General features: G+C 72.3%; 197 protein-coding genes, 1 pseudogene and 1 riboswitch (1 of these 199 running past the window's edge). Of the genes and pseudogenes, 78 read left to right on the top strand and 120 right to left on the bottom strand.

Features of this window, described 5'->3' with window-relative positions; translation table 11 throughout:
* From serA to CP982_RS29355, 6 genes are all read right to left on the bottom strand, one after another.
* On the bottom strand, positions 1-116 hold the start of the coding sequence (gene serA / locus CP982_RS29385) for a phosphoglycerate dehydrogenase (RefSeq protein ID WP_150513230.1). The gene continues 1489 nt to the left of window position 1, outside the view; 116 of the gene's 1605 nt are visible here — the first part of the coding sequence; its start codon is at positions 114-116; its stop codon lies beyond the left edge, outside the window.
* Between the two features lie 326 nt (positions 117-442).
* Complete coding sequence (gene ilvC / locus CP982_RS29380; protein ID WP_144321100.1) at positions 443-1441, bottom strand: ketol-acid reductoisomerase; 999 nt, start codon at positions 1439-1441, stop codon at positions 443-445.
* An 86-nt stretch (positions 1442-1527) separates the two neighbouring features.
* Entirely contained in the window at positions 1528-2052 is a 525-nt protein-coding gene (gene ilvN, locus CP982_RS29375) for an acetolactate synthase small subunit (protein WP_144323779.1), read from the bottom strand.
* A gap of 35 nt (positions 2053-2087) precedes the next feature.
* On the bottom strand, positions 2088-3950 hold the full coding sequence (locus CP982_RS29370) for an acetolactate synthase large subunit (RefSeq protein ID WP_150513229.1): 1863 nt from the start codon (positions 3948-3950) through the stop codon (positions 2088-2090).
* Positions 3951-4214: 264 nt separating this feature from the next.
* On the bottom strand, positions 4215-7322 hold the full coding sequence (locus CP982_RS29360; protein WP_150513227.1) for a putative bifunctional diguanylate cyclase/phosphodiesterase: 3108 nt from the start codon (positions 7320-7322) through the stop codon (positions 4215-4217).
* Positions 7323-8081: 759 nt separating this feature from the next.
* Positions 8082-9032, bottom strand: coding sequence for a 2-hydroxyacid dehydrogenase (locus tag CP982_RS29355; protein ID WP_150513226.1), 951 nt, complete (start codon positions 9030-9032; stop codon positions 8082-8084).
* Between the two features lie 126 nt (positions 9033-9158).
* On the opposite strand from CP982_RS29355, the gene CP982_RS29350 reads away from it, so the two are divergent.
* Both CP982_RS29350 and CP982_RS29345 read left to right on the top strand, forming a co-directional pair.
* The gene (locus CP982_RS29350) at positions 9159-10151 is read left to right on the top strand and encodes an aldo/keto reductase (protein WP_150513225.1); all 993 of its coding nucleotides are present in this window, start codon (positions 9159-9161) and stop codon (positions 10149-10151) included.
* 306 nt (positions 10152-10457) lie between these two features.
* Positions 10458-11612: a PQQ-dependent sugar dehydrogenase gene (locus CP982_RS29345; protein ID WP_150513224.1), complete on the top strand. Its 1155-nt coding sequence runs from the start codon at positions 10458-10460 to the stop codon at positions 11610-11612.
* Between the two features lie 29 nt (positions 11613-11641).
* Here CP982_RS29345 and CP982_RS29340 read toward each other — a convergent pair whose 3' ends face one another.
* The 11 genes from CP982_RS29340 to gatC form a co-directional block, all read right to left on the bottom strand.
* On the bottom strand, positions 11642-11929 hold the full coding sequence (locus CP982_RS29340; protein WP_150513223.1) for a DUF6191 domain-containing protein: 288 nt from the start codon (positions 11927-11929) through the stop codon (positions 11642-11644).
* Positions 11930-12013: 84 nt separating this feature from the next.
* Positions 12014-15121, bottom strand: coding sequence for a helix-turn-helix transcriptional regulator (locus CP982_RS29335; protein ID WP_372503432.1), 3108 nt, complete (start codon positions 15119-15121; stop codon positions 12014-12016).
* 20 nt (positions 15122-15141) lie between these two features.
* Positions 15142-15339 carry a hypothetical protein gene (locus CP982_RS29330; protein WP_150513221.1) on the bottom strand — a complete coding sequence of 66 codons (198 nt, stop codon included), beginning with the start codon at positions 15337-15339 and terminating at the stop codon, positions 15142-15144.
* Between the two features lie 156 nt (positions 15340-15495).
* Positions 15496-16074 (bottom strand): hypothetical protein, encoded by a 579-nt coding sequence (locus tag CP982_RS29325; protein ID WP_150513220.1) that lies wholly within the window; start codon positions 16072-16074, stop codon positions 15496-15498.
* 35 nt (positions 16075-16109) lie between these two features.
* Positions 16110-16667 (bottom strand): GNAT family N-acetyltransferase, encoded by a 558-nt coding sequence (locus CP982_RS29320; RefSeq protein WP_150513219.1) that lies wholly within the window; start codon positions 16665-16667, stop codon positions 16110-16112.
* A 26-nt stretch (positions 16668-16693) separates the two neighbouring features.
* Positions 16694-18913, bottom strand: a complete 2220-nt coding sequence (locus tag CP982_RS29315; protein ID WP_150513218.1) for an MMPL family transporter — start codon at positions 18911-18913, stop codon at positions 16694-16696.
* 325 nt (positions 18914-19238) lie between these two features.
* Positions 19239-21335, bottom strand: coding sequence for a phosphocholine-specific phospholipase C (locus CP982_RS29310; protein ID WP_150513217.1), 2097 nt, complete (start codon positions 21333-21335; stop codon positions 19239-19241).
* 213 nt (positions 21336-21548) lie between these two features.
* Entirely contained in the window at positions 21549-23066 is a 1518-nt protein-coding gene (gene gatB / locus CP982_RS29305) for an Asp-tRNA(Asn)/Glu-tRNA(Gln) amidotransferase subunit GatB (RefSeq protein WP_150513216.1), read from the bottom strand.
* An 18-nt stretch (positions 23067-23084) separates the two neighbouring features.
* A complete protein-coding gene (locus tag CP982_RS29300) occupies positions 23085-23330 on the bottom strand; it encodes a membrane protein (protein WP_030676354.1) in 246 nt (81 codons plus the stop codon).
* Positions 23327-24820, bottom strand: a complete 1494-nt coding sequence (gene gatA / locus CP982_RS29295; RefSeq protein ID WP_150513215.1) for an Asp-tRNA(Asn)/Glu-tRNA(Gln) amidotransferase subunit GatA — start codon at positions 24818-24820, stop codon at positions 23327-23329. The genes CP982_RS29300 and gatA overlap by 4 nt, the downstream gene beginning before the upstream one ends.
* Before the next feature lie 6 nt (positions 24821-24826).
* On the bottom strand, positions 24827-25123 hold the full coding sequence (gene gatC, locus CP982_RS29290) for an Asp-tRNA(Asn)/Glu-tRNA(Gln) amidotransferase subunit GatC (protein ID WP_016642027.1): 297 nt from the start codon (positions 25121-25123) through the stop codon (positions 24827-24829).
* Between the two features lie 377 nt (positions 25124-25500).
* On the opposite strand from gatC, the gene CP982_RS29285 reads away from it, so the two are divergent.
* Positions 25501-26820 carry a glycosyltransferase 87 family protein gene (locus tag CP982_RS29285; RefSeq protein ID WP_170316506.1) on the top strand — a complete coding sequence of 440 codons (1320 nt, stop codon included), beginning with the start codon at positions 25501-25503 and terminating at the stop codon, positions 26818-26820.
* Between the two features lie 49 nt (positions 26821-26869).
* On the opposite strand, the gene CP982_RS29280 is transcribed toward CP982_RS29285, so the two are convergent.
* Positions 26870-28951, bottom strand: coding sequence for a putative bifunctional diguanylate cyclase/phosphodiesterase (locus CP982_RS29280; RefSeq protein ID WP_150515765.1), 2082 nt, complete (start codon positions 28949-28951; stop codon positions 26870-26872).
* Positions 28952-29422: 471 nt separating this feature from the next.
* Between CP982_RS29280 and CP982_RS41875 the strand changes: the two genes are divergently transcribed.
* Positions 29423-29578, top strand: coding sequence for a hypothetical protein (locus CP982_RS41875; RefSeq protein ID WP_170316505.1), 156 nt, complete (start codon positions 29423-29425; stop codon positions 29576-29578).
* A gap of 283 nt (positions 29579-29861) precedes the next feature.
* On the opposite strand, the gene ligA is transcribed toward CP982_RS41875, so the two are convergent.
* From ligA to CP982_RS29260, 4 genes are all read right to left on the bottom strand, one after another.
* Positions 29862-32045, bottom strand: a complete 2184-nt coding sequence (gene ligA, locus CP982_RS29275; RefSeq protein WP_150513213.1) for an NAD-dependent DNA ligase LigA — start codon at positions 32043-32045, stop codon at positions 29862-29864.
* A gap of 31 nt (positions 32046-32076) precedes the next feature.
* The gene (locus CP982_RS29270; RefSeq protein ID WP_268255435.1) at positions 32077-33093 is read right to left on the bottom strand and encodes a methionine synthase; all 1017 of its coding nucleotides are present in this window, start codon (positions 33091-33093) and stop codon (positions 32077-32079) included.
* A gap of 8 nt (positions 33094-33101) precedes the next feature.
* On the bottom strand, positions 33102-33791 hold the full coding sequence (locus CP982_RS29265) for an SDR family oxidoreductase (RefSeq protein WP_150513211.1): 690 nt from the start codon (positions 33789-33791) through the stop codon (positions 33102-33104).
* Positions 33792-33959: 168 nt separating this feature from the next.
* Complete coding sequence (locus tag CP982_RS29260) at positions 33960-34499, bottom strand: LOG family protein (protein WP_150513210.1); 540 nt, start codon at positions 34497-34499, stop codon at positions 33960-33962.
* A 109-nt stretch (positions 34500-34608) separates the two neighbouring features.
* Here CP982_RS29260 and CP982_RS29255 point away from each other — a divergent pair, with 109 nt between their 5' ends.
* Positions 34609-34950 (top strand): DUF427 domain-containing protein, encoded by a 342-nt coding sequence (locus tag CP982_RS29255; RefSeq protein WP_030676324.1) that lies wholly within the window; start codon positions 34609-34611, stop codon positions 34948-34950.
* Here the strand turns inward: CP982_RS29255 and CP982_RS29250 are convergent.
* Complete coding sequence (locus CP982_RS29250; protein ID WP_150513209.1) at positions 34917-35936, bottom strand: GlxA family transcriptional regulator; 1020 nt, start codon at positions 35934-35936, stop codon at positions 34917-34919. The genes CP982_RS29255 and CP982_RS29250 overlap by 34 nt on opposite strands.
* 116 nt (positions 35937-36052) lie before the next feature.
* On the opposite strand from CP982_RS29250, the gene CP982_RS29245 reads away from it, so the two are divergent.
* Positions 36053-37024 carry an NADP-dependent oxidoreductase gene (locus tag CP982_RS29245; protein WP_229878461.1) on the top strand — a complete coding sequence of 324 codons (972 nt, stop codon included), beginning with the start codon at positions 36053-36055 and terminating at the stop codon, positions 37022-37024.
* A gap of 77 nt (positions 37025-37101) precedes the next feature.
* On the opposite strand, the gene CP982_RS29240 is transcribed toward CP982_RS29245, so the two are convergent.
* From CP982_RS29240 to mnmA, 3 genes are all read right to left on the bottom strand, one after another.
* Complete coding sequence (locus CP982_RS29240; RefSeq protein ID WP_150513208.1) at positions 37102-37806, bottom strand: hypothetical protein; 705 nt, start codon at positions 37804-37806, stop codon at positions 37102-37104.
* 17 nt (positions 37807-37823) lie between these two features.
* Positions 37824-38558, bottom strand: a complete 735-nt coding sequence (locus tag CP982_RS29235; RefSeq protein ID WP_150513207.1) for a hypothetical protein — start codon at positions 38556-38558, stop codon at positions 37824-37826.
* Between the two features lie 94 nt (positions 38559-38652).
* Positions 38653-39789, bottom strand: coding sequence for a tRNA 2-thiouridine(34) synthase MnmA (gene mnmA / locus CP982_RS29230; protein WP_150513206.1), 1137 nt, complete (start codon positions 39787-39789; stop codon positions 38653-38655).
* 61 nt (positions 39790-39850) lie between these two features.
* Between mnmA and CP982_RS29225 the strand changes: the two genes are divergently transcribed.
* Complete coding sequence (locus tag CP982_RS29225) at positions 39851-40576, top strand: N-acetylmuramoyl-L-alanine amidase (protein ID WP_150513205.1); 726 nt, start codon at positions 39851-39853, stop codon at positions 40574-40576.
* Positions 40577-40586: 10 nt separating this feature from the next.
* Here CP982_RS29225 and CP982_RS29220 read toward each other — a convergent pair whose 3' ends face one another.
* From CP982_RS29220 to CP982_RS41870, 3 genes are all read right to left on the bottom strand, one after another.
* On the bottom strand, positions 40587-41756 hold the full coding sequence (locus CP982_RS29220) for a cysteine desulfurase family protein (RefSeq protein WP_150513204.1): 1170 nt from the start codon (positions 41754-41756) through the stop codon (positions 40587-40589).
* Between the two features lie 86 nt (positions 41757-41842).
* Positions 41843-42184, bottom strand: a complete 342-nt coding sequence (locus tag CP982_RS42675) for a DUF4190 domain-containing protein (protein ID WP_229878463.1) — start codon at positions 42182-42184, stop codon at positions 41843-41845.
* A 66-nt stretch (positions 42185-42250) separates the two neighbouring features.
* Positions 42251-42403: a hypothetical protein gene (locus tag CP982_RS41870; protein WP_170316504.1), complete on the bottom strand. Its 153-nt coding sequence runs from the start codon at positions 42401-42403 to the stop codon at positions 42251-42253.
* Positions 42404-42512: 109 nt separating this feature from the next.
* On the opposite strand from CP982_RS41870, the gene CP982_RS29210 reads away from it, so the two are divergent.
* Together CP982_RS29210 and CP982_RS29205 are read left to right on the top strand one after the other, a co-directional pair.
* Positions 42513-43157 (top strand): TetR family transcriptional regulator, encoded by a 645-nt coding sequence (locus tag CP982_RS29210; protein ID WP_150513203.1) that lies wholly within the window; start codon positions 42513-42515, stop codon positions 43155-43157.
* Positions 43158-43168: 11 nt separating this feature from the next.
* A complete protein-coding gene (locus CP982_RS29205) occupies positions 43169-44035 on the top strand; it encodes an alpha/beta fold hydrolase (protein ID WP_150513202.1) in 867 nt (288 codons plus the stop codon).
* On the opposite strand, the gene CP982_RS29200 is transcribed toward CP982_RS29205, so the two are convergent.
* A complete protein-coding gene (locus CP982_RS29200) occupies positions 44029-44997 on the bottom strand; it encodes a helix-turn-helix transcriptional regulator (RefSeq protein ID WP_150513201.1) in 969 nt (322 codons plus the stop codon). The two genes, CP982_RS29205 and CP982_RS29200, sit on opposite strands and share 7 nt — an antisense overlap.
* A 212-nt stretch (positions 44998-45209) precedes the next feature.
* On the opposite strand from CP982_RS29200, the gene CP982_RS29195 reads away from it, so the two are divergent.
* The 3 genes from CP982_RS29195 to CP982_RS29185 all read left to right on the top strand — a co-directional run bounded on the left by CP982_RS29195 (position 45210) and on the right by CP982_RS29185 (position 47865).
* On the top strand, positions 45210-46115 hold the full coding sequence (locus CP982_RS29195; RefSeq protein WP_150513200.1) for a LysR family transcriptional regulator: 906 nt from the start codon (positions 45210-45212) through the stop codon (positions 46113-46115).
* A gap of 119 nt (positions 46116-46234) precedes the next feature.
* The gene (locus tag CP982_RS29190; protein WP_144321068.1) at positions 46235-46810 is read left to right on the top strand and encodes a cysteine dioxygenase family protein; all 576 of its coding nucleotides are present in this window, start codon (positions 46235-46237) and stop codon (positions 46808-46810) included.
* Positions 46810-47865: a YeiH family protein gene (locus tag CP982_RS29185; RefSeq protein ID WP_150513199.1), complete on the top strand. Its 1056-nt coding sequence runs from the start codon at positions 46810-46812 to the stop codon at positions 47863-47865. The genes CP982_RS29190 and CP982_RS29185 overlap by 1 nt, the downstream gene beginning before the upstream one ends.
* Before the next feature lie 267 nt (positions 47866-48132).
* On the opposite strand, the gene CP982_RS29180 is transcribed toward CP982_RS29185, so the two are convergent.
* From CP982_RS29180 to CP982_RS29135, 10 genes are all read right to left on the bottom strand, one after another.
* Entirely contained in the window at positions 48133-48993 is an 861-nt protein-coding gene (locus CP982_RS29180) for a thioesterase family protein (protein ID WP_170316503.1), read from the bottom strand.
* A 68-nt stretch (positions 48994-49061) separates the two neighbouring features.
* Positions 49062-49724: a trimeric intracellular cation channel family protein gene (locus tag CP982_RS29175; RefSeq protein WP_030676279.1), complete on the bottom strand. Its 663-nt coding sequence runs from the start codon at positions 49722-49724 to the stop codon at positions 49062-49064.
* 162 nt (positions 49725-49886) lie between these two features.
* Entirely contained in the window at positions 49887-51131 is a 1245-nt protein-coding gene (locus CP982_RS29170; RefSeq protein ID WP_150515762.1) for an ABC transporter ATP-binding protein, read from the bottom strand.
* A 56-nt stretch (positions 51132-51187) separates the two neighbouring features.
* Positions 51188-52285: an ABC transporter ATP-binding protein gene (locus tag CP982_RS29165; RefSeq protein WP_150513197.1), complete on the bottom strand. Its 1098-nt coding sequence runs from the start codon at positions 52283-52285 to the stop codon at positions 51188-51190.
* On the bottom strand, positions 52282-53283 hold the full coding sequence (locus tag CP982_RS29160; protein WP_150513196.1) for an ABC transporter permease: 1002 nt from the start codon (positions 53281-53283) through the stop codon (positions 52282-52284). The genes CP982_RS29165 and CP982_RS29160 overlap by 4 nt, the downstream gene beginning before the upstream one ends.
* 162 nt (positions 53284-53445) lie before the next feature.
* Positions 53446-55218, bottom strand: coding sequence for an ABC transporter substrate-binding protein (locus CP982_RS29155; protein ID WP_150513195.1), 1773 nt, complete (start codon positions 55216-55218; stop codon positions 53446-53448).
* 102 nt (positions 55219-55320) lie between these two features.
* Positions 55321-56325, bottom strand: a complete 1005-nt coding sequence (locus CP982_RS29150) for an ABC transporter permease (RefSeq protein ID WP_150513194.1) — start codon at positions 56323-56325, stop codon at positions 55321-55323.
* A 391-nt stretch (positions 56326-56716) separates the two neighbouring features.
* A complete protein-coding gene (locus CP982_RS29145) occupies positions 56717-57493 on the bottom strand; it encodes an enhanced serine sensitivity protein SseB C-terminal domain-containing protein (protein WP_150513193.1) in 777 nt (258 codons plus the stop codon).
* Positions 57494-57674: 181 nt separating this feature from the next.
* A complete protein-coding gene (locus tag CP982_RS29140) occupies positions 57675-58460 on the bottom strand; it encodes an enhanced serine sensitivity protein SseB (RefSeq protein ID WP_150513192.1) in 786 nt (261 codons plus the stop codon).
* A gap of 71 nt (positions 58461-58531) precedes the next feature.
* Complete coding sequence (locus tag CP982_RS29135) at positions 58532-59296, bottom strand: AAA family ATPase (RefSeq protein ID WP_229878465.1); 765 nt, start codon at positions 59294-59296, stop codon at positions 58532-58534.
* 134 nt (positions 59297-59430) lie between these two features.
* A riboswitch (glycine riboswitch) is annotated at positions 59431-59533 on the top strand.
* Between the two features lie 175 nt (positions 59534-59708).
* Between CP982_RS29135 and gcvT the strand changes: the two genes are divergently transcribed.
* From gcvT to CP982_RS29115, 4 genes are all read left to right on the top strand, one after another.
* Positions 59709-60842: a glycine cleavage system aminomethyltransferase GcvT gene (gene gcvT / locus CP982_RS29130; protein WP_150513191.1), complete on the top strand. Its 1134-nt coding sequence runs from the start codon at positions 59709-59711 to the stop codon at positions 60840-60842.
* Positions 60843-60997: 155 nt separating this feature from the next.
* Positions 60998-61375, top strand: a complete 378-nt coding sequence (gene gcvH / locus CP982_RS29125; RefSeq protein WP_150513190.1) for a glycine cleavage system protein GcvH — start codon at positions 60998-61000, stop codon at positions 61373-61375.
* 25 nt (positions 61376-61400) lie between these two features.
* Positions 61401-62663: a serine hydroxymethyltransferase gene (gene glyA, locus CP982_RS29120; protein WP_150513189.1), complete on the top strand. Its 1263-nt coding sequence runs from the start codon at positions 61401-61403 to the stop codon at positions 62661-62663.
* A 193-nt stretch (positions 62664-62856) separates the two neighbouring features.
* On the top strand, positions 62857-64227 hold the full coding sequence (locus CP982_RS29115; protein WP_150513188.1) for an L-serine ammonia-lyase: 1371 nt from the start codon (positions 62857-62859) through the stop codon (positions 64225-64227).
* Here CP982_RS29115 and CP982_RS29110 read toward each other — a convergent pair.
* Complete coding sequence (locus CP982_RS29110) at positions 64214-65104, bottom strand: phosphatidylinositol-specific phospholipase C (RefSeq protein WP_150513187.1); 891 nt, start codon at positions 65102-65104, stop codon at positions 64214-64216. The genes CP982_RS29115 and CP982_RS29110 overlap by 14 nt on opposite strands.
* A gap of 185 nt (positions 65105-65289) precedes the next feature.
* On the opposite strand from CP982_RS29110, the gene CP982_RS29105 reads away from it, so the two are divergent.
* On the top strand, positions 65290-65841 hold the full coding sequence (locus CP982_RS29105) for a glycoside hydrolase family 25 protein (RefSeq protein ID WP_150513186.1): 552 nt from the start codon (positions 65290-65292) through the stop codon (positions 65839-65841).
* Positions 65842-65872: 31 nt separating this feature from the next.
* Here the strand turns inward: CP982_RS29105 and CP982_RS29100 are convergent, their stop codons facing one another.
* Positions 65873-66874, bottom strand: a complete 1002-nt coding sequence (locus CP982_RS29100) for a zinc-dependent alcohol dehydrogenase family protein (protein ID WP_150513185.1) — start codon at positions 66872-66874, stop codon at positions 65873-65875.
* Positions 66875-66976: 102 nt separating this feature from the next.
* On the opposite strand from CP982_RS29100, the gene CP982_RS29095 reads away from it, so the two are divergent.
* The gene (locus CP982_RS29095; RefSeq protein WP_150513184.1) at positions 66977-67918 is read left to right on the top strand and encodes an AraC family transcriptional regulator; all 942 of its coding nucleotides are present in this window, start codon (positions 66977-66979) and stop codon (positions 67916-67918) included.
* 6 nt (positions 67919-67924) lie between these two features.
* On the opposite strand, the gene CP982_RS29090 is transcribed toward CP982_RS29095, so the two are convergent.
* Positions 67925-68584, bottom strand: a complete 660-nt coding sequence (locus CP982_RS29090; protein ID WP_150513183.1) for a GNAT family N-acetyltransferase — start codon at positions 68582-68584, stop codon at positions 67925-67927.
* 81 nt (positions 68585-68665) lie between these two features.
* Between CP982_RS29090 and CP982_RS29085 the strand changes: the two genes are divergently transcribed.
* The gene (locus tag CP982_RS29085; protein ID WP_150513182.1) at positions 68666-68881 is read left to right on the top strand and encodes an EF-hand domain-containing protein; all 216 of its coding nucleotides are present in this window, start codon (positions 68666-68668) and stop codon (positions 68879-68881) included.
* A gap of 62 nt (positions 68882-68943) precedes the next feature.
* Here CP982_RS29085 and CP982_RS29080 read toward each other — a convergent pair whose 3' ends face one another.
* Both CP982_RS29080 and leuA read right to left on the bottom strand, forming a co-directional pair.
* Positions 68944-69798 carry an ABC transporter ATP-binding protein gene (locus CP982_RS29080; protein ID WP_150513181.1) on the bottom strand — a complete coding sequence of 285 codons (855 nt, stop codon included), beginning with the start codon at positions 69796-69798 and terminating at the stop codon, positions 68944-68946.
* A complete protein-coding gene (gene leuA / locus CP982_RS29075; RefSeq protein ID WP_184925243.1) occupies positions 69795-71540 on the bottom strand; it encodes a 2-isopropylmalate synthase in 1746 nt (581 codons plus the stop codon). The genes CP982_RS29080 and leuA overlap by 4 nt, the downstream gene beginning before the upstream one ends.
* Positions 71541-71644: 104 nt before the next feature.
* On the opposite strand from leuA, the gene CP982_RS29070 reads away from it, so the two are divergent.
* Positions 71645-72361, top strand: coding sequence for a FadR/GntR family transcriptional regulator (locus tag CP982_RS29070; protein ID WP_150513179.1), 717 nt, complete (start codon positions 71645-71647; stop codon positions 72359-72361).
* A gap of 228 nt (positions 72362-72589) precedes the next feature.
* Positions 72590-72823 (top strand): hypothetical protein, encoded by a 234-nt coding sequence (locus CP982_RS43250; RefSeq protein ID WP_184925196.1) that lies wholly within the window; start codon positions 72590-72592, stop codon positions 72821-72823.
* Here the strand turns inward: CP982_RS43250 and CP982_RS29060 are convergent.
* The 6 genes from CP982_RS29060 to CP982_RS29035 all read right to left on the bottom strand — a co-directional run bounded on the left by CP982_RS29060 (position 72802) and on the right by CP982_RS29035 (position 79396).
* Positions 72802-73989: a YncE family protein gene (locus tag CP982_RS29060; protein WP_150513178.1), complete on the bottom strand. Its 1188-nt coding sequence runs from the start codon at positions 73987-73989 to the stop codon at positions 72802-72804. The genes CP982_RS43250 and CP982_RS29060 overlap by 22 nt on opposite strands.
* Entirely contained in the window at positions 73989-74753 is a 765-nt protein-coding gene (locus tag CP982_RS29055) for a polysaccharide deacetylase family protein (RefSeq protein WP_150513177.1), read from the bottom strand. The genes CP982_RS29060 and CP982_RS29055 overlap by 1 nt, the downstream gene beginning before the upstream one ends.
* Positions 74754-75126: 373 nt before the next feature.
* A complete protein-coding gene (locus CP982_RS29050; RefSeq protein WP_144321045.1) occupies positions 75127-75630 on the bottom strand; it encodes an ATP-binding protein in 504 nt (167 codons plus the stop codon).
* 264 nt (positions 75631-75894) lie between these two features.
* Complete coding sequence (locus CP982_RS29045) at positions 75895-76665, bottom strand: enoyl-CoA hydratase/isomerase family protein (RefSeq protein WP_150513176.1); 771 nt, start codon at positions 76663-76665, stop codon at positions 75895-75897.
* A gap of 91 nt (positions 76666-76756) precedes the next feature.
* A complete protein-coding gene (locus tag CP982_RS29040; protein WP_150513175.1) occupies positions 76757-77998 on the bottom strand; it encodes a L,D-transpeptidase in 1242 nt (413 codons plus the stop codon).
* Between the two features lie 177 nt (positions 77999-78175).
* Complete coding sequence (locus tag CP982_RS29035; RefSeq protein WP_229878467.1) at positions 78176-79396, bottom strand: L,D-transpeptidase; 1221 nt, start codon at positions 79394-79396, stop codon at positions 78176-78178.
* 208 nt (positions 79397-79604) lie between these two features.
* On the opposite strand from CP982_RS29035, the gene glgX reads away from it, so the two are divergent.
* The 3 genes from glgX to CP982_RS29020 all read left to right on the top strand — a co-directional run bounded on the left by glgX (position 79605) and on the right by CP982_RS29020 (position 84464).
* Positions 79605-81908, top strand: a complete 2304-nt coding sequence (glgX, locus tag CP982_RS29030) for a glycogen debranching protein GlgX (protein WP_150513173.1) — start codon at positions 79605-79607, stop codon at positions 81906-81908.
* A 54-nt stretch (positions 81909-81962) separates the two neighbouring features.
* Positions 81963-82958: a LysR family transcriptional regulator gene (locus CP982_RS29025; protein ID WP_150513172.1), complete on the top strand. Its 996-nt coding sequence runs from the start codon at positions 81963-81965 to the stop codon at positions 82956-82958.
* A gap of 120 nt (positions 82959-83078) precedes the next feature.
* Entirely contained in the window at positions 83079-84464 is a 1386-nt protein-coding gene (locus CP982_RS29020; RefSeq protein ID WP_150513171.1) for a carbohydrate-binding protein, read from the top strand.
* An 89-nt stretch (positions 84465-84553) separates the two neighbouring features.
* Here CP982_RS29020 and CP982_RS29015 read toward each other — a convergent pair whose 3' ends face one another.
* The 4 genes from CP982_RS29015 to CP982_RS29000 all read right to left on the bottom strand — a co-directional run bounded on the left by CP982_RS29015 (position 84554) and on the right by CP982_RS29000 (position 88298).
* On the bottom strand, positions 84554-85207 hold the full coding sequence (locus tag CP982_RS29015; RefSeq protein WP_150513170.1) for a response regulator: 654 nt from the start codon (positions 85205-85207) through the stop codon (positions 84554-84556).
* Positions 85197-86540 carry a sensor histidine kinase gene (locus CP982_RS29010; RefSeq protein WP_150513169.1) on the bottom strand — a complete coding sequence of 448 codons (1344 nt, stop codon included), beginning with the start codon at positions 86538-86540 and terminating at the stop codon, positions 85197-85199. Before CP982_RS29010 ends, CP982_RS29015 begins: the two co-directional genes overlap by 11 nt.
* A gap of 82 nt (positions 86541-86622) precedes the next feature.
* Positions 86623-87384 (bottom strand): ABC transporter permease, encoded by a 762-nt coding sequence (locus tag CP982_RS29005; protein ID WP_150513168.1) that lies wholly within the window; start codon positions 87382-87384, stop codon positions 86623-86625.
* On the bottom strand, positions 87381-88298 hold the full coding sequence (locus tag CP982_RS29000) for an ABC transporter ATP-binding protein (RefSeq protein ID WP_150513167.1): 918 nt from the start codon (positions 88296-88298) through the stop codon (positions 87381-87383). The genes CP982_RS29005 and CP982_RS29000 overlap by 4 nt, the downstream gene beginning before the upstream one ends.
* A gap of 216 nt (positions 88299-88514) precedes the next feature.
* On the opposite strand from CP982_RS29000, the gene CP982_RS28995 reads away from it, so the two are divergent.
* From CP982_RS28995 to CP982_RS28980, 4 genes are all read left to right on the top strand, one after another.
* Positions 88515-90284 carry an ABC transporter ATP-binding protein gene (locus CP982_RS28995; RefSeq protein WP_150513166.1) on the top strand — a complete coding sequence of 590 codons (1770 nt, stop codon included), beginning with the start codon at positions 88515-88517 and terminating at the stop codon, positions 90282-90284.
* Positions 90281-92095, top strand: coding sequence for an ABC transporter ATP-binding protein (locus tag CP982_RS28990; protein ID WP_372503430.1), 1815 nt, complete (start codon positions 90281-90283; stop codon positions 92093-92095). The genes CP982_RS28995 and CP982_RS28990 overlap by 4 nt, the downstream gene beginning before the upstream one ends.
* Positions 92096-92389: 294 nt before the next feature.
* Entirely contained in the window at positions 92390-94069 is a 1680-nt protein-coding gene (locus CP982_RS28985) for a M4 family metallopeptidase (protein ID WP_150513164.1), read from the top strand.
* A gap of 286 nt (positions 94070-94355) precedes the next feature.
* A complete protein-coding gene (locus tag CP982_RS28980) occupies positions 94356-95996 on the top strand; it encodes a M4 family metallopeptidase (RefSeq protein WP_150513163.1) in 1641 nt (546 codons plus the stop codon).
* 123 nt (positions 95997-96119) lie between these two features.
* Here the strand turns inward: CP982_RS28980 and glgP are convergent, their stop codons facing one another.
* The 5 genes from glgP to CP982_RS28955 form a co-directional block, all read right to left on the bottom strand.
* The gene (glgP, locus tag CP982_RS28975) at positions 96120-98774 is read right to left on the bottom strand and encodes an alpha-glucan family phosphorylase (RefSeq protein ID WP_150513162.1); all 2655 of its coding nucleotides are present in this window, start codon (positions 98772-98774) and stop codon (positions 96120-96122) included.
* Between the two features lie 124 nt (positions 98775-98898).
* Positions 98899-101250 carry a protein kinase domain-containing protein gene (locus CP982_RS28970; RefSeq protein WP_150513161.1) on the bottom strand — a complete coding sequence of 784 codons (2352 nt, stop codon included), beginning with the start codon at positions 101248-101250 and terminating at the stop codon, positions 98899-98901.
* Positions 101251-101297: 47 nt separating this feature from the next.
* Complete coding sequence (locus tag CP982_RS28965) at positions 101298-103907, bottom strand: protein kinase domain-containing protein (protein WP_229878469.1); 2610 nt, start codon at positions 103905-103907, stop codon at positions 101298-101300.
* 89 nt (positions 103908-103996) lie between these two features.
* Positions 103997-104506 carry a hemerythrin domain-containing protein gene (locus tag CP982_RS28960; protein ID WP_150513159.1) on the bottom strand — a complete coding sequence of 170 codons (510 nt, stop codon included), beginning with the start codon at positions 104504-104506 and terminating at the stop codon, positions 103997-103999.
* A 308-nt stretch (positions 104507-104814) separates the two neighbouring features.
* Positions 104815-105270, bottom strand: coding sequence for a nuclear transport factor 2 family protein (locus tag CP982_RS28955; protein WP_150513158.1), 456 nt, complete (start codon positions 105268-105270; stop codon positions 104815-104817).
* A 390-nt stretch (positions 105271-105660) separates the two neighbouring features.
* Here CP982_RS28955 and CP982_RS28950 point away from each other — a divergent pair, with 390 nt between their 5' ends.
* The 6 genes and pseudogenes from CP982_RS28950 (at position 105661) to glgB (ending at position 116446) form a co-directional block, all read left to right on the top strand.
* Complete coding sequence (locus CP982_RS28950) at positions 105661-106857, top strand: S8 family peptidase (protein ID WP_150513157.1); 1197 nt, start codon at positions 105661-105663, stop codon at positions 106855-106857.
* A gap of 310 nt (positions 106858-107167) precedes the next feature.
* Complete coding sequence (locus CP982_RS28945; RefSeq protein ID WP_150513156.1) at positions 107168-108337, top strand: S8 family peptidase; 1170 nt, start codon at positions 107168-107170, stop codon at positions 108335-108337.
* Positions 108338-108643: 306 nt separating this feature from the next.
* A pseudogene (locus tag CP982_RS28940) lies at positions 108644-110682 on the top strand (alpha-1,4-glucan--maltose-1-phosphate maltosyltransferase); the annotation flags it as partial.
* Position 110683: 1 nt separating this feature from the next.
* Positions 110684-112411, top strand: coding sequence for a maltose alpha-D-glucosyltransferase (treS, locus tag CP982_RS28935; RefSeq protein ID WP_150513154.1), 1728 nt, complete (start codon positions 110684-110686; stop codon positions 112409-112411).
* A gap of 146 nt (positions 112412-112557) precedes the next feature.
* The gene (locus CP982_RS28930; protein ID WP_150513153.1) at positions 112558-114009 is read left to right on the top strand and encodes a maltokinase N-terminal cap-like domain-containing protein; all 1452 of its coding nucleotides are present in this window, start codon (positions 112558-112560) and stop codon (positions 114007-114009) included.
* Positions 114010-114046: 37 nt separating this feature from the next.
* On the top strand, positions 114047-116446 hold the full coding sequence (gene glgB / locus CP982_RS28925) for a 1,4-alpha-glucan branching enzyme (protein WP_150513152.1): 2400 nt from the start codon (positions 114047-114049) through the stop codon (positions 116444-116446).
* Positions 116447-116453: 7 nt separating this feature from the next.
* On the opposite strand, the gene CP982_RS28920 is transcribed toward glgB, so the two are convergent.
* On the bottom strand, positions 116454-116924 hold the full coding sequence (locus CP982_RS28920; RefSeq protein WP_150513151.1) for an NUDIX hydrolase: 471 nt from the start codon (positions 116922-116924) through the stop codon (positions 116454-116456).
* Positions 116925-117029: 105 nt separating this feature from the next.
* Here CP982_RS28920 and CP982_RS28915 point away from each other — a divergent pair, with 105 nt between their 5' ends.
* The 3 genes from CP982_RS28915 to CP982_RS28905 all read left to right on the top strand — a co-directional run bounded on the left by CP982_RS28915 (position 117030) and on the right by CP982_RS28905 (position 119037).
* Positions 117030-118280 (top strand): helix-turn-helix domain-containing protein, encoded by a 1251-nt coding sequence (locus tag CP982_RS28915; protein WP_150513150.1) that lies wholly within the window; start codon positions 117030-117032, stop codon positions 118278-118280.
* Between the two features lie 86 nt (positions 118281-118366).
* Positions 118367-118831: a hypothetical protein gene (locus tag CP982_RS28910; RefSeq protein ID WP_150513149.1), complete on the top strand. Its 465-nt coding sequence runs from the start codon at positions 118367-118369 to the stop codon at positions 118829-118831.
* A complete protein-coding gene (locus tag CP982_RS28905) occupies positions 118828-119037 on the top strand; it encodes a hypothetical protein (RefSeq protein WP_150513148.1) in 210 nt (69 codons plus the stop codon). The genes CP982_RS28910 and CP982_RS28905 overlap by 4 nt, the downstream gene beginning before the upstream one ends.
* 379 nt (positions 119038-119416) lie before the next feature.
* On the opposite strand, the gene CP982_RS28900 is transcribed toward CP982_RS28905, so the two are convergent.
* The 7 genes from CP982_RS28900 to CP982_RS28870 all read right to left on the bottom strand — a co-directional run bounded on the left by CP982_RS28900 (position 119417) and on the right by CP982_RS28870 (position 129678).
* Complete coding sequence (locus tag CP982_RS28900; RefSeq protein WP_150513147.1) at positions 119417-121669, bottom strand: HelD family protein; 2253 nt, start codon at positions 121667-121669, stop codon at positions 119417-119419.
* Between the two features lie 239 nt (positions 121670-121908).
* Entirely contained in the window at positions 121909-122253 is a 345-nt protein-coding gene (gene trxA, locus CP982_RS28895; protein ID WP_150513146.1) for a thioredoxin, read from the bottom strand.
* Positions 122254-122274: 21 nt separating this feature from the next.
* Positions 122275-122715, bottom strand: a complete 441-nt coding sequence (locus tag CP982_RS28890; protein ID WP_150513145.1) for a MerR family transcriptional regulator — start codon at positions 122713-122715, stop codon at positions 122275-122277.
* A gap of 58 nt (positions 122716-122773) precedes the next feature.
* Entirely contained in the window at positions 122774-123658 is an 885-nt protein-coding gene (locus CP982_RS28885; RefSeq protein ID WP_150513144.1) for an NAD(P)-dependent oxidoreductase, read from the bottom strand.
* 110 nt (positions 123659-123768) lie between these two features.
* On the bottom strand, positions 123769-125409 hold the full coding sequence (locus CP982_RS28880) for an AAA family ATPase (protein ID WP_150513143.1): 1641 nt from the start codon (positions 125407-125409) through the stop codon (positions 123769-123771).
* A 91-nt stretch (positions 125410-125500) separates the two neighbouring features.
* Positions 125501-127918 (bottom strand): NACHT domain-containing protein, encoded by a 2418-nt coding sequence (locus CP982_RS28875; RefSeq protein ID WP_150513142.1) that lies wholly within the window; start codon positions 127916-127918, stop codon positions 125501-125503.
* A 68-nt stretch (positions 127919-127986) separates the two neighbouring features.
* A complete protein-coding gene (locus CP982_RS28870) occupies positions 127987-129678 on the bottom strand; it encodes an MFS transporter (RefSeq protein WP_150513141.1) in 1692 nt (563 codons plus the stop codon).
* 139 nt (positions 129679-129817) lie between these two features.
* On the opposite strand from CP982_RS28870, the gene CP982_RS28865 reads away from it, so the two are divergent.
* Complete coding sequence (locus CP982_RS28865) at positions 129818-130468, top strand: TetR/AcrR family transcriptional regulator (protein WP_150513140.1); 651 nt, start codon at positions 129818-129820, stop codon at positions 130466-130468.
* Between the two features lie 33 nt (positions 130469-130501).
* Here CP982_RS28865 and CP982_RS28860 read toward each other — a convergent pair whose 3' ends face one another.
* Genes CP982_RS28860 through CP982_RS28850 form a run of 3 tightly spaced genes read right to left on the bottom strand, consistent with a single transcriptional unit; the run spans position 130502 to position 134106 of the window.
* Positions 130502-131821 (bottom strand): UDP-glucose dehydrogenase family protein, encoded by a 1320-nt coding sequence (locus CP982_RS28860; RefSeq protein ID WP_150513139.1) that lies wholly within the window; start codon positions 131819-131821, stop codon positions 130502-130504.
* 52 nt (positions 131822-131873) lie between these two features.
* Positions 131874-132311 (bottom strand): NUDIX domain-containing protein, encoded by a 438-nt coding sequence (locus CP982_RS28855; protein WP_150513138.1) that lies wholly within the window; start codon positions 132309-132311, stop codon positions 131874-131876.
* Positions 132312-132339: 28 nt separating this feature from the next.
* Positions 132340-134106, bottom strand: coding sequence for an asparagine synthetase B family protein (locus CP982_RS28850; RefSeq protein WP_170316502.1), 1767 nt, complete (start codon positions 134104-134106; stop codon positions 132340-132342).
* A 264-nt stretch (positions 134107-134370) separates the two neighbouring features.
* On the opposite strand from CP982_RS28850, the gene CP982_RS28845 reads away from it, so the two are divergent.
* Positions 134371-135762 (top strand): NsdA family TPR-like regulatory protein, encoded by a 1392-nt coding sequence (locus tag CP982_RS28845; RefSeq protein WP_150513136.1) that lies wholly within the window; start codon positions 134371-134373, stop codon positions 135760-135762.
* A 7-nt stretch (positions 135763-135769) separates the two neighbouring features.
* Here the strand turns inward: CP982_RS28845 and CP982_RS28840 are convergent, their stop codons facing one another.
* On the bottom strand, positions 135770-136204 hold the full coding sequence (locus CP982_RS28840; protein WP_229878473.1) for an ATP-binding protein: 435 nt from the start codon (positions 136202-136204) through the stop codon (positions 135770-135772).
* Positions 136205-136381: 177 nt separating this feature from the next.
* Here CP982_RS28840 and CP982_RS28835 point away from each other — a divergent pair, with 177 nt between their 5' ends.
* Positions 136382-137263 carry a helix-turn-helix domain-containing protein gene (locus CP982_RS28835; protein WP_150513135.1) on the top strand — a complete coding sequence of 294 codons (882 nt, stop codon included), beginning with the start codon at positions 136382-136384 and terminating at the stop codon, positions 137261-137263.
* Between the two features lie 4 nt (positions 137264-137267).
* The gene (locus CP982_RS28830; RefSeq protein WP_150513134.1) at positions 137268-137489 is read left to right on the top strand and encodes a DUF397 domain-containing protein; all 222 of its coding nucleotides are present in this window, start codon (positions 137268-137270) and stop codon (positions 137487-137489) included.
* On the opposite strand, the gene CP982_RS28825 is transcribed toward CP982_RS28830, so the two are convergent.
* Both CP982_RS28825 and CP982_RS28820 read right to left on the bottom strand, forming a co-directional pair.
* Positions 137465-138154, bottom strand: coding sequence for a response regulator (locus tag CP982_RS28825; RefSeq protein ID WP_150513133.1), 690 nt, complete (start codon positions 138152-138154; stop codon positions 137465-137467). The genes CP982_RS28830 and CP982_RS28825 overlap by 25 nt on opposite strands.
* A complete protein-coding gene (locus CP982_RS28820; protein WP_150513132.1) occupies positions 138151-139821 on the bottom strand; it encodes a sensor histidine kinase in 1671 nt (556 codons plus the stop codon). Before CP982_RS28820 ends, CP982_RS28825 begins: the two co-directional genes overlap by 4 nt.
* A gap of 322 nt (positions 139822-140143) precedes the next feature.
* Here CP982_RS28820 and CP982_RS28815 point away from each other — a divergent pair, with 322 nt between their 5' ends.
* The 6 genes from CP982_RS28815 (at position 140144) to CP982_RS28790 (ending at position 145868) form a co-directional block, all read left to right on the top strand.
* The gene (locus CP982_RS28815; protein ID WP_150515759.1) at positions 140144-141466 is read left to right on the top strand and encodes a cation:dicarboxylate symporter family transporter; all 1323 of its coding nucleotides are present in this window, start codon (positions 140144-140146) and stop codon (positions 141464-141466) included.
* A 97-nt stretch (positions 141467-141563) separates the two neighbouring features.
* Positions 141564-141755: a hypothetical protein gene (locus CP982_RS28810; protein WP_150513131.1), complete on the top strand. Its 192-nt coding sequence runs from the start codon at positions 141564-141566 to the stop codon at positions 141753-141755.
* 122 nt (positions 141756-141877) lie between these two features.
* On the top strand, positions 141878-143242 hold the full coding sequence (locus CP982_RS28805; protein ID WP_150513130.1) for an extracellular solute-binding protein: 1365 nt from the start codon (positions 141878-141880) through the stop codon (positions 143240-143242).
* A 95-nt stretch (positions 143243-143337) separates the two neighbouring features.
* Positions 143338-144144, top strand: a complete 807-nt coding sequence (locus CP982_RS28800; protein ID WP_184925252.1) for a carbohydrate ABC transporter permease — start codon at positions 143338-143340, stop codon at positions 144142-144144.
* Complete coding sequence (locus tag CP982_RS28795; RefSeq protein ID WP_150513128.1) at positions 144144-144974, top strand: carbohydrate ABC transporter permease; 831 nt, start codon at positions 144144-144146, stop codon at positions 144972-144974. Before CP982_RS28800 ends, CP982_RS28795 begins: the two co-directional genes overlap by 1 nt.
* A gap of 267 nt (positions 144975-145241) precedes the next feature.
* The gene (locus tag CP982_RS28790; protein WP_260422927.1) at positions 145242-145868 is read left to right on the top strand and encodes an XRE family transcriptional regulator; all 627 of its coding nucleotides are present in this window, start codon (positions 145242-145244) and stop codon (positions 145866-145868) included.
* A gap of 56 nt (positions 145869-145924) precedes the next feature.
* Here CP982_RS28790 and CP982_RS28785 read toward each other — a convergent pair whose 3' ends face one another.
* Complete coding sequence (locus CP982_RS28785) at positions 145925-146950, bottom strand: ATP-dependent 6-phosphofructokinase (RefSeq protein WP_030685037.1); 1026 nt, start codon at positions 146948-146950, stop codon at positions 145925-145927.
* Between the two features lie 199 nt (positions 146951-147149).
* Between CP982_RS28785 and pta the strand changes: the two genes are divergently transcribed.
* From pta to pyk, 3 genes are all read left to right on the top strand, one after another.
* On the top strand, positions 147150-149249 hold the full coding sequence (gene pta / locus CP982_RS28780) for a phosphate acetyltransferase (protein ID WP_150513126.1): 2100 nt from the start codon (positions 147150-147152) through the stop codon (positions 149247-149249).
* Complete coding sequence (locus CP982_RS28775; protein WP_150513125.1) at positions 149246-150457, top strand: acetate kinase; 1212 nt, start codon at positions 149246-149248, stop codon at positions 150455-150457. The genes pta and CP982_RS28775 overlap by 4 nt, the downstream gene beginning before the upstream one ends.
* A gap of 74 nt (positions 150458-150531) precedes the next feature.
* Positions 150532-151962, top strand: a complete 1431-nt coding sequence (pyk, locus tag CP982_RS28770; RefSeq protein WP_150513124.1) for a pyruvate kinase — start codon at positions 150532-150534, stop codon at positions 151960-151962.
* A 69-nt stretch (positions 151963-152031) separates the two neighbouring features.
* Here the strand turns inward: pyk and CP982_RS28765 are convergent, their stop codons facing one another.
* The 4 genes from CP982_RS28765 to CP982_RS28745 form a co-directional block, all read right to left on the bottom strand.
* Complete coding sequence (locus CP982_RS28765) at positions 152032-153237, bottom strand: prolipoprotein diacylglyceryl transferase (protein WP_229878477.1); 1206 nt, start codon at positions 153235-153237, stop codon at positions 152032-152034.
* 79 nt (positions 153238-153316) lie between these two features.
* The gene (locus tag CP982_RS28760; protein WP_150513122.1) at positions 153317-153844 is read right to left on the bottom strand and encodes a DUF6114 domain-containing protein; all 528 of its coding nucleotides are present in this window, start codon (positions 153842-153844) and stop codon (positions 153317-153319) included.
* Between the two features lie 208 nt (positions 153845-154052).
* Positions 154053-154679 (bottom strand): DUF6230 family protein, encoded by a 627-nt coding sequence (locus tag CP982_RS28755; RefSeq protein WP_150513121.1) that lies wholly within the window; start codon positions 154677-154679, stop codon positions 154053-154055.
* 700 nt (positions 154680-155379) lie between these two features.
* Entirely contained in the window at positions 155380-156348 is a 969-nt protein-coding gene (locus CP982_RS28745) for a tetratricopeptide repeat protein (RefSeq protein ID WP_150513120.1), read from the bottom strand.
* Between the two features lie 345 nt (positions 156349-156693).
* On the opposite strand from CP982_RS28745, the gene CP982_RS28740 reads away from it, so the two are divergent.
* Positions 156694-157338 carry a TetR/AcrR family transcriptional regulator gene (locus tag CP982_RS28740; protein WP_150513119.1) on the top strand — a complete coding sequence of 215 codons (645 nt, stop codon included), beginning with the start codon at positions 156694-156696 and terminating at the stop codon, positions 157336-157338.
* 469 nt (positions 157339-157807) lie between these two features.
* Here CP982_RS28740 and CP982_RS28735 read toward each other — a convergent pair whose 3' ends face one another.
* Positions 157808-158815, bottom strand: coding sequence for a GDP-mannose 4,6-dehydratase (locus CP982_RS28735; RefSeq protein WP_372503428.1), 1008 nt, complete (start codon positions 158813-158815; stop codon positions 157808-157810).
* Complete coding sequence (locus CP982_RS28730; RefSeq protein WP_150513118.1) at positions 158812-160017, bottom strand: UDP-N-acetylglucosamine--N-acetylmuramyl-(pentapeptide) pyrophosphoryl-undecaprenol N-acetylglucosamine transferase; 1206 nt, start codon at positions 160015-160017, stop codon at positions 158812-158814. Before CP982_RS28730 ends, CP982_RS28735 begins: the two co-directional genes overlap by 4 nt.
* A 64-nt stretch (positions 160018-160081) precedes the next feature.
* Between CP982_RS28730 and CP982_RS28725 the strand changes: the two genes are divergently transcribed.
* Entirely contained in the window at positions 160082-160834 is a 753-nt protein-coding gene (locus CP982_RS28725) for a response regulator transcription factor (protein ID WP_150513117.1), read from the top strand.
* Positions 160831-162231, top strand: coding sequence for a sensor histidine kinase (locus CP982_RS28720; RefSeq protein WP_150513116.1), 1401 nt, complete (start codon positions 160831-160833; stop codon positions 162229-162231). The genes CP982_RS28725 and CP982_RS28720 overlap by 4 nt, the downstream gene beginning before the upstream one ends.
* A gap of 200 nt (positions 162232-162431) precedes the next feature.
* Here the strand turns inward: CP982_RS28720 and icmA are convergent, their stop codons facing one another.
* The 4 genes from icmA to CP982_RS28700 all read right to left on the bottom strand — a co-directional run bounded on the left by icmA (position 162432) and on the right by CP982_RS28700 (position 166444).
* Entirely contained in the window at positions 162432-164132 is a 1701-nt protein-coding gene (icmA, locus tag CP982_RS28715; protein WP_150513115.1) for a coenzyme B12-dependent isobutyryl-CoA mutase large subunit, read from the bottom strand.
* Positions 164133-164204: 72 nt separating this feature from the next.
* Positions 164205-164537, bottom strand: coding sequence for a DUF3817 domain-containing protein (locus CP982_RS28710; protein ID WP_184925199.1), 333 nt, complete (start codon positions 164535-164537; stop codon positions 164205-164207).
* 66 nt (positions 164538-164603) lie between these two features.
* Complete coding sequence (locus CP982_RS28705) at positions 164604-165113, bottom strand: MarR family winged helix-turn-helix transcriptional regulator (RefSeq protein WP_144320989.1); 510 nt, start codon at positions 165111-165113, stop codon at positions 164604-164606.
* Positions 165114-165157: 44 nt separating this feature from the next.
* Positions 165158-166444 (bottom strand): MFS transporter, encoded by a 1287-nt coding sequence (locus tag CP982_RS28700; RefSeq protein ID WP_184925202.1) that lies wholly within the window; start codon positions 166442-166444, stop codon positions 165158-165160.
* Between the two features lie 79 nt (positions 166445-166523).
* On the opposite strand from CP982_RS28700, the gene CP982_RS28695 reads away from it, so the two are divergent.
* The 3 genes from CP982_RS28695 to CP982_RS28685 all read left to right on the top strand — a co-directional run bounded on the left by CP982_RS28695 (position 166524) and on the right by CP982_RS28685 (position 169447).
* Positions 166524-167504, top strand: a complete 981-nt coding sequence (locus CP982_RS28695) for an ArsR/SmtB family transcription factor (RefSeq protein WP_150513113.1) — start codon at positions 166524-166526, stop codon at positions 167502-167504.
* Positions 167505-167609: 105 nt separating this feature from the next.
* Complete coding sequence (locus CP982_RS28690) at positions 167610-168641, top strand: glycoside hydrolase family 6 protein (RefSeq protein WP_150513112.1); 1032 nt, start codon at positions 167610-167612, stop codon at positions 168639-168641.
* Between the two features lie 53 nt (positions 168642-168694).
* Positions 168695-169447, top strand: a complete 753-nt coding sequence (locus CP982_RS28685; protein ID WP_150513111.1) for a 2-phosphosulfolactate phosphatase — start codon at positions 168695-168697, stop codon at positions 169445-169447.
* A gap of 65 nt (positions 169448-169512) precedes the next feature.
* On the opposite strand, the gene glxA is transcribed toward CP982_RS28685, so the two are convergent.
* From glxA to CP982_RS28650, 7 genes are all read right to left on the bottom strand, one after another.
* Complete coding sequence (gene glxA, locus CP982_RS28680) at positions 169513-171492, bottom strand: radical copper oxidase GlxA (protein ID WP_150513110.1); 1980 nt, start codon at positions 171490-171492, stop codon at positions 169513-169515.
* A 4-nt stretch (positions 171493-171496) separates the two neighbouring features.
* On the bottom strand, positions 171497-173272 hold the full coding sequence (locus tag CP982_RS28675; RefSeq protein WP_150513109.1) for a glycosyltransferase family 2 protein: 1776 nt from the start codon (positions 173270-173272) through the stop codon (positions 171497-171499).
* A 194-nt stretch (positions 173273-173466) separates the two neighbouring features.
* Positions 173467-174096 (bottom strand): TetR/AcrR family transcriptional regulator, encoded by a 630-nt coding sequence (locus tag CP982_RS28670; RefSeq protein ID WP_150513108.1) that lies wholly within the window; start codon positions 174094-174096, stop codon positions 173467-173469.
* Positions 174093-174773 (bottom strand): DUF4166 domain-containing protein, encoded by a 681-nt coding sequence (locus tag CP982_RS28665; RefSeq protein ID WP_150513107.1) that lies wholly within the window; start codon positions 174771-174773, stop codon positions 174093-174095. The genes CP982_RS28670 and CP982_RS28665 overlap by 4 nt, the downstream gene beginning before the upstream one ends.
* Positions 174770-175492, bottom strand: coding sequence for a hypothetical protein (locus CP982_RS28660; protein WP_150513106.1), 723 nt, complete (start codon positions 175490-175492; stop codon positions 174770-174772). The genes CP982_RS28665 and CP982_RS28660 overlap by 4 nt, the downstream gene beginning before the upstream one ends.
* 216 nt (positions 175493-175708) lie before the next feature.
* Positions 175709-176005: an MTH1187 family thiamine-binding protein gene (locus CP982_RS28655; RefSeq protein WP_144320977.1), complete on the bottom strand. Its 297-nt coding sequence runs from the start codon at positions 176003-176005 to the stop codon at positions 175709-175711.
* Entirely contained in the window at positions 176002-176346 is a 345-nt protein-coding gene (locus CP982_RS28650) for a DUF3817 domain-containing protein (RefSeq protein ID WP_150513105.1), read from the bottom strand. The genes CP982_RS28655 and CP982_RS28650 overlap by 4 nt, the downstream gene beginning before the upstream one ends.
* Positions 176347-176492: 146 nt before the next feature.
* Here CP982_RS28650 and CP982_RS28645 point away from each other — a divergent pair, with 146 nt between their 5' ends.
* The 4 genes from CP982_RS28645 (at position 176493) to CP982_RS28630 (ending at position 179202) form a co-directional block, all read left to right on the top strand.
* Entirely contained in the window at positions 176493-177131 is a 639-nt protein-coding gene (locus CP982_RS28645; protein WP_150513104.1) for an AIM24 family protein, read from the top strand.
* A 1-nt stretch (position 177132) separates the two neighbouring features.
* On the top strand, positions 177133-177783 hold the full coding sequence (locus CP982_RS28640; RefSeq protein ID WP_150513103.1) for an AIM24 family protein: 651 nt from the start codon (positions 177133-177135) through the stop codon (positions 177781-177783).
* Positions 177780-178607, top strand: a complete 828-nt coding sequence (locus CP982_RS28635) for an AIM24 family protein (protein WP_150513102.1) — start codon at positions 177780-177782, stop codon at positions 178605-178607. The genes CP982_RS28640 and CP982_RS28635 overlap by 4 nt, the downstream gene beginning before the upstream one ends.
* Before the next feature lie 118 nt (positions 178608-178725).
* Positions 178726-179202, top strand: coding sequence for a MarR family winged helix-turn-helix transcriptional regulator (locus CP982_RS28630; protein WP_150513101.1), 477 nt, complete (start codon positions 178726-178728; stop codon positions 179200-179202).
* 56 nt (positions 179203-179258) lie between these two features.
* Here CP982_RS28630 and CP982_RS28625 read toward each other — a convergent pair whose 3' ends face one another.
* On the bottom strand, positions 179259-180866 hold the full coding sequence (locus tag CP982_RS28625) for a sensor histidine kinase (protein WP_150513100.1): 1608 nt from the start codon (positions 180864-180866) through the stop codon (positions 179259-179261).
* The gene (locus CP982_RS28620; RefSeq protein ID WP_150513099.1) at positions 180863-181555 is read right to left on the bottom strand and encodes a response regulator transcription factor; all 693 of its coding nucleotides are present in this window, start codon (positions 181553-181555) and stop codon (positions 180863-180865) included. Before CP982_RS28620 ends, CP982_RS28625 begins: the two co-directional genes overlap by 4 nt.
* Before the next feature lie 140 nt (positions 181556-181695).
* Between CP982_RS28620 and CP982_RS28615 the strand changes: the two genes are divergently transcribed.
* Entirely contained in the window at positions 181696-182418 is a 723-nt protein-coding gene (locus CP982_RS28615) for a PepSY domain-containing protein (protein WP_150513098.1), read from the top strand.
* 192 nt (positions 182419-182610) lie between these two features.
* On the opposite strand, the gene meaB is transcribed toward CP982_RS28615, so the two are convergent.
* Positions 182611-183567 (bottom strand): methylmalonyl Co-A mutase-associated GTPase MeaB, encoded by a 957-nt coding sequence (meaB, locus tag CP982_RS28610; protein WP_150513097.1) that lies wholly within the window; start codon positions 183565-183567, stop codon positions 182611-182613.
* 108 nt (positions 183568-183675) lie between these two features.
* The gene (locus CP982_RS28605; RefSeq protein WP_150513096.1) at positions 183676-184878 is read right to left on the bottom strand and encodes an acetyl-CoA C-acetyltransferase; all 1203 of its coding nucleotides are present in this window, start codon (positions 184876-184878) and stop codon (positions 183676-183678) included.
* 148 nt (positions 184879-185026) lie between these two features.
* Here CP982_RS28605 and mce point away from each other — a divergent pair, with 148 nt between their 5' ends.
* From mce to CP982_RS28570, 7 genes are all read left to right on the top strand, one after another.
* Positions 185027-185467, top strand: a complete 441-nt coding sequence (gene mce / locus CP982_RS28600) for a methylmalonyl-CoA epimerase (protein WP_138961855.1) — start codon at positions 185027-185029, stop codon at positions 185465-185467.
* 209 nt (positions 185468-185676) lie between these two features.
* Positions 185677-189726: a polarized growth protein Scy gene (scy, locus tag CP982_RS28595; RefSeq protein WP_150513095.1), complete on the top strand. Its 4050-nt coding sequence runs from the start codon at positions 185677-185679 to the stop codon at positions 189724-189726.
* A 183-nt stretch (positions 189727-189909) separates the two neighbouring features.
* The gene (locus CP982_RS28590; RefSeq protein ID WP_144320964.1) at positions 189910-190845 is read left to right on the top strand and encodes a coiled-coil domain-containing protein; all 936 of its coding nucleotides are present in this window, start codon (positions 189910-189912) and stop codon (positions 190843-190845) included.
* 139 nt (positions 190846-190984) lie between these two features.
* Complete coding sequence (locus CP982_RS28585; protein ID WP_150513094.1) at positions 190985-191983, top strand: ABC transporter ATP-binding protein; 999 nt, start codon at positions 190985-190987, stop codon at positions 191981-191983.
* 6 nt (positions 191984-191989) lie between these two features.
* Entirely contained in the window at positions 191990-192760 is a 771-nt protein-coding gene (locus tag CP982_RS28580; protein ID WP_150513093.1) for an ABC transporter permease, read from the top strand.
* Between the two features lie 589 nt (positions 192761-193349).
* On the top strand, positions 193350-194522 hold the full coding sequence (locus tag CP982_RS28575; RefSeq protein WP_150513092.1) for an ABC transporter ATP-binding protein: 1173 nt from the start codon (positions 193350-193352) through the stop codon (positions 194520-194522).
* Between the two features lie 191 nt (positions 194523-194713).
* Complete coding sequence (locus tag CP982_RS28570; protein WP_372503526.1) at positions 194714-195556, top strand: ABC-2 transporter permease; 843 nt, start codon at positions 194714-194716, stop codon at positions 195554-195556.
* Positions 195557-195635: 79 nt separating this feature from the next.
* On the opposite strand, the gene CP982_RS28565 is transcribed toward CP982_RS28570, so the two are convergent.
* Positions 195636-195968 carry an ATP/GTP-binding protein gene (locus CP982_RS28565; RefSeq protein WP_150513091.1) on the bottom strand — a complete coding sequence of 111 codons (333 nt, stop codon included), beginning with the start codon at positions 195966-195968 and terminating at the stop codon, positions 195636-195638.
* Positions 195969-196181: 213 nt separating this feature from the next.
* Between CP982_RS28565 and CP982_RS28560 the strand changes: the two genes are divergently transcribed.
* Positions 196182-197219: an LLM class flavin-dependent oxidoreductase gene (locus CP982_RS28560; RefSeq protein ID WP_150513090.1), complete on the top strand. Its 1038-nt coding sequence runs from the start codon at positions 196182-196184 to the stop codon at positions 197217-197219.
* A 174-nt stretch (positions 197220-197393) separates the two neighbouring features.
* Here the strand turns inward: CP982_RS28560 and CP982_RS28555 are convergent, their stop codons facing one another.
* A complete protein-coding gene (locus CP982_RS28555) occupies positions 197394-197786 on the bottom strand; it encodes an SCO5389 family protein (RefSeq protein ID WP_030685118.1) in 393 nt (130 codons plus the stop codon).
* Between the two features lie 256 nt (positions 197787-198042).
* Here CP982_RS28555 and nucS point away from each other — a divergent pair, with 256 nt between their 5' ends.
* On the top strand, positions 198043-198714 hold the full coding sequence (gene nucS, locus CP982_RS28550) for an endonuclease NucS (protein WP_030685122.1): 672 nt from the start codon (positions 198043-198045) through the stop codon (positions 198712-198714).
* A 61-nt stretch (positions 198715-198775) separates the two neighbouring features.
* Here nucS and CP982_RS28545 read toward each other — a convergent pair whose 3' ends face one another.
* The 4 genes from CP982_RS28545 to CP982_RS28530 all read right to left on the bottom strand — a co-directional run bounded on the left by CP982_RS28545 (position 198776) and on the right by CP982_RS28530 (position 203814).
* Positions 198776-201403 (bottom strand): ATP-binding protein, encoded by a 2628-nt coding sequence (locus CP982_RS28545; RefSeq protein ID WP_229878479.1) that lies wholly within the window; start codon positions 201401-201403, stop codon positions 198776-198778.
* 256 nt (positions 201404-201659) lie between these two features.
* Entirely contained in the window at positions 201660-201983 is a 324-nt protein-coding gene (locus CP982_RS28540) for an STAS domain-containing protein (protein WP_016643271.1), read from the bottom strand.
* Positions 201984-202155: 172 nt separating this feature from the next.
* The gene (locus CP982_RS28535; protein WP_150513089.1) at positions 202156-203004 is read right to left on the bottom strand and encodes a 3-hydroxyacyl-CoA dehydrogenase family protein; all 849 of its coding nucleotides are present in this window, start codon (positions 203002-203004) and stop codon (positions 202156-202158) included.
* Positions 203005-203175: 171 nt separating this feature from the next.
* Complete coding sequence (locus CP982_RS28530; protein ID WP_150513088.1) at positions 203176-203814, bottom strand: TetR/AcrR family transcriptional regulator; 639 nt, start codon at positions 203812-203814, stop codon at positions 203176-203178.
* A gap of 83 nt (positions 203815-203897) precedes the next feature.
* On the opposite strand from CP982_RS28530, the gene CP982_RS28525 reads away from it, so the two are divergent.
* The 3 genes from CP982_RS28525 to CP982_RS28515 are packed head-to-tail and all read left to right on the top strand — an operon-like array spanning position 203898 to position 206100.
* Positions 203898-204680, top strand: coding sequence for an ABC transporter ATP-binding protein (locus CP982_RS28525; RefSeq protein ID WP_150513087.1), 783 nt, complete (start codon positions 203898-203900; stop codon positions 204678-204680).
* Positions 204681-204736: 56 nt separating this feature from the next.
* A complete protein-coding gene (locus CP982_RS28520; RefSeq protein WP_150513086.1) occupies positions 204737-205486 on the top strand; it encodes an ABC transporter permease in 750 nt (249 codons plus the stop codon).
* A 41-nt stretch (positions 205487-205527) separates the two neighbouring features.
* A complete protein-coding gene (locus CP982_RS28515) occupies positions 205528-206100 on the top strand; it encodes a cob(I)yrinic acid a,c-diamide adenosyltransferase (RefSeq protein ID WP_150513085.1) in 573 nt (190 codons plus the stop codon).
* Positions 206101-206130: 30 nt separating this feature from the next.
* Here CP982_RS28515 and CP982_RS28510 read toward each other — a convergent pair whose 3' ends face one another.
* Positions 206131-206712: a hypothetical protein gene (locus CP982_RS28510; RefSeq protein ID WP_150513084.1), complete on the bottom strand. Its 582-nt coding sequence runs from the start codon at positions 206710-206712 to the stop codon at positions 206131-206133.
* 170 nt (positions 206713-206882) lie between these two features.
* On the opposite strand from CP982_RS28510, the gene CP982_RS28505 reads away from it, so the two are divergent.
* The 3 genes from CP982_RS28505 (at position 206883) to CP982_RS28495 (ending at position 210858) form a co-directional block, all read left to right on the top strand.
* Complete coding sequence (locus CP982_RS28505) at positions 206883-208082, top strand: sensor histidine kinase (protein WP_150513083.1); 1200 nt, start codon at positions 206883-206885, stop codon at positions 208080-208082.
* Positions 208079-208726: a response regulator gene (locus tag CP982_RS28500; RefSeq protein ID WP_150513082.1), complete on the top strand. Its 648-nt coding sequence runs from the start codon at positions 208079-208081 to the stop codon at positions 208724-208726. Before CP982_RS28505 ends, CP982_RS28500 begins: the two co-directional genes overlap by 4 nt.
* Before the next feature lie 179 nt (positions 208727-208905).
* Complete coding sequence (locus CP982_RS28495) at positions 208906-210858, top strand: glycoside hydrolase family 18 chitinase (RefSeq protein ID WP_150513081.1); 1953 nt, start codon at positions 208906-208908, stop codon at positions 210856-210858.
* A 134-nt stretch (positions 210859-210992) separates the two neighbouring features.
* Here CP982_RS28495 and CP982_RS28490 read toward each other — a convergent pair whose 3' ends face one another.
* Positions 210993-213272 (bottom strand): MMPL family transporter, encoded by a 2280-nt coding sequence (locus CP982_RS28490; RefSeq protein ID WP_150513080.1) that lies wholly within the window; start codon positions 213270-213272, stop codon positions 210993-210995.
* 241 nt (positions 213273-213513) lie between these two features.
* On the opposite strand from CP982_RS28490, the gene CP982_RS28485 reads away from it, so the two are divergent.
* Entirely contained in the window at positions 213514-214695 is a 1182-nt protein-coding gene (locus CP982_RS28485) for a sensor histidine kinase (protein ID WP_229878482.1), read from the top strand.
* Entirely contained in the window at positions 214692-215369 is a 678-nt protein-coding gene (locus CP982_RS28480) for a response regulator (protein WP_150513078.1), read from the top strand. The genes CP982_RS28485 and CP982_RS28480 overlap by 4 nt, the downstream gene beginning before the upstream one ends.
* 80 nt (positions 215370-215449) lie before the next feature.
* Here the strand turns inward: CP982_RS28480 and CP982_RS28475 are convergent, their stop codons facing one another.
* The 16 genes from CP982_RS28475 to prfA form a co-directional block, all read right to left on the bottom strand.
* On the bottom strand, positions 215450-215908 hold the full coding sequence (locus CP982_RS28475; protein ID WP_150513077.1) for a DUF2550 domain-containing protein: 459 nt from the start codon (positions 215906-215908) through the stop codon (positions 215450-215452).
* A 159-nt stretch (positions 215909-216067) separates the two neighbouring features.
* On the bottom strand, positions 216068-216442 hold the full coding sequence (locus CP982_RS28470) for a F0F1 ATP synthase subunit epsilon (RefSeq protein ID WP_016643256.1): 375 nt from the start codon (positions 216440-216442) through the stop codon (positions 216068-216070).
* 132 nt (positions 216443-216574) lie between these two features.
* The gene (atpD, locus tag CP982_RS28465) at positions 216575-218011 is read right to left on the bottom strand and encodes a F0F1 ATP synthase subunit beta (RefSeq protein WP_150513076.1); all 1437 of its coding nucleotides are present in this window, start codon (positions 218009-218011) and stop codon (positions 216575-216577) included.
* Positions 218011-218928, bottom strand: a complete 918-nt coding sequence (locus CP982_RS28460) for a F0F1 ATP synthase subunit gamma (protein WP_150513075.1) — start codon at positions 218926-218928, stop codon at positions 218011-218013. Before CP982_RS28460 ends, atpD begins: the two co-directional genes overlap by 1 nt.
* A 20-nt stretch (positions 218929-218948) precedes the next feature.
* The gene (atpA, locus tag CP982_RS28455) at positions 218949-220541 is read right to left on the bottom strand and encodes a F0F1 ATP synthase subunit alpha (protein WP_150513074.1); all 1593 of its coding nucleotides are present in this window, start codon (positions 220539-220541) and stop codon (positions 218949-218951) included.
* A 124-nt stretch (positions 220542-220665) separates the two neighbouring features.
* The gene (locus CP982_RS28450; RefSeq protein ID WP_150513073.1) at positions 220666-221487 is read right to left on the bottom strand and encodes a F0F1 ATP synthase subunit delta; all 822 of its coding nucleotides are present in this window, start codon (positions 221485-221487) and stop codon (positions 220666-220668) included.
* Positions 221484-222041: a F0F1 ATP synthase subunit B gene (locus CP982_RS28445; protein ID WP_030685168.1), complete on the bottom strand. Its 558-nt coding sequence runs from the start codon at positions 222039-222041 to the stop codon at positions 221484-221486. The genes CP982_RS28450 and CP982_RS28445 overlap by 4 nt, the downstream gene beginning before the upstream one ends.
* Positions 222042-222080: 39 nt before the next feature.
* Complete coding sequence (atpE, locus tag CP982_RS28440) at positions 222081-222317, bottom strand: ATP synthase F0 subunit C (protein WP_030685170.1); 237 nt, start codon at positions 222315-222317, stop codon at positions 222081-222083.
* Between the two features lie 77 nt (positions 222318-222394).
* Positions 222395-223213, bottom strand: a complete 819-nt coding sequence (gene atpB / locus CP982_RS28435; RefSeq protein ID WP_483409929.1) for a F0F1 ATP synthase subunit A — start codon at positions 223211-223213, stop codon at positions 222395-222397.
* Positions 223214-223441: 228 nt separating this feature from the next.
* The gene (locus CP982_RS28430) at positions 223442-223903 is read right to left on the bottom strand and encodes a Cg1360 family ATP-synthase-associated protein (protein WP_150513072.1); all 462 of its coding nucleotides are present in this window, start codon (positions 223901-223903) and stop codon (positions 223442-223444) included.
* Positions 223904-224163: 260 nt separating this feature from the next.
* Entirely contained in the window at positions 224164-225534 is a 1371-nt protein-coding gene (locus tag CP982_RS28425) for an MraY family glycosyltransferase (protein ID WP_184925205.1), read from the bottom strand.
* Positions 225535-225636: 102 nt separating this feature from the next.
* On the bottom strand, positions 225637-226911 hold the full coding sequence (locus CP982_RS28420) for a serine hydroxymethyltransferase (RefSeq protein WP_150513070.1): 1275 nt from the start codon (positions 226909-226911) through the stop codon (positions 225637-225639).
* Between the two features lie 219 nt (positions 226912-227130).
* Positions 227131-227796 (bottom strand): arsenate reductase/protein-tyrosine-phosphatase family protein, encoded by a 666-nt coding sequence (locus tag CP982_RS28415; RefSeq protein WP_372503525.1) that lies wholly within the window; start codon positions 227794-227796, stop codon positions 227131-227133.
* 62 nt (positions 227797-227858) lie between these two features.
* Positions 227859-228506 (bottom strand): L-threonylcarbamoyladenylate synthase, encoded by a 648-nt coding sequence (locus CP982_RS28410; RefSeq protein ID WP_030685182.1) that lies wholly within the window; start codon positions 228504-228506, stop codon positions 227859-227861.
* Between the two features lie 71 nt (positions 228507-228577).
* Positions 228578-229417, bottom strand: coding sequence for a peptide chain release factor N(5)-glutamine methyltransferase (gene prmC / locus CP982_RS28405; protein WP_150513069.1), 840 nt, complete (start codon positions 229415-229417; stop codon positions 228578-228580).
* 82 nt (positions 229418-229499) lie between these two features.
* Positions 229500-230576, bottom strand: coding sequence for a peptide chain release factor 1 (gene prfA, locus CP982_RS28400; RefSeq protein WP_144320934.1), 1077 nt, complete (start codon positions 230574-230576; stop codon positions 229500-229502).
* Positions 230577-230686: the final 110 nt, after the last annotated feature.

Raw genomic sequence — 230686 nt, 5'->3', positions numbered from 1 at the left:
CGGTCCGCGCCGTTGCAGCGCCGGATCTCGAAGTCGGGGCCCAGGGCTTCGACGGTCGCGGGCGACAGCTCTTCAGCGATGAGTACGACCGGTTTGCCGTTGGCAGCAGTGCTCACGTGAGTCCTCACAAGTCCAATGCGGACGGCCGTCCCGACGGCCGCAGGCGGTGGAGGTGGCTAGCCGCGTGGAAGACGCACGACGCTGTGGGCCTGACGCGAATGTGGTTTGCAGTGTAGTGGCGTCTGCGGGGGCCTTATGCGCCTGACTGGAAGGATCACCCGGACGAGGATGGCCGCCACGGACAACTAGGAGCTCGGCCTGGAATCAGCCCCTCCGGCGTTTGAGGAGCGGGGTCCGGGGCGGAGCCCCGTGCCCTCACGGAGAGTCCTCACGGAGAGCGGCGGGGCCGGGGCGGTGCGCCCCGGCCCCGCCGACGTGAGCCCTACTCGTTGTCGTTGACCCAGGACATGAGCTTGCGCAGCTCCTTGCCCGTGGTCTCGAGCAGGTGGTCCTCGTCCTGCTTCTTGTACTCGTTGTACTTCTTCAGACCGCCGTGGTATTCGTCCATCCACTGCTGGGCGAACGTGCCGTCCTGGATCTCGGCCAGGACCTTCTTCATCTCGGCCTTGGTGGCGTCCGTGATGATGCGCGGGCCCGTGACGTAGTCGCCCCACTCGGCGGTCTCGGAGACCGACCAGCGCATCTTCTCCAGGCCGCCCTCGTACATGAGGTCGACGATCAGCTTCAGCTCGTGGAGGCACTCGAAGTAGGCGATCTCCGGCTGGTAGCCCGCCTCGACGAGGGTCTCGAAGCCCGCCTTGACCAGGGCGGCGGTGCCGCCGCAGAGCACGGCCTGCTCACCGAACAGGTCGGTCTCGGTCTCCTCGGTGAAGGTCGTCTTGATGACGCCCGCACGGGTGCCGCCGATGCCCTTGGCGTACGACAGGGCCAGCTCGAAGCCCTTGCCGGTGGCGTCCTGCTCGACCGCCGCGATGCACGGGACGCCGCGGCCCTCCTCGTACTGACGGCGCACCAGGTGGCCCGGGCCCTTGGGGGCGACCATGCAGACGTCGACGCCCTCGGGGGCCTTGATGAAGCCGAAGCGGATGTTCAGGCCGTGGCCGAAGAACAGCGCGTCGCCGTCCTTCAGGTTGTCCTTGATGGACTCCTCGTAGACCTGGGCCTGGATGGGGTCCGGGACCAGGACCATGATGACGTCGGCCTCGGCGGCGGCCTCGGCGGGCGTGACCACGCGCAGGCCCTGCTCCTCGGCCTTGGCCTTCGACTTGGAGCCCTCGTGCAGACCGACCCGGACGTCCACACCGGAGTCGCGCAGCGAGAGGGCGTGGGCGTGACCCTGGCTGCCGTAACCGATGACCGCGACCTTGCGGCCCTGGATGATGGACAGGTCGGCGTCGGCGTCGTAGAACAGCTCGGCCACTGGATATCTCCTATGTGTGCTGATGTTGCGTCCCACCGTACGGCGGGCTCGGACAGGAAGGTCGGGGGGTTCCGGAATGCGGAACGTCAGGCGGTGCGGTCGAGCGCCCGCAGGCTGCGGTCGGTGATCGAGCGCGAGCCGCGGCCGATCGCGATCGTGCCGGACTGCACCAGCTCCTTGATGCCGAAGGGTTCGAGCATCTTGAGCATGGCCTCCAGCTTGTCGCTCGACCCGGTGGCCTCGATGGTCACGGCCTCGGGCGAGACGTCCACGGTCTTGGCGCGGAACAGCTGGACGATCTCGACGATCTGGGAGCGGGTCTCGTTGTCGGCGCGCACCTTCACGAGGACGAGTTCACGCTGAACGGCCGCGCCCGGCTCCAGTTCGACGATCTTCAGGACGTTCACCAGCTTGTTGAGCTGCTTCGTGACCTGTTCGAGCGGCAGTTCCTCGACATTCACGACAATGGTGATGCGCGAGATGTCGGGGTGCTCGGTGACGCCGACGGCGAGGGAGTCGATGTTGAAGCCGCGGCGGGAGAAGAGGGCGGCGATCCTGGCCAGGATACCGGGGGTGTTCTCGACGAGGACCGAGAGCGTGTGCTTGGACATGGGAGTCATGGGGTCTGTCCTTCTTCCTGGTGCTCTCAGTCGTCTTCGCCGTCGCCGAAGTCGGGGCGCACGCCCCGGGCGGCCATGACCTCGTCGTTCGAGGTGCCCGCCGCGACCATCGGCCAGACCTGGGCGTCCTCGTGGACGATGAAGTCGATCACGACGGGGCGGTCGTTGATGGCGTTGGCCTCCTCGATGACCTTGTCGAGGTCGGCCGGGTCCTCACAGCGGATCGCGTAACAGCCCATCGCCTCGGACAGCTTGACGAAGTCCGGGACGCGGGTGCCCGCGCTCGGCTGCTTGCCGTCGGCGCCGGGGCCGGAGTGCAGGACCGTGTTGGAGTAGCGCTGGTTGTAGAACAGCGTCTGCCACTGGCGGACCATCCCCAGGGCGCCGTTGTTGATGATGGCGACCTTGATCGGGATGTTGTTCAGGGCGCAGGTGGTCAGCTCCTGATTGGTCATCTGGAAGCAGCCGTCGCCGTCGATGGCCCAGACGGTCTTGTCGGGCTCACCGGCCTTGGCGCCCATCGCGGCCGGGACGGCGTAGCCCATCGTTCCCGCGCCGCCGGAGTTGAGCCAGGTCGCGGGCCGCTCGTACTGGATGAAGTGCGCGGCCCACATCTGGTGCTGGCCGACACCCGCGGCGAAGACCGTGCCCTCGGGCGCCAGTTGGCCGATGCGCTCGATGACCTGCTGCGGCGCGAGCTGGCCGTTGTCGGGGTGGTCGTAGCCGAGCGGGTACGTGTCGCGCCAGCGGTTCAGGTCGGCCCACCAGGCGGTGTAGTCGCCGGTGTGGCCCGCGGTGTGCTCGGCCTGGATGGCCTGGACGAGGTCGGCGATGACCTCGCGGGCGTCGCCGACGATCGGCACGTCGGCGGCGCGGTTCTTGCCGATCTCGGCCGGGTCGATGTCGGCGTGCACGATCTTCGCGAACGGGGCGAAGCTGTCCAGCTTGCCGGTGACGCGGTCGTCGAAGCGGGCGCCGAGGGCGACGATCAGGTCGGCCTTCTGCAGCGCGGTGACGGCGGTGACCGCACCGTGCATGCCCGGCATGCCCACGTGCAGCGGGTGGCTGTCGGGGAACGCGCCGAGCGCCATCAGGGTGGTGGTGACGGGCGCGCCGGTGAGCTCGGCGAGGACCTTCAGCTCGGCGGTGGCGCCGGCCTTGATGACGCCGCCGCCGACGTACAGGACGGGGCGCTTCGCGGCGGTGATGAGCTTCGCCGCCTCGCGGATCTGCTTGGCGTGCGGCTTGGTCACCGGGCGGTAGCCGGGCAGCTCCTGCTGCGGCGGCCAGGAGAACGTGGTCCGCGCCTGCAGCGCGTCCTTGGCGATGTCGACGAGGACGGGGCCCGGGCGGCCCGTGGAGGCGATGTGGAAGGCCTCCGCGATGGTGCGCGGGATGTCCTCGGCCTTGGTGACCAGGAAGTTGTGCTTGGTGATCGGCATGGTGATGCCGACGATGTCCGCCTCCTGGAAGGCGTCCGTGCCGATGGCCTTGGAGGAGACCTGGCCGGTGATGGCGACGAGCGGCACCGAGTCCATGTGGGCGTCCGCGATGGGCGTGACCAGGTTGGTGGCACCGGGGCCCGAGGTGGCCATGCAGACGCCGACCCTGCCGGTGGCCTGGGCGTAACCGGTGGCCGCGTGGCCCGCGCCCTGCTCGTGGCGGACCAGGATGTGACGGACGCGCGTGGAGTCCATCATCGGGTCGTACGCCGGGAGGATCGCGCCTCCGGGAATGCCGAATACGGTGTCGGCCCCGACTTCCTCGAGCGAACGGATCAGGGACTGCGCACCCGTGACGTGCTCGACGGGCGCGGACTGCTGCTGTCCAGAGGATCGGGGCCGCGGCTGCGGATGGCTGGCCCCGGTGGCCTGCTCGGTCATCGGCATTCTCTTCTCGAAGCTGAGGGATTTCGCTGAGGTCCCGCTTGAAACGTTCGGCGGGGATTTAGCGGGGTTTTTGCCTGGGTTTGGCAGTGCTGATGCAACAAAAAACCCCTCGTGCCGTGGGGCAAGCGAGGGGAGCGCGCCGGGTGCGGTCGCTGGGTTCCTCCGGTATCGGGACCGGGCTCACCAGCTTCAGCCGACGCGCTTTCCAAGTACGAGAATTCGGGTGCGCATGGCACTGACCCTCCCCCCGGCGCGCCACCACTGTCAAGTAGGTGGGACGGGCGTCTCAGCATGTGAGCGGCCGAACGGGGTGGCCCCGGCCACCGTCCCGGACACATAGGCCGCGCTCGCGCCGCCGAAGGCGTCCGGGGGCGCCACGGCGGGACCGCCCACGCACACCGGCTCCACCGGGCCGCGCGGCACCGGGTACTCCCCCATCGCGAGCGCCCGGCGCAGCCGGTACTCGTCGAGCGGGCCGGAGAACGCCATGCCCTGCCCGTGCGTGCAGCCCATCGCGCGCAGCGCCACGACCTGCTCGGGGTGGTCCACGCCGTCGGCGACCGAGTCGAGGCCGAGGTCGGTGGCGATGCGCAGGAGACCGGCCGTGATCTTGTGCAGGCGCGCGGACTCCACGACGCCCTCGACGAGCCCGCGGTCCAGCTTCAGGACGTCGACGGGGAGCCGCCGCAGCGCCGTGATCGCCGCGCAGCCGCTGCCGAAGCCGTCGAGCGCGACCCGGACGCCGAGCCGCCGCAGGGAGGTGAGGCGGCGCTCGAGCTCGTCGAGGGAGACCCGCGGGTCGCTGTCCGCGAGCTCGATGACGAGCGCGCCGGACGGCAGCCCGTGCCGGGTGAGCAGGGCTTCGAGGGAGCCCAGCGGCAGGGAGCGGTCGACCAGGCGGCGCGCGCCGATCCGTACGGAGACGGGCATCGCGTGCCCGGCGAGAGCGCGGTCCGCGGCCTGCTCGACGGCCTCCTGGAGCAGCCAGCGGCCCAGCTCGGCGGTGCGGTCGCCGTCCTCGGCGGTGCGCAGGAACTCGGCGGGCGTGAACATGATGCCCTGGGCCGAGCGCCACCGCGCCTGGGCGGCGACCGAGGTGATCCGGCCACTGTCGAGGGCCACGACGGGCTGGTGCAGGAGCGTGAACTCGCCCTCGTGCAGGGCGCTGCGCAGCCGGGTGGCGAGCTCGGCCTTGCGGGCGACGTCGGCCTGCATCTGGGGCGCGTACAGCTCCACGCGGCCCTTGCCCGCCGCCTTCGCGCGGTACATCGCGAGGTCGGCGTTGCGCAGCAGCTCGCCCGCGCCGACGCCCGGCTCGGCGAAGGCGACGCCGATGGACGCGGCCACCCGGACATCGTTGCCGTCGATGTCGTACGGCTGGGAGAGTCTGAGCCGCAGCCGGTCGGCCAGCTCCATGATGTGCTTCTCGCGCGCGGCCTGGTCGCGGGTGCCGTCGCCGACGATGAGGGCGGCGAACTCGTCGCCGCCGAGGCGCGAGGCGGTGTCCGACGAGCGGACGGCCTCCTGGAGGCGCTGGGCGGCCATCACGAGGAGTTCGTCGCCCGCCTGGTGGCCGATGGTGTCGTTGACGGCCTTGAAGCCGTCGAGGTCGATGAAGAGGACGGCCGTGCCCCGGTCGGTGACTCTGCGACCGCCGAGCGCTTGCGCGACTCGGCGGGTGAAGAGTGCCCGGTTGGGCAGGTCGGTGAGCGGATCGTGCTCGGCGTTGTGCTGCAACTGCGCCTGGAGGCGCACCCGTTCGGTCACGTCCCGGCTGTTGAAGATGAGACCGCCGTGGTGGCGGTTGACGGTGGACTCCACATTGAGCCATTCACCGCTGCCGGACTTGAAGCGGCACTCGATCCGCGTCGTGGGCTCCTCCACGGGGTTGGCGGCGAGGAAGCGGCGCACCTCGTGGACCACGCGGCCGAGGTCCTCCGGGTGCATGAGCGTGGCCAGCTCGGAGCCGACGAGGTCGTCCGCCTCGCGGCCGTAGACCCCGGCGGCGGCAGGGCTGACGTACCGCAGGATGCCGCTCGGGGCGGCGATCATGATGACGTCGCTGGAACCCTGCACCAGGGAGCGGAAGTGGTTCTCCTTCTGGGCCAGTTCCTGGGTGAGCGTGATGTTGTCGAGCAGCATGATGCCCTGCCGCACGACGAGCGCGAGGACGACGGTGCCCGCGGTGAAGAGCACGACCTCGTCGACGCTGCGGCCGTTCAGGACGTTGTAGAGGATCCCGAGCGTGCAGACGGCGGCGGCCAGGTACGGCGTGAGGGCGGCGAGCGAGCCGGCGATGGGCCGGGTCGTCGCGTACCGCACGGCGTCGCCCCGCTCGTGGTCGCGCGGATCACGCCCGTCCCGCACGTCCCGTACGTCACGCGGATCCCGCGCGGTGTGCACGTCCCGCACGTCCCGTACGTCGTGGGGGTCACGGGCGCCTCGTACGTCGCGCACGCTCGCGGCGCGCGGCCTGTCGTACGGGCGGTGCCCCAGGCGCGTGGGGTCCGTGTCGGCGCGTCCCTGCCGGGGCGTCGCCCACGGGGCGTAGGCGAGGAGCAGGGAACCGGCGAACCAGCCCGCGTCGAGCAGCTGGCCGGAGCGGTAGCTGGCGTGCAGCAGCGGCGAGGTGAACAGGGCGTCGCACATCACGGTGAGCGCGAGGGCCCCGATCGCGGTGTTCACGGCGGTGCGGTTCGCCGATGAGCGCCTGAAGTGCAGCGCCAGGACCATGCTGACGAGGGCGATGTCCAGGAGCGGGTACGCGAGCGACAGCGCGGCGTGCGCGACGCCCGGGCCTTCGAACTGCGCGGTGTGCGCGAGGGCGAGGCTCCAGGAGAGCGTGAGCAGCGAGCCGCCGATGAGCCAGGCGTCGAGCCCGAGGCACACCCAGCCGGCCTTGGTGACCGGGCGCTTGGCGAGCACGAGCAGGCCGATGATCGCGGGCGGCGCGAAGCACAGGAAGAACAGGTCCGCGAAGCCGCGCTCGGGCACACGCTGCCCCAGGACGACCTCGTGCCATCCCCACACCGCGTTTCCGCAGGCCGCCATCGCGGAGGAGAGCGCGAACAGCAGCCACGCGGGTCGAAAGCGGCTGCGCCGGGTGCGGGAGTAGAAGAAGCAGGAGACCGCGGCGGCCGCGGCGGCGGCGCTGAGGCCGAAGTCGCCCATGATGAGCGCGAGCCGGGTGGAGCCCCAGCCGAGGGCGGACCCGGTGGCATAGCCGCCGCAGATCAGCAGCAGGAAGACCTGCGAGAGCAGGCCCGTGCCGCCGCTCGGTGCCGGGCGCCGCGCCATGGGCGCTCCCGGCGAGGGCAAGGGGGCGCCGAGCCCGCCGTCGAGGACGGACGCGGAGGCCGTCTGCCCGCTCATCGGGCCGCCCCGCTCCGTGCGCCGGTGCCACGGCCACGGGCGGCGCGCCCACGCACCGCGCGGTCCGTCGCGCCCGGGGGCGGGAAGTCTTCCGGCGCGACCGGGTGCGGGGGGCGCTTCGTCGCACCACGGGCCCCACCCGTCACGGGGCCATAGCATCCCGGTCCCGTCGACGGGACAGTGGGGGGACACTTGCCCCGGGGCCGTCCCCCAGGGGGCGCGGGGTCCCTGCGACGGCGGTCGCTCGTCCGCCCTGACGGCTGCCATGCGCCGACCTCCGACCGCTGCGGACGGCCCCGTGCGGCGCGGTGCGGATGCCGGTGCCGCCGGGCGCAGTGCCGACGCCCGCGGGCCGGTGTGCGCGAGATTCGCGGGCGGTGGTCCCGCCGCTTCGGATCGTTCGCCCATAGGCCGTGCATCGCCCGTCGCCCCCCTCGCAGTCTCGGTACTCGATCCCCGGCGCCGAACGGTGCACGGCGCAGCCCCTGTCGGGACGATACACCAGCCTCGTCACTCAGGGACAGGTCTGCTCTACGCTGCGTGACTACGCCCGTCAATATGGACACGCGGCGCACACGAGTGAGTGCGGAGCGTGCAGAGAAGGCGCAACGCCGGTTCCAGCCGGTCACGGTGCGCCGGATATCGACCGTTCCTGACCGACTTGTGAAGCCGCCGCAGGCCGGAGGGCCGGGCTCCGAAGCCCTGAATATTGGGATTGCGACGGGTTACGACACCCTTGGGCTCACGAGGTCATCGGGGTCACGGCGTCGTCAGAACGACGTTGGACAGCGGCTCCCCGGTGACGTACCGCCGCAGCTGGGCGGTCAACAGGCGCCGGGCGCGCGGCAGGAACGCGGACGACGAGCCCCCCACGTGCGGGCTGATAAGGACACCGGGACTCCCCCACAACGGGTGACCCGCGGGCAGCGGCTCCGGGTCCGTGACGTCCAGGGCCGCGGTGAGACGGCCGCTCTCCAGCTCGGGGACCAGCGCCTTGGTGTCGACCACCGGGCCGCGGGCCACGTTCACGAGCAGCGCGCCGTCCTTCATGCGCGCCAGGAAATCGGCGTCCACCAGACCGCGGGTGGTCTCCGTGAGGGGCGTGGACAGCACCACCACGTCCGCTTCGGGAAGCAGTCGGGGCAGTTGGCCGAGCGAGTGCACCACACCGCGCGCCGTGGTGCGCTCGGTGCGCGCGACGCGCGCCACCCGCGCGCACTCAAAGGGCGCGAGCCGGTCCTCGATCGCGGCGCCGATCGATCCGTACCCCACGATGAGAACGGACTTGTCGGCGAGCGCCGGATAGAACCCCGAGCGCCACTCCTGCACCCGCTGTCCCTCCACGAACCGCGGAACGCCCCGCAAGGAGGCGAGGATCAGCGTCAGCGCCAACTCGGCGGTGCTGGCCTCGTGCACACCGCGCGCGTTGCACAGCTGGACACCGGGCGGGAGGAACTTCAGGCCCGGCTCCAGGGCGTCGATGCCCGCCGTCAGCGTCTGCACGACCCGCAGGGACGTCATGGCGGCCATCGGGGGCACCACCACGTCGGTGCTCTTCATGTACGGCACCACGTAGAACGCGCAGTGGGCCGGATCGGCGGGGTAGTCCGGGCCGCCGTCCCAGTAGCGGTAGGCCAGACCGGCGTCGGACGCGGCGGGCAGACCCTCGACGTCGGTCTCTTCGAACGGCAGCCATACGTCAGTTGTCATGGTCAGGAGGCTAATGCGAACAGGGCGCACGCCGTGTGCCGGGAGGCAGAGGTTACGTTTGGTGCCGCCCGGACGAAAGATCACGGACGGTCGGGGGATCGCGGGACGGCGGGAGGGTTCGACCAGGTGGAGCGCAGGACGATCGGCGCGGGGGCGCTCGGGGTGGGCGCCGTCGGACTCGGCTGCATGCCGATGAGCTGGGCGTACTCCGGTTCGCGTCAGCGCGGTGACGCCTCGATGCGGACCGTGCACGCGGCGCTCGACCAGGGCACGACGCTCCTCGACACGGCGGACATGTACGGCCCGTTCACCAACGAACTGCTCGTCGGCCGGGTGCTCAGGGAACGGCGCGCCGAGGCCTTCGTGTCGACCAAGTGCGGGCTCCTCGTGGGCGACCAGCACGTCGTCGCCAACGGCCGCCCCGGCTATGTGAAGCGCGCCTGCGACGCGTCGCTGCGGCGGCTCCAGACCGACACCATCGACCTCTACCAGCTGCACCGCGCCGACCCGGAGGTACCGATCGAGGAGACCTGGGGCGCGATGGCCGACCTGGTCACCGCCGGGAAGGTGCGGGCGCTCGGCCTGTGCGCGGTCGGAGCGCGGGCGCGGCGGCGGTCCGGCGGCGGGATGCACGACCTCACGATCCGCCAGCTCGAACGGGTCCAGCAGGTCTTCCCCGTGACGGCGGTGGAGGCCGAGCTCTCGGTGTGGTCGCCCGAGGCCCTCGACGCGCTGCTCCCCTGGTGCGCGGCGCGGGGCGTCGGCTTCCTGGCCGCGATGCCGCTGGGCAACGGCTTCCTCACAGGCACGCTGACGCCGGGGCAGGGCTTCGAGCCGGACGACCTGCGCGCCCGGCATCCGCGCTTCACCGCCGAGATGATGGCCGCCAACCAGCCGCTGGTGGTGGGCCTGCGCCGGGTCGCGGCGCGCCACGGCGCGACGCCCGCGCAGGTGGCCCTGGCGTGGGTGCTCGCGCAGGGCGCCCAGGTGGTCCCGATCCCCGGCGCGAAGCGGGACCGCTGGGCCCGCGAGAACGCGGGGGCGGCGCGGCTCCGGCTCTCGCCGAAGGACTTGGCCACCCTCGCGGCCCTGCCCGCCGCACAGGGGTCGTGGGACTGAGGCTGGTTCCCGGTTGATCGGCCTTCGGCCTCGTCCTCAATCGCCGGACAGGCTGAATGGTGCCGCTGCGGTCCGCGGACGAGATCCGGCGCGCACCGGAGACATCCAGCCCGTCCGGCGTTTGAGGACGAGGCGCGGAGCGCCGACAAACGGGGGTCCAAGGGGGCGGAGCCCCCTTGATCGGGAAGGGGCGGGCCTGGGGCGCACCGCGAGGGCTCGGGAACCTGTGGGGGTCGGGCGGTGTATGAACAGGAGAAGCGCCGTACCGAAGGGATCCCCGCCGTGCTGAGTCCTCAACGTTTCGCCGTGACAGCCACCTTGGCCACCACCCTCCTCCTGGCCACCGGATGCTCGTCGGACGACGCCGACCCCGCGGACGGCGGCAAACGCACCGGGTCCGGCACCTCGGGCCCCACCGGCTCCGCGCCGGACGACGGCGCCACGCCACCCCCGGAGAAGGGCTCGGCCAAGGTCACCAAGACCCTGGCCACGGGCCTGAAGTCACCGTGGGGGCTCGCCGCGCTCCCGGGCGGCGACCTGCTCGTCTCGTCCCGGGACGAGGGCACGATCACCCACGTCGACGGCGCCACCGGCAAGAAGACCGAGGTCGGCACGGTGCCCGGGGTGGCCCCCGGCGGCGAGGGCGGCCTGATGGGCCTCGCCCTCTCCCCGACCTACGCCACGGACCACTTCGTGTACGCGTACTTCACGACGGCTTCCGACAACCGCGTGGCCCGCATGCTCTACGACGAGGCGAAGCCCGCGGACCAGCGCCTCGGCGCTCCCGACACGATCTTCAAGGGCATCCCCAAGGGCTCGATCCACAACGGCGGCCGGATCGCCTTCGGCCCGGACAAGCTGCTGTACGTGGGCACGGGAGAGACCGGCGACACCGGCCTCGCCCAGGACAAGAAGTCCCTCGGCGGCAAGATCCTCCGGCTGACCCCGGACGGCGAGCCGGCCCCGGGCAACCCCTTCGAGAACTCCCCGGTGTATTCGTACGGCCACCGGAACGTCCAGGGTCTCGCCTGGGACGAGCAGAAGCGCCTGTGGGCCTCGGAGTTCGGCCAGGACACCTGGGACGAGCTGAACGAGATCAAGGCGGGAGACAACTACGGCTGGCCCGAGGTTGAGGGCAAGGACGAAGCGGACGCCAAGGAGGAGGGCTTCCACGACCCGGTGGCCCAGTGGAAGACGTCCGAGGCCTCACCGAGCGGTGTCGCCTATGCGGAGGGCTCGGTCTGGATGGCGGGCCTGCGCGGCCAGCGGCTGTGGCGGGTCCCGGTGCGCGGGGCGGGCGGGGAGCCGGGGACGGAGGCGTTCCTCACCGAGGAGCACGGCAGACTGCGCACGGTCCTCGCGGCGGGCGGCGACAAGCTGTGGCTGGTGACAAGCGAGACGGATTCGCGCGGCACCCCGGAGAAGGGGGACGACAAGATCCTGGAGGTGGAGGTGAAGTAGCGCACGCTCGGGCGGAGCCGGAGCCGGGCTCAACCGGCAGGCGGCGCCTCCTCCGAGCGGGGCCCGGATCCGGAGGCAGAAGCGGAAGCGGACCCGGGGGCGGGCGCAGGTTCGGCGGAGGCCGGGCCCGGTGTGGGGTGGGTGTCTTCCGCTCCCTGTGTCGGGAGCCGGACGACCACCTTGCCGGAGGACAGGTCTATGGGCCCCTTGCCGGGGTCCCCGTCGTCCACGTCGACGCGCGTCAGCTCAAGGCGCTTCTTCTCGTCGTCGGTGTGCTTGCGCCCGGGCGCGAAGAGCTGCTCGAACACGTTGAACACAGTGCCTCCCGAAGGCTGACGACGGTCCTGTTCCCCAGGGTAAGCGAGTGCCCGGGAAGCGGGCCGGGGCCTGGCGGGCCCCGGTCACCCGGCGACCAGGGACTCCTCGTCCGCGGTGAAGAGGCCGAGCCGGTGCGCGAGGGCCGCCGCCTCGCCGCGGCCCGCGACGCCCAGCTTGGCGAGGATGTTGGAGACGTGGACGCTCGCCGTCTTCGGGGAGATGAACAGCTCCTCGGCGATCTGGCGGTTGCTGCGGCCCGCGGCGACCAGGCGGAGCACGGCGCGTTCGCGGGTGGTCAGGCCGAGCTCCTCGGCGGGGTCGGCCGGGGCGGAGGACATCGATCCGGTCAGCGGGAGGCGGGCCCGCTGGGCGAGCTGGGTGACGGCCTCGACGAGGGGGCGGGCGCTCAGGTGCTCGCCCACCGCGGCCGCCTGCCGCAGCAGCTCGGCGGCCCGGTCCCGGTCGGTGCCGCCCGGGGCCCCGGGCGAGAGCAGCGCCTCCGCGAGGCGGTGCCGGACGCGCGCGAGGTCGTAGGGCCGCTCCAGGGGGGAGATGGCGGTGAGGACCTCAAGCCAGTCGTCGGAGGTCGCGTGGCCCTCGGCGCGCAGGAGTTCGGCGCGGACCCAGCGTTCGTACGCCTGCCAGACGGGCACGCGGGTGGCCAGGGACTTCGCGGTGGTGCGGATCAGGTGCAGGGATTCGTCGCGGCCCGGTGCGGCGATCGCGAGGCCGCGGGCCTCGGCCTCGGCGGTGGCGGCGGCGAGGACCAGCGGCCAGCCGTACCGCTGGGTGCCGGGCGGGAGCCCGTCGCCGACGGTCCGGCGGAATTCGGCGCGGGCGTCGAGGATGCGGCCCTCGCCCGCGGCGATCCCGAGGGCGATGCGGGCCAGCGGAAGGGTGTTCTGGGGTATGGAGTCGTGTGTGCCGAAGTGCCGCCAGGCCTCGGCGTGGTGGCGGGCGGCCTCGGCCATGTCGCCGCGGGCGAGCGCGAAGTAGGCGAGGCGCACCCCGGCGCCGCCGCGCGGCTTGGCGCTCAGGACGGCGCGGCTCGCGGAGTCGACGGCGTCGTCCCAGCGGCCGAGGGAGTACAGGGACTCGGAGCGGTTGGCCCACATCCAGGCCTCGGACTCGCGCAGGCCGTACCGCTGGGCGAGCTTGATGCCCTCGTCGAGGAGGTCGAGGGACTCGCGGTGGCGGCCGATGCCTTCGAGCACGGAGGGCAGGTTGATGTAGCAGCGGCAGAGCACGGTGACGACCTCGTCGGCGGTGACCCGGTCCCGGACCGCGTACATCTCGGCGAGCCCGGCGTCGATGTCGCCGGTGTCGACGACCAGGCCGCCCAGGGTGAGCCGGGCGTTCAGCTCGATCTCGGAGGCGCCGACCATGCGGGCGTACTCGACGGCCTGCTCGGCGGCGACGAGGCTCTCCGGGCCCGGCTGGTGCAGCATCTGCCAGCCCGCGACCATGGTGAAAACCTCGGCGTGCACCTCCGACGGAGCGTGGCCGCGCACCAGGTCCTGCGCGGTGGCCAGCTCCTTCCAGCCGTCGCCGCGGGCGAGGCTCTGCACAAGGCGGGAGCGCTGCACCCAGAACCAGGCGGAGCGCAGCGCGTCCTGCTCGTCCTCCAGGTGGCGCAGGGCACGCTTGGTGATCTTCAGGGCGCGTTCGCGCTCGCCGCACAGCCGGCCCGCGACGGCCGCCTCGGCCATCAGGTCCAGATAGCGCAGCGGGGTGCTGGCGGGGTCGCAGCCGCAGGGCGGGTAGACCTCGGTGTAGTCGACGGGGCGCAGCAGGGCGCGCACGTCATCGGGGGCCGCGTCCCACAGCTCCATCGCGCGCTCCAGGAGCCGCAGTTGCTCGGCGTAGGCGTGCCGGCTGCGGGCCACGACGGACGCGTTGAGGACGGCGGGCAGCGCCTTCGCGGCGTCGTGGGCGTGGTACCAGTAGCTGGCGAGGCGGGCGGCGCGCTGGTCGGCGGGGACCAGGGCGGGGTCGGCCTCCAGGACGGTGGCGAAGCGGCGGTTGATGCGGGAGCGCTCGCCGGGCAGCAGGTCGTCGCCGACGGCTTCGCGCACCAGGGAGTGCCGGAAGCGGTAGCCGTCGCCGCCGGGCGAGGCGAGGAGGATGTTGGCGCCGACGGCGGCCCGCAGCGCGTCGATCAGGTCGTCCTCACTGAGGTCGGCGACCGCGGCGAGCAGGTCGTACTCGACGGTCGAGCCGCCCTCGGCGACGATCCGCGCCACCTTCTGGGCGTCGTCGGGCAGGTCCTCGACGCGGACGAGGAGCAGGTCGCGCAGCGAGTCGGTGAGGGCGGCGCAGTTGCCGCCGTGCGAGGCGACGGCGAGTTCCTCGACGAAGAAGGCGTTGCCGTCGGAGCGCTCGAAGACGTCGTCGACCAGCTTCGGGGCGGGCTCGGCGGCGAGGATGCCGGCCATCTGGTGGGCCACTTCGTCCCGGCTGAAGCGGGCGAGTTCGACGCGGCGGACCGTGCGCAGGCGGTCCAGCTCGGCGAGCAGGGGGCGCAGCGGGTGGCGGCGGTGGATGTCGTCGGCGCGGTAGCTGGCGAGGACGACGAGACGGCCGCTGCGCAGCGTGCGGAAGAGGTACGAGAGCAGGTGGCGGGTGGAGGCGTCCGCCCAGTGCAGGTCCTCCAGGACCATGACGACGGTGCGGTCGGCGGCCATGCGCTCCAGGAGGCGGGCGGTGAGCTCGAAGAGCCGGCCCATGGCCTCCTCGCCGGCCCTGCCGCCGGTGGACTGCGGGCGCCGGGCTCCCTCGCACAACTCCGGGAGCAGTCGCGCCAGTTCCTCCTCCTGACCGGCCGCGGCCGCCGCGAACTCGGCAGGCAGCTGCTCGCGCAGGGCGCGCAGGGCGGCGGAGAAGGGGGCGAAGGGCAGACCGTCGGCGCCGATCTCCACACAGCCGCCGACCACCACGAGGGCGCCCGCGGCGAGCGCCGCGGCCTCGAACTCCTCGATGAGGCGCGTCTTGCCGACACCGGCCTCGCCGCCGAGCAGCAAGGCCTGCGGTTCACCCGCGGCGGGCTCGACGGCGCGGGCGAGCGCGTCGTTCAGTACGCGCAGTTCGTCGGCTCGGCCGACGAAGACGGGGCTGACGGACCTGGTCTCCACAGCGGTGAGCATCGCACAGAGCTGCGGTTTTGTGGGAGTGGGTTTCGCTGTGCGCGACATGGGAGGGGCCGGGGCCGCGGTCAGGCGGCGCGGCTGTAGCGGTCGGCGCGGTGGGTGGTGGGCCGGGTGCGCTCGGCGGTCAGGCGGGCCTCGGCCGCTTCCCGGCCGAGTGCCCTGCGCGTCTTCGCGGCCTTGAGCGCCTCCCGTACGAGGCCGTGGTGGGCGGCCTGGGCGGCGAGCTCGGCGGTGCGGAACTGGTGGAGTTCGTAGTCGAACATTTTCGTGTCCCCCTGGGTGGTGGTGTCTCGCTCTCTGCGATGACTCCACTTTCGTTTCCCAGGGGGGTCCGGCACATCGGGAAGGTTCCGCATCTTCCAGCGGGCTGGGGGCCTTAGGTGTGAGGGGGGTGCCTTATCCCCGATCCCGGCCGGGGCCTAACTCGTCGAAGGCAAGCCCAGCAGCAGGTCCGTGTACTTGGCCACGGCCAAGGCCAGGCCGATGGCTCCCAGGGCCACGCCCGCCCAGGCCACCGACTTGATCCAGGGGGCCTGGACGCGGTCGGGGGCGCCGAAGGCGGGGCGCAGCAGGACGACCACGCCGACGACCAGGGCCGCGAGGGCGAACGCGCCCGCCACCAGGGCCGTCGTCTTCCAGGAGTCTCCGTAGACCGCCTGGACCTGGCGGCCCACGCTCGCGCCCTGCGAGGTGTTGAGCTGGCCGATCAGGGACTCGCGGGCCGAGGCGACGGTGCCGAGCCAGCCTCCGGAGAGGCCGATCAGGCCGAGCGCGGCGGCGACGACGGCGGCCGCGCCCTGAGCGACGCCCTGCGGCTCGGCGGCGGGGACGGCGTCCTCGGCGAGTTCGTCCGGATCGGAGAGGTCCTCGGGCTCCTCCGTCACCGCCTCGGCAGGGGCCTTGGACAGCTCCGGCGTCTGAGGTACCTCCTTAGGCGCCTCGGCCGTCTCGGCCGTCTCGGCCGTCTCGGCCGTCTCGTCGATGCTCTTCGTTCCCATGCTCCGCACCGTACGGACGGAGTCTGAGAGGCCCCTTAACGCGCGGCGCGGGCCGCCCGCCACTCGGGCGCGAGCACCGACCAGACCTCCATGTCGTGGCGGATGCCCTGCCAGGGGAAGCTCTCCCGCAGCACCCCGTCGCGGACCAGGCCGAGCCGCTTGGCCACGGCCTTGCTGGGATCGTTGAGGGAGGAGACGAGCCACTCCACGCGGTGCATGCCGCGCTGGTCGACGGCCCAGTCGATGAGGACGCGGGCGGCGGCGGTGACGAGGCCGCGGCCGGTGGCGGAGGGCTGGAGCCAGACGCCGACCTCGCAGGAGTCGGTCTCGATGTCGAAGACCCGGAAGAACACGCCGCCGACGAGGGTGCCGTCCAGCCAGACGCCGTAGAGGCGGCCGGTGTCCGCGGCCTGCTTGTCGGCGTACCGCTGGAGGACCTGACGGGCGGAGTCCAGATCCGTGACCTTGACGGTCATCGGCACCCAGGGGCCGGCGAACTCCCGGGCGCGGTCGATGTGTTCCAGGAACTCCTCGGCGTTCCAAGGCTCCAGGGGCCGCAGTTCGGCCCCCTCCCCCACGGGTATCGCGAACATCCGGCTCTCCCTCGGCGACTGCGCGGCTAGCGCTTCTCCAACTGTGCGTACGCGACCTCGTCGCGCTCGCGGTGTCCGGGGATCTTCGCATGTGCCCGGCGCTCGGGCACCTCGATACTGATCCGCGGCAGCCAGCGGTCCAGGCTGCGCGGCAGCCACCAGTTGGCGCCGCCGAGCATGTGCATGAGGGCGGGCACGAGCAGGGTGCGCAGGACGAACGCGTCGAGGGCGACGGCCGCCGCGAGGGCGATGCCGAACATCGCGATCACCCGGTCCCCGCTGAGCACGAAGGCGAGGAACACCGAGATCATGATGACGGCCGCGGAGTTGATGACACGGCTGGTCTCGGCGAGGCCGACGCGGACGGCCACGCGGTTGTCGCCGGTCTCCAGCCACTCCTCGTACATCCTGCTGACCAGGAAGACCTGGTAGTCCATGGAGAGGCCGAAGAGGACCGAGACCATGATGACGGGCAGGAAGGGCTCGATGGGGCCCGCGCGTCCCAGGCCCATCAGCTCGCTGCCCCAGCCCCACTGGAAGACCGCGACCACGACGCCGAAGGCGGCCGCGACCGCCGCGACGTTCATGACGGCGGCCTTCAGCGGTATGCCGACCGAGCGGAAGGCGAGGAGCAGCAGCACACAGCCGAGGCCGATGACGACGCCCACGAAGAGCGGCAGCTTGCCGACGATGATCTCCGCGAAGTCGTCGTAGCCCGCCGTGACCCCGCCGACGTGGAGGTCGAGCGAGGTGCCGCTCTCGGCGCGCGGCAGGACGTCGCCGCGGAGCCGGTCGACGAGGTCGCTGGTGGCCTTCGACTGGGGCGCGGAGTCCGGTACGACGGTGAGGAAGGCCGCGTCGCTGCCGTCGGAGTAGGTCACGGGGCTCACGGAGGCGACGCCCGGGGTGGACTCGAGGGTCGCGCCGAGGTTGTCGAGGGCGAGCCGGTCGGGGGCGCCGCGGACGTCCGTGACGAGGGTGAGCGGGCCGTTCACGCCGGGCCCGAAGCCGTCCGCGAGCAGGTCGTAGGCCTGGCGCGTGGTGGCCGTGGCGGGGTTGTTGCCCTGGTCGGAGGTGCCGAGGCGGAGCGAGAGCGTCGGCACGGCGAGTACCGCTATCACCACCACCGCGAGGGCGCCGAGCAGCTTCGGGTGCCGCTCCACGAAGGCGGACCAGCGGGCGGCGAGCCCGGTGGGGACCTCCGGCTCGGGCCCACGCTCGGCGAGCCGGCGCCGCTCACGGCGGCTGAGCGCGCGTGGCCCCAGGAACGACAGGAGGGCGGGCAGCAGCGTCACGGACGCGGCGACGGTGAGGACGACGGTCAGGGAGGCGGCGATGGCGACGCCGTTGAGGAAGCTCAGGCGCAGGATCAGCATGCCGAGCAGCGCGATGCAGACGGTGGCGCCCGCGAAGACGACGGCCCGGCCGGTGGTGGCGACGGCCCGCTCGGCGGCCTCGGCGACCGGCAGGCCGCGTTTGAGGCCCTTGCGGTGGCGCGTGACGATGAACAGCGCGTAGTCGATGCCGACGCCGAGCCCGATCAGGGTGCCGAGCATCGGCGCGAAGTCGGCGACCGTCATGACGTGGCCGAGCAGCACTATGCCCGCGTACGCCGTGCCGACGGAGACGACGGCCGTGGCGATGGGCAGGAGCGAGGCGGCCAGCGAGCCGAAGGCCAGGAACAGCACGACGGCGGCGACGGCCACGCCGACGATCTCGGCGGTCTTGGCGCTCTTGGTCTCCGTGAGGCCGACGGCGCCGCCGCCGAGGGCCACGTCCAGGCCCTTGGTCTCGGCGGCCTCGGCCGTCTGCACGACGGCGCGCGCCTCGCCGGGGGCGATGGAGTCCAGCTGGTCACGGAAGGTGACCGTGGCGTACGCGGTGCGGCCGTTCTCGCTGATCTGGGCGGCGCCGCGCTCGGTGTACGGGCTGGTGACGGAGGCCACGCCGGGAAGCTCGGCGATCTCGTCGAGCGTCTCGGTCATCGTCTGCTCGACCGCGGCGGAGCGCACGGACTGGTCCCCGCCGGTGTGCCAGACGACGGTGTTGCCGTCGCCGCCGAGGGTCGGGAAGGCGTCCTTGAGGAGTCGGCTCGCGCGGTCGGACTCGGTGCCGGGGACCTCGTAGTTGTTCGAGTACGCCGATCCGACGGCGGCGGCAGCGGCCGCGGTGGAGCCGAGTGCGAGGAGCCAGAGCAGTACGGCGACGAGGCGGTGCTTGACGCACCACCGGGCGAGTGCTGCCACGAACTGGCTCCCTGAGTGACTCGTGAATCCTCGTCGGGGCAGCCGGGAAGCATCGCAATTGACCCGAAAAGAACACGCCTACTGCTTGATGTACTACTTGATCGGCATGGACAGGTAAAGATCATGTGGCCGCTTGTGCGACGAGATGACCGAGATGGGCCATGCGGAGCCACTCTGACAGCCGCCGGAGATCCTTAGTCCGTTTCGTGTCCAGCCTCACAACAGCTCGGGCAGCTCCATCCGGGCACACGGAGCCACCGATGCCACGCGGGGGCACACGGGCCACGCCCGTATGCCCCCGCACCCCGCGTACCGGTCGGGCGGGTCAGCCCGACACGCCCGCGCGGCCGTTCTCGATGTGGCCCATCAGACGCCGCCGGAAGGCCCCGTCGCCCGCGGCCGTCACCTCGATGTCGTACCAGCCGCGCTCGTCCGACGTCCGCCAGGCGAGGGTGCGGCTGCTGCCCGGCCGCACGCGCACGGTCCGGGTGCGCCGCCGGACGTCGTCGGCGTCCACGTACCCGAGCGGCTTGACGGTGAAGACCAGCGGCTTCCTGCCCCGGTTGGCCAGGGTCAGATGCAGCTCGCGCCGGGTGATCGCCGAGGAGAGGGCGGCGGCGCCGTCCTTGCCGCCCGCGAACTCGCGGCGGAACCCGTTCGGCCCGGTGACCGTGAAGCGGTAGGCGTCGCCCCGCAGCGGCACGGACCAGCGGCCCTCGTGCCGGACGTCCTGGTGCTGCGGTGCCGGGAACTCCGCCGCGTAGGGGTAGAGCGCGAAGTGCGCGCTGCGCCGGCCGCCGTTGCGCAGGCGCACCGTGAGTGTGCCGTCCTTGGCGGGCCGGGCGTCGGCGTCCGGCTGGTAGGGCAGCGGGCGCGCCCGGCGCACGCCCGGCTCCTGGCGCGGCATCGACTGCTGGACGGGCGGCTGCGGCTGCCAGCGGCCGCTGAACGGCGGGATCGCGCCGGGCTGCTCCACCTCCGGCTGCCGGTGGCCCCGGTCGAAGTCGAAGGCGCCGGTCAGATCGCCGGTGACCCGGCGGCGCCAGGCGCCGATGTTGGGCTCGCGCACCCCGGTCCAGCGCTCCAGGAAGCGCACCACGGAGGTGTGGTCGAAGACCTCGGAGGACACATAGCCGCCGACGCTCCACGGCGACACCACGAGCATCGGCACGCGGACGCCGAGCCCGGTCGGCAGGCCCTGCCAGCGCTCCTCGGCGCCGTCGGGGTCGTCGGCGCCCGGCACGGGCGGCGGCACGTGGTCGAAGAAGCCGTCGTTCTCGTCGTAATTGATGAACACGGCGGTGCGCCGCCAGACCTCGGGGTGCGAGGCGAGCGCGTCCAGGACCTTGTAGACGATGGTGGCGCTGTGGATCGGCGAGGAGACGGAGGGGTGCTCGGAGTCGAGGGCGGACGGCACCAGATAGCTGACCTTCGCCAGCTTGCCGCGCGCGACGTCCCGCGCGAACGTCTCGGCAAGGGTGCCGGTCGGCACCCGCCGCAGGCCCCGCTCGAAGAGCGAACGCTCGCGCCTGGTCAGCGTCTTGACACCGGCGTCGAGCGCGGCGAGCAGCTTGGCCCGCTCCGGCTCGTCCTTGGCGTCGCGGACCTTGGCGTAGAAGGCCTCCATGAACGTGAACTGCGTCTGGGCGAGCGCCTTGCGGGCGATGGCCTTGAAGGTGGTGAAGAACTCGATCTGGTTGTCGGTGAAGTTCTCCCACTCGGTGTACGTCTGCCAGCTCACGCCCGCCCTCTCCAGGCGCTCGGCGTACGTCCCCCAGTCGTAGCCGGGGTGCTTGCCCTCGTCGTACGCGTCGTTGTCGACGGCCCGCTCGCCGGTCGCCTCGAACCCGGTCTTGCCGCTCCACAGGTGGTTGCGGTTGGGGCTGGTGGAGGTGTGGATCGACGAGTGGTAGGCGTCGCAGATCGTGAAGGTGTCGGCCAGCTCGTAGTGCAGCGGGATGTCCTGGCGCGTGTAGTACGCCATCGTGGCGGCGGTCTTGGCCGTCACCCAGCCGTCCATCCAGCCGTCGTGCCAGGCCTTGGCGCCGCCGGTCCAGGAGTGGTCGAGGGCACCGATGTACTGCAGGTCCTTCTTCTGCGTGGCGGCGGCCTCGCGCACCGGGAACGGCAGCACGGACCTGCCCGCGCCGGGCTGCTCGAACACGCTCTTGCCGCTGGGCAGTTGGACGGCGTTGCGGTCGCCGAAGCCCCGGACGCCGCGCAGGGTGCCGAAGTAGTGGTCGAAGGACCGGTTCTCCTGCATCAGGATCACGACGTGCTCGATGGCGTCGAGACCGCCCTTCGGCGGCTCCTTCGCGAGCGCCTCCTGAAGGGACGGCGGCAGGAAGGAACCGACCGTGGCGGCGCCGAGCGCGCCGCCGCCCACTGCCATCAACCGTCTGCGCGAAATCTCCGCTGCCACGCCCAACCTCCAGTCGACACCCAATGGTTGTCCGGTGATCCATTGGTCTGCTGAGCTGGGACGGTAGTGACTCCTGGTTGCAGAGGGAAGGCCGAGGACCGAAGTCGCGGTGAACGTCCCGGCTTTGCCGCCGCCCCCGCGCTTCCGCGCACGCGAAGGGGCGCCGCATCCGGATCGGATGCGGCGCCCCTGTCGTGCGCGGAAGCGCGGGTGTCAGCCCTCGACGCCCAGCTGCTCCAGGATGAGCTCCTTGACGCGGGCCGCGTCGGCCTGGCCACGGGTGGCCTTCATGACCGCGCCGACCAGCGCGCCGGCCGCGGCCACCTTGCCGCCGCGGATCTTGTCCGCGATGGCCGGGTTGCCCGCGATGGCCTCCTCGACGGCCGCCGTCAGGGCGCCGTCGTCCGAGACGACCTTCAGACCGCGCTTCTCGACGACCTGGTCGGGGTCGCCCTCGCCCTTGAGCACGCCGTCGATGACCTGACGGGCCAGCTTGTCGTTCAGGTCACCGGAGGCGACAAGCGCGCTGACGCGGGCGACCTGCTCCGGCGTGATGGGCAGTGCGCCGAGGTCGACGCCCTGCTCGTTCGCGTTGCGCGCCAGCTCGCCCATCCACCACTTGCGGGCGGACACGGCGTCCGCGCCCGCGTTGATGGTGGCGACGATCGGGCCGATCGCACCGGCGTTGAGGATCGCCTGCATGTCGTGGGCGGAGACGCCCCACTCCTCGCGCAGCCGGTTGCGCTGCGCGAGCGGCAGCTCCGGCAGCTCGGCACGCAGGGCCTCGACCCACTCGCGGGACGGGGCCACCGGCACCAGGTCGGGCTCCGGGAAGTAGCGGTAGTCCTCCGCCTCCTCCTTCACCCGGCCCGACGTGGTGGAGCCGTCGTCCTCGTGGAAGTGCCGGGTCTCCTGGACGATCGTGCCGCCGGAGGAGAGCACGGCCGCGTGCCGCTGGATCTCGTAGCGCGCGGCGCGCTCCACGGATCGCAGCGAGTTCACGTTCTTCGTCTCGGAGCGGGTGCCGAACTTCTCCCGGCCGCGGGGCCGCAGCGAGAGGTTCACGTCGCAGCGCATCTGGCCCTGCTCCATGCGGGCCTCGGAGACGCCGAGCGCCTTGATGAGCTCGCGCAGCTCGGCGACGTACGCCTTGGCGACCTCGGGGGCCCGCTCCCCGGCACCGACGATCGGCTTGGTGACGATCTCGATGAGCGGGATGCCCGCGCGGTTGTAGTCGAGCAGCGAGTGCGAGGCGCCGTGGATGCGGCCGGTGGCACCGCCGACGTGCGTCGACTTGCCGGTGTCCTCCTCCATGTGGGCGCGCTCGATCTCCACGCGGAAGACCTCGCCGTCCTCCAGCTGGACGTCCAGATAGCCGTTGAAGGCGATCGGCTCGTCGTACTGGGAGGTCTGGAAGTTCTTCGGCATGTCCGGATAGAAGTAGTTCTTCCGGGCGAAGCGGCACCACTCGGCGATCTCGCAGTGCAGCGCGAGGCCGATCTTGATCGCGGACTCGACGCCGACGGCGTTGACCACGGGCAGCGCGCCCGGCAGGCCGAGGCAGGTCGGGCAGGTCTGCGAGTTGGCGTCCTGCTTGAGCTCGGTGGAGCAGCCGCAGAACATCTTCGTCTTCGTGCCGAGCTCGACGTGGACCTCGAGGCCCATGACGGGGTCGTACGACGCCAGCGCGTCCTCGTACGACGCCAGGTCGGGGGTGGTCGTGACAGTCACGGTGTTGGAACTTCCCTCTCAGCCGAGCAGAACGTCGTCGTCACCGATGCGCTTGAGCTCGCGCACCAGGATGGCGATGCCGGTGACGATGGCGGCCGCGGAGACGACGGCGTCGACGAGCTGCAGCGCGTCGTGCTCGGCGCGGGCCTTCTTGACCTGCTTGAGCGTGCTGAGCGCGCCGAAAGCGGTGGTGCCGATGGACAGATACGTGCCGGTCCTGGACTTCTTGAAGCCCTTGGCCTTGGCCAGCGTCTTGTTGCTCACAGCGACGGTGCCTCCTCGAGCAGCGGGTGGCCCCACTTTTCCACGAAGGCGGCCTCGACGGCGGCGCCCACCTTGTACAGGCGGTCGTCCTTCATGGCGGGGGCGATGATCTGCAGACCGACCGGGAGCCCGTCCTCCGGCGCGAGGCCGCAGGGCAGCGACATGGCGGCGTTGCCCGCCAGGTTGGTCGGGATGGTGCACAGGTCGGCCAGGTACATCGCCATCGGGTCGTCGGCGCGCTCGCCGATCGGGAAGGCGGTGGTGGGCGTGGTCGGCGACACGATGACGTCGACCTGCTCGAAGGCCTTCTCGAAGTCCCGCGTGATCAGCGTGCGGACCTTCTGCGCGGAGCCGTAGTACGCGTCGTAGTAGCCGGAGCTGAGCGCGTACGTGCCGAGCATGACGCGGCGCTTGACCTCGTCGCCGAAGCCGGCCTCGCGGGTCAGCGCGGTGACCTCCTCGGCGGACTTCGTGCCGTCGTCGCCGACGCGCAGGCCGTAGCGCATGGCGTCGAAGCGGGCCAGGTTCGAGGAGCACTCGGACGGCGCGATCAGGTAGTACGCCGAAAGGCCCAGGTCGAAGGAGGGGCAGTCCAGCTCGACGACGGTCGCGCCGAGGGACTTGAGCAGCTCCACCGACTCGTCGAAGCGCTGCACGACACCGGCCTGGTAGCCCTCGCCGCGGAACTGCTTGACGACGCCGACGCGCATGCCCTGCACCGAGCCGTTGCGCGCGGCCTCGACGACCTGCGGGACCGGGGCGTCGATGGAGGTGGAGTCGAGCGGGTCGTGCCCGGCGATGGCCTCGTGCAGGAGCGCGGCGTCGAGGACGGTGCGGGCGCAGGGGCCGCCCTGGTCCAGGGAGCTGGAGAAGGCCACCATGCCGTAGCGCGAGACGCCGCCGTACGTCGGCTTGACGCCGACCGTGCCGGTGACGGCCGCGGGCTGGCGGATGGAGCCGCCGGTGTCGGTGCCGATGGCGAGCGGGGCCTCGTACGCGGCGAGGGCCGCGCTGGAGCCGCCGCCGGAGCCACCGGGGATGCGGGTCAGGTCCCACGGGTTGCCCGTCGGGCCGTACGCGCTGTTCTCGGTGGAGGACCCCATGGCGAACTCGTCCATGTTGGTCTTGCCGAGGATGACGACGCCGGCTTCCTTGAGCCGCTTCGTCACCGTGGCGTCGTACGGCGGGATCCACCCTTCGAGGATCTTCGAACCGACGGTCGTCGGTACGCCCTCGGTGGTGAAGATGTCCTTGAGCGCGAGCGGCACGCCGGCCAGCGGGCCGAGCTTCTCGCCCCTGGCGCGCTTCTCGTCCACGGCGCGGGCCTGCGCGAGCGCGCCCTCGCGGTCGACGTGCAGGAAGGCGTGCACCTTCTCGTCGACGGCCTCGATGCGGGCCAGGTGGGCCTCGGTGACCTCGACCGCGGTGAGCTCGCCGGAGGCGATCCTCGCCGCGATCTCGGCGGCGGTGAGCTTGATGATGTCCGTCATGTTCGGTTAGTCCTCCCCCAGGATCTGCGGCACCTTGAAACGCTGCTGCTCCTGGGCCGGGGCGCCCGAGAGCGCCTGCTCGGGGGTGAGCGACGGACGGACCTCGTCCGCGCGCATGACGTTCGTCAGCGGCAGCGGGTGGGAGGTCGGCGGTACGTCTTGGTCGGCGACCTCCGAGACGCGGGCGACCGCGCCGATGATGTCGTCGAGCTGTCCGGCGAAGTGGTCGAGCTCTTCGTCCTTCAACTCCAGACGTGCAAGGCGGGCGAGGTGTGCGACCTCCTCGCGCGTGATGCCAGGCATGCAGCGATCCTCTGGGGTGAGCGTGATGGATGTGGACCCAATCCTATGGGGCGCGCACGGCTGACCGCGAAACGCTTTCCTCTCGCGGGGGCGCGCTCGACGGTCCACCGGCCCGGGCTCCTCCCGCCCGCCCACCCCTTTTCTCGCGCTGCGCGCTCGTCCTCAAACGCCGGACGGGCTGGATCCTGCCGCTGCGGGCCGCACTTCTTCTGCGGCCCGCACCGGAGACATTCAGCCCGTCCGGCGTTTGAGGACGAGGCGCGGAGCGCGCTGATGGGCACAGTGGGGCGCCCCGCGAGGGACGTCGCGGTACGACAATTGCCCGGTCCCGGTGTGCTGCCCCAGCCCCGGCCCTGGGGAGGCGCAGCATGCCCGGCATGCGCATGCAACTCCCCGGGGCGAAAGGCCCCTGGCCAGGACCCGCGGTGCTCGGAGCCGGAGCCCTCGCCCTGGCCCTGTCGCTCACCGCGTGGTGGAGCCTGATCAACGACCCGACGTACACGGCGCACCGCACCCCCGCGGACCTGAGCGTCTACCTGGACGCGGCGACCGCGCCGGAGCACGAGCTGTACGGCGGGAGGTTCGGCGTGCACGCGCTGCCGTACCTCTATCCGCCCGTCGCCCTGCTCCCCTTCCGCGCCCTGAGCGACATGGACCTGACCGCCGCCGCCCGGCTGATGGCGGTGGTCTCGTTGGTGGCGATGGCGCTCTCCGCCTGGGCGGCGGCCCGCACGGCGGGGCGCCGCCCAGGCCCGGCCACCGCCGGGTGCGCCCTCGCGGTGTGCGGCCTCGCGCTGTGGACCGAGCCGGTGCTGCAGAACCTGGACTTCGGGCAGGTCAATCTGGTCCTGCTCGCGCTCGTCCTGACCGATCTGGCCACGCCCGACCGCCGCCTCTGGAAGGGCGTGGGCATCGGCCTGGCGGCGGGTCTGAAGCTCACCCCCGGCCTGTTCGTCGTGTATCTGCTGCTCACCCGGCGGTACCGGGCGGCGGCCGTGGCCACGGCCGTCTTCGCGGCGACGGTGGCGGCGGGCTGGTGGGCGCTGCCGCAGGCGTCGGCGGACTTCTGGGGCGGCGCGTTCGCGGGCAGCGCGGGCGGCCGCGAGTACCTGGCGAACCAGTCCCTGAACGGGTTCTTCGTCCGCTTCGGCCTCGGCGGCGACGGCGTCGGCGGGCCCGTGTGGGGAGCGGTGTGCGGAGTGCTCGCCGTGGCCGGGTTCGGCGCGGCGGCGCGGGCCTCGCGGCGGGGCCGGGAGCTGGTCGCGGTGTGCGTGGTGGGCGCCCTGATGCTGGTCTGCTCGCCGCTGTCGTGGACCCACCACTGGGTGTGGATCGTGCCCGGGCTCGTCCTGGCGGCGGACGCGGCGCTCCGGCGGCGCACGGCGTCCGCGTGGCTGTGGACGGCTGGCCTGTTCGCGCTGTTCGCGGCGTGGCCGATCCGTATCGATGGCTTCGGCACCTGGGATCCGTCCCGCCCGCTCCTGCCGTACGGCCTGCTCTGGTACGTGCCGCACTGGCAGCGCGAACTCCAGTGGGACCCGTTCCACGTGGTCGTGGGCAACGCGTACGTGTGGCTGGGCGTCGGCTACGCGGTGTGGGCGGCGGTCGCCCACCGGGCGCGACCCTCGCGTCCGCCGAGCCTCGCGCGCCCCCGGCGCGAGGGCGAGGAACGGGAGAAGAGCCCGGCCGGCGTCTGAGGACGGGCGCGCGGCGCGATGAACGCCGCCCGCCCCTCCCCTCGCGGGGTCACTGCACCGCGCGGCTCGGCGACGGCGGTGTCGGATCCGGGGCGGCGGGCCCCGGCGCCGGGTCGACGGGCCGGTGCGTGGCGCCCTCGCCCCGGGCCCGCAGCCACGCCGTGGTCTCGCTCGGCGGCATCGCCGCGGCGACGAGCCACCCCTGCACCGCGTCGCAGCCGAGGTCCCGAAGGCGCTCCCAGGTCTCGTCGTCCTCGACGCCCTCGGCGACGACGAGGAGGCCGAGGGAGTGGGCGAGGTCGACGGTGCAGCGCACGATCTCGGCGTCCTCGGTGTCGACGGCGAGCCGGGCCACGAAGGAGCGGTCGATCTTCAGCTCGCTCACCGGCAGACGGCGCAGGTGCACCAGGGACGAGTACCCGGTGCCGAAGTCGTCGAGGGACATCTTCACGCCGTGCCCGGTGAGCCCGGCGAGGGTGTCGGCGGCGCGCTGCGGGTCCTCCAGGAGCACGTGTTCCGTTATCTCCAGCTGGAGCGCGCCCGCGGGCACTCCGTGGCGGGCGAGCCGCGCGGCGACGGCGCCCGCGAAGCCGGGGGTGTGCACGTCGCGCGGCGACACGTTCACCGCGACGGGCACGTTCAGGCCCTGGGAGCGCCATCTGGCGACCTGGGCGAGGGCCGACTCCAGGACGTACTCGGTGAGGTGCGGCATGAGGCCCGACGACTCGGCGATGGCGATGAACTCGTCCGGCGGCACCTTGCCGCGCTCGGGGTGCACCCAGCGCACCAGCGCCTCCAGGCCCGCCACCTCGCCGTCGAAGCGGACCTTCGGCTGGTAGTGCAGCTCCACGTCGCCCGCGTCGAGGGCGCGGCGCAGATCGCCCAACAGGCCCAGGCGGTCGGGGGTGTTGGAGTCGCGCTTGGACTCGTACACCTCCACGCCCGTACGGTCCCGCTTGGCCTGGTACATCGCGACGTCCGCGCGGCGCAGCAGACCCTCGGCGTCGGGCGCGTGGTCGGGGAAGACGGCGAGTCCGGCGCTGGCCTCCAGGACCAGGGTGAGGCCGTCGAGGTCCAGCGGGGAGCCGAGCGCGCCGACGAGCTGGCGGGCGACGCGCTGCGCGGACGTGGTGGAGTCGGCGACGGGCAGCAGCACCGCGAACTCGTCGCCGCCGAGCCGGGCCGCCTCCGCGCCGCGCGGCAGCGCGAGCCGGAGGCGGTCGGCGATCTGGAGCAGCAGCCGGTCGCCCGCGAGGTGCCCGAGGGTGTCGTTGACCGAGCGGAAGCGGTCCATGTCGATCAGCATCAGGGCGGAGCGGGCGCCGATGCGCTCCGCGTCGTCCAGGGCCGTCCAGGTCCGCTCCATGAGCCACTGCCGGTTGGGAAGCCCGGTGAGCGGGTCGCGCAGCTGCTCCTCCGCTCTGGCGCGGGCGATCCACAGCGTGGAGTCGAGCGCGACGAGCGGGATCGTGAACAGCGGCAGGAGCAGCGGAAGGGACATCGCGACGACGCAGATCAGCGGGGCGATGCCGAGCAGGGCCACGCCGAGCAGGCCCTGGCGGACCAGCGCGGTGCGGGTGACGGTGGGCAGCGCCCCGGTGCGCGGCGCGTGCACGTACCAGAGCAGGACGCGCGTGACGGCCAGGTACGCGACGGCGACGAGGCCCACCTCGGGGGCCGTGTACAGGTCCCAACTCTCGGGATTCCAGGGCGCGTCGGCGGCCGGGGCGGTGCCGAACGCGGCGAGCGTGAGCGCGCCCGCGCCGATGCCCAGGATGTCGACGGCGCCGTGCAGCACGCCCTGGCGCCAGCGGTGGCGGCGGGCGACCCCGACGAGGACGACGACGGTGAGGCTGACCATGCCCGCGGGCATCCAGCCGTACAGCAGGAGGACCGCGACGGTGAGCGCGCCGCCGGAGCCCGTGCCGCCCCACCAGCGGTCGCGGCCGAGCGCGACGAGGTGGCCGACGATCAGGCCGGTCAGGACGGCGAGCGACCAGCCGACCGTGCCGGAGGGGAACAGCGGGTGGCCGCCGGTGAAGGCGTGGAAGAAGCCGGTGCCGAGCACGATCGCGGCGGCCGCGACGACGGCCATGGGCAGCAGCTGCCAGCCGCGGCCGTCCTGCTCCATGCCGTCCAGGCCGTCAAGGGCGTCCGTCTGGTCCACGGCGCGCTCGTGCGCCGCGTGTCCGCCGCGCCACCGCCCGCGCCGCCCGGCGACGGGTCCGCCCGCGGCCGCGCTCACCGCGCCCCGCACACCGGAAGGCCCGCCCGCACCGCCCGCACCGCCCCGTGCTCCCGGGGCTCCTCCGCCTGTCGTACTCCGCACGGTCGAAGGGGTCGCGGCACCACTGGCCGCACTCCGCCGCGCGTCTTCGGCACTCGCCGTCACACCAGCCTCCGCCGGGCCTGACGTTCCTCGACCTGAGCCGCCCCGCCCGGGCGTGTCCCGCCCGCCCGCTTCCGGTCCCTCACCAACAGCAGTACCCCGTATGCCCGTTACTCCCCCCTGGGTGCCACCACCTGGGCCGGAAAAGCCCGTTCCGCAGCCGGGAGACGACCCCCAGGCCGTCGGGGCGGTGTCGTCGGCGAGGGTGCCGCCGTGCGTCCACGCCCGCTCGCGGGGGCGGAACTCGGGTGTCTGGGCGGGCCGTTCGGACCGCTCGTCACCGTCGGCGAGGGCGCCCGCGGCCGACCGGGCGGCGCGGCGGCACCGCAGCGCACCGAGCCCGCGCCGCAGGCGCGACCGCAGCCATGAGTCCGGGGCGACGCTCTCGGTCGGTTCCATTCCCGTCCCTCTCACAGCCGGCGGTGCCCACGCCACGCGGACTCACGTCCTGACAGCCGCGTCTGAAAACCCATCCCCCGGCTCTCCACGACACGAGCAGGGAAAACCCCGTCCGCATGCGGGGCACGGCAGGCGCACACCTCAACAGTAGGCCGCAGAAGGCTTCCACGGGCAGCGGTCGTCTACGGTTGCCCGAATGCGACCCGGCCACCCGTATGCATCTGGTATGCGCTGAACGGGTGGCCTTCAACCGCTATTCTTCGGTCGGAAGCGCGGCTTCCCGGGCGGCGTCCGCCCCTTGTTCCAGCAGAACGGCGAAGCCGTCCTCGTCGAGTACGGGAACCTTCACTTGCATGGCCTTGTCGTACTTCGAGCCGGGGTTGTCCCCCACCACGACGAATCCCGTCTTCTTTGAAACGGAACCGGTGACTTTGGCTCCGCGGCTCTGGAGCGCCTCTTTCGCGCCATCCCGCGTGTATTTCTGGAGCGTTCCGGTGACGACGACGGTGAGGCCTTCGAGCGGGCGCGGCCCCTCGTCCTCGTCACCGCCCTCTTCCTCCATCCGGACGCCCGCGGCCCGCCACTTGCGGATGATCTCCTGGTGCCAGTCCTCGGCGAACCACTCCTTGACGGACTTCGCGACGATCTCGCCGACGCCGTCGGTGGCCTCCAGCTCCTCCTCCGTGGCTTGCTCGATGCGGTCGATGGAGCGGAACTCGCGGGCGAGCGCCTCGGCGGCCACCGGGCCCACGTGGCGGATGGACAGGCCGGTGAGGATCCGGGCCAGCGGACGCTCCTTGGCGGCCTGGATGTTCTCCAGCATGGCGAGGGTGTTCTTCTTCGGCTCGCCCTTGAGGTTGGCGAAGAAGGTCACGACCTTCTCCTCGCCGGTCTTCGGGTCCCGCTTGGGCAGGCCCGAGTCCTGGTCGAGGACGTACGACTTGATGGGCAGCAGCTCCTCGACCTTCAGGTCGAAGATGTCGCCCTCGTCGAGGATCGGGGGCGTGGCGGGCTCCAGGGGGCGGGTGAGCGCGGCCGCGGCCACATAGCCGAAGTTCTCGATGTCCAGGCACTTGCGGCCCGCCAGATAGAACAGGCGCTCGCGCAGCTGGGCGGGGCAGGTCTGGCCGTTCGGGCAGCGGAGGTCGATGTCGCCCTCCTTCATGGCCCGCAGGGCCGTGCCGCACTCGGGGCACTCGGTGGGCATCACGAACTCGCGCTCGCTGCCGTCCCGCAGGTCGACGACGGGGCCGAGGATCTCCGGGATGACGTCGCCCGCCTTGCGGATCACGACCGTGTCGCCGATGAAGACGCCCTTGGCCTTGACCACGTCCTGGTTGTGCAGCGTGGCGAACTCGACCTCGGAGCCCGCGACGGTGACGGGCTCGACCTGGGCGTACGGCGTGACGCGGCCCGTGCGGCCGACACCGACTCTGATGTCGATCAGCTTGGTGTTGACCTCCTCCGGCGCGTACTTCCACGCGATGGCCCAGCGCGGGGCGCGCGAGGTGGAGCCGAGGCGGCCCTGGAGCGGGATCTCGTCGAGCTTGACGACGACGCCGTCGATCTCGTGCTCCACGGAGTGGCGGTTCTCTCCGTAGTACGTGATGAACTCGCGGACGCCGTCGAGGCCTTGGACGACCTTGCTGTGCGTGGTCGTGGGCAGGCCCCAGTCGCGCAGCAGGTCGTACGCCTGGGAGAGGCGGTCGATGTCGAAGCCCTCGCGGGCGCCGATGCCGTGCACCACCATGTGCAGCGGTCGGGTGGCGGTGACGCGGGGGTCCTTCTGGCGCAGCGAACCCGCCGCCGCGTTGCGCGGGTTGGCGAAGGGCTTGTCGCCCGCCTCGACCAGGCGGGCGTTCAGCTCCTGGAACTTCTCCATGGGGAAGAAGACCTCGCCGCGGATCTCCACGAACGCCGGGACGCGGTCGCCCTGGAGGCGGTCGGGGATGTCGGCGATGGTGCGCACGTTCGGCGTGATGTCCTCGCCGGTGCGGCCGTCGCCGCGGGTGGCGGCGCGGGTGAGCCTGCCCTGCTCGTACGTCAGATTGACCGCGAGGCCGTCGATCTTGAGCTCGCACAGGAAGTGGTGCGCGCTCGCGCCGACCTCCTTGGTGACGCGCTCGGCCCAGGCGGCCAGCTCCTCGTCGTCGAAGGCGTTGTCGAGGGAGAGCATGCGCTCGCGGTGCTCGACCGAGGCGAAGTCCGTCTCGTACGCACTGGCGACCTTCTGGGTCGGCGAGTCCGGCGTGCGCAGCTCCGGGTGGCGCTCCTCCAGGGCCTCCAGCGAGCGCAGGAGCTTGTCGAACTCGGCGTCGCTGATGACCGGCTGGTCCTTCACGTAGTACCGGAAGCGGTGCTCCTCGATCCGCTCGGCCAGCTGGGCATGCTGCTCGCGCGCCTCGGCCGGCACCGCGCCTTCCTGTTCGACAGCCACCGTCTCGTCCTCCCGTTACCTTCAGGCCCAGTTACTCAGGGTTGTCCGCGAGTGATCTCGCCGCCCGGACGCAGTGCGCGAGCGCCGCCCGGGCATATGCGGGCGAAGCGCCCGCGAGACCGCACGACGGCGTGATCGTGACCGCTTCCGCGAGCGACCCCGGATTCAGCCCCAGCCTGCGCCAGAGCGTCCTGACACCCATGACGCTACCGGCAGGGTCTGACAATGGGCCGTCCGTGCCCGGCACGACACCGGCGAACAGCTTCGTCCCGGCCTCGACGGCCTCCCCGAGCACCTCGTCGTCACGCTCGGTGAGAAGCGAGAAGTCGAACGACAGGCCGTGCGCGCCCGCCCTGCGCAGCAGCGCGAACGGTACGTCGGGCGCGCAGGAGTGCACGACGACCGGTCCGTCGTGCACGGCCATGACGTCGCGCAGGGCGCTCTCGACGACCTGGCGGTCCACGGCGCGGTGGGTGCGGTACTCGCTCGCCGTCTTGATGCGGCCGCGCAGCACGGCCGTCAGGGAGGGCTCGTCGAGCTGGAGCACGAGCCGTGCGCCCGGCACCCGCTTGCGCACCTGCGCGAGGTGGGCCCTGAGGCCCTCGGCGAGGGACCCGGTCAGGTCCCGGCAGGCGCCGGGGTCGGAGACCATCGCCTCGCCGTTCCTCAGCTCCAGGGCGGCGGCGAGCGTCCAGGGGCCGACGGCCTGGACCTTCAGGGGCCCCTCGTAGCCCTGCGTGAACTCCTCCAGGGCGTCGAGGTCCTCGCCGAGCCAGGACACCGCGCGCCGCGTGTCCCGTCCCGGCCGGTCGCCGACCCGCCAGCCGCTGGGCTCCACGCGCGCGTACAGCTCGACGAGCAGTCCCGCGGTGCGGCCGATCATGTCGGCGCCGGGGCCGCGCGCGGGCAGCTCCGCCAGGTACGGGGTGCCCTGCTCGGGGGTCTCGAAGGTGCCGGTGACGGTCTTCGCGCTCTCGCGGGCGTCGCCCCCGGGCATCGAGCCGACGCCGGTGGCCGGGCCCAGGGTCCAGGTGTCCTCGGTGCTCACCGCCGTGCTCACCGTCCGGGCCGCACCGTCAGGTCGTTGACCTCGGCGTCGCGCGGCAGGTCGAGGGCCATCAGGATCGTCGTCGCCACGGACTCGGGGTCGATCCACTTCTCGGCGTCGTACTCCTTGCCCTCCTGCTGGTGCACCTTGACCTGCATCGGGCTGGCGGTGCGGCCGGGGTACACGGAGGTGACGCGGACGCCGCGGCCGTGCTCCTCCTGGCGCAGGGAGTCGGCGAGGGCCTTCAGGCCGTGTTTGGAGGCGGCGTACGCGGACCAGTCGGCGCCCGCGTGCAGGCCGGCGCCGGAGTTCACAAAGAGCACGTGCCCCTGGGTGACGCGGAGTTGGGGCAGGAAGTGCCGGGTCAGCTCGGCGGGCGCGATCAGGTTCACGTTCAGCTGGTGGCGCCAGGCCTTGGGGGTGAGCTCGCCGACCGGGCCGAGGTCGACGACGCCCGCGATGTGGAGCAGGGAGTCCACGCGGTCCGGGAGCGCCTGGTGCGAGAAGGCCCAGGAGAGCCTGTCCGGGTCGTTCAGGTCGCCGACGAGGGTGCTCGCGCCCGGGAACTCGGCGGCGAGCTCCTTGGCGCGGCCCGCGTCGCGCGCGTGCAGCACGAGGGCGTCCCCGCGCGCGTGGAGACGGCGGGCGACTGCGGCCCCGATGCCGGAGCCCGCCCCGGTGATCACATGAGTTGCCATGCGCTTATGGTCGCATTCCGGCCGCGTGCTCCCGGATGCGAGCCGGGGCGGGGCGGCCGGAGGCGGCGTGGGGCGGGCGGCCGGGAACGAGCCGGTGGCAGCCGGCCGCTCCCGCGGGGCCCGCGTGCCCGTGCGCGCCTCCCGCGCCGTCCCGGGGCGCCCGGCGCCTCAGCGCACCCCCAGCGACTCCTCCAGATACGCCAGGGCGCCCACCGGCTCCTCCGCGAAGAAGACCAGGTCGGCCAGCGGCACCGGCAGGAAGCCCTCGTCCTCCATGCGGCGGAACTGCTCCCGCAACCCGTCGTAGAACCCCGCCGTGTTGAGCAGCACGACCGGCTTGGTGGTGTGGCCGTGCTTCTTCAGCTCCAGGATCTCCGTGGCCTCGTCGAGGGTGCCGGTGCCGCCGACCAGGATGACGACCGCGTCGGCCTTCTCCAGGAGCAGCGCCTTCCGCTCGGCGAGGTCCTTGGCTATCACCATGTCGTCGACACCGGGCCGGGCCTTGGCGGCGAGGAAGCCCACGGACACGCCCGTGAGCCGCCCGCCCGCCTCCTGCACGCCGTCCGCCACGACCTTCATCAGGCCCACGTCGGAGCCTCCCCACACCAGGGTGTGGCCGCCCTTGCCGAGCAGCTCGGCGAACTCACGGGCGGGGCGCGTATAGGTCTCGGGCAGGTCGGCGGCGGAGAGGAAGACGCAGATGTTCATGCGCCCCACCGTACGTTCCGCCACCGACACCCGGGCGGGCGGCGGACCCTGGAAGAAGTGCGCCGCCGCGAGCGCTGTACGGGACGACCTCGCGACCTCAGCGAAAGGGATGACCGTGACCGCAGGACACCGCATCACCATCGAGCAGGGCACGCAGCACGTGCGCGTGGAGCACGACGGGCAGGTCGTGGCGGAGAGCAAGCGTCCGCTGGTGCTGCGCGAGACGGGCTGTCCGGTGCGCTACTACCTGCCGCCCGAGGACGTGCGCACCGACCTGCTCACGCCGTCCGGCACGCACACGTACTGCCCGTTCAAGGGCACGGCCTCCTACTGGTCGCTGCCGGGCGGCGAGGACCAGGTGTGGGCCTATCCGGAGCCCAAGGCCGAGGTGGCCGAGATCAAGGACCACCTGTGCTTCTACGAGACCGAGGAGGTGGCGAAGGCCTCCTGAGGGACGGCCGTGAACGTCCTGCGGTACGCCGCGGGCGACACCCCGAGCACGGACCGCATGTGCTGCCGCAGGGAGTTGGCGGTGCCGAAGCCCGCGCGGTGGGCCACCAGGTCGATGGGCAGGTCGCTGCTCTCCAGGAGGTGACGGGCCACCTCGATGCGCTGGGCCGTGAGCCAGCGGCCCGGCGTGGTGCCCACCTCGTCGCGGAACCGGCGCGTGAACGTGCGCAGGCTCATCCGCGCGTGGTCCGCCATCTCGCCGAGCGTCAGCGGCTCCTGGAGGCGTTCGAGCGCCCACGCGCGCGTGGGGGCCGTGGTGGCGACGGTCGGCTCCGGGACGGGCCGTTCGATGTACTGCGCCTGTCCGCCGTCGCGCCACGGCGGGACGACGCAGCGGCGGGCGACGTGGTTGGCGACGGCGCTGCCGTGGTCGCGGCGCACCAGGTGCAGACAGAGGTCGACCCCGGCGGCGACGCCCGCGGAGGTGAGGATGTCGCCGTCGTCCACGAAGAGCACGTCCTCGTCGAGCCGCACGCGCGGGAACGCCCGCCGGAACTCCTCGGCGACCTGCCAGTGCGTGGTCGCGGGCCGCCCGTCCAGGAGCCCGGCCGCCGCGAGGACGAACGAGGCGCTGCAGAACGACACCAGACGCGTGCCCGGGCGCACCCTCGCGAGCGCCGCGGCCAGCGGCGCGGAGAGGCCGTCGGCCGCCGACGCCCCGTCGCGAGGGGGCATGGGCGGGATCACCACGGTGTCGGCGTCGTCGAGCGCCTCGGGGCCGTGCTCGACGGCCACGGAGAAGCCCGCGTCGGTCCGCACCGGGCGCCCGTCCACCGTGCACACCACGGTCTCGTACAGCGGCCGCCCCGCCGCGTCCTCCGCGTTGCCGAAGACGCGGGGGGCGATGCCCAGCTCGAAGGAGTAGACGCCCTCCAGGGCGAGGACGGCGACGCGGTGGGGGCGGCCGGGTGCGGTGAACGAGCTCATGGCCAGATCCTGTCACATGATGGCCAAACTGCCAGCACCGCGACGGGCCGCCGGGCCGCACGCTGGTGAGCGTTCGCCGGAGATCCGGGGACCGCTCACCGCAAAGGACAAGATCAATGAGCTCGACCAGCGACCACCCGACCCGCCCGACCATGCGTGCCGTCAGCCCGCGCGCGTGGGGCACCCCCGACGTCCTGGTCCCCGTGGAGGTGGACCGCCCGGAGCCCGGTCTCACCGAGATCCTGGTCAAGGTGCACGCGGCGGGCGTGAACCCCGTCGACTGGAAGACCCGCGCCGCGGGCGCGTTCGGCACCTGGGGCGACACGCCGATCCTCGGGTACGACGTCTCGGGGACCGTCGAGGCCGTGGGCCCCGGGGTGACCCTCTTCGCACCGGGCGACGAGGTGTTCGGCATGCCGCGCTTCCCGGAGCAGGCGGGCGGCTACGCCGAGTACGTGACCGCGCCCGCGCGCCGCTTCGCCCCGAAGCCCGCCGCCGTCGACCACGTGCAGGCGGCCGCCCTGCCGCTGGCCGCGCTTACCGCCTGGCAGGGCCTGATCGAGACGGCGGGCCTGCGCGCCGGACAGCGGGTCCTGATCCACGCGGCCGCGGGCGGTGTGGGCCACCTGGCCGTGCAGATCGCGAAGGCACACGGGGCGTACGTCATCGGCACGGCACGCGCCGACAAGCACGACTTCCTGCGGAAGCTCGGCGCCGACGAGCTGATCGACTACACGACGACGGACTTCGCGGAGGCCGTGCGGGACGTGGACGTCGTCCTGGACGGCGTCGGCGGCGAGTACGGTCCCCGGTCGCTGCCGGTGCTGCGCCGGGGCGGCCACCTGGTGACCCTCCCCGACCCGGGCGGGCTCCCCGACGCCGCGCGGGCCGAGGCCCTCGGTGTGCACACCGGCTGGACGGTCGTCGAGCCCGACCGCCATGGAATGCTGGAGATCGCCCGCCTGGTGGAGGAGGGCAAGCTGCGCGCGGCGATCGACAAGGTGCTGCCCCTGGAGAGCGCGGCCGAGGCACACGCCTACGGAGAGCGCGGCCGCACCCAGGGCAAGATCGTGCTCCAGGTGGTCTGAGGCCCACGGCCGGCGGAAGGGGGGCGTGGCCACCGCCGACGGGCGGCGGCCACGCCCCCCTTCAGGCGTCCAGCGGCTCAGCAGGGCCGCGACGACGGGCCGTCGTACCGCGCCCAGAGCGCCCGCCAGTCACGGTCGTACAGGACCAGGTTGGCGTCCGCCTGGAGCCGCAGCCACGCGCCCCGGCTGCCGCACCCGCTCGTCCCCAGGGACCACAGGGGCCTGCCCTGCCCGTCGTAGGCGACGACGTTGCCGTCCCGCTGCATCCACAGCGACACGTTCCAGCCGCGGGTGCCGGTGTCCCAGAGCGGCTCGTAGAACGCGAAGACGTGGTTGTAGAGGACGATGTTGCCGTCGTCCTGGACCCACAGCTCGTACCACCGCGACGCCTCGACGTAGACGGCGATGTACTTGTCCCGGGTCAGGCACTCACCGGGCTTGAGGTAGTCGTGGTAGCCCGAGCCCTGAGGGGGCGTGGAGCAGCCGGAGTCGGGGAAGGCCCGCGTCTTCACTCCGCCCTGGGACTTCACCGGCCCCGAGATGAGGCCCTTCTTCTTGGCCTCCTGGAGCGTGGGCAGGCCCTTGAGGGGTGCCGACGGCAGCGTGGGGACCTTGTCACCCTTCTTCGGCCGGGCGGACTTGGGCGGGCCCGGGTGGGGCGCCGTGGGCGCGCTCGCCCGCACGGCGTCGGGGCGCGGCTGGGCCACGGCGGCGGGAGCCAGGGAGCCCAGGGCGAGGACGGCGGCGAGGGCCGTGGTGATGAGGGTCGTTCCGCGGTTCATGGGGACGTCGGCTTTCGTCAGCACGGGCGGGTGGAGGGGCCGTTGAAGCGCGCCCAGAGCGGGCCCCAGTCGCGGTCGTACAGGACCAGGTTGGAGTCGGCCTGCACCCGCAGCCACGCCCCCCAGGCACCGCACCCGCTCGTCCCCAGGTGCCACAGCGGGTTGCCGTGCGCGTCGTAGACGACGACGTTGCCGTCGCGCTGCATCCACAGCGACACGTTCCAGCCACGGGTGTTGGTCTGCCAGACGGGCTTGTACCACGTGTCGTTCTTGTAGAGGACGACGTTGCCGTCGTCCTGGACCCACAGCTCGTACCACATCAGCGTGTGGATGTACGCGGCGATGTACTTGCCCGGGGTGAGGCACTCACCGGGCTTGAGGTAGTCGTGGTAACCCGAGCCCTGCGGCGGTTCGGAGCAGTTCGCTTCGGGGAAGGACCGCAGCTTCACCCCGCCCCGGGGCTTGACCGGCCCCGAGATGAGGCCCTTCTTCTTGGCCTCCTGGAGCGTGGGCAGGCCCTTGAGGGGCGCCGACGGCAGCGTGGGGACCTTGTCGCTGCCCTTCTTGGGCTGGACGGACTTCGGGGGCCCCGGGTGGGACGCCATGGACGGGGTCGCCCGCGGGGCGTCCGGGCGCGGCTGGGCCGCGGCTCCGGTCGCCGACGTGCCGAGGGCGACGGTGACGGCGAGCGCCGCGGTGAAGAGGGACGCTCCGCGTCCGGCGGCGCGCGCCGGGGTTCTGCTGGGGATCATGCGGCCATGTCACCGCACGGCGATCCACAGCCGGTCAATGCGCGCTAAACGGGAAGCCGGGGTCCGCCGGGAGCGCGTCGCGGGCCCCTCGGTGTCAGACGGCCGCCGCGGCCCGGTGGGTCGTGGCGATGGTCGCCGAGCCGACCACGCGCGTGCCGTCGTACAGGACGATCGCCTGGCCGGGGGCCACGCCGCGGACCGGCTCCGCGAAGGAGACCCGCAGCTCGCCGTCCGGCGTCAGCTCCGCCGTGACCGGCGTCTCGTCGCCGTGGGCGCGGAGCTGGGCGGTGTACGTGCCCGCTCCGGAGGGGGCGGCGCCGCACCAGCGGGGCTTGACGGCCGTGAGGGCGGTCACGTCGAGGGCGGCGGCGGGGCCGACCGTCACCGTGTTGTTCACCGGCGAGATGTCGAGGACGTAGCGCGGCTTGCCGTCGGGGGCGGGCGTGCCGATCCTGAGGCCCTTGCGCTGGCCGATGGTGAAGCCGAAGGCGCCCTCGTGGGTGCCGAGGACGGCGCCGGACTCGTCGACGATGTCGCCCTCCGCCTTGCCGAGGCGGGAGGCGAGGAAGCCCTGGGTGTCGCCGTCGGCGATGAAGCAGATGTCGTGGGAGTCCGGCTTCTTGGCGACGGCGAGGCCGCGGCGCTCGGCCTCGGCGCGGATCTCGTCCTTCGTCGTCACCGTGTCGCCGAGCGGGAACAGCGCGTGGGCGAGCTGGCGGTCGTCCAGGACGCCGAGGACGTACGACTGGTCCTTGGCCATGTCGGAGGCGCGGTGCAGCTCGCGCGAGCCGTCCTCGCGCACGATCACCTGCGCGTAGTGGCCGGTGCAGACCGCGTCGAAGCCGAGGGCGAGTGCCTTGTCCAGGAGCGCGGCGAACTTGATCTTCTCGTTGCAGCGCAGGCACGGGTTGGGCGTGCGCCCCGCCTCGTACTCGGCGATGAAGTCCTCGACCACGTCCTCGCGGAACCGCTCGGCGAGGTCCCACACGTAGAACGGGATGCCGATGACGTCCGCGGCGCGGCGCGCGTCGCGGGAGTCCTCGATGGTGCAGCACCCGCGCGCGCCGGTCCGGAACGACTGCGGGTTCGCCGAGAGCGCCAGGTGCACTCCGGTCACGTCGTGCCCGGCTTCGGCGGCGCGGGCGGCGGCGACGGCGGAGTCCACACCGCCGGACATGGCGGCGAGGACACGGAGCGGGCGGCTTGTGCGCGGCGGGGTCTGCGAAGTCATAGCTCTAACAGGGTACGGGCCCGCGGGAACCTCCCGCCCGTGCGTATCCGTTCACGATCACATGGGGGACGTGAGCGAGAAGAAGGACGAGAGCGCCGAGGGCGCGGGGCCGCCGCCCGAGCCCCGGCGCGGGTCGACCCGGCGCGCGCTGCTCATCGGCGGCGCCGCGGCGGGCCTCGGCGCCGCCGTGCTGGCCCGCGACCAGCTGGGCCGCCTGTGGTGGCGCCTGCCCGGAGTGGTGAAGAAGCGCGAGGAGGGCGCGGTGGACGCCCCCGGCGCCCAGTGGACGGCGGCCTCCGGCGCGAACTGGCGGCGCGCCGACCGCCCCTCCGACTACGCCATCGACCGCGTGGTGATCCACGTGGTCCAGGGCGGGTACGCGACGGCCCTGAAGGTCTTCAAGGACCCCGGCCACGGCGCCGCCACCCACTACGTGATCCGCAAGGACGGCCACGTGGCCCAGATGATCCGCGAGCTCGACGTGGCCTACCACGCGGGCGACCGGGAGATGAACGAGCGCAGCGTGGGCATCGAGCACGAGGGCTTCGTCGACAAGAAGGCCTCGTTCACCGACGCCATGTACGCATCATCGGCGCGGCTCACCGCCGGGATCTGCGAGCGGTACGACATACCGGTGGACCGCGAGCACATCATCGGGCACGTGGAGGTCGACGGCACCGACCACACCGACCCGGGGCCGCACTGGGACTGGGACCGGTATCTGCGCCTGGTGCGGCGGGCCCGGGACCGGCCCGCCCGCTCCGGGGCCAGCGCGACGCCCAGCTGAGCCGCGACGCCTAGCTGAGCCCCGCCGTGCGGGCCCGCTCCACCGCCGGGCCGATCGCCGCCGCCACCGCGTCCACGTCCGCCTTCGTCGACGTGTGGCCGAGCGAGAAGCGCAGCGTCCCGCGCGCGAGGTCGGGGTCGGTGCCGGTGGCGAGCAGCACGTGGCTGGGCTGGGCGACGCCCGCGGTGCAGGCCGAGCCGGTCGAGCACTCGATGCCCTGCGCGTCCAGGAGCAGCAGGAGCGAGTCGCCCTCGCAGCCGGGGAAGGTGAAGTGGGCGTTGGCGGGCAGCCGGCCCGCCGGGTCCGGGTCGCCGCCGAGGATCGCGTCGGGGACGGCGGCGCGAACGGCGTCGACGAGGTGGTCGCGGAGCGCCCCGACCTCGCGGGCGAACCACTCGCGGCGCTCGGCGGCGAGCCGCCCGGCCACGGCGAAGGCGGCGACGGCGGGCACGTCGAGCGTGCCGGAGCGCACGTGCCGCTCCTGGCCGCCGCCGTGCAGCACGGGCACGGGGCTGTAGGCGCGCCCGAGCAGCAGCGCGCCGATGCCGTAGGGGCCGCCGACCTTGTGGCCCGAGACGGTCATCGCGGCCAGCCCGGAGGCGCCGAAGTCGACGGGCACCTGGCCGAAGGCCTGCACGGCGTCGGCGTGCAGCGGCACGTCGAACTCGGCGCAGACGTCGGCCAGTTCCCGCACCGGCTGGAGGGTGCCGATCTCGTTGTTGGCCCACATGACGGTGGCGAGGGCGACGCTGCCGGGGTCGCGGGCGACGGCCTCGCGGAGCGCCTCGGGGTGCACGCGCCCGTGCGCGTCGACGGGGAGGTACTCGACGGTGGCGCCCTCGTGCTCGCCGAGCCAGTCGACGGCGTCCAGGACGGCGTGGTGCTCGACGGGGCTGGCGAGGACGCGGGTGCGGGCCGGATCGGCGTCGCGACGGGCCCAGTACAGGCCCTTCACGGCGAGGTTGTCGGCCTCCGTGCCGCCGGAGGTGAACACCACCTCACTGGGGCGGGCGCCGAGCGCGTCGGCGAGCGTCTCGCGGGACTCCTCGACGGTGCGCCGCGCCCGGCGGCCGGCCGCGTGCAGCGAGGAGGCGTTACCGGTGACGGCGAGCTGCGCGGTCATCGCCGCGATCGCCTCGGGAAGCATGGGCGTGGTCGCGGCGTGGTCGAGGTAGGCCATGGTGGGCACGATTCTACGAGCCGCGTACCGGCGCCCGGACCCCGGTGGGCCCTGCCCGGCCGTGATGCGCCGCGCTCGCGCCGGGGTCAGCCCGCCAGGCTCCAGGAGACGGTGCCGTCCGCGGAGACGAGGGCGGCGAGGAGCACGAGGTCGGCGACGCCGAGCCCGAGTCCGAGCAGCGCGCGGCCGCGCCGCGCGGTGCCCCGCCACAGCGCGACGCAGGCAAGCGCGATGGCGATGGGGCCGAGCACGACGTTCAGGACGAGCAGGCCGAGCAGCCCGAGGACGAAGGCGGCGACGGCCATCCCGTCGGTGTCCCGGCGGCCGACGGGCCGCTCACCGGGCCGCTCACCGGACGGCTCTTCGGTCGGCTCGGTGGACGGCTTCGTGGACGGCTTCGTGGACGGCTTCAGCGCGGTGAGTTCCATGGTGCGACTCCTCAAGGCGATGCGGAAAGGCGATGCGGATGTCGTACGGGACGTGGACGGGGCGCGTCAGCGGTGGCGCGCGCGGCGCTCGCGTACCGCGAAGACGAGGAGCCACAGCCCGATGGCCGCGGCCATGACGAACGTGACGGACGGCGGAGCGTGCGCCACGGTGCCCATGGCGACGCCGAGCAGCAGGAGTGCGGCGACGAGGAACAGCATGAGTACGCCTCTCTTCGGTGAACGCTTGTGGTTACAACTGTTCACTGACTTATGAGTCTACTCGCCGCCCGGCTTCCGAAACTCGGAGAACAGTTGTTAACTGCATGGCATGAGTCACACCCTCGGCGACCGGCCCGTCGGCACCCGGCAGGCCCAGAAGCAGAAGACCCGGCAGGCCCTCCTGGACGCCGCCCTGCGCCTGCTGGAGGAGCAGAGCCTGTCCAGCCTGGGCCTGCGCGAGGTCACCCGCGCCGCGGGGGTGGCGCCCACCGCCTTCTACCGACACTTCCGCGACACCGCCGACCTGGGAGTGGCGCTCGTCGAGGAGGCCCTCGGCAGCCTGCACACGACGCTCGCGGCGATGCTCACGGCCACCGGGGACGGCGAGGAACGCATCGCGGGCGCCGTCGAGTTGATCGCGTCGTACGTGCGCGCGCACCCGGCGCACGTACGTTTCATCGCCCGGGAGCGGCACGGCGGCGTGAAGGCCGTACGGGAGGCCATCGGCGACCAGCTCGCGCTGTTCGCGCGGGAGGTGGCGGCGCAGTTCGCCACGGAGCCGGAGGCCGCGGGCTGGAGCGGGGACGACCTCCTGATGCTCGCGCGGACGTACGTGGACCACATGGTGATGACGGCCTCCGCGCTCCTGGAGACCGAGGACGAGGCCGAGGTGACCGGCACGGCCCGCAGCCAGCTGCGCCTGGTGGGACTCGGCCGCAGCCACTGGCTCGACACGCCGGTAAGGGGCAACTAGCCTCAGCACCTATGACGCACACACACGTCGACTGGCCCCTCGACCAGACCTTCGCCTCCTCCTCCGGGGCCGTCCGCTGGGCGGCCCTCGGGCCCGAGGACGCCGACCCCGTCGTCCTCGTCCACGGCACGCCCTTCTCGTCGTACGTGTGGCGGGGCGTCGCCCGGGCGCTCGCGCGGGACCACCGCGTGCACGTGTGGGACCTGCCCGGGTACGGCGCGTCGGAGATGCGCGCGGGGCAGGACGTGTCGCTCGCCGCGCAGGGCCGCGTGCTCACCGAACTGCTCGCCCACTGGGGCCTGGACGGCGAGCGGCGCCCGGCCGTCGTCGCCCACGACTTCGGCGGCTGCGTCGCGCTGCGCGCCCACCTCCTGCACGGCGCCCGCTACGCCCGGCTCGCCCTCGTCGACCCGGTGGCGCTCGCGCCCTGGGGCTCGCCCGCGTACCGGCTGCTCGGCGCGCACGCCGAGGTGTTCGCACAGCTGCCGCCCGCGCTGCACGAGGCGCTGGTACGGGAGTACGTCGGCTCCGCGAGCCACCGCGGGCTGCACCCGGCCGTCCTGGACCGCCTGGTCGCGCCCTGGTGCACCGAGGCGGGCAGGCCCGCGTTCTACCGGCAGATCGAACAGAACGACCAGCGGTTCACCGACGAGATCCAGGGCCGGTACGGCGAGGTGGAGCCGCCCGTGCTCGTCTGCTGGGGCACCGAGGACACCTGGATCCCGGTGGCGCGCGGACACGAGTTGGCGGCGCTCCTGCCCCGCGCCGAGCTGCGCCTCATCGAGGGCGCCGGACATCTCGTACAGGAGGACGCTCCGGCGGAACTCACCGGCGAGGTCGGTCGTTTCCTGAGTGCGGGCCTCTCCGGAGCTCACTGACGATAGAGGTCAGTGACGGCCGCGGCGGCCCGCGCCAAGTCCTCGCGCACCTCCGGGGGTGACACGACCTCCACGGAGGCGGCGAAGGGCAGCAGCATGCGCGCCGCGCCCACCGCCTCCAAGGCGAGCAGGACGGTGACCCACTCCCCCGCGCCGTCGTCCTCGGCCACGCGCGTGAGCGAGCCGACGTGCAGCCGCAGGAACTGCTCGTAGCGCTCGCGGCGCACCCGCACGGTGACCTCGACGCCGCCCGCGCGCCGCTCCACCCGCCGCTTCAGCTCCTCCCAGACCTGCGCGAGCTCCACGCCCGCCCGGCGCCTGACCGGCTCGTCGGTGAGCTCCGCCGCGCACACCCGGTCGGCGCGGAAGAGGCGCGGCTCGCCGCCGCTGTCGGCCACCAGGTACCAGACGCCCGCCTTGGACACGAGGCCGTACGGATCGAGGGTGTAGGCGCGCGGCTCGCTCGCGCCGCTGTGCCGGTAGCGCACGCGCAGCCGCCGGTCCGCGAAGACGGCGTCCTGGAGCACGCCGAGGTGGTCCACGGGCAGGCCCGCGCCCGGACCGCGCGTCCAGCGCTCGGCGTCCACCAGGACGCGACGGCTCGTCAGCTCGGCGGCGGGCCGGTGCGGTGCGGGCAGCGCCGCCATCACCTTGCGCAGGGCCGAGCCGAGCGCGGCGTCCAGGCCGAGCGCCGCGTGCGCGCCCCGCGCGGCGAGCAGGAACAGCGCCCGGGACTCGTCGGCGGTCAGGCCCGTGACGTCCGTGCGGTAGCCGGGCAGCAGGGCGATGCCGCCGTGCCGCCCGCGCTCGGCGTACACCGGGACGCCGGACGCGGACAGCGCCTCGACGTCGCGGTAGATGGTGCGCACGGACACCTCCAGACGCTCGGCGAGCTCGTGCGCGGGCACCTGCCCGCGGGTCTGGAGCAGCAGCAGGATCGACAGCAACCGGTCGGACTTCACGGGCACAAGGATCGCGCAGCCCCTGCCGGGGCCTCAGGCGCGGCCCGCGCCCACGGCGCCCCGGGCGCCCCCCGGCGCACATCCCAGCCGTCCCCGGCCGCGCGCGCCGCGCCTCGCGCCCCATCCGCGTACCGCGCGCCGGATCCCCGGCGGATCCAAAAGCGACGGGAAACACTCCTCAGCTCTTCCCAAATCCTGCTTATGATTCGGAGGTGTTCGACTCCCGGCACATCAGGTCCTTCCACGAAGTGGTCCGCACCGGCTCGTACTCGGCGGCGGCCCGCTCGCTGGGCTATACGCAGCCCGCGATCACCCAGCAGATGAAGGCGCTCGAACGGTCCGTGGGCACGGTCCTGTTCACGCGCGTCGGCCGCCGCATGCGTCTGACCGAGGCGGGCGAGGCCCTGTCCCGGCACGCGGGAGTCATCCTCGGCAACATCGACGCCGCCCAGCAGCAGATGAACGCGATCACGCGCCTGCGCACCGGCCGCGTCCGTCTCTGCGCGTTCCCCAGCGCCACCGCCACGCTGATACCCGAAGCCCTCGCCCGGCTCGCCCGGAGCCACCGCGGCATCCGCGTCGAGCTCCAGGAGTACGAGCCGCCGGAGTCGCTCCAGCGCCTCGTGCACGGCGACGCCGACATCACGCTGGCCTTCACCTACCCCGGCCTGCGCGAGGACGTGCCGGAAGCGGTCGTCGAAGTGCCGCTGATGGAGGACCAGTTGACGGTCCTGCTGCCGACCGGGCACCCGCTCGCCAGACGCCGCTCGGTGCGCCTGGCCGATCTGTCGAACGAGCGCTGGATCGCCGGCTGTCTGCGCTGCCGGGCCAACTTCCTGCACGAGTGCGCCGAGCAGGGCTTCGCCCCCGACATCGCCTTCACCACCGACGACAACCTGGTCATCCAGAGCCTCGTCTCCGAAGGGCTCGGCATCGCGATGATGCCGGGCCTGGTCCTCAACTTTCTGTGCCACCGCTCCGTCACGGGCCGCCCCCTGGACCCGGCGTCGCGGCGACAGGTGTCCGCGTACGTCCTGCGCGAACACCTGAGGATCCCCGCGACGGCCCTCGTCCTGGACGAGCTGAAGGCGGTGGCGGCGAACCGGATGGGCTGCTGACCCGAGCGACCGGCACCGACCCGCCACTCCATCAAACCCTCAACCCATAAGCAGCATTTAACCCAACGCGAAGAAACTGTCGTTGGACGTGATGGATGGTGCGGGCCGACTCTGCTGGTATGACCACCCCCACCGCGCACCACGCCCCCGCGGCCCGCACCACCGAGCGGACCGACGCGCTCGTCGCCGACATCCGTGAGGCCGTCGGCCGCGGCCTGCCGCCGGACCTGACCGCCTACCTCGTCGGCGAGCGGCTCGCGCCGCACCTCGGCGCGGCCGACCTGCTCACCCCCGAGCAGTGCGAGGGCGATCCCGACCGCTACCGCCAGCACCTCCTGCACGCGGAGGCCGACGGCAGCTTCTCCGTCGTCGCGCTCGTCTGGCTGCCCGGCCAGCGCACGTCCGTGCACGACCACGTCTCGTGGTGCGTGACCGGTGTGCACGAGGGCGAGGAGCACGAGCGCCGCTACCGGCTCGTGCCCGCGGCCGGGCCCGGCACGTCCGCGCGGCTCATCGCCACCGAGGACGTCGTCAACCCCACCGGCGCCGTCTGCGGCTTCGCGCCCCCCGGTGACATCCACCGGGTGTGGAACGCGGGCGCGGGGCGCGCGATATCCCTGCACGTCTACGGCGCGGACATCTCCCGCCTCGGCACCAGCGTGCGGCGGGTGTACGACCTGCCGGCCGACCGCTGATGGCGCTGCTGGGCCAGCGCCCGGCGAAGACCGGGCCCACCACCGGGCCCGCCACCGGGCCCACGGCCGGGCCCGGCCCCTGGCCGGGGCTCGCCCTCGCCGCGGGCGCGGTGGCGCTCGCCTGGCTGACGCACCGGCTGCTGCCCGGTCTGCCGATGCTGACCGTGGCCATCCTGCTCGGCCTGATCGCCGCGCACGTGCCCGGTACGCGCGCGTGGGTGCGGGGTCCCGCCAAGGCCGGGCTCACCTTCGCGGCGAAGCGCCTGATGCGGGTCGGCATCGTGCTCCTCGGCCTGAAGCTCAGCCTCGACGACGTGCTCGGCGTCGGCTGGCAGACCGTCGCGATGGTGCTCGTCACGGTGGCCGCGACCTTCTTCGGCACGTGGTGGCTGGGCCGCAGGCTCGGGCTTCCCGGGGACCAGCCCCTGCTGATCGCCACCGGCTACTCGATCTGCGGCGCGTCCGCGATCGGCGCGGTCGGTGACGTGTCCAAGAGCGAGGAGCGGGACACGGCCGTGTCCGTGGCCGTCGTCACGCTCTGCGGCACGCTGGCGATCGCCGTGCTTCCGCTGCTCCAGGGGCCGTTGGGGCTCAGCGACGCGGAGTTCGGGCGGTGGGTCGGGGCCAGCGTGCACGACGTGGGGCAGGTGGTGGCGACCGCGCAGACCGCCGGGGGTGCCGCCCTCGGGGAGGGCGTGCTCGTCAAGCTGATGCGGGTGGCCATGCTCGCGCCGCTCGTCGCCGCGGTCGCCGTCTCCGTACGGGCCCGGGGCGCGGCCGCGCCGGGCGAGCGGCGGCCCGCCGTGGTGCCGCTCTTCGTCGCGGGGTTCCTGGTGATGGTGGCCGTCCGGAGCACGGGGCTGCTGCCCGGAGCCGCCCTCGACGGCGCGGGCCACGCCCAGGAGCTGCTCCTCGGTGCGGCGCTCTTCGGGCTCGGCAGCGCGGTGGACCTGCGGTCGCTGGCCCGTACGGGGGGCCGGGTGGCCCTGGTGGGGCTGTGTGCGTGGGTGGTGGTGGCCGGGGTCTCCTACGCGGGCGTCTGCGCGACGGCGTGACCCGCGACCGAAGGCTCGCCCCCCCCCGGCGGGCTGGGGCGGGTGCCTGGCGGCACGGCTGAGCGGCACCTCGGCGCTGTGCCCACCCGTCCCGCCCTGCGGGACGATTGCCCACAGCGAGGTTCGGCTGCGGGTGTCCCGGGGCCGGCCCCGCCCCCAGCCCCAGCGCTCAGCCCGCGCTCCGCGCGGCAGGGAGATTCGGGTGGGCGGGTGGGAGAGGACCCGCCGCGGTAGCGGCGGGCAGGGTGGGCGGGTGGGAGAGGGGGGTCAGAGGCGGGCTCGGGCCAGTTGGCGGGACTGGGCTACCAGGCGGTCGGCCGTGTCCCAGACCTCGGCGTCCTCTTCGAGGAAGCCCCCGGCCAGGTTCCGCGTGGTGATGGAGACGCGCAGCGGCCCGGGCGCGGGCCTGGCCCGGATGTGGGCGGTCAGCTCGACGGTCGGCACCCAGCCGGAGAGCCCCATCTCGAACGCCGTCGGCGGCAGCGCGTCCACCGCGAGGAGCAGCGACAGCGGATCCGGGTCCCGCCCGTCCGCGAGACCGAACCAGCCGCGCATCTCGCCCTTCCCGGACGGCGCGCCGAGCGCCCACCCGAGCGTCGCCGGGTCGAGTTTCAGCCAGAGCCGGTCCGCGATCGCGGAGCTGCCCGGCACCGCCCCGCGGTCCGGCGCGTCGTCGGGCCCGAAGCACTGCTCGACGGGCGGCAGGGCGGGCGGCAGCGCCGTCGTGCGCACGTCGTCGGGCAGCGCGTCGAGGTCGCCGTACGAGGCGACGACGCGCAGCCGCTCGACCTCGCGCCCGCCCTCCTCCTGGTACAGGGAGGCCTGCCCGGTCGACAGGCCGCGCCCGGCGCGCACGATCTGCGTACGGACGACCGCGGGCCCCGGCTCGGACGCGGTCAGATAGTGCGCGGAGACCGTAAACGGGTCGGAGTGCGGCAGCGCGTGCGCGAGGGCGCGGCCGACGAGGGCCAGGAGGTAGCCGCCGTTGACGGCGCTGATGATGGTCCAGCCCGCCGAGAGCTCGGTGTCGTAGACGCCGGGTGCGCGCGCGAAGACCTCGGTGTCGCGGTCGAACTCGCTGTTGCCGATCGTCGCGCGCGGCGCGGGCGCCGCAGCAGTTTCCGCCATGCCGACAACGTACAACATGTAACTACTAAGCGGTAGCTTTTCTCTGTCAGGCGGCCGCCGGACGCCCCTCAGGCACCGTCCTCCGCGGCCGACGACCGGCGGTTCCACGCCCGCGGCGCCCGCCAGTGGTAGCGCATCGCGAGCAGCCGCAGCACGAAGGCCGTGACGATCGCGAGCCCGGTGGTGAACCCGTTCAGGGCGTCGTAGCGCAGGCACAGGGCGACGATCGCCGCGCCCACGATCGCGGGCACCGCGTACAGGTCGCGGTCCCAGCGGACCAGGGACGGCACCTCGTTGGCGACGATGTCGCGCAGCACACCGCCGCCGACGGCGGTGGCGAGGCCGAGCGTGGCGGACGCGGTGAGGCCGAGCCCGTAGTCGTACGCCTTCGTTGTCCCGGTGACGCAGAACAGACCGAGGCCCGCCGCGTCGAAGATGTTCACGGCGAGCTGGGTGCGCTCGACCACCGGGTGCAGGAAGAACACGAGGAGCGCGGCGAGCAGCGGGGTGAGGAAGTAACCGAGGTCCGTGAACGCGGCGGGCGGCACCGCGCCGATCACCAGGTCACGGAAGAGCCCGCCGCCCAGCGCGGTGACCTCGGCGAGGACGGCGATGCCGAAGACGTCGAAGTTCTTGCGGACGGCGAGCAGGGCGCCGGAGATCGCGAAGACGAAGATTCCGGCGATGTCCAGAGCATGCTGGACGGAGGGGCTGAACAAATCCTGAAGCACGCGTCATTCTCACCCGCCGGGTGAGCTCCCCCTGCCGTTCGCCGCGCGCCCCTCTTTCGCACCACGCGCCCCCTCTCGCGCTGCGCGCTCGTCCTCACACGCCGGACGGGCTCACCACACCCGGCGCCTGCCCGCCCCGAGCGGGGGCGGGCAAGCGGCGGCTCACTCCGGGTCGGCGGCCTTCTTCACGGCGGGAGCCGGGTCCGGGGCCGGGTCCGAGGCGGGGGCCGGGGCCTCGTCGGTGTCAGCCGCGGGCGCAGCCTCGGCCTCAGGAGCAGCCTCGGCCTCGGCCTCGGCCTCGTCGGCCGCCGTCGTGACCGTCACCACGTCGATCGCCTCCCGCGCCACCGAGAGCAGCTTCGTGTCCTCGGGAGCCTGGTCGGGCGCGTTCTCCGGGTGGTGGCAGGCCACCTGGTGGCTGGGCTCCAGGGTGAGGAACGACGGCTCCTTGACCGCGCAGATCTCCGTCGCCTTCCAGCAGCGCGTGTGGAAGCGGCAGCCGGTGGGCGGGTCGATCGGCGAGGGCACGTCGCCGCGCAGCAGGATGCGGTCGCTCTTGGTGCCGCGCCGCTTGGGGTCCGGCACCGGCACCGCGGAGAGCAGCGCCTTGGTGTACGGGTGCATCGGCTTGGTGTAGAGGTCCTTGCGGTCCGCGAGCTCGACCATCTTGCCGAGGTACATCACCGCGATCCGGTCGGACACGTGCCGGATGACCGACAGGTCGTGCGCGATGATCACATAGGTGAGACCCAGCTCGTCCTGGAGGTCGTCGAGGAGGTTGACGACCTGCGCCTGGATGGACACGTCGAGCGCGGAGACCGGCTCGTCGGCCACGACCAGCTTCGGCTTGAGCGCGAGCGCCCGCGCGATGCCGATGCGCTGGCGCTGACCGCCGGAGAACTCGTGCGGGTAGCGGTTGTAGTGCTCCGGGTTCAGGCCGACGCGCTCCAGCATCTCCTGGACGGTCTTCTTCAGGCCGCCCTCGGGCTTGACGCCCTGGAGCTTGAACGGCGCGCCCACGATCGTGCCGATGGTGTGGCGCGGGTTCAGCGAGGAGTACGGGTCCTGGAAGATCATCTGGACGTCGCGGCGCAGCGGACGCATCCGCGCGGTGCCCAGGTGGGTGATGTCCACGCCCTCGAACTCGACGCGCCCGCTGGTCGGTTCGAGCAGCCGGGTGATGAGCCGGCCCATGGTCGACTTGCCGCAGCCGGACTCGCCGACGACGCCGAGCGTTTCGCCGGACCGCACGTCGAAGGTGAGGCCGTCGACGGCCTGCACGGCCGCGACCTGGCGCTGGAGCAGCCCCTTCTTGATGGGGAAGTGCTTGACCAGGCCCTCGACCTTGAGCAGCGTCTCCCCGGCCTTCGCCTCCGACGGCTTCTTCGACTGCTCCGGGATCGTCATCTGTTCGGCTTTCTCGGGCACCGCGGCCGCGTCCGGCGCCGCGTCACGTTTCTCGGTCACAGCTTCGGCGCAATCTCTTCGGTCCAGATCCGGGTGCGCTCCTCGCGCGACATGTGGCAGGCCGAGAAGTGGCCGGTGCCGACCTCGGTCAGCTCGGGGCGCTCGGTCCGCGTCACGTTGTCCTTGGGCACGTCGGCGTAGGGGCACCGCGGGTTGAAGGCGCAGCCGCTCGGCAGGTTGATGAGGCTGGGCGGGGAGCCCTTGACCGGGACGAGGCGCTCGGTCTCCTCGCGGTCGATGCGCGGCATCGAGCCGAGCAGGCCCCAGGTGTAGGGGTGCTGTGGCTCGTAGAAGACCTCCTGGGCCGAGCCGCGCTCGACGCAGCGCCCGCCGTACATCACGAGGAGTTCGTCAGCCATCTCCGCCACCACGCCCAGGTCGTGGGTGATCATGATGACCGCGGAGCCGAACTCCTTCTGCAGGTCCCTGATCAGGTCCAGGATCTGCGCCTGGACCGTCACGTCGAGCGCCGTCGTGGGCTCGTCGGCGATCAGCAGCTCCGGGTTGTTGACCAGGGCCATCGCGATCATCGCGCGCTGGCGCATGCCGCCGGAGAACTCGTGCGGGTAGGAGTCGACCCGCTTGTCCGGCTGGGGGATGCCCACCCGGTCGAGCATCTCGATGGCGCGCTTGCGGGCGACCTTCTTGTCCACGTCGTGGTGGACCCGGTACGCCTCGGTGATCTGCTTGCCGATGGAGTAGTACGGGTGCAGCGCGGACAGCGGGTCCTGGAAGATCATCGCCATCTCGCGGCCGCGCAGCTTGCGCACCTCGTCCGGCGGCGCGCTGAGCAGCTCGGTGCCGTTCAGCCAGATCTCGCCGGACAGCTGCGGCTTGCGGCGGCCGTACTGACCGGCCGTGTGCAGGCCGAGGATGCCGAGCGAGGTCACGGACTTGCCGGATCCGGACTCGCCGACGATGCCGAGGGTGCGGCCCTTCTCCAGGGTGAAGCTCAGGCCGTCGACGGACTTCACCAGGCCGTCGTCGGTCGGGAAGTGCACCTTGAGGTCGCGGACCTCGAGGAAGGCGGTGGGTGCCGCGGAACCGGTGGTGGGCTCGCCCACCGCGGCTCCGCTCTTGCTCAGTTCGGTCATCCCAGCCTCACTCGCGGGTCAATGACGGCGTACAGAAGGTCCACGACGAGGTTGGCGACGGCGATGGCGAGTGCCGCGCACAGGGTGACGCCGAGGATCACGGGCAGGTCCTTGCTGCTGATGGCCCTGACCGCTTCGAGGCCGAGGCCCGGAAGGTTGAAGGTGGACTCGGTGAGCACGGCACCGCCCATGAGGACGCCGAGGTCGAGTCCGAAGACGGTGAGGATCGGCGTCATCGCGGAGCGCAGGGCGTGTCTGCGGATGACGACGGCCTCGCCGAGGCCCTTGGCGCGCGCGGTGCGGATGTAGTCCTCGCCGAGGACTTCCATCATGGTGGCGCGGGTGAGGCGCGCGTACATCGCGGCGTTGAGGAAGGCGAGCACGATCCACGGCAGGATCAGCGTCTGGACCCAGACGTCGATGCTGTCGTCCGTGGACAAGCTGTCGGCGATCTTCACCCAGCCCAGGTTGTGGACGAAGATGCCCATGGCGACCATGCCGGTGAAGAAGACGGGCAGCGAGACGCCGCCGAGGGCGGTGGTCATCGCGGCGCGGTCCCAGATCGTGCCCCGCTTGAGCGCGGAGACCACACCGGTGGCGACACCGGCGGCGAGCCACAGCACACAGGCGCCGGCGGCGAGCGCGCCGGTCACGGGCAGGGCGTCCTTCAGAGTCTCCCAGACGGGCGCCTCGGTGCGGAAGGAATAGCCGAAGCAGGGCGCCGGGCAGTGCGTGACGTCACTGCCGTTGGCGTAGTCCCGGCCCATCGGGATGCCCTTGATGAAGTCCCAGAACTGGACGATCAGCGGGTCGTCCAGGCCGAGCTTGGTCCGGATGCCGTCGAGCTGCTCGGCTCCGGCCTGCTTGCCGGCGAAGAGGACGGCGATGTCCTGTCCAGCCCACTTGGGCAGCATGAAGAAGACGGTGAAGGTCGCGAGCAGTACGACCAGCACCATGATGATGACGGCGATCAGGCGCCGGATGAGGTAAGCAAGCACTGTGCGCGGCCCGGCGGTGGCCCCGCGGCCCCCTCGTGAGGGGTGCGGGGCCACCGCCCGGGGCCATCACCTGCCCTTCGGACTGGCGGATATCGGCGGCGGTATGACGGTCAATCGACTACGGGTGCCACGGCGGGTGAGGCCCGCCGTGGCGGTCCGGCGTTACTTGCTGCTGACGCCGAGCGAGACGTAGTCGTACCGGCCGTTGTAGGCGTCGGACATGTAGGCGTTGGTCAGCCGCGGTCCGCGCCAGGTGATGTTCTTCTCGTACAGGAACGGCATCCAGTCGGCGTCGTCGAGGATGCGCTTGTCGAGCTGCTTGTAGATCTCACCGGCCTTGACCGGGTCGGTCTCGGCGATCGCCTTGTCGAAGAGCCCGTCGATCTTCTTGTCCTTGATCTGGGACTCGTTGTAGTTGCCGTTCTCGACCAGGAAGCGGGAGTCGAACAGCGGCTGCGCGTAGCCCTGGCCGGACGGGAAGTCGGGGCCCCAGCCGGACATCTGCATGCTGTAGCCGCGCTTCTTCACCACGGAGGGCGAACCGGTGATGCTGGCGGAGTCGGCGCCGTCGAGGGACTCGACCTCGATGTTGATGTTCGCCTTCTTCAGCTGGGCCTGCAGCGCCTCGGCGGTGTCGACCTCACCCGGGTTGTTGTTGCGGGCGGTGAGCTTGGCGCTGAAGCCGTTCGGCTTGTCGCACTGCTTCAGCTCGTCCTTGGCCTTGGCCAGGTCCGGCTTGCCCTTGCGCGCCAGGACGCCGTAGGGGTCGTAGTCGCTGTAGCCCGGGATCGCCTTGGGGAAGGTGCTGTTGGCGATGTCACCGGCGGCGAGCTTGCCGCCGCGGGTCTGCTGGAGGCTCGCGAAGTCCGTGGCGTAGAAGACGGCCTTGCGGCAGTGGACGTTGTCGAACGGCTTCGCCGTGTGGATCAGGGCGACGTAGCGCACGAAGGACGTGTGCATGTTGTCGACGCTGTCGCGGTGCTTCTGGACGGCGGTGACGCGGCCGGACTGGGTCATGCCGGTGCCGTTGAGGTCGACGTCGTAGTCGCCGGCCATCAGGCGCTTGTCGTTCTCCTCCAGGTTGGCGGAGATGGTGACGTCGATCTTGTCCGGGAGCGCCGGGCGGATCGGGTCCGAGGACTTCTTCCACTTGTCGTTGCGCACGAGCACGATCTTCTTGCCGGGCTTGTACGTGTCGAACTTGTACGGGCCCGAGGAGAACGGCCGCGAGGTGTACTTCGCCTTGGTGTCCTTCGCCGCCTTCACCGGGGAGCCGGAGGGCATCGCGAGGAACTGCTCGAAGTCACCGTTGCGCTTGGGCAGCTTGAAGATGATGGTCTTGTCGTCCGGCGTCTCGATCGCCTTCAGACCGAGCTTGTCCTTCGACTTGTCCTTGTACGGACCGGGGTACTCGCCCTTGGGGTCGAGGGCCTGGCGCAGATAGCCGGGGCCGCCGGTGATGGTGTCCTTGGCCCAGATGCGCTCGATCCCGTACTTGATGTCCTTGGAGGTCAGCGGCGAGCCGTCCTCCCAGGTGAGGCCGTCACGCAGCTCGTACGTGTACGTCTTGCCGTCGGCCGAGATCTTCGCGGTGGCCTTGGCGAGGTCCGGCACCAGCTTCGTGCCCGCCTTGCCCGGCTTGGTGTCGTACGACACCAGCTGGCGGGTGTAGAAGCGCATGAAGTCCCAGGACATGCCGTAGTACGCACGCTGCGGGTCGGCCGAGTCGAGGTCCTGCTTGCCGACCATGCGCAGGGTGCCGCCGGTCTTCTTGGAGGCCTTGGCGACCTTGTTCAGGGCGGCGTTGTAGCCGGCGCCCTTCCCGTCGCCGTCGCCGTCACCGTCGCCACCGCCGCAGGCCGTGGTGGTCACCAGGGCCGCGACGACGAGGGCCGCGCCCGCGGCGAGCCGCCTTTTCGGGGGAAGTGTGGGCATTTTCTCGCAACCTTCCAGATTCGCGGTTCCCTGGCTTATCGCTGCCGAAGAACCATGGAAAGAGCCACCTGACCAGCGGCAGGGGCAAGTCGATCGGGACTGCTAACGGGTTCCCTTGGGGTCGAGCGCGTCGCGCAGACCGTCCCCGAAGAGGTTGAAGGCGAGCACCGTGATGAAGATCGTCACACCCGGGAAGACCATGAACATCGGGTCGTGCTCGTACGTTTCGAGGGCGTCCCGCAGCATGCCGCCCCAGGAGGCGGTCGGCGGCTTGACACCCGCGCCCAGGAAGCTGAGGGCGGCCTCCGTGAGGATGTTCGTGGGGATCATCAGCGTCGCGTAGACGGTGATGGGCGCCACGAGGTTCGGCAGGAGTTCGCGGAACAGGATGTGGCGCCGCCCGCCGCCGAGGCTCTTGGCGGCCTCCACGTACTCGCGCTCCCTGAGCGAGAGCGTCTGACCGCGCACGATGCGCCCGATGTACGGCCAGCCGAAGAAGCCGATGACCAGGACGAGGATCGCGACGCGCACGCTCGTCCCTTCGAGCCCCAGGAAGTCGTCGGGAAGGACCGAGACCAGGGAGATGATGAAGAGCAGCTGCGGGAAGGAGAGCAGCACGTCCATCACGCGGCTGATCAGGGCGTCGACCCAGCCGCCGAAGTAGCCGGCGATGATCCCGAAGAGGGTGCCGAGCACGACGGCGACGATGGCCGCGAGGAAGGCCACGAGCAGCGAGATGCGTGCTCCGTAGACGATCCGGCTGAACACGTCGCGGCCCTTGTTGGGCTCGACTCCGAAGAGGTAGTCGCTGCTCACGCCGCCGAACGAGCCCGTGGGCAGGTTGGTCAGCGGGTCCAGCTTCTCCTGGTGGAAGTCGTTCGGCGGGTGTCCGAGCACGCTGACGATCAGGGGTGCGAACACCGCGATGAGGACCAGGAGGACCACCGTGATGCCGCCCGCGAGGGCGACCTTGTCGCGCTTCAGGCGGTTCCAGGCGATCTGCGTGAGGGAGCGCCCCTCGACCTTCTTCCCCCCTGCACCAGCTGCGGGGGCGACTTCCTCCGTGGGTTTCGCGTCCGCAGGTGTGTCATGCAATGGCGCCGTCATCGTGGCAGGGACCCCTCTCAACCGGCGGTGACCGGCCCGCACTTGCCGCTGTAGCGACGTGATCAGTCCGTCGTACACAGGGGCGAAGGCCCCTTGGAGCGGGAGTCTTCAACGGGGTCGTGATCTGTTACCAGACTTGTCGGGGAATGGATGCGCAACCGTGATGCTGATCGAGGTGTTCCGTTATCCGGACGTCACTGAACGACGGTCGAACACGGGGCAGTTGGGGGCACAGCCACCACTCGCGTCCATACGCCCACTCCTGCCCCAGAAGGGGACATCGCGCATGTCGACGCTGATCAGGCCATCGCCTCGAAGCGGAATCCAGCCACCGCCTCGATCATGACGAGAGGCACGCGGTGGGATTGCCACCGCTTTCGTCAGAGATGTCTCAGTATTGGGCGGGATAGCCGTATCCGCCCGCGGCGGGGGCCGGGGACGCCTGCGCGTCGCGGTCGTAGAACGGCCGGGCGTTGGCACGCAGCCACAGCGCGACCGGGTCGTGCGGATCGGCCATCGCGACGGTCGACACGGGCAGCCCCTCGGGGACGGCGCCGATGGACTGCCGCATCATCGCGCGCACCGCGTCGACGGACCCGGGCGAGGTGTCGTACACATCCAGACCGATGGCCAGATAGGGGGCGCCGAGCACCGGCTGGACCCAGGCGCGGCGCAGCGCGCGGACGGCCGCGGTGCGGTGTGCGTTCTGGGTCAACAGCGCATAGAACTGCGGGAGTTCGATGGTCGGATCGGTCATCCGCAGCGGGCCCGCCGGCTGTGCGGAGAGGCCGTCGGCGATGCGCCGCAGATCGAGCCAGGGGACGCCGACGCCGCCGCCCGGGGCGTGCGGGTTGAGCCACAGTCCGTAGTGGTCCGGGTACAGCGAGCGGGCCACGTCGAGGCCGCCCACCACCTCGTAGCCGCGGTTCCAGCCGCTCACGGAGAGCTCCTGGGCGGAGGTCACGCACGGTGCGTAGCCGTACCCCTCCACCTCCATGTTCCCGTACTGGGCGTCGGGGGATCCGGCCTGGCCGTGCCAGAGCAGCATCCACACCTTGCCGTCGGCGAGGGCGTGCAGGAGCGCCTCGTACGCGTCATAGCGCCCCGGCGCCACCTGGCGCAGCATGTGCTCGACCTGTCCGGCCGCAGCGGTGCCCGACGCGCTCACCCGTAACCGCCCCTTCGCGACGTGCCCTGCGCGGTCGTTGCGCCGACCGCGTCACCGGGAACAGCTTAAGCGGGACGTAGCGACTTAGCGCTTGAACAGGTCTGCCGTGCTGTGCCGTCCTGCGTCCGCGGCCTCGTCGTGGCTGGGCGCGCAGTTCCCCGCGCCCCTTCGGGGCGCTCCCCTAGACCGCGGTGAAGAAGGGGCGGAGCCTTGCTCGCATCCAGTCGGCCACCGGGTCCTGGGTCGCGTCCAGGAGGACCAGGTTGACCGGCCAGGGGGCCGGGGTCCGGCCGAGGGCGCGGCCCAGGGCCTGTAGGGGCAGTTCCCTGGCGTCCCCCTCCCAGGAGGACAGCTCGACGCCGATGAAGAGGGTGGGTGCCTCGTCCTCGACGGTGGCGAGACAGCGCCGCGCGCTGAGCACCGCGCCGGTCGCCTCGAACTCCCGGGCCGCGGCGGACAGGAAGTCCACCGGGTCGTCCTGCCAGTCCGGCTCGAAGAGCCGCACCCGGCCGCCGCTCGTGGGCCCGTCCAGCTCCGTCCGCCCCACCTGGCACAGCGCGGCCACCGCGGCGGGCGGCAGCGGCACCGCCACCGTGCCCTCCGGGTTGAGCGCGATGCCGAGCTCGGGCGCCAGGCCGCGCGCGAACTCCACCGCGGGCGCCACCGCGCAGCTCATCCGCCCCTCGGTGGCCTGCCGGAACTCCTGCTCGGAGGTGAAGACGGGCACGTACGCCTGTCCGTCCAGCTCCAGCGTCGGCAGGTCGAGCGTGCCGCTCTCGGGGCCGCCCCCGTTCGGCAGCGGGATCCACAGCGCGCTGCGGCCGAGCACCTCGACCATGCGGGCGCCCGTCGCCTCGGACGGCGGGGCGCCGAGCGAGGCGGCGAGCACCTGCTCCAGTTCGTTCGCGGGCCAGCCGCCGTGCGGATGGGCGTGCGCCTGTGCCGGTACGTCCCCCGGAAATGCCATCTGTCTCGACCCCTGCTCTCCGTGCTGTTCTGCGGCCCGACCCTAACGCCGTCCGCCGCGCGGGCCGCGGCCTACCCGCCTTCGCCCTCGAAGCCGAGGTCGCGCAGCTCCCCCGCCGCCCGGCGGTCGAGCAGCACCGCCGAGCCGCAGCCGCGCGGCAGCTCTCCGCTCTCGGCGGCCCGGACCAGGCGGCCGACCGTCCTGCGGTGCCGGGCGAAGGCGTACCGCGAGACGCCGCGACCCCGGGCGCGCTGGCCGTCGAGGGCGACCGGCGCGGGCACGTCGAGGAGGAGCAGGTGCAGCGTGGCGCCGCGCCGGGCGGCCGCGCGGGCGAGCCAGCGGCGCACCCAGGGCTGCGTACCGCAGTCGTGGACGACGACGCCGGTGCCGGCGCGCAGCGTCCGGAGCAGGTGCGCGTAGTGCGCGACGCGGACCAGGGGGCGGTAGAGCGCGTACGGGATCCGGCGCGGCACGCGGGCCGCCCAGCGGTCGCGGGTGTCCTGGGAGTCCACCCGCGGGCCCGCCACGGCGCGCCGCATGAGCGTGGACTTGCCGCTGCCGGGGAGCCCGGAGACCACGACGACGTCACCGGCGGAGAACACCAGACGGCGCGGGCCGCGCCCGGCGCGGCCCCTGAGGTCGCGCACCACGGCCCGCGGGGAACCGGTGGCGGCCTCGCGCGCCGGGCCCGCGGGGGCGCCCGGCTGCGGGGGCAGCGCGACGCCCGCACCGGGCAGCACGGCTCCCGCCTTGGGCAGCGAGACACCCGTGGTCGTCGCGTAAGCACTGCTCCTGCGCACCGTGATCGGCCTCCCCATGCTCGTCACGTCACTCATCCCCAGTACTTCTCCGTCGAGTGTAAAGAGACGGTAATGCCCTACGAAGACGACACCGGGGGACTCCCTGGTTGCGGCTGTTGTGAAGCGGGGGCGCGTGCAATGATGTGCGCGCCAACTCCATACCGGCCGCTTGAATCCGCGCGGGAGAGTCCCCGGTGACGCGTGAGCGTCGCGGGGCGCCGAAGGAGCAAGTTCCTCCCTTGAATCTCTCAGGCCCCGTACCGCGCGGGCGAGGCACATCTGAAAAGCGAGCCACTCCCCCGACGAGCGCGACCAGGTCGGCCGGCGGGACGGCTCCACCCAAGGTGCAAGTCATGCTCCGTTATACGCGCGGGGCATGGTGAACCTCTCAGGTTTATGACAGATGGGGAGGACCGACCTCGCCCGTCATGCCCTGGAGCCAGTACTGATGAGTCAGACCGCACGCGCCCCACGTCAGACCGCCCTCGACGCCCTGCACCGGTCGCTGGGCGCCACCATGACCGACTTCGCGGGCTGGGACATGCCGCTGCGGTACGGCAGCGAGCGCGACGAGCACAACGCCGTGCGCACCAAGGCCGGCCTCTTCGACCTCTCCCACATGGGCGAGATCACCGTGCGCGGCACCCAGGCCGTGGACCTGCTGAACTTCGCGCTCGTGGGCAACATCGGCTCCGTCTCCGTGGGCCGCGCCCGCTACACCATGATCTGTCAGCAGGACGGCGGCATCCTGGACGACCTGATCGTCTATCGCCTGGCCGAGACCGAGTACATGGTCGTGGCCAACGCCTCCAACGCCCAGACCGTCCTGGACGCCCTCACCGAGCGCGCCCCGGGCTTCGACGCCGAGGTCCGCGACGACCGCGACGCCTACGCCCTGATCGCCGTGCAGGGCCCGGAGTCCCCCGGCATCCTGAAGTCCCTCACGGACGCCGACCTGGACGGCCTGAAGTACTACGCGGGCCTGCCGGGCACCGTGGCGGGCGTGCCCGCCCTGATCGCCCGCACGGGCTACACCGGCGAGGACGGCTTCGAGCTGTTCGTGCGCCCCGAGTACGCCGAGAAGCTGTGGCAGGCGCTCACGGACGCGGGTACCCCCGTCGGGCTCACGCCATGCGGCCTGTCCTGCCGCGACACGCTCCGCCTGGAGGCGGGCATGCCGCTGTACGGCAACGAGCTGACGACGTCCCTCACCCCCTTCGACGCGGGCCTCGGCCGGGTCGTGAAGTTCGACAAGACGACGCACGCCGACGACTTCGTGGGCCACGACGCCCTCAAGGCCGCCGCCGAGCGCGCCGCGACCGCGCCGCCGCGCAAGCTCGTCGGTCTGATCGCCGAGGGCCGCCGGGTCCCGCGCGCGGGCATGGACGTCGTGGCGGACGGCCAGGTCATCGGCCAGGTCACCTCCGGCGCCCCGTCGCCGACGCTCGGCAAGCCGATCGCGATGGCGTACGTCGACCCGGGCCACGCCGAGCCCGGCACGGCAGGGGTGGGCGTGGACATCCGCGGCACCCACGAGCCCTACGAGGTCGTGGCGCTGCCGTTCTACAAGCGGCAGAAGTGACGCGCGCCCCGCGCCGGAACTGATCACAGGGACCGATCGCACGGACGCGCCGGGTCCGGTCCGTCCCCCGGCGTCCCGCCCGTCCCGTCTCACTCCGTAAGACTGCACATCCCCGCGTTCATCAGCACACGCCCGCGTACAGGAGAATTCACGCCATGAGCAACCCCCAGCAGCTGCGTTACAGCAAGGAGCACGAGTGGCTGTCGGCCACCGAGGACGGTGTGGCGACGGTCGGCATCACCGAGTTCGCGGCCAACGCGCTCGGCGACGTCGTCTTCGCCCAGCTCCCGGCGGTCGGCGACACCGTCGCCGCGGGTGAGACCTGCGGCGAGCTGGAGTCGACGAAGTCGGTCAGCGACCTGTACTCGCCGGTTTCGGGCGAGGTCGTCGAGGCCAACCAGGACGTTGTGGACGACCCGTCCCTGGTGAACTCGGCCCCCTTCGAGGGCGGCTGGCTGTTCAAGGTGCGCGTCGCCGAGGAGCCGGGCGACCTGCTCTCCGCCGACGAGTACACCGCGTTCGCAGGCAGCTGACCACGGCGTAAGGACTGATCTTCCGATGTCGCTTCTGAACACCCCTCTCCACGAGCTCGACCCGGACGTCGCCGCGGCCGTCGACGCCGAGCTGAACCGCCAGCAGTCCACCCTGGAAATGATCGCCTCGGAGAACTTCGCTCCGGTCGCCGTCATGGAGGCCCAGGGCACGGTCCTCACCAACAAGTACGCCGAGGGCTACCCGGGCCGCCGCTACTACGGCGGCTGCGAGCACGTCGACGTCACCGAGCAGATCGCGATCGACCGGGTCAAGGACCTGTTCGGCGCCGAGTACGCGAACGTCCAGCCGCACTCCGGCGCCTCCGCCAACCAGGCCGCCCTCTTCGCGATCGCCAAGCCCGGCGACACGATCCTCGGCCTGGACCTGGCGCACGGCGGCCACCTCACCCACGGCATGCGCCTGAACTTCTCCGGCAAGCAGTTCAACGTGGTCGCGTACCACGTCGACGAGGCCGGTCTGGTCGACATGGCCGAGGTCGAGCGCCTGGCCAAGGAGAACAACCCGAAGGTGATCATCGCGGGCTGGTCCGCCTACCCGCGCCGGCTCGACTTCGCCGAGTTCCGCCGGATCGCCGACGAGGTCGGCGCGTACCTGTGGGTCGACATGGCGCACTTCGCCGGTCTCGTCGCCGCGGGCCTGCACCCGAACCCGGTGCCGTTCGCGGACGTGGTGACCTCCACCACGCACAAGACGCTCGGCGGCCCGCGCGGCGGCATCATCCTGGCCCGCTCCAAGGAATTCGCGAAGAAGCTGAACTCCGCGGTCTTCCCGGGCTTCCAGGGCGGCCCCCTGGAGCACGTGATCGCGGCCAAGGCCGTCTCCTTCAAGGTCGCGGCCTCGGACGAGTTCAAGGAGCGTCAGCAGCGCACTCTGGACGGCGCCCGCATCCTGGCCGAGCGCCTGGTCCAGGCGGACGTGACCGAGCACGGCGTCTCGGTCCTCTCCGGCGGCACGGACGTGCACCTGGTCCTGGTCGACCTGCGGAACTCCGAGCTCGACGGCCAGCAGGCCGAGGACCGCCTGCACGAGGTCGGCATCACGGTCAACCGCAACGCGGTCCCGAACGACCCGCGCCCGCCGATGGTCACCTCCGGCCTGCGCATCGGCACGCCCGCCCTGGCCACCCGCGGTTTCGGGGCCGAGGACTTCCGCGAGGTCGCGGACGTGATCGCCGAGACCCTCAAGCCGGACTTCGACGCCGCGGCCCTCGCGGCCCGGGTGTCCGCTCTGGCCGCGAAGCACCCGCTGTACCCCGGCCTGAAGTAGTTTCGTACGCTTTTATTGGTACGGACTTCCGGGGCACCGCGCACACTGGACATGAGGACGGTGTACACGGTGCCCCGCACCACGTGCCCCACCAGCAGTCCCGCACCGCCCGCGTAGCACCGCCGAGCCCGTAGCACCGCCCTCGCACGACCGGCAGACAACGGCGTCTACCACCCACCATTGGAGTTCTCTCGTGGCCATCTCGGTCTTCGACCTGTTCTCGATCGGCATCGGCCCGTCCAGCTCCCACACGGTCGGCCCGATGCGCGCGGCGCGCATGTTCGCCCGCCGCCTCAAGAACGAGGGCCTGCTGGCCCACACCACGGCCGTACGCGCCGAGCTGTACGGCTCCCTCGGCGCCACTGGCCACGGCCACGGCACGCCCAAGGCGGTCCTGCTCGGTCTGGAGGGCGAGTCCCCGCGCACGGTGAACGTGGAGTCGGCCGACGACCGCGTCGAGGAGATCAAGACCTCCCGCCGCCTCAACGTCCTGGGCATGCACGAGATCGACTTCGACTTCGACGAGGACCTGGTCCTGCACCGCCGCAAGGCGCTGCCGTACCACGCCAACGGCATGACGGTCTTCGCGTACGACACGGACGGCGCCCTGGTCCTGGAGAAGACCTACTACTCGGTGGGCGGCGGCTTCGTCGTCGACGAGGACGCGGTGGACGGCCAGAGCCCGATCGTCCCCGACGACACGGTCCTGAAGTACCCCTTCCGCACCGGTGACGAGCTGCTGCGCCTCTCCGCCGAGACCGGCCTCTCCATCTCCGCGATGATGCTGGAGAACGAGAAGGCCTGGCGCACCGAGGACGAGATCCGCGAGGGCCTCCTCGACATCTGGCGCGTGATGCAGGCCTGCGTCTCCCGCGGCATGTCCCGCGAGGGCATCCTGCCCGGCGGTCTGAAGGTCCGCCGCCGCGCCGCGCACTCCGCGCGCCAGCTGCGCGCCGAGGGCGACCCGCAGGCCCGCGCGATGGAGTGGATCACGCTCTACGCGATGGCGGTGAACGAGGAGAACGCCGCGGGCGGCCGCGTCGTGACCGCCCCGACGAACGGCGCCGCGGGCATCATCCCGGCCGTCCTGCACTACTACATGAACTTCGTGCCCGGCGCCGACGAGGAGGGCGTCGTCCGCTTCCTCCTCGCCGCCGGTGCCATCGGCATGCTCTTCAAGGAGAACGCCTCCATCTCCGGCGCCGAGGTCGGCTGCCAGGGCGAGGTCGGCTCCGCCTGCTCGATGGCGGCGGGCGCCCTCGCCGAGGTCCTCGGCGGCTCCCCCGAGCAGGTCGAGAACGCCGCCGAGATCGGCATGGAGCACAACCTGGGCCTGACCTGCGACCCGGTCGGCGGCCTGGTCCAGATCCCGTGCATCGAGCGCAACGGCATGGCCGCGGTGAAGGCCGTCACCGCCGCCCGCATGGCCATGCGCGGCGACGGCTCCCACAAGGTGTCCCTCGACAAGGTCATCAAGACCATGAAGGAGACCGGCGCGGACATGTCCGTGAAGTACAAGGAGACGGCGCGCGGCGGCCTCGCGGTGAACATCATCGAGTGCTGAGCGCGTTGTGTGCCACGAGTGACTCCACCAGGCCGGCGCGGGTGTTCGGGTAGTCCATCGGCACGATCCCGAGCCCGCGCCAGGCCCGCCCCTCGGCGCTGTCGATGAGGGCGTGCACCCGCGGGTTCAGGTTGTCGGAGTTCCAGCGCGGCGGCAGCCCGGCCGCCGTGCTCACGAAGTTGACGTACTGCTTTCCCGGCTGGCTCGCGGCCTTCCGGAAGTGCGTCTCGATCTTCGGGTACTTCGCCGCCGGGGCGGCGTTCCAGTCGTCCTGGAGGTCGAAGAGGCCGCCGTCGCCCCAGCGGATGCCGCCGGGAAGCCCGCCGTTGTCGGCGATGAGCACGACCCGGCCGCGGGCGTCCCCGAGGCGTGGCCAGGCCTGCCCGATGTGGAACAGGGACCGCCACCCCCGCCGGTCCAGATAGTCCTCGAAGATCGCCCGGAACGTGCTGTCGCTCTCCTGCGAGTACTCCTGCTTGACCCGCATGAGGACGGTCTCCCCCGGCTGGGCGGCGAGGAAGTCGCGGCAGGCACCGAGCACGTCGTCGAAGTTCAGGTTCTGGTAGAACGCCGCGTGGTGGATGGTGAAGGACCCCTCGAAGGCCCGGCACCGGATGTCCAGGAACCGTATGCCGGAGGCCAGTTGCTGCCCCAGGGTGGTGTTCTGGCACTCCACCCACCAGCCGCCGAACCGGGCGCCGGAGTCGTGCGTGCCCGGAATCGTGAGGCGCTGCAAGGGAGTTGAGCCGTCGATCCCGGCCAGCCAGCCGCGGCCGTCCAGGGGGCGGGCGACGGCCCGCGCGGCGGACGTACCGACGAGGGCCGCGGACGCGGTGGCACCGGCGGCGGCGAGGAAGGTGCGACGGCTGAGGGCCATGTGGGTTCCCGTGGGGGTGGGGGGCGTGGGAAGGGCCCTCAGTATGGGTGGGAACGCCTGTACAGGGGAACGGTCAATCCACAGTCAACCGTTCACGTTTCACCGACCGCCGGCGCGAACCCCCCACATCCCACGCTGCCCGGCCGTGATCCGCTCCCTCCCCCCCCCACCTCCGGAGGTCACCCATGCTGCGCGGCATCGACGTCAGCTCCCACCAGTCGTCCTTCTCGACCGAAGGCGTCTCCTTCGTCATCGTCAAGGCCACCGAGGGCCGCACCTACATCAACCCACGTCTGTCGGCCCAGACGAAACGGGCCCGCGAGGCCGGGTGCGTCATGGGCTTCTACCACTTCCTGTGGCCCGGCAACATCACGGCCCAGGCGGAGTACTTCGTCGCCAAGGCCCCCGAGAAGGCGGGTGACTTCCTGGCCGTGGACTGGGAGTGGACGGGCGACCACACGGCGGCGACGAACGCGGAGAAGGACCGCTTCATCAAGGAGGTCAAGCGCCTGCGCCCGAACCTGCGGACCGTTCTGTACACGAACCGCGACTTCTGGCTGAACCGGGACACGACGTCGTACGCGGGCGACGGCCTCTGGATCGCCGACTACGTGACGGCGGGCAAGCCCCGCATCCGTGCCGACTGGCGCATCCACCAGTACACGTCCACGCCCCTGGACAAGAACGTGGCGGACTTCGCCAGCAAGGACGCGATGCGGGACTGGGCCACGCCCTAGCCCGGCCGCGGGCCCGTCAGCCGCCCCGACGCTACGGCCGCACCACGATCTTGCCGGTGTGGGTGTTCGACTCCATCAGACGGTGGGCCTCCGGCATGCGGTCCAGGCCGTCGAAGACCTCGGCGATCTCGGGCCGGAGCGAGCCGTCCGCGAGGCCGGAGAAGAGGTAGCCCGCGGCGCGACGACGGTCTTCCGGTGTGGGGAAGGCCGCCAGGTTGGCGTAGCCGTGCACGGTGAGGGGCCAGTTCATGGGGAGGACCGTGGGGCGCAGGTCGAGCCAGCCGTAGCTGACCAGGGTGCCGCCCGGTGCGACGGCACCGCCGAGCTCCTGGAAGCCGGGGCCGCCGATCGCGTCCAGGACGATCTCGACGCCGCGTCCCGAGGTCAGGCGCCTGCTCTCCTTCGCCACGTCCTTCTCGCCGTCCGTCACGACGACATGGGCGGCGCCGAGGTCGAGGAGCCGCTGCCGCTTGACCTCGGTGCGGGTGGTGGCGATCGGGACGGCGCCCGCGCGGCGCACCACCTGGATCGCGGCAGTGCCCACGCCGCTGGACGCGCCGGTGATCAGGACGTGGTCGCCGGGCCGCATCCCCGCGACCACCTGGAGGGCGCCGTACGCGGTGGAGTACGTGAGCCACGCGGCGGCCGCCGTGACCGGGTGCACCGCCGCGGGGCGGCGCACGACCACGGTCTCGGGCAGCACGACGCGGTCCGCGTACACGCCGTGGGTGCTCAGATGGAAGTCGGCGGCCACCAGGACGGGGTCGCCGGGCGCGAGGTCCGTGACGCCGCCACCGACGGCCTCCACGACGCCCGCGGCCTCGTATCCGTTGCGTGAGCCGGGCAGGGTCGGCGGGTAGTAGTACGCGCCGGAGCGCAGCAGGGCCTCGGCCCTGTTGAGGCCGAGCGCCTCGACCTTCAGCTGGACCTCGCCCGGCCCCGGAGCGGGCAGCCTCAGATCGTGTACGCGCAGGACCTCGGGGCCGCCGGTCTCGTCGAAGAGCACGGTGCGGGCGGTAGTCGATGTCGTCATGCCCGAAACGCTATGCGGGGCAGGCCGATACGAGCTATGCCCGCAGATCTCTGCTTTATGTCCGCGCGTCTCAACCACCGAGCCGTGCGCTACCTTTCCGGCATGGACGTACTCAGTGACGCGGTGGCCGCCATGCGGCTCGGGCGGCCGCACTCGGCGATCCGGGACAAGTACGGGACGTGGGGCGTCCACTTCGGGACGCACGGCGGGGCCGGGTTCCACGTACTCCTGCGGGGTTCGGCCTGGCTCCTTCCCGGCGGGGACGCGGAACCGGTCGCGCTCGCGCCCGGCGACATCGTCTTCCTCGCGCACGGCTGCGGCCACGCGCTCGCCAGCGAGCCCGGCGCGCCCCTGGAGCGGTTCGAGCTGAACCCGGACGGGAGCTGGCCCGCGCCGCCGCCGCAGGTGCCGCGCGCGGAGTCGGGGGCCGCGCCATCCGCGGTGATCCTGTGCGGGGCCTACCAGTTGGACCGGGCCCGGGCGCATCCGCTGCTCTCCGAGCTGCCCGCCGTCGTGCACCTGCCCGCGCGCGTGGGCACCCACCACTCCCTGCGCACCACCGTGGAACTGCTCGGTGCCGAACTGGAGGACCCGCAGCCCGGCTCGGACACCATCGTCCCGGCGCTCCTGGACACGATGCTCCTGTATCTGCTGCGCGCGTGGTGGCTGGGCGAGCGGTACGGCACGGGGCATCCGACCGGGTGGGCCGCGGCGCTCGCCGACACCGGGGTCGCGACGGCGCTCCGCGCGATGCACGCGGAGCCGACGCGGGCCTGGACGGTCGAGGAGCTCGGGGCGCTCGCGGGGCTCTCCCGTGCGGCGTTCGCGCGGCGGTTCGCGGGTTCGGTGGGGGTGCCGCCGCTGGCCTATCTGACGTGGTGGCGGATGACGGTCGCGGGGCGGGCCCTCCGCACGGGCGACGCCCCCCTGCGCGTGGTCTCCCAACAGGCGGGCTACACCTCGGAGTTCGCCTTCGCCAAGGCCTTCAAACGGGAATTCGGCGTGGCCCCGGGCCGCTACCGGAGACTGGGCGGGACCGGGTAGCGCCGCCTACCGAGCGAAGAACAAGGCCTCCGCGCCCACCGGGCGGAACCCCGCCGCCTGGAAGGCGCGTACGCTGCGGGCGTTGCCCGGGGCCTGCTGGGCCCACACCACCCCGCCCCCGGGCACGAGGCACCGCGCCGCCGAGGCGAGCGCCCGCCCGAGGCCCCGGTGCCGGGCCGACTCGTCGACCTCGACGGACACCTCCCAGCGCCCCGCGACCCCGCGCCCGATGGTGACGACGCCGCCCGCCTCCGACGCCCACACCCGCACGTCGTCGCGGCGCTTGAGGGCCCGTGCCACGCGGGGGTGGTCGGGGTCGTCAAGGGCGCGCAGGCCGAGGGCGGGGTCCGGCGGCCCGTCCACGGCGGACGCCGCGGTGACGAGGTCGATGGTGTCGACGGCCCGCCCCGTCCGGTCCGCGAAGGCGGTGAGGAAGCGCGGGTTCATCGTCGCGGCGAGCGGGTCGCAGCCCGCCCCCGCCACGGCGGCCCGTACCCAGTCCGGGTCCTCGTCGGTGAAGACGACGGTGTGCGCCGTGAACGACATCACCCCGGCATCGCGCGGCGACGGCTGCGGCACGACGGTGGTGGTGCCGTCGGCAGCGGGGAACTCACCGCGGGCGGCGGCGGTGAGGATGGCGTCGAGCGACGCCGATGCGCTGGCCATGGCCGTACTCCCTGCAATTGGCACCCGGAACGGCCGTTACCCTAACCCCCGTCAGTACGACACGAAGAAGGGGCGGACCCGGTGGCGGACATCGAGGAAGCACGCAAGCAGTTCGACCGGTTCGACGCGGACGGCGACGGCTACATCACGGCGGCGGAGTACAAGACCGCCATGGCACAAATGGGGGACTTCAACGTCACCGAGTCGGTGGCCGAGGCCATCATCAAGTCCAAGGACCAGAACGGCGACAAGCTGCTCTCCTTCGACGAGTTCTGGGCCACGCTGAACAAGGCCTGAGCAAGGCCTGAGCGGACCCCGAACCACCGGACGGGCCAGGGCCTCCTGGCCCGTCCGACGTTTCACGCCCCGGCGCCCCGAAGGCCCCGCACGCTCCAGCGGCCCTCGCGCCGCTCCACCCGCACCGGGTGGTCGAAGCACGCGCTGATCAGCTCCGTCGTCACCACGTCCCGCACGGCCCCCGAGGCGAGCACCCGGCCCTCCCGCAGCAGCACCGCGTGGGTGGTGCCGACGGGCAGTTCCTCCAGGTGGTGGGTGACGAGGACCGTGGCCAGGCGGGGGTGGGCGGTCCGCAGCGCCTCGAGGCTGTCGAGGAGCCGCTCGCGGCCCGGCAGATCGAGCCCGGTGGCGGGCTCGTCGAGGAGCAGGAGCCGGGGGCCGGGCATGAGGGCGCGGGCGATCAGCGCCCGGCCGCGCTCGCCCTGCGACAGCGTGGGCCAGCGCGCGTCGGCGCGGGCGGCCAGGCCCATGGCCCCGATCAGCGCCTCGGCCCGCGCGCGCTGGGCCGGCGACGGATGCCGGTGCGGCATGCGGGCCACGCTGTTGGTGAGCCCTGTGAGCACGACCTCGCGCACGGGCAGCGGCGAGCGCAGCGGGTGCCGGGGGTCGACGTGCCCGAGGTGGGCGCGCAGTTCGCGCAGGTCGACGGTGCCGAGGCGGCTGCCGAGCACGTCCACCGTGCCGTGCGTGGGGTGCGTCAGGGCGCCGAGCAGACCCAGGAGCGTGGACTTGCCCGCGCCGTTGGCGCCGAGCAGGGCCCAGTGCTCCCCGGCCCCGACCGTGAGCGAGACGCCGTCGAGGATGCGGCGCCCTTCGCGGACCACGGCGACGGAGTCGGCGCGCAGGACGGGAGCGCCCCCGGCCGCCGTCGGGGAAGCGCCCGGGGCGGTGAGCGTGGCGGGCCCGGCCGCCGTCATGCCGTCGTCACCGCGGCGTCCCGCGACGTCCGCTGTGCGAGGCCGCGGTTCACCGCCGACACCACCGCCTGCACGGACGCGGTGAGGAGCGAGGTGTCCACGCCCGCGCCCCAGACGTCACCGCCCCCGCCGACGCGGCAGCGCGCGTAGGCCGCCGCCTCGCTGGTGCCGCCGGAGGCCAGGGCGTGCTCGCTGTAGTCGAGGACGTCGACGGCGATGCCCGCGGCGCCGAGCGCGGCCACGAAGGCGGACAGCGGGCCGTTGCCGACGCCCTCGAAGTCACCGGGGCGGCCGTTCACGTCGAGGGTGCAGACGCAGCGGTGCAGGCCGTCGGGGGTGGTGTCCGCGCCCCAGGCCAGGACCGACACCGCCCCGCCGGAACCCGGCCTGCCCGGCGTCAGGTACGTGGTCCGGAACAGCTCGTACAGCTCCTCGGGGCGGGCCTCGCGGCCGCTGCCGTCGGTCGTCTCCTGCACCACGCGGGCCACGTCGGGGCGCATCGCCGCGGGCAGGTCGAGCCCGTGGCGGGTCCGCAGCAGATACGCGGTACCGCCCTTGCCCGACTGGGAGTTGACCCGGATCACCGCCTCGTACGAGCGTCCGACGTCGGCCGGGTCGATCGGCAGGTACGGCACGCTCCACGGCGCGAGGCCGGGCTCCACGCCCAGGTCCGCCGCCCGCTTGGCGTGGTGGGCCAGGCCCTTGGCGATGGCGTCCTGGTGGGTGCCGGAGAACGCGGTGTGCACGAGGTCGCCCGCGTACGGGTGGCGCGGGTGCACGGGAAGGCGGTTGCAGTGCTCGACGACCTCGCGGACCGCGTCGATGTCGGACAGGTCGACCATGGGGTCGACGCCCTGCGCGTACAGGTTGAGCGCGAGCGTCACCAGGTCGACGTTCCCGGTGCGCTCGCCGTTGCCGAACAGACAGCCCTCGACGCGCTGGGCCCCGGCGAGCAGCGCGAGTTCGGCGCAGGCGACGCCGGTGCCGCGGTCGTTGTGCGGGTGCACGGACAGGATGACGGAGTCGCGCCGGGCCAGGTGCCGGTGCATGTACTCGATCTGGTCGGCGTACACGTTCGGCGTGGCTATCTCGACGGTCGCCGGGAGGTTGTGCGTGACGGGCCGGTCCGGGCTCGCGTCCCACAGCTCGGTGAGGGAGTCACACAGCTCCAGGACGTAGTCGGGCTCGGTGAGGTTGAAGGTCTCCGGCGCGAACTGGAAGCGGATGTCGGCGTCCGGACGGGCGTCCGCGAGGCGGGCCAGGTGCGCCGCGGCCGCGCGCGCGACGGCGGCCACCGCCGGACGGTCCTTGCCGAGCACGACCTCGCGCCACACCGGCGAGGTGGCGATGTACAGGTGGACCACGGCGCGCGGCAGCCCGTCGACGGCCTCGAAGGTGCGGTCGATGAGGTCGGGCCGGGCCGGGGTGAAGACGACGGGCGTGACGTCGTCCGGTACGGCTCCGGAGCGCACCAGGTCCACCAGGTGCCGGACGAAGTCGAAGTCCGCCCGGCTCGCCGACGGATAGCCGACCTCGATCTCCTTGAACCCCATGGACACGAGCAGGTCGAAGAGACGGCGCTTGCGCGCGGTGTCCATCGGCTCGGCCAGGGCCTGGTTGCCGTCGCGCAGGTCGACGGGGACCCAGAGCGGGGCGGCGGTGAGCCGGGCCGAGGGCCAGCTCCTGGCCCGGAGCGGGACGTCCACCCGCTCGCCGTACGGAACGTAGCGGTGCGTGGGCATGGGGCTGGGGCGCTGGGGATTCCAGGGATACGAGAGCACGCGCCTCAGCCTAGGCAGACCTCAGGTCCTCAGACAAGTACTCCTCAGACAAGTACACTCCTCGGGTGACCCCAGCCAAGCCCTCCGCGCCGCAGCTCGGCGCCCTGCGCCCCAGCCCCCTCGTCGAACAGGCCACGGAGCGGCTGCGCGACCAGATCACCGGGGGCGGGTGGCCGGTCGGCGCGAAGCTTCCCGGCGAGACGACCCTCGCCAAGGAGCTGGGCGTCGGCCGCTCCACGGTCCGCGAGGCGCTGCGCGCGCTCGCCGGGGCCGGGCTCGTGCAGGCGCGGCAGGGCGCCGGGGTGTTCGTCACCGCCACCGAGCCCGTCGAGGACTGGCCGGCGCGGCTGCGGGCCGCCGCGATCGGTGACGTGTACGAAGTACGGGCGCTCGTCGAGGTGCAGGCGGCGCGGCTCGCGGCCGTCCGCCGCACCCCCGAGGACATCGCGGCGATGCGCGGCGCGCTCGCGGCGCGGCGGCGCGCGGCGGGCGGCGGCGACGCCGCGTTCGTCGACGCGGACATCGCGCTGCACGCGACCGTGGTGGCGGCCGCGCACAACCCCGTCCTCACGGACCTGTTCGCCCAGTTCGTCCCCGCCCTGCGGCAGGGGCTCATCGACCTCCTCGACCTCATCGACGTCCGCCGCGAGGAGTCCGACCACGGGGACGAGGCACATGAGGCCCTGGTACGGGCCGTCGAGTCCGGGGACGGCGACGCGGCGGAGCGGGTGGCACGGGCGGAGCTCGAAGTGACCCTGGGACGGCTGGTCGACCGGGGCTGACCCCTCCGGGACGCCCCCGTCTGTCGGCGCTCCGCGCCTCGTCCTCAAACGCCGGACGGGCTGAAAGTCTCCGGTGCGGGCCGGAGGCCCCCTGCGGGCCGCAGACGGGATGCGCGATCCGGTCCGCACCGGCAACCATCCAGCCCGTCCGGCGTTTGAGGACGAGGCCGAAGGCCGATTCACCCTGTTCCAGGCGCAGAGCCTCCGTCCAGTTCCGCCCACACCGTCTTGCGCGGCCTCGGGCCGAGCGTCACTCCCCACCGCACCGCGAGCGCCTCCACCAGGAGCAGGCCCCGCCCCGACTCCGCCTCCGGCGACACCGGCCGGGCCGACGGCATCCGCTCCCCGCACGTGTCCGTCACCTCGATCCGCAGCGGCCCGCGAATCACCCTCTCCCCCACGGCGTGGACGGCGTTCACCGCGTACGCGGCGTCCGCGGCTCAGCGGAAGATGCCGGTGTGACCCAGTGAGTAGCGGCCTGGCTGCGGGTACACGGCCAGGCCGTGCGGGCCGCCGCCCACGGGGATGCGGGCCACCTGGACACCGGTCCGGGTGTCGATCGCGTAGACCTCCGAGTCGTACCGGCCGGAGAGCCACAGCGTGTTGCCGTCGGCCGAGACCCCGCCCATGTCAGGGCTCCCGCCATCCGGCAGGCGCCACTTCTTGGTGAGCTTGTCCTGGCGGAAGTCGAAGACGGAGACCGTGCCCTCGCCCCGGTTGGACACGTACATCTCGCGGGAGTCGCGGCTGACGTACAGGCCGTGGCAGCCCTTGCCGGTGGGCAGGAGCTTCGGCTTGCCGAAGGTGTCGCCGTCGAGGACCCACATGCCGTCGGCCATCATGTCGGCGACGTAGAACTTCTTGCCGTCGGGGGACATCTTCACGTCCTGCGGCATGGCGCCGTCGAAGGGCAGCTTCTGCTGGCCCACCACCTTCATCTTCTCGGTGTCGACCTTCAGCAGTTCGCCGCTGAACTCGCAGGAGACGATGAAGTAGCGCCCGTCGAGGGAGAAGTCGGCGTGGTTGACGCCGTAGCAGCTGACCGGCTCGGTCTTGACGCGCTTCATGGTGTGCGGGTCGCGGAAGACCAGCTCGCGGTCCAGTGAGGCCATGACGACGGCGTACTTGCCGTTGGGCGTGAAGTAGAGGTTGTACGGATCGTGGACCTCGACCGGCTTGCCCGCCTTGCCGTTGCGCGGGTTGATGGGCGTGAGGGTGTGGCCGCGGTTGTTGTTGACCCAGAGGGTCTTCAAGTCCCAGGAGGGGACCACGTGCTGGGGCTGGACACCGACGGGGATGGTGTCGATGACCTTGTACGTCGCCGGGTCGATGACCGAGACGGTGTTGGAGTTGGTGTTGGGGACGTAGACCCGGGAGGGGAAGTCCTTGACCACCGGGGAGAGCTTGTTCGGGCGGTCGGCGGCGTAGACGTCCTTGGGGTCGAGGACGGGCGGCATCCCGGGCAGGCCGTAGATCTTCTTCGGCTCGGCGGGCTTGACGGGGGCCTTGGTCGCGAGGGCCTTGTTCTCGCGGCCCCCGCGCTCGGTGCCGCAGCCCGCGAGGGCGGTGAGGACGGCCGCGCCCGCGAGCAGGGCGGCGGCGCGCGTGGCCAGGGTCAGGTTTCGCATCAGGTGAGCAGCTCCGTGGTCGTGACGGCGCGCAGGCCGCGGCGGTCGAGTTCGTCCAGGACGGCGGGGAGCGCGGCGACCGTGTCCGCGTATCCGAAGTGCAGGCTCACCACGGAGCCCGGACGGACCTCGGCGGCGATCTTGCGGGTGACGGCCGGGGCGCCGGGCGAGGTGAAGTCGAGGGAGTCGACGTCGTAGGAGAGGACGTGCGGATAGCCCGCGCGCCGGGCCAGGCGGGCGACGAGCGGGGTGGCGCGCTCGGCCCGCGAGGGGCGGAACCAGCTGCCGATGCCGCCGGTGAGGCGGCGCAGGCGGTCCGCGCAGCCGGTGATCTCGGCATAGGCCTCGGCTTCGGGGAGGCTGTTGATGCTGCGGTGGCGCAGGGTGTGGTTGCCCAGGTCGTGGCCGCCGTCGAGGACGCGCCGGGCCAGGGCGGGGTGCTCGTCGAGCCAGGTGCCGACGGCGAGGACGGTGACGCGGGCGCCGGCCCGCTCGGCCTCGCCGAGCAGTGCGCGGGCGGTGGCCGGGTCGCCCTGGCCGTGGAAGGTGAGCGCGACCTCGTGCCGCCCGCGCGGGCTGTGCGCGATCTGCGCGGGCAGGCCGGGGAAGGCCCGGGGCCCCGGCGCGGGCGCCCGGCGCGGCTGTCTCGCGGGGCGCGGCTCACGGCCGCTTCCCGCCGTGGCGCAGCCCGCGAGGGGGGTGAGGGCGAGCCCGGTGCCGATGCGCAGCGCGCCGCGCCGGTCGGTCGAAGTCACGCGACCCATTTATAGGGCGGCGGCGTCCGAAAGCCGCTGATTGACATGAGGCGCGGTCCAGACCAAGAGGTTCCGCTTAGGCTCGCGATAGCCCCTCACAGGCGCTGTTTAGCCATCGTTTACAAGGTGCGTGCTCTATCTCACCAAGGATTCACCTTTAAACTGTCACGATATGACCGCGAATGTCCGGATGGGGACTTTTGGATCGGAGGCCCCCGTCTGCCATAGTCGACGACAGCGACACTCATTGACCCGAGCACGTCGTTCTTCGCGGTCGCGGACCACACCCACACCGGTGCGCGCCGTCGCTCGAAGGCCCCCGACAGCGCCGCCACCCACGGCCCCGGGGGCTTTCGCGTGTCCGCGCCCCCCTCGATGAGCGCTAGCGGTCGGTGACCCGCATCTCGAACCACGTCGTCTTGCCGCGCGGCAGCAGGTCCACGCCCCAGCGGTCGGCGAGCTTGTCGACGAGGAACAGGCCCCGGCCGCTGATGTCGAGCTCGTGGACCGGCATCAGACAGGGCAGGCCGCGCGAGGGGTCGCGGACCTCGACCCGGATCCAGCCGCGCCGCCGGTGCGTGCGCAGGCCGAAGACGCGGGCGCCGGTGTGCCGCACGGCGTTGCCGACCAGCTCCGAGACGAGGAGCACGACGTCCTCGGTGAGCTTGGGCGACAGGCCCCAGTGGCGCAGGACGACGACCTGGGCGAGGCGGCGGGCGATGGCGGCGGACTCGGGGCGGGACGGCAGCTGGACCTCGGCATCGGTGGGGTTGCCGAACAACTCCAGGGCCTTCAGGGCGTGTTCGTCCTCCACCGCCGGCGACCAGCGCGCGGCGGTGGCGCCCGCGCGCCGCCGCGACTGTTCAAAGCCCTCCTGCCCCGCCATGTCCCCCATCATGGCCGCCCCCGGACCCCATTGGGGCCGTTCCGGCGGAATGAGCCCCCCGGAAGCTTCCGTTCCAGGGGGCAGGCACGTCATATGCCATCGGCAGTTAGAGGCCCGGCACGACCAGGCTGACCTGCGGTGACCTCTCGCTCATGGGTGATCACGGAGCGCCTCGACCGCGGCGGACTTAAGGCTCTCTTAAGCCTGTGATAATCCGCCCCTTCGGGGGAAACTTTGGCTGACGGAACCTCAACTGGCCAGATATCAGAGGAACTTAGCCTTACCTGGCCCCTCCTCCACGAAGCTGCGCATGCCGCGCTCGCGGTCCTCGGTCGCGAACAGACCCGCGAACCAGGTGCGCTCCACGGCGAGCCCGGTGTCGATGTCCGCCTCCAGACCCTGGTCGACCGCCTCCTTCGCGGCGCGCAGGGCGAGGGCGGGGCCGCGCGCGAGCCGCGCCGCCCACGCGTGGGCCTCCGTGTACACCTCGGCGGCGGGCACCACCCGGTCCACCAGACCGATGGCGAGGGCCTCGTCGGCCTTGACCTGGCGGCCGGTGAAGATGAGGTCCTTCGCCTTGGCGGGGCCGACCAGGCGCGGCAGGCGCTGGGTGCCGCCCGCGCCCGGGATCAGGCCGAGCAGGATCTCCGGCTGGCCGAGCTTGGCGTTGTCCCCCGCGATGCGGAAGTCCGCGCAGAGCGCGAGCTCGCAGCCGCCGCCGAGGGCGTAGCCGGTGACGGCGGCGACGACGGGCTTGGGGATCCGGGCGATCGCGGTGAAGGCGTCCTGAAGGGCCCGCGAGCGCAGGACCATGGCCCGGTGGTCCATGTCCTGCATCTCCTTGATGTCCGCGCCCGCCGCGAACACCTTCTCGCCGCCGTAGAGGACGACGGCGCGGACGTCGTCGCGGTCGGTCACCTCCGCCGCGAGCTCCTTCAGGCGGTCCTGGAGCTCGATGTCCAGGGCGTTCAGCGGGGGCCGGTCGAGGCGGATCGTACCGACGCCCTCGGCGACTTCGAGATGCACAGATGTCATGACGGGCACGTTAGCGCTCGTTCATGCGGAAGGGCCCGGTGCACTTGGTCACACCAGTGCGCCGGGCCCTTCCGGGGAGTGCGGGCGGGGCTCAGGCCTTCCACTTCTCCCAGGACATGTTCCAGCCGTTGTAGCCGTTGTCCGGGGCGATGATCTTGTCGTTGGAGTTCTTGACGACCACCACGTCGCCGATCATCGAGCGGTCGAAGAACCAGGCCGCGGAGACGTTCTTGTCGTAGCCGCCGCGGACGTCGCGCAGGCCGATGCAGCCGTGCGAGGCGTTGTAGTTGCCGAAGGCGCCGCCGCCCCAGTAGTTGCCGTGGATGAAGGTGCCGGAGGTGGACAGGCGCTGGGCGTGCGGCACGTCCTTGATGTCGTACTCGCCGCCGTAGCCGACGGTCTCGCCGTTCATGCGGGTGACCTTGAGGCGCTCGCTGATGACCATCTGGCCGTTCCACGTCTCGTAGCCGGGCTTGCCGGTGGTGACGGGGATCTTCTTGATGACCTTGCCGTCGCGCTTGACGGTCATCTGCTTGGTCTTGACGTCGACGACGGAGACCTGGCTGCGGCCGATCTCGAAGCGCAGGGTCTTGGCCTGCTTGCCGTAGACGCCCGGACGGCCCTCGACCCCGTCGAGGTTCATCGTGACGGTGACCTTGGTGCCCGGCTTCCAGTACTTCTCCGGGCGGAAGTCCAGGCGGTCGTTGCCGAACCAGTGGCCCTCGACCGGCACCGACGGCTCGGTCTTGATGTCGATGGCCTTCTCGACGGCGTCCGGCGCGGTGATGCCGCGCGTGAAGCGCACCGAGAACGGCATGCCGACGCCGACCTTCGTACCGTCCTCCGGCGTGAACTGGCCGACGAAGGTGTTCTTCGGCACGAGCGTCGTGAACGACGTGTCCTTGGCGGCGACGCGGCCGTCGGAGTCCTTGGCGATCGCGTGGACCTTGTACTTGGTGCCGGAGGCGAGGTGCCGCTCGGGGGACCATTTCGCGCCATCTGCGACGATCTTCCCGGGCACCGTCCTGCCCTTGGGGTCCTTGACCGTGACCTCGGTCAGCTTGCCCTTGGCGGCCGATATCCGCAGCGCCCCGTCGGTCGCCACGGCGTCCGCGCCGTCCTTGGGGGCGATGGTCACGACGGCCTGGGAGGGCTTGCCCGCGTCCGCCCCGTCCTTGCCGCCGCCCCCGTCCCCGGAGTCGGAGCCGCCTCCGCACGCGGCCACGAGCAGCAGTGTCGCCCCCGACACCACCGCGGTCAGTCCCTTGGCGCCCCGCCGCCCCGCGCGCTTTCGCGCATGGGCCGACGCCCCCGATATCGGTCGCCCGTTCACGATGTGTCTCCCCTCGCACGGCCCCGACAGGCCCGCACTCCAATGCCCCTGCGCGACCGGGAATGACCGTCCGGCCCGCGCACTGCGCTAGATAACCACACGGCCCGCACCGATGACTCCCCGCCAAATGTCACCGTTCAGTTCCAACTACGACCTTCGTGCGGGCCGGTGGTGGCATCAGCGGCTTGAACGCGCCTTCTTGTCCCCGTTGGTGGACTTTTGCGCCTGCCCTGACTTCTTCCCGGACTTCCACTCCTCCCAACCCATGTTCCAGCCTCCGAGGCCGTTGTCGGGAGCGACTTCCTTGTCGTGGCTGTTGACGACCTCGACGACGTCACCGATGAGGCTGCGGTCGAAGAACCAGCCCGCCGGGGTCTTCGAGCTGCCGCCCTTCACGTCGCGCAGGCCCACGCAGCCGTGGCTGACGTTGGTGTTGCCGGGCGCGTTCGGCGCCCAGTAGTTGCCGTGCAGGAAGGTCCCCGAGGTGGTCAGGCGCATGGCGTGCGGCACGTCCGGGATGTCGTACTCCCCGCCGAAGCCGACCGTGCGGCTGTTCATGCGGGTCACTTCCAGCATCTCGGTGACCACCATCTTGCCGTTGTACGTCGTGGTCTTCGGGGCGCCCGCGGTGATCGGGACGGTGGAGATCAGCTCGCCGTCGCGGCGCACCTGCATGGTGTGCGCGGCGGCGTCGACGAGGCTCACCTGGCTGCGGCCGACGGTGAAGGAGAAGGACTTCTCCTGGAGGCCGTAGACGCCGGGCGCGGCCTCCACGTCGCGCAGCTTCAGGGCGACGGTGACCTTGGTGCCGGGCTTCCAGTAGCGCTCCGGGCGGAAGTCGACGCGGGTGGTGCCGAACCAGTGCGGGCGGATCTCCACGGCGGGCTCGGCCGTGACGCGGATGGCGCGCTGCACGGCCGCGCGGTCGGCGATCTCGCGGTTGAACTCAAGGGAGACGATCATGCCGGTGCCGACCGTGGCGCGGTGCTCCGGCGTGACGTACCCGATGAAGCGCTCCTCGGGGACGTACGTGGTGAACGTGGTGTGACGCGCGGAGCGGCGGCCGTGGCCGTCGAGCGCGACGGCGTCCACCGTGTACTTGGCGGCGAGCCCCAGCTTGCCGTCCCCGCCCTTCAGGGGGCGCCAGCTCATGCCGTCGGCCGACATGCGGCCCTTCACCTCGGTCTCCTGGGCGTCCTGGGACCTGACCACGCGCACCGACTCCAGGCGCCCGTCCGGCACCTCGACCTTCAGGCGCTCCTCGGGCCGCACGCCCTTCTTCCCGTCGCCGGGTGTGACCCGGATCGCGTCGGCGGGCGAACGGGAGCGGCCGAGCGCCCCGTCGAGCGCCGTGCCGGAGCAGCCCGTGGCCGCAAGTACCAGTCCAGTCGATGCCACCGCGAGCCTCAGCGCGGTCCGTGCGCGCCGAGCGCGCCTCGTTCCCTGTCTCACGTCGGGCCCAACGAGGCTGCCCCGCACCGGGAAACGTGAGTGCGACGCGCCCGCTGGGCAGAACAGGGGGAAGGACGTCGGCCGGGGAGCCGCGGCCGGGACGCCGCATGCCCCGACCGCACGCCGACGGGGCCGAGCCGCGGGAGGCTGACAGGTGTCGAGTGCACCCGAGCAGGGGGCGGTCAAAGGGGCGCGTGCCGTGGACCGGGTCAGGCCCGGCGGCGCGGCGGCCGAGCGCAACGGCGGGCGCGGCGGCAAGGTCCGCCCCGCCCCCACGCGCCCGGTGTGGCCGGGGGCGCCGACGCCGCTCGGCGCCCGCTTCCGGGTGGGCCCGGACGGGGTCGCGGGCACGAACTTCGCGCTGTGGGCGGGCGGCGCCGAGGCCGTGGACCTGTGCCTGTTCGACGCGGACGGCACGGAGACGCGCTGTCCGCTCACCGAGCTGACGCACGAGATCTGGCACGGCTTCGTGCCCGGGGTGCGCCCCGGACAGCGGTACGGCTACCGGGTGCACGGCCGCTGGGACCCGTGGACCGGCGCCCGCTTCAACCCGGCGAAGCTGCTCCTCGACCCGTACGCGCGCGCGGTCGACGCGGGCCCCGGCCAGGACTACGGATCGCTGCCGCCCGAGGTGTACGGCCACGTACGGGACTGGCCGCAGCAGCACGTGGCGGACACCGTGCGCGACGACCGGGACTCGGCGCCGTTCGTGCCCAAGGGCGTCGTCGTGCACGACGACGCGCCGGACGACGAGTGGGCCGACGACCGCCGCCCCAAGACCCCGTGGGCGGACTCCGTCCTCTACGAGCTGCACGTGCGCGGCTTCACCATGCGCCACCCGGACGTGCCGGAGCCGCTGCGCGGGACGTACGCGGGGCTCGCCCACCCGGCGGCCATAGACCATCTCGTACGCCTGGGGGTGACGGCGGTCGAGCTGCTCCCGGTGCACCAGTTCGCGCACGAGGACCATCTGCTGCGCCGTGGCCTGCGCAACTACTGGGGGTACAACTCGATCGGCTACTTCGCCCCGCACGCGGCGTACGCGGCGTCCGGCACCACCGGGCAGCAGGTCGGCGAGTTCCGGCGGATGGTGCGGGCGCTGCACGAGGCCGGGATCGAGGTGATCCTGGACGTCGTCTACAACCACACCGCCGAGGCCGGGGAGATGGGCCCGACGCTCTCCCTGAAGGGCGTCGACAACCACGCGTACTACCACCTCCAGGAGGACGCCCGGCGGTACGCCGACTACACGGGCTGCGGCAACACCCTGCACGTGGTGCGGCCGCAGGTCCTGCGGCTCATCACGGACTCGCTGCGCTACTGGGTGAGCGAGATGGGCGTGGACGGCTTCCGCTTCGACCTCGCGGCGGCGCTCGCGCGCTCCTTCCACGACGTCGACATGCTCTCGCCGTTCCTCGCGGTGATCGCGCAGGACCCGGTCCTGCGGCGGGTGAAGCTGATCGCCGAGCCGTGGGACGTGGGCTCGGGCGGCTATCAGGTGGGGGCGTTCCCGCCGCTGTGGACGGAGTGGAACGACCGCTACCGCGACGCGGTGCGGGACTTCTGGCGGGGCGCCCTGCCGGACGTGCGGGACCTCGGCTACCGCCTGTCCGGGTCCAGCGACCTGTACGCGTGGGGCGGGCGGCGGCCGTACGCCTCGGTGAACTTCGTGACCGCCCACGACGGCTTCACGCTCCGGGACCTGGTGAGCTACGAGCAGAAGCACAACGAGGCCAACGGCGAGGGCAACCGGGACGGAGCGGACGACAACCGCGCGTGGAACTGCGGCGCCGAGGGCGAGACCGACGACGCCGGGGTCCTCGCCCTGCGCAGGCGCCAGCTGCGCAACCTGCTGACCACGCTGCTCCTGTCCACCGGCGTGCCGATGCTGGTCGCGGGCGACGAGATGGGCCGCACCCAGGGCGGCAACAACAACGCGTACTGCCAGGACAACGGGGTCAGCTGGGTGGACTGGGGGCTGCGCGACGACCCCGCCTGGAGCGGCCTGCTCGCGCTCGCGCGCCGGCTGATCGCGCTGCGCCACCGGCATCCGGTCCTCAGGCGCCGCGCCTTCTTCTCCGGGCGCGCCCACTCGGCGGACGGGCTGCGGGACCTGGCGTGGTTCACGGCGCGCGGCACGGAGATGACGGAGGCCGACTGGTACGCGCCCGCCGCGACGCTCGGCATGTATCTGTCGGGGCGCGACATACCGGGCCGGGACGCGCGCGGGGCGCAGGTCACGGACGACAGCTTCCTCGCCGTGCTGCACGGCGCCGAGCGGGCGGCGGCCTTCACGCTGCCGGGGCCGCCGTGGGCCGACGCGTACGAGGTGGTGGTGGACACCGCGCGCGAGGAGCAGGGGGACGCGCCGGGGACGCTGCTCGCCGCGGGGACGTCAGTGACGGTCGAGGCCCGCTCTGCGCTGCTGCTCAGGGCGGTGCCCGCGCCCGCCGCCTGATTCAGGTCCGTACCAAGTATTGCCCCAGGCCCGGAGGCCGACGAAGCTCACGGCATGGACCTGGAGTTGCGGCACCTGAAGACGATCCGGGCGATCGCCGACGCGGGCAGCCTGACCAAGGCCGCCACCGCGCTCGGCCTCGCGCAGCCCGCGCTCAGCGCGCAGCTGAAGCGGATCGAACGGGCCCTGGGGGGCGAGCTGTTCGAGCGCGGCAGGTTCGGGGTGCGGCCCACTCCCCTCGGCGAGTTCGTGCTCGCCCGCGCCCGGATCGTGCTGCCCGCCGTCAGCGAACTCCAGGAGGAGGCCGAGCGGTTCACCCGCGGCTGGCAGGACCGGCGCGGGTTCCGGCTCGGCGGGACGCACGGACCGCTGCTCGGCGGCCTGGTGGACCGGCTCGCCGCCGCGCATCCCGAGCAGTCCGTGTCCACGTACACCTCCTGGTCGGAGCGGGAGATCGCCGCCCAGGTCGCCGACGGGCGGCTCGACTTCGCGCTCGTCGGCACGTGCGGCGCCGCCGCGCCGCCGGAGCGGGAGCGCCTGGTGTGGCGCGAGGTCGCGCGCGACCCGGTGTTCGTCATGCTCGCCACCGGGCACCGGCTCGCCGGGGAGCCGGAGATCGACCTCGCGGACCTCGCGGACGAGGCGTGGACGGACGTGCCGGGCGACGGCTGCTTCGGGGACTGCTTCACCGCGGCGTGCGCGCGGGCGGGGTTCACGCCGTCGTCCGTGTACGAGACCGACACCGCGTCGTGCGTGCATCTGGTGCAGGTGGGGCGGGCGGTGGGGCTGTGCCGCGCCACGTTTCCGCCGACGGGCGGGATCGTGACCCGGCCCCTCGCCGGGACGCCGCTGTACTGGCGGCATCTGCTGGGGTGGCACCCCGAGACGTACGCGCACGACACCGCGGCCGGGGTGTTCGCGCACGCCCGGACCGCGCACGCGGAGGCCGCCGCCCGAAGCGAGAGCTACTCGGCGTGGCTGGCCTCGCCGGGGGCGGACGTGGACGACCGGTCCGGTGGCGGGGGCCATAACGCGGGGACAGGGGGGTAACTGGCATCTACTGAGCGGCTGTTGAGGCTTCTACGGTGTTCGCGACCGGAGAGAGGGCGGATCCCGCTTCCCCGCTCCACGGATCCCCCCGCTCCCCGATGACACACCGAGGAGACCCCCATGCAGTCCAGAGATGCCTCCCCGTTCCTCAGGAAATGTAGCGAGCGCCGCGGTCTGGCCGCGGCTGGCGCCGCGTTCGTGGCCGCCGGCGCCCTCGTCTTCGCTTCGATCCCCGGCTCCGCCCACGCCGACTCCCCGTCCCCCGCCGACACCGCCGCCGTGGCCGAGACCTCCCCCGCGGTGCTCAAGGCCATGCAGCGCGACCTCGGCCTCACCCCCGCCCAGGCCGAGTCGCGCCTCGCCAACGAGGCGGAGGCCGGCGCCGTCGCAGGATCGCTGCGGAACGCTCTCGGCCGTGACTTCGCGGGCGCCTGGGTACAAGGCGCCACCTCGGGCACGCTCACGGTCGCGACGACCGACGCGAAGGACGTCCCGGCCATCACGGCCAAGGGCGCGAAGGCCCGGGTCGTCGACCACACCGTCGACCGGCTCGACGCGGCCAAGGCGGCCCTGGACCGGGCCGCGAAGAAGACGACGACGCGGGACGCCCCGGTCTGGTACGTCGACGTCAGGACCAACGCGGTCGTGGTGAACGCCGTGCGGGCCTCCGCCGCCCACCGGCTCGTGGCCGCCGCGGGCGTGGACCGCGACCTCGTGCGCGTGGCGAAGACCAAGGACCGGCCCAAGCCGCTGTACGACCTCGTCGGCGGCGACGCGTACTACATGGGCGGCCGCTGCTCGGTCGGGTTCTCGATCACCCAGGGCGCGACCCAGGGCTTCGCCACGGCGGGCCACTGCGGCCGCGTGGGCACGGCCACGCAGGGCTACAACCGGGTCGCGCAGGGCACCTTCCGCGGCTCGATCTTCCCGGGCCGCGACATGGCGTGGGTGGCCGCGAACTCGCAGTGGACGTCGACCCCGTACGTCAAGGGCCAGGGCGGCACGCGCGTGGGCGTCGCGGGCTCGACGCAGTCGCCGGTGGGCGCCTCCATCTGCCGCTCCGGGTCGACCACCGGATGGCACTGCGGCACGATCTCGCAGCACAACACCAGCGTCACCTACCCCGAGGGCACCATCAGCGGCGTGACCCGTACGACGGTGTGCGCCGAGCCCGGCGACTCCGGCGGCTCGTACATCTCCGGCAGCCAGGCGCAGGGCGTCACCTCGGGCGGCTCGGGCAACTGCCGCTCCGGCGGCACGACGTTCCACCAGCCGATCAATCCGCTCCTTCAGCAGTTCCAGCTGACGCTGAAGACCACGGGCGGCGAGGACCCGGGGCCAGGTCCGGGCCCCGGCGACCCGAGCGGCAGCTGGGCCGCGGGCTCCGTCTACGCGGCCGGTGACACGGTCACGTACGGCGGCGAGACCTTCCGCTGCCTCCAGCCGCACCAGGCACAGGAGGGCTGGGAGCCCCCGAACACCCCCGCGTTGTGGGAGCGCGGGTAAGGACCCAGGGCTGAGCGGGCCGCGCCCCGGGGGGTGCGCGTCCCGCGAGGACCGGATTCCGGTCTCGGCTGGACCCGCGCTACGGGGGGTCAGCCGAGGATGCCGCGGCGGTACGCCTCCGATACGGCCGCGGCCCGGTCCTTGACGCCCAACTTGCCGTACACATGGGTGAGATGGGTCTTGACCGTGGCTTCGCTGATGAACAGCTCCTTGGCGATGTCACGGTTGGACGTGCCCCTGGCGACGAGTGCGAGGACTTCCCGTTCGCGGGAGCTCAGCGGCTCGTTGCCGGGGGCACGTACGCGTGCGACGAGCCGGGAGGCCACGGCCGGGGAGAGCACGGTGCGGCCCTCGGCGGCGGCGCGCACGGCCGTGAACAGCTCGTCGCGCGGGGCGTCCTTGAGGAGGTAGCCGGTCGCGCCCGCCTCGATCGCCGGGAGCGTGTCGGAGTCCGTGTCGTAGGTGGTGAGCACCAGGACGCGGGCGCGGGCGCCGCGCCGGGCCAGCTCGGCGATGGCGTCGACCCCGCCGCCGCCCGGCATGCGCAGGTCCATCAGGACCACGTCCGGGTCGAGGCGGGCCACGAGGTCCACGGCCTCGACGCCGTTCGCGGCCTCGCCGAGCACCTCGAAGCCGGACGCCGACGTGAACATGCCGCGCAGACCGTCGCGGACGACGGGGTGGTCGTCCACGACGAGGAGGGTGATCGGCACGGCGGCGGTCCCAGCGGTTTCAGCGGTCATCGTGTGCCAACGGTACGCGGGCCGGGACCGCGCCCACCCAGGGGACGCGGGCCGAGACGGCGGTGCCGCCGCCCGGCTCCGACTCGACGGTGAGGGCGCCCGCGATGCGCTCGGCGCGGGCCCGCATCCCGTCGAGCCCGAAGCCGCCGGCGCGGCCGCGCGCGGGCAGCGCGCGGGGGTCGAAGCCGCGGCCGTCGTCGCGGACGTCGAGCGTGATCTCGCCCGCCATGTAGGACAGGGTGACGCCGACGCGGGTCGCGGCGGCGTGCCGGGCCGCGTTGGCGAGCGCCTCCTCGGCGATCCGCAGGAGCGTGGCCTCGACCTCGTCGTGCAGCGGCTCGGCGGTGCCGGTCCGGGTGAAGTCGGCGCGCACGCCGGTGCGCTCGGCCCAGCCGCGGACCGTCTTGTCGAGGGCCTCGGGCAGCGCGTCGTGCTCCAGGGCGGCCGGGGCGAGGTTGTGCACGGAGCGGCGGGCCTCGCCGAGGCTGTGCCGGGCGAGGTCGGCGGCGCGGTCCAGGTGGGTGCGGGCCGCCCGCGGGTCGGGGGTGTTCGTGACGACCTGGAGCTGGGCGATGATGCCGGTCAGGCCCTGGGCGATGGTGTCGTGGATCTCGGCGGCCAGCCTGCGCCGCTCGTCGGCGACGCCCGCCTCGCGGGCCTGGAGCAGCAACTGGGCGTGAAGGGCGGCGTTCTCGTCGAGGGCCTGCTGGAGCGCGGCGTTGGTGCGCTCCAGCTCGTCGATGGTGACGGCCTGCACCCGGGAGCGCTCCTCCTCCTTGGCGGCGAGGTGGCCGAAGAAGGCGAGCAGACCGACGTTCACGGCGATCAGCGCGCCGAACACCACCCAGGCGACGCGCCCGTGCGGCGGGAACCCGCCCGCCTGGGCGCCCGCCATCGTCACGGCGGTCACCAGGAGGCCGGTGGGCACGAAGCGGCGCAGCACGAGCCGCTCCGAGCCGAAGTAGCCGGTGACGGCGTAGAACACGAAGAACGGGTTCAGCCAGGCGAGCGTGAACGCGAGGGCCCAGCGCAGGAAGTAGTACGCGGTGCCCGCGGCCGAGGGCCCGGGGCGGGAGCGGGCCGCGGCGATCCACCAGGCCTGGAGGGCGACGGCGGCCGCGAGCAGGCCCACGGCCAGGCTCCAGGTGCCGTGCCCCATGCCGACGAGGCCGGTGGTGGGCACGGCGAGGAGGGTGCCGAAGGCGAGCAGGGCCAGCGGCCCCCACCGGTGGAACAGCTCCCACCGCTCGTCCACGAGGGCGGGGCGCGCGGCCTCGGCGCGGGCGGCCCTCCCGGGGGTGTCGTGCGCCGGGTCGCGCGTGGTCGTCGCCATCCGTCCAGTGTCGGCCACGGGCGGGGCGGTCACGTCCGTCACTCCGGTCCCCTCAGTCACCTCAACCACCCCGGGCACCCGGTCACTCCCAGCGGAACCAGCGAGTGGCGGCCAGGGTCAGGGCCGCCGTCCACAGGGCGAGGACGCCCAGGTGGGCGAGGCCGGGCCAGGAGCCGTCCGCCGCCTGGTTGAGCGCCTCGGCGGCGGCGCCGAACGGCAGGGCCTCGACGACGTGCGCGAGGGCGTCCGGCATCGCCCGTACCGGAAGCCACACGCCCGCGCTGAACAGCATCGGGAAGAACACGGCCGAGCCGATCGCGCTCGCGGCCTTCGAGGTGCGCGCGAGCGCCGAGACCAGGGCGCCGAGGGCGAGCGCGGCCGCGACGGCGAGGAGCAGGGCGAGCGCGTACCCGAGCCCCTGGCGCGGCAGCGGCACGTCGAACACGGCCCGGCCCACGGCCAGCGAGAGCAGCGCGGAGCCGAGCGCGGCCGCCCCGTGCAGCCCCATCTGCGCACCGAGCACGGCGGAGGGCCGCACCGGGGTCGCGGACATGCGGCGCAGGACGCCGCGCTCGCGGTAGCCCGTGACGACCGGCGGCATGGCCTGGAGCCCCGCCATGATCATGGAGAGGAGCACGGTCACGGGCACGTAGGCGTCGATGACGCGGAGGCCGCCGAGGTCGTCCTGCGCCTCCCGGAAGGACGGGATCGACCCCAGGACGGCGAGCAGCGCGGTCGGGAAGCCGAGGACCCAGAACAGCGAGACGGGTTCGCGCCGGAAGAGCCGCCACTCGGCCTTCAGGACGGCGCGGCCCGCGGCGCCGGGAGAGGTGGCGGTGGTCATGGGCGGGCTCCCGTCGTGAGGTCCAGATAGGCGTCGTCGAGCGTCGCGTCGGTGACGCGGAGCTGGTGGGCCCGCACCCCGCGGCGGGCGAGGAGGGTGAGAAGGGCGTCCACGGAGGCGTCCGTTCCGCTCAGTGTGACGCGGCCGTCCCGCTCGGCCGCGGCCGTGACGCCCGGCAGCGCGGCCAGCTCCCCCGGTGCCAGCGGGGCCGACGGCGCGAAGGAGATCACGGTGGCGCCCGCGGTGCCGCTGATCAGGCCCGCCGGGCTGTCCAGCGCGACGACGCGGCCGCGGTCGATCACCGCGACGCGGTCGCACAGGCGCTGGGCCTCCTCCATGAAGTGGGTGACGAGCAGGACGGTGACACCGCTGTCGCGCACGTCCTCGATCAGCTTCCAGGTGTCGCGGCGCGCGTGCGGGTCGAGCCCGGTGGTCAGCTCGTCGAGGACGACGACGCGAGGGTTGCCGATGAGGGCGAGCGCGATGAACAGGCGCTGCTTCTGGCCGCCGGACAGCTGGGCGAAGCGGGTGCCGAGCCGGTCGGTCAGGCCGAGGCGCGCGGCGAGCGGGCGCCAGTCGGCGGGGTCGGGGTAGAAGGCGGCGTACAGTTCGAGCGCCTCGCGCACCGTGAGCTTGCCCTGGAGCTCGCTCTCCTGGAGCTGCGCGCCCAGGACGCGGGTCACGCGCGCGTGGTCGGCGACGGGGTCGCGCCCCGCCACGCGGACGGTGCCCGCGTCGGGCACGCGCAGGCCGCTGACGCACTCGACGGTGGTGGTCTTGCCCGCGCCGTTGGGCCCGAGGATCCCGAAGATCTCGAACTCGTCGACGGCGAACGAGACGCCGTCCACGGCGGTCCGGCCGCCGTAGGACTTGCGCAGACCCGTGACTTCGATGACGGGTGTCGTATGAGGCATGCGACGAGCCTCGCGTCCGTGGTCCGGGCGCGGCATCGCCCGTCGCGCTCGACCCGGCATCGACCGATCGGTTGACCGCGCCCTACGACTCGGCGGAGCACCGCGCGTTCCCGCAGCTCGTAGGCGTGCGGGCGGAGGACCTAGGACCAGCGGAGGACGGCGTACGGGACGAAACTCAGTGGGCGCTGTCAGTGGTGAAACGTAGGCTCGCCCCTGATGTCCACCACACTCGAATCCGCCGGGGGCGGCCGGTCGGCCGTCCGGACGCTCACGCGCCTGTGGCCGTACGTCCGCCCTGTCCGAAAGCGCCTGTTCTGGGCCGCACTTGTCGCGATCGTGGCGTCCTGTACGAGCCTGGTCTTCCCGCTCATCCTGAAGTGGATGGTGGACGGGCCCGTGGCCGACGGGGACACGGCCGGGGTCTGGCTGGGGGCGCTGCTCCTGCTCGGCCTCGGCGTCGCGGAGGCGCTGCTCTTCGGCTTCCGGCGGTGGCTGGTGGCGCGGCCGCTCGCGGGCGTCGAGGCGGCGATGCGGGCGGACCTGTTCCGGCACCTCCAGCGGCTGCCGGTGGCGTTCCACGACCGCTGGGCCTCGGGCCAGTTGCTCTCGCGCGGCACGACGGACCTGATGCTGATCCGCCTGTTCCTCGCCTTCCCGCTGACCTTCATGGTGGTGAACGGCGCGACGATCCTGGTGGGCGTGGCCCTGCTCCTCGCCCAGGACTGGACGCTCGGCCTGGTGCTGCTCGCGCCGGTGGTGCCCCTCGTGGTCGTCGTGTCGTACTTCGAGGCGCGGTTCGCCGACGTGGCGCGGCGCGCGCAGGACCAGGTCGGCGATCTGACGACGGTCGTCGAGGAGAGCGTGCTCGGCATCCGCATCATCAAGGGCTTCGGCCGGCACCGCAGCCAGGCGCGGGCGTTCCGCGAGCTCTCGCGGACCCTGCGCGGCACGGAGCTGGCCAAGGCCCGGCTGCTCGCCGCGATCTGGGGCGTCATCACGACGCTGCCGGAGCTGGCCATCGGGGCGGCGCTCGTGCTCGGCTCCGTGCGGGTCGCCGACGGCGACCTGTCGGCGGGCACCCTTGTGGCGTTCCTGTCCACGGCGCTCGCGCTGCGCTGGCCGGTGGAGTCGATGGGCTTCCTGCTCGCCATGAGCCAGGAGGCGGCGACGGCCACGGAGCGGTACTTCGAAGTGCTCGACGCGGAGCAGGAGTCCGACCCGGACACCGTGGCCGGGGACGGCCCCGCCGCCGACGGGATGCGCTTCGAAGGAGTGTCCTTCCACTATCCCGACGCGGACGACGACACGCCGCCGGTCCTGTCCCGCATCGATCTGCACGTCCGTACGGGCGAGACGATGGCCCTGGTGGGCGCCACCGGCAGCGGCAAGACCACGCTCACCGCCCTGGTGCCCCGGCTGCACGACGTCAGCGGCGGCCGCATCACCCTCGACGGCCAGGACATCGCGCACCTGCCCCGGCAGCGGGTGCGGGAGCTGGTGTCGGTGGCCTTCGAGGAGCCCACCCTGTTCTCCGCGTCCGTCGGCGAGAACGTCCTCATGGGCGCCGCGGCGGACGCCGGGGAGCGGGATCTGGACCACGCCCTGTCGGTCGCGCAGGCCGACTTCGTGCACGACCTTCCGCAGGGCGCGGACACCCAGGTCGGCGAGCAGGGCCTGAGCCTGTCCGGCGGCCAGCGGCAGCGGCTCGCCCTGGCCCGCGCGGTCGTGGGGCGGCCGCGGTTCCTGGTGCTCGACGACCCGCTGTCGGCGCTCGACGTCCACACGGAGGCGCTGGTCGAGGCCGCGCTGCGGCGGGTCCTGAAGGACACCACGGCCCTGGTGGTGGCGCACCGCCCGTCGACGGTGCTGCTCGCGGACCGCGTCGCCCTGCTCTCCGGCGGCCGCATAGCCGCCGTGGGCACACACCAGGAACTGCTGCGGGACAACGCCGAGTACGCGTGGCTGATGTCAGGGGGAGCGAAGTGAGCAAGCAGGGCCTCGACGACTTCGACCAGGACACGCTGCCCGCGCCGCCCGGCGCGACCGGGCGCCTTCTGCGGTCGCTGCTCGCGCCGCGCCGCGGCCGGGTCACGCTGGCCGCCGTGCTGCTGCTCCTCCAGCAGGCCGCCGTCCAGACGGGCCCGCTCCTGGTGGCGTACGCCATCGACTCGGCCGTGCCCGCCGTGCGCAAGGACGACTACGGCCCGCTGATCGCCGTCGGCGTCGCCTACGGACTGTCCGCGGCCCTGTCCGGCGTGCTCCAGTACGCCTTCATCCTGGCCTCGGCGCGGGTCAACCAGGACGTGCTGCTCGATCTGCGCGGGCGGATCTTCCGGCACGCGCAGGCGCTCAGCGTGGACTTCCACGAGCGGTACACCTCCGGGCGGCTGATCTCCCGGTCCACGACGGACGTCGAGTCGCTGCGCGAGCTGCTCAGCGAGGGCCTCCAGGAGCTGCTCACGGTCATCCTGTCGTTCGTCTACATCGCGGCGCTGCTGCTCTGGCTCGACCTGGGCCTCGGCGCGGTGGCGGTGGCGTCGTTCGTACCGCTGTACCTGCTGATCCGGCTCTTCCAGCACCGGGCGGCCAAGGTGTACCGGGTCCGCTCCACGGCCATCGCCGCCGTGATCGTGAAGTTCACCGAGACGATGAACGGCATCCGGCCGGTGCGCGCGTTCCGCCGCGAGCGGGCCAACGACGAGCGGTTCGCCGCCCTGAACCGCGCGCACGAGCGCGTGAACGGCGACGCGATCCTGGAGATGGCCCGGTACGTGGTGGGCTCGCGGCTCGTCGCGAACACCTCGGTGGCCGGGATCGTCCTGTGGGGCGGGTACCGCGTCGCGGAGGGCACCCTCGCCCTCGGCGTCCTCGCGGCGGCCGTGCTGTATCTGCGGCGCCTGTACGACCCGATCGACCGGCTCGGGATGTTCCTCAACTCCTACCAGTCGGCGGCGGCGTCCCTGGAGAAGATCGCGGGACTGCTCGCGCAGACGCCGTCCGTGCCGGAGCCGGAGCAGTCCGTCGCGCGCCCGCTGCCCGGGCTCGCGTCCGAACACCCGGGCCGGACCGTCCGGTTCGACGGCGTGCGGTTCGCGTACCGGACGGGCGGCGAGATCCTGCCGCGCTTCGACCTCACGCTGCCCGCCGGGCAGACCGTCGCCGTCGTCGGCTCCACGGGCGCGGGCAAGTCCACGCTCGCGAAGCTGCTCGCCCGGTTCTACGACCCCACGGAAGGACGGGTCCTGCTCGACGGCGTCGACCTGCGCGAACTGGCGACGGCCGAGCTCAGGCGCGGCGTCGTGATGGTCACCCAGGAGGCGTTCCTGTTCTCCGGCACGGTCGCGGAGAACATCGCGATCGGCCGCCCGGAGGCCACCCGCGAGGAGATCGAGCGCGCCGCGAAGGCGATCGGCGCCCACGACTTCATCGCGGCCCTGCCCGACGGCTACGACACGGACGTGCGCAAGCGCGGCGGCCGCATCTCGGCCGGGCAGCGCCAGCTGGTGGCGTTCGCCCGCGCGCTGCTCGCCGACCCCGCGGTGCTGATCCTGGACGAGGCCACCAGCTCCCTGGACATCCCCGGGGAGCGGGCCGTGCAGCGCGCGATGGACACGGTCCTGCGGGGGCGCACGGCGGTCGTGATCGCCCACCGCCTGTCCACGGTGGAGATCGCCGACCGCGTCCTGGTCATGGAGCACGGCCGAGTCGTCGAGGACGGCACCCCCGCCGAACTGACCGCCGCCACAGGCCCCTTCGCCCAACTGCACCGGGCGTGGCGAGAGAGCGTAGTGGGCTGACCACCCCGGGGGGCAATCCCCCGATGCGCCGCATAACGGACGCCCGAACCCTACAGGCGGACGTATTCCAGCCAAAGTACGCCAACTGAATGACATGTACCTGTCTCGAATGGCACTCTTCCCCTCACCAGTCGCACGGGCGCTCCACCCCGACGACTCCCGCGCGCGGCGCGCCCGCCCCGGCGGCACGACGCGCGCCAGGCACCACGTACTGCCCTGCTCTGCCCGGCCGGTCACCCGCCGCCGGGTCGCCACAGGCCGCGCACCCCCGCGGCCGCGCAGAAGGAGTCCGTGTTGAGCACATCCCCCACACCCCGTAGAACCCCCGCCCGTCGGCGTGCCACCGCCATCGGCGCCTTCGTCGCCGCCGCCGCGCTGCTCGGCGTGACCGTCCAGGCCACCACCGCGTCGGCCGACCAGGCGTCGTCCGGGACCAAGGCCGACGCCGGCGCCCTGCCGCAGCAGCTCTCCCCGTCCCAGCGGGCCGAGCTGATCCGCGCGGCGGACGCCACCACCGCCGCGACCGCCGAGCGCATCGGCCTCGGCGCGAAGGAGAAGCTGGTCGTCCGCGATGTCATCAAGGACCGCGACGGCACCACCCACACGCGCTACGAGCGCACCTACGCCGGGCTCCCCGTCCTCGGCGGCGACCTCGTCGTCGCCACCGACAAGTCGGGCACGGTCAAGGACGTCAACCGCGCCTCCAAGGCCCGCCTCGCGGGCACCGGCACGAGCGCCGACGTCAAGGCGGCGAGCGCCGAGAAGCAGGCGCTCGGCGCCTCGAAGGCGGACGGCTCCACGAAGCTCAAGACGTCCCAGGAGCCCCGCAAGGTCGTCTGGCTCGCCGACGCCAAGGGCGGCGCCCCGAAGCTCGCGTACGAGACCGTGGTCGGCGGCCTCCAGGAGGACGGCACGCCCAACGAGCTGCACGTGGTGACCGACGCCAGGACCGGCAAGAAGCTCGGCGAGTGGCAGGGCGTCCACCAGGGCACCGGCAACACGCAGTACAGCGGCCAGGTCCCGCTCACCACGCAGCAGTCGGGCTCGCAGTACACGCTCACCGACACGGCGCGCGGCAACCACCAGACGCGCAACCTCAACCGCGGCACGTCCGGCTCGGGCACCCTCTTCAGCGGCCCGGACGACGTCTGGGGCAACGGCCAGGCCTCCAACGCCGAGACCGCGGGCGCGGACGCCCACTACGGCGCGGCCCTGACCTGGGACTACTACAAGAACGTGCACGGCCGCAACGGCATCAGGAACGACGGCCGCGGCGCCTCCTCACGCGTGCACTACGGCAACAACTACGTCAACGCGTTCTGGCAGGACTCCTGCTTCTGCATGACGTACGGCGACGGCTCGGGCAACGCCAAGCCGCTGACGTCGATCGACGTGGCCGCGCACGAGATGACCCACGGCGTCACCGCCGCGACCGGCAACATGCAGTACAGCCGCGAGCCCGGCGGCCTGAACGAGGCGACCAGCGATATCTTCGCCGCCGCCGTCGAGTTCAACGCCAAGAACGCGAGCGACGTCGGCGACTACCTCGTCGGCGAGAAGATCGACATCCGGGGCAACGGCACTCCGCTGCGCTACATGGACAAGCCCTCCAAGGACGGCCGTTCGCTGGACAACTGGAGCAGCAGCGCGGGCAACGTGGACGTGCACTACTCCTCGGGCATCGCCAACCACTTCTTCTACCTGCTGAGCGAGGGCAGCGGCGCGAAGGTCATCAACGGCGTCTCGTACAACTCGCCGACGTATGACAACAAGCCTGTGACCGGAATAGGCATCGACAAGGCCGCCAAGATCTGGTTCAGGGCCCTCACCACGAAGTTCACCACGACCACCAACTACGCGGCGGCGCGCACCGGCACGCTGGCCGCGACCGGCGAGCTGTACGGCACGTCGAGCCCCGAGTACACCGCGGTCGCCAACGCCTGGGCGGCCGTCAACGTCGGCGCACGCCCCTAGCCGACCCGAGCCGGCGCCGTTCCGGGAGCCCGGAACCGCCAACCCCCGGGGCGGCGCCGCCCCTCACCGCGTGGACGCATCCGGCGGTCCGTTCACCCGGTGTTCGCATGGCGGACCTTGACCATCGGCCAACGGACGCAATCTGGCCAACATTCAATCAAGGTCCTGACATGTACCTGGCTCAAATGGCACGCTGCTCACGCACGGCACACACGTTCATCCGCACAGCACCAGTTCGGCCCGGGTGGTCCCCCATGCCATCCGGGCCTTCACACAAGGAGCATGCGTGACCCCCCACATATCGAAGCGTTCCACCCTGGCCATCGCCACCGCCGTCGCCGCCGGAGCGCTGCTCACCGCCGGAATGACCACCGGCGCTTCCGCACAGCCCGACACCGCCAGAGCCGCCGCCCCGGCCCCCGCCGCGGCCACCGCCCCGCTCTCCGCCTCCGCCCGCGCCGACCTGCTCCAGGGCGCCGAGGACAAGGCCGCGGCCACCGCGGACCGCATCGGCCTCGGCGCGAAGGAGAAGCTGGTCGTCCGCGACGTCGTCAAGGACCGCGACGGCACCACCCACACGCGCTACGAGCGCACCTACGCCGGACTTCCCGTCCTCGGCGGCGACCTCGTCGTCCACACCGCGAAGGACGGCTCGGTCAAGGGCGTCAGCAAGGCGACCAAGGCCGCCATCAAGGTCGCGTCCACCGACGCGAAGCTGGCCCCGAAGTCCGTGGCCGCCGCCGCCAAGTCGACGGCCGCGAAGACCGGCGACACCGCCAAGGCCGACCCGCGCGCACCGCGCAAGGTCGTCTGGGCCGCCGACGGCAAGCCCACGCTCGCCTACGAGACGGTCGTCACCGGCGTGCAGAAGGACGGCACGCCGAGCGAGCTGCACGTCATCACCGACGCGGCCACCGGCAAGAAGCTGTACCAGCACCAGGCCATCGAGACCGGCACCGGCAACAGCCAGTACAGCGGCAAGGTCACGGTCGGCTCCGTCAAGAGCGGCAGCACCTTCCAGCTCACCGACTCCGGGCGCGGCAACCACAAGACCCTGGACCTGAACCACGGCTCCAGCGGCGGCAAGCTCTACACCGACGCCGACGACGTCTGGGGCACCGGCAAGCCCTCCAACACCCAGACCGCCGCCGTCGACGCCGCCTACGGCGCGGGCCTCACCTGGGACTACTACAAGAACGTGCACGGCCGCAGCGGCATCAAGGGCGACGGCAAGGGCGCCACGTCCCGCGTGCACTACGGCAACGCCTACGTCAACGCGTTCTGGCAGGACTCCTGCTTCTGCATGACGTACGGCGACGGCGAGGGCAACGCCAAGCCCCTGACCTCCATCGACGTGGCCGCCCACGAGATGACCCACGGCGTCACCTCGGCCACCGGCAACATGGAGTACAGCGGTGAGTCCGGCGGCCTGAACGAGGCCACCAGCGATATCTTCGCCGCCGCCGTCGAGTTCAAGGCGAACAACGCCCTGGACAAGGGCGACTACCTCGTCGGCGAGAAGATCGACATCAACGGCGACGGCACCCCGCTGCGCTACATGGACAAGCCCTCCAAGGACGGCTCGTCCCTCGACTACTGGAGCAGCAACGCCGGCAACGTCGACGTCCACTACTCCTCCGGCATCGCCAACCACTTCTTCTACCTGCTGAGCGAGGGCAGCGGGAAGAAGACGATCAACGGTGTGGCGTACGACAGCCCGACCAAGGACGGCTCCAAGGTCACCGGCATCGGGCGCGACAAGGCCGAGAAGATCTGGTTCAAGGCCCTGACGTCGTACTTCACCTCGACCACGAACTACGCGCAGGCGCGCAAGGACACCGTGAAGGCCGCGAGCGACCTGTACGGCGCGAACTCCGCCGAGGCGAAGGCGGTTGCCGCCGCCTGGACCGGAGTGAACGTCAAGTAACCCTCTGAACCGGGCGGCATCCGGGGAGACCCCCTGGATGCCGCCCGCACCATTTTCGTATGTGTCTGCGGGTCCGTCGTGGCTGGTCGCGCAGTTCCCCGCGCCCCTTCGGGGCGCTGCCGTTCAGCGCATCAAGACGCCCGCCGCCTCGCCCGTCGCCTCTGACGGGACCGCCACCAGGCCCAGTTCCGCGTTGCTGGCCAGGAGGCGGTGGGACGGGAGGATGCGGACCGTGTAGCCGAAGGGGCCGGTGCGGTCCAGGGCCAGGGGGCCCTCGTACAGCAGGCGGCCCTCGCCGTCGGGGGCGCCGGTGGGCTTCAGCGGCACCGGGGTGGCGTCCGCGATGTGGTCCTCGGGGTCGACGCGGCCCGCGAGGGCCTGCACCTCGACGTCGTCGGGCGCCAGCTCGCCGAGGCGCACGCGCACCCGCAGGGCGAGGGTCGCGCCCAGCTCCGCGGTGGTGCCCACGGCCGTGGCCTCGACGTGGTCGACGGCGACGCCGGGCCAGGCCGCGCGGACGCGGTTCTTCCAGGCGGCGAACCCCGAGGCGGCGTCCGCTTCGAGCACGCGGTGGGCGCGCGCGGCGGGCACGTACAGGCGCTCCACGTACTCGCGCACCATGCGTCCGGCGAGGACCTTCGGGCCGAGCCGGGTCAGGGTGCGCCGCACCATCTCGATCCACCGGTCGGGAAGGCCTTCGGGCCCGTTCTCGTAGAAGCGGGGAGTGATCCGCCGCTCCAGGAGGTCGTACAGGGCGGCCGCCTCCAGGTCGTCGCGGCGGTGGTCGTCGGTGGCCGAGCCGTCGGCCGTGGGGATCGCCCAGCCGAAGTCGGGCTCGAACCATTCGTCCCACCAGCCGTCCAGGACCGACAGGTTGAGGCAGCCGTTGAGCGCGGCCTTCATGCCGGAGGTGCCGCACGCCTCCAGGGGGCGAAGCGGATTGTTCAGCCACACGTCGCAGCCCGCGTACAGCTTCTGGGCCATCGCCATGCCGTAGTCGGGCAGGAACACGATGCGGTGCCGCACCCGCGGGTCGTCGGTGAAGCGCACCAGGTCCTGGATGAGCCGCTTGCCGCCGTCGTCGGCCGGGTGCGCCTTGCCCGCGACGACGATCTGCACCGGCCGCTCGGAGTGCGTGAGCAGCTCCAGGAGCCGGTCCTGGTCGCGCAGCATCAGCGTCAGACGCTTGTACGAGGGGACGCGGCGCGCGAAGCCGATGGTGAGGACGTCCGGGTCGAGGACCTCGTCGATCCAGCCGAGTTCGGCGGTGGCGGCGCCGCGCTGCCGCCAGGACACGTGCAGACGGCGGCGCACCTCGTCCACCAGCTGGGCGCGCAGCTCGCGGCGGAGCTGCCAGATGTCGGAGTCCTGGATGTCGGCGACGGCGTCCCAGCGCTCGGAGCCGCCGACGGACAGGGCCCGGTCGGTGCGGCGCTCGCCGATCTGCCGGGCGCCGAGCCGGAACACCTCGGGGGCCACCCAGGTGGGCGCGTGCACGCCGTTGGTGACGGAGGCGATCGGCACCTCCTCGGGGTCGAACCCGGGCCACAGGCCCTGGAACATCTCCTGGCTGACCTTGCCGTGCAGCGTGGAGACGCCGTTGGCGCCGCGGGCCAGGCGCAGCCCCATCACGGCCATGTTGAACACGTTGGCGTCGCCGCCCGCGTAGGTCTCCATGCCGAGGCGCAGTATCAGCTCGACGTCGATGCCGGGCAGTTCGGCGTCGGGGCCGAAGTGGTGGGCGACCAGCTCGCGGTCGAAGCGGTCGATCCCGGCGGGCACCGGCGTGTGGGTGGTGAAGACGGTGCCGCCGCGCACCGACTCCAGGGCGCTCTCGAAGGCGAGCCCGCCCTGGACCAGTTCGTGGACGCGCTCCAGGCCGAGGAAGCCCGCGTGGCCCTCGTTGGTGTGGAAGACCTCGGGGGCGGGGTGCCCGGTCAGGCGGCAGTAGGCGCGCACGGCGCGCACGCCGCCGATGCCGAGCAGCATCTCCTGGAGCAGCCGGTGCTCGCTGCCGCCGCCGTAGAGCCGGTCGGTGACCTCGCGGGCGCCGGGGTCGTTCTCCTCGACGTCCGAGTCCAGCATCAGCAGCGGCACGCGGCCGATCTGCGCCTGCCAGACGTGGGCGCGCAGGGCCCGGCCGCCGGGCAGCGCGAGCCGCACCAGGGCGGGGCTGCCGTCGGTCTCCCGCAGCAGGGTCAGGGGCAACTCGTTCGGGTCGAGCAGCGGGTAGTGCTCCTGCTGCCAGCCGTCGCGGGTGAGGGACTGCCGGAAGTAGCCGTGCCGGTAGAGCAGTCCGACGCCGATGAGGGGCACGCCGAGGTCGCTGGCCGCCTTCAGGTGGTCGCCCGCGAGGATGCCGAGGCCTCCGGAGTACTGCGGGAGGGCGGCCGTGACGCCGAACTCGGGCGAGAAGTAGGCGACGGCGGCCGGGAGTTCACCGCCGGGCGCGGGCAGCCCGTCGTCGGGCGACTCGGCCTGCCGCTCCTGGTACCAGCGGGGTCCGGTGACGTATTCACGCAGGTCCTCGGCGCTCTCGCCGAGGCGGCGCAGGAAGTCCTCGTCGGCGGCGAGCTCGGCGAGGCGGGCGGCGGGCACGGAGCCGAGCAGGCGCACGGGGTCGTCGCCCGACGCGTCCCACAGGGCGGGGTCGACGTCGCGGAAGAGGTCACGGGTCCCGGTGTGCCAGGACCAGCGCAGATTGCGGGAGAGTTCGCTGAGCGGGGCGAGGGCGGCGGGCAGGACGGGACGTACGGTGAAGCGGCGGATGGCTTTCACGGCGGCACCTCTGTCGGAGGACGTACGTGACCCATCGACGGTAGGGGGTCGGACCGCCCCGCCACCACGGGACCGTGAACTTGCCCCGGACAAAGGCAAGTTGTGGCCCGTGTTAGTGAGGCGGTCAAGGCGCGTTCCCGGAGACGACCTTCCCCTCGGCGGTCGTGGCGAAGACGGCTCCACCGGCGTAGAGCGGCTTTCCGAACGTGGCGAAGGGGTCCGCGATGCCGGTGGCGCCCGCCTTCGGGATCTCCTTGGTGCGCAGGGTGTCGACGTCGCCGTCCAGGCGCAGGCCACGCAGTTCGAAGGCGCCCGCGGACAGCACCCGGTCGCCCGCGAGCGCCAGGGTGGCCAGGTCGTTCGGGGCGCCGTAGCGCCAGCGGCGCTTGCCGGTGCGCCAGTCGTAGGCGCTCAGCTCGTGTTCGATGACGGCGTCCGGATCGGGGCTGTCGCTCGCCACGACGAGCACGCCCCGCGGGCCGAGCACGGGGCGCGGCCCGGAGGGCCGCACGTCGGCCGCGACGACGCGCCGGGTGCGCAGGGTCGCGGGGTCGAGCTCGCGCACGCCGTCGCTCGCCCGGCTCCAGCACACCAGTGCGGAGGCGCCGCGCAGCATGAGGTCGTCGCACGGGACGGCGGCGGTGCGGGCGGTGTCGCCGGTCCTCGCGTCCAGGCGGACGACACCGCCCTTCTCCAGGGCCGTGAACACCCGGCCGCCGTCCACGACCAGCGGGCCCGCCGTCTTGGGCAGCGCCTTCGACCGCCACAGCTCGCGGCCGTCGGACGCGGCGCGGGCCCGGACCACGCTGCTGCCGGGCGCGTCGCCCGGTGCGGAGCCGCCGAGGCGGAACTCGACGGCGTACACGACGTCATCGGCGTACGCGAGGGCGAGCGTCCCCGAGCCCGTGGGCGTGGGCTTGCGCCAGCGCTCCGCGCCGGAGGCCACGTCGACCTTGGTGACGCCGAGTTCGCTCGGCACGTACACGGCGCGGCCCTCGGGCCCTGCCTCGGGCGGCACCGCGTGGTGGCCGGTCAGCTCGTCCGCGCGGCCGGGGAAGCCGCGCGTGGTCCACCGGTGCCGTCCGCTCGCCGCGTCGAAGCCCGCGGCCGCGCCCTTGCCGTCGCGGCACACCAGCGTGGCACCGGCCAGGACGCAGCCGTCGCCCCGGTCGTCCAGGCCCTCGGGGCGGGCCACGGACCAGGGCTTCCAGCCCTCGGGCCGGGCGGCTGCGCGCAGGCCCTCGGGGCCGTGGTCGCCGGTGCGGTGCGCGTCGCCGTACTCGGACACGACGAGCGGGCCCCGCGCGCCGCCACCGCCCGCCCCGCCGGACGCCGCGGCTTGCGGGGCGCGGCCCGCGCCGTCACCGCCGCCGCCTCCCGGCAGGAGTACGGCGGCGAGCGTCACGGCGGACACGGCGAGCACGGCGGCGGCGATCCACGGCCACCGGCGGCGCGCGGCCGGGGCGGGCGGGCTGGGCGAAGGTCCCGGCACGGAGGCCGACAGCGGCGCGGGGTGGCCGCCGACCTCCGGCGCCCCACCGGTCACCGTGTCCGCCGCCGCGAACTCCCCCTCCGCCGCGGCCCGTTCGCACCGCTCCACGGCCTCGCGGTGCTCGGCGAAGAGGGACAGGACCTCGGCCGGCCAGGGCACAGCGGCCGCGGCCGACGGCTCCTCCAGGCGGCCCGCAAGCTCCGCGGCGGTGGGCCGGTCATCGGGCGCGGGCGCGAGACAGGCCGCCACGGTCTCCCGCAGGCCGTCGTCCTCAGGCACCCCGGACAGATCGGCGTCGCCCTGCGTGATGCGGAAGATGACGGAGGCGATCTCCTGGTCGTCGAAGGGGCCCCGCCCGCTCGCCGCGTACGCGAGGACCGCCCCGAGCGCGAACACGTCGGACGCGGGCACCACCGCGTGGCTGCCCAGGAGCTGCTCGGGTGCCAGGTAGCCGGGCGTGCCCACGATCATGCCCGCGGTGGTGAGCGCCGTCGCGTCGAAGGCCTGCGCGATGCCGAAGTCGATGAGCCGGGGGCCGTCCGGGGCGAGCAGGACGTTGCCCGGCTTGAGGTCGCGGTGCAGGACCTGCGCGAGGTGCACGGTGCCGAGGGCGTGCGCGAGCCGGGCGCCGAGCGCGCGCACCGCGCCTGCGGGCAGCGGGCCGCACCGCCGCACGGTCTGCCCGAGTGCGGGCCCGGCCACGTACTCCGTGGCCAGCCAGGGCACTTCGGCGGCCGCGTCGCCGTCGAGGAGCGCCGCGGTGCCGGGCCCGGACACCGCGCGGGCGGCGGCGATCTCGCGGCGGAAGCGGACCCGGAACTCGTGGTCGATGTCGAGGTCGGAGCGCACGGTCTTCACGGCGACGAGCGGCGTGCCCGGCCGTGACCGCGCGAGGAAGACCTCCCCCATGCCGCCCGCGCCGACGCGGGCGAGCAGCCGGTACGGGCCGACGTGGCGCGGCGGCCCGGTCAGCGGTTCGAGCACGGGGTCTCCTCAAGGGCGGGAAGAGGTACGGGCCGGAGCGGCGGGGTTCAGGAGGGGATGCGGACGGAGACGACCGTGCCCTGGTCGTACACGATCGTCGCGACCCCGCCGAGCGGCAGGACCGTCGGCGACCGCGGCTGGTCGGCGATGACGGTGCCGGTGTCGCTCCCTCGCTTCGGCGCGCGGTCGCCCGGCGCGCCCGGCACCCGCAGGGCGCGTACCTCGCCGGACGCGGTGAGCGGCACTGTGCGCAGGGTGGTGTTGTCGGCGAACAGGGCGCGCTCCCCGATGAGCAGCGGCGCCGACGACAGCATCCGCCGGGTCCCGTCCCCGGTGAGGGACAGCGGCTCCTCGCGGGTGACCCGCCCCTTCTTCGACTCGGCGACCAGGAGCTTCGCCCCCGCCGTGTCGTAGGCGAGGGCGTTGCCGGGGCCGACGGCGCTGACGACGATGTCCGGCGGCGCCATCCCGTCCGGCGGCAGCGGCGGCGCCTTGAAGGCGAACGCGCCCTCGGTGGCCAGGGTGCGCGCGTCGAGCCGGGTCACCCGGGTGCCCGCCTCCTCGGTGGCGTCCTCGAAGTCGGAGCTGCCGGTCACCACGGCCGCGCACAGGATCTGCTCGCCCACGGCCATCACGCTGCGGCACTGTTCGCCGTCGTACGCCTTGCCGCCGCGTGCGCCCGTCCTGGCGTCGAGGGCGATCAGGCCCTGCGCGGACCAGGCGTAGACCCGGCCGTGCCGGACGACTTCGGCGCCGTACATGCCGTTCTGCTCGGCGCCGGACAGCTCCTCGGTGGCGAGCGGCGCGGTCCAGCGGGGCGCGCCGCCGCGCAGCGGGTACGCGAGGAGCGTGGCGCCCTGGGGGCCGCCGTCGGCGTACGGCTTGGCCTCGGCGGTGACGAGGAGCAGGTCGTCGCCGAGCAGCGCGCGGGTGAAGTACCGGCCCTGCGGCGGGCGCGCGGACCAGCGCACGTCGCCGGACGCGGAGTCGCGCACCTGGAGGACTCCCTTGTGGGCGATGACGGACGTCCCGCCGCGCACGACGGGGGCCAGGCGGTCGCCGGGCATGAACAGCTTCCCGGAGGGGCTCAGATAGGCCTCGCCCCCGGTGCCCACGTCGTCGCCCGTGCGCCCGTCGGAGGTCCACCGGCGCTTGCCGTCGGACGCGCCGAGGGATTCGTACGTGCCGTTGGTGAGCAGGCACAGGACGGCGCGGGTGTCGGCGGCGCAGTTCATGGGCGCGTGCGAGAAGGAGCCGCGCCACGGCTTCCAGCCCTTGGGGCGCTGCTCCGGGTGTTGCGGGACGAGGCCACTGCGGTCGTCGGTACCGTCCTTGTCCACGCCCGCGGCGGCGATAAGGCGGGCGGGCGGCAGGCCGCCGGACGAGGAGGCGCCGGGCCGGGTCGCGCCGCCCTTCGCACCGTCGTCGCCGGAGCCGGAGTCGGGGCCGAACAGCGCGAGCAGGGCACCGGTGGCGCCCCCGGCCACGGCCACGGCGGCGACGACCGCGAACGCGGTGCGGCGCCCGCGCGTCCGGCGCGCGCCGGGCACGGTCGCCGCCGCGGGCGCGGCGGCCCCCATGGTGGGCAGTTCGTGGGCGGCCGGAGTGCCGGGCACGGCAGGGGCGTTCAGGGCGGTGGGCGACCAGGTGGGCGTGGGCTCCTGGCCGGGCGGCACGGAGGGCGGCGCGGGCAGGGGAAGCAGCGGCCGCCCGGCGGCGCACAGCTGCTCGACGTCGCGCCGCACCTCGCCGATGGCCTCCAGGACGGGCGCGGGCCAGACGAAGCCCGCGCCGTCCGCACCGGCGAGGCCCGTGAGACGCTCGGCGAGCGCCTCGGGCCCGGGCCGCGCCGCCGCGTCCACGACCAGGCAGTCGGCGAGGGCGTCCCGCAATTCGGCGGGTACGCCGTCGAGTTCGGCCTCGGCGCGCGAGACCCGGTACAGGACGGCGGCCACGGGCCCGTCGCCGAAGGGGTCGCGCCCCACGGCCGCGTACACGAGGACGGAGGCGAGGCAGAAGACGTCGGACGCGGCCACCACGTGCCGTCCGCCCGCGACGTGCTCGGGCGACATGAAGCCGGGGGTGCCGACGAGGAGCCCGGTGGAGGTCATGGTGGTGGCGCCGGGGGTGCGGGCGACGCCGAAGTCGATGAGCTTGGGCCCTTCCGGGCCGATGAGGACGTTGGCGGGCTTCAGGTCGCGGTGCAGCGCCCCGGCGGCGTGCACGGCGGCGAGCGCCCTGGCCATGGCGGCGCCGAGCGCGGCGACGGCGGGCACGGGCAGCGGCCCGTGCCGCCGCACCGCCTCGGCGAGGGTGGGCCCGGCGACGTACTCCGTGGCGAGCCAGGGCTGTTCGGCGTCGGCGTCACCGTCGACGAGCCGGGCGACGTACGGGCTGGTGACGGAGCGGGCGACCGCGATCTCCCGCCGGAAGCGGGCCCGGAAGGCGGGCTCGCCCACCACGTCCCGCCGGATGGCCTTGACGGCGACGAGGCCGTCCGGGTCGTACGGGGTGCGGGGGCCGTCCGGGGCGGCGGACGTGTCCGCGGCCCCGGACGCGTCCTGCGGCACGGCGAGGAACACCTCGCCCATGCCGCCCGCGCCGAGCCGGGCGACCGTCTCGTACGGGCCCGTCCTGCGTGGGGACGAGTCCCTCAACCGACCGATCATCCCGCCCCGTCCCCCTGTGCCGTTGTCGTCTCACGAAACGCCCCGGCAGATTACTCGGTCCACCGGGGCGCCGGCAGTCAGGAGGGCGGGCCGGGCGGGAACGGCACGTCGGCGAGGACCGGCACCAGCCAGCCCTCCTCGTGGTCGAGGTGGGCGGTGAGGAGCCCCGCCAGGGCGTCGAACTCCGTGCGGAACTCCTCCGGATCGGTGGTCGTGATGTCGTCGAGCAGGGCGAGGAGGCGCTCCTTGAGGCGGGCCATGTCACGGTGCTCCGCGGCCAGGCGGGCGAGGGGTTCGCGCAGGTCGGGGTGGTGTTCGAGGACACCGGGGAAGACGTGCTCGTCCTCGCCCGTGTGGTGGAAGGTGAGCGCGTCGCAGAACTCCAGGCAGCGCTGCCGGATCTGCAGGCCGAGGCCGGGCGCGGGCGGTGCGCCGGGGCCCTGGTGGGCGGCGCGGGCGTCCAGGTGCGCAGCGGCCTCGGCGCGGAGGTGGCCGAGCTGCTCGCGCAGCCAGTCGTGCACCTCCAGGAGCTTGTCGGCGAGGGTGCGGACCTCGCGGGGCCGCGCGGCGTCAGTGGTCGTGGGCATGCGGAAGGGATCTCCAGACAGGGGTGTGCGTCCGCGCGTACGGGAACGTGACGGACCCGACGGACGCGGTGAAAGGGAAGAAGGGCACACGGGCGCCCCGGGGCCCGAAGGGGGCGGAGGGCGCGGGCGCGGCTACGTCAGCGGACGCGGCGGCGCGGTACGGAGTGAACGCAAGGTCATGTCCCTTGGTGAAGTGCTCGCCCGGTCGAAGGCCTGCCCACTGCTCTTTGGCCCAAGCCACGCGGCACGCGCACCATTACAGACGCCGGTCCCGCGCCCTGTCAACGCGGAAACCGGCGCCGCGCCGCTCAGCGGCAGGCCGCCGCGATCGCCGCCGTGTCCCAGTAGAACGGCCGGACCTCGCGGATCCTGCCCTCCTCGACGGCGATGGACTGGAGGATCGGGAAGGCGAGCGCGCGCCCGGTGGCCCGGACGCGGGCGCGGATGTCGCTGTGCACGCCGACCACCTGCCGCCCGCCGTCGCCGCCGCTGTCGCCCTGCCCCAGGAACTCCTGGCGCACGATGTCGAACTCCGCCCAGGTGTCGGCCATCGCGAGGAAGAACCGTTCGAGCCCCTCGTGCCCGCGCCAGACGCCGCCGTACGGCAGGGCGTCGGCCTGGTGCAGGACGACGTCGGGCGCGAAGTGGGGCGCGAGCGTGGCGAAGGAGGCGCGGCCGGGGCCGCCCGCGGCCAGATAGCGGGTCTCGGCCGCGTACATGGCGGTCAGCACGGAGCGGGCGTCGGTGCGTGGCGTGGTGGTCATGTGGCGAGGGTGGTCCGTCGCCGGGCCGGGTGCTGGCGGTCTTCGGACGCGCACTTCGCCGCGCGGGTGCCGCGGGTGGGTCGGCACCCGCCTGTGCTTCACCGAAGTCCGGACTTCGGTGAAGCACAGGCGGGTTGCCGCCCGGGGCCCTCACTGATCATCAGGGAGGGGAAAATCCCAAGTCAATCCTCGGATTTACTAGCATGCTTCCAAGCCTGAACTTGGGTTGAGCCGTAACCAGCCAAAAGGCGGGCGATATGACCGATTCCGCCCCGCCGTGCGGCTTGTGACCGCTCACCCGCACACGAGACGCTGCCCAGCACGCCTGCGCCCGCGCAGCGCGCACAGGGCGACGACAACCAGCCGTTTCCAGGGGAGGGAACGCAGTACATGGACATACAACGCACCAGAGGACGGCGTCGGGCGGGGGCCGTCGCGGCCGTCGCGGCGGTGGGCCTGCTGGCCACCGCGACCCCGTCGGCGCACGCCGCACCGGGCTCCGGGGACACGAGCCCCACCGGCACGTACATCGTGACGCTCGAGCAGGGCACGAAGTCCACGTCCGGCGCGGGCAAGGACCTGGCCGAGAAGTACGACACGCGCATCCAGCACACCTACAGCGCGGCGCTCAACGGCTACGCCGTGCGGGCCACCGCCGCCGAGGCGCGCCGGCTCGCGGCCGACCCGGCGGTCGCCGGTGTCGTCGCGGACCGGAAGATCCAGGTGGACCTGGGGGCGGGGGCCGCGGCGCGGCAGCCGAACCCGCCGTCGTGGGGCCTGGACCGCATCGACCAGAAGAGCCTGCCGCTCGACAAGTCGTACACCGCGCCGGGGTCGAAGGGCGCGGGCGTCACCGTCTACGTCATCGACACCGGCGTGCGCACCGCGCACAAGGACTTCGGCGGCCGGGCCCGCTCCGGCTGGGACTTCATCGGCAACGACTCCAACGCCCAGGACGCCAACGGCCACGGCACGCACGTGGCCGGAACCGTCGCGGGCACGAAGTACGGCGTCGCCAAGAAGGCCAAGATCGTGGCCGTGCGCGTGCTCGACTCCGAGGGCGGCGGCACCCTCGGCGGGATCATCGCGGGCGTGGACTGGGTGACCAGGAACGCGCGGGGGCCCGCCGTCGCCAACATGAGCATCGGCACCCCGGCCTTCGCCCCGCTGGACGCGGCGGTGCGCAAGTCCATCGCCTCCGGCGTCACCTACTCGGTGGCCGCGGGCAACGAGAGCGAGTCCGCGACGCGCTCCTCGCCCGCCCGCGTCAAGGAGGCCCTGACCGTCGGGGCGTCCGACCGGCGCGACAAGCGCGCCTCGTTCTCCAACTACGGCTCGCGCCTGGACCTGTTCGCGCCGGGCGTGGCGATCAAGTCCGCGTCCAACACGAGCAACACGGCCACGGCGACGTACTCCGGCACGTCGATGGCCGCGCCGCACGTCGCCGGTGTCGCGGCGCTCTACCTCGCCGGCCACCGCACGGCCAAGCCCGCCAAGGTGGCCAAGTGGCTCACCGACCGGTCGGTCAAGAACAAACTGTCGGGCATCGGCACGGGTTCGCCGAACCGACTGCTCCAAGTTAAGTAGCCCGCACCAGCGGCCCCCGGCGGGATTCCTCAGCCCCTGCCGGGGGTCCGGGTCGTGACTCTGCCCGACCCGACACCCAAGCGCCACCTAAGTCCTCGGGCTCCCCTCCACGCTTTCACTCAAGTTGCACGTGTACGCCTACCGCAGGGCTCGGCACTGGCGGGTTAACGCGGGTTCCCCGTTGTCGCACAGGCTTGTTGCGGTTCACCCGGGCAGGCCACGCTTCATGGACACGCGACCTGACGCGGCCAGGACACCGGCCGCTTCCCAGGGGAGGGAAGGTCGCGTCCAATGGGGAGGGAACCAGCACATGCAGTTGTCACACACGCGTCGTATACGACGGGTATCGGCCATCACGGTCGTCGCTCTCGTCGGCGGCTTCGCCGTCGCCGCCCCGTCGTCCCAGGCCGCGCCCGGCGCCGCCGAGCACGGCTACATCGTGACCCTGAAGTCGGACACCCGCGCGGCGTCCGCGGAGGGCAGGGACATCGCCGACGAATACGGCGTGAAGATCACTCACACCTACCGCTCGGCCCTCAACGGCTTCGCCGTGAAGGCCAGTTCGGCCGAGGCCGAGCGACTCGCCGACGACCCGTCGGTCAGCGCGGTCAGCCAGGACATCACGCTGCACGCGGACGGGAAGCAGGTCAACCCGCCCGCCTGGGGCGTGGACCGCATCGACCAGCCCAAGCTGCCGCTCAACAGGACGTTCCGCTATCCGAACTCGGCGGGCTCGGGCGTCACCGTGTACGTCATCGACACCGGCGTGCGCACCACGCACAAGGACTTCGGCGGGCGCGCCCGCTCCGGCTTCGACTTCGTCGACAACGACCCGATCGCCGAGGACGGCAACGGGCACGGCACGCACGTGGCCGGGTCCGTCGCGGGCACGAAGTACGGCGTCGCGAAGAAGGCCAAGGTCGTCGGCGTGCGCGTGCTCAACAACCAGGGCTCGGGCTCGCTGTCCGGCGTCATCGCGGGCATCGACTTCGTGACCAGGAACGCACGCAAGCCCGCCGTGGCGAACATGAGCCTGGGCGGGGGCGCCAACGCCGCGCTCGACCAGGCCGTGCGGAACTCCATCGCGTCCGGGGTGACGTACTCGGTCGCGGCCGGGAACGCCGGCCAGCCCGCGAGCGGCACCTCGCCCGCGCGCGTCGCCGAAGCGCTCACCGTCGCGGCATCCGACCGCGGCGACGCCAAGCCCGTCTTCTCCAACTACGGCCTGAGCGTCGACATGTTCGCCCCCGGCGTGGCCATCAAGTCGGCGGGCATCGCCAACGACAACGCGTCCGCGACGCTGTCCGGCACGTCGATGGCGGCGCCGCACGTCGCCGGGGCCGCGGCCCTGTACCTCGCCGACAAGCGCACGGCACCGCCGTCCGAGGTGATGCGGATGCTCGTCAACCGGTCCGTGAAGAACCGGATCACGAGCCCGGGCCCCGGCACGCCCAACCGACTGCTCCAGGTCAAGTCGTGACCGTCGCGTAGTCGGTCGGTCCAGCACCGCACCGCCGTACCACCGCCCCCGGCAGGCGCACCTCGCCTGCCGGGGGTTCGTCGTTGCCGCGGCGGGACGGCCGGGTCGCCCGGTCCTGCCGTGACCGGTCTTGTGCATGCCGTTACGCGCGAGTAGTTAACAAGGCGCCGGATTGCCCACCCGAGAAGCGTGGGAAGGCTCCACCGGTACGCGCGTGCACACGCTCGGCGCGGATCAGTGCACGCGCACCCGCGGAACCCCTCCACAGCCAGCATCCGCCCACGCACACGCGGAACAGGAGCGGTCATGCCCGAACCCCGCAAGGACACAAGGGAGTTCACCTCCGTGCCGGTCACCGGAAGGATCCCCATCCTCGCCGTCGAGCCCGTGGTGCTCGGCGGCCTTCGCCCCGCCAAGGCCGTCGTCGGCGAGACGTTCCAGGTCAGCGCCACCGTCTTCCGCGAAGGCCACGACGCGGTCGCCGCGAACGTGGTGCTGCGGGACCCGGCCGGGCGCGCCGGACCCTGGACGCCCATGCGCGAGCTGGCACCCGGCACCGACCGGTGGGGCGCCGACGTCACCCCGGACGCGCTCGGCGACTGGTCGTTCGCCGTGCAGGCGTGGAGCGACCCCCTGGCGACCTGGCGCCACCACGCGGAGATCAAGATACCCGCGGGCATCGACACCGACCTGGTGCTCCTCGAAGGCTCCCGGCTCTACGAGCGCGCCGCCGCCGGGGCGCCCGCCGAACTGCGCGGCCCTCTGCGGGCCGCCGTCGAGGCCCTGCGCGACGCGGCCCGCGCGCCCTCCGCCCGCCTCGCCGGGGCGCTCACCCCGGACGCGGACGCCGTGCTCGCAGCTCATCCGCTGCGTGAACTCGTCACCTCCACCGAGGACTTCACCCTGCGGGTGGACCGCGAGCGCGCGCTCTTCGGCTCCTGGTACGAGTTCTTCCCGCGCTCGGAGGGCGCGGTGGTCCGCGCGGGCGAGCCGCCCGTGTCCGGGACGTTCCGCACGGCGGCGCGGCGGCTCCCGGCGATCGCGGACATGGGCTTCGACATCGTCTATCTGCCGCCCGTGCACCCCATCGGCACCACCTTCCGCAAGGGCGCGAACAACTCCCTGTCGGCCGGGCCGCACGACGTCGGCGTGCCCTGGGCGATCGGCTCGCCCGAGGGCGGCCACGACGCCGTGCACCCCGACCTGGGCACGCTCGACGACTTCGACGCGTTCGTGCGCGAGGCCGGCCGTCTCGGCCTCGAAGTCGCCCTGGACTTCGCGCTCCAGTGCTCGCCCGACCACCCGTGGGTGGAGAAGCACCCCGACTGGTTCGCCCACCGCGCGGACGGCTCCATCGCGTACGCGGAGAACCCGCCGAAGAAGTACCAGGACATCTACCCCCTCCACTTCGACCAGGACGCCGCGGGCGTCACCGCCGAGACCGTCCGGCTCCTGCGCTTCTGGATGGGGCACGGCGTGCGCGTCTTCCGCGTGGACAATCCGCACACCAAGCCCGTCGCGTTCTGGGAGGAGGTCCTCGACGACATCCACCGCACGGATCCGGACGTCCTCTTCCTCGCCGAGGCCTTCACCCGGCCCGCGATGCTGCGCACCCTCGCCGCGATCGGCTTCCACCAGTCGTACACGTACTTCACCTGGCGCAACGACAAGCAGGAGCTGACCGACTACCTCGTCGAGCTGTCCACGGAGACCGCGCACTACCTGCGGCCGAACTTCTTCGTGAACACGCCGGACATCCTGCACGCCTATCTGCAGCAGGGCGGGCCGCCCGCCTTCGCGGTGCGCGCGGTGCTCGCCGCGACGCTCTCCCCGACCTGGGGCGTGTACAGCGGCTTCGAACTGTACGAGAACGCGCCGCTGCGCCCCGGCAGCGAGGAGTACCTGCACTCGGAGAAGTACGAGCTGCGCCCGCGCGACTGGGCGGCCGCCGAGCGCGAGGGCCGCTCCCTCGCGCCCCTCATCACCCAGCTGAACGCGGCGCGGCGCGCCAACGCCGCCCTCGGCCAACTGCGTGACCTGCACTTCCACGAGGCGGACAACGACGCGGTGCTGGCGTACTCCAAGACCGTGCGGCACCCCGGCGGTTCGAACACGGTTCTGGTGGTCGTGAACCTCGACCCCCACCACACCCAGGAAGCGACGGTGTCGTTGAACATGCCACGGCTCGGCCTCGACTGGCACGAGTCCGTGCCGGTGCGCGACGAGCTCACCGGCGAGACCTACCACTGGGGCAGGGCCAACTACGTGCGCCTGGATCCGGGCGTCACGCCCGCGCACGTACTCGTCCTGCGACCGTCCTACCGCTGATCGGAGGGTCACCCACACATGATCGTCAACGAGCCCGTCCCGGACACCTTCGAGGACACTCCGGCGAAGGACCGCGATCCGGAGTGGTTCAAGCGCGCCGTCTTCTACGAGGTCCTGGTCCGCTCCTTCCAGGACAGCAACGGCGACGGCATCGGCGACCTCAAGGGCCTCACCGCGAAACTGGACTACCTCCAGTGGCTGGGCGTGGACTGCCTGTGGCTGCCGCCCTTCTTCAAGTCGCCGCTGCGCGACGGCGGTTACGACGTGTCGGACTACACGGCGGTCCTGCCCGAGTTCGGCGACCTCGCGGACTTCGTGGAGTTCGTGGACTGCGCCCACCAGCGGGGCATGCGCGTGATCATCGACTTCGTGATGAACCACACCAGCGACCAGCACCCGTGGTTCCAGGCCTCGCGCAACGACCCCGAGGGCCCCTACGGCGACTACTACGTCTGGGCGGACGACGACAAGCAGTACCAGGACGCCCGGATCATCTTCGTCGACACCGAGGCCTCCAACTGGACCTTCGACCCGGTGCGCAAGCAGTACTACTGGCACCGCTTCTTCTCCCACCAGCCGGACCTCAACTTCGAGAACCCGGCCGTGCAGGAGGAGATCGTCTCCGCCCTGCGGTTCTGGCTCGACCTCGGCATCGACGGCTTCCGGCTCGACGCGGTGCCGTACCTGTACGCGGAGGAGGGCACCAACTGCGAGAACCTCCCCCGCACCCACCACCTCCTCAAGCGCGTGCGCGCCGAGATCGACGCCCACTACCCCGACACCGTGCTCCTCGCCGAGGCCAACCAGTGGCCCGAGGACGTCGTCGACTACTTCGGCGACTTCGAGCACGGCGGCGACGAGTGCCACATGGCGTTCCACTTCCCGGTGATGCCGCGCATCTTCATGGCCGTCCGCCGCGAGTCGCGCTACCCCGTCTCGGAGATCCTCGCCAAGACGCCGCGCATCCCTTCGGGCTGCCAGTGGGGCATCTTCCTGCGCAACCACGACGAGCTGACCCTGGAGATGGTCACCGACGAGGAGCGCGACTACATGTACGCGGAGTACGCCAAGGACCCGCGCATGCGCGCCAACATCGGCATCCGCCGCCGGCTCGCCCCCCTCCTGGACAACGACAGGAACCAGATCGAGCTGTTCACGGCCCTGCTCCTGTCCCTGCCGGGCTCGCCGATCCTCTACTACGGCGACGAGATCGGCATGGGCGACAACATCTGGCTCGGCGACCGCGACGCCGTGCGCACGCCCATGCAGTGGACGCCGGACCGCAACGCGGGCTTCTCGTCCTGCGACCCAGGCCGCCTCTATCTGCCCACGATCATGGATCCGGTCTACGGCTACCAGGTCACGAACGTCGAGGCGTCCATGTCCTCGCCGTCGTCGCTCCTGCACTGGACCCGCCGGATGATCGAGATCCGCAAGCAGAACCCGGCGTTCGGCCTCGGCTCGTACACCGAACTGCCCTCGTCGAATCCGGCCGTTCTCGCCTTTCTGCGGGAGGCGCCGTCCACCGGGGCCGACGGCGAGGACGGCGACGACCTCGTGCTGTGCGTGCACAACTTCTCCCGCTTCGCCCAGCCGACGGAGCTGGACCTGCGGGTCTTCAACGGCCGCCATCCGGTCGAGCTGATCGGTGGCGTGCGCTTTCCGGCCATCGGTGAACTGCCGTACCTGCTCACCCTGGCGGGGCACGGCTTCTACTGGTTCCGGCTGCGTGAGGACCCGGCGTAAGGTCGCCGTGACAGTGCTGTGAACCCGCCCGCGGCGGGCGTGAGTCACGCCGCACCGGGCACTCGCCCACGGCACGGCCCTTGCCCGGCACCCCCGGCACCTCCCCTTGACCTCCCCCGTCGAGGGCGCGGAAAGGACACGACGCCATGTCGGAAGCCGCCACCCGCCCCAGTGCCGACGCAGGCGCGCTGATCGCGTCGCTCGACCCGCTGCTGCGCGGCTGGCTGCCGCGCCAGCGGTGGTTCGCGGGCAAGGGCCGCCCCGTCACGGGCTTCGAGCTCGTGGCGGCGACCGAACTCCTGCCGCCCGGGGCGGAACTCGGCCTGCTGCACCTGCTGGTCCGGGTGCGCCAGCCGCTGCTCGCCGGCCCGGACGCCGCGGCCGAGCACGAGCTGCCCGCCGACTGCTACCAGCTCCTGATAGGGGTGCGGGCCGAGCTGCCGCCGCCGCTCGCGCCCGCGCTGATCGGCCACGTCACCCAGGGCGCCCTGGCGGGCAGGACCGTGTACGAGGCCCTGCTCGACCCGCGCCTGACCGGGCTGATCCTGGAGCGCCTGCGGATGCCGGGACGGCTCGGCGTGCTGCGCTTCGCGCGCGCCGAGCACAGCGACATACCGCCCGCGCTCACCCCCCGCACGTGCGGCGTCGAGCAGTCCAACTCCTCGCTCGTGTACGGCGACGCGTTCATACTGAAGCTGTTCCGCCGGGTGGTGCCCGGCGTCAATCCCGATCTGGAGCTGCCGCTCGCCCTCGCCCGGCAGGACTGCGCCCGCGTGCCCGCGCCCGCCGCCTGGCTGACGGCCGACGGCGTCGACGAGCCGCTGGTGCTCGGCGTCCTCCAGCCGTACGTACGCGGCGCCTGCGACGGCTGGGAGCTGGCCCTTCAGGCCCTCGCCAAGGGCGAGGACTTCACCGCCGAGGCCCGGGCGCTCGGCCGCGCCACCGCCGAGGTGCACGCGGCGCTCGCCGCGGCCCTGCCCACCGTCTCGCTCGGCCGCGCCCAGGTGGAGCTGTTGGCCCGGGGCATGACGGAGCGCCTGGAGGCGGCCGCCCGCGCGGTGCCCGCCCTGCGCCCGTACGAGCCCGCGCTGCGCACCGCGTACCAGGCGCTCGCCGACCTCGGCACCCACAGCGGCACCGTGTGGACGGCCCAGCGCGTCCACGGCGATCTGCATCTGGGCCAGTGCCTGCGGGCGCCCACCGGCGCCTGGTCCCTCATCGACTTCGAGGGCGAGCCCGCGCGGCCGCTCGCCGAGCGCCGCATGCCGCAGCCCGCGGCCCGCGACGTCGCGGGCATGCTGCGCTCCTTCGACTACGCCGCCCGCTCCTACCGCCCCTGGTCCCCCGGTTGGGCGGACGTCTGCCGGGCCGCGTACTGCACCGGATACACCGACGTCTCGGGCCGCGACCCGCGCACCGAGCCGGTGCTCCTGCGCGCCCACGAGACCGACAAGGCGGTCTACGAGGCCGTGTACGAGGCCCGCCACCGCCCCGACTGGCTGCCGGTGCCCCTTGCCGCCCTCGATCAGCTCGCCGCGGACGCCGCGGGCCCGCGCCGGGGCGCCGCGACGCCCGGCCGCCCCGACGACGTCCGCTGACCCCTTCGCCACGCCCCTCGGACAGGAGGCCGTCTCCGTGACCCGCCGTCCCCGTTCCTCCGCCCCGCAGAACGAACCCGAACCGGAGGTCACACCCGCGCGCAAGCCCCCGGCCAAAGCGGCGAAGGCCGCCCGGCCGAAGAAGGCGGCGGCCGCCGCGAAGAAGACGGCCGCGGCGGCTGCCGCGAAGGCCCCGGCGAAGAAGAAGACAGCAGCGGCGAAGGCGGCCGCACCGGCCCCGTCCCCCTCCCCCGTCCCCGACGCCGACCGCGTCCGGCTCCTGACCGGCACGCACCACGACCCGCACGGAGTGCTCGGCGCGCACGCCGTGCCCGGCGGGGTGGCGTTCCGCGCCCTGCGCCCGTACGCGCGCGCCGTGACCGCCGTCGTAGGGGAGGACCTGCGCGCCCCGCTGCTCGACGACGGCGACGGCTTCTTCTCGGCGGTCCTGCCGCTGCGCGCCGTACCCGAGGAGTACCGCCTGCACATCACGTACGACGACACGGAGTGGGACACCCACGACGCGTACCGGTTCCTGCCCGCGCTCGGCGAGTTCGATCTGCATCTGATCGGCGAGGGGCGCCACGAGCAGCTGTGGGAGGCGCTCGGGGCGCACCCGATGACCCACCAGGGCGTCATCGGCACCCGCTTCACGGTGTGGGCGCCGAACGCGCTCGGCGTCCGGGTCGTCGGGAACTTCAACTACTGGGACGGCACGGGCTTCCCGATGCGGTCGCTCGGCGGCAGCGGCGTGTGGGAGCTGTTCGTGCCCTCGGTCGGCGAGGGCGAGCTGTACAAGTTCCAGATCACCCGGCCCGACGGCAGCATGACGTTCCGCGCCGACCCGCTGGCCCGGCGCACGGAGGCGCCGCCTGCGAACTCCTCCGTCGTGCACACCTCGCACCACGTGTGGCGGGACCAGGAGTGGCTGCGGCGGCGCCGGGAGACTCCGGTGCACCGGGCGCCGTTCTCGGTGTACGAGGTGCACCTGCCGTCCTGGCGCCCGGGCCTCACCTACCGCCAACTGGCCGACCAGCTCCCCGCCTACGTCACGGACCTGGGCTTCACACACGTGGAGCTGATGCCGGTCGCCGAGCACCCCTTCGGCGGGTCCTGGGGCTACCAGGTCACCGGCTTCTACGCGCCGACGGCCCGGCTCGGCACTCCCGACGACTTCAAGTACCTGGTGGACGCGCTGCACCGGGCCGGGGTCGGCGTGCTCATGGACTGGGTGCCCGCGCACTTCCCGCGCGACGACTGGGCGCTCGCGGAGTTCGACGGACGGCCGCTGTACGAGCACGAGGACCCGGCGCGGGCGGCGCACCCGGACTGGGGCACCCTCGAATTCGACTACGGCCGGGCGGAGGTCCGCAACTTCCTCGTCTCCAACGCCAGTTACTGGTGCGAGGAGTACCACATCGACGGGCTCCGCGTGGACGCCGTCGCGTCCATGCTGTACCTGGACTACTCGCGCGAGCACGGCCAGTGGACGCCGAACGTCCACGGCGGCCGCGAGAACCTGGACGCGGTCTCCTTCCTCCAGGAGATGAACGCCACCGTCTACCGCCGCTCCCCCGGCGTCGTCACCATCGCCGAGGAGTCCACGGCATGGGACGGCGTGACGCGCGCGACGCACCACACGGGCCCCGGCGGCTTCGGCGGCCTCGGCTTCGGGCTCAAGTGGAACATGGGCTGGATGCACGACTCGCTCGGCTACCTGGCCAAGGACCCCGTCCACCGCAAGCACCACCACCACGAGATGACGTTCTCGATGGTGTACGCGTACAGCGAGAACTACGTGCTGCCCATCTCCCACGACGAGGTCGTGCACGGCAAGCGGTCCCTGGTGTCGAAGATGCCGGGCGACTGGTGGCGCCAGCGCGCCGACCACCGCGCGTACCTGGGCTTCATGTGGGCCCATCCCGGCAAGCAGCTCCTCTTCATGGGGCAGGAGTTCGCGCAGGGCGCGGAGTGGTCGGAGAGCCACGGGCCCGACTGGTGGCTGCTCGATCCCGCGTACGGGGCGGAGGCGGACCACCGGGGCGTACGGGACCTGGTCCGCGACCTCAACTCCCGCTACCGGGCCGAGCCCGCCCTCTGGCAGCGGGACACGGAGCCCGGCGGGTTCGCCTGGGTGGCGGGCGACGCGGCCGAGGACAACGTCTTCGCCTTCCTGAGGTACGGCGGCGAGGGCACCTCCCCCCTCCTCTGCGTCTCCCACTTCTCGCCCGTGGTCCGGCACGAGTACCGGATCGGGGTCCCGGGCGACTTCACGGCGTGGCAGGAGGTCCTCAACACGGACGCCGCGGCCTACGGCGGCACCGACGTCCTCAACCCCGACCCCCTCAAACCCACCCCCACCCCATCCCACACCCACCCCACCTCCCTCCTCGTCTCCCTCCCCCCACTGACCACCCTCTGGCTGCGCCCGGTCTGAACCGGACCTATCCCAGATACGGTCCGGGCCGGCCCTCGAGGAAGTGCCGCAGGCGGAGTCGCTGCGTGTGGTGCATCGGCAGGTCTTCGAGCTCCTCGCGCGCGACGAAGCGCAGCTCGGTCGACTCGTCCGAGATGGCCAGGTCACCGCCCGTGACACGGGCGGTGAAGCACACGTTGAACTGCCTGCGCACCTCGCCGTCGGAGTACGCGATCACGTGCTTGGGGTCGGTGTACGTCCCGACAAGCCCCGTGATCTCCACATCGAGGCCCGTCTCCTCCTTCACCTCCCGCACTGCCGCCCCGGGAAGCGAGTCGCCCATCTCCATGCCACCACCGGGCAACGCCCACAGCCCACTGTCACGACGCCGCTGAAGGAGGAGGCGACCGCCCCCATCGACGACGACCGCGGAGGCGGCCACCACGAGGGAGTTGGGCTCCGGCGCGCCGGGGTCGTCGTAGTACTCGGTACGCACCATCAGGGCCACGCTTTCACAAGGGTGCAGCCGCGACTGAGGCCGGACACGAGGCCGACCTTGCTCCTAGTCTGACAGTGGTGAGCTGTCCAGAGAGAGGCAAGGCCGATGTCTTCAGACGCTACCCCGGACCCGTACGCCGACCCGCTGCGCTTCGGGCAGCGCGTGCAAATTCTCCGCGAACGCCGTGGCATGACACGACACCAACTGGCCGACTTCGTGGGGGTCTCGCCGCACACCCTGAAGAAGATCGAGAACGGGCAGCAGAACGCGCCCGGCGTGGCGATGGTGATGCGCATCGCCGAGGCACTGCGGGTACGTGATCTCGCGGAGCTGACAGGTCACCCGGACATGCGCGTAGATCTCTTCATCGGCCCTGGCCACCCGCGTCTCGCCGCGGTGAAGGCCGCGGTCGACTCCTTCGCTCTCGCCTCCCGCACCGAGCCACCGCCCATGGCCCACGTGAAGGCCCGACTCCACGCCGCCTGGAAGGCGCGCCACCAGGCACCCAACCACCGCGAGGTCATCGGGAAGTTGCTGCCCGACCTCATCCGCGACAGCCAGGCGCTCTGCCGCCACGCGGACAGCGCGGTCGACAGGCGGGCAGCTCAGGTGCTGCTCGCCGATGCGTACGGCCTGTGCCAGTTCTTCGTCGCCTACCAGCCGGATCCGAGTCTCCTGTGGCGGGTCGCCGAACGAGGCATGACCGCCGCCCAGGAGTCGGAGGACCCGCACACGGTCGGGGTCGCCGCATGGCTGCTGGCGCAGGCGCATCGCGACAGCGGCCCGCGCCACTTCGACGCCGCCGACGCCGTCAACCTCGAAGCCGTCCGCTTCCTGGAGCCGCTCCTCCCGGACGCCTCCGACGACGTCCTGGCCATCGCCGGAGCCCTCCAGTTCGAACTCGGCTACACCGCGGCCCGACGACGGGACAACGGCACCGCTTGGCGGCACTGGGACAAGGCGAACGACATGGCGCAGCGGCTGCCGCGGGACTACTACCACCCCGTCACCAGTTTCAGCCGCGCCATCATGGGAGCGCACGCCGTCACTGTCGCCGTCGAGCTGCATCAGGGCGGAGAGTCCGTGCGCCAGGCGGCGAAGGCGGACGAGACCGTCATCAAGTCCCGGCCCCGCCGGGCCCGGCACAGGATCGAGGAAGCGCGCGGCTTCCACCTCGACGGCCAGCCGGACGTCGCCATCGCCACGCTGGAGAAGGCTCACCGCTCGGCCCCGGAGACGATCGCCTACAACGGCTACGCGCGCCGGATCATTCTCGAAGAGGTTGAGTCGAAGCAGTCGGAGCGACGGCGCCGGGCGTCGGAACTGGCTGTCGCGGTAGGCATCTTGGCGGCATGAGGAGGGGACCGGAATCCGGTCCTCGCCTCTCGTGTACTGCCCCTACCGTCGCCATCACACCTGATCAGCGACGATAGGGGCACATCGTGGACACCGAACTGCACAGGGCCGTATCGCAGTGGCTGGCGGAGGCCGACCCGAGGCCGGGCAAGGTGTGGGCGGAGTGGGAGAAGCACGGCGTCGCGCTCCTGCCCCTCGGCCGCCGATTCGACGCGATCCGTGTCACGGCCGAGCGCGTCCACGACGCGGTCGGCAGCGACGCGCCGCACACGGTGGCCACCGCCCTGGAAACCTGGCTGGACGGGCCGGTGATCCGGGACCTCCGCAGCAGCAGCGGCCCGTACTACGTCCTCGCCGCGCCGGGCGCCGACTGGGACGGCCCGGCCGAACGGCTCACCACCGGCACCTACCTAGGTGTCCCGCGCCCCGGCCACGCGACCGTGCTCTCCCGCTGGGTGGTGCTGCCGCAGCACCCCGGAGCCCTGTGCGACAGCCGCTACCTGCGCGCCTTGCTCGCGACGGCCACGCCCCTCAGGACAGTGGGCCGATGATGACCGCCACCGACCTCGACGGCTACGCGGACGACTACGAGTTCCCCGATCTGTACGGGGCCTACCGCGAGCACCTCGACCGCTGCCCCCGCATCCACCTCGGCGTCCTCACCGACTGCGTCGAGGGCGCGCGCCTGCGTGTCGCGTGGACCCAGGAGGACTGGCCCGGCCGCGGGGCCGGCGGGGTCTGGCGGGTGGGGGCGTGAGGGGCCGGGGCCTGGCTGCTGCCTGCGTCTGGGCGCCCGGGAGCGGGCCGGGAATCCGGCGCCGGGGTGGGCCCGCCCGCCACCCCCGCCGCCTGGGCATGGTGGGGGCGGGTGGGCGGGCCCGCCCCTGGCTGCGCGCAGCGCGGCGGCTTCGCGCAGCCGGGGATCCGCGCGGGGCTGGGGCATCGCAGGGCCCGGGAGCCGCGCAGGGGCTGACTGGGGTGGGCCCGGGCGCGCGCGGCGGGGCGCCCTCGCGGGGCCCGGGAGCGACCGCGGCACGCCACCGCCGCCGAACCAGGCCCCGGCGTCAGCCCCAGGCGAGCCCAGGGCCCCGGCGTCAGCCTGAGGCCAAGCCCGAGACGAGCCCCGCGCCCCGACCTCAGTCCGCCGCGAGTCCCGGGGGCAGGGTGTCCGGGAGCGGGCCCGTGTGGAGGAGGCCGAGGCGTTGGGTGGCTCGGGTCAGGGCGACGTACAGGTCGCTGACGTCTAAGCGGGACGGCTCGACCACGAACACCGTGTCGAATTCGAGGCCCTTGGCCTGCCGGGGATCGAGGAGGACGACGGGCCGGGTGAGGTCGGGCAGCTCCCCCGCGGTGACGCCGGGCAGCTTCACGGCAAGCTCCGCGTGGAGGTCACGGGGAGCGATGACCGCGAGCCGCCCCTCGCGGGGAGCGTCCGCGACGGCCTCCGCGACGGCGCCCGCCAGCGCACCGCAGGCCACGCGCCGGGCCCAGGGCTCCACGCCGGTGGCCCGTACCGACCGCGGCGGTTCGAAGTCGGGCCGCCCCGCCCTGCGGGGCACCTCCGCCGCGAGGGCCATGATCTCCGCGGGCGTCCGGTAGTTGACGCCGAGCCGCGCGAACTCCCACCGCTCCTCGACGTACGGCGCGAGGATGTCCGCCCAGGAGCCGACACCCCCGGCCTCCGCCGTCTGCGCGGGATCGCCGACGAGCGTCATGGACCGCGTCGGCGAGCGCCGCATGAGCAGCCGCCAGGCCATCGCGGACAGCTCCTGCGCCTCGTCGACGATGATGTGCCCGAACGCCCAGGTCCGGTCCGCGGCGGCCCGCTCGGCCGCACCGCGGTGGTCGGCCTCCTCGTGCCGCTCGGCCATCCGCTCGGCGTCCATGATGTCGTGCGCCAGGAGGACCTCGGCGTCCTCGTCGTCCTTGTCCTCGAACTCGTACGTACGCGACGCGTACGACACGTCCAGCACGCCCTGCGCGTACGCGACCTGCCGCTGCCGCTCCGCCTCCGCGCGGGCGAGCGCCGCGCTGTCGTCCTTGCCGAGCAGCTCGGCGGCCTCGTCGAGCAGCGGTACGTCGGCGGGCGTCCAGGCCGCGCCGGGGGCCCGGCGCACGGCGGCGGCGTCCGCGTCGGCCAGGTGCGCGGGCTCCTCCAGATAGTCGGTGACGAACCGCTGCGGGGTGAGCGCGGGCCACAGCTCCTCGATCGCCGCGTGCACCTCGGCGCTGGCCGCGATGCCCTTGCCGAGCTGGGCGATGTCGTCGGGCCCGAGGAAGTTGGGCCCGCCGTACGGGTCGTGGCCGATGCGCTCGGCGAGCTGCGCGGTGAGCGCGTCGATGACGTGGAAGGCGAACGTGGGCCGCGCGAGGTTGTGCGGCAGCTCGGTCTCGCGCGCCGCGGCCCGCGCCTCGTAGGCGATCTCCCAGTCCAGGACGAGGTCGCCGTCGTCGTGCTCGATGATCAGCGGGGCCCCGGGCTCGGGCAGTCGCTGCCGGTCCTCCAGGGCCCGCCGCAGCACGTCGGCCAGCTCGGCGCGGCCCTTGACCTCGGCTGCCGCGGGCGTGTCCCTGCCGGTCGCCGTGACCCCGGGGAACAGCTCGCCGAGCGAGGCGAGCAGCACCCCGGTCTCGCCGAGCGCGGGCAGCACGTCGCTGATGTAGCCGAGGAAGGCCGGGTTGGGCCCGACGATCAGGACGGCCCGCTTGGCGAGCAACTCCCGGTGCGCGTACAGCAGATACGCCGCGCGGTGCAGCGCGACGACGGTCTTGCCGGTGCCGGGGCCGCCCTCGACGACGAGGACCCCGCGGTGCGGGGCGCGGATGATGCGGTCCTGCTCGGCCTGGATGGTCTGCACGATGTCCTGCATGCGGCCGGTGCGCGCGGAGCCGAGGGCGGCGAGCAGCACCTCGTCGGCGTCGGCGCCCTCGTGCCCGGTGCGGGTCGCGTCGTCGAGGTCGAGGATCTCGTCGTGGAGAGCGGTGACCTCGCGGCCCCGGGTGGTGATGTGCCGCCGTCTGCGCAGCCCCATCGGGGTGTGCCCGGTGGCGAGGTAGAAGGGGCGCGCGACGTCCGCGCGCCAGTCGATGACGAGCGGCGTGCGCTCCGTGTCGGAGGCGCGGATGCCGATCCGCCCGATGTGGTGGTCGCGGCCGTCGCGGAACGCGAGCCGCCCGAAGCACAGCCCGTTCTCACTGGAGTCGAGCGCGGCGAGCAGCCCGGACCGCTCGGCCACCAGGACGTCGCGCTCCAGGCGCGCCTGGAGGCCGTTGCCGACCTGCTGGAGCGACGCGCTCACGGCGGACTCGGCCTCCTCGCGCAGCGCGTCGAGGCGCGCGTACAGCCCGGAGACGAATTGCTGCTCTTCCCGCAATTCCTCGGTTGACAATTCAGCCCCTCGCCAGATACAGTGCTGTCATAACGATTCCCGTACTACTCGTGCGCCCAAATGCGCAGAGCAATGCGAAAGAATCCACTATACGCAGAGAAAAGCCCCGGGCGTCAATGACACCGGGGCTTTTCTCATCTCCGACCGGGGCGGGGCCAAGGTTGGCCAAGGCCGGATGGCGGCGGGGCGAGGCCCAGGCCGGACGAGGGCCGGGGCGGGGACCGGGCGGCCGCGGGGGCTCAGAGCACGCCCGCCCCCTCCAGCTCGCCCAGCAGCTTCCGCTTCGCCCGCGCCCCGACGACCTGCCACACCGGCTCGCCGTCGCGGAACACCATCAGCGTCGGCGTGGAAAGCACGCCGTAAGCGACCGTCGTCTCCGGATTCCGGTCCACGTCGATCCGCACCACCTTCAGCCGCTCCGCCTCCTCCCGCGCGATATCGCCGAGCACCGGAGCCAGCTGCCGGCACGGCCCGCACCACTCCGCCGTGAACTGCACGAGCACCGGCCGCTCACCGCTCAGCACCTCGAATCCGAAATCCGCGTCCGTCACCTCGGCCAGACCCTCGGCCCGCACACCACTCATGTCCGTCCACCACCCCTTACGTCATCCACCACGTCGCTCGGTTCGCACAGCGAGTTCGCACAGCGGCTCCGGACCGCCCGGAGCGTCCGCGTCGGCGGCCAGTTCCACGAGCGCCCGCTCGGCCCGCTCCAGCTGCGCGCCGACCTGTGCCCGAACCGCGCCCAACTCCTCCATCAGGGCGTCGAGTTCGGCCAGCTTGCGGCGGTACACGGCCACCGACGCCGGACAGGAGTCACCGGCCGGATGCCCGGAGCGCAGACACTCCACGAACGGCCGGGTCTCCTCCAGGTCGAAGCCGAAGTCCTGAAGCGTCCTGATCTGCTCCAGGAGCCGGACGTCGCCCTCGTCGTAGGTGCGATGGCCGTGGCCGTCGCGCCGCGCGGGCAGCAGCCCGCGCGACTCGTAGTACCGCAGTGTCCGCGTGGTCGTCCCCACGCGTGACGCGAGTTCGCCGATGCGCATGCCGCGACCGTAACCCTTGACGTCGGCGTCAAGGCCAGCGCCGATCGGCGGCGGGCGCTCAGGGCTTGCGGACCGCCTCCACCGTCGCCGTCCAGTCGTCGGCGCCGTGGCCGAGGTCGATGGCGCGCCGGGCCACCGCATTGACGGCGCGCAGCACGGTGGCGTCGAGGCCGCGGCGCTCGGCGGTGTGCACGATGTGGTCGATGCCCGCCACCTCCATCGCCAGGTTCGCCTCCGCGCCGGGGTAGCTGCCGGAGTCGATCTCCGCCGCCATGCCGTCCACGATCGAGGTGACGAGACCGGCGTTCGCCTTGAGGAAGGGGGCGATCGCGGCGGCCGGGACGCCGTCCGCCGCCGCGAGCGCGAAGGCGTGCACGAGGCCGGACATCGCGGTCCAGAAGTAGTCGAGCAGCGACAGGTCGTAGACGGCGGCGAGGCCGTGGTCCTCACCGACGTACGTGGTGTGGCCGCCCAGCGCCTTGAGGGTCTGCTCGTGCTTGTCGTACGCGGCGCGCGGACCCGCGTGGAAGAGCAGCGCGTCCGGCGTGCCGATGACGGCCGTGGGCACCATGACCGACCCGTCCAGGTAGTCGACGCCCGCCGCGGCGGCCCACGCGGCGGCCTCGCGGGCGCGCTCCGGGGTGTCGGAGGTGAGGTTCACCAGGGTGCGCCCGGCGAGGTCTGCGGCGAGCGGTTCGAGGACGGCCGCCGAGGCGTCGTAGTCGACGACGCACACGACGACCAGGTCGCCCGCGCGCACCGCCTCGGCGGCGCTCGCCGCGCGGACGGCGCCCCGGGCGACGAGGTCCTCGCCCTTGCCCGCCGAGCGGTTCCAGACGGTGGTGGGGTGGCCTGCGCCGAGGAAGGCTCCGGCGAGGGCGCTGCCCATGGCGCCGAGGCCGATGACGGTGACGGGGGTCTTGGTGTTGTTGTCCTGAGGCATGCCCCCATGCTTGATCAGTACGCATGCCTCGACAAGTACCGACTATTTGGTCAGGTACTCACCGAGAGGTAAGTAAAGGCGGTGGGTCGGGGCGGGCCCCGGCACCCGCGTCACCGCAGCGGGCGGTACGACGCCTCGGTGAAGAAGCCCCCGCCGTTGTCCCCGAGGCGCCCCGGACCCGGCAGACGGCGCGGCAGACCGCCGGGCCCGCCGTCGTCGCCGTCGTCATCGCCGCCGTCATCGTCGTCGTCCCCGAACTCGTCGCCGTACCCGTCGTCGTCCTCGTCGTCGTCCTCGTCGTCGCCCGGTACGCCGAGCAGGCGCCGCGTCAACAGGTCGCGGTCCGAGAGGAGTTCGTCCAGGGCGGCGCGGACATCGGCCGCCTCCGTGGCCGCGTCGCGTTCGGCGGCGATGAGGACCGCGCGCCGGACGAGCTCCTTGGTGAAGGACGCCGTGGTGCCCTCCGTGCGTACGACGACCTCCTCCGCGAGCTCGTCGTCGAGGCCGAGCCCGCCGCCGTACAGGGCGAGGAGCCGACGGCGGCCGTCCGCGTCGGGCAGCGGGATCTCCACCGCGAGGTCCACGCGGCCGGGGCGCTGCACGAGCGCGGGCTCGAGCAGGTCGGCGCGGTTGGTGGTGAGCAGGAAGGCCACGTCGGCGTCGTCGCCGAGGCCGTCCATCTCGTTCAGGACCTGGAAGAGCAGGGGCTGTTCGCCGTCGCTGTAGTCCCGGGCCTCGGCGACGAGGTCGCAGTCCTCCAGGACGACCAGGGCGGGCTGGAGCATGCGGGCGAGCGCGCAGGCCGGGCCGATCGCGCTGATCGTGACGCCGGAGAGCAGGACGACGGTGAAGTCCGGCATGCCGGAGAGCAGATACCGGATGGTGTGGGTCTTGCCGGTGCCGGGCGGCCCGTACAGGAGCAGGCCGCGCCGCAGGTGCTGGCCCGCGGCGCGCAGCCGCTCGCGCTGCCGGGCCACGCCCACGACGTGCCGCTCCACGCGGTCCAGGAGCCCGTCGGGAAGGACGATGCCCTCGCGGTCCAGGTCCGGGCGGCGATGGAAGCGGAACGGGCCGAGCCCTTCGCTGAAGTCGCCGCCCTCGAAGGACAGGACCTGGCCGCGCAGGACGTTGTGCTCGCGGATCAGCGCGTCGACCCCGGCGAGCAGCCGCTTCGCGGTGTCGCGGTCCGCGGCGAGGACTTCGAGCTGGACCTTCTCGTTGTGGTACTCGTCGTTCGGGCCGCGCAGAAGCACGACGTAGCGCTCCTCGCGGCCGTCCTCGGTGCGCTCGGCACCCAGGTAGAACCCGAAGGACACACAGGCGAGTTCGGTGTCCGGGGAGACCGGCAGGTGCGCGTAGTCGACCGCGCCGATCACGAACCGGTCGTAGCGGCTCGCGGATTCGAGGATCTCGGAGAGCGTGTAGTGCCCGCGGTGGTCGGCGCCGGTCATGCCGATCAGCTCGTACGAGCGCGAGTCTGCGGCGAACCAGCGCTCAAGGGCCAGGTGCACGTTCGGGTGGTCGTAGGGCGCGTAGGCGGCCTTCACGACCGGGGCCTGGCCGGGTTCGGTGCCGAGGTGCTCGCGCAGGCGCGCGGTGAGGTCGCGCTCGCCGCTCCGCTCGTCCCGGGGGCGGCGCGCCACGGCCTCGACGAACTGCGTGAAGAGGCCGCCGACCCGCTCCAGCTCGGCCTGCTCGCTCCCCGGAGTGCCCTCGTCGCCGGGGCCGCTGGAGACGATCAGCGTGGTCATGGGTGAACTCCCCCGTCGTACCGCGGCCGCTGGTCGGGCGGCCCGAGGACTCTCAGCGTGGCGGGGCCCGTTCGCCGCCGTCAACGGCATTTCAGGGGGCGGGGGCGCGGGGGTTGCGCACCAGCCAGGCGTGCAGCTCGCTGTGGCGGAACTGGTAGTCGCCGCCGACGATGCGGAGCAGGCCCGCGTGGTAGGCCCAGGTGGTGAAGGCGTCGGTGTGGAGCGGGATGCGGCCCAGGCAGACCGCGACCAGCCCCACCAGCAGAATGGCGAGCAGCAGAGCCGCGCTCGCCGCGACCCACACCATGGCCACGCCGACCACCCCGGCCAATCCGAGCAACTCCTCCCCCACCACGCCCAGGATGAACGGGATGAGCACCATCCTGAGCCACGTGGGCAGGCGCATCACTCGCCGCACGCGCCCCACGCCCCGCCAGGTCCGCTCGGCGGAGCCCGCGCCGAGGAACAGACAGCCCAGCACGTAGAAGGCGATGAGCCCGGCTCCGACGCCGCCCCAGAACCCGCCGCCGGGCCCTGCTGTTCCGGGCCATGCCGCCACCAGGTACATGCCGAACCCCACCGCGAAGGAAAAGCCCGTGGCGCCGGTCCAGCCCACCAGGAGAACGCCGAAACCCCAGATCGCGGCGTAGGCGATCACGCGCCCCGGCAAGCTCTCGGCCTCCGGCGTCAGGGCCCCGAGCAACCAGCCGATCGGGGGCGTCAGCAAGCACCCGAGGAGGCTGGGGACGTCCTTGTGAGCGACCGTGGACTCGCTGGCCGCGATCCCCACGCAGCAGCTGAAGCCGACGACGGCGCCCACTCCGTACAACGCGTGCTCCGGGGCCCACTCCAGCCAGCCCGCGACGCGGCTCGTGGCCCCCAGGACGAGCATGCCCGGCAGCAGGAGGGTCCAGGAAGCGATCTCTGCCCACTGTGCGGCGGCCCGGCCCAGCCGACTCCTCAGGCTCGCGCGGACGCCGCGCACCTCGTCCGTCGGCGTGAAGGCCATCTCGTCGGACACCGCCATCACGAACAGGGCCCCGGCGAGCGCCCCCACCACCGCGGCCACAGCCACGGACACCACGACACCGTGCTCGTGATCCCACCAGCGGGCGGGGAAGAGCCTTTGCACGGCCTGACCCCACATAAGCGCCGCCCCGACCAGCAGCGCCATGACCACACCCCCGAGCACGCGCGCCCTGGTCACCCCGAGGGCCTGGCCGAGCGACGACAGCCTCCCCTCCTCCCCCGCCATGTGGTGCAACCACTGATGCACACGCGCGGGCTCGTACTCCCCCTGACGGCCCCAGGGCGACTCCGTCGCGACGACGCGCCGCCGCGCCTGCCGCGCCGCCGCGTTCGCGGCCCGCGTCGCCGCCGGGATGTAGTGGGCCAGGAGGTGCTCCCGGACCTCGTCCGCCGTTCCGAGGTCCGTCGGCGGCTGGGCCTGGCCCCGCCCCGCCTCCCCGTACACCGCGTACGCGAGCCCCAGGTAGAACGGCGAGCTGAGCGCCTGGGCCACGGCCTCGCCCGCGCCCTCGAGCAGCGCGTCCAGCGGCGAGCCCCGGCCGTCGGACCGGGACTCGACGTAGCGGCGGGCCTCGTCGGCCTCGACGCCCGCGATCCGCAGCAGCGCCGACTGCCGCAGCCAGGCGTAGCGTTCGGACAGCTCCGCGTACCGCTGCTCGCGGCAGGTCAGGACGACGGGCGCGCTGCCGTCCACGGACTCGTAGGCGTTCAGCTCGTCGAGGGCCTGCTGCGCCCGGCTCGGCGCATCCCCTTCGACCTCCGTGTCCATCTCGTCGAGCCCGTCCAGTACGGGGATGACGAGGCGCCGCGCGACGAGGTCCGCGGCGGTGCGCTCCCGCAGCCGGTACACCTTGACCAGGCTGTTCGTCAGCCAGCGTTCGAAGCCGCCCACCGTGCGCCAGCGGCCCCACCAGCGCCGGTGGGTGCGGGGCGCGGGCAGGTCCCCGATGGCGAGCCGCACGGGCACCGGGTCCGCGGGCCCGCGCGCGGCGAGCAGCCGGACGACCAGGTGCACGGCGAAGACCGTCTTCCCGCCGCCGGGCGCCCCGGTGACGACGAGGCGGCCCGGCGCGGCGCAGTACCAGGCCGCCACGTCGGAGAGCCGCTGCGGTCCCGGCGGTTCGGTGCCGCCCTGCCGGGGGGTGACCTCGACGCGCAGGTCGATCAGGTGCGCGCCGTTGCCGAGCATGTGCGCGCGCTCGGCGACCTCGATCTCCTCGACGGTCGCGGCGAGCCCGTCGAGCGCGACGGCCCGGGCGTCCGTCGCCTGCTGCAGGCGCAGCGCGCTGAGGCTGACGGCGGCGCCGACGAGGACGCCGAGAATGCCGACGGGCAGCCCCAACACCCCTGACACGTCCTGGGGTTGGAGCCCGCCGCGGGACACGGACCAGCCTGCCCAGAGGCACCCGGCGACCAGGACCACCACGCCGCCGCCGAGCATCCAGCGGACACCCGCGGGCCCCGGCCTTCCCGTTTCCATGGGTCAGCATCATGGCAAGGAGCTGATCGCCGGGCCACCGGTTCGACGAGGTCGCGCGGCCGACGGCGTCAGGCCTGTGACACGGGTTCCTTCCGCGCGTCGGGAGCGGGCGCGGCGGCGGTGCGGGCGGGCTCCGCGGGCGTCCGGCCCTTCCTCGGCAGGAGGACCGCCACGATCAGCGTGCCGACGCCGAGGACGACCGCGCCGACCAGGCTGGTGTGGGCCACCGCGTCGGAGAACGAGGTGCCCACGGCGTGCTTCATCTGCTCGGCGCCCTGGGCGAGTTCGGCGGCCTGGGCCTTCAGTTCGGCGGCCTTCCGCGGGGAGTCGGCGCCCGCGGCCTGCTCGGCGAGGCGCTGGGCCTGCTGTCCGATCGCCTGGGCGACGCCGCCGCCCGCGCCGACGGAGTCCTGGGCCTGCTCCAGGGCGGACGCCGGGAGCTTGCTGCCCGCCGTCTCGTCGGCGAGGCCGTCGGCGTACGAGGTGCCGAGGACCGAGCCGAGGACGGCGATGCCGAGGGAGCCGCCCAGTTCGAGCGAGGTGTCGTTGACGGCGCCGCCGACGCCGAGCTCCGACTCCGGGAAGGCGCCCATGATCGCGTCCGTGCAGGGCGAGACCGCGAGGCCCATCGACAGGCCGAGGACGACGAGGGGCAGCACGAAGTCCCCGTACGACGACGTCGCGTCGACGGCCGTGAGCAGGGCCAGGGCGGTGGTGCCGCCGACCATGCCCGCGGTGACCATCACCTTCGCGCCGAGCCTCGGCGTGAGGAAGCCGGTGAGCGCGGAGCCGACGAACACCGCGCCCGCGAGCGGCAGCATGCGCACGCCCGTCTCCAGCGGGTCGTACTCCAGGACGAACTGGAGGTGCTGGGTGAGGAAGTAGAAGGCGCCGAAGGCGGCCACGAAGAAGAGGGACACCGCCAGGTTGGAGCCGGAGAAGCCGCGCTGCGCGAACTTGCGGACGTCCAGGACGGGGCGCGGATGGCGCAGCTCCCAGACGACGAAGACGACGAGTCCGACGGCGGCGACCACGGCGGCCGTGACGGCGCTCGCGCCCCACCCGAAGCCGGGCCCCTCGATGATCATGTAGATGAGCGCGCCGATCCAGACGACGGAAAGGAGCCCGCCCACGTAGTCGATGCGCCCGGCCGACGAGGACTTCGACGGCGGCACGAAGACGAACGCGCCGACGATCGCGACGGCCGCCACGGGGACGTCGATGAGGAACGTCGACGCCCAGCCGTGGTCCTCCAGGAGCAGGCCCGCGATGAGCGGCCCCGCGGCGATCGCGATGCCGGAGGTGGCCGCCCACAGCGTGATCGCCTTCGCCCGCTCCTCGCGCGGGAACGTCGCCGCGAGCAGCGAGAGCGTCGCGGGCATGATCATTGCCGCGCCGACCCCCATCACGCCGCGCGCCACGATGACGGCCGTGGAGGTGTCGGCGAGCGCCCCCGCCGCCGCGCCCGCGCTGAGCACGAGCAGCCCGAGCACGAGTGCGCCGCGCCGGCTGTACTTGTCGCCGATCGCGCCGAACAGCAGCATCAGGGCGGCGTACGGGACCGTGTACGCGTCGATGACCCATTGCAGGTCGGAGCTGCTGAGGTCGAGGTCGCGGGTCATGTCGGGCGCCGCCACCGTCAGCGCGGTGTTCGCCATGACGGCGATCAGCAGGCTCAGGCACAGCACGAGCAGTGCCCACCAGCGGCGGGCGTAGGGCCGGTCCATCCGCTCCACCGGCTCATTGATCGTCAAAGGCATCGGGGTCACCCCTCGGGGTACGTCGGGCGCAGGAACTTGCACATCACTGTGTAATTGCACGTCGCTGTGCAATGTAGCTCACAGGCAGCCGTCTTGCACAGCGATGTGCAAGTACATGGATCGGCGGCACAATGGCGCCATGAGCCGTACGAAGCCGACGCCGTCGGGCACCGTGAACGCCGCCACGGCCCGCGCGGACGCCAACCGCCGCCGCATCCTCGACGTCGCCCACACCGAGCTGACCCGGGACCCGGACGCGTCCATGGACCAGATCGCCCGGGGCGCCGGGGTGGTGCGCCGCACGGTCTACGGCCACTTCCCGAGCCGCGACGCCCTGGTCACCGCCCTCCTCGACGAGGCCGTCGAAGCGGTGATGGCCGCGCACTCCGCCGCCTACGCCGACGCCGAGGAGCCGACGCGCGCCATCGCCGCCGCGATGCTCGGCGTCTGGCGCGTCACCGACCGCTACCGCCTGCTGCTCTCCCTGGCCCAGCGCGCCGTCACCATGGACGGCATCCGCGAACGCCTCGCCCCCATGAACGAGGCGGGCGTCGTGATGTTCCAACGCGCCCTGGACGAGGGCAGGTTCACCACACAGGTGCCGCCGCGCGCCCTGGTCTACGTCCTCGAAAGCATCGTCTTCGGCCTCATGGAGGCGGTGAACGACGGCATCCTCGACACGGAGGAGGCGGGCCGCGCGGCCGCCACCACCTTCCTGACCGCGGCAGGCCTCCCCCTCCCGGAGGCAACGGCCCTGGTGAACGAGGTGGCTTCGACGCAGGCCGACTGATCCATGCCGCCGTCCCCGTCCCCCGGGGACGCGTCAGGGGCGGCCGAGGGCTCGGACGGTCCATCCCGCTTCGCTCCAGCGGTGGGCGTCCAAGGTGCCGCGACCGTCGATGACCGTGGAGCTCACGGCGCGGCCGGTGAGCCGCTGGGGATCGATGCGGGAGTAATGCGGCCATTCGGTCAGGTGCAACAGCAGGTCGGCATCCTGGACGGCGTCGACCGGGTCCTCGGCGTAGTCGAGTTCGGGATGAAGCTTGCGCGCGTTGTCGAGGGCTTCGGGGTCGGTGACGGTGACAGTGGCGCCGAGGTCGTGGAGGACCTGGGCGACGGCGAGGGCGGGCGAGTCGCGGATGTCGTCGGTCTCGGGTTTGAAGGCCGCGCCCCACATCGTGATCCGCTTGCCTCGCAAGTCGGTGCCGAGCTCTTCGCGGGCGAGGTCGACGACACGTCGGCGGCGACGGGCGTTGACTGCGGCGGCTTCGCGGAGGATGCCGACGGCTGCGGCAGCGTCGAGTTCGTCGGCGCGGGCGATGAAGCCCGCGAGGTCCTTGGGCAGGCAGCCGCCGCCGAAGCCGAGGCCGGGCCGCATGCCGCGGGGACCGATGCGGATGTCGTGTCCGAGGATGTCGGCGAGCTGGGCGACGTCAGCGCCGGAGGCTTCGCAGACCTCAGCCATCGCGTTGATGAAGGAGATCTTCGTGGCTAGGAAGGAGTTCGCGGCGCCCTTGGCGAGCTCGGCGGTGGCCCAGTCGGTGGTGATCGTCGGCGTTCCCGCTTCGATGATCTCGCTGTAGCACTGCCGCAGCACGGTCTCGGCCCAGGAGTGCTCGGCGGGGAAGCCGAGGACGAGCCGGTCGGGGCGGAGAGTGTCCTCGACGGCGCACGACTCGCGCAGGAACTCCGGGTTCCAGGCGACCTCGACCGCGTCTCCGGCGGGTGCGTACGCGTGCAGCAGGTCGCGGACGCGCGGAGCGGTGCCGACCGGGACGGTGGACTTGACGGCGACCACCGCCGGGGCTGTGAGCCGGGGGGCGAGCCGGCGAACGGCTGTGAAGAGCTGGGTGAGGTCGTAGCCGGCGCCGTCGGGCCGCTGCGGGGTGCCGACAGCGATGAAGTGCAGGTCGGCGAACTCGGCAGCTTCCGCGCAGGAGGCGGTGAACGTCAGGCGTCCGCTGGCGGTGTGCTCGGCCAGGAGGCCGTCGAGGTCGCGTTCGTGGAAGGGGGCCCTGCCGGAGTTGAGGATCGCGACCTTGTCCAGGTCGGCTTCCACGCCCAGTACTTCGTGGCCGAGTTCGGCCATGCAGGCCGCGTGGGTGGCGCCGAGGTAGCCGCAGCCGATCACGGTGAGCTTCACAGAGGTGTCCTTCTGGTGGGGCCGCCCCCGGACGACCCCACCAGAGGCAGAGTCAGGCGGGCTCAGCGGCCGTATGGCGGTGGATCGCGTCCCTGATGAACGGGGGGATGGTGAGGATGTCGAGGTGCTCGGGGGCGAAGAACTGGAGCTTGACGCCTTCGGCCAGCGGCAACTGCCTCTCGTCGCCGTCCCAGTGGGCGGCGAAGACGGTGAGGGTCTGGCCGGAGCCGTGCTCGTCACGGATCTCGAAGAGCTCGGTCAGCTCCTCGGCAGCCAGGCCGGCTTCCTCGTCCAGTTCGCGGACGATCGTCTCGGCCGGGCTCTCGCCCGGGTCGGTCCCGCCGCCCAGCAGGCTCCAGTGGTGGGGCCAGGCGATGTGCGGCAGGTCGTCGCGCAGATGGAGGAGGAGTTCGCCACGGCGGTTGGTGATGATCGCGACCGCTCCGCGGGCGGTGGACGGCTCCGGGGCCGGGGTGATGTCTTGGTGCATCCGGTCACCGTAGTGAGGCAGTTGATGATCACGCGGCGTCCCTCACCGCTCGGTCCGCAATCCAGGCCGCTGCCATAAGGGCCTGCGTCCGGGTGCGGTCGAAGCGGCCCCCGCGCTTGAGCCCGGCCTCCAGCAGCGGCCTCAGCGAGAGGGGAGCCTCGACCAGCGCGGTGTGGATCCGCGCGTCTGCCCAAGCCGCGAGGGGGCCGGTCAGCCAGGCCGGGACGGGGCTGGCGAAGCCGAGCTTGTCCCGGCTGTCCCAGACCTCCCGCGGCAGGCCGAGGGCCTTCGCCACATCCCGCAGGATCCGCTTGCCCTGCGCGGGATGGCGGATCTTGTACTGCTCCGGAAGGCGATAGGACAGCTCCACCACGTCGCGGGCCAGGTAGGGGGACCTGCGTTCGAGGGCGTGGGCGGAGGCGAGCTTGTCGCTGGTCAGCACCAGCGGCCGCCAGGCCGTCGCCAGATCGGCCAGCGTGAGGGCGCGGGTCAGGTCCCCGCCCGCCCCGTCCATGGCCGTGGTGATCAGGTCGCGGACGCGGCCGTCGGGGTCGGGGCCGCGCAGGACGAGCCGGGTCAGGGCCTCGGCCGGCTCCAGGTCCTGACCGGCGGTGTGCGTGAGCTTGGCCGCGAGCGGTCGGTAGGCATCCATCCCGGCCCCCAGAACCGCATCAGCGCCGAAGAGGACCAGGGCATGGCGGACGTAGCCCATCAAGAACTCGTCCGGTCCGAGCCCGCCGGTGACCACCCGAAGGCCGAGACCGGCGATCTTCCGGTAGGCCATGTACTCGGAGAACGTGGACGCGTTTCCCATCGGGTAGTCCAGCGCGCGCGTCATGTGGGGCAGGGCGGTGGCGAAGTCGGTCGGGCCGGGTTCGACCACCACCAGTTCGGCGCCGACGTCCCGCGCGATCATCGCGGCGGTCCGCGACTCGTCCAGGCGGTCCTGGCCCGGGTAGCGGATGGTGACGCAGACCGGCGGCCGCATCAGGTGGGCCAGCACGGCCGAGTCGAGGCCGCCCGAAAGGAGCAGCGCGAAGTCGCCGGCCGGAGCCCTGAGCGGGATCTGTTCGAACAGCAGGGTGGAGAGGGTCGCCAGGGCCTGTTGGTAGGTGCCCTCGAAGGGCTCGCAGCCGGACAGGGACCACCAGGTGGTCTGCGTCAAGGAGCCGGTGGCGACATCGAACGTCAGCAGCGCCGCGGGGGCCAGCAGTTGAACGCCCTGGAACGGAGTGTCGACACCGGTCGGCGTCTCGACCCCCAGCATCTCCGGGCGCAGCACCAGCGGGGCCGGTCCGTAGCCGGTCAGAGTGGTGACCTCGGAGGCGAAGGCCAGGCGACCGCCGTCCAGTCGCCAGTAGAGCGGCTTCTCCCCCAGCCGGTCCCGCGCGAGGAACAGCTTCCCGGCGCGGGGGTCGTGGACGGCCAGGGCGAACATGCCGTCCAGCGCCTCCAGGCAGGACGGGCCGATCTTCATCCAGGCCCGCAGCAGCACGTGCGCATCGCTGTCGCAGTCGTCAAGGCGGATGCCCCAGGCCTTGGCCTGCTGCCGGTAGTTGTAGATCTCCCCGTTGAAGGCCAGCAGCACCCCGGACGCGTGGTCGAGGTAGGGGCCGGGTGTCGCCTGCGGGTTGGCGATCAGCAGCGTGTTCATGGACAGCACCGCCCGCCTGTCCCGGCCGACGGCGTGCAGGGTGCCGTCCGGACCGCGGTGGGCCTGCGAGGCGCCCATGGCCTCGACGGTCAGGGCATGCCGGGCGGCATCGGCTCCGGCCAGGCCCGCGATTCCACACATGTCTGGGTCACTCCCGGTGGCGTGGTGGTGCCGTGGCGGCCGCCACCGAAGAGTGATCCGTCCGGCGGCGGCCCGGACCCTCATCACAACTGCCCGCAGCGAACGGAGGGAGGCTCGCAAGGGGGGCTCACAACTCGCGAAGCGGTCCTCATGGGCCCATCAGGCAATACCCTCGATGACCCAACGTGTGGAGTGCGTACGGCTCTTCGTGCACGCCGCCTGTGCGAGTCGGCGCCTTCCCGGAAACCGGCAAGGGGTGAGGTCGTGGCATCGACCGTCCGCCGGGCCCGTCCGCCCAACATGGACCTGGCCCGGCTCATCGAGGCCTCCGGCGCGAGCCACAAGTCCCTGGCTCTGCGCATCAACCAGCTCGCCCACGCCGCCGGGATGGCGAGCGACTACTCACACACGTCCGTGGCGAACTGGTGCCGTCGCGGCATGACCCCGAAATGGCCGGTCCCCCGCCTGCTGGCGCAGGCCATCGCGGAGAGGCTGGGACGGCCCGTCACCCTGGCGGACATCGGCATGGGCGAGCCGACGGCGATCGACGCGGATGTGGGGTTGGATTTCCCCAGGGACCCCGCCGGCGCCGTGCGCGCCGCCACCACGTTCTGGAGATCCGTGAACCGCCGCGACTTCATGGCCGGATCCGGCTTCGCCGCCTCCGCCTTCGCCACCCCCGTCACCCGCTGGCTCATCACCCCCGCCGACGACAGTGCCGAGCGCCGCGGGAGCCACCGGGTCGGCCGGGCCGACCTGGACGAGCTGCGGGAAGCCGCCGACGACGCCCGCCGCTGGGACTCCCGCTACGGCGGCGGGAACTGGAAGGCCAGCTCGGTCACCGCCTGCCTCGACCACCGCGCGGGCCCGCTGCTGCAAGGCGACTTCAGCGACGAGGTCGGCCGTGAACTGTTCTCCGTGACCGCCGAACTGTCCCGCCTGGCCGGGTGGACCGCCTTCGACATCGGCGAACACAGCGAAGCCCAGCGGCACTTCATCCAGGCCCTCAGCCTCGCCCGCGCGGGCGGTGACGTACAGCTGGGCTGCTACGTGCTCACCACCATGGCCCTGCAGGCGCTCATGCGCGGCTTCACCTCCGAAGCCATCGACATGGCCCAGGGCGCCTTCAGCCGGGCCAGGGACCGGGCCGCCCCCAGAGTGCTGGCGTTCACCAAGCTCATCGAAGCCCGTGCGCACGCCCGCGAGAACGACGCGCGGGCCGCCTCCCGAGCCCTGGCCTCCTCCGAGGACCTCCTCGACCGAGCGCGTCAGGACAGCGGCGACGAGCCCGGATGGATCGACTTCTACCACCACGCGCGGTTGTCCGCGGACGCCTCCGAGGTCTTCCGCGACCTGAACAACCCCAAAGCGGCCCTGGCCTGGAACCAGCGGGCCGCCGCGATGCAGCCGGGGGTGTTCACCCGCTCCGTCGGCATGCGGCTCGCCATCGTCGGAACCGCCCACCTCCAAGCCCGCGACCTTGACCACGGCCTCCGGCTCGGTCACCGGTCCGTCGACATCCTCGCCCGCGTCCAGTCCAGCAGGGCCAAGGACTACGTCCGCGAGTTCAACACCGCCCTCACCCCCTGGCGCCGCGAGCCGGCCGTGCGCGAGTTCGCCCAGCGGACCCGCAGGGAGCTCGGCGTCACCGCCTGATCCGTGCTCAACCCGTCCCGGGCAGCAGTGCGCGGACCGTCTTTCCCTGGCCCTGGCGCGGGAACCAGCCCACGTCCTGGGCCAGTTCGCGTACGACGAGCAGGCCCCGGCCGCCCTCCCCCGTGACCGCCGGGGCTCCCGCCCCGAAGCCCGGGAACTCCCCCACCGGGTCCGACACGTCGACGACCAGGCATCCGCCCTCCGCCACGGCGAGCCGCAGCCACAGGCAGTGCCCCGCGACGCGCCCGTGCCGGGCAGCGTTGGCGACCAGCTCGGACACGACGAGCACGGCGTCGTCGACGTCCCCGCCCCACCGCCACGCCGCGAGCCGCCCCCGCGCGCCCTGCCGGGCGAGGCCCGCGGCCGCGGGGGTCATGGGGTAGGAGGTGGCCCAGGCCCGCACGAGCCGGACCGAGGGTGGGGGTGCCGTGGGGTTCGTCATGGGTCCACGCTCCCCGCCTTGCGCGTTCGACTTCAATCGAAAGCCGACTGATTAATCAGCAGGCTGCGAATTGGACTATGCCCAGTTCTGCACAAGCGGCTGCGCGCTGCGCGTATGCGCTGCCACACTCGGCACGCAAAGCCAAGTCACACGTACGACAGCACACAGGTGGTGCACATGGCAGCGAAGCGCGGGCGCACCGTTCAGCGGCTGGAACTCGGACTTCAACTGAGGCAGTTGCGCGAGAACTGTGGGCTCGGAGACCGAGGGGGTGGCTTCACCCGACGGCAAGCGGCCCAGGGGCTGCGCATCTCCGAGGCATCCCTGCAACGCATCGAGAACGGCGATCTGAACTTCCGCAATGTGGGCGACCTGCGCAAGCTCCTCGGCAAGTACGGGGTCACCGACGAGGACGTCATCGAGGCGCTGATCAGCCTCAACCGCGAGTCGTCCCGCCAGGATTGGCTGACCCAGTACCGCGGGCTCATGCCCGCCGGAATGCCTGGCTTTGTCGGCCTGGAACCCGAGGCCCGCAGCATGAAGGCGTACCATCCCACGCTCGTCTACGGCCTCTTGCAGACGGAAGACTACGCACGGGCCATTCACGAGGTGGAGAAGCCTATCGAGGAGACCACCTCCGAACTCATCCGAAGCAGTGTGGCGTTGCGGATGAAGCGTCAGGAGATCCTTACGCGAGAGAACCCCGTACGGCTCCACGTCATCCTCGGCGAAGCCGCCCTGCGCTACCCGGTCGGAGGCACCGACGTCATGAGCGAGCAGTACGCGAAAATCGCTGAGCTCGCGGCTTGGAGCCATGTCACGATTCAAGTGCTGCCGTTCCGAACGGGCTATCGATCCGCGAGCGACTTCGCACTCCTTCACCTCGGCGAACAGCTGCCTCCCCGAGTACAGATCGACAACGCGTGGGGCGCCGTCTCCACCTCGGACAAGCCGCGCGAGGTGGATCGCTTCACCCGTCGGTTCGACGCCATGGTTGCCTCGGCCTTGCCGCCGGAGGACACCGCCCACTTCGTGCACCAACTAGACAGAGAGCTGTAGGCCGATGACCACGCACCACAGGAGCACCTGGTTCAAGTCGTCGTACAGCGGCGGCACCGGCAACAACTGCATAGAGGTCGCCGACCTCACCCCCCAGCCCAGCGGCAGCGGCGCCGTCGGCATACGCGACTCCAAGAACCCCGAAGGCCCCGCCCTGCTCCTCGGGCTTCCCGCCTGGAGGGCCTTTCTGGCCGGGGTCGCTCAGGACGGCGGCAGCCAGCGGTAGACCAGTTCCGGGCGGCCCACCTGGCCGTACTGGGGGCTGCGGGCCGCCCGGCCCGTGTCGACCAGGTGTTCCAGATAGCGGCGGGCCGTGATCCGGGAGAGGCCCGTGAGGTCGGCGGCGGCCGCGGCGGTGAGGCCGTCGGGCGGGGCGTCCCTGAGGGTGCGGGTGACCCGTTCGAGGGTGGGGCCGCTGAGGCCCTTGGGCAGGGTGGCGGGCGCCGGGGCGCGCAGGGTCGCGAGGGCGCGGTCCACCTCGTCCTGCCCGGTCGCCTCGCCCGCCGCGCTGCGGAACTCGGCGTAGCGCGTGAGCCGGTCGCGGAGCGTGGCGAAGGTGAACGGCTTCAGGACGTACTGGATGACGCCGAGGGAGACGCCTTCGCGGACGACGGTCAGGTCGCGGGCGGAGGTGACCGCGATGACGTCCGCCTTGTGCCCGGCGGCGCGCAGACTGCGGGCCAGGGCGAGACCGTGGCCGTCGGGGAGGTTCAGGTCCAGGAGGATCAGGTCGACGGGCCCGCGGTCGAGCGCGCGGCGCGCCTCCGCCGCGGTGTGGGCGGTCGCGGTCGCCTCGAAGCCGGGCACCCGGTTGACGTACAGGACGTGGGCGTCCGCCGCGACGGGGTCGTCCTCGACGACGAGGACGCGGATCGGCTCTGGCGCGGTCATCTCTGGGCCCCTTCTCGGTGCCCGGCGGCTGCGCGGGGCGCGGTGGTGGCGGGCGGGGGCGTGAGCGGCAGCGTGGCGGTGAACTCCGCGCCGCCCGCCGGGGGTTCGGCCACGGTCAGTGTCCCGCCGTTGCGCACGGCCGCCTGGTGGGCCAGGGAGAGGCCGAGGCCGCGGCCGTCGGGCGACTTGGTGGACCAGCCCCGGGTGAAGATGGCCTCGCGGTGGACCTCGGGGACGCCGGGCCCGGTGTCCGTGACGCGCAGCAGCAGGGAGTCGGGGCGGGCGAGGACGGCCACGGTGACGTGGGCGGACGGGGAGCCCTGGGCCGCGTCGACGGCGTTGTCGATGAGGTTGCCGAGGATGGTGACGAGGTCGCGCGACGCGAGCGCGCTCGGCAGCTCGCCGTCGTCGACGCTGGTGTCGTCCGAGACGACCAGCTCGACGCCGCGCTCGTTGGCCTGGGCCGCCTTGCCGAGGAGCAGGGCCGCGAGCACCGGTTCGTTGACGGCCGCGACGACCTGGTCGGTGAGGGCCTGGGCCAGCTCCAGCTCGGCCGTGGCGAACTCCACCGCCTCGTCGGCGCGGCCCAGTTCGATCAGGGACACCACGGTGTGCAGCCGGTTGGCGGCCTCGTGGGCCTGGGAGCGCAGGGCGCGGGTGAAGCCGCGCTCGGAGTTCAGCTCGCCGGTGAGGGCCTGGAGCTCGGTGTGGTCGCGGAGGGTGACCACGGTGCCCTTGCGGTCGCCGCCGGAGACCGGCGAGGTGTTCACGACGAGGACCCGGTCCGCCGTCAGGTGCACCTCGTCCACGCGCGGCGCCGCGTCGAGCAGCGCGCCGGTCAGCGGCGCGGGCAGGCCGAGGTCTGTGACGTACGCGCCGACGACGCCCTCGTCCGCGCCGAGCAGCTCGCGGGCCGCGTCGTTGATCAGGGCCACGCGCCGCCGTCCGTCGAGCATGAGCAGGCCCTCGCGCACGGCGTGCAGCGCGGCCTCGTGGTAGTCGTGCATGCGGCTCAGCTCGGCCGCGTTCATGCCGTGGGTGCTGCGGCGGAGGCGCGCGTTGATGACGTACGTGCCGACCGCGCCGAGCACCAGGGCCGCCGCCGCGACGCCGAGGAGCGCCACGAGCTGGCCGCGCGCCTTCGCGGTGATCTCGTCGATGGTGATGCCCGCGCTGACCAGGCCGACGATCCGGCCGCCGTCGTGGATGGGCGTGACCACGCGCACGGAGGGGCCGAGCGTGCCCGTGTACGTCTCCGTGAACGTCTGGCCGCGCAGCGCCTCCGCCCGGTGGCCGAGGAAGCGCTGCCCGATGCGGGCCGGGTCGGGGTGGGTCCAGCGGATGCCGCGCCTGTCCATGATCGTGACGAAGGCGACGCCGGTGTCCCGCTGCACCCGGGACGCGTACGGCTGGAGCGCGCGGGACGGGTCGTCCCCGCGGATCGCCGCGCGCACCGACGGCGAGTCCGCGACCGCGCGCGCCGCCGCCGTGGCCTGGCGGCGGGCCGCCTCCTCCGCCTGGTGCCGGTCGCTGAGGTACGTGAACAGGGCGCAGCCCGCGACCACGACCGCCACCAGGACCACCTGCATGGCGAAGAGCTGACCGGCGAGGCTGCGCGGGGCGCGCGGAGCCCGCGGTCGGCGGGGCGCTCGGGAGGCCTGGGACATGGTGCAAGTCTGCATCGCCGTACGCGCCTGACCTAAAGGAACATCGGCGACGGCCCCCGGCGGCTCCCAGCGCTCCGGCGCGCGAACTCAATGAACGCAAGGGTGACCGCCCTCACACCCCGGGAGATAGTCACCCGGAATCGCCAGGACGTGAGCCGCACGACTCGCGAGGACGCAGAGGTCGTAGTCGCCCAAGGAGGCAACCGTGGCAGATGACAGAACGGCGGCGGGCGCCGCCGGGACCGGAGCGGGGCCGTACGCCGCGGGGCCGGACACCCCGCCCGCGCCCCCCGCGAAGCGGGACCGCACCCACTACCTCTACATCGCCGTCATCGGGGCCGTGCTCATCGGCATCGCGGTCGGCTTCATCGCGCCGGACTTCGCCAAGGAGCTCAAGCCCCTCGGTACCGGCTTCGTGAACCTGATCAAGATGATGATCTCGCCGATCATCTTCTGCACGATCGTGCTCGGCGTGGGCTCGGTCCGGCAGGCCGCGAAGGTCGGCAAGGTCGGCGGGCTCGCCCTCGCCTACTTCGTCGCGATGTCGGTGGTGGCCCTGGCCATCGGCCTGGTCGTCGGCAACATCCTGCACCCCGGCTCCGGCATGGACCTCACCACGTCGGACAAGGCCGCGGGCCACGACGCGGCCGACGAGGCGGACAAGGGCCTCGTCGACTTCGCGCTCGGCATCATCCCGAAGACGATGGTCTCCGCCTTCACCCAGGGCGAGGTCCTCCAGACCCTGCTCGTGGCACTCCTCGTCGGCTTCGCGCTCCAGGCCATGGGCCGCACGGGCGAGCCGATCCTCCGCGGGGTGGGGCACATCCAGAAGCTGGTCTTCCGCATCCTCGGCATGATCATGTGGGCCGCGCCCATCGGCGCGTTCGGCGCGATGGCCGCCGTCATCGGCGAGACCGGCACGGACGCGCTCAAGGCCCTTGCCACCATCATGATCGGCTTCTACGTCACCTGCGCGCTCTTCATCCTGCTCGTGCTTGGCACGCTGCTGCGCCTGGTCACCGGGGTCAACCTCTTCAAGCTGCTGAGGTATCTGGGCCGGGAGTTCCTGCTCATCCTCTCCACCTCGTCGTCGGAGTCCGCGCTGCCGCGGCTCATCGCGAAGATGGAGCACCTGGGCGTGAGCCGCCCCGTCGTCGGCATCACCGTGCCGACCGGGTACTCCTTCAACCTCGACGGCACGATGATCTACCTGACCATGGCCTCGCTCTTCATCGCCGACGCGATGGACCAGCCGCTGGGCGTGGGCGAGCAGATCTCCCTGCTCCTCTTCATGATGATCGCCTCCAAGGGCGCGGCGGGCGTCTCCGGCTCCGGCATCGCGGTCCTCGCCAGCGGCCTGCAGTCCCACAAGCCCGCGCTCGTCGACGGCGTCGGCCTCATCATCGGCGTCGACCGCTTCATGAGCGAGGCCCGCGCGCTGACCAACTTCGCGGGCAACGCGGTGGCCACGCTCCTCATCGGCACGTGGACGAAGGAGGTCGACCGGGAGCGGGTCGCCCTCGTGCTCGACGGCGAGCTGCCCTTCGACGAGCGCACGCTGGTCGACGACGAACACGGGGCGCCTCCGGCGGCGGAGGCCGTGCCCGAGCAGGTGCCGCTGGAGAAGGCCCCGGTGAAGGCCTAGGCCCTCGCGGCGGTGCCCCCCAGGTGATGCGCGCCGGCCCTCGGACCCCCGCGGTCCGGGGGCCGGCGATACGACTTCAGAGGAGCTGACCACCCTCATGCGTACTGCTCTCCCGGACCGAGTGCTCGGCGTCTGCGGCCACTGGACCACCGCCCCGATACCCGTGGGCGAGGTGCGGTGCCGGGGCGGCGGCTGGTGCACGCAGTACGTGTGCCCGGACTGCGTGCACACCTCCCACTACCGCCTCGGCCCGCAGTGGGACGACCTCCCGGCCCGGCTGCACCGCTGAGCGCGCGGCGGGCCCGCCACGCCCCTGCAAGGGCATTGACCTTGCTTCCAGCAAGCGCTTACGTTCACCGGGCAGCGGCCGCGCGCGGCAGGCAGCGCGGCCGCGCCGGACCGTAGGAGGTCGTGCCCGTGCGCCCCACCGCTTCCGCCCCTCTCCTCCTCGCGACCGTACTCGCCGCCGGCGCCCTCACCGCGTGCGGCGGCGGCTCCGGCGACGACCCGGACACCGTGAAGGTGTCGTACAAGCAGTCCATGGACAACCAGATCCAGGTGATGGACGACTACCTGGAGGCCATGAAGAAGCAGTTCGAGAAGGCGCATCCGGGCAAGAAGGTGAAGCTGGTGCCGATCAAGGCGCCGGACGCCGAGTACTACACGAAGGTGCAGCAGATGCTGCGCTCCCCGAAGACCGCGCCGGACCTCGTCTACGAGGACACCTTCCTCATCAACTCCGACATCACCAGCGGGTACTTGAAGCCGCTCGACCCGTATCTGGAGAAGTGGAAGGAGTGGCCGAAGTTCATCGACACGGCCAAGGCCGCGGCGCGGGCGGAGGACGGCAGGACGTACGGCGTGCCGGACGGGACGGACACCCGCGGCCTGTGGTTCAGCAGGGACGTCTTCAAGAAGGCGGGCCTGCCGCAGGATTGGCAGCCGAAGAACTGGGCCGAGGTCCTGGACGCGGCCCGCACCGTCAAGGAGAAGGTGCCCGGTGTCGTGCCGCTGAACGTGTACACCGGCAAGCCCGGCGGCGAGACCTCCGCCATGCAGGGCCTGGAGATGCTCCTGTACGGCACGGGCAAGGACCCGGTGTACGACCCGAAGGCCAAGAAGTGGGTCGTGGGCAGCAAGGGCTTCAAGGACGCGCTCAGGTTCGTCGAGACCGTCTACAAGGAGAAGCTCGGCCCGGACGTCGAGGACGCGCTCGATCCGAACATGGCCACGCGCGTGCGCGGCGAGTTCCTGCCCAAGGGCAAGCTCGCCATCAACCTCGACGGCTCCTGGCTGCCGCAGGACTGGCTGAAGGGCTCGGGGCACGAATGGCCCGACTGGTCCAAGGAGTTGGGCCTCGCGGCCATGCCCACGCAGCACGGCCAGGCCCCGGGCAAGGTCAGCATGTCCGGCGGCTGGACCTGGGCGATCCCGGCGAAGGCGGGCAACCCCGACCTGGCGTTCGAGTTCATCGAGACGATGCAGACGAAAGAGAACGCCAAGAGGTGGTACATCGCCAACTCCGGGATCTCCGTGCGCGAGGACGTCGCCGAGGACCCGGAGTACGTGAAGGCCCAGCCCGGCATCCGCTTCTTCACCGACCTGGTGGCCGCCACCCACTACCGGCCCGCCTACCCCGCGTACCCGAAGGTCTCCACCGCGATGCAGGAGGCCATGGAGAAGGTCACCACGCGTGACGACTCCGTGGACGGCGCGGCGAGCGGCTACGACGACGAGGTCAGGTCGGCCACGGACGGCAAGGTGATCGAGAGGTGACTGCCCCGGCGGCTGCCCCGGCGCCGGCGCCGCGCCGCAAGCGCCTGGTCCGCTCCCTGGGCCGCGCCCTGCCCGTCTCCCCCGCCGTCGTCCTGATGGCGCTGTTCCTCGCGGGCCCCATCGGCTACTGCGCGTACATCGCCTTCACCGACCTCCAGCTGACCGGCCAGGCGCACGAGAGCTTCGTCGGCTTCGAGAACTTCCGTACGGCCTTCGACGACGAGGACTTCCTCAACGCGGTCTGGCTGACGCTCGTCTTCACCTTCCTGTCGTCGGTCGTCGGCCAGAACACGCTCGGCCTGGCGCTCGCCGTCCTGATGCGGCGGGCGTCCAAGGCGGTGCGCACCGTCACCGGGGCCGTCGTCATCACGGCCTGGGTGCTGCCCGAGGTCGTCGCGGGCTTCCTCCTGTACGCCTTCTTCCGCCGCGACGGCACGCTCAACGCGGTCCTCGACGTCCTCCATCTGCCGTCCCAGAACTGGCTGTTCACACTGCCGATCCTCGCGGTGTCGTTCGCCAACATGTGGCGGGGCACGGCCTTCTCGATGCTGGTGTACTCGGCGGCGCTCAGCGAGATCCCCAAGGAGGTCACCGAGGCCGCGGAGGTCGACGGGGCGAGCGGCTGGCGCCGGATGTGGCACATCACGCTGCCGATGATCCGCCGCTCCATCGGCACGAACCTGATGCTCAACACCCTCCAGACGCTCTCCGTCTTCGGCCTCATCTGGGTGATGACGCGCGGCGGGCCCGGCAACCGCAGCCAGACCCTGCCGCTGTTCATGTACGAGCAGGCCTTCCAGAAGAGCATGATCGGCTACGGCACGGCGGTGGCGCTGCTCCTGCTCCTCGTGGGGTCCCTGTTCTCGCTGGTCTACATGCGCCTGCTGCGCACGGAGGTCTGATGTCCGCACGCCGCGCCCGCAGCCGCCGACTCGCCGCCGACATCGGTCTGCTCACGGTGGCGGCGGCCTTCGCGGTGCCGCTCGCCTGGGTGCTGCTCTCCGCCGTCGACCCCAAGGCCGACGTGGGCGTGAAGAGCCCGGACGGCTTCACGCTCGACAACTTCGACGCGGTCCTCACCGACGAGATCACCTTCACGCCGATGCTCAACAGCCTGCTGCTGTGCGGCGGCGGCACGCTCCTGACGGTGGTGAGCGCGGCCCTCGCGGCCTACCCGCTGTCGCGCTACTCCTCCCGGCTCAACCGGCCGTTCATGCTGACGATCCTGTTCGCGACGAGCCTGCCCGTCACCGCCATCATGGTCCCGGTGTACGCGCTGTTCGTCCGCGTCGACCTCATCGACACCATGCAGGGCACGATCTTCTTCTTCGCGGCGTCCCAACTGCCGTTCGCCATCTGGCTGATGAAGAACTTCATGGACGGCGTGCCCAAGGAGCTGGAGGAGGCCGCCTGGACGGACGGCGCCTCGCCGCTCCAGTCCCTCGTCCGCATCGTCCTTCCGCTGATGGGGCCGGGCGTCGCCGTCGTGACCGTCTTCTCCTTCGTCCTGATGTGGGGCAACTTCTTCGTCCCGTTCATGCTGCTGCTCTCCCCCGACCAGATGCCCGCCGCGGTCAGCATCAACGACTTCTTCGGCAGCAAGGGCGCCATCGTCTACGGCCAGCTCGCGGCGTTCTCCCTCATCTACTCGACGCCGGTGATCCTGCTGTACGTCCTGATCGCACGGCGGCTGGGCGGCGGCTTCGCCCTGGGCGGCGCGGTGAAGGGGTGACGGCGGCATCGGCGCTCCGCGCCTCGTCCTCAAGCGCCGGACGGGCTTGATCTTCGGTGCGGCACCGTCGTCGGTCGACCGCCGGGGCGGCGCAGGGGCGCACAAAAGAGCGCGCCGAGGGGTGTGTCTTTCTCCGAGCCGTAGCCTCGTAGGAACACACCGTAGTCGTCCGGCCCCCGTCCCCCTACCGTGTGCCCCGTGCAAGCGAGCCAGCCCACCCCGCCCTTCGACTTCCCCGCCGCACGCCGGCTGCGCGAGGCGCTGGGCATGGCGCCCGGCCACGTCGCCTACGGCATGCGGGCCGGTTACGGCCTGACCCACATCACCGCGGACACCGTCAGCGCGTGGGAGCGGGGCCTGGCCACGCCCACCGCGGCGGAGCTGACCGCGCTCGCGGCCACGCTGTGGTGTTCGCCCGGCGAACTCATGGGCGCCCCGCGGACGTTGCGCGAGCACCGCCTGGCACGCGCCCTCGCCCCGGAGGACGTGGCGCGCGGCGCGGGCGTGGAGCTCCAGGCGTATCTGCGCATGGAGGAGACCGACCAGTGGCGCGGCAGCGACCGGCAGTCGGCCGCCCTCGCGCACACGCTCCGGCTCACGCTGCCGGACTTCATCGCGGTCACCGGCCGCGCGGACCGGCTCGCGGAGCTGCTGCGCAGCGCGGTGACGACCCGCTGGCAGGGGTACGTGCGCCCGGTCAGCAAGCTCCTCGCCGTCGACAAGCGCACCGTCGAGGGCCCGCTGCGCCGTCTGCACGAGGAGTACCAGTCACGGATGGTCCGGACCCTGAGCTGGGGCGGCGGCGCGAGCGCGGACGCCTCCGGCCACGCGGGCCGCGACTTCCTCGACCGGGTCCTCGACCACTTCTGGCCCCTGGTCCCGGGACATCTATAAAACCTCTGGATAGAACGTTCTAGTCGCCGAAGAGAAGTGCTAGCGGCTCCGAGGCCCTAGAAGACGGACTCGGCCTCGTCCATCCGGTCCTTCGGGACCGTCTTGAGCTCCGTCACGGCCTCCGCGAGCGGCACCATCTCGATGTCCGTGCCGCGCAGGGCGGTCATGCGGCCGTAGTCGCCGCGGTGGACGGCCTCGACGGCGTGCCAGCCGAAGCGGGTGGCGAGGACGCGGTCGTACGCGGTGGGCGTGCCGCCGCGCTGGACGTGGCCGAGGATGACCGGCTTGGCCTCCTTGCCGAGCCGCTTCTCCAGCTCGTAGGCGAGGGCCGTGCCGATGCCCTGGAAGCGCTCGTGGCCGAACTGGTCGATGGCGCCCTTGCCGTAGTCCATGGTGCCGTCGGCGGGGTGCGCGCCCTCGGCGACGCAGATCACCGCGAACTTCTTGCCGCGCGCGAACCGCTCCTCGACCAGCTTGACCAGGTCGGCCGGGTCGAAGGGGCGCTCGGGCAGGCAGATGCCGTGGGCGCCGCCCGCCATGCCGGACTCCAGGGCGATCCAGCCCGCGTGCCGTCCCATGACCTCGACGACCATCACGCGCTGGTGGGACTCGGCGGTGGTCTTCAGCCGGTCCATGGCCTCGGTGGCCACGCCGACGGCCGTGTCGAAGCCGAAGGTGCGGTCCGTGGAGGAGATGTCGTTGTCGATGGTCTTGGGCACGCCGACGACCGGCACCCCGGCCTCGTGGAGCATCTTCGCCGCGGTCAGCGTGCCCTCGCCGCCGATCGGGATGAGCGCGTCGAAGCCGCTCTTCTCGATCAGGTCCTTGGCGTTGTCGCAGGCGGCGCGGAAGCGGGCGCGCTCAAGGCGGGAGGAGCCGAGGATCGTGCCGCCGCGGGAGAGGATGCCACTGACCGCGTTCAGGTCCAGGGTCCGGTAGCGACCGTCGAGCAGGCCCGCGTACCCGTCCTCGAAGCCGATGACCTCGTCGCCGTAGTTCGTGACGGCTCGGTGCACGACCGACCGGATCACTGCGTTGAGGCCCGGGCAGTCGCCGCCCGCGGTGAGAATTCCGATACGCATCGCGCTGTGTCTCCTGCTCGCTGTTGCTTCGTGTGAGCCGGTCCGATTGTTCCACGGCGTTCGCCCAGCCTGCGACTTAGCCAGCCGCAGAGGTATTGTCAAGAGGGCACGACCAACAATATCGGGTGTTTTTCCGGCGCTGCCGGAGCTGCCCTCCCCCTCCTCACCAGCGGGAACAGAGAAGAAACGGAGAGCACGCGTGACGCGCAGCGTGTACGTGACCGGGATCGACCGGGGCGACGGCCGTCAGGTCGTCGAGCTGGGAGTCATGGAACTCCTGACCCGCCAGGTGGACCGTGTGGGTGTCTTCCGCCCGCTCGTCCACGACGGACCGGACCGGCTCTTCGAGCTCCTGCGCGCCCGCTACCGCCTCTCACAGGACCCCGCGTCCGTGTACGGCATGGACTACCACAAGGCCTCCGCGCTCCAGGCCGAGCAGGGCACCGACGAGCTGGTCTCCCAGCTCGTCGACCGCTTCCACGAGGTCGCGCGCTCCTACGACGTGGTCCTGGTGCTCGGCACCGACTTCGCCGCCACCCAGCTCCCCGACGAGCTGTCGCTCAACGCCCGGCTCGCGAACGAGTTCGGCGCCTCCGTCCTCGCCGTCGTCGGCGGCAAGAACCAGACCGCCGAGTCGGTGCGCGCCGAGACCCGCAACGCCTACCGCGCCTACGAGGCCCTGGGCTGCGACGTCCTCGCGATGGTCACCAACCGCGTGGCCCCGGCCGACCGCGCCGAGATCCACGAGCACCTCGCCGCCGGCCTGCCGGTGCCCTGCTACGTGCTGCCGGACGAGCCCGCCCTGGCCGCGCCGACCGTCGCGCAGATCACCCACGCGCTCGGCGGCAGGGTGCTCCTCGGCGACGACTCGGGCCTGGCCAGGGACGCCCTCGACTTCGTCTTCGGCGGCGCGATGCTGCCGACCTTCCTGAACGCCCTGACCCCGGGCTGCATGGTCGTCACCCCCGGCGACCGCGCCGACCTGGTCGTCGGCGCGCTCGCCGCGCACAGCGCGGGCACCCCGCCGATCGCGGGCGTCCTGCTCACCCTGAACGAGCAGCCGGGCCCGGAGATCCTGCGCCTGGCCGACCGGCTCGCGCCGGGCACGCCCGTGATCGCCGTCTCCGGCGGCTCCTTCCCGACGGCCGGCGAGCTGTTCGCCCTGGAGGGAAAGCTGAACGCGGCGACGCCGCGCAAGGCGGAGACCGCCCTCGGCGTCTTCGAGCGGCACACCGACACCGCCGAGCTCCTGGAGCGCCTCTCGGTGTCCGGCAGCGACCGCGTCACGCCGATGATGTTCGAGCACAAGCTCCTGGAGCGGGCCCGCGCCGACCGCCGCCGCGTCGTCCTGCCCGAGGGCACCGAGGAGCGGGTGCTGCGCGCCGCCGACGTGCTGCTGCGCCGCGGCGTGTGCGACCTGACGCTGCTCGGCCCGGCGGAGGCCATCCGCAAGAAGGCCGCCGACCTCGGCGTGGACCTCGCGGACTCGCAGCTCGTCGACCCGCAGACGTCCGAGCTCCGCCAGCGCTTCGCCGAGGAGTACGCGCGCCTGCGCGCCCACAAGGGCGTGACCGTGGAGCTGGCGTACGACGTGGTGGCGGACGTGAACTACTTCGGCACGCTGATGGTGCAGGGCGGCCTCGCCGACGGCATGGTGTCCGGCTCCGTGCACTCCACGGCCGCGACCATCCGCCCCGCCTTCGAGATCATCAAGACGAAGCCGGACGCGTCGATCGTGTCGTCCGTGTTCTTCATGTGCCTGGCCGACAAGGTCCTCGTGTACGGCGACTGCGCGGTCAACCCCGATCCGAACGCCACGCAGCTCGCGGACATCGCCGTCCAGTCGGCGGGCACGGCCGCGCAGTTCGGCGTCGAGCCGCGCATCGCGATGCTGTCGTACTCCACCGGCACCTCCGGCTCGGGCGCCGACGTCGACAAGGTGCGCGAGGCCACCGCGCTGGTCCGCGGCCAGCGCCCGGACCTGAAGATCGAGGGCCCGATCCAGTACGACGCCGCCGTCGAGCCGTCCGTGGCGGCCACCAAGCTGCCGGGCTCCGACGTCGCGGGCCAGGCCAGCGTCCTGATCTTCCCCGACCTCAACACCGGCAACAACACCTACAAGGCCGTGCAGCGCTCCGCCGGCGCGATCGCCGTCGGCCCGGTGCTCCAGGGCCTGCGCAAGCCGGTCAACGACCTGTCCCGCGGCGCGCTCGTCCAGGACATCGTGAACACCGTCGCCATCACGGCGATCCAGGCCCAGACCCCCACCCAGTCCCCCACCGAGAAGGCCCCCCAGTGAGCTCGTCCCGTGTCCTCGTCCTCAACTCCGGCTCCTCGTCGCTGAAGTACCAGCTGCTCGACATGGCGGACAGCAGCCGGCTGGCCGTGGGTCTCGTCGAGCGCATCGGCGAGGAGACCTCCCGGCTCAAGCACACCCCGCTGACGGGCGGCGGCGCCGAGCGCGAGCGCACCGGGCCCATCGCCGACCACGAGGCCGCCCTGAAGGCCGTCGCGGAGGAACTGGCCGCGGACGGGCTCGGCCTGGACTCGCCCGAGCTGGCGGCGATCGGCCACCGCGTCGTGCACGGCGGCCTGAAGTTCACCGAGCCCACGGTCATCGACGACGCGGTCCTCGCCGAGATCGAGCGCCTGGTGCCGGTGGCCCCGCTGCACAACCCGGCCAACATCACCGGCATCCGCACCGCCCAGGCGCTCCGCCCGGACCTGCCCCAGGTCGCGGTCTTCGACACCGCCTTCCACACGACGATGCCGGAGTCGGCGGCCCGCTACGCGATCGACGTCGCCACCGCCGACGAGCACCGCGTACGCCGGTACGGCTTCCACGGCACCTCGCACGCGTATGTGTCGCGGGCGACCGCGGAGCTGCTCGGCAAGGCCCCCGAGGACGTGAGCGTCATCGTGCTGCACCTCGGCAACGGCGCGTCCGCGTCCGCCGTGCGCGGCGGCCGCTGCGTGGACACCTCCATGGGGCTCACGCCTTTGGAGGGGCTCGTGATGGGTACGCGCTCCGGAGACATGGATCCGGCCGTGATCTTCCATCTGGCGCGGGTCGGCGGCCTTTCCATCGACGAAATCGACACGCTCCTCAACAAGAAGAGCGGCCTTATCGGCCTGTGCGGCGACAACGACATGCGGGAGATCCGCCGTCGCATCGACGAGGGCGACGAACAGGCCCGGCTCGCCTTCGACATCTACATTCACCGGCTGAAGAAGTACATCGGCGCCTATTACGCCGTTCTCGGCCGGGTGGACGCCATCGCCTTCACGGCGGGCGTCGGCGAGAACGCGGCACCGGTGCGCGAGGCCGCCGTGGCGGGCCTGGAGGAGCTGGGCCTCGCGGTGGACGGCGACCTCAACGCGGTGCGCGGCGACCAGCCGCGGCTGATCTCCCCCGAGTACGCCCGGGTGAAGGTCGCGGTCGTGCCGACCGACGAAGAACTGGAAATCGCCACGCAGACTTATGCGCTGGCAGGAAAGAACAGCTGAGCACCCCACCGCCCATTTGTATCTTCCGCCAGACGGAATATTCCGTAGCGAAACAAACCGATAGGATCGTCCCCATGCGCCGTTCCAAAATCGTCTGCACCCTGGGTCCCGCCGTCGACTCCGAGGACCAGCTCGTCTCGCTGATCGAGGCCGGCATGAATGTGGCCCGCTTCAACTTCAGCCACGGCACGCACGCCGAGCACCAGGGGCGGTACGACCGCGTCCGGGCCGCGGCGGAGCGCACCGGTCGCGCCATCGGCGTCCTCGCCGACCTCCAGGGCCCGAAGATCCGCCTGGAGACCTTCGCCGAGGGCCCGGTCGAGCTGGTGCGCGGTGACGAGTTCACCATCACCACCGAGGACGTGCCCGGCGACAAGTCGATCTGCGGAACGACGTACAAGGGCCTGCCCGGCGACGTCACCAAGGGCGACCAGGTCCTCATCAACGACGGCAACGTCGAGCTGAAGGTCGTCGAGATCGACGGCCCGCGCGTCAAGACGATCGTCGTCGAGGGCGGCGTCATCTCGGACCACAAGGGCATCAACCTGCCCGGCGCGGCCGTGAACGTGCCCGCGCTGTCCGAGAAGGACATCGACGACCTGCGCTTCGCCCTGAAGATGGGCTGCGACATGGTCGCCCTGTCCTTCGTGCGCGACGCGGAGGACGTGAAGGACGTCCACAAGGTGATGGACGAGGAGGGCCGCCGGGTCCCCGTCATCGCCAAGGTGGAGAAGCCGCAGGCCGTCGAGAACATGGCGGCCGTGGTGGCGGCGTTCGACGGCGTCATGGTCGCGCGCGGCGACCTGGCCGTCGAGTACCCCCTCGAAAAGGTCCCGATGGTGCAGAAGCGCCTCGTGGAGATGTGCCGCCGCAACGCCAAGCCGGTGATCGTCGCGACCCAGATGATGGAGTCGATGATCACCAACTCCCGACCCACGCGCGCCGAGGCGTCCGACGTCGCCAACGCGATCCTGGACGGCGCGGACGCGGTCATGCTGTCGGCCGAGTCCAGCGTGGGCGCGTACCCGATCGAGACGGTCAAGACCATGTCGAAGATCGTCACGGCGGCCGAGGAGGAGCTCCTCTCCAAGGGCCTGCAGCCGCTGGTGCCCGGCAAGAAGCCGCGCACGCAGGGCGGTTCGGTGGCCCGCGCCGCCTGCGAGATCGCGGACTTCCTCGACGGCAAGGCCCTGGTGGCCTTCACCAAGTCCGGTGACACCGCACGCCGTCTGTCCCGCTACCGCGCGGCCCAGCCGATCCTGGCCTTCACCACGGACCAGGAGACCCGCAACCAGCTCGCGCTGAGCTGGGGCGTGGAGTCCTTCGTCGTCCCGCACGTCGACAACACGGACGCGATGGTCGAGCTCGTGGACGCCGAGCTGCTCAAGCTCAAGCGCTACAACGAGGGCGACACCATGGTCATCACCGCGGGCTCGCCCCCCGGCGTCCCCGGCACCACGAACATGGTCCGGGTGCACCACCTGGGCAACGGCTGCCGCGACTGACGTCGTACGACAGTGAGAGGAGGGCACCCCCGGCCGGGGGTGCCCTCCTCTCGTCTCGCTGCGGCCGGTTCAGTCCGTGATCGACTGGTGGAGGCCCGGGATGGTGAGCTCGCCGCCGAACTGGCCCGCCTGCTGGACCTTCACATCGGTGAAGTAGATCAGCGGCAGGTTCAGGGGCGGCGGGTGCTCCGGGTCGAACGTGACCGGGAGCAGACCGAACAGGTTGCCCGAGATGCGCTCCGTGTACATCGTCGTGTCGCCGTTGCTGATCGTGGACTTGGAGCCCTTGGCCGCCTGGACGTGGTACTTCTTGCCGCCCGGCCCGTCGACGATCTGGTGCAGGTCCCCGATCTCCGTACCGCCGCTGATGACGTACTTCAGCGCCTGCTTGGTCTGGCCGTTGGGCATCTTCAGATTCACGACGCCCTGGTAGTCGGCCCCCTTGAGCAGCAGGGAGCTGGCCTCCAGGTGCCACGGCTGGTTCGGGATCGGGGCGGGCGACTGCTCGTCGTCGCCCGCCACCTTCTTCTCCACGACGCACGGGAACGGCTTCTTGCCGTTCTCGTCCGGGGCCATGGGGTCCTTGGGGGGCTCGGGAGTCTTGGAGGCCTTGGACTCCTCCGGGGCGGGCTCGTTCTTGTCGTCGTCGGCCTTGGCGTCGGGCGTTTCCTCGGTCTTGTCCTCGGTCTTGTCCTGGGCCTTGTCCTCAGCCTTGTCGGCCTTGTCCTCGGCGTCCTCGACGGGCTCGGTGGTCTTGCCGTCCCTGCTGCCGTCGCCCTCGACCTTCTCGCGCTCGTCCGGCGTGAGGAGGTCCTTGATGGCGTCGCCGACACCCAGCGGGTCGAGCGGGTTCGTGGGCTTGGAGGGCTCCGGCTCCGACTCCCGCTCCGGCTCCGGGGCCTTGGCGTCGGCGGAGGGTGACGGCTTCACCCGTTCGGGAGTCTCCGCGGACGGCGAAGGCGTCGGCTTGTCCGCCTCCCCCTCCTCCTTCTCCTCCTCCTTCTCCTCCTTCTCCTCCTTCTCTTCCTTTTCCCTCTTGCTCTTCGCTTCCTCGGCCCGCTTCCGCGCGTCCTCGGCCCGCTTCTTGCGCGCGGCTTCCTTCTCGGCGTCCTTGGGCTTCTCGTCGGGGGCCGTCACGCACGGCCCGTCCTGGAAGGGGTTCTCGGGGACGCCCGGCTTCGCCTGTGCAAGCTGCGGCGTCAGTCCCATCCCCATGAGGACGGCGGTGGGCATGGCCGCGAGGGCGATCACCTTGCCGACGGGTACACGAGTCAACAGCGGCTTCCTGGGGGCCGCGTGGCGCGGCCCCGTTCTCACACGGGACGTGACCGCCTCGGTCCCGTGGCGCACCTCGTCAGTCGGCACGGTGCCTCCCGTTCGTCCCGTTGGCCGGGCTCGTTCCTGACAAGTCATCGGTCGCACCGCCCGCCCCGGACACCGCCCCGTCCGGCGCCTTCGCGCGCCGTCTCGCGGGCTTCTGCGGCTTCTCGTGCACCCAGGAGATGCCGAGCGCGCCACCGACGAGGGCGAGCAGGAAGCCCATGACGAAGCCGCCGAAGTTGGACACCACCAGGGAGACGAGGGCGAGCAGGATCGCCGCGACGCCCGCGAACACGCGGGACTGCGGCTGGAACCACATGGTCAGACCGAGCACGACCAGCAGCACACCGATGATCAGCGATCCGGCTCCGGCAGTGGTCGCCATCCGGATGGTCAAGGTGCCGAGCGTGAGATTCGCGTACGGGAAGTACATGATCGGGATGCCACCGAGCAGTGTCAGCAGGCCACCCCAGAACGGGCGCTGACCGCGCCACCCTCGGAAACCCCGGCGCATCCGGCCAAGCTTGCTACCACCAAGGCCCACTTGCGCTTCGGCGCTCATGTCGTACAGCTCCTCGGGTACGGCGTTTGGTTCTGTGTGTCGGATACGGGCACGGGGACAGCAGGTCGAAGACGTGCGGCGCCCCCGCGCCCGGCCGTTCGGCGCAAGAGTGCGGCTCAGACAGCAAGTGCCTCGGCAACGGCCTCAACTGCGGCTCGGTGGAGCGAAGCGGATGAGTGAGGCTGGGGAGACCGGGGCGTCAACTGCCTCAGTAGCACTCGTGCTTGCCCTTCTTGACCGACATGTGCAGGCCGGAGAGCTTGAAGGTACCGGCGCTGGTGGCCCACGCGCGCTGCTCCACATCGGTGAAGAGCACCTCGTCGGCCTGCTGCGCGAACGAGTCCGGAACGTACTGCTTCTTGGGCTTGTCCTGCGGGTTCGGGCCGGGGCCCTTCGTCGTGCGGTCGACCGACACGCCGATGTCGACGTTGGTGAACGTCGCGTTGGCGCGCAGGTCGTCGGCGTCGATGAAGAGCTTCTTGGCCTCGACGGGGTCGCCCCCGCCACCGGCCTTGAGCGTCATCGACACATTGCCGAACAACGGCACCGGGACGACCACGGACTGGCACAGCTTGGTGATCTCTGCCGAGTCGAGGCCGACGACGGCGACCGGGTGCTTGCCCGACTTGCCGACGTCCATCGCCCCGTACTGGACGAATCCCTTGCCCTTGAGTTCCTTGGCGGTCACCTTGAACTGCTGACCGGACACACTGAACGATGCCGCGAGCGCACCCTGTGAGAGGGCCACGCCTATCGCGGCCGTCGCCGCGACGCTCGGCACCATGACCACGGCGAACCGCTTCCATCTGGTTCCGCCACGAGCCACGGACTCCATGACTTTCCTCCTTCTCGGACGTACATCTCCGTCCCGCTGATCCCGAGGGGTCGGTGCAGCGGAGCGGGGATGGGAGAAGTGCTACGTCCTCGGTCAGGAGAGCGCCCGCGTCGCCAGGCGCAGCGCGCCTGAGTCACCGGCGATCACCCCCGAGCGACAACCACTGGTCGCGCCTGACTCATCACGCACAACCCTGCCGGACAGGCCCTGCCGTACGGACGGGCAGAGACCCCCCTGTCCCAGACCGGCGACGGCGTCGCCGGCCTACTCGGTGGGGACCCAGAAAACCCGTCTCCCGAATGGCCTTCGGGCTGCGGGCAATGGACCGAGCGTGGCCGATCGTGGTGCATTCTCGGCGCCCGCACAAGGGGTTCATTACTCGCCGGTAACGGTCGGATAACCACGGCCTGACGGCCTGGCACCGGTCAGCGACACACGGTGGTTTCAACAGACCGGCAAGATCCGGATATTGGCGAACAGAATTGGACAGAATGCCGCTTCGGACTTACTCCAAGTAACAGTGGCCGCGTTTGCCAAGATTTGGCAAAACGCGGCCACTGTGGCACTGCGGGAACAGACTTTTCACTTGGGCACCACGCGCCCCGGCCCGACGTGACCGGTCAGCGGACAGACGGCCGGGCAGGCCGGGGCAAATCCGGCGGAATACCGGACTCCGGGCGCATCGCGCCCGGAGGGCGACTCAGAAGAGCACCCGGGCGAGCGCCGTGCGCGCCGCCGTCACACGCGGGTCGTCGGCGCCCACCACCTCGAAGAGTTCGAGGAGGCGCACCCGGGCCGCGTCGCGCTCCTCGCCCGCCGTGCGCCGGACCGTCTCGACCAGACGTCCGAAGGCGTCCTCGACGTGCCCGCCGACCAGGTCGAGGTCGGCCGCCGCGATCTGCGCCCGGGCGTCGCCCGGCTTCTCCGCGGCGTCCTTGCGGACGGCCGCCGGGTCCATGTCCTGCACGCGGCGCAGGAGTTGGGCCTGGGCGAGGCCGAGCTTGGCCTCGGTGTTGGCGGGGTCCTCGCTCAGCACGTTCTCGTACGCCTGGACGGCGCCGCTGAAGTCGCCCGCGTCCAGGGCCTGGACGGCGGCCGCGAGCGCGGCGTCGTACGGGCCCGCGGGGACGGGGGCGGGCTGCGCGTCGTCGGGGGCGTCCGCGTCGACGGCCAGACCGGTGAGTCCGAAGCGCTCCTCCGCGACCTGGACCAGCTGGTCCAGGGTCTGGCGGATCTGCGCCTCGGGGGCCGCGCCCTGGAAGAGCGGCAGCGCCTGGCCCGCGACCACCGCGAACACCGCGGGGATGCCCTGCACGCCGAACTGCTGCATCAGCATCTGGTTCGCGTCGACGTCGATCTTCGCGAGCAGGAAGCGGCCGTTGTATTCCTGCGTCAGCCGCTCCAGAAGCGGGCTGAGCTGCTTGCACGGCTCGCACCACTCGGCCCAGAAGTCGATGACGACGGGCACCTCGGTGGAACGCTGCAGTACGTCGCGCTCGAAACCCGCCTCGTCGACGTCGATGACGAGACTCTCGGGGGTGACGGCCCCGCCGCCGCCGTTCCTGGCCGCTTCGGCGCGAGCCTGCTCCGCCTTCGCCTTGGCCTCCTGGGCCGCCTTCACCGCGGCGAGGTCGACGACTCCGCTCATGGACATGTTCCGTGGCTGCATGAGTACATCCTCCCCCAAGCCGTGCGGGAACTGTGCCCGCCCGTCTTCCGCGACCCCCGCCGGATTGCGGGGCTGACGGACGAGCCGGGCGCCGGGCCCGAGGAGGACCGTTCGTGCCGTTCGTCGCGCGGGGTCCCCACCCCGCGCTCGTGGTTGCCGCCCTGGGGCGGTAGAGGTTCGCTCGCAGCGGCTCGCCGCCGGACGTGGCTCTGCGGCCTCCGTGCGCGGCTTTCGCTACGGGTCGTAGCGTAACCGGACCCGCCCCGGCCCGGCACGGGGCTCCGAGTGATCTCCCTCACGCACGCGCCGCTCGACGGGACCGTACTCGCCGGTATGGTCGCGGGCATGCAGAGCCGCAGTACACCGTCCACGCGCGCCGGAGGCCGCCCGCGCAGCGTCGAGGCGGACACCGCCATCCTCGAAGCGACCCGCGCGGCCCTGGTCGATCTCGGCTGGACGAAGCTGACCCTCGGCGACGTCGCGACGCGGGCGGGGGTCGCCAAGACGACCCTCTACCGGCGCTGGGCGGGCAAGAGCGAGCTGGTCGTGGACGCGGTGGCGGAGCTCTTCGACGAGCTCGAACTGCCGGACAGCGGCAGCCTCGCCACCGACATCGAGAGCGTGGTCCTGCAGTTCGCGGCGCTGCTCGGGCGGCCCGAGACGAAGACGGCGCTGATGGCGGTGGTCGCGGAGTCCACGACGGACGCGCCGCTGCGGGAGCGGGTGCGGGCCTCCATCGTCGACCGGCAGAAGCGGTTGGTCCTCGAAGGGCGGCAGCGGGCGCAGGCGCGGGGGGAGCTGCCGGTCGAGCCCGACGCGGTGGCTGCCGCCCGGACGGCCGACCTCATCTTCGACGTCATCGCCGGGGCGGTGGTGCACCGGGCGCTCGTCAGCGCGGAGCCGGTCGATCCCGACTGGGCCCGTAGCTTCACGTTGCTGCTCCTGGGCGGCCTCTCCGCGGCTTCTGGCCGGGGGCCCGACACGCCATAGCCCCGGCCGGGCCGGGGCCATGCCTTCTCCTCCCCTCTCTCCCACCCACCCGTTCTCTGGCCGATCTCAACCCACCGCGCTAACGCGCTTGTCCTCAATCGCCGGACAGGCTCGATCGGTCGCGCTGACGCGCTCGTCCTCAAACGCCGGACGGGCTGGATGGTCCCGCCCGATCACCGTCGCCAGCAGCCCGTTAGCCCGCAGGTCCCTGCCCGCCCGCCTGTTTCCCGCCCACCCACCCCCTCCTGGGGGTGGGCAGGGTCCGGTCGGACGACGGCGGGCGGCCGCCAGGTCGGGGCCCGGCCCCGGCGCTGGGGCAGGTACGGGTGGGTGGGTGGGAGACACCCGCCGCGGTAGCGGCGGGGTAGACGGACGGCGGCGTGCGGGCCGCCAGGTCGGGGCCGGGCCCCGGCGCTGGGGCAGGTACGGGTGGGTGGGTGGGAGGGGTCCGGCGCGGTAGCGGCCGGGGTCAGATCTGGTAGCGGGACGGGGCGAAGAGGGGGAGGTTGGCCTCCACCCAGGCCGAGGTGTGTGCGAGCCCCTGCTTGAGGGAGACCTCCGGTATCCAGGAGGCCCACTCCCGGGCCCGGGAGTTGTCGGAGACGAGGCGCTCCACCTCGCTCCCGGAGGGCCGCAGCCGCGCGGGATCGACCACGACCCGAGCCTCCCGCCCGCTCGCAGCGATGAGCGCGTCCGCCAGCTCCCCGATAGAGATCTCCCGCCCCACCCCGAGGTTCACCACGTGCCCGAGCGCCCGCTCGCTCTCCGCCACGGCGAGGAACCCGCGCGCGGTGTCGGTCACGTACGTGAAGTCGCGCGTCGGCGTGAGGGAGCCGAGCTTGATCTCCCGCGCGCCGGAGTGGAGTTGGGCGAGGATGGTGGGGATCACGGCCCGGGCGGACTGCCGCGGACCGTAGGTGTTGAAGGGCCGCACGACGGCCACCGGCAGCTCGAAGGCGTGCCAGTGGGACAGCACCGCCATATCGGCGCCGATCTTCGAGGCGGAGTACGGCGACTGCGGCTGCAGCGGGTGGCTCTCGCTGATCGGCACCGCCCGCGCGGTCCCGTACACCTCGCTCGTCGAGGTGTGGACGAGCCGCCGCACGGCGTGCCGCCGGCAGGCCTCCGCGACGTTCTCGGTGCCGACGACGTTCGTCTGCACGTACGCGCCGGGAGAGTCGTACGAGTACGGGATGCCGATGAGCGCCGCCAGGTGGAAGACGGTGTCGCACCCGGCGACGGCGTCGGACACGCGCCCCGGGTCGCGGACGTCCCCGGCGAGGAACTCGACCCTCGGGTCGCCGAGCAGATGCGCCAGGTTCCCCTTCTCCGCGTACGGCTTGTAGTGCACGAAGGCGCGGACGCGCGCGCCGCGCGCCAGGAGCAGGTCGACGAGGGTGGAGCCGATGAAGCCCTCGGCGCCGGTGACGAGGACGGTGCGGTCGCTCCAGTCGAAGGAAGGCATAGGCGTGGTCATGCGGCGTTCTCCCAGTGGGTGGAGGGGTGGTGGGTGGATCCCGCCCCGTGGGCGAGGTCGAGGACGCGCGCCGCGAGCAGGTCGGCGGCGCGGGCGTGCGGCCCCGGGTCCGCGGCGCCGCTCATGGCGGCGAGCCGCGCCGGGGAGTCGAGGAGCGGCCCGACGAGCGCGGCGAGCCGGTCGGCGGTCACCTCGGCGTCGGGCAGGAGGAGGCCCGCGCCCGCGTCGGACAGGACGCGCGCGTTGTGGGTCTGGTGGTCGCCGGGCGCGTGCGGATAGGGCACGAGGACGGCGGGCACCCCGGTGCTGGCCAGCTCGGCGACGGTCGCGGAACCCGCGCGGCACACCACCAGGTCGGCGGCGGCGTACGCGAGGTCCATCCGGTCCAGATAGGGCACGGCGCGGGCCACGGCGTCACCGCCGTCGTGCGCGAGCCGCGCCCGCGCCTCGTCGAGCGCGGCGGGCCCGGTCTTGATCAGCAGATGGACGTCGCCGCGGTGCCGCCACCGGGCGGCGAGCCCGAGCGCGGCCTCGGTGAGGCGGGCCGCCCCCAGGCTGCCGCCGTTGAAGAGGAGCAGCCGCGCCCCGTCCGGCACGCCGAGCGCGCGCCGCGCGTCGGCGCGCAGGGCGGTCCTGTCCAGGCGGGCCAGGGCGTCGGCGATGGGCATGCCGGTGGTGTGGGCGCGGTGGCCGCCGGGCAGGTGCGCGCGGCTGCGGTCGAAGGCGACGGCCATGTGCGGGGTGAGGCGCGCGGCGAAGCGGTTGGCGCGGCCGGGGACGGCGTTGGACTCGTGGATGAGGCTGGGCAGGCCCGCCATCCGGGCGCCGACGATGACGGGGGCGCTGGGGTAGCCGCCCATGCCGACGGCGACGTGCGCGCCCTGCTCGCGCAGGATCGCCCGGCACTGGGCGCCGGACTTCAGGAGGGCCGCGGGCAGCAGGTACCGCTTCGCGCCGAGCGCGGGGTCGAACGGGATCATGTCGACGGTGTGCAGGCGGTAGCCGGCCTCGGGGATGAGCCGGGTCTCCAGGCCCCGCTCGGTCCCGACGAACGAGACCACGGCGCCCGGCACGGCCCGGCGCAGGGCGTCGGCGAGGGCGAGGCCCGGGTAGATGTGCCCGCCGGTGCCGCCCGCGCCGATCACGACGGACAGGGACCCGGGCCGGCTGGGTGCGGTGACGGAAGTGACGGCTGGTTTCATACCGGCACACCGTCGACGCTCGCCCTAAGAGGGTTTTAAGAGCCGCGTTTGGCACCTTTGGTGCATGAACGAGATCAGGCAGAGAGCGGGCGCGGGACGGCCGGGGTCCGCGCCCCGCGGCCCGGCGGCCAAGGTGCTCGTCGTCGACGACGACCCCGAGGTGCGGGCCGCCGTGGAGGACGCGCTCACCGTCGAGGGCTTCTCGGTCCGCGGGGCCGGGGACGGCCAGCAGGCGCTGACCGCCGTGGCCCGGTGGGAGCCGGGCCTGGTGGTGCTCGACGTGATGATGCCCGTCATGGACGGGCTCGCCGTCTGCCGTCAGCTGCGGGCGGCGGGCGACCGCACCCCGGTGCTCGTCCTGACCGCCCTGGACGCCGTGAGCGACCGGGTCGACGGGCTCGACGCGGGCGCCGACGACTATCTGGTCAAGCCCTTCGCCCTGGACGAGCTGGCGGCCCGGGTGCGCGCGCTGCTCCGCCGCGCGGGACCGGACGCGGGCGAGCCGGGCGCCGACGGCGACGAGCTGACGTACGGGGACCTGACCCTGGACCCGCGCACCCGCACCGGTGTGCGCGGCGGGCGCGGCGTCGAGTTCAGCCGCACGGAGGCCACGCTGCTCGAACTCCTGCTGCGCAACGCGGGCCAGGTGCTCCCCCGCGAGCTGATCCACGAGGCGGTGTGGGGGCGCGACTTCGGGCCCGACTCCAACTCCCTTGCGGTGTACGTCGGCTATCTGCGCCGCAAGCTGGAGTCCGGCGGCGAGACCCGGCTCGTGCACACGGTGCACGGCGTCGGCTACCGGCTCGGCTCGCCGTGAGCGCCGCCCGGCGCGCCCGCCGCGCCCTGGGGGCCCGCTGGCGGCGGCGCCGTCCGCTGCGCACCCGCCTTGCCGTGGCCGCGTCCGCCGCGGTGGCGCTTGTCGCGATCTGTGTGTGCACGGCGTCGTTCTTCGTGCTCCGCTACAAGCTGTACCAGCAGCTCGACCAGAACCTGGCCCAGTCCGCGACCCTGGCCGCGCAGCAGCACCGCGCCGAGGACCGGGACTACGGCGTCCTCGCGGGCGAGTGCCGCTACCTGGGCGCTCCGGCCTGCTCGCAGGTCGTGCCCGCCTCTTCGGCCGACGACCCGGAGAAGCCGTACCTGCTGCCCGTGAACCGCTCCACGCGGCAGGTCGCGGCGGGCGAACTGCCCGCGTACTACTCGAACTTCACCCTCCCGGGCGGCAAGCCGGGGCGCATGCTCACCACCACCTACGGCAAGGGCACCGCCGTCCAGGTCGCCCTGCGCGCCGACATCGCCGAGCGCGGGGTGCGCCAGACGGCGGCGATCCTGTCCGTGGTCGGCGGCGCGGGCGTGCTCCTCTCCGCGCTCGGCGGCTACTGGGTCTCCCGCACCGGGCTCGCGCCCGTCGCCCGGCTCACCGCGACCGCCGAGCGCATCGCCGCGACCCGGGACGCCCGGCACCGCATCGAGCTGCCGCCCGGGCCGCCGGGGCGCGAGGACGAGGTGACGCGCCTGGCCGCCACGTTCAACACGATGCTCGCCGAGCTGGAGGAGTCCGTCGCGGCCCGCCGCCGCCTCGTCGCCGACGCCTCGCACGAGCTGCGCACGCCGCTCACCGCGCTGCGTACGAACGCCGAACTGCTCGCCAGGGCGGACCTGTTGAACGAGGCTCAGCGGGACCGGGCGTCGGGGGCGCTCGCCCGCCAGCTGCGCGAGGTGACCGGGCTCGTCAACGACCTCATCGAGCTGGCCCGGGACGAGGAGCCGCGGCCGCTCCTGGAGGACGTGGCGCTCGCGCCGCTGGTCGCGCACGTGGTGGAGGCCGCGCGGGAGCACTGGCCGGGGGTCGTCCTCACCCTCGACGTGGCGCCGGACGCGGCGGGGCGCACGGTGCCGGGCGTGCCCGCGCGGCTCGCCCGGCTCGTCACCAACCTCCTGGACAACGCGGCCAAGTTCAGCCCTCCGGGCGGGCTCGTGGAGGTCTCGCTCTCCGCCCGCGAGCTGACGGTGCGGGACCACGGCCCCGGCATCGCGGAGGAGGACCTCCCGCACGTCTTCGACCGCTTCTACCGCGCCGAGAGGGCCCGCGCCCTGCCCGGCTCGGGGCTCGGGCTCGCGATGGCTCGGCAAATCGCGCGGGCGCACGGGGCGGAACTGATCGCGGAGCCTGCGCCTAGCGGGGGCGCCCGCTTCCGCCTCACATGGCCGTAGCCCTCGCGGGTGCGCCCCAGACCCGCCCCTTCCCGAACCTGGGGCTCCGCCCCAGACCCCGCTCCTCAAACGCCGGAGAGGCTACAACTAGCCCGTCCGGCGTTTGAGGACGAGGCGCGGAGCGCTGATGAAGCGGGGGTCCAGGGGGCGCAGCCCCCTGGTTTCGGGAAGGGGCGGGATTGGGGAGCCCCCGGCAGGGCCTAGAACCCCGCGGGCTCCGTGTACACGCCCCACTCGTCCCGGAGGACCCCGCAGATCTCGCCCAGCGTCGCCTCCGCCCGCACCGCGTCCAGCATGGGCCCGATCATGTTGGACCCGTCCCGCGCGGCGGCGAGCATGGCGTCGAGGCAGGCCCGCACCCGGGCGTCGTCCCGCGCGGCCTTCCGCGAGGCGAGCAGCTTCACCTGCTCGCGCTCGACCTCGTGGCTGACCCGCATGATCTCCAGGTCACCGGTCACGGACCCGTGGTGGACGTTGACGCCGACGACCCGCTTGTCGCCCTTCTCCAGGGACTGCTGGTAGCGGAAGGCGGACTCGGCGATCTCGCCGGTGAACCAGCCGTCCTCGATGCCGCGCAGGATGCCGGAGGTCATCGGGCCGATCGGGTGCCGCCCGTCGGGGTGGGCCCGCAGACCGCGCTCCTTGATCTGCTCGAAGATCTTCTCGGCGTCGGCCTCGATGCGGTCGGTGAGCTGCTCGACGTACCAGGAGCCGCCGAGCGGGTCGGCGACGTTGGCGACGCCGGTCTCCTCCATCAGGACCGCCTGCGTGCGCAGTGCGATCTCCGCGGCCTGCTCGCTGGGGAGCGCGAGGGTCTCGTCCAGGGCGTTGGTGTGCAGGGAGTTGGTGCCGCCGAGCACCGCGGCGAGGGCCTCCACCGCCGTGCGCACCACGTTGTTGTACGGCTGCTGGGCCGTCAGGGAGACGCCCGCCGTCTGGGTGTGGAAGCGCAGCCACTGGGCCTTGTCGGTCCGGGCGCCGTACACCTCCTTCATCCAGCGGGCCCAGATCCGGCGCGCGGCGCGGAACTTGGCGATCTCCTCGAAGAAGTCGACGTGGGCGTCGAAGAAGAAGGAGAGCCCCGGGGCGAAGACGTCCACGTCCAGGCCGCGGCTGAGCCCCAGCTCCACGTACCCGAAGCCGTCGGCCAGCGTGTACGCCAGCTCCTGCGCGGCCGTCGCGCCCGCCTCGCGGATGTGGTAGCCGGAGACGGAGAGCGGCTTGTACGCGGGGATCTCGCGGGCGCAGTGCTCCATGAGGTCGCCGATGAGGCGCAGGTGCGGCTCGGGCTCGAAGAGCCACTCCTTCTGCGCGATGTACTCCTTGAAGATGTCGGTCTGGAGCGTGCCGTTCAGCACGCGCGGATCGACGCCCTGGCGCTCGGCGGCGACCAGGTACATGCAGAAGGCGGGGACGGCGGGCCCGGAGATCGTCATCGACGTCGTGACGTCGCCAAGGGGGATGTCCTTGAACAGGACCTCCATGTCGGCCGCCGAGTCGATGGCCACGCCGCAGTGGCCGACCTCGCCGAGGGAGCGCGGGTCGTCGGAGTCGCGGCCCATGAGCGTGGGCATGTCGAAGGCGACGGAGAGGCCGCCGCCGCCGGCGGCGAGGATCATCTTGTAGCGCTCGTTCGTCTGCTCGGCGTTGCCGAAGCCGGCGAACTGGCGGATCGTCCAGGTGCGCCCCCGGTACCCCGTCGGATACAGGCCGCGCGTGAACGGATATTCGCCCGGCCATCCGATCCGGTCGAAGCCCTCGTACGTGTCCCCGGGCCGGGGCCCGTAGGCAGGCTCGACCGGGTCGCCGGAGAGCGTCGTGAAATCGGCGTCGCGCTTCTTCGCGGCGTCGTACCGGGCCTGCCAGCGACGGCGGCCCTCCTCGATGGCGTGAGCGTCCATGACTCCAATTTACTTGGACGTCCTAGTAAATGTCGATGGCTGACCGCCACGGGACGGCCCGTGGCGGTGCGGTTACGCCTTGGCGACGACCGGCGAGGCGTCGTCGAGCAGCGGCTCCACCTCGCGGGCGACCTTGCGCTCGACGAAGAACGCCGCCGTCGGAATGGTGCCGGACACCAGGATCCAGAGCAGCTTGCCGAACGGCCACTTCGCCTTGGAGCCCAGGTCGAAGGCGAAGATGAGGTAGATGATGTAGAGGACGCCGTGCACCTGGGAGACGACGAGCGTCAGGTCCTCGCCCTTGTCGAAGCCGTACTTCGCCACCATGCAGGCGCAGAGGATGAGGAGCATGACGGCGGTGACGTAGGCCATCACCCGGTAGCGGGTCAGCACGCTTCGTTTCATGCGTATGAGCGTAACCGTCCGGTTTACGCGATCTTCGGGCGCCCTACGGGGTGCCGGGCCCGCCGCTCACTCGTCCGCGAAGTCCTGCGCGGCCACCCGCAGGGGCCGCAGCATGGCGAAGATCTCGCCGCACTCCTCGGCGTCGTACACGCCGAGGCCGAAGTCCATGGCCATCAGCTCGCGGGTGGCCTCCTCGACGACCTCGCGGCCCTTGTCGGTGATGGAGGCGAGGGTGCCGCGGCCGTCCTTCGGGTTCGGGCGCTTGTCGACCAGGCCGGAGCGGACCAGGCGGTCGACGGTGTTGGTGACCGAGGTGGGGTGCACCATGAGGCGCTCGCCGATCTTGGACATCGGCAGCTCGCCCGCCTTGGAGAAGGAGAGCAGCACCAGGGCCTCGTAGCGCGCGAAGGTCAGTCCGTACGGCTTGACGACCGCGTCGACCTCGGCCAGCAGGATCTGCTGGGCGCGCATGATGGAGGTGATCGCACCCATGGCGGGCACGGACCCCCAGCGCTGCTTCCAGAGTTCGTCGGCGCGGGCGATGGGGTCGAACGGGAGACTGAGCGGCTTCGGCACAGCGTCGACCTTAGCCTCCGGGCCGAGGGCGGTCAGCCCCAGTCTCATGATTCGGAAGCCCGTTCGCTTCGCGGGCCGCGTTCGCCGGTCAGGGGGCGCGCGGGGCGCGGCGCGGTGGCGCGCACCTCCAGGGCCAGGGCCGCGCAGACGACCGAGCCGAGCACCGCCACCACCGCGACCACCGTGCTCACCGCGAAGAACTCGGCGGCCAGGCCGGCGAGCGCCATGCCGACGCCTTGGAGCGTCATGAGCCCGGCCGTGTGCACGGTCATGGCGCGGCCGCGCAGGTCCGGCGGCACCGCGTCCACGAACCAGCGGTCGAGGCCGAGCGTGTACGCCGCCCCGGCCCCGGCGAGCGCGAGCACCGGCACCGCCCAGAGGAGGCCCGGCGCGGCCCCGTACGCGAGCAGCGGCAGGAGCGTGGTGGCCGCGAGCGGCAGCGTGATCCGTGCCCGCGCCCGGACCGAGAGCGCGGCGCCCGCGTACAGCTCGCCCGCGATGGTGCCGATGGGCATCGCGCACATCAGCAGGCCGACCCCGGCGGAGCCGACCCCGATCTGCTCGGCGTAGGGGGCGGCGAGCGCCTCCGGGGCGACGGCGAACATCGGCGGCGCCCACAGCAGCAGCACCAGCGCGCGCAGCCTGCGGTCGCCGAGGACCTGACGGACCCCGGCGAGCGAGTACGTCACGAGGGCTCCCTCGCGGTGCGCGGGACGGGAGCGCGCGGGGCGCCGCCGCGTCCCGCGGCGCAGCAGGAGCGCCGACGCCAGGAACGTACCGACAGTGATCACCAGCGCGCCGCGCGGCGACACGAAGGTGAGCAGGACGCCGCCGAGCCCGAAGCCGACGAGGACGGCGCTCTGGGAGACCATCCGCAGCAGCGAGCGCCCGAGCACGAACACGTCGCCGTCGCCCAGGATGTCGGTGAGCGTGGCCATCCGCGTGCCGTTGAAGACGGGTGCGACGGCGGCGATCGCGCAGCGCAGGGCGAGCAGGGCGGCGACGGGGGTCGCGGGCAGCGCCATCAGCGCGGCGCATCCGGCGCACAGCAGATCGCAGCCGACCAGGACGCGCCGGGGCGGATGCCGGTCGGCGATCCCGGCGAACAGCACGCCGCCGACCAGGTACGGCAGCATGCCGAGCGCGAAGGCGAGCGCGCTGAGCAGCGGCGATCCGGTGAGCTCGTAGACGAGGACGGTGAGCGCGATCTCGCTGACGACGACACCGAGCAGGGACAGGGCGTGGGCGGCGAAGACGGCACGGAACTCGCGGACGGCGAAGACGCGCCGGTAGCCGCCCGCGCCGGCGGCCGGACGTGTTTCCTGGGACATGCGCTCACCCTGGCCGCGCCCGGGGGCGGGCCCTAAAGTTTCGGCTCGGGCCGAATCCAGGCCCCCGCGAGGAGACCGGATGCCCATTCAGCTGCACTTCGGCGAGGACGACCCGCTGCGCTGCCGCTTCGCCGTGTCGCCGCTGTGGGAGACCCAGGAGGCCGTGCGCACGCTCAAGCGGCCGGAGCGGCACGGCTACCACCCGCGCTGGCTGCGGCACTCGCGCGCGGCGGCCGAGGGGCTCGACCTGGCGGCCGTCTGGCTCCTGATGCCCCCGCGCGGGCACAGCCCGGACTTCCTCGGGCCGCCGCCGATCGGCCCCGCGGCCGCGTTCGACGAGGAGATCGCGGCGGTGCGGGCGGCGGACCCCGAGGCCGCGCGCGCGGACATGGCCCGGGCGCTCGCGGACACGCCTGGCGCCGCCAAGAGCCCCCTCGGCCGCCACCTGCTCGCCGACCCGGCGCGTGCGGTGCGGGAGTTGGCGGACGCCCTGGAGGCCGCCTGGCACGCCCTGGTCGAACCGCACTGGCCACGCCTGCGCGCGCTGCTGGAGGCCGACGTGACGTACCACTCGCGGCGGCTCGCCGAGGTCGGCCTCGAAGCGCTCCTTCCGGAGCTCGACCGGCGGCTCGCCTGGGACGCGGGCACGCTGACGGCCCAGTGGCGCGGCCGCCACGCGCGGCACCTGGACGGGCGGGGCCTGGTGCTCATGCCGAGCGTGTTCAGCTGGCCGGACGTGATCAGCGGCTACGACCCCCCGTGGCAGCCGACCCTGGTCTACCCGGCCCGCGGCATCGCGGGACTGTGGACGGCCCCGGCCGACCGCACCCCCGAAGCGCTCGCCCGGCTCCTCGGCCGGGGTCGCGCCGCCGTCCTCACCGCGCTCGTCGAGCCCGCCACCACCTCCGCGCTCGCCCACCGGCTCGGCCTCGCCCCGTCGTCGGTGTCCGCGCACCTGTCCGTGCTGCGTGACGCCGGTCTGCTGCTGTCACGCCGGTACGGCCATCAGGTCCTGTACGAGCGCACGCCGCTCGGCATCGCGCTGACCGCGGGCGGCTGACGCGCGGCGGCGTCGGCTGTGTCGCACCAGCGACCGAATAATCCCCTATGCCACGATTGCCGCGGCCCACCCGTACGTCACGTCACCGTCGCCCTAGGGGGCTGGATGCACCGGCTGCTCCGTACGTTCACGGCACTCACCGCCGTCGCCGCCTTCGCGCTCGCGGCGGGGTGCTCGTCCGGGCCGGGCTCCGGCGACTCCGGCGGGTCCGGCACGAAGGAGCGGGAAACCGCCCCCTCGAAGGCCGCGAAGGCGGCGCCGCACTCCTTCTGGGTGGACCCGCAGAGCGCGGCGGCCCGGCAGGTGCGCCAGTGGGAGGAGGAGGGCCGCACCCAGGACGCCGAGGCGCTCAAGCGGATCGCCGAGCAGCCGATGGCCGAGTGGCCCGCGGGCGACGACCCGGCCCCCGACATCCGCGAGGCCACCGCGGGCGCCGCCCGGGAGGGCCGCACGGCCGTGCTCGTGGCGTACAACATCCCGCACCGCGACTGCGGCCAGCACTCCGCGGGCGGCGCGCCCGACGCCGGGTACTACCGGCAGTGGCTCGGCTCCTTCGCGGCCGCCATCGGGGACAGCCCGGCCCTGGTGATCCTGGAGCCGGACGCGATCCCGCACATCGTGGACGGCTGCACTCCCGCCCAGTACCACGAGCAGCGCTACCAACTGCTCTCCGAGGCGATCCAGCGGCTCAAGCGGCAGCCACGCGTCAAGGTCTATCTGGACGCGGGCAACCCCGGCTGGATCACCGACGCCCGCAAGCTGACCGAGCCGCTGCGGCGGGCGAGCGTCGACGCGGCCGACGGCTTCTCGCTCAACGTCTCCAACTTCCAGAGCGACGAGACCACCAAGGCGTACGGCCGCACGCTGTCCGCGGCCATCGGCGGCAAGCACTTCGTCATGGACACCAGCCGCAACGGCCGGGGCCCGCTCGCGGGCGACCGCCAGGACGCCTGGTGCAACCCGCCGGGCCGCGGCCTGGGCACCCCGCCCACCGACAGGACCGGCGACCCGCTCCTCGACGCCTATCTGTGGATCAAGCGGCCCGGCGACTCGGACGGCCCGTGCCGGGGCGGCCCCGCGGCCGGGCAGTGGTGGCCGGACTACGCGCTCGGGCTCGTCCGCAACGCCAAGGCCTAGCCGCCGCTGATCACGCTGGCCAAAGCGGACCGGGGCTGGCAGCCTCGGGGCACATGCGCGAAGACTTCTCGCAAGCGGGCTACGGCGTTCGGTTCGAGTGGGGCCCGGCCGGGGCGAAGCAGCTGGCACCGGCCGTGTCCTTCCTGGTGGTCGTCGACGTGCTGTCCTTCACCACGTCGGTGTCGGTCGCGGTGGAGTCCGGTGCCCGGGTCTTCCCCTACGGGTGGCGGGACGAGAGCGCCACGGCCTTCGCCCGGCAGCTGGACGCCGACCTGGCGGTGGGGCGGCGCGCGGTCACCCCGGCCACCCCGTGGTCGCTGTCCCCCGCGGCGCTCAGACGCGCCCCGTTCACCCGGCGCCTGGTGCTGCCCTCGCCCAACGGGTCGGCGATCGCGGCCGCCGCGGGAGGCGTGGACGTCGCCGCCGGGTCCCTGCGCAACGGCTCCGCCGTCGGCCGGTGGCTCGCCGGGCGGGGCCACGGCACCCCCGAGCGCCCCGTCGGGGTGATCGCGGCGGGCGAGCGGTGGCCCGACGGCAGTCTGCGGCCCGCCGTCGAGGACCTGCTCGGCGCGGGCGCCGTGATCGCGGCCCTGCGCGAACACGGTGGGACCGCTCTCTCGCCGGAGGCCGCCGCTGCCGCGTCCGCGTTCGCCGCGGCCGTCGACATAGGGGCGGCCGTCGCGGACAGCGCGTCCGGCCGGGAGCTGGCGGGCGACGGCTTCGCCGAGGACGTGGCCGTCGCCACCGAGCTGGACGCCAGCAGCCAGGTCCCGGTCCTGCGGCACGGGGCGTTCGTACCGGCGTGACCTGACGCCGCGTGAACCCGGCACCGCGTGAACCCGGTGCCGGGTGGACTCCCGCCGGGCCCGCGCTACTTGACGTGCACCCACTTGGCCTCGGACGAGGCCCCGTCCGCGTCCGTCACGAACAGCATGTACCAGCCGGGCGGCACGAGCGCCGCGTCGCCGCGCGGCACCTCCACGGTCACCGCGCCCTGTCCCTTCGTCAGGCCGAGCGCGATGGAGCGCTGCTCGACGTCCGTGGTGTGCGTGACCGCGCTCGGGCGCATCAGACGGGCCGAGACGATCTTCTCGGGGTGCGCGGTGCGGAACGTCGCGCGGCCGTCGGCCGGCAGGGCCTCGGGGCCCGCTCCGAGGGCGGGGCGGTCCTTGCCCGCCTTGTGCAGCGTGGGCGGGGTGAAGATCTCCATGCGCTGCTCGAAGTGGCCGAGCTTGGTGTTCTGCTCGTTGTCGAAGAGCGGGTCGGAGCCGAAGGTCGCCACGCGCCCGTCGGGGAGCAGCAGCGCCTCGGAGTGGTAGTTGCGGCCCACCGTGGGCTCGGCCGCGGTGCGGAAGGCGCCGCGCCCGGCGTCGGCCTTGGGGTCGTAGAACTGCGCCTTGAGGATGTTGCTGCCGCTGCGGCCGCGGTAGTCGGACGAGCCGTTGGTGGTGAACACCGAGTCGTCCGGCATGATCACGCTGTTCAGATAGCGGGTGCCCTGGGGCAGCCGCGGCCCGGTCCTGAAGGACGGGTTGGCCTCCTTCAGGTCGATCACGGCCGTGCGGCGCGTGGCCTTGTCCGACTCGCCGACGCCGCCCCCGCCGAGGATCATCACCTTCTGGTCCTGCGCGGGCGGCAGGAGCACGGACGCGGAGGTCTCGGTCTGGTCGAGGTCCTCAAGGCCCGGCACCTTCGTGAACTTGTTGGTCTCCAGGTCCCACAGGCCCGGCTTGCGCCCCTTGCCCGCGGGCCCGTACCCGGCGTTGGACGCGGGGTAGAAGAGCTTGCCGCCCTTGGTGAGGAACAGCGCCGGGTACGTCGGGAAGTAGCGCTTCGGCCCGTCGGTCCACTTCTTGGTCTTCGGGTCGTAGATCTCGTTGTCGCCGGGGTCGACGACGCCGACGTCGTCGAGCCCGGACACCGCGAGCACCCGGCCGTCGTCGAGCCCCACGAGCGTCGGGTACCAGCGCGCCTTCTCCATCGGCTCCACGGCCACGTACCGCTCGGCCACGGGATCGAACTCGTAGGCCGCCTTGATGCCCTGGAAGTCCTGCTTGTCCATGGTGAGCTTCTCGGCGATGCCGTACGTGTTGTCGGCCGCCTTGCCGGTGAGGCCCTCGATCTCGTACTGCGCGGACTTCTCGGTGACGGACTGCCTGCCGTCCTGCACGGCCTCCACGAAGACGCGGGCCTCGCTCGCGGTGACCTTCGTCTTCCAGGGCTGCATCACCCCGGACTTGGAGTACGTGATCTGGAAGTCCCGCTTGGCCTTGGGGACTTCGACGTCGAACTTGCTGACGTACTCGACGCCGGACGGCGAGCGGAACTTCGTGCCCTTCTTCAGTACGACGGGCTTGTCCGGGTTCTCGTTCTTCACGCGCATGCCGCCGCCCGCGCGCTCGACCTCGCCGTCGAGCAGCTCGTAGCGGGCGGTGCCCCCGGCGACGAGCAGCCGCCCGTCGGGGAGCTGGGCGTGCCCGGCGCAGAAGAAGTCCACGGGCGTCGGCACCTTCTTGAAGGTGTTCTTCTTCGGGTCCCACAGGATCGTGTCGAAGGACCCGGCGTCGAATTTCTTCTGCTCGTTCCCCGAACCCGCGACGATCAGCACCTTGCCGGTGTGCAGGAGCGCCGCGTGAATGGCGTTGGTGCGGAACTCCTCGGGAATGCCGAGCTGTTTCCAGGAGCCGTACTTCTTCTTGTAGCCGGGCTGGGCGATCTTGTACGCGTGGTACTTCTCCTCGGCGAAGGAGACCGCGGCGGGGGCGTTGAGGCCGATGAGCAGCGCGCCGGCGCCGGCGCCGAACGCGATCTTCTTGGTGCGCTTGGAGAGCTTCGAGAGCCGCAGGGCCATGGCGTCAGTTACCTCCAGTGGTCGTGCCGGTGGCGAAGGCGGGCTCCGGCTCACCGTCGGTGCCGCGCTCCGCGTGCCGCTGCCGCGCCGCCTTGCGGGTCCGGCGCTCCCTGAGCACGGTGACGCCCCACACCGTCACCGGCGCGAGCGAGATGACCATGGCGAGCACGGCCCAGGTGCGCATCGCCACGTGCGTGTGGCCGAGGACGAACGAGGCGACGAGCGAACTGGCGAGCACCGCCGCCCAGAACAGATGGACGCGGAAGGTGAGGAGCCGGTCGGACGTGGCGCCGCAGCCCTTGGGCGTGACGACGAAGCGGCTCGGGCGGCGCAGCACGGCGGCGCCGAGCGACTTGGCGTAGATGGGCGCGGAGAGCGCGGACATCGCCATGCCCGCGAGGCCGCCCGAGCCCTCGGGTTCGTGCGGCGAGACGTTGTGCCGCCGGTTCCAGAGGTAGAGGCCGATCTGGAGGGCCGCGGCGTCGCTGTAGAGCATGAGCCACACGGAGGCGGCGACCTGCGTGCCCGACGCCCCGAACCACAGGAACAGGACGCAACTGAGGATGCCGAGCAGCCAGTTGACGGCCGTCATCGGGTAGTAGACGAGCATCAGGGTGTACGAGAACAGGCGCCCGGGCGGCATCGTGAAGGGCGCCTTCCAGTACTGCTTGAACAGCGTCTCGTAGGTGCCGCGCGACCAGCGCATCTGCTGGGTGAAGAAGTCCGTCCAGGACGCCGGGCCCTCGCCGACGGCGAGCACGTCCGGGGTGTACACGGACCGCCAGTGCCGCCGGGTCGCGGGGTTGCGGTGCCGGTGCAGCTCGAAGCCGGTGGCCATGTCCTCGGTGATGGAGTCGTGGAGGCCGCCGACCTGCCGCAGGGCGGCGATCCGCACCACGTTGTTGGTGCCGACGAACATGGGCGCCCGGTAGCGGTTCCCGGCCCGCTGGATCAGCGCGTGGAAGAGGAACTGCTGCGACTCGGCGGCCTTGGTGACGGGCGAGGTGTAGTTCCCGTACACCTGCGGGCCGACGACGAACGCGACGTCCGGGTCCCGGAAGAAGCCCATCATCCGCTCCAGGAAGTTCGGCAGCGGGACGTGGTCGGTGTCGACGGAGGCGAAGAAGTCGTAGTCGTCGCCGTGCATCGCGAGCCAGGCGTTGTAGTTCCCGTGCTTGGTGCGGGTCTTGTGCGGGCCCTTCTTGCGGTTCCACTCCGGGACGCCGCTGCGGGTGAAGTGCCGCACGCCGAGCTCCGCGCACAGGGCCTTCGCCCCGTCGTCGTCGCCCTCGTCGAGCAGCCACACGTCGAGCGGCCCTGTGTGGTGTATCCGCACGGCGCCTTCGAGCGTGGCGCGGACCATGGGGAGCGGCTCCTTGCCCGGGACGTACGTCGTCAGGAACGCGACGCGGGTGCCCGGCTCGGGCACGACGGGCACGGGGTCGCGGGCCACCATCGTCGCGTGCGCGATCGACACGACGTTGACCAGCATGAACAGCTCGATGAGCCCGATCGCGACGAGCATCGTCACATCGAGGCCGACCAGCCAGCGGTCGCCGCCCTCGCGCTCGGTCCAGTGCGTGGGCCAGACGAGGTACACCAGCAGGGCGCCGGTGAGCAGCGGGGCGAGCGTCATCAGCAGGACGGCGCGTATTCGGCGGGGCTCATGGGCGAGGAGCGACCTGTACTGGACCCGGTAACCGTCGCGGCCCTCCTCGGGCTCCGTCAGCGGACCGGCCAGCCGGCTGTGGGTGTCGTAGTCGTAGCCCTCCGGCCGCACAGCGCCCTCCTCTGGTCATCAATCGTGCCGATAACCAAACAAAACGGGACATCAAGCGGCGTGTCGAACCGGGCGCGGCTGGCCGGGTGGTGTTTGCTACTCCTCCGCTCCTCCTTGCTGTGGGCAATCGTCCCGCAGGGCGGGACGGGTGGGCACAGCCCACAGCGCCGAGCAACCGTTAACGAGGCCCCACGTCAGCGCGCGGCACGCCGCAAGCGATGGCGGACCGCCCGTTGGGCCACGGGCCCCAGGTCGTCCAGGGCGGCAACCAGCGCCCCGAGGTCCTCCAGGGCATCAAGCGCCCGCCCGGCCCCCTCCGCATCCACACCCTCGTACAGCTCGATCCCCACGAACGACGCCGCCACCGCCCGCGCGAGCCCCACCGCGTCCACGAACCCCCCGAGCGGCGACGCCCCCAGGACCCGTACGAGGACCTTCTCGACCTCCTCGACCCACAGCGAGAGCCCCGCCGCCGTCGCCGCCGCGAGCCGCGGCTGGGTCTGCGCCCCGGCGAGCAGTTGCCCGAGCACGGCCACCGACCCCGCCGCCCGCTCCTCCTCGTGCATCCGCCGTCCGAACTCCAGGAGCTCGCCGAGCGTGGAGACCGCGGCGAGGGCGTCCCGGTAGCGGGCGACCCGCTGCTCGGTGCCGTACCGGCAGGCCTCAGAGAGCAGCTCGTCGACCGACCCGAAGTGGTAGAAGACGAGCGCCTGGTTCACCCCGGCGGCGGCCGCCACGCTGCGCGCGGACGTCTTGGCGATGCCTTGCTCGGTGAGCGTGCGGAGCGCCCCTTCGAGGAGCTTCTCGCGGGTCTCCGCGCTCACGCGCGCACCTCCTCGCGCACGGGCCTCAGCCCCGGCCGCACGCCGCACTCCCGCACGTCCCGGTACGCCGCCCGGAACGTGCCCTCGTAGCCGAACAGCGGCCCCGCGTACCGGTTGGCGACCCGGACCCGGATGCGGAAGCACCCGGCGGCGTCGTCGTACGACTCGCGCACCTCGGCGTCGCCGCCGATGACGTCCGGCACCCGTACGTCCACCGGGCCCTCCCGGAACCGGTGCTCTCCGGAGCGGATGACGAGCGAGCCGTCCGGCTCGGCCGCGAAGTGCAGGTCGCTGGCGAGGTGCTGGTGCGTGCCGAGGTAGTCGAGCACGCGGTCGCCCTCGGGGGCGAGGATCATCTGGGCGTCGAAGCGCCGGTCACGGCCGGGGAAGTGGAAGGTGCGCACGAAGCTCACCGTCTCACGGCCGAAGGTGTCGGCGTACGGCACGTTCTCAATGGTGAACGGGACGTTCCGGCCGGTGCGCGGGACGAGGATGTGCCGGGTGGCGCCGACCGCGAGGAACGGCTTCACGAAACCGCGCCCGTGCCAGATCCGCTGCATCACGCCGTACCCGACGCAGGCCTCGCCGCTGTCGAGCCCGACGGAGAACCGCCGCTGGAGCTGCGGGTGCAGCCGCGCGAAATCGGCGCCGAGGACGGTACGGAAGATCGAGGTCATGCGGGCTTCTCCTGGAGGTCGAGGGGCGCGGCGGCGGGCAGGCGGTCGAGGGCACGCGGCGCCCGCGCGCGCGTCGGCGGCCTGCGCAGACAGCGCCGCGCGGCGGGCGTGCCGGGCAGCGGCGGCAGCAGGAGCGCCACGAGGGCGGCGCCGAGCGCGGCCACCGGCCCGCCGCACACCCCCGCGACGGCCACGGCGAGGCCGCGCGCCCCGGCTTCGGCGGCCGCCTGCGCGAGGGCGCGCTCCGGGGTGGTGCCCCGCTCCAGCCAGAGCCGGAGCCGGTCGAAGGACCACGCCGTCGCCCAGCCCATGAGCGGGCGGAAGAGGAGCCGGTCGGCGAGCGCGCCGGGGCGGCCCCAGCGCGGCCGGTAGTCGTAGCCGGTGAGGAAGCGGACGCCGGCGCCGGTGGGCACGTAGCGCCAGTAGCCGCTGCCCTCGGCGAGCAGCGAGAGCGGATGCGGCGAGGCGAACCGGAGCGCCGAGGTGCGGGTCCCGTCGGGCCTGCGCTTCTCGCCCGCGCTGACGCCGGTCCCGGCGACGGTGAGGAAGGGCAGCACGCGCGTGGCGTACCGGAAGTGCTGGGGTTCGCCCGGCGCGGCGGGCAGATAGTCGATCTCCGTGAACCGGAGGTCCCAGCGCTGGTGCGCGGCGGGCTCCTGGGTGCGCGCCCAGAGGTCGTCGATGTCGGCGCGGATCAGCGCTTCGATGTACAGGCTCACTGAAAACCCCCACGTCAGCATGGGTTGAGCGACTGCTTTGAGCAGTCGCTCAACTGAGGTGGTCGAAACGTAGCAGGCATTTGAGCACTCGCTCAACTCCTCCGGAGTGCCCTTGCGGACGACGAAACGGGCAGCAAGACAGGCAGCGAAAAGGACAGAGAAAAGCCCCCGCCGGTGCCCGGCGGGGGCTTCGCTGAAGGGCGGTGTCAGCCCTTGTCAGCCCTGGGACAGGTGCCGCTCCACGGTGTCGACCTTGGAGGTCAGGCCGTCCGTCACACCGGGGCGGACATCGGCCTTGAGGACGAGGGAGACCCGGGGCGCCCGGGCCTCCACCGCGGCGACGGCCCGCTTGACCACGTCCATCACCTCGTCCCACTCACCTTCGACGGAGGTGAACATCGCGTCGGTGCGGTTCGGCAGGCCGGACTCGCGCACCACGCGGACGGCGTCGGCGACGTACTCCCCCACGTCCTCACCGACGCCGAGCGGTGTCACGGAGAAGGCGACGATCACGCGTTCACGACCCCCTCGCGGCGGGCGCGCGAGGCGATGACCGCGGCCTCGGCCTCACGCTTGAGCTTGCGGTCGGCGAAGAAGCCTCCCGCCGGCAGGACGGAGAGGACGAAGTACAGGGCGGCCGTCTTCAGACTCCACTTGGTGCGGTTCCAGGCGTCGGCCCAGAACAGCACGTAGAGCAGGAAGAGCACGCCGTGGATCATGCCCATCGCCGGTACGGCGTTGAACTCCGTGGTCCGCTTGAGCACCGAGCAGACGATCAGGAGGAGGAAGGACACGGCCTCCGGAATGGAGATCAGACGGAGGCGGCGGAGTGCGGAAGCGGCGTTGATGTCCACGGGTCACCTTCGGGGCGCGGGGGTCGGTGTCGATCTTGTGAACGGATGCACAAGCGCCCCCCATTGTGGCATCAGGGATCTACCGGGGTGCGTTCAGGGTCGGCCACCCTGTCGCCGCGCACCGCGCTGCGGATACCTTCGCTCTCGTGGCTACGTTCCGACTGCAAGGCAGCAGAGTGCTCGCCGTCGACATGACAGGCGACTCGGTCAAGGCGAAGAACGGTTCGATGGTCGCCTATGACGGCACGATGAACTTCAAGAAGTTGACGGGGGGCGGCGAGGGCATCAGAGGCATGGTCACCCGTCGTCTGACCAACGAGCAGATGACGGTGATGGAGGTGAAGGGCCACGGCACGTGCTGGTTCGCCGACAGCGCCACGGAGATCAGCCTGGTCGGCCTCCAGGGCGAGAAGCTGTACGTGGAATCGAGCAATCTCCTGTGCACGGACGCGAGTCTGCGCACCGGCACCACGTTCACGGGCCTGCGCGGCGCCACCCAGGGCAACGGCATCTTCACCACGACTGTGGAGGGCACGGGCCAGGCGGCGATCATCTCGGACGGCCCGGCGGTCGTCCTGCGCGTGACGAAGCAGTACCCCCTCCATGTCGACCCGGGCGCCTATGTGGCGCACCAGGGCAATCTCAAGCAGAGCTTCCAGTCCGGCGTCACCTTCCGCCATCTGTTCGGCGAGGGCGGCGGCGAGGCCTTCCAAATCCGCTTCGAGGGCGAGGGCCTGGTGTACGTCCAGCCCAGCGAGCGCGAAACGATCGCGGGAGACGTGTGACATGCCGTTCCGTGAAGTCACTCCGAAGATGGTCGAGGCGACGGTGCAGCCGGGCGCGAAGCTGTTCAGCCAGCGCGGCGCGATGCTCGCCTACAAGGGCGACGTCTCCTTCACCCCGAACCTCACCGGCGGCCAGGGCGGCCTGATGTCCATGATCGGCCGCCGCCTCGCCGACGAGGCCGTCCCGCTGATGACCGTCGAGGGCAGCGGCACGGTCATGTTCGGGCACGGCGGCCACCACATCCACGTGATCACCCTGACCGGCGACACGCTGTACGTGGAGGCGGACCGCCTGCTCGCCTTCGACGGCACCCTCCAGCAGGGCACCGTGTTCCTCGGCTCCCAGGGCGGCGTGATGGGCATGGTGCGCGGCCAGGTCTCCGGACAGGGCCTGTTCACCACGACCCTCAAGGGCCAGGGCGCGGTCGCCGTGATGGCCCACGGCGGCGTCGTCGAGCTGCCCATCACCCCCCAGCGCCCGGTCCACGTCGACCCGCAGTCCTATGTCGCGCACCACGGTGACGTACGCAACAAACTGTCCACGGCGCTCGGTTGGCGCGACATGGTGGGCCGCGGCTCCGGCGAGGCGTTCCAGCTGGAGCTCAGCGGGAACGGCGTGGTGTACGTCCAGGGATCGGAGGAGAAGCTGTGAGCACACCCGTGATCTTCGACCCGGCGACGCTGCCGAGCGACGACAACGTCAACGCGTACACCTTCTGTGTGGAGCTGCGCGGAAGCCAGTGGTTCCTGCAGAAGGGCAAGATGATCGCCTACTACGGGCGCATCGACTTCAACGGCATCGGTCACGGCCGCCTCGACCGCCTCCTGCGCACCTCCTTCCACTCCCCGCTGCACGCGAGCGACTGGGTGGTGGCCGAGGGCGAGGGCAAGATGCTGCTCGCCGACCGCGCCTTCGACGCCAACTCGTACGACCTCGAGGACGGCAACCTGACGATCCGCGCGGGGAACCTCCTCGCTTTTCAGCCAAGTCTCTCGCTGAAGCAGTCCATCGTCCCGGGCTTTCTGACCCTGATCGGCACGGGCAAGTTCGTGGCGGTCTCCAGCGGTCCCGTGGTGTTCATGGAGCCGCCGATCCGCGTGGATCCGCAGGCCCTGGTCGGCTGGGCGGACTGCCCGTCCCCCTGCCACCACTACGACCACGGGTACATGACGGGAGTGATCGGCGGCCTGCGCGCGCTGACCGGCATCGGTGGCACGTCGGGCGAGGAGCACCAGTTCGAGTTCGTGGGCGCGGGCACGGTCCTGCTGCAGTCCTCTGAGTCCCTGCTCGACGGCGCCGACACCGGCGCGCTCCCGCAGCAGGCCGGGGTGCCGGGCGCGGCGGGCACCGGCGGCGGCTCGGGCGGCCACGGCTCCTCCGGCCAGGGCGGGCAACATGGCCAACGTGGACAGCAGCCGCTCGGACCGCGCCTTCCCGGACAACTAGGCAGCCTCCAGCGTCGCTTCGGCCTGTGAGCGGTAGTCTGCGGAGTGTGACGGCGAACGCCTGTGCCCCTCGGTCGCCCGGGGGGTGCGAGCCGTCTCACACCCCTTCACTCGTTCATCATTCAACTTCTTAGGTAGAATCGATTCCATGGAGACCGAGACGGCCCCGCAGTGGCTGACCGACGAGGAACAGTGCGCCTGGCGCACCCACGTGGAGGTCAACAGGATGCTGACGTACCAGCTGGAGAAGGATCTCCAGCCGTTCAACCTGACCATGAACGACTACGACATCCTCGTACATCTCTCCGAATCCGAAGACCGGCGCATGCGCATGAGCGACCTCGCGACCGCCACTCTGCAGTCCAAGAGCCGCTTGTCGCACCAGATCACCCGCATGGAGAACGCGGGTCTCGTCCGGCGTGAGAACTGCGAGTCCGACCGGCGCGGCCTCTTCACCGTGCTCACCGACGAGGGCATGGAGACGATGCAGCGCGTCGCGCCGCACCACGTGACCTCCGTGCGCCAGCACTTCGTCGACCTCATCTCACCGGAGGCGCTCGGCGATCTGCACAAGGCGCTGACGCCGATCGCGGAGCACCTGCGCGGTCTGCGCGGCAAGCCGTGACGCTGCCGCTGTGCCTCGGCGGGGTTCCGGGGTGAGATCGGCTGGGCTCGTGCCCTTCAGTGCTGGTCGTCCGTGGCTGGTCGCGCCGTTCCCCGCGCCCCTTCGGGGCGCTCCCGTGACGCTCGGGGCAGAGTCAGGGTGAACCGGGCGCCCCCGCCAGGGGCCTCGTCGACCGTGAGGGTGCCGCCGTGGCGCCCGGCCACGTCGCGGGCGATGGCGAGTCCGAGGCCCGCGCCACCCTCGTCCCGGCTGCGCGCGTCATCCAGACGCACGAACCGCTCGAAGATGCGCTCGCGCTCCGCGGGCGGCACCCCGTCCCCGTCGTCGGCCACCTCCAGGACCGCCCAGGTCCCGTCGTCCCGGGTGGTGACCGTGATGCGCGACCGGGCGTGCCGCTGGGCGTTGGTCACCAGATTGCCGAGGACCCGGGTCAACTGCCCGCGAGATCCGGCCACTTCGACGCTCTCCAGCTTCGTCGTGACCGGGATGCGGTCCGCCGGGCGCTGCGACAGCTCCTCACGGGTCAGGGCCGCGAGCTCCACCCGGCCCTGACCCGGCTTCTCCCCGGCGTCGAGCCGGGCGAGCAGCAACAGGTCGGCGGCCAGCTCCTGGAGCCGCACGGTGTCCTCGACGGCGCCCGCCACATCCAGCAACTCCGGGTGTGCTGCGCCCACTTCGAGCTGGGTGCGCAGCGAGGCGATCGGGCTGCGCAGCTCGTGCGAGGCGTCGGCGACGAACCGGCGCTGCCGCTCCACGGACGTCTGGAGGGCGGCGAGCGTCTCGTTGGTGGTGCGGGCCAGGCGTGCGATCTCGTCGTGCGTGTCCGGCTCGGGCACCCGCCGCGTCAGGTCCTCGGACGCGGTGATGGCGGCCATCTCGCCGCGGATCGCGTCCACCGGCCGCAGCGCCCGGCGCGTGACCAGCCAGGTCACGGCCGCGATCACGGCGAGGAGCAGCGGGAGGCCGATCAGCATCGCGGTCAGCGCGGTGGTGACGGCGTTGCGTTCGCCGGTCAACGAGGCGCCCGCCTCGATGGTCACGTCACCCTTCGACTCCGTGTTCATGCGGACGGCGGCGAAGCGGTAGTCCTCCGTGTCGCCGTCGACCGTCGCGGAGCGCTCGGTGATCTTGGTGTCGTTGTCGATCTCGCCGGGCTCCAGCGAGTCGCCGTCGGAGCTGTCGTCGGAGCCGTCCGCCTTCTCCGCGGCGTCCTCGGCGGCGTCCTCCTTGTCTTCCTTCTTCTCTTCCTCGGCGTCGTCGGCGTCGTCGGAGTCGGATTCGGAGTCGGATTCCTCGGGCTCGTCGGAGCGTTCAGGAGTCCTGGTGGGGGCGGCCTTCGGCTCGGGGCGTACGTCCTTGACGGGCTTGCCGGACAGCCGCTCCAGGTCCTCGCTGTGGGCGACGACCCGGCCGTCCTCGTCCAAGACCCGGACGGGATTGTCGTCGGACAGGTCGAGCTTCTCGTACGAGAGGCCCGTGGCCAGCTCGGACGCCACCTTCCGGGCGGCGGAATCGGCCTGCCCGTCGACCTGGTCGACGAGGCTGGACCGGAGCGAGAGCAGCACGGCGGCGCCCGCGGCGACCAGGGCCAGGGCCACGACGACCGTCGCCGCCACGGTGGCGCGGGCCCGCACCGAGGCCAAGGGCCTCAAGCGGCGGCTCATCGCGGGGCCTCCAGGCGGTATCCGGCGCCGCGGACCGTCTTGATCAGCGGCGCGCCCAGCTTGCGGCGCAGCGTGCTCACGTACACCTCGACGATGTTCGGGTCGCCCTCGTACGCGAAGTCCCAGACGTGCTCCAGGATCTCCGCCTTGGACACCACCTGGCCCGCGCGCAGCACCAGTTGCTCCAGGACCGCGAACTCCTTCGCGGTCAGGGCGATCTCGGTGCCCCCGCCATCCGTCCCGTCCGTCCCGTCCGCCTCGCGGAAGACGCGGCGCGCGGCCGTGTCGATCCTCAGCTCGCCGATCCGGTGCACCGGCGACGGGGCCGCGGCGCGGCGGCGCAGCAGCGCCTTCACGCGGGCGACCAGGACCACGTAGCTGAAGGGCTTGGTGAGGTAGTCGTCCGCCCCCGTGTCCAGGCCCTCGGCCTCGTCGTACTCGCCGTCCTTGGCGGTCAGCATCAGGATCGGTACCTCGTTGCCCGCGGCGCGCAGCGTGGAGCAGACCCGGTAGCCGTTCATGCCCGGCAGCATGATGTCCAGGATGACCAGGTCGTACGTTCCTTCCGTGGCCCGGTGGAGGCCGTCGACGCCGTCGTGGACGACGTCGACGGCGTAGCCCTCGGCGGTCAGGCCCTTGGCCAGGGACAGGGCCAGACGCTTCTCGTCCTCGACGATCAACAGACGCATGCCCTCAGGATGCCGGAGCCGAGCTGAAGAAATCTTCAGGTGTCTTCAGGAGGGCTTCAGGAACGTTCAGGCAGCGTGTTTCCCATCGGAACGGACGGCCCCGGAACGGAACGGGGCCAGCCACTCGGGAGGAAACCCTCATGAAGCGCAACATCGTCATCGCCACCGTCGCGGCCGCAGCCCTCATCGGCGGTGGTACGGCCACGACCTTCGCGCTCAGCGGCGACGGTGAGAGCTCCTCGGCCTCCTCGGCGTCGTCGGCGCAGAAGTCGAGCGTCCAGCTCAAGGACGGCGGCACGCGGGGCGCGGAGGTCCGGGGCGACGACCGGGACAACGACGACGACCGCCATGACGACGACCGGTACGACGACCGCTACGACGACGACAGGGACGACCGGGGCGAGGACGCCCGGGACGCCGCCGAGGCCAAGGCCGCCAAGGTGAGCGCCGCCGACGCGATCGCCGCCGCGCTCAAGTCCGTGGACGGCACCGCCGTCTCCGCCGACCTCGACTCCGACGACGGCGGCCTGGTCTGGGACGTCGACGTCCTGGGCAAGGGCGGCGACACCTGGCACAGCGTGCACGTCGACCCCGGCACGGGCAAGGTGCTCGGCTCCCACACCGAGAAGGACGCCGAGGACGCGGCCGAGGCCGAGGCCGCGCTGACGGGCTCCTCGGTCTCCGCGGCCGACGCGGCGAGGACCGCCGCCGACAAGGGCACGGTGACCTCGGTCGACCTTGAGGACGAGGCCGCGGGCAAGGGCGTCTGGGACGTGGAGACGGTGTCCGGCAAGGGCGCCGAGAGCCACTGGTCCGTGGACCTCGGCACCGGCAAGCTCACCGCCGGCCCCCTGGACGACTGACCGCCAAGGCTGACCGCCCCGGCCGGCAGCCCCGGCCGACCATCCCCTCAGCGCCCGCCGCCACCGCGGCGGGCTCCTCTCCCACCCGCCCGCCTGTGACTCCCGCGCCGCGGCCCAGCCCCCCGGTGCCGCGCCGGAGTCCCCCGCCCCTGCCCGTGCGGGGGCGGGCGGGTGGGCTCTCGCGTCGGCGGCCTAGCCCGCGGTCAACCCCTCCACCAGGGAGTCCGCCGCCGCGTACGGGTCCAGCTCACCCGCGACGATCCGCTCGGCGAGCGCGCCGAGCCGCACGTCCCCGTGCAGGTCGGAGATCCGCTCCCGGAGCGCCGTGACGGCGATCGTCTCGATCTCCCGGGCCGCCCGGGAGACCCGCCGGGAGGCGAGGACCCCCCGCTCCTCCATCCACGCCCGGTGCTTCTCCAGGGCCTCGACGACCTCGTCGATGCCCTCGCCCCGCGCGGCGACGGTCTTGACGATGGGGGGTCGCCAGTCGCCGGGCTTGCGGGACTCGCCGAGGCCCAGCATGTGGTTGAGCTCGCGCGCGGTGGCGTCCGCGCCGTCCCGGTCGGCCTTGTTGACCACGTACACGTCGCCGATCTCCAGGATCCCGGCCTTCGCGGCCTGGATGCCGTCGCCCATCCCGGGCGCGAGGAGGACCACGGAGGTGTCGGCCTGCGAGGCGATCTCGACCTCGGACTGGCCGACGCCGACGGTCTCGACGAGGACGACGTCGCAGCCCGCGGCGTCGAGCACGCGGATGGCCTGGGGCGCGGCCCAGGCGAGCCCGCCCAGGTGCCCCCGGGTCGCCATGGAGCGGATGTAGACGCCGGGGTCGGACGCGTGCTCGGACATGCGGACGCGGTCGCCGAGCAGCGCGCCACCGGAGAACGGGGACGAGGGGTCGACGGCGAGGACCCCCACCCGCTTCCCGGCCCGCCGGTACGCGCTGACGAGGGCCGACGTCGAGGTGGACTTGCCCACGCCCGGCGACCCGGTGATCCCCACGACGTAGGCGTGCCCGGCCAGCGGCGCGAGGGCCGCCATCACTTCGCGCAGCTGCGGCGACGCCCCCTCCACCAGCGAGATCAGCCGGGCCACGGCCCGCGGCCTGCCCTCGCGGGCCTGCGCCACCAGGGAGGGGACGTCTTGCATTGCGGCTCCGTTCCGTACGTACGTCTCCGAGATACGAAGAGGATGCGACGAGGGGCGAAGGAATCCGAAGAAATCCGAAAGGGGCCGGAGGGCCGGAGGGGCCGGGCCTCAGCCCTTGGAGACCTTCAGGATCAGCGCGTCGCCCTGCCCGCCACCGCCGCACAGCGCGGCCGCGCCGACCCCGCCGCCGCGCCGCTTGAGCTCCAGGGCCAGATGCAGGACGAGCCGCGCGCCGGACATCCCGATCGGGTGACCCAGGGCAATGGCGCCGCCGTTGACGTTCACCCTTTCTGTGGACACCCCGAGGTCCTTCATTGACTGGACCGCGACGGCCGCGAACGCCTCGTTGATCTCGATGAGGTCGAGGTCGTCGACGCCGAGCCCCTCCTTCTTGAGGGCGTGCAGGATCGCGTTGGACGGCTGGGACTGGAGGGAGTTGTCGGGCCCCGCCACGTTGCCGTGTGCCCCGATCTCCGCGATCCACGCGAGGCCGAGTTCCTCGGCCTTCGCCTTGCTCATGACGACGACGGCCGCGGCGCCGTCGGAGATCTGCGAGGCCGTGCCCGCCGTGATCGTGCCGTCCCTGCCGAAGGCGGGGCGCAGCTTGCCGAGCGTCTCGACGGTCGTCTCGGCGCGGATGCCCTCGTCCCTGGCGACGAGCACCGGGTCGCCCTTGCGCTGCGGGACCTCGACGGGCGTGATCTCGGCGTCGAACACGCCGTTCTTCTGGGCGGCGGCCGCGCGCTGGTGCGACAGGGCGCCGATCTCGTCCTGCGGGGCGCGCCCGATGCCGAGGCGGGTGTTGTGCTTCTCGGTGGACTCGCCCATCGCGATGCCCTCGAAGGGGTCGGTGAGACCGTCGTGCGCCATCGCGTCGAGCATCTCGATCGCACCGTACTTGTAGCCCTCGCGGGACTTGGGGAGCAGGTGCGGGGCGTTGGTCATCGACTCCTGGCCGCCCGCGACCACGATGTCGAACTCACCGGCGCGGATCAGCTGGTCCGCGAGCGCGATGGCGTCGAGGCCGGAGAGGCAGACCTTGTTCACGGTGAGTGCCGGGACGCTCATGGGGATGCCCGCCTTGACCGCGGCCTGGCGCGCCGGGATCTGCCCCGCCCCGGCCTGCAGGACCTGCCCCATGATCACGTACTGCACCTGGTCGCCGCCGATGCCCGCCCGGTCGAGCGCCGCCTTGATCGCGAATCCGCCCAGGTCGGAGCCGGAGAAGGACTTGAGCGAGCCGAGCAGACGCCCCATGGGCGTGCGCGCGCCCGCGACGATCACTGAGGTGGTTCCGGTCGTTCCAGACATGTGGCACGGCCCCTTCCAGCTGGCGAGCTGAGGAGATGTGAACGAGGGTTTACCCGAATGTACTGAGCGGTACGGCACACGTCATCGGGAGGCGGGTGTGATCGCGCGCACGTTGCGTAATCACGGCCGCAGGCGCTGCACTTGAACCATGCTGACGCGAATTGATCACATTGGGATCGCCTGCAAGGACCTCGACGCGACCGTCGAGTTCTATCGCGCGACGTACGGCTTCGAGGTGTTCCACACCGAGGTCAACGAGGAACAGGGTGTGCGCGAGGCCATGCTGAAGATCAACGAGACCTCGGACGGCGGCGCCTCCTACCTGCAGCTCCTCGAACCCATCCGCGAGGACTCGGCCGTGGGCAAGTGGCTGGCCAAGAACGGCGAGGGCGTGCACCACATCGCCTTCGGCACGGCGGACGTGGACGGCGACTCCGAGGCCATCCGCGACAAGGGCGTCCGCGTCCTGTACGAGCAGCCGCGCATCGGCTCGATGGGGTCGCGCATCACCTTCCTGCACCCCAAGGACTGCCACGGCGTCCTCACCGAACTCGTCACGTCCGCGCCCGCCGAACAGCCCGAGCACTGACCTCCCCTTATCGGGGCCGGTAGGGTTAGTGGCGGCCGTCCGAACCTTGGGCGGTCGCTTGCCGGGGTCCGGGTTTCGGGGGACGAGCGTCGGGGCAGCAGCCCGAGCTCCGCTGTTGATCTGACACCATTCCCCGGGGGCCTTGTTCGCGGGAAGGGCGAGGCTCGTACGTCTAAGACTTGCGACCAGGGGACGGATGGGACCGCGCAGTGCGGGGCTACGAGAGCCAGGACAGCCGACGACCGGCTGAGGCCGACCATCTCTCACGGTTCGAAGCCGAGATGGACCGGCTGAAGACCGACCGGGAGAAGGCCGTCCAGCACGCCGAGGACCTCGGCTACCAGGTCGAGGTGTTGCGCGCCAAGCTGCACGAGGCGCGCCGCAACCTCGCGTCCCGCCCTGCCTACGACAGCGCGGACATGGGCTATCAGGCCGAGCAGCTGCTGCGGAACGCCCAGATCCAGGCCGAGCAGCTGCGCGCCGACGCCGAGCGCGAGCTGCGCGAGGCCCGCGCCCAGACGCAGCGCATCCTCCAGGAGCACGCCGAGCAGCAGGCCCGGCTCCAGGCCGAGCTGCACACGGAGGCCGTCTCCCGGCGCCAGCAGCTCGACCAGGAGTTGAACGAACGCCGTCAGACGGTCGAGTCGCACGTCAACGAGAACGTGGCGTGGGCCGAGCAGCTGCGCGCCCGCACCGAGCAGCAGGCCCGGCGCCTGCTCGACGAGTCGCGCGCGGAGGCCGAGCAGGCGCTCGCCGCCGCCCGTGCCGAGGCCGAGCGGCTCGCCGAGGCGGCCCGGCAGCGCCTCACCGCCGACGCCGAGAGCTCCCGCGCGGAGGCCGAGGCGCTCATCCGCCGCGCCCGCACCGACGCCGAGCGCCTGCTGAACGCCGCGTCGACGCAGGCCCAGGAGGCCGCCGACCACGCGGAGGCGCTGCGCTCGTCCACCGCCGCCGAGTCCGACCAGGCGCGCCGCCAGGCCGCCGAGCTGAGCCGGACCGCCGAGCAGCGCATGGCCGACGCCGAGGCGGCCCTGCGCGAGGCGCGCGCCGAGGCGGACAAGCTCGTCGCCGGGGCCAAGGAGGCCGCGGCCAAGCAGCTGGCGGCCGCCGAGGCCGCGGGCGAGCAGCGCACGCGTACGGCCAAGGAGCAGGTCGCCCGGCTTGTCGGCGAGGCCACGAAGGAGGCCGAGGCCGCCAAGGCGGAGGCCGAGCAGAAGATCGCGGACGCCGCCGCCGAGGCCGAGAAGCTGGTCGCTCAGGCCGCCGAGAAGGCCCGCTCGATCACCGCCGAGGAGACCGCGTCCGAGATCGCGAAGGCCGCGCGGACCGCCGAGGAGGTCCTGACCAAGGCCTCCGACGAGGCGAAGGCGACCACGCGCGCGGCCGCCGAGGAGGCCGAGCGGGTCCGCACCGAGGCCGAGGCCGAGGCGGACCGGCTGCGCAGCGAGGCGCACGACATCGCCGAGCAGCTCAAGGGCGCGGCGAAGGACGACACCAAGGAGTACCGCGCCAAGACCGTCGAGCTCCAGGAGGAGGCGCGGCGGCTGCGCGGCGAGGCCGAGCAGCTGCGGGCCGAGGCCGTCGCCGAGGGCGAGAAGATCCGCGGCGAGGCGCGGCGCGAGGCCGTCCAGCAGATCGAGGAGGCGGCCCGGTCCGCCGAGGAGCTGCTCACCCAGGCCAAGACGGACGCGGGCGAGGCCCGTCAGTCCGCGGCCACCGAGGCCGAGCGGGTCCGCACCGAGGCCGTCGAGCGCGCCACGTCGCTGCGCCAGCAGGCCGAGGAGACCCTGGAGCGCACCCGCGCGGAGGCCGAGCGCCACCGCACGGAGGTCAACGAGCAGGCCGAGGCCGTCAAGGCCGAGGCGGAGACGGCCGCGCGGGAGCTGCGCGCGGAGGCCGAGCGCGCCGTCGCGGCCCGCACGGCCGAGGTCGAGGCGGAGCTGACCCGGCTGCGGACCGAGGCCGAGGACAAGCTCGCCGCGGCCGAGCGGACGCTGGGCGACGCGCGCGCGGAGGCCGAGCGCATGCGGCGCGAGGCCGCCGAGGAGACCGAGCGGCAGCGCGCGGAGTCCGCCGAGCGGATCCGCACCCTCCAGGCACAGGCCGAGGCCGAGGCCGAGCGGCTGCGCGACGAGGCCGCGGCGGACGCCTCGCAGGCGCGCGCCGAGGGCGAGTCGGTCGCGGTGCGGCTGCGCTCCGATGCCGCCGCGGAGGCGGAGCGCCTCAGGACGGAGGCGCAGGAGACCGCGGACCGGGTGCGCGCGGAGGCGGCGGCCGCCGCCGAGCGCGTCGCGGCCGAGGCCGCCGAGGCCCTCGCGGCCGCGCAGGAGGAGGCGGCCCGGCGCCGCCGCGAGGCCGAGGAGACGCTCGGCGCCGCGCGCACCGAGGCCGACCAGGAGCGGGAGCGGGCCCGCGAGCAGAGCGAGGAGCTGCTCGCCGCGGCACGCAAGCGCGTGGAGGACGCCGACGCCGAGGCGCGCCGCCTCACCGAGGAGGCCGAGGCGCGCGCCGCGGAGCTGGTGTCGGCCGCCGAACAGCAGGCCCAGTCCGTACGGGACTCCGTGGCCGGTCTGCACGAGCAGGCCCAGGAGGAGATCACGGGCCTGCGCTCGGCCGCCGAGCACGCGGCGGAGCGCACCCGCACCGAGGCGCAGGAGGAGGCGGACCGCGTCCGCGCCGACGCGCACGCCGAGCGAGAGCGGGCGAGCGAGGACGCGAGCCGTACGCGGCGCGAGTCCACCGAGGCGGCGGAGGCCGCCAAGGCGCTCGCCGAGCACACCGTCGCGGAGGCGATCGCCGAGTCCGACCGGATGCGTTCGGACGCGTCCGAGCACGCCCAGCGGGTGCGCACGGAGGCCTCGGACACCATCGCGCAGGCCGACCAGGACGCCGCCCGCACCCGCGCCGACGCCCGCGAGGACGCCAACCGCATCCGCGGTGACGCCGCGAACCAGGCGGACACCCTGATCGGCGAGGCCCGCAGCGAGGCCGAGCGCCTCACCGCGGAGACCGCGGCCGAGGCGGAGCGCGTGCGCGCCGAGGCGGTCGCCGCGGCCGAGCGCCTCACCACGGAGACGGCCACCGAGGCGGAGCGCGTGCGCGCGGAGTCCGTGGCCGCGGCCGAGCTCCTCACCGCGGAGACCGCCGCCGAGGCGGAGCGCGTCCGGAGCGAGTCGGTGGCGGCGGCCGAGCGCCTCACGTCGGAGACGGCGGCCGAGGCCGAGCGCGTGCGCGCGGAGTCCGTCGCCGCGGCCGAGCGGCTGATCTCGGACGCGACCGGCGACGCCGAGCGGCTGCGCGCGGAAGCGGCCGAGACCGTCGGCTCCGCGCAGCAGCACGCCGAGCGCATCCGCACGGAGTCGGAGCGCGTCAAGCAGGAGGCGCTGGCCGAGGCCGAGCGGCTGCGGGCGGACGCGCGCCAGGAGGCCGAGCGCACCCTGGACGAGGCCCGCAAGGAGGCCAACAAGCGGCGTACGGAAGCCGCGGAGCAGGTCGACAAGCTCATCACGGAGGCCACGTCCGAGGCCGAGAAGCTGACCGCGGACGCCCAGGAGAAGGCGCTCAAGGCGACGACGGACGCCGAGACGCAGGCGGACACGATGGTCGGAGCGGCCCGCAAGGAGGCCGAGCGGATCGTCGCCGAGGCGACGGTCGAGGGCAACACGCTGGTGGAGAAGTCGCGTACGGACGCGGACGAGTTGCTCGTCGGCGCGCGCCGGGACGCCACCGCGATAAGGGAGCGCTCCGAGGAGCACCGCGGCCGCGTCACGACCGAGATCGAGGAGCTGCACGAGCGGGCCAGGCGCGAGTCGGCCGAGGCCATGAAGTCGGCGGGCGAGCGCTGCGACGCGCTGGTCAAGGCCGCGGAGGAGCAGCTGGCCGAGGCGAAGGCGAAGGCCGAGGAGCTGATGTCGGACGCCAACTCCGAGGCGAGCAAGGTGCGCATCGCGGCCGTGAAGAAGGCCGAGGGGCTGCTGAAGGAGGCCGAGCAGAAGAAGGCCGAGCTGGTGCGCGAGGGCGAGCGGATCCACACCGAGGCGCGGGCCGAGGCCGAGCAGATGGTCGAAGAGGGCAAGCGCGAGCTGGAGGTCCTCGTCCGGCGTCGCGAGGACATCAATGCGGAGATTTCCCGTGTCCAGGACGTGCTCGAGGCGTTGGAATCGTTTGAGGCCCCGCAGGGCGGCGGCAAGGACGCGGGCGTCAAGGCAGGGGCCGCGGCGGGGGCTACACGTTCGGGTGGCAAGCAGTCAGAGGGCTAGCCATGGGGCGCATTCCGTGCTCGGCAGGGACCTTCGGCTCTGTCGCTGGCAAGCCCTCTGCCGGTTAGCCACTCAAAAGGGGTGTCATTCTCCAGATCAAACGGGCATACGCTCGATGACACGCCGCAACGCCCCCTAGGATTCCCTCTATCACCTCACCCGGTCTCATTCGACAGGAACCCCATGAGCGACACTTCCCCCTACGGCTTCGAGCTTGTGCGGCGTGGGTACGACCGCGCTCAGGTGGACGAACGTATCTCCAAGCTCGTCTCCGACCGAGACTCCGCTCTCACCCGAATCACTGCTCTGGAAAAGCGCATCGAGGAGCTCCACCTCGAAACGCAGAACGCCCAGGCCCAGGTCGCCGACGCCGAGCCGTCGTACGCCGGGCTCGGGGCCCGCGTCGAGAAGATCCTGCGCCTCGCCGAGGAAGAGGCGAAGGACCTGCGCGAGGAGGCCCGGCGCGCGGCCGAACAGCACCGCGAGCTGGCCGAGTCGGCCGCCCAGCAGGTGCGTAACGACGCCGAGTCGTTCGCCGCCGAGCGCAAGGCGAAGGCCGAGGACGAGGGCGTCCGCATCGTCGAGAAGGCCAAGGGCGAGGCGAACGCGCTGCGTGCCGAGGCGCAGAAGGACGCGCAGTCCAAGCGCGAGGAGGCGGACGCCCTCTTCGAGGAGACCCGCGCCAAGGCCGCCCAGGCCGCCGCCGACTTCGAGACGAACCTCGCCAAGCGGCGCGACCAGTCCGAGCGCGACCTGGCCTCGCGTCAGGCCAAGGCCGAGAAGCGCCTCGCGGAGATCGAGCACCGCGCGGAGCAGCTGCGCCTGGAGGCCGAGAAGCTGCGCACCGACGCCGAGCGCCGCGCCCGCCAGACGGTGGAGACCGCACAGCGCCAGGCCGAGGACATCGTCGCGGACGCGAACGCCAAGGCGGACCGCATCCGCAGCGAGTCCGAGCGCGAGCTGGCGGCGCTCACCAACCGCCGCGACTCCATCAACGCCCAGCTGACGAACGTCCGCGAGATGCTCGCGACGCTCACCGGTGCCGCCGTCGCCGCCGCGGGTACGCCCACGGAGGACGAGCCGATCTCTCGGGGGGTCCCGGCACAGCAGAGCCGCTGACGCGGCACGACCAATCACGGGGTGAACGCGATGGAGCCCCCTGCCACGTCGAGTGGCAGGGGGCTCCGTCCCGTTTTAGCGTGTCGACATGATCGGGGTCCGTGCGTGACCGAGGCGGCGGCGTGATCGAGGTGACGGCGTGATCGAGCTCGAAGGGCTGACCAAGCGGTACGGCGAGAAGGTGGCGGTCAACAACCTCACCTTCACCGTCAGACCGGGCGTCGTCACGGGCTTCCTCGGGCCGAACGGCGCGGGCAAGTCCACGACGATGCGGATGATGCTGGGCCTCGACAACCCCACAGCGGGTGACGTTCGCATCGACGGCAAGCACTACGCGCAGCTCAAGGACCCGCTGACGTACATCGGCGCGCTCCTGGACGCCAAGGCCATGCACGGCGGCCGCAGCGCCTTCAACCATCTGCTGTGCCTGGCGCAGTCCAACGGCATCCCGCGCTCGCGCGTGCACGAGGTCCTGGACACCGTGGGCCTCACGGCCGTGGCCAGGAAGAAGGCCAAGGGCTTCTCGCTCGGCATGGGACAGCGCCTCGGCATCGCGGGCGCGCTGCTCGGCGACCCCGAGATCCTGATGTTCGACGAGCCGGTCAACGGGCTCGACCCCGAGGGCATCCACTGGATCCGGAACCTGATGAAATCGCTCGCCGCGCAGGGCCGTACGGTCTTCGTCTCCTCGCACCTGATGAGCGAGATGGCCCTCACCGCCGACCACCTCGTCGTCATCGGCCAGGGCCGCCTCCTCGCCGACACCTCCATGTCGGACTTCATCCGCGAGAACTCCCGGTCGTACGTACGTTTGCGCTCGCCGCAGCGCGAACGCCTGCTCGACGTGGTGCACGAGGCCGGGATCACCGTCGTCGAGGCGGGCAACGGCACCCTCGAAGTGGACGGCGCGACCTCCGAGCGGCTGGGCGAGCTGGCCGCGCAGCACCATCTGGTCCTCCATGAACTCAGCCCCCAGCAGGCCTCGTTGGAGGAAGCCTTCATGCAGCTCACCGCGGAGTCGGTGGAGTACCACGCGCACGCCGACCACCAGGGGCCTCCGGTCGCCGACCCCGCGCCTCCCGGGCCCGGCGGCCCCGGCTGGGGCGAGGGCTGGCAGCCGCGCCCGAAGGGAGAGTGACCCCGCATGGCAGCGACGCAGGTACTGAAGTCCGAGTGGACCAAGATCCGTTCGGTGGCGTCGACCGTGTGGACGCTGGGCCTCGCGGTCGTCGTCACGATCGCGCTCGGCATGCTGATCAGCGCCCTCTCCAAGAACGACTACGACAGCCTCAGCCGCGACGACAAGATCACCTTCGACCCGACCTTCATCAGCTTCGCCGGGATGTCCCTCGGCCAGCTCGCCATGATCGTCTTCGGTGTCCTCGTCGTCTCGAACGAGTACAGCACCGGCATGATCCGCACCTCGCTCGCCGCGGTCCCGCAGCGCGCCACGTTCCTCTTCAGCAAGGTCGCGGTGGCGGCGCTGCTCGCCTTCGTCGTCGGGATCGCCACCAGCTTCATCGCCTTCTTCGCCGGGCAGGCGATGCTCGGCGAGCACAAGGCGCACATCGGTGACCCCGGGGTGCTGCGCGCGGTCATCGGCGGCGGGCTCTACATGATGCTCATCGCGATGTTCTCCATGGGCGTGGCCGCGATGCTGCGCAGCCCGATGCTGTCCCTCGGCATCCTGATGCCGTTCTTCTTCCTGATCTCCAGCATCCTCGGCAACGTGTCCGCCACGAAGAAGGTCGGCCGCTTCCTGCCCGACCAGGCCGGCAGCAAGATCATGCAGGTCAAGTCACCCTTCGACGACGACGCCCCGTACGGGCCCTGGGGCGGGCTCGGGATCATGGTGGCCTGGACGGTTGTCGCGCTGCTGGGCGGCTACGTCCTCCTCAAGCGCCGCGACGCCTAGCCCGCCGGCCGCCCCCTCCTGCCGCTGGGCCCCGGCCCACTCCCCCGGAGCCTCGCCCCGCACCTGGTTCTTCCCCCACCCACCCGTCGGCCGAGCTCAACCCACCGCGCTAACGCGCTTGTCCTCAAACGCCGGACGGGCTGGGTCTGCCCCACGCGGGCCCAGGCGCGAGCGGCGAGGCCGGGGCCGGGCCACGCCGCTGGGGCAGGTATGGGTGGGCGGGTGGGAGACACCGCCGCGGTAGCGGCGGACAGCCGGACAACGGGCCGCGAGCCGCGAGGCCGGGGCCGGACCGTGCCACTGGGGCAGGAACGGGTGGGTGGGCGGGAGACACCGCCGCGGTAGCGGCGGGTAGACGGGCGGCGGGCCGGGAGCCGCTAGGTCGGGGGCGGGCCTGGGTGCCGGGGCAGGTACGGGTGGGCGGGTGGGGGAAACCGCGGCGCGGTAGCGGCGGGGAAGCTGTGGAGGGCGCCTACGCCAGGGGATCGTTTTACTTGGTCTTGGCCGGAACCGTCACGCCGCAGATATCCTCCTAACCCTTACGGGGGCGTGTGCCCCGACGTCCTGAACCATTCGATGGGTGCGGAGAATGATCGAGGCAGTCGGCCTGACGAAGCGCTACGGCGCCAAGACAGCCGTGTACAACCTTTCCTTCCAGGTGCGGCCCGGCACCGTGACCGGCTTCCTGGGCCCCAACGGCTCCGGCAAGTCGACGACGATGCGCATGATCCTGGGCCTGGACGCCCCCTCGGCAGGGCAGGTGACGATCGGCGGCTACCCGTACCGCAAGCTGCCGAACGCGCCCCGCCAGGTCGGCGCCCTCCTCGACGCGAAGGCCGTGCACGGCGGCCGGCACGCCCGCAACCACCTGCTCTGCCTCGCGCAGCTGTCCGGCATCCCGGCCCGCCGCGTGGACGAGGTGCTCGGCGTGGTCGGCCTGCAGGAAGTGGCCAGGAAGCGCTCCAAGGGCTTCTCCCTCGGCATGGGCCAGCGCCTCGGCATCGCCGCCGCGCTGCTCGGCGACCCGCAGGTGCTGCTCTTCGACGAGCCGGTCAACGGCCTCGACCCCGAGGGCATCCTCTGGGTGCGCAACCTGATGAAGTCGCTCGCCGCCGAGGGCCGCACGGTCTTCGTCTCCTCGCACCTGATGAGCGAGATGGCGCTGACCGCCGAGCACCTCATCGTCATCGGCCGCGGCCAGCTGCTCGCCGACATGAGCGTCACCGACTTCATCTCGGCGAACTCCGCCGACTTCGCCCGGGTCCGCACCCCGGACACCGATCCGCAGCAGCGCGAGAAGCTGTCCGGCGCGCTCACCGAGGCCGGCGGCCAGGTGCTGCCCGAGCCGGACGGCGCGCTGCGCGTCACGGGCCTGCCGCTGCCCCGCATCAGCGACCTCGCGCACCAGGCGGACGTACGCCTGTGGGAGCTGTCGCCGCACCAGGCCTCCCTGGAGGAGGCGTACATGCGCATGACGCAGGGCGCCGTGGACTACCGCTCGACCGTCGACCAGCGCGCGGGCCTCCAGGAGCAGCTGCCGCCCGGCGCGCAGCCGCAGCCGCACATGCCGGTGCCCGGGCAGGGCCAGCCGGGCTGGTACGCCCCGCCGCCGCCCCAGCAGGGCGGCCAGCCGTTCGCGATGCCGCAGGGCGCGCCCGGCGTACCGCCCGCGCCCGCGGGCACGCAGCCGAACCCGTACGCCGCCCCGCAGGCCCCCGCCTCCCCCGAGATGACCAAGCGCGACAGCGAGGAAGCCCGATGACCACGCCTGAGACTCCGCAGCCGCAGGCGCAGCCCCAGCAGCCCGCACAGCCCCCGGCCCCGCAGCAGGCCCCGGCCGCCCAGGCGCCCGCGCCGCAGGCACCGGCCCCGCAGCCCGTGGCCGTGGCGACCGCCCCGCAGCCGCCGCACGGGGTTCCGCCGCACGGCGCCCCCCTGCCCGGCGCGACGCCGATGGCCCCGGCGCCCGCCGCGCCCGCGCCGCCCTCCGCGTGGCAGCAGGCGATGAACAACGCGTACACCTCGCCGATCCCGATCAAGAGGACCAACCTCGGTCACGCCCTCTCCTCGGAGTGGACGAAGATCAAGTCGGTCCGCTCCACGATGTGGACGCTCGGCGTCTTCCTGCTCCTGGTCATCGGCATCGGCCTGCTCGCGGTCGCGCAGACGGACGACGCCGACTACGTGGACGTGCCGTACACCATCCCGGCGTTCTTCGGCCTCATCCTCGGCCAGATCTGCCTGATCACCCTGGGCGTCCTGGTCACGTCGTCCGAGTACGGCACGGGCATGATCCGCACGACGTTCACCGCGTCGCCGCAGCGGTCCCGCGTGCTCGCGGCGAAGGCCCTGGTCTTCTTCGTGATCGCCTTCGTCGTCTCCGCGGGCTCCATCTTCTTCGTGGGCCTCGTGGCCTCGGGCGCGCACAGCGGCCCGGGGGTCGGCGAGGTCTCGTGGATCGACACGGTCTTCAAGGGCGGTCTGTACGTCTCGCTGCTCGGCGTGCTCGCGCTCGCCGTCGGCTCGATACTGCGTCACTCCGCCGGTGCGATCACCACGATGCTCGGTGTGGTGCTCGTCCCCGCGATCATGCCGGCGTTCCTCGGCATCTGGTCGAGCACCGAGAAGCTGGGCGAGAAGATGGAGGAGTACAACGCCATCAGCTCGCTCGCCGAGATCTTCAAGATCGACTCCAGCCTCGACGGCGGTGGCGGCGGTCAGCTGGTGCTGCTCGTCGTCGTCACGGCGGCCGCCCTGGTCGGCGCCTTCGCCCTGCTGGAGAAGCGCGACGTCTGACCCGCACCCGCGTCACGGCACGGCGCCCCGGCCCTCCCGGCCGGGGCGCCGTGCCGTTTGCGAATACGGCCGGAAGCGCTCAGTACCGCGGCGCGTTCCGCGACCGGCGCTCCTTCACGCCGCGCCGGTCCTTCGCGCCCCAGCAGCCGGTGTGCCAGTGCCGCCGCTCGTCCACGCCCGAGTACGCGGGCCACGCCACCACGTGCGCGAGGCCGGACGGGATCTCCTGGTCACAGCCCGGACAGCGGTACGTCTTGCCCGCCGCGCTCGCGCCCGCCACCCGGCGCACCCGCCAGTCCTCGCCCTGCCAGTCCTCGGTGCGCTCGAAACCGCCGTAACGCCCGGACGGCTCCGCGTCCGGGACCGGTGCGGACTCTCCGGCGCCCTTGGGGCGGTTGCGACGCGGCGACACGGGACACCTCACGGGTTGCACGGGGGGCGGGGCCCGTCCAGCCTACGCGCCGCGGAACCGGGTACGCGTCCCTCACCGGCCCCGGCGGACCCCCCGGCCGGTACGGAGAAAATCTGCCAATCTGCCCGCCAAGCCGTGCCCTTGGCACGTGTCATGCGTTGTTGCCGGTGGGAGGGAGTGCCCCGCGTCGGCGCCAAGGAGGCAGGAAGTTCGATGCGCTTAGGAAGCTTTGTGCTGGCCGCCCAGTTCCCGGGCCAGGGCCATGGGGAGGCGCTGCACCGCGCGGTGCGCTCCGCCGAGGTGGCCGAGGAGGCGGGCCTCGACAGCGTCTGGCTCGCCGAGCACCACTTCGTGCCGTACGGCACGTGTCCGTCCGCGATCACACTCGCGGCCCTGCTGCTCGGCCGGACCCGGCGCCTGCGCGTCGGCACCGCCGTGACCGTGCTGCCCACCGCCCATCCGGTGGCGCTCGGCGAGCAGGCCGCGCTGCTGCACCTCACCACCGGCGGCCGCTTCACGCTCGGCGTGGGGCGCGGCGGCCCCTGGGTCGACCTGGAGGTCTTCGGCTCCGGGATCGAGGCGTACGAGAAGGGGTTCCCGGAATCCCTCGACCTGCTGCTCCGCTGGCTGAGCGGGGAGCCGCGGGTCGGCGGCCCCGGCGGCCGCTTCGACTTCCGTGACGTCGCGGTGGTGCCGCGTCTCCAGCGCGTCGGCACACCGGAACCGCCGCACGCCCCCGAGGTGGTCGTGGCCTGCACCTCGCCGTCGAGCGTCCGTCTCGCCGCGGCCCGCGGTCTGCCGATGCTGCTCGGCATGCACGTGGGCGACGAGGAGAAGGCCGAAATGGTGGCGTTGTGGAACCGGCACGCGCGCGCCGCCGGGCGCACGCCGGACGAGATCGCGGCCGCCGCCCATGTCTCGGCGGGTGTCGTCCAGGTCGCCGACCGCCGCGTGGAGGCGGCCGAGACGCTCACGAAGGCCATGCCCGGCTGGCTGCGCCAGGGCCTGGAGGCCCATGTCACGGTGGACGGCAGGGTCCGCGCCATGCGCGACCCGCTCGCGTACACGGAACTGCTGTGCGCCATCCACCCGGTGGGCACGCCCCAGGTGTGCGTGGACCGCATCACCGCCACCGCGGAGCGCACGGGCATCACGCGCTTCGCGTTCCTCGTGGAGGGCTCAGGCGACCTGACGACAACGGAGGACAACGTCCGCCGCCTGGGCACGGAAGTACTCCCCCAGCTGACCTAGACGACGACGCGCCCCGTCAGGGGCGCGGGGAACTGCGCGCCCAGCCAGATCAAGCCCGCAGCCGAAAGAGGAGCCCAACCCACCAGAGCCCCGGCCGTTCAAGGCGCCCCCGCCAGCGAAAGGCTGCCGCTCCGGTACTGAAACACCTCCCGCGTACGGAGCGGCAGCCAGTCCTTAGCAGTCCCGCAGTTCAGGCGACTGGTTCAGCAGCTGGCCCCGGATGGAAGTGAACTTGGCCAGCCTGTCGTCCGCCGAGGCGTCCAGAGGGAACACCGCCACCCGGTGGCAGTTCTGGAACGCCAGACGTACCCCGAAGTGGCGCTGCAGGGCGCCGCGGATCGCGTCACTCGCGAGCGCGCGCAGCAGCTGTCCGCGCGCCTGCTCGTCCGGCGGCGGCGTCTGGTTGTCGGCGAACTCGCCGCCGTCGACCTTCAGCTGGGCCACCAGGGAGCTGATCATCTCCCATGCGTAAGGCAGGGAGGTCCGGACGCAGTCGACGAAGGCAGCTTCGTCGACCTCGCCTCGCTCGGCCTGTTCCAACAGTGCCGGTGAGACGTCGAGCGACATGGGTTCTCCTCTCGCACCCCCGAGCAGCAGGGGCTTACGGGCAGGGAAGGAGCCCGCATACGCAGCGTGCACGCGTGACGACCTCCTGCTTATACGGTAGGCAACGCCCGTGGAGGGCACCAGGAGATTGGGCGGATAACTGGCCAGGTTCGAACGGGTCCATCGCCGGACAAGTGGTGCGGCCCAGGGGCCGCGCGCGGGCGCGGGGGAGCGCGAATTCGCAGGACCGTCCCGCTGTCGAGTAGCGTTGCCGACCATGCGTCTCGTCATCGCCCGCTGCTCCGTGGACTACGCGGGCCGGCTCACCGCCCACCTCCCGTCGGCCCCCCGCCTGATCCTCGTCAAGGCGGACGGCAGCGTCTCCATCCACGCTGACGACCGGGCCTACAAGCCCCTCAACTGGATGTCGCCGCCGTGCACCCTGAAGGAGGGCTCGGGCGACGAATCCCATCTGTGGACCGTCACGAACAAGGCGGGCGAGAAGCTCATCATCACGATGGAGGAAGTGCTGCACGACTCCACGCACGAGCTGGGCGTGGATCCCGGTCTCATCAAGGACGGCGTGGAAGCACACCTTCAGGAGCTGCTCGCCGATCGGATCGAGACACTCGGCGAGGGCTACTCGCTGATCCGCCGCGAGTACATGACGGCGATCGGGCCCGTCGACATCCTCTGCCGCGACGCCGACGGCGGGACCGTCGCCGTCGAGATCAAGCGCCGCGGCGAGATCGACGGCGTGGAGCAACTCACCCGCTATCTGGAACTGTTGAACCGCGACCCGCACCTCGCGCCGGTCAAGGGCGTCTTCGCCGCCCAGGAGATCAAGCCGCAGGCCCGCGTCCTGGCCACGGACCGGGGCATCAGCTGCACCGTCCTCGACTACGACGCGATGCGCGGCATCGAGGACGACAAGCTGCGGCTCTTCTGACACCCACCGCTGTGGGAGAGGGGGCGGGCCCGGCCGGGCCCGCCCCCTCTCACGTGTGCGCTCAGGCGGTCGACGGGCCCGGCCCGCCGTCGGAGGGCGAGCCGGCGCTGCTGCTCACCGGGGCCGAGGACGTCACCGGGCCGCTCGCCGAGTTCGAGGTATTCGGCGAGGACGGGGCCGTCGGCGGCTGCGACGTGGGCGGCTGGGACGTCGGGGGCTGCGTGGTCGGCGGCCTGGACGTCGGGGGCCGGGACGTCGGCGGGCGGGTGGCGGGCGGCCTGGACGTGGGCGGCTTCGTCGTCGGCGGGTTGGTGGGCTTGTCCGACGGCTTGCCGCTGGGCTTGCCGGAGGGGCTCGCCGTGCCGTCGCCGTCACCGTCGCCGTCGCCGTGCGACGGGCTGCCGCTGCCGCTGGGCGGCGTCGGGTCGTCGGAGGTGCCGGGCACACCGTCCCTGCCGGGGTCGGCGGGACGGTGCGAGGAGCCGTCGGACGGCTTGTCGGCGCCGAGGCCGCCACCGTCGTCGTCCGCGCTCGCGGACTGGTCGGTACGGACCTTGTCGTGCGACCCGCCGTCGTTGTTGTCGGAGGTCGCGCCGAGCGTCACCACCGTGCCGAGCACGGCCACGAGCAGCGCGCCCGCCCCGGCGGCGACCAGGTTGCGGCGCGTGCCGCGCAGGATGGCGCGGCGGGTGGGCGCGGGCCCGCGGACCGGCGCGGGCGGCGGCCCGGCCTGCCGGGTGACCACCGTCTCCGCCTCGTCGGGCGAGGCGGTCGGCACGGGCGGAAGGGGCGGCACGAAGGCGGTGGACACCCCGCCGGGCGGCGAGGCGGACTCCTCGGACCGGGCGTCGGGCACCTCCTCGCCCGCCGCGGTGCGGCCCCCGGGCAGCACCCCGCCGGAGCGGTCGGCGACCAGGGCGAGGGCCCGGCGGCCCGCGATCGTGCCGCGCTTGTCGGCGAGGACGCCGCGCAGGCCGATGGAGGCCTCCAGTTCGGCGCGGGCCCGGTCGAGCCGCCCGCCGCAGAGCGCGAGGATCCCCAACTCGTGGTGGAAGTAGGCCTCTTCGGCCACCTCGCCGGCCGTGCGGGACGCCTCCTGGCCGGCGCGCAGGGCCCGCTCCCAGGCGCCCCAGTGGAGCCCGGCGGCGAAGGCGGGCGCGACGGTGCGGGCGAGCAGCACCGCGGCGGACGGCTCATCGGCGACGGCGACCGGGGTGACGGGCGCCCCGCCGCGGGCCGCGACGAGCGCGGTGAGCGCCGCGAGCACCGCGTCCGCCTCGGCGGCGACGCGCTCGGCGGCGACCGAGGGGTGCCCGGACCACCAGGCGTAGTGCTGGGCGGCGGACTGGGCGTGCGTGGCGGCGTCGTCGGCGTACCCGGCGTTCTCCAGTTGGACGCGCACTCCGGCGGCGAGCCGGTAGTGCCCGCCGACGGGGGTCACGAGGGCGCAGTCGACGAGCTCGGCGAGCGCCGCGTCGGCGTGGGTGTCGCCGACGAGCGCGGGCAGATGAGCCGGGTGCGGCAGCTCCCCGCCGAGCGCGACGGCGAACCGCAGCGCGGCGCGCGCGGACGGGCCGAGCCGGGAGGCGAGCAGGGCGGCGGGCGCGGCGCCGTCGGCGAGCGAGGGCAGCGGCACGTCGTCCCCCGCGCGCAGCCGGTCGCGCTGCCTGAGGAGCGCCCCGGCCTGTACGAAGCGCAGCGGCAGGCCCTCGGACTCGAACCACAGGTCGCCCGCCCAGTCGGCCTCGTCGTCGGTGAGGACGCGACCGACGGCGCGCTCCAGGAGCTCCAGGGCGCCGCCGCGGCCGAGTCCGCCGAGGAAGACCTCTTCGAGGTGCGACTCGGGGGCGGGCGCGGCGACGTCGGGGGTCGCGGCGACGAGGAAGGCGCACTCGGGTGTGGCGTCGAGGAGCTCTTCGAGCGCGGCGCCGCCGAACTCCAGGTCGTCGAGGACGACGACGGCGCCTATCTCGCCGACGAGTTCGGCGAGCAGGGCCCGGTCGGGGCGGTACTGCCGGGTGTCGTGGACGGTGGCGCACAGGTCGTACAGGAGGTCCGTCGGTGTCCGGTGGTAGCCGGAGAGACGGATCACGCCGTCGGGGGCGAGGTCCGCGCAGTCCTCGGCGACGGCGTCGAGCAGCGCGGTGCGCCCGGAGCCCGCGGGCCCGGTCAGGCGCACGGAGCGGCCGCGGGCGAGCAGCCGTACCAGGCGTTCGCGCTCCTCCTGGCGGCCGAGGAGCGGGGTGCGGGGCAGGGCGGGGCCGGTGGGCGCGGGCGGCAGGGCGGCCCGGCGGCGTTCGGCGCGCTCGGCGGCGGTGTACTTGTGGGGGCGCGCGGGCTGCTCGCCGGGCGGGCAGGGTTCTATCTCGCTGCCGTCTATGGGGTTGATCGTGAGCAGGAAGTCGCCGGAGACGAGTCGCACGGCGCGCACGGGTCCGGGTGCGGGCGCGCCGAGGCCGGGTATGCCGGGCCCGTGGGCGCTCGCGGGTCCCGTCGAGGCGTCGGTCTGCGGCGGGCGGTTCTCCGGCGCCGCGCCGTCGTGGGCGTCGGGCGCGTCGGCGTCGTAACCGTCCTGGCCTGCGTAGCCGTCGCGGCCTTCGTGGTCCGCGTAACCGTCGTCGGCACGGCCGTCGTAGTCGTCACGGCCGTCGCGGCCGTACTCCTCCGGTCCCCGGTTCGTCGGGTCCATGGTCCAAGCCCCCCAGATGCGTCGTGTGCGAAGCCCCCTCCGGCCTTGGGCACACCGCGCTGTCGCTGCTGGTCCGGTGCCCCCGTGTGGGTTCGTCAATCGTTCGGGCGGACCGAACCCTAAACCGTCTTCAGTATCTCCACGGAGGGCGGGGTACCGCGCCGCCCGAGACGTCACAGTCTCGTGAGGATTGCGCGTGTGATGCCGTCCCGCACCGCTCGCGCCGCTTGTCCGCGCGGCGTGCGCGGGGTACGCGTCAGACGCGAGGAAGCGATTCGACGCCGATGCCGCCCTCGATGGCGAGGATGCGGTGCAGTCGGGTGGCGACGAGCAGGCGCTGCATCTGCGGTGGCACGTCGCGCAGGACGAGCCTGCGTCCGCACCGCCCGGCGCGCCGGTGCGCGCCCATGATGACGCCGAGCCCCGTGGCGTCCCAGGAGTCGAGTTCGGACAGGTCGAGCACCAGGTCACCGGCTCCGTCGTCGACGGCCGAGTGCAGGACCGTCCGGGCGTCCGCCGCGCTGCGCACGTCGAGGCGTCCCCCGACGACCAGCTGGGCCTGGTCGCCCCTGATGTGCATATGCGCTCCCCAAGAGTGCCGTGTCGTGTGTGACGCCCGTGCCGCGAGGCGTCTGCGTATGTCACAGCAACTGACTGTCACGTGGGTGAGGAAGTTGCCGTCTGTAAGCGAACCGATACCGAAATCACTCCGAGGGGTGACCCTCGGAGTGACAGCACGTCATGGTTCGTGCTCAGTGCTTGTAGAAGCCCTGCCCGCTCTTGCGGCCGATGTCACCGGCGTCAACCATCCGGCGCATCAGCTCGGGGGCGGCGAACTTCTCGTCCTGCGACTCGGTGTAGATGTTGTCGGTGGCGTGCAGCAGGATGTCGACGCCGGTGAGGTCCGCGGTGGCGAGCGGGCCCATGGCGTGGCCGAAGCCGAGCTTGCAGGCGATGTCGATGTCCTCGGCGGTCGCGACGCCCGACTCGTAGAGCTTGGCGGCCTCGACGACGAGGGCGGAGATGAGGCGGGTGGTCACGAAGCCCGCGACGTCGCGGTTGACGACGATGCAGGTCTTGCCGACGGACTCGGCGAACTCGCGGGCGGTGGCCAGGGTTTCGTCGCTGGTCTTGTGGCCGCGGACGAGCTCGCACAGCTGCATCAGGGGCACCGGCGAGAAGAAGTGGGCGCCGACGACCCGCTCGGGCCGCTGCGTGACGGCCGCGATCTTGGTGATCGGGATGGCGGAGGTGTTGGAGGCGAGCACGGTCTCGTCCCGCACGAGCTTGTCGAGCGTGCGGAAGATCTCGTGCTTGACCTCCAGCTTCTCGAAGACGGCCTCGACGACGACGTCCGCGTCGGCGGCGGCGTCCAGGTCGGTGGTGGTCGTGATGCGGGCGAGAGCCGCCTCGGCGTCCGCGGCGTCGAGCTTGCCCTTGCCCACGAACTTCTCGTACGAGGCCTTGATGCCGTCGGTGCCGCGGGTCAGCGCCTCGTCGGTGACGTCGCGCAGGACCACGTCCCAGCCCGCCTGGGCGGAGACCTGGGCGATACCGGACCCCATGAGTCCGGCTCCGATGACGGCGAGCTTTCGTGCCACGTTACGACTCCCCTTGCCTGGCGTATGACGGAGCGCTTACACGCTGTTTACGTTTCGCTCTGCAGCGGACACTAGCGCTCGTGAGCTGCCGTGGGGCGGTGAAGAGACGCACGCCACGTGCCGTTTGACGGACATCACACCGGGGCGGGCGGCGGGCGGGGCCGCAGGGCGTCAGGAGGCCTCGCGGACGGCGTAGTTGAGGACCCGTTCGCCGAGGACCTCCTCCATCTCGTCGATGAGGACGAGTGCCTCGCGGGACACCTCGCCGGGGTCGCGGCCCTGGACCATCTGGGTGCCGATCCAGGCCAGGACGCCGGCGTGCAGCCAGTCGAGCTGGCCCGCGACGAGGTCCGGCAGATGGCCGCCGCCGGGGCCCGCCTCCGCGCGCAGCGTGGTCTCCAGGTCCCGCAGGCTCTCCTGCTGGAAGGCCCAGAGCCGCGAGCGCAGGGCGGGCGAGTCGGTGATGACCCGCATGAAGTCGGCGTAGCCCGCGAAGAGTCCGACGGTGGGCGAGACGCCCTCGACGAGCGTGCGCAGCTCGCGCAGGACGGCGTCGGCCGCGGACTCGCCCGCGCGCCGGCCGCGCACCCAGCGCGAGAGCCGGTCGGCCATGTCCGCGCCCCGGTCGAGGAAGAGGTCCTCCTTGGCCGGGAAGTAGTTGTAGACGGTGTTGACGGAGACGTCCGCCGCCTCCGCGACGTCGGCGACGGTCACGGAGGCGAAGCCGCGCTCCAGGAAGAGCCCGGTCGCGATGTCCGAGATCCGCTGCTTGGTCTGTCGCTTCTTGCGCTCCCTGAGTCCCTCAGCCATGACCTCATCCTAGGCGCCGTTCTGAGGTCCATGAAAAATTGGTGGCATTGCAAAATTTCAGTCACTCTGTTTTTGTAGTCTCCATGGCAATCATCAGTACCGCCGGACTCGCCCGGACCTTCGCCGCCAAGAGCGGCCCCGTCGAGGCCGTGCGCGGCATCGACCTGACCGTGGAGCCCGGCGAGATCCTCGGCTTCCTGGGACCGAACGGCGCGGGCAAGACGACCACCCTGCGGATGCTCACCACGCTCCTGCCGCCCACCGGCGGCGCCGCCACCGTCGCGGGCTGCGACCTGGTGCGGGACCCGGCGGGCGTGCGCGCGCGGATCGGGTACGTCGCCCAGTCCGGCGGCGTCGACCCGCAGGAAACCGTGCGCGACGAGCTGGTCCTCCAGGGGCGGCTCTACCACCTGCCGAAGGCCGAAGCCGCGGCCCGCGCCGTGGAGTTGGCGGCGGACCTGGGCCTGACGGAGCTGCTCGGCCGCGGCACCGCCGCGCTCTCCGGCGGCCAGCGGCGCAGGCTCGACATCGCGCTCGGCCTCGTCCACCGCCCGGCCGTCCTCTTCCTCGACGAGCCGACCACGGGGCTCGACCCGGCCAGCCGCGCCGACCTGTGGGCGCTGGTGCGCAGCCTGCGCGCGGAGCACGGCACCACGGTCTTCCTCACCACGCACTATCTGGACGAGGCCGACGCCCTCGCCGACCGGATCGTCGTCGTGGACAAGGGCGTGGTCGTCGCCGAGGGCACCCCGGCCGCGCTCAAGGAGCGGTACGCGGGGTCGCCCGACGCCACGCTCCAAGACGCGTTCCTCGCCATCACCGGGCGCGGCCCGGCCCCCGTGGACACCGCGCCGGTCGCGGTCTGACGCCGCGCCCACGCGCCCCCTGCGAACCGTCGAACCTTCGAACCCCGGATACCGCCATGCTTCTGCACGACACCGCGCTGCTGTTCAGGCGCTATGCCCGCCAGACCCTGAACTCCCGCTTCCAGATGCTCTTCGGGGTCCTCATGCCCCTGCTGTACCTGCTGTTCTTCGGCCCGCTGCTCACAGATCTGCCGCTGGCCGCGGACGGCGACTCCTGGCAGGTCCTGGTGCCGGGCCTGCTGCTCCAACTCAGCCTGTTCGGCGCCTCGTTCAGCGGCTTCGCGCTCATCCTGGAGAACAGCTGGGGCGTGGTCGAGCGGATGCGCGTGACGCCGGTCAGCAGGCTCGCGCTGCTGCTCGGGCGGCTGCTGCGGGACGCCGCGCTCTTCGTCTTCCAGTCGGTGCTGCTCGTCCTGGCCGCCCTGGCGATGGGGTTGCGGGCGCCGCTCGCCGGAATCCTGATCGGCTTCGCGTTCGTGGCCCTGCTGACCGTCGCGCTCGCCGCCCTGTCGTACGCGCTCGCCCTCAAGGTCCGCACCCCGCAGGAGTTCGGCCCGACGGTCAACGGGCTCGCCATGCCGTCCATGCTGCTCTCCGGCCTGATGCTGCCGATGACCCTCGGCCCCGGCTGGCTGGACGTGCTCTCGCACTTCACGCCGTTCCGCTACCTCGTGGACGCGGTCCGCGACGCGTACGTCGGCGAGTACGCCACCGCGCACATGCTGTACGGCGTCCTGGTCGCCGTCGGCTTCGCCCTCGCCGCCGTGACGGTCGGCACCCGCGTCGTGCGCTCCGCCGGGTCCTAGGGCCCGTCCGGCCCCGCGACCGGCTCACCTACCCTGGCCGCATGGTCAATCTGACGCGCATCTACACCCGTACCGGCGACCAGGGCACCACCGCCCTCGGCGACATGAGCAGGACCGCCAAGACCGACCTGCGGATCTCCGCGTACGCCGACGCGAACGAGGCCAACGCCGCGATCGGCACGGCCATCGCGCTCGGCGGCCTCGGCACGGAGGTCGTGGCGGTCCTCACCCGGGTCCAGAACGACCTCTTCGACGTGGGCGCCGATCTGTGCACCCCCGTCGTCGAGGACCCGAAGTACCCGCCGCTGCGCGTCGAGCAGGCGTACGTCGACAAGCTGGAGGCGGACTGCGACCGCTTCAACGAGGACCTGGAGAAGCTGCGCAGCTTCATCCTGCCGGGCGGTACGCCGGGGGCGGCGCTCCTGCACCAGGCGTGCACGGTGGTGCGGCGGGCCGAGCGCTCCACGTGGGGCGCCCTCGAGGCGCACGGCGAGACGATGAACCCGCTCACCGCCACGTACCTCAACCGCCTCTCCGACCTCCTGTTCATCCTCGCGCGGACGGCCAACAAGGAGGTCGGGGACGTGTTGTGGGTCCCGGGCGGGGAGCGCTGAGGCGTAGCGCAGCCGGTCTCGAACGCCTGCTCAGACCTTCGTGAGCGGGTGCCCCTCCTCGGCCTTCTCCTCCGGGCCCGGGGCCGGCACCCGCTTCGGGAACAGGGTGTAGCTGCCGGCGATGATCAGGTTGATGCCGATCACCCAGAGCATCTTCTGCTGCCACATCCGCAGCGACCCGGTCTCGCCGTCGGCTCCGACGTACCAGATCGCGCCCTGGAGCAGACCCATCGCGATCACCGCGGCGAGCACCCAGCGGGCGGCGAGCTTCCACTCGTGCAGCGCGCGCGGCCACCCGTACTTCGGGGTGACCGGCTTCGGGCCGCCCGCGAAGCGGTGGGCGACGCGGACGTCCACCCACTTGACCGTGTAGTGGCCGAGCGCGACCGAGTAGCCGATGTAGACGGCGGCCAGGCCGTGCTTCCAGTCCGGCTCGGCGCCGTTCTTCAGGTCGATCGCCGTGACCACGAACAGGACGATCTCCAGGAGCGGCTCGCAGAGCAGGACCGCCACGCTCGCGCGGGGCATCCTGGCCCAGTACCGCAGGGCGAGGCCCCCGGCGAGGATCGCCCAGAAGCCCACCTCGCAGACGATGATCAGTGTGACGATCATGGCTCGTTCCTTCCGGCCGTGCTGGTCTTCCCGCTCACCCCTCAAGGCTCCCGGCCGCGCGGCCGCGGATCGTCGTCGCCAGTGACGAAGTGCGGGTGCATCCTTCGATGTACTCGGGCCTCACCCCGCGTAGGGAGGCCGCGGCGCCGTACGCCGTGTTGGATGGAGTCATGCCGCTGCCCCTGACCCGCCCCGACGTCGTCGACGTGCGCATCGCCGTCGGCAGTCTGGTCGGCGGGGTCGTGCTGTGGGCGCTGGGGCTGCACATGCAAATGGGCCGCCCGCTGGGCCATCTGTGGACCCTGCTGCCGCTGCTCGTCATGGCGGGCCTTGTGCTGCTGCGCCGGTCGGCGCCGCAGGCGGCCCTCGCCGTCGGCACCCTGGCGCTGATCGCCGACCAGTTCACGCCGGGCAATCTGGCGACGGTCGTGATGTTCACGGACCTGGTGTACGCGGCCGTCGTGTACGGCACCCCGGCGGCGGCCCGGCGCATCCCGGTCACCACGGGCCTGATCACCGTGGCGATGACGGTCGGCTGCCTGGCGTGGTTCCGGGAGCCGGAGGCCCTCCTCATCGGTGCCGTCACCGCCCTGGTGTCGTTCGCACCCGCGACGACCGGCGTGCTCGTACGCAACCACCGGGAGGCCGCCGAGATGGCCCGCCTGCGCGCCGCGCAGACCGCGCTCCTGGCCGAGATGGACCGCACCCAGGCGGTGACCGCCGAGCGCGCCCGGATGGCCCGCGAGCTGCACGACATGGTCGCCAACCATCTGTCGGCCATCGCCATCCACTCCACGGCCGCGCTCTCCCTCGACGACCCGCGGACCACCCGGGACGCGCTCGGCGTCATCCGGGAGAACAGCGTCGAGGGCCTCGCGGAGATGCGCCGCCTCATCGGCATCCTGCGGGACTCCAGCGGAGACCTGGAGCCCGCGGCCGCGCCCACCCTGGGCGGGCTCGGCTCGCTCGTCGAGAACGCCCGCGTCAACGGCCTGGACGTCGTGCTCGACGACACCCGCGCCCCGGACGACGAGGCCCTGCCCGCGCCGGTCGAGCTGGCCGCGTACCGCATCGTGCAGGAGTCCCTCACCAACGCGCTCAAGCACGCCGCCCCCGGCCGGGTCGCCGTGGCCCTCGGCCAGTGGCCGGGCGCCCTGTGGGTGCGCGTCACGAGCCCGTACGGCGACACGCCGGGCCCCCGCGCGCCCGGCTCGGGCGCCGGGCTCGTCGGCATGCGGGAGCGCGCCGCGCTGCTCGGCGGCACGTTCGCGGCGGGCCCGGAGCCGGACCCGGACACACCCGGGGGCAAGGTGTGGCAGGTGGCCGCCCGGCTGCCCGTGGACCCCGCAGACAAAGAGGTGACCGAATGATCCGTGTCCTCGTCGCCGAGGACCAGTCCGCCGTGCGGGCGGGCCTCGTCCTGATCCTGCGCAGCGCGCCCGACATCGAGGTCGTCGGCGAGGCGGCGGACGGCGAGCAGGCCGTGGCGCTCGCCCGCGAGCTGCGGCCCGACCTCGTCCTGATGGACGTGCAGATGCCGCGCCTGGACGGCGTGTCGGCCACCCGCCAGGTGGTCGCCGAGCAGCTGGCGGACGTGCTCGTCCTGACGACGTTCGATCTGGACGAGTACGTCTTCGGGGCGCTGCGCGCGGGCGCTTCGGGGTTCCTGCTCAAGAACACGGAGGCGAAGGCGCTGCTCGACGCGGTCCGCACGGTGGCGCGCGGCGAGGGTCTGATCGCGCCCGCCGTCACCCGCAGGCTCATCGCCGAGTTCGCGGCCCCGCGCCCGGTGCGCTCCCCGGACGCGCCCGACCTCGCGGTCCTCGACGCCCTGACGCGGCGCGAGCGCGAGGTCCTCTCCTGTCTCGGCGAGGGGATGTCCAACGCGGAGATCGGCCGCCGCCTCGACATGGCGGAGGCCACCGTGAAGACCCATGTGAGCCGGCTGCTCGGCAAGCTGGAGCTGCGCAGCCGGGTGCAGGCGGCCGTGCTCGCCCAGGAGCTGGGGGTCTGATCTCCCTGCGCGCCCGCCCGCGAACGCCGGGCGGGCTTAGGGCGTGTCCGACGGGTCGGCGCGGCGTCGCATCGGACACGCCCTAGCCACCCCAACTACCCCTTTTCGGCCACTGGTTGAACCTCTTGACCGTTGGTCCAGACCTTTCTATTCTCACCGCACTGCGGTGAGCACAGGAGATGTACACGACATCCACACCGTGCTCACGGGCGTCGCAGGGTTCCACCCCACCCCGGAACTCGACCGAGGAGCACACCTTGCGCGTCAGAGACAGGTCACGACACCGGTCACGGCACCGGCTGACAGCGGGGCTCACCACCCTGCTGCTCCCCTTCGCCACCCTGGTCGCCCTCGGCGGATCCGCCCAGGCGGCCCCCTCGGCCGCGCCGAAGGCGGCGGCCGCCGGGGCCACCGCCACGTACCAGAAGACCCAGGACTGGGGCGCCGGCTTCGAGGGCAAGTGGACGATCAAGAACACCGGCACCGCCTCGATCAGCAGCTGGACCGTCGAGTGGGACTTCCCCGCCGGAACCCGTGTCACCTCCGGCTGGGACGCCACCATCACCAACTCCGCCGACCACTGGACCGCCAAGAACCTCGGCTGGAACGGGACGCTCGCCCCCGGCGCCTCGGTCACCTTCGGGTTCAACGGCAGCGGCAGCGGCAACCCCTCGGGCTGCAAGCTGAACGGCGAGAGCTGCGACGGCGGCGGCCAGCCCGGCGACGCCCCGCCCTCGGCCCCCGGCACCCCCACCGCGTCCGCCGTCACCGACACCTCGGTGAAGCTGGACTGGAAGGCCGCCACCGACGACAAGGGCGTCAAGAACTACGACGTCCTGCGCGACGGCACCAAGGTCGCGACGGTCACCGGCACCGCCTACGCCGACTCCGGCCTGACCGCGGGCACCGACTACTCGTACAGCGTCCAGGCCCGTGACACCGCCGACCAGACGGGACCCGTCAGCACCGCGGTGAAGGTGCGCACCACCGGTGGCGGCGGCCCCGGCCCGGACCCCGGTGACAAGGTCAAGCTGGGCTACTTCACCAACTGGGGCATCTACCAGCGCAATTACAACGTCAAGAACATCGTGACGTCCGGCTCCGCCGAGAAGATCACGCACATCAACTACGCCTTCGGTAACGTCCAGGGCGGCAAGTGCACGATCGGCGACGCCTACGCGGACTACGACAAGGCCGTCCCGGCCAACCTGTCGGTGGACGGGGTCGGCGACACCTGGGACCAGCCGCTGCGCGGCAACTTCAACCAGCTCCGCAAGCTCAAGGCCAAGTACCCGCACATCAAGGTGCTCTGGTCGTTCGGCGGCTGGACCTGGTCCGGCGGCTTCACCGACGCCATGAAGAACCCGGCGGCGTTCGCGGACTCCTGCTACAAGCTGGTCGAGGACCCGCGCTGGGCCGACGTCTTCGACGGCATCGACCTGGACTGGGAGTACCCGAACGCGTGCGGCCTGACCTGCGACACCTCGGGTCCCGCCGTGATGAAGAACATGATGCAGGCGTTCCGGGCCAAGTTCGGCGCGAACAACCTGGTCACCGCCGCCATCACCGCCGACGGCTCCGACGGCGGCAAGATCGACGCCGCGGACTACGGCGGCGCCGCGCAGTACACCGACTGGTACAACGTGATGACGTACGACTTCTTCGGCGCCTGGGACGCCAAGGGCCCCACGAACCCGCACTCCCCGCTGACCGACTTCCCGGGCATCCCCAAGCAGGGCTTCAACTCGGCGGCGGCGATCGCCAAGCTGAAGGCCAAGGGCGTCCCGGCGAAGAAGCTGCTGCTCGGCATCGGCTTCTACGGCCGCGGCTGGACCGGCGTCACGCAGAAGGAGCCGGGCGGCACCGCCACCGGCCCCGCCGCGGGCACCTACGAGGCGGGCTTCGAGGACTACAAGGTCCTGAAGAACTCCTGCCCCGCCAACGGCACCGTGGCGGGCACGGCCTACGCCCACTGCGGCACCAACTGGTGGTCGTACGACACCCCGGCGACCATCCGGGCCAAGATGGCCTGGGCCAAGGAGCAGTCCCTCGGCGGCGCCTTCTTCTGGGAGTTCAGCGGCGACACGGCGAGCGGTGAGCTGGTGAACGCCATCCACGAGGGCCTGAAGTAGCCCTCCCCGAACCCGAGGGGCACCCCCCCTCGGCGACCCCGGCCGTGCTCCGCCCCCTGACACGGCCGGGGCCCATGGCGAAGCCGGGGAGGCGGGAACGCCCCCCTCCTCCCCGGCTTCTTCGCGCCCGCCCGTCAGCGGCGGACCTCCGAGCCGTACGGCGATCCGTACTCCTGCTGCTGGTAGGGGCCCGGGTACGTCCCGTACGGCGCGGGCGCGGGCGCGGGTGCCCGGTGGCCGCCGCCGTGCGCGCCGCCGGATCCGCGGCCCGACCGCGAGGGCCACCACGTCGCCCGGCCGAGCATCGCCACCACCGCGGGCACCAGGACGATCGAGAGCACGAGCGACGACAGGCCGATGCCGAGCGCGGTGACGAGGCCGATCTCCTGGGTGGCCGGGGACGGGTTCACGGCGAGGCTCGCGAAGGAGCCCGCGAGGACGACTCCGGCGGTGACGATGGCCGGGGCCGTGTGCCGCACCGCGGCGGCCACCGCCTGCCGGGCCGATCCCGGCCGCCCCATCTCCTCCCGGATGCGGTCGCTGATCAGGATGTTGTAGTCGGTGCCGAGGGCGACGACGAACAGGAACAGCACGAGCGGCAGCGTGAAGGACACGCCCGGCCGGTCGAGCAGGTGCTGGAAGACGAGCACGCCGGACCCGAGCGTCGCCGTGAAGCCGAGCCCGATGGCGAGCATGAGGACCAGCGGCGCAAGCAGGCTGCGCAGCAGGGCCACCAGGATCAGGGCGATCAGCGCGGCGGCCACGGGGAAGACCACCTTGAGGTCCTTCGACACCGCTTCGGAGACGTCCGAGAAGATCGCGGCCTGCCCGGAGACATGGGCCTCGGTGCCGGGCGGCGCCGCCTTGGAGACGACCGGCCGCACCTCGTCGGAGACCACGTCGCGGGCGTGCTGCGACTGCACGTCCATGTCCAGGTAGAAGTCCACCTTGGCGGCCGTGTGCTCCTTGTTGAGCACGGGCGCGGCCACCCGGCCGACGCCCTTGACGGCCTTCAGGTCCTTGGCGAGGCCTTCGAGTCCCGCCCGGTCGATCGTGACCTTCTTCGCCCCGTCGGCCGCGACGTACACGGTGTGCGGGCTGTCCACGCCGCCGGGCAGCGCCTTGGAGATCTCCTTGGCCGTGACCGCCGCGGGCGTGTCGTCGGGGCCCGAGCCGGTGCCGTAGTCCATCTTCATGCCGAGCGCACCGGCGCTCAGCGCCACCAGGAGCCCGATGCTGGCGGCCGCGAAGAGGAACGGGCGCCGGGCGACGCGCTCCCCGAGCCGCGCGCTCATCCCGGGGCGCGGCTCCTTGCGCAGCGACTTCGACGGCCAGAACATCTTGCGCCCGGAGACCGCGAGCAGCGCGGGCATGAAGGTGAGGCTGGCGACGAGCATCACCAGGACGCACACCGCGATGGCCGGGCCGAGCACCTTGAACTGGCCGAAGCTGGCGATGCCCAGGGTGGCGAACGCGGCCACGATGGTGAGCGCGGCGGAAGTGATCGCCGCGCCGACCCGGCCCGCGCACTCCCCCGCGACGTCCCGGGGGCGCGCCGCCGGATCGGCCCGCAGCAGTTCGCGGAAGCGGAACAGCAGGAACAGGAAGTAGTCGATGCCGATGCCCAGGAGCACCACGGTGATCAGGGACGGCGTCGACGGGTCGAGCTTGAAGTCGAACAGCATGGCCGTGCCGACCACCGCGCCGGTCGCGGCGCCTCCGATGATCGTGACCGCGAGCAGCGGCAGGAGCGCGGCGAGCACGCTGCGGAAGGCGAGGACGTTCAGGAGCACGATGAGCCCCAGGGTCAGGATGCCGACCAGCTTCTCGGTGTCCTCCTGGTCCTCCGCCGTGTCGGCGAGGTCCGCGAGGCCGCCGGTGAACCCGCTGCGCAGGTCGGCCCGGCCGAACTCCTTCTCCGCGTGCTCACGGAAGTCCCGGAAGACGTCCTGGAGCGCGGGGTCGTTGCTGTTGCCCTTGAGCGAGACCGAGAGCAGGCGGAACGACTTGTCGGGCGCGTCGGTCATCGGCCGCACGAGCGGCGTCTGGGAGTGGTCCTCCAGCATGAACGACGGCACGTCGTCGGGGTTCTTCATCGTCAGGCGGTGCTTGCCGAGCCCGGTCGCGATCTTGTCGATGCGCGCGCTGTCGGCCGCGGCGAGCTTGCGCCCGTCCTCACGGGCGACGAGCACGGTGACGGCGTTGCCGTCGGGCTTGGCGCCGAACTTGTCCTCCGCGATCCGCAGGGCGGCCGCCGAGTCGTACGACTTCGGCAGGAAGTTTCCGACGTCGGGCTCGGTGACGCTGTACATCTTGGACTGGCCGACGAGGGTCAGCGCGAGACCCAGCACCGTCCACAGCAGGATGAACTTCCAGGCATGGCGCGTCGTGCACGCCGCCAAGGATCTGATCATGGTTCCGGTTCCTCCGGCAGGTGGGTGAAGCCCGGTCCCACCGGGCTCTTCCAGCAGATCACCGGCTCCCCCGCGTCCACCTCGCCCGCTGCGACGAACCCGCCCCGGGACCAGGGCCACGGCCCGCCGCCCGACCAGGACCCTGCTCCTAGCCGCGCGCTCCGCCCCGGGGATGACGCCCGCGCCGATCCCGCAGACTGGAATGGACACACACGTTCCCCCGGCAAGGAGTCAGTACGGCATGCTCGCGCGCAGCCACACGCCACGGCCCGGCCCCCGGAGGCCGAGTCGCCGAGACGTCCAGGTGGCGCTCGCCGCCCTGGTCCTCGACCTCACCGCCTACGCGCTGAACACGGGGGCCGACGGCGAGAGCTGGCACGGGGGGGTCATCGCGCTGCACTTCCTGTTCCCCCTCTGCCTGGTCTGGCACCGGCGTCGGCCCCTCGCCGCCCTCGCCGGCGTGCTCGTCGTCGTGACCGCCGTCGCCTACTTCAGCCCCGGCCCGTACGGCCAGCCCATCTCCCTGCTCACCGCCCTGTTCGCCGTGGCCCTCGAACGGCCGCTGCGGGTGGCGGTGACCGCGGGGGCGCTGACCTTCATCGGGCTCCAGCTGCCCGGCGTCATCGAGGACGAGCGGTGGGTGCGCGCGATCATCGGGGCCGCCGTCGCCGTCGGCATGGCGGTCCTCGCCGGCTGTGCCGCACGCCAGTGGCAGCGACAGCTCGCCGCCCACCGCGAACTCCTCGCCGCGGGCGCGGTCGCCGCCGAGCGCCGCCGCATCGCCCGCGAGCTGCACGACGTCGTCGCCCACCACATCACCGCCATGCAGCTGATGGCGGGCGGCGCGCGGAAGGTGCTCCACCACGACACCGCCCTCGCCCAGGACGCCCTGGAGTCCCTGGAGGACTCCGGCCGCCTCGCGCTCAGCGAGATGCGCCAGCTCCTGGACGTCCTGCGCACCGACGACGACACCGAGGGCCGCCCGGCCGCGCCCCAGCCGGACGTCACCGACCTGCCCCGGGTGGTCGCCGAGTCGCGCCAGGCGGGGGTGGACACCGAGCTGCTCGTCGACGGCGTCCGCCAGGAGCTGGCCCCCACCCTCGGCCTCACCGTGTTCCGGATCGTCCAGGAAGCCCTCACCAACATCCGCAAGCACGCGGGCGGCGCCCGCGCCACGGTGCGCCTCGCCTACGGGCCCGAGCTGCTCACCGTCGAGATCCGCGACGACGGCTCCGGCACCACCACCCCGCGCAAGGGCCGCTCCGGACACGGCCTCGTCGGCATGCGCGAACGCGTCGCCCTGCACGGGGGCTCCCTTGAGACGGGACCCCGGCCCGAGGGTGGCTTCCGGGTCCTTGCGACACTGCCCCTGCCCGCCGCCGAGCAGGCCTCCGCGCCCCACGAGAGAGCGACGATCCGTTGACCGCTTCCGAAAGCCCCCTGACCGTCCTGATCGCCGACGACCAGCCGCTGGTCCGCAGGGGGCTCGCGCTGATCTTCCACGCCGACCCGGGCGTGAGCGTCGTCGGCGAGGCCGGGGACGGCCGCGAGGCCGTGGACCTCGCGCTGCGGCTCCGGCCCGACGTGGTGCTGATGGACATCCGCATGCCCCGCCTCGACGGGGTCGAGGCGACCGCGGCCCTCGCCGCCGAGCTGCCCGACTGCCGGGTCCTGGCCCTGAGCACCTTCGACATGGACGAGTACGTGGTCGGGGCGCTGCGCGCGGGCGCCGCGGGCTTCCTGCCCAAGGACGTGTCGCCCGAGGAGCTGGTGGCCGCGGTCCACACCGTGAGCCGCGGCGAGGCGGCGGTGGCCCCTCGGCTGCTCACCCGGCTCATCTCGGCGTACGTCACCACGCCCGCGCCCCGGGCGGCCACGCCGCGCGTCCGCCCCGACCTCACGTCCCGCGAGACGGACGTCTGGGCGCTCATCGCCCGGGGGTACGACAACACGGAGATAGCCGAGGAGCTGCGGATCAGCCCCTCCACGGTGAAGAACCACGTCACCGCGGTCTTCGCCAAACTGGGCGCCCGCGACCGCGCCCAGGCGGTCATAGCGGCCTACGAATCGGGCCTGATCACAGCGGGCGGCGAGTAGCCCTCAAGAGGCTGGATCTGCCAGCCCGTCCGGCGTTTGAGGACGAGGCGCGGAGCGCCGAAAAGGCGGGGGTCCAAGGCCTACGCCACGTTCACGCGCTGGCCGGGCGGTGCCGCCTCCAGCCAGGCCAGGAAGCCGGTCAGCGCGTCCTCGCTCATCGCGAGCTCAAGGCGCACGCCCCGGTGCAGACAGCCGAGCACCACCGCGTCGGAGAGCAGCGCCAGCTCCTCCTCGCCGTCGGGCGCGCGCCGGTCCACGACCTCGATCGCCGACCGTTCGAGGACGCGCCGCGGCCTGGGTGCGTAGGAGAAGACTCGGAACCACTCGATCCGGTCCCCGTTGTAACGGGCGACCCCGTATCCCCACCCCTTACCCGAGGTGTCGGGGGCCTCTTGGGGATCCGGCGCGTTCCACCGCAGGCTGCAGTCGAAGGTGCCGCCGGAGCGCTGGATGAGTCTGCGGCGCAGGCCGAAGACGAAGAGCCCCAGCAACACCAGCGCGATCAACGCAAGTCCGCACACGAGCAGAACGAGGATCATCGGCACCGACCTCCTCGCCTCACTACAGTCTCAACACGACTTCCCGAAACGGACCGAACTACCGCACCCGAAAAAGCACCCGCATTGCCGCAGCCGCGACCGGGTCCGGAAGGTTCCGGACCCGGCCGCGGCTGAGTCACGTTACGCCGCGCGCTGGGGTCAGCGCGCCGCCACCGCACGCAGTCGGACGTCGGCGCGCCGCTCGGCGGAGGCGTCGGCCTCCGACTTGGCACGCTCGAGCGCCCGCTCCGCACGCTGGACGTCGATCTCGTCGGAGAGCTCGGCGATCTCTGCGAGCAGCGACAGCTTGTTGTCCGCGAACGAGATGAATCCGCCGTGCACCGCGGCGACGACGGTGCCGCCGTCGCTCGTACGAATGGTCACCGGGCCCGACTCCAGCACACCGAGCAGCGGCTGGTGACCGGGCATGACGCCGATGTCGCCGGACGTGGTGCGCGCGACGACCAGGGTGGCCTCGCCGGACCAGACACTACGGTCGGCGGCGACCAGCTCGACATGCAGCTCAGCAGCCAAGGGTGGCTCCTCGGGTCACCACCCGGCGGTTCAGCCGGGTGTTGGGTCAAATTCTAGTCGGCGTGGAGGGAGGGGCGGGACGCGGTCCCCTTTCGGGGGTGCGCCCGCCCCTCCTTCCGCGAGTCACGGGACTCAGGAGACGCCGAGCTCCTTGGCGTTGGCCTTGAGGTCCTCGAGGCCACCGCACATGAAGAACGCCTGCTCGGGGAAGTGGTCGTACTCGCCGTCGCAGATCGCGTTGAACGCGGTGATCGACTCGTCCAGCGGGACGTCCGAACCGTCGACGCCGGTGAACTGCTTGGCGACGTGCGTGTTCTGCGACAGGAAGCGCTCCACACGACGGGCGCGGGAGACGACCAGCTTGTCCTCTTCGCCGAGCTCGTCGATGCCGAGGATCGCGATGATGTCCTGGAGGTCCTTGTACTTCTGCAGGATGTTCTTGACCCGCATGGCGGTGTCGTAGTGGTCCTGCGCGATGTACCGCGGGTCCAGGATGCGGGACGTGGAGTCCAGCGGGTCCACGGCCGGGTAGATGCCCTTCTCCGAGATCGGACGGGAGAGCACCGTCGTCGCGTCGAGGTGGGCGAAGGTGGTGGCCGGGGCCGGGTCGGTCAGGTCGTCCGCGGGGACGTAGATCGCCTGCATCGAGGTGATCGAGTGACCACGGGTCGACGTGATGCGCTCCTGGAGGAGACCCATCTCGTCGGCCAGGTTCGGCTGGTAACCCACGGCGGACGGCATGCGGCCGAGCAGGGTCGAGACCTCGGAACCGGCCTGGGTGAAGCGGAAGATGTTGTCGATGAAGAACAGCACGTCCTGCTTCTGCACATCGCGGAAGTACTCCGCCATGGTCAGACCGGCGAGGGCCACGCGCAGACGGGTGCCCGGGGGCTCGTCCATCTGGCCGAAGACAAGGGCGGTCTTGTCGATGACGCCCGAGTCCGACATCTCCTCGATGAGGTCGTTGCCCTCACGGGTGCGCTCGCCGACACCGGCGAACACGGAGACACCGTCGTGGTTGTTGGCGACGCGGTAGATCATCTCCTGGATGAGCACCGTCTTGCCGACACCGGCACCACCGAACAGACCGATCTTTCCACCCTTGACGTACGGGGTGAGGAGGTCGATGACCTTGACGCCGGTCTCGAACATCTCGGTCTTCGACTCGAGCTCGTCGAAGTTCGGGGCCTTGCGGTGGATGGACCAGCGGTCACCCGTGTACTGCTCGTCGACGTTCAGCACCTCGCCGAGGGTGTTGAACACCTTGCCCTTGGTGAAGTCGCCGACCGGGACGGTGAGGCCGTCGCCGGTGTCGATGACCGCGGCCTGGCGGACCAGACCGTCGGTGGGCTGCATGGAGATGGCGCGGACGAGACCGTCACCGAGGTGCTGGGCGACCTCGAGCGTCAGGGTCTTCTTCTCGCCGTCCTTGGCCGGGTCGGCCACCTCGACGTGAAGCGCGTTGTAGATCTCCGGCATCGCGTCGACGGGGAACTCCACGTCGACGACCGGGCCGATGACCCGGGCGACGCGGCCCGTGGCAGCGGCCGTCTCAACAGTGGTCGTCATTACTTGTCACTCCCCGCGGTCGCGTCGGCCAGGGCGCTCGCGCCACCGACGATCTCGCTGATTTCCTGGGTGATTTCGGCCTGGCGGGCCGCGTTGGCAAGCCGGGACAGATTGTTGATCAGGTCCCCGGCGTTGTCGGTGGCCGACTTCATCGCGCGGCGCGTGGCGGCGTGCTTGGAGGCAGCCGACTGCAGCAGCGCGTTGTAGATGCGGCTCTCGACGTAGCGCGGAAGGAGGGCGTCGAGGACGTCCTCCGCCGACGGCTCGAAGTCGTACAGCGGAAGGATCTCGCTCTTCGCGTTCGACTCCTCCGCCACCTCTTCGAGGCTGAGCGGCAGCAGGCGGCTGTCGATGGCCGTCTGCGTCATCATCGAGACGAACTCGGTGTAGACGATGTGGAGCTCGTCCACGCCGCCCTCGGCCGTGTCCTTCTCGATGGCCTCGATCAGCGGGGCCGCGACCGTCTTGGCGTCCGCGTACTCGGGCTGGTCGGTGAAGCCGGTCCACTGCTTCGCGATCTTGCGCTCGCGGAAGTTGTAGTGGGCCACACCACGGCGGCCGACGATGAACGTGTCGACCTCCTTGCCCTCGGCCTCAAGGCGCGCGGTCAGCTGCTCCGCGGCCTTGATGGAGTTGGAGTTGAAGGCGCCGGCCAGACCGCGGTCGCTGGTCAGGAGCAGCACGGCGGCACGTGTCGCCGTCTCCGCCTCCGTCGTCAGCGGGTGCTTGGTGTTCGAACCGGTACCGACAGCCGTGACCGCGCGGGTGAGCTCGGTCGCGTACGGCGTGGAGGCCGCCACCTTGCGCTGCGCCTTGACGACGCGCGAGGCGGCGATCATCTCCATCGCCTTGGTGATCTTCTTGGTCGCCGTGACGGATTTGATGCGACGCTTGTAGACCCGGAGCTGGGCTCCCATGAGTCAGGTCCCTTCCGTCGTCACTTGCCGGCAGCGGCAGGAGCGTCCTCGCCGAGAAGCTTGCCGTCCGAGGTCTCGAACTGCTTCTTGAACGCGGCGACGGCGTCACCGATGGCGGTGATCGTGTCGTCCGACATCTTGGCGCCCTCCTTGATGGAGGTGAGCAGGCCCTGCTCCTTGCGGTGCAGGTACTCCAGGAGCTCCTTCTCGAAGCGGCGGATGTCGACGACGGGCACGTCGTCCATCTTGCCGGTGGTGCCGGCCCAGATGGAGACGACCTGGTCCTCGGTGGCCATCGGCTGGTACTGAGCCTGCTTGAGCAGCTCGACCATGCGCTGACCGCGCTCCAGCTGCGCCTTCGACGCGGCGTCCAGGTCGGAACCGAAGGCGGCGAACGCCTCCAGCTCACGGAACTGGGCGAGGTCCACGCGCAGACGCCCGGAGACCTGGCGGATCGCCTTGTGCTGCGCGGAACCACCGACTCGGGAGACGGAGATGCCGACGTTCAGGGCGGGGCGCTGACCGGCGTTGAACAGGTCCGACTCCAGGAAGCACTGGCCGTCGGTGATGGAGATGACGTTGGTCGGGATGAACGCCGACACGTCGTTCGCCTTGGTCTCGACGATCGGCAGACCGGTCATCGAGCCCTTGCCCATCTCGTCCGAGAGCTTCGCGCAGCGCTCGAGCAGGCGGGAGTGCAGGTAGAAGACGTCACCGGGGTAGGCCTCGCGCCCCGGCGGACGACGGAGCAGCAGGGACACGGCGCGGTAGGCGTCGGCCTGCTTCGAGAGGTCGTCGAAGATGATGAGGACGTGCTTGCCCTCGTACATCCACTGCTGGCCGATGGCCGAACCGGTGTAGGGGGCCAGGTACTTGAAGCCCGCCGGGTCGGACGCCGGGGCGGCGACGATGGTCGTGTACTCAAGCGCGCCGGCCTCTTCGAGGGCACCACGCACGGAGGCGATGGTCGAACCCTTCTGACCGATGGCGACGTAGATGCAGCGGACCTGCTTGTTCACGTCGCCCGAGCGCCAGTTGTCGCGCTGGTTGATGATCGTGTCGACGGCCAGAGCGGTCTTGCCGGTCTGACGGTCGCCAATGATCAGCTGACGCTGGCCGCGGCCGATCGGGGTCATCGCGTCGACGGCCTTGTAGCCCGTCTCCATCGGCTCGTGCACCGACTTGCGCTCCATGACCGTGGGGGCCTGCAGCTCAAGGGCACGACGTCCGCTGGTCTCGATCTCGCCGAGGCCGTCGATCGGGTGGCCGAGCGGGTCGACGACGCGGCCGAGGTAGCCCTCGCCCACCGCGACCGACAGGACCTCGCCGGTGCGCTGCACCGACTGACCCTCCTCGATGCCGCTGAACTCACCGAGAACGATCGAACCGATCTCGCGCTCTTCGAGGTTCAGCGCGAGACCGAGCGTGCCGTCCTCGAACTTCAGCAGTTCGTTGGCCATGGCCGAGGGCAGGCCCTCGACCTTCGCGATGCCATCGCCGGCCAGGGTGACCGTACCGACCTCCTCGCGCGAGGCCGCGTCCGGCTTGTACGCCTGGACAAAGTTCTCCAGCGCGTCCCGGATCTCCTCCGGCCGGATCGTGAGCTCCGCCATCTGGGTTCCCTGCTCTCCTTGTTGGGCCCGAAGTTTCACTTGGGGGGGATGGGGACTCCCCCCAGGAAGAGGTGAATCCTCTGCACGGCCCAACTCGGGCCGTTTGGTCTTGCTTGTTGAGTTGCTAGCCCGCCATGCGGCGGTGCGCGTCCTCGATGCGGTCCGCGATGGAGCCGTTGATGACTTCGTCGCCCACCTGCACCCGGATCCCGCCGAGGACCTCGGGGTCCACGTCCAGGTTCAGATGCATCTGACGCCCGTAGATCTTGGCGAGCGCGGCGCCGAGTCGCTGCTTCTGCTGGTCCGACAGCGGAACGGCGGAAGTGACGACGGCGACCATGCGCTCCCGGCGGTCCGCGGCCAGCTTGGAGAGGGACTCGAGTCCCGACTCCAGGCTACGTCCACGGGGCACGGTCACAAGACGCTCGACGAGACGCTCCGTGGTCGCCGCCGCCTTGCCGCCGAGCAGGCTGCGCAGCAGCTCGCTCTTGGCCGTCGCGGTGGCGGCGCGGTCGGTGAGGGCCGCCCGCAGCTCGGTGCTGGAGGCGACGATCCGACCGAAGCGGAACAGCTCGTCCTCGACCGTGTCCAGCGCGCCCGACTTCTGCGCGGCGGTCAGGTCGGCGACGTCCGCCAGCTCCTCCAGGGCGTCCACCAGGTCGCGCGAGGCGGACCAGCGGGAGCGGACCATGCCGGCCACCAGGTCAGCGGCCTCGCCGCTGACCTTGTCGCCCAGCAGGCGCCCGGCAAGCTCGGCCTTGGCCTCGCCTGCCTGCGCCGGGTCGGTCAGGACCCGACGCAGCGAGACCTCCCGGTCGAGCAGCGCGGTGACGGCGGCGAGCTCGTCCGCGAGCCGCGCCGCGTCCACCGCGGTGTTGTCCGTCAGCGCGTCGAGGCGCTCGCGCGCGGCGCCCAGCGCCTCGCGGCTCGCTCCATGCGCTGTCATCGAGTCGCCTCGGCCTTCGTCGCCTTCTCGTCGAGCTCGTCGAGGAAGCGGTCGATGGTGCGGCTCTGGCGGGCGTGGTCCTCGAGGGACTCGCCGACGAGCTTGCCGGCCAGTTCGGTGGCCAGCTGGCCCACGTCCTGGCGCAGCGCCTGCGCGGCGGCCTTGCGGTCGGCCTCGATCTGGGAGTGACCGGCGGCGACGATCTCCTCGCGCTGCCGCTGGCCCTCGGCCCGCATCTCGGCGATGAGCTGGGCGCCCTGCTCCTGCGCCTCCTGGCGCAGTCGCGCGGCCTCGTGCCGTGCCTCGGCGAGCTGAGCCTTGTACTGCTCAAGAACGCTCTGGGCCTCGGTCTGGGCGGCCTCGGCCTTCTCGATACCGCCTTCGATCGCCTCCCGGCGCTCTTCCAGAACCTTGTTGATGTTCGGGAGGAGCTTCTTCCAGAAGAAGAAGAAAACGATGGCGAAGGCAATGGCGCCGACAAGCAGCTCGGGGCCGGGAGGAATAAGCGGGTTCTGCTTCTCCTCGGCCGCCAGCTGAACCAGGTTGGCGATCACATCAGTGCCTTTCGTCGAAAATGTGTCGGTGAGTAGTAATTACTGACCGAACACGAACGGCATAACGATGCCGATGAGGGCGAGCGCCTCACAGAAGGCGAAGCCCAGGATCTGGTTGGCACGGATCAGACCGGCGGCCTCGGGCTGACGGGCCAGGGCCTCGGTGCCCTTGCCGAAGACGATGCCGACGCCGATGCCGGGGCCGATCGCGGAGAGGCCGTAGCCGATCGAACCGAGGGAACCGGAAACACCTGCGGCGAGCTCAACAGCGGACATGCTGTCTCTTCCTTCTCTTTCATGGGCCGGTGGGGGTTGGCCACCGGGCGATCTGGGGGTTAGCGGGGCGGGTTGCGTCAGTGGTGCTCGGCGACAGCGCCCTGGATGTACGAGCAGGCGAGGAGCACGAAGACGTACGCCTGGACGGCCTGCACGAAGAGTTCGAAGACGATCATGGCCATCGTCATCACGAAGGAGACCCCGGCCGCCGGGATCATCCAGCTGTTCAGCAGGTACCAGGAGGCGACGGTGAACATCACCAGCATCAGGTGACCGGCGAACATGTTGGCGAAGAGTCGCACGGAGTGCGTGAAGGGACGCACCAGGAGGTTCGAGAAGAACTCGATGAACGCCACCAGCCACTTGATCGGGCCGAGGGAGTTGTCGTAGCCGGTGATGTTCTTCCAACCGCCCACGAAGCCGTGGCGCTTGAAGGTCAGCGGCACCCAGATCAGGTAGGTGATGACCGCGAGCACGACCGGGTACGCGAAGACCGACGAGACCGGGAACTGCGAGAGCGGGACCACGGACCAGATGTTCATGATCCAGATGAAGAAGAACATCGAGACCATGAGGGGGACGTACTTCTCGCCCTCCTTCTTGCCCAGGGTCTCGTAGACGATCCCGCGGCGCACGAAGTCGTAGCCGGCCTCGCCGATCATCTGGAGCTTGCCTGGCACGACCTTGGCCTTGCCGAACGCGGCGTAGAAGAAGGTGATGACGACCAGGGTCGTGATCAGCGCGAGCAGCATCACCTTGTTGAACTCGAACCCGCCGACCTCGAAGATCGGCTTGAAGAGGAACGAGTGCAGGCCCGGAGCCGGGAAGCCACAGCCGTTGTCGGACATGATCCGACAGCTCCAGTCAAAGGCGAGCTCAGTTTGTTCAGCACTCACCGCGGGCTCCTTCGGCGTGAAGCATGGGTACGGCAACCTCGTTGTCGAGTCGGCGCGGCACGCGGCCGCGGATCGGCACCGGACTGGTGTTTCGGAAGTGTGAGCGGCGGTCAGGCATCGAGCCTCGCGATGGTGCAGGCGTCAGCTCAGATGCCCGCGCCTGCAGTGCCGCAGTTGGCACCGGACGATAGCAGCATCTCGAACGGGCATTTATCCCGGCCCTACCTCTCACGTCTCCGACCCCGGCTTCTCCGGCTTGTCGCTCTTCTTGGAGGCGACGGCCGAGGAAGGTTCGGGTTCGGGTTCGACGTAGAGGATCTTGGCCTTCATGTACGCCCGAGCCTGCGACGCCATCCAGACGACGGTGGCGATGACGAGAGCGAGCGCGAAGGACTTCGGGTTGAACGCGGTGGTGTCCTTGAACAGACCCACAAAGATGAGAAGCAGCAGCAGTTGCGCGACGTAGAGCATCATGCCCATCGCCTGGAACAGCTGCGGAAGCGATTTTGCCGTCCGCTGCAAGACAAACAGACCGAGCCCCATGAAGGCGATGACCACCAGCGTGCCGATGACGGCGCCGAGCGCCCCCTTGCCGCCCGCGACCACACCGCTGACCACGGCGGTGATCGCACCGGCGGCGGCAGTGGGGACGGCGGACTGCAGGAGAGTCCGGGTGTCTTGAGACGGCATGGCGGCAACTCCGCTTACTGATGGGGGCAGGGTGTCGTCATGGACGAGCGTAGACCCGGGCCGAGCGGGGTCCTCGGGCCAATGGACCGTCGCACTACGGTCCTTCGGCTCTGTCGCCGGGTCTCGTGAACCGTATCACAAACTATTTGATGAGGTCTTTACCTGTCAGGTGTGCTCGCTGTCACACATGAGAAGCAACCTGCGCGTCTGTGCAAGCGCGCCGTCGCTTTGTCTGGTAAAGGGGCGCTTTGCCGTCGGCGTCAACGCGACGACCCGGCCTTGCGCCGGTCCAGGAAGCGCGGGCGGGTGCCGAGCGCGGTCGCGCCGTTGACGCCCGCGCCGACGGCCGGGCGGTCCCCTGACGCCTCTCCCGGCTCAGGCTCCCCGCTCGTCCCGTACGCCTCCTCCGGGGCGGCCCCGTCAGCGCGCTCAGCGGCCGCTGCACCGGCCGGGGAGCGCCGCTCGCGCCGGTACCTCGGCGGCACGAAGTTCTCCGCCCAGCGGGGCGCGTGCGGCGTGAAGCGGGGCAACAGGAGCAGCACCAGACCCACCGCGCTCAGAGCGACGATGAGCAACAGGATCCACATGTTCGTCGAGTGGACCGAGTAGGCGACCGTGCCGAAGGCGATGAGGGCCGACCAGAAGTACATGATCAGCACCGCGCGGCTGTGCGAGTGGCCCACGTCCAGGAGCCGGTGGTGCAGATGCCCGCGGTCGGCGGCGAACGGCGACTGGCCCTTCCAGGTGCGGCGCGCGATGGCGAGCACCAGGTCGCCGAACGGGATCGCGATGATCGTCAGCGGCATGAGCAGCGGGATGAAGACGGGGAGCATCGCGTGCGTGGCGTCGCGGGCGCTGCCGCCGAGGTTCAGCTTCATCGCGTCCGGGTCGACCTGCCCGGTGATGGAGATGGCGCCGGCGGCGAGCACGAGCCCGATGAGCATGGAGCCCGAGTCACCCATGAAGATCCTGGCCGGGTGCATGTTGTGCGGCAGGAAGCCGAGGCACATGCCCATCAGGATGGCCGCGAAGAGGGTCGCGGGGGCGGCGGCCTCGATGCCGTAGCCGTACCAGATGCGGTACGCGTACATGAAGAACGCGGCGGCGGCGATGCACACCATGCCCGCGGCGAGGCCGTCCAGGCCGTCGACGAAGTTCACCGCGTTGATGGTGATGACGACGAGGGCGACGGTCAGGAGGGTGCCCTGCCACTGGGTCAGCGAGACCGTGCCGACGCCCGGGATGGGCAGCCACAGGATCGTCAGACCCTGCATGACCATCACGCCCGCGGCGATCATCTGGCCGCCGAGCTTGATCAGCGCGTCGATCTCGAACTTGTCGTCCAGAACGCCGATGAGCCAGATCAGGGCGGCGCCGGAGAGCAGCGCGCGCGGCTCGTTCGACTTCGTGAACACCTCGTTGAGGTTGGGCAGGTGGTCGGCCACCAGGAGGCCCGCGCACAGGCCGAAGAACATCGCGATACCGCCGAGCCGGGGTGTCGGTTCCCGGTGCACGTCGCGCGCGCGGATCTCCGGCATGGCACCGGCCACGATCGCGAACTTCCGCACCGGGCCGGTCAGCAGATAGGTCACCGCGGCCGTGATGCAGAGCGTCAGCAGATATTCACGCACGGGCTTCCCCACAGGTATCGCTGGCCATCTCAGCACCACACCCTAGCTTCGCGCGCATAAGGCTGGACACTTCCGGGTAGCGACGATCGTTGCACAACTCCGCTACAACGCCGTGATCTCGCCGCTCCCCCGGTCCGGATACGGCGGAAACCGGGCCGCGAGGTCCCGGACCGCCGCCCTGACGCCGCCCTCCTCCCGGATGGCGGCGGCGAACAGCGCGGCGACGCGTGCCATATCCGCCTCCCGCATCCCCTGGGTGGTGACCGCGGCCGTGCCCAGGCGCAGGCCGCGGCCGTCGCCGTGGGGCAGTGCGCAGGTGTCCAGAACCAGACCCGCCGCGGCGAGCCGGCCCCGGGCCGTCCGGGCGTCCACTCCGTGCGGGGCGGGGTCGGCGAGCACCAGGTGCGTGTCCGTGCCTCCGGTGCTGACGGCGAAGCCCTCCGCCGCCAGGGCGTCGGCCAACACCCTTGCGTTCGCCACGACTTGATGGGCGTACGCGGTGAAGGCGGGGGTCGCCGCCTCGCCGAAGGCCACCGCCTTGGCGGCGATCGTGTGCATCTGCGCCCCGCCCTGCGTGAACGGGAACACCGCCCGGTCGATCCGCTCGGCGAGGTCGGCGCCGCACAGGATCAAGCCACCGCGGGGGCCGCGGAGCACCTTGTGGGTGGTGGCGCACACGACGTCCGCGTACGGCACCGGGCTGGGGGCGGCGCCGCCCGCGACCAGGCCGATGGGGTGCGCGGCGTCGGCGATGAGATGGGCGCCCACGTCGTCGGCGACCTCGCGGAAGGCGGCGTAGTCGATGTGGCGCGGATAGGCGATGGAGCCGCACACGACGGCCTTCGGCCGCCGCTCGCGGGCCAGGGCCCGCACCTGCTCGTAGTCGATGAGGCCGGTCTCCGGGTCGAGGCCGTAGCCGACGAAGTCGAACCACCTGCCCGAGAAGTTCGAGGGCGAGCCGTGGGTGAGATGTCCTCCGTACGGGAGACCCATCGCGAGGACCGTGTCCCCCGGGCGCAGGAGTGCGGCGTAGGCGGCGAGGACGGCGGAGGAGCCCGAGTGCGCCTGCACGTTGGCGTGCTCGGCTCCGAAGAGGGCCTTGGCGCGGTCCACGGCGAGGCGCTCCGCGACGTCCACCAGCTCGCAGCCGCCGTGGTGGCGGGAGCCGGGGTAGCCCTCGGCGTACTTGTTCGCCAGCGGGGAGCCGAGGGCCGTCAGGACGGCCTCCGACGTGAAGTTCTCGGCGGCGATGAGCTGGAGCGAGGTCGACTGCCGGGTCGTCTCGCCGAGCAGGACCTCGGCGAGCTCGGGGTCCTGGCGGCGCAGCGCGGCGTACGCCGCCGGGGCGGCGGCTCGACCGGGGCTGACCGTCGTCATCTGTCCAATGTAGGCGTGCCCGGGCGGATGTGCGCGGCGGTGGGCCTCGCGGTGCGCCCCTGGCCCGCCCCTTCCCGAACAAGAGGGCTCCGCCCCCTTGGACCCCGTCTATCGGCGCTGCGCGCCTCGTCCTCAAACGCCGGACGGGCTGGATCTTCCAGCCCTCCGGCGTTTGAGGAGCGGGGGTCCGGGGGCGGAGCCCCCAGGAAGCGGGAAGGGCTACGCCTGGGGGGCCGGGACGCCTGTCAGGGCTGTGACGACCGGGTCCAGGGCCTGTTGGATCTCGCCGCCCACGGAGCGGAAGAAGGGCAGGGGCGCGCCGTAGGGGTCGTAGACCTCGTCGGCCTCCACGTTGGGGGCGAGCAGCCAGCCGCGCAGCGCGGCCGCGGCCCGCACCAGGGCGCGGGCCCGCTCGACCACCCCGTCATCGCCCTCGGGGTCGGGCAGCGTCGCGGGGTCTATGGCCCGCACCAGGCGGGTGAACTCCTTCAGGGTGAAGGTCCTGAGCCCGGCCGAGTGCCCCATGGAGATGACCTGGGCGCGGTGGTCCCGGGTCGCGGTGAGCACCAGGTCGGCCCGGATGACGTGGTCGTCGAGGAGCTCGCGGCCCACGAAGCCGGTGGCGTCCGCCCCGAAGTCGGCGAGGACCGTCTCGGCGTGGGTCTCCATGGGCGCGCCCTCATGGCCCCACGTGCCCGCGCTCTCCACGATGAGCCCGCCCGTGCCCGGGTCGCCGAGCCGGTCGGCGAGGGCATGCCGGGTCAGCCGCTCGGTGATCGGCGAGCGGCAGACGTTGCCGGTGCTGACGTGGAGGATGCGGAAGGCGCCGGGGGCCCCGAAGGAGCGGACGACCCCGTCGTCCCCGGCGGGGTCGGGGAAGACCACCGGGTCCACGAACCCCGCGGGGACCGGGTAGCCCGCTATGCCACGCCCCGTCTCAGGGGCTGTCAATTGGCCACCTCGAGGTCGGGTACGACCTTGCGGAGCTCGTCCGCGTCGAGCGCCCCGGCCCGCAGCAGGACGGGCACCTTGCCGGTGACGTCCACGATGGAGGAGGGCACGATGCCGGGCGTGGGGCCGCCGTCCAGGTAGACGGAGATGGCGTCGCCCAGCATCTCCTGGGCGGCGTCGCAGTCCTCCGGCGCCGGGTGCCCGGTGAGGTTGGCCGAGGACACCGCCATGGGGCCGACCTCCGTGAGGAGCTCGATCGCGACCGGGTGCAGCGGCATCCGGATGGCGACGGTGCCCCGGGTGTCCCCCAGGTCCCACTGGAGCGACGGCTGCTGCTTGGCGACGAGGGTGAGCGCCCCCGGCCAGAAGGCGTCGACGAGCTCCCAGGCGGACTCGGAGAAGTCCGTGACGAGGCCGTGCAGGGTGTTCGGGGAGCCGATGAGGACGGGCGTCGGCATGTTCCGACCGCGCCCCTTGGCGTCGAGGAGGTCGGCGACGGCCTCCGGGCTGAAGGCGTCCGCGCCCACGCCGTACACGGTGTCCGTCGGCAGCACCACCAGCTCGCCACGGCGGACGGCGGACGCGGCCTCGCGCAGACCGGTCGTGCGGTCGGTCGCGTCGTTGGTGTCGTATCGCCGTGCCATCTAGCGGGCCTCCTCGTACACGTACTGGTCCACGTACTCGTCGTACTTCGTCGTCTTGCGCGCCGCCGTGGTCACGGCAGCGCCTTGCGGGCGGTCGCGAAGCGCGGCCGGTTGTTCAGGTCGGGGTGGTCGGCCGCGTCGGCCCAGCCACGCTCCTCGGTGAAGATCCACGGCACCTGCCCGCCCTGGGTGTCGGCGTGCTCCACGACGACGACTCCGCCCGGCCGCAGCAGCCGGTGCGCGGTGCGCTCGATGCCGCGGATCAGGTCGAGGCCGTCCTCGCCGGAGAACAGGGCGAGTTCGGGATCGTAGTCCCGCGCCTCCGGCGCAACGTACTCCCACTCCGTGAGCGGGATGTACGGGGGGTTGGAGACGACCAGGTCGACCTGGCCGTCGAGCTCCGGCAGGGCCGTGCGCGCGTCACCCGCGTGCAGGGTGACGCGCGAGCCCTCGACGTTCTTGCGGGTCCATCGCAGGGCGTCCTCGGACAGCTCCACCGCGTGCACGCGCGAGCGCGGCACCTCCTGGGCCAGGGCGAGGGCGATGGCGCCGCTGCCGGTGCACAGGTCGACGATGAGCGGCTCGACCACGTCCATGGCGCGCACCGCGTCTATGGCCCAGCCGACCACGGACTCGGTCTCGGGGCGCGGCACGAACACGCCGGGACCCACCTGGAGCTCCAGATACCGGAAGAACGCGCGCCCCGTGATGTGCTGCAGCGGCTCGCGGGCCTCGCGGCGGGCGATCGTCTCCCAGTAGCGGGCGTCGAAGTCCGCGTCCTTGACGGTGTGCAGCTCGCCCCGTTTCACGCCGTGCACGAACGCGGCGAGCTCCTCCGCGTCATTGCGCGGCGAGGGCACGCCGGCGTCGGCAAGGCGCTGGGTGGCCTGGGCCACTTCCGCGAGCAGCACGCCGCGGGGGTTGGGGGGTCGACCCCCAATATGTTGCTGCACGCTGGTCCTCCGGGGCTTGAACGGTGGTTACGGGGCGGGCTCAGGCGGCGGCGAGCTTCGCGGCGGAGTCCGCGTCGACGCAGGCCTGGATGACCGCGTCGAGGTCGCCGTCGAGCACCTGGTCCAAGTTGTACGCCTTGAAGCCCACGCGGTGGTCGGAGATCCGGTTTTCCGGGAAGTTGTACGTACGGATCTTCTCGGACCGGTCGACGGTGCGGACCTGGCTGCGGCGGGCGTCCGCGGCCTCGCGCTCCGCCTCCTCCTGGGCCGCCGCGAGCAGCCTGGAGCGCAGGATACGCAGTGCCTGCTCCTTGTTCTGGAGCTGGCTCTTCTCGTTCTGGCAGGAGGCGACCACACCGGTCGGGACGTGCGTGATGCGCACGGCCGAGTCGGTGGTGTTGACGGACTGGCCGCCGGGGCCCGAGGAGCGGTAGACGTCGATGCGCAGGTCGTTCATGTTGATCTCGACGTCGACCTCCTCCGCCTCGGGCGTGACGAGCACGCCGGCCGCGGAGGTGTGGATGCGGCCCTGCGACTCGGTCGCGGGCACGCGCTGCACGCGGTGCACGCCGCCCTCGTACTTCAGCCGGGCCCAGACGCCCTGGCCGGGCTCGGTGGCGCCGTTGCCGCCCTTGGTCTTCACGGCGACCTGGACGTCCTTGTAGCCGCCCAGCTCGGACTCGGTGGCGTCGATGATCTCGGTCTTCCAGCCGACGCGCTCGGCGTACCGCAGGTACATGCGCAGCAGGTTGCCCGCGAACAGGGCCGACTCGTCGCCGCCCGCGCCCGCCTTGATCTCCAGGATGACGTCCTTGTCGTCGCTGGGGTCCCGGGGCACGAGCAGCAGGCGCAGCTTCTCGGTGACCTCGTCGCGGCTCTCGGTGAGGTCCTTGACCTCGGCCGCGAAGTCGGGGTCCTCGGCCGCCAGCTCACGCGCGGTGTCGATGTCGTCACCGAGCTGCTTCCAGGACCGGTACGTGGCGACGATCGGGGTCAGCTCGGCGTAGCGCTTGTTGAGCTTGCGCGCGTTGGCCTGGTCGGCGTGGACCGACGGGTCGGCGAGCTTCCGCTCCAGATCGGCGTGCTCGCCGATCAGTTCCTCGACCGCCTCGAACATCTTCGGGCTCCTGGGTTTTCGGCTGCGCGAGCGGGGCTCGCGCAGGGCTGCGTGGCTGCTTCTGCGACAGACGGCAAACGCCGGTCCCGGCCACCCCCGCGGACGAGGGC

It is taken from the genome of Streptomyces spectabilis (assembly GCF_008704795.1).
Lineage (GTDB): Bacteria > Actinomycetota > Actinomycetes > Streptomycetales > Streptomycetaceae > Streptomyces > Streptomyces spectabilis.
This window is presented reverse-complemented; position numbering and strand designations above follow the sequence as displayed.

Coding starts and splice junctions, on each gene's coding strand:
- ilvN (WP_144323779.1), bottom strand. CDS start 2,052: ATGTCCAAGCACACGCTCTCGGTCCTCGTCGAGAACACCCCCGGTATC.
- CP982_RS29370 (WP_150513229.1), bottom strand. CDS start 3,950: ATGCCGATGACCGAGCAGGCCACCGGGGCCAGCCATCCGCAGCCGCGG.
- CP982_RS29360 (WP_150513227.1), bottom strand. CDS start 7,322: ATGAGCGGGCAGACGGCCTCCGCGTCCGTCCTCGACGGCGGGCTCGGC.
- CP982_RS29355 (WP_150513226.1), bottom strand. CDS start 9,032: ATGACAACTGACGTATGGCTGCCGTTCGAAGAGACCGACGTCGAGGGT.
- CP982_RS29335 (WP_372503432.1), bottom strand. CDS start 15,121: ATGTCGCGCACAGCGAAACCCACTCCCACAAAACCGCAGCTCTGTGCG.
- CP982_RS29330 (WP_150513221.1), bottom strand. CDS start 15,339: ATGTTCGACTACGAACTCCACCAGTTCCGCACCGCCGAGCTCGCCGCC.
- CP982_RS29325 (WP_150513220.1), bottom strand. CDS start 16,074: ATGGGAACGAAGAGCATCGACGAGACGGCCGAGACGGCCGAGACGGCC.
- CP982_RS29320 (WP_150513219.1), bottom strand. CDS start 16,667: ATGTTCGCGATACCCGTGGGGGAGGGGGCCGAACTGCGGCCCCTGGAG.
- gatA (WP_150513215.1), bottom strand. CDS start 24,820: ATGACGGACATCATCAAGCTCACCGCCGCCGAGATCGCGGCGAGGATC.
- gatC (WP_016642027.1), bottom strand. CDS start 25,123: ATGCCTGGCATCACGCGCGAGGAGGTCGCACACCTCGCCCGCCTTGCA.
- CP982_RS29285 (WP_170316506.1), top strand. CDS start 25,501: ATGCGCATGCAACTCCCCGGGGCGAAAGGCCCCTGGCCAGGACCCGCG.
- CP982_RS29280 (WP_150515765.1), bottom strand. CDS start 28,951: ATGGAGCAGGACGGCCGCGGCTGGCAGCTGCTGCCCATGGCCGTCGTC.
- CP982_RS29265 (WP_150513211.1), bottom strand. CDS start 33,791: ATGGCAACTCATGTGATCACCGGGGCGGGCTCCGGCATCGGGGCCGCA.
- CP982_RS29260 (WP_150513210.1), bottom strand. CDS start 34,499: ATGAACATCTGCGTCTTCCTCTCCGCCGCCGACCTGCCCGAGACCTAT.
- CP982_RS29255 (WP_030676324.1), top strand. CDS start 34,609: ATGACCGTGACCGCAGGACACCGCATCACCATCGAGCAGGGCACGCAG.
- CP982_RS29250 (WP_150513209.1), bottom strand. CDS start 35,936: ATGAGCTCGTTCACCGCACCCGGCCGCCCCCACCGCGTCGCCGTCCTC.
- CP982_RS29245 (WP_229878461.1), top strand. CDS start 36,053: ATGAGCTCGACCAGCGACCACCCGACCCGCCCGACCATGCGTGCCGTC.
- CP982_RS29240 (WP_150513208.1), bottom strand. CDS start 37,806: ATGAACCGCGGAACGACCCTCATCACCACGGCCCTCGCCGCCGTCCTC.
- CP982_RS29235 (WP_150513207.1), bottom strand. CDS start 38,558: ATGATCCCCAGCAGAACCCCGGCGCGCGCCGCCGGACGCGGAGCGTCC.
- mnmA (WP_150513206.1), bottom strand. CDS start 39,789: ATGACTTCGCAGACCCCGCCGCGCACAAGCCGCCCGCTCCGTGTCCTC.
- CP982_RS29225 (WP_150513205.1), top strand. CDS start 39,851: ATGGGGGACGTGAGCGAGAAGAAGGACGAGAGCGCCGAGGGCGCGGGG.
- CP982_RS29220 (WP_150513204.1), bottom strand. CDS start 41,756: ATGGCCTACCTCGACCACGCCGCGACCACGCCCATGCTTCCCGAGGCG.
- CP982_RS42675 (WP_229878463.1), bottom strand. CDS start 42,184: ATGGAACTCACCGCGCTGAAGCCGTCCACGAAGCCGTCCACGAAGCCG.
- CP982_RS41870 (WP_170316504.1), bottom strand. CDS start 42,403: ATGCTGTTCCTCGTCGCCGCACTCCTGCTGCTCGGCGTCGCCATGGGC.
- CP982_RS29210 (WP_150513203.1), top strand. CDS start 42,513: ATGAGTCACACCCTCGGCGACCGGCCCGTCGGCACCCGGCAGGCCCAG.
- CP982_RS29205 (WP_150513202.1), top strand. CDS start 43,169: ATGACGCACACACACGTCGACTGGCCCCTCGACCAGACCTTCGCCTCC.
- CP982_RS29190 (WP_144321068.1), top strand. CDS start 46,235: ATGACCACCCCCACCGCGCACCACGCCCCCGCGGCCCGCACCACCGAG.
- CP982_RS29185 (WP_150513199.1), top strand. CDS start 46,810: ATGGCGCTGCTGGGCCAGCGCCCGGCGAAGACCGGGCCCACCACCGGG.
- CP982_RS29180 (WP_170316503.1), bottom strand. CDS start 48,993: ATGGCGGAAACTGCTGCGGCGCCCGCGCCGCGCGCGACGATCGGCAAC.
- CP982_RS29170 (WP_150515762.1), bottom strand. CDS start 51,131: ATGACGATCCCGGAGCAGTCGAAGAAGCCGTCGGAGGCGAAGGCCGGG.
- CP982_RS29165 (WP_150513197.1), bottom strand. CDS start 52,285: ATGACCGAACTGAGCAAGAGCGGAGCCGCGGTGGGCGAGCCCACCACC.
- CP982_RS29155 (WP_150513195.1), bottom strand. CDS start 55,218: ATGCCCACACTTCCCCCGAAAAGGCGGCTCGCCGCGGGCGCGGCCCTC.
- CP982_RS29150 (WP_150513194.1), bottom strand. CDS start 56,325: ATGACGGCGCCATTGCATGACACACCTGCGGACGCGAAACCCACGGAG.
- CP982_RS29140 (WP_150513192.1), bottom strand. CDS start 58,460: ATGGCATTTCCGGGGGACGTACCGGCACAGGCGCACGCCCATCCGCAC.
- CP982_RS29135 (WP_229878465.1), bottom strand. CDS start 59,296: ATGAGTGACGTGACGAGCATGGGGAGGCCGATCACGGTGCGCAGGAGC.
- gcvT (WP_150513191.1), top strand. CDS start 59,709: ATGAGTCAGACCGCACGCGCCCCACGTCAGACCGCCCTCGACGCCCTG.
- gcvH (WP_150513190.1), top strand. CDS start 60,998: ATGAGCAACCCCCAGCAGCTGCGTTACAGCAAGGAGCACGAGTGGCTG.
- glyA (WP_150513189.1), top strand. CDS start 61,401: ATGTCGCTTCTGAACACCCCTCTCCACGAGCTCGACCCGGACGTCGCC.
- CP982_RS29110 (WP_150513187.1), bottom strand. CDS start 65,104: ATGGCCCTCAGCCGTCGCACCTTCCTCGCCGCCGCCGGTGCCACCGCG.
- CP982_RS29105 (WP_150513186.1), top strand. CDS start 65,290: ATGCTGCGCGGCATCGACGTCAGCTCCCACCAGTCGTCCTTCTCGACC.
- CP982_RS29100 (WP_150513185.1), bottom strand. CDS start 66,874: ATGACGACATCGACTACCGCCCGCACCGTGCTCTTCGACGAGACCGGC.
- CP982_RS29095 (WP_150513184.1), top strand. CDS start 66,977: ATGGACGTACTCAGTGACGCGGTGGCCGCCATGCGGCTCGGGCGGCCG.
- CP982_RS29090 (WP_150513183.1), bottom strand. CDS start 68,584: ATGGCCAGCGCATCGGCGTCGCTCGACGCCATCCTCACCGCCGCCGCC.
- CP982_RS29080 (WP_150513181.1), bottom strand. CDS start 69,798: ATGACGGCGGCCGGGCCCGCCACGCTCACCGCCCCGGGCGCTTCCCCG.
- leuA (WP_184925243.1), bottom strand. CDS start 71,540: ATGCCCACGCACCGCTACGTTCCGTACGGCGAGCGGGTGGACGTCCCG.
- CP982_RS29060 (WP_150513178.1), bottom strand. CDS start 73,989: ATGCGAAACCTGACCCTGGCCACGCGCGCCGCCGCCCTGCTCGCGGGC.
- CP982_RS29055 (WP_150513177.1), bottom strand. CDS start 74,753: ATGGGTCGCGTGACTTCGACCGACCGGCGCGGCGCGCTGCGCATCGGC.
- CP982_RS29050 (WP_144321045.1), bottom strand. CDS start 75,630: ATGGCGGGGCAGGAGGGCTTTGAACAGTCGCGGCGGCGCGCGGGCGCC.
- CP982_RS29045 (WP_150513176.1), bottom strand. CDS start 76,665: ATGACATCTGTGCATCTCGAAGTCGCCGAGGGCGTCGGTACGATCCGC.
- CP982_RS29025 (WP_150513172.1), top strand. CDS start 81,963: ATGGACCTGGAGTTGCGGCACCTGAAGACGATCCGGGCGATCGCCGAC.
- CP982_RS29020 (WP_150513171.1), top strand. CDS start 83,079: ATGCAGTCCAGAGATGCCTCCCCGTTCCTCAGGAAATGTAGCGAGCGC.
- CP982_RS29015 (WP_150513170.1), bottom strand. CDS start 85,207: ATGACCGCTGAAACCGCTGGGACCGCCGCCGTGCCGATCACCCTCCTC.
- CP982_RS29010 (WP_150513169.1), bottom strand. CDS start 86,540: ATGGCGACGACCACGCGCGACCCGGCGCACGACACCCCCGGGAGGGCC.
- CP982_RS29005 (WP_150513168.1), bottom strand. CDS start 87,384: ATGACCACCGCCACCTCTCCCGGCGCCGCGGGCCGCGCCGTCCTGAAG.
- CP982_RS29000 (WP_150513167.1), bottom strand. CDS start 88,298: ATGCCTCATACGACACCCGTCATCGAAGTCACGGGTCTGCGCAAGTCC.
- CP982_RS28995 (WP_150513166.1), top strand. CDS start 88,515: ATGTCCACCACACTCGAATCCGCCGGGGGCGGCCGGTCGGCCGTCCGG.
- CP982_RS28960 (WP_150513159.1), bottom strand. CDS start 104,506: ATGCCCACGACCACTGACGCCGCGCGGCCCCGCGAGGTCCGCACCCTC.
- CP982_RS28955 (WP_150513158.1), bottom strand. CDS start 105,270: ATGACCACCACGCCACGCACCGACGCCCGCTCCGTGCTGACCGCCATG.
- CP982_RS28950 (WP_150513157.1), top strand. CDS start 105,661: ATGGACATACAACGCACCAGAGGACGGCGTCGGGCGGGGGCCGTCGCG.
- CP982_RS28945 (WP_150513156.1), top strand. CDS start 107,168: ATGCAGTTGTCACACACGCGTCGTATACGACGGGTATCGGCCATCACG.
- treS (WP_150513154.1), top strand. CDS start 110,684: ATGATCGTCAACGAGCCCGTCCCGGACACCTTCGAGGACACTCCGGCG.
- CP982_RS28930 (WP_150513153.1), top strand. CDS start 112,558: ATGTCGGAAGCCGCCACCCGCCCCAGTGCCGACGCAGGCGCGCTGATC.
- CP982_RS28920 (WP_150513151.1), bottom strand. CDS start 116,924: ATGGTGCGTACCGAGTACTACGACGACCCCGGCGCGCCGGAGCCCAAC.
- CP982_RS28915 (WP_150513150.1), top strand. CDS start 117,030: ATGTCTTCAGACGCTACCCCGGACCCGTACGCCGACCCGCTGCGCTTC.
- CP982_RS28905 (WP_150513148.1), top strand. CDS start 118,828: ATGATGACCGCCACCGACCTCGACGGCTACGCGGACGACTACGAGTTC.
- trxA (WP_150513146.1), bottom strand. CDS start 122,253: ATGAGTGGTGTGCGGGCCGAGGGTCTGGCCGAGGTGACGGACGCGGAT.
- CP982_RS28890 (WP_150513145.1), bottom strand. CDS start 122,715: ATGCGCATCGGCGAACTCGCGTCACGCGTGGGGACGACCACGCGGACA.
- CP982_RS28885 (WP_150513144.1), bottom strand. CDS start 123,658: ATGCCTCAGGACAACAACACCAAGACCCCCGTCACCGTCATCGGCCTC.
- CP982_RS28880 (WP_150513143.1), bottom strand. CDS start 125,409: ATGACCACGCTGATCGTCTCCAGCGGCCCCGGCGACGAGGGCACTCCG.
- CP982_RS28875 (WP_150513142.1), bottom strand. CDS start 127,918: ATGGAAACGGGAAGGCCGGGGCCCGCGGGTGTCCGCTGGATGCTCGGC.
- CP982_RS28870 (WP_150513141.1), bottom strand. CDS start 129,678: ATGCCTTTGACGATCAATGAGCCGGTGGAGCGGATGGACCGGCCCTAC.
- CP982_RS28865 (WP_150513140.1), top strand. CDS start 129,818: ATGAGCCGTACGAAGCCGACGCCGTCGGGCACCGTGAACGCCGCCACG.
- CP982_RS28855 (WP_150513138.1), bottom strand. CDS start 132,311: ATGCACCAAGACATCACCCCGGCCCCGGAGCCGTCCACCGCCCGCGGA.
- CP982_RS28850 (WP_170316502.1), bottom strand. CDS start 134,106: ATGTGTGGAATCGCGGGCCTGGCCGGAGCCGATGCCGCCCGGCATGCC.
- CP982_RS28840 (WP_229878473.1), bottom strand. CDS start 136,204: ATGACGAACCCCACGGCACCCCCACCCTCGGTCCGGCTCGTGCGGGCC.
- CP982_RS28835 (WP_150513135.1), top strand. CDS start 136,382: ATGGCAGCGAAGCGCGGGCGCACCGTTCAGCGGCTGGAACTCGGACTT.
- CP982_RS28830 (WP_150513134.1), top strand. CDS start 137,268: ATGACCACGCACCACAGGAGCACCTGGTTCAAGTCGTCGTACAGCGGC.
- CP982_RS28825 (WP_150513133.1), bottom strand. CDS start 138,154: ATGACCGCGCCAGAGCCGATCCGCGTCCTCGTCGTCGAGGACGACCCC.
- CP982_RS28820 (WP_150513132.1), bottom strand. CDS start 139,821: ATGTCCCAGGCCTCCCGAGCGCCCCGCCGACCGCGGGCTCCGCGCGCC.
- CP982_RS28810 (WP_150513131.1), top strand. CDS start 141,564: ATGCGTACTGCTCTCCCGGACCGAGTGCTCGGCGTCTGCGGCCACTGG.
- CP982_RS28800 (WP_184925252.1), top strand. CDS start 143,338: ATGGCGCTGTTCCTCGCGGGCCCCATCGGCTACTGCGCGTACATCGCC.
- CP982_RS28795 (WP_150513128.1), top strand. CDS start 144,144: ATGTCCGCACGCCGCGCCCGCAGCCGCCGACTCGCCGCCGACATCGGT.
- CP982_RS28790 (WP_260422927.1), top strand. CDS start 145,242: ATGGCGCCCGGCCACGTCGCCTACGGCATGCGGGCCGGTTACGGCCTG.
- CP982_RS28785 (WP_030685037.1), bottom strand. CDS start 146,950: ATGCGTATCGGAATTCTCACCGCGGGCGGCGACTGCCCGGGCCTCAAC.
- pyk (WP_150513124.1), top strand. CDS start 150,532: ATGCGCCGTTCCAAAATCGTCTGCACCCTGGGTCCCGCCGTCGACTCC.
- CP982_RS28760 (WP_150513122.1), bottom strand. CDS start 153,844: ATGAGCGCCGAAGCGCAAGTGGGCCTTGGTGGTAGCAAGCTTGGCCGG.
- CP982_RS28755 (WP_150513121.1), bottom strand. CDS start 154,679: ATGGAGTCCGTGGCTCGTGGCGGAACCAGATGGAAGCGGTTCGCCGTG.
- CP982_RS28745 (WP_150513120.1), bottom strand. CDS start 156,348: ATGCAGCCACGGAACATGTCCATGAGCGGAGTCGTCGACCTCGCCGCG.
- CP982_RS28740 (WP_150513119.1), top strand. CDS start 156,694: ATGCAGAGCCGCAGTACACCGTCCACGCGCGCCGGAGGCCGCCCGCGC.
- CP982_RS28735 (WP_372503428.1), bottom strand. CDS start 158,815: ATGACCACGCCTATGCCTTCCTTCGACTGGAGCGACCGCACCGTCCTC.
- CP982_RS28730 (WP_150513118.1), bottom strand. CDS start 160,017: ATGAAACCAGCCGTCACTTCCGTCACCGCACCCAGCCGGCCCGGGTCC.
- CP982_RS28725 (WP_150513117.1), top strand. CDS start 160,082: ATGAACGAGATCAGGCAGAGAGCGGGCGCGGGACGGCCGGGGTCCGCG.
- icmA (WP_150513115.1), bottom strand. CDS start 164,132: ATGGACGCTCACGCCATCGAGGAGGGCCGCCGTCGCTGGCAGGCCCGG.
- CP982_RS28710 (WP_184925199.1), bottom strand. CDS start 164,537: ATGAAACGAAGCGTGCTGACCCGCTACCGGGTGATGGCCTACGTCACC.
- CP982_RS28700 (WP_184925202.1), bottom strand. CDS start 166,444: ATGTCCCAGGAAACACGTCCGGCCGCCGGCGCGGGCGGCTACCGGCGC.
- CP982_RS28695 (WP_150513113.1), top strand. CDS start 166,524: ATGCCCATTCAGCTGCACTTCGGCGAGGACGACCCGCTGCGCTGCCGC.
- CP982_RS28690 (WP_150513112.1), top strand. CDS start 167,610: ATGCACCGGCTGCTCCGTACGTTCACGGCACTCACCGCCGTCGCCGCC.
- CP982_RS28685 (WP_150513111.1), top strand. CDS start 168,695: ATGCGCGAAGACTTCTCGCAAGCGGGCTACGGCGTTCGGTTCGAGTGG.
- glxA (WP_150513110.1), bottom strand. CDS start 171,492: ATGGCCCTGCGGCTCTCGAAGCTCTCCAAGCGCACCAAGAAGATCGCG.
- CP982_RS28665 (WP_150513107.1), bottom strand. CDS start 174,773: ATGACCTCGATCTTCCGTACCGTCCTCGGCGCCGATTTCGCGCGGCTG.
- CP982_RS28640 (WP_150513103.1), top strand. CDS start 177,133: ATGCCGTTCCGTGAAGTCACTCCGAAGATGGTCGAGGCGACGGTGCAG.
- CP982_RS28630 (WP_150513101.1), top strand. CDS start 178,726: ATGGAGACCGAGACGGCCCCGCAGTGGCTGACCGACGAGGAACAGTGC.
- CP982_RS28625 (WP_150513100.1), bottom strand. CDS start 180,866: ATGAGCCGCCGCTTGAGGCCCTTGGCCTCGGTGCGGGCCCGCGCCACC.
- CP982_RS28620 (WP_150513099.1), bottom strand. CDS start 181,555: ATGCGTCTGTTGATCGTCGAGGACGAGAAGCGTCTGGCCCTGTCCCTG.
- CP982_RS28615 (WP_150513098.1), top strand. CDS start 181,696: ATGAAGCGCAACATCGTCATCGCCACCGTCGCGGCCGCAGCCCTCATC.
- meaB (WP_150513097.1), bottom strand. CDS start 183,567: ATGCAAGACGTCCCCTCCCTGGTGGCGCAGGCCCGCGAGGGCAGGCCG.
- CP982_RS28605 (WP_150513096.1), bottom strand. CDS start 184,878: ATGTCTGGAACGACCGGAACCACCTCAGTGATCGTCGCGGGCGCGCGC.
- mce (WP_138961855.1), top strand. CDS start 185,027: ATGCTGACGCGAATTGATCACATTGGGATCGCCTGCAAGGACCTCGAC.
- CP982_RS28590 (WP_144320964.1), top strand. CDS start 189,910: ATGAGCGACACTTCCCCCTACGGCTTCGAGCTTGTGCGGCGTGGGTAC.
- CP982_RS28580 (WP_150513093.1), top strand. CDS start 191,990: ATGGCAGCGACGCAGGTACTGAAGTCCGAGTGGACCAAGATCCGTTCG.
- CP982_RS28575 (WP_150513092.1), top strand. CDS start 193,350: ATGATCGAGGCAGTCGGCCTGACGAAGCGCTACGGCGCCAAGACAGCC.
- CP982_RS28570 (WP_372503526.1), top strand. CDS start 194,714: ATGGCCCCGGCGCCCGCCGCGCCCGCGCCGCCCTCCGCGTGGCAGCAG.
- CP982_RS28560 (WP_150513090.1), top strand. CDS start 196,182: ATGCGCTTAGGAAGCTTTGTGCTGGCCGCCCAGTTCCCGGGCCAGGGC.
- CP982_RS28555 (WP_030685118.1), bottom strand. CDS start 197,786: ATGTCGCTCGACGTCTCACCGGCACTGTTGGAACAGGCCGAGCGAGGC.
- nucS (WP_030685122.1), top strand. CDS start 198,043: ATGCGTCTCGTCATCGCCCGCTGCTCCGTGGACTACGCGGGCCGGCTC.
- CP982_RS28545 (WP_229878479.1), bottom strand. CDS start 201,403: ATGGACCCGACGAACCGGGGACCGGAGGAGTACGGCCGCGACGGCCGT.
- CP982_RS28540 (WP_016643271.1), bottom strand. CDS start 201,983: ATGCACATCAGGGGCGACCAGGCCCAGCTGGTCGTCGGGGGACGCCTC.
- CP982_RS28530 (WP_150513088.1), bottom strand. CDS start 203,814: ATGGCTGAGGGACTCAGGGAGCGCAAGAAGCGACAGACCAAGCAGCGG.
- CP982_RS28525 (WP_150513087.1), top strand. CDS start 203,898: ATGGCAATCATCAGTACCGCCGGACTCGCCCGGACCTTCGCCGCCAAG.
- CP982_RS28520 (WP_150513086.1), top strand. CDS start 204,737: ATGCTTCTGCACGACACCGCGCTGCTGTTCAGGCGCTATGCCCGCCAG.
- CP982_RS28515 (WP_150513085.1), top strand. CDS start 205,528: ATGGTCAATCTGACGCGCATCTACACCCGTACCGGCGACCAGGGCACC.
- CP982_RS28510 (WP_150513084.1), bottom strand. CDS start 206,712: ATGATCGTCACACTGATCATCGTCTGCGAGGTGGGCTTCTGGGCGATC.
- CP982_RS28505 (WP_150513083.1), top strand. CDS start 206,883: ATGCCGCTGCCCCTGACCCGCCCCGACGTCGTCGACGTGCGCATCGCC.
- CP982_RS28500 (WP_150513082.1), top strand. CDS start 208,079: ATGATCCGTGTCCTCGTCGCCGAGGACCAGTCCGCCGTGCGGGCGGGC.
- CP982_RS28495 (WP_150513081.1), top strand. CDS start 208,906: ATGTACACGACATCCACACCGTGCTCACGGGCGTCGCAGGGTTCCACC.
- CP982_RS28490 (WP_150513080.1), bottom strand. CDS start 213,272: ATGATCAGATCCTTGGCGGCGTGCACGACGCGCCATGCCTGGAAGTTC.
- CP982_RS28485 (WP_229878482.1), top strand. CDS start 213,514: ATGCTCGCGCGCAGCCACACGCCACGGCCCGGCCCCCGGAGGCCGAGT.
- CP982_RS28475 (WP_150513077.1), bottom strand. CDS start 215,908: ATGATCCTCGTTCTGCTCGTGTGCGGACTTGCGTTGATCGCGCTGGTG.
- atpD (WP_150513076.1), bottom strand. CDS start 218,011: ATGACGACCACTGTTGAGACGGCCGCTGCCACGGGCCGCGTCGCCCGG.
- CP982_RS28460 (WP_150513075.1), bottom strand. CDS start 218,928: ATGGGAGCCCAGCTCCGGGTCTACAAGCGTCGCATCAAATCCGTCACG.
- atpA (WP_150513074.1), bottom strand. CDS start 220,541: ATGGCGGAGCTCACGATCCGGCCGGAGGAGATCCGGGACGCGCTGGAG.
- CP982_RS28450 (WP_150513073.1), bottom strand. CDS start 221,487: ATGACAGCGCATGGAGCGAGCCGCGAGGCGCTGGGCGCCGCGCGCGAG.
- atpE (WP_030685170.1), bottom strand. CDS start 222,317: ATGTCCGCTGTTGAGCTCGCCGCAGGTGTTTCCGGTTCCCTCGGTTCG.
- CP982_RS28430 (WP_150513072.1), bottom strand. CDS start 223,903: ATGCCGTCTCAAGACACCCGGACTCTCCTGCAGTCCGCCGTCCCCACT.
- CP982_RS28420 (WP_150513070.1), bottom strand. CDS start 226,911: ATGACGACGGTCAGCCCCGGTCGAGCCGCCGCCCCGGCGGCGTACGCC.
- CP982_RS28410 (WP_030685182.1), bottom strand. CDS start 228,506: ATGGCACGGCGATACGACACCAACGACGCGACCGACCGCACGACCGGT.
- prfA (WP_144320934.1), bottom strand. CDS start 230,576: ATGTTCGAGGCGGTCGAGGAACTGATCGGCGAGCACGCCGATCTGGAG.